This window comes from Bradyrhizobium erythrophlei, from assembly GCF_900142985.1.
GTDB lineage: Bacteria > Pseudomonadota > Alphaproteobacteria > Rhizobiales > Xanthobacteraceae > Bradyrhizobium > Bradyrhizobium erythrophlei_B.
Genome location: NZ_LT670849.1, coordinates 5,097,725 through 5,325,138 on the forward strand (window position 1 = coordinate 5,097,725; position 227,414 = coordinate 5,325,138).

The following is a 227,414-nucleotide window of genomic DNA, read 5'->3' on the forward strand; positions in this document are numbered from 1 at the left end:
GTTTTCAAAATCCGGCGTCGACCGGTTTGACGGCGTCAACTGGAAGCCGGGGCTCGGCAATGCCCCGCTGATTGCCGGCAGCGTCGCGCAGTTCCAGTGTCGCGCCGCAAACCGCTATTATGGCGGCGACCATGTGATCTTCCTCGGCGCGGTCGAGGCCTATGCCTACAACAAGCAGGAGCCGCTGCTGTTTCTCTCTGGCGGCTTCGGCCGATTTGTGAAAGGCGACGTTGCGGTGCCTGCCAGCTCATGAGCAAGAAACCTACAGCCAAGCGGGCGCGGACCAAGCAGCGGCGGTTGTCGCCCGACGATCGCCGTCAGGAGTTCGTCGCCAAGGCCACCGAGTTCTTTGCCGAGGAAGGTTTTGGCGGCGGCACGCGCGCGCTGGCGCGCCGGCTCGGCGTAACCCAGCCGTTGCTCTATCGTTATTTCCCGAGCAAGGACGACCTGATCAAGGAAGTCTATCGCACGGTCTATCTCGAACCGCTCGGCGACGGCTGGGAGAAGTTACTGTCGGACCGCACGCGGCCGCTGCCCGATCGCCTGAAGGAATTCTACGACGCCTATACCGGCGTGATCTTCAGCCGCACCTGGCTGCGCATCTATTTCTATTCCGGCCTCAAGGGACTCGAGATCAACCGCTCCTATGTCGGCATCGTGCGTGACAAGATCTTATCCCGCATCATCCGGGAATGCCGCCACGCGGTCGGGCTATCGCCACAGAGCAAGCCGACGGCGGCCGAGACCGAAATGGCCTGGGTGTTTCATTCAGGCATCTTCTATTACGGCGTGCGCAAATTCATCTATGAGGCTCCGGTGCTGGAGAGCAAGGAGCAGATGATCAGCGACGCGGTCGATGCGTTTCTCGCCGGTTTTGCCAGCGTGTTCGGCGAAAAGGAGGAAGCGCGCAAGTCGACGGTGAAGGTGCTGGTTTAGGAAGTTCCTCATGGTGAGGAGCCGCGCAGCGGCGTCTCGAACCATGAGGCACCAAATATAGCTTAATTACTCATCCTTCGAGACGCGGCCAAACGGCCGCTCCTCTGGATGAGGACTCCGCGAGTGGACTACTTCTTCATTCCCGCATTGACGCGTGGCAGGACCTTTTCGGCCATCAGGATCATCGACTGGCGGCCGAGCTCGCGGTCCTTCCAGTCCTTGCCGGCGTAAAGCAGCGTGCCGAAGGTGCCGACCTCCTCCTGGAACTTGAGCAACTGGTCGGCGACGCTGTCGGGCGTGCCGTAGATGACGAGCTTGTCGCAGATCGATTCCAGCGTCACCTCGTCATCGGGCTGGTCGCGCCGGGTCTTGAAGAGCTCGATGCGGCCGTTCTTTTTGAGCTTGGTGTAGAGCGAGCGATAGTAAAACGCGTAGGGCCCGTTCGGATCGGTCGCATACGCCTTGGCGGTTGCCGCGTCTTTCGCAACGAATACGCTCTTGGCGACGCGCCAGTTGGCGGGATCGGCCACCCGGCCGCCGCGTTCGCAGCCCTCGACATATTTCGGCCAGTGGCTTTTCACCCAGGCCGGCATCAAAAAGTTCGCCGAGATCGGTTCCCAGCCGCGGGCGGCGGCTTCCGTCACGCCTTTCGAGAACGGCGCCACGGCGGTGACGACGATCGGCGGATGCGGCCGCTGCAGGGGCTTGGCGATGAAGCCTTGCCCGATATCGGCCATCAGCGTCCGCTCGACCGAGATGTTCCAGTATTTGCCCTTGATGTTGTAGGGCGGCTCGCTGGCCCAGATTTCAAGCACCTGGTTGATCGCCTCCAGGAACATTTCGTTACGGTTGGCGTCGAGATTGCCGAACAGTTCGGCGTCCGACAAAAGCCCGCCGGGGCTGATGCCGAAAATCAGCCGGCCGTCCAGCATGTGATCGAGCATCGCAAGCGACGCGGCGGTTGCCGCGGGATGCGTGTTCGGCATGTTGATGGTGCCGGTGCCGAGCTTGATGTTCTTCGTTGCCGCCGCGATCCAGGCCAGAAATGCAATGCAGGAGGTGATGTTTTCGGCGCGATCGGTGACGTGCTCGCCGACATAGGCTTCCGTGAAACCGAGTTCGTCGGCCAGGATGAAAGCCTCGCGATCCTCCTTCAGCGAAACCCGCCAATCCTTCTCGAGAGGGTGGATCGGCATGGTGAAGAAGCCCAGTTTCATGTTTCGCTCTCTCCCGAAGGCGGCTTGGTACGTTTGCCGGCATTATGGCCGATATCCCGAACCCAAGTCATCAGAAATAATCGTTCGATAAACAAGCTTGCTTGACCTTTGACTGACGGACTCGTCTAATCTCCATAAAAACCGGGGAGGTCATCAAAGCCTGTGACGGCAGCGCATTCCATTTCGCTGGAAGTTAACGGCGAGCGCGTCGAGGCGTTGATTCCGCCGCGGATCAACCTTGCCGACTTTTTGCGCGACCACCTCAAGCTGACCGGCACGCATGTCGGTTGCGAGCACGGCGTGTGCGGCGCCTGCACCATCCGCGTCAATGGCGAGATCGTGCGCTCCTGCTTGATGCTGGCGGTGCAGGCGAACGACGCCTCGGTCGAAACCATCGAAGGTCTGTCGGACTCCGGTGAAATATCGGACCTTCAGGCCGCGTTTCGCGAGCGCAACGCGTTGCAGTGCGGGTTCTGCACGCCGGGCATGCTGATCTCCGCGCAGGACCTCCTGAAGGCGGAAAGCGAGCCGGACCGCGAGCGGATCCGCGAACATCTCTCCGGGAATTACTGCCGCTGCACCGGCTATCAGGCGATTGTCGATGCGGTCGAGGCTACCGCCAAAGCACGCAGGGGTGGCTCGTGAGCAAGGCTGGCCTATGAACAAGTCCGAAGGCAAAGCGCTGTCCGAGCTCGACCGGCCGAACTCCTACATCGGCATGACGGTGCCGCGGCCCAATCTCGACCGGCTGCTGCAGGGACGCGGGCTCTATGTCAGCGATCTCGAACTGCCGCGGATGGTGCATGTGGTGTTCGTGCGTTCGCCTCACGCGCATGCGAAGATCGTGGCGATCGAGACGCAAGACGCCAGGAAAATGCCGGGCGTTGTCGCTGTCGTCACCGGCGGAGAGCTTTCTGCCGTCATCACGCCGTGGGTCGGCGTGCTCTCGCACCTGAAGGGACTGAAATCCGCGCCGCAGCGCGCGATAGCGGTCGATCGCGTCTGCTGGCAGGGTGAGGCGGTGGTCGCCATCGTCGCGACCAGCCGCGCGGCCGCCGAAGATGCCGCCGATCTGGTGGCGGTTGATTACGAGGAGCTATCCGCAGTCACTGACATGCGCACCGCGCTCGATGCCGGAACGCCGGTCATCCATGCCTCGCTCGGCGACAATCTCGCCTTTGAACGCGCGCTCGACGCCGGCGCCGTCGATGCAGCCTTTGCCGACTCGGACGAAATCGCGGAAGCCGAATTTGTCTTCGGCCGTCACACCGGCGTGACGCTGGAGCCGCGCTCGGTGGTGGCGGACTGGAACGCGGCGGAAGCGCGGCTCACGATCTATCAGGGCACCCAGGCGCCGCATATGGTGCAGAATATCGCAGCGTTGCATCTCGGCCTTCAGGAGGCACAGGTCCGCGTGATCTGCAAGGACGTCGGCGGTTCCTTCGGCATCAAGGTTCACATCTACGCCGACGAGATGGCGACTTATGCGCTGTCGAAATTGTTGAAGCGGCCGGTGAAATACGTCGCCGACCGCATGGAAAGCTTCAACACCGACATCCATGCCCGCGACCATCGCTGCAAGGGGCGCATCGGCGTCAAGCGCGACGGCACGATCACGGCGTTCGAGATCGACGATCTCACCGGCATCGGGCCTTACTCGATGTATCCGCGCACCAGCGCGATCGAGGCCAATCAGGTCGTCAACCTCGTCGGCGGTCCCTATACGACCAAGAATTATCGCGCCCGCGCCCGCGTCGTGTTCCAGAATAAAAACGTGATGTGCCAGTACCGCGCGGTCGGTCATCCCATCGCCTGTTCGGTCACCGAAGGCCTGGTCGATCTCGCCGCGGCAAGGATCGGCATGGACCCGGTGGAAATTCGAAGGCGCAATCTCGTCCCCGACGACGCTTACCCCTGCGCGTCGGCGTCCGGTCTTCGATTCGAGCTGCTGTCGCATCACGAGGCGCTGAACAAGTTGCTGAAGATGATGAACTACGACGCGCTCCGCGCCGAGCAGGCGAGCTTGCGCAAACAGAACATTCATCGCGGCATCGGCATTGCAAGCTTCATCGAAGTGACCAACCCGAGCGCCGCGTTTTATGGCGTCGGTGGCGCGAAGATTTCCTCGCAGGATGGCGTCGCGGTGCGGCTCGATGCGCAAGGCGCGGTGATCTGCCTGACCAGCATCACCGAACAGGGCCAGGGTTCGGAGTCGCTGACCGCGCAGATCGTCGGCAGTGTGCTCGGCGTTTCCATGGAAAAAGTGCGCGTCATCCTCGGCGATACCGACCAGACGCCGTATGGCGGCGGCACCTGGGCCTCGCGCGGCGCCGGCATCGGCGGCGAGGCGGCGCTTCAGGCCGCCAAAGTCCTGCGCAAGAACATCCTCGATGTTGCCGCCGCGATCCTGCAATCCGCGCCCGCCGAACTCGACATTGCGAACAACCAGATCGTGAACGCCGGCGACGGCGCGCCGCGGATCGAACTGCGTGAACTCGCCCGCATCGTTTATTTCCGTCCCGACACCTTGCCGCCGGGCATTCAGCCGGAACTGATGGCGACGCGGCATTACGTGCCGCGCGAATATCCCTTTGCCTTCACCAACGGGATTCAGGCCTCGTGGCTGGAGGTCGATACCGATACCGGCTTCGTCAAGCTGCTCAAGCACTGGGTGGTGGAAGATTGCGGGACCATCATCAATCCACAGCTGGTCGACGAACAGATCCGCGGCGGTGTGGTGCAGGGCCTCGGCGCGGCGTTGTTCGAGAAATGCCTCTATGACGAGCGCGGCCAGCTCACCAATGCCAACATGGCGGATTATCTGGTGCCGATGTCGGGCGAGATGCCGGATATCGATATCGGCCACGTGGTGTCGCCGACATCTGAGAGCGAACTCGGCGCCAAAGGTGCAGGCGAGGCGGGGACTGCCGGAGCCGCGGCCTGCGTGGCCAATGCGGTGAACGATGCGCTCACACCGTTCGGCGCCGTGATCACCGAAATCCCGCTGACGCCGGAACTGATCCTGGCAGCGCTTAAGCGGATCTGAACCGGTGGGCTACAGCTTGTTGACGGAAGCGAACGTGCCGTCGCCCTGAATCACCGTCAGGAAGACATCGCTCGCGGCATCGTGCGGCGTCTGTCCGACGGCAACATGATCGCCGCTGATGTCGAAACGGCCGACCGCATTGATGACCCGCAAGAATGCTTCGCGCGTGGGATTGGGGCCGGCCATCTCAAGCGCGGCGGCGGCGAGCCGTGCGGAAAGATAACCCTCCAGCGAAACGAAGTCCGGCTCCATTTCGGGATCGAGCAGCCGTCCGGCCGCCTGATAGTCGGCAACGACCTTGATCGACGTGTCCCATGGAAACGGCACGACCTGTGACACGATCACGCCTTCGCCTTCGTGGCCAAGCTCCTGGGCGAGCGCAACGGCGCCGACAAAGGAGATATTGACGAATACCGGGTTGAAGCCGCTCTTGCGCGCGAGCTTGATGAATTCGGCGCAAGGCGCGTAGGTGCCGACCATCACCACCGCTTCCGGCTCTGCGCGCCTGAGTGTGCGCATGGCGGACGCCACCGCCTTGGTGTTGCGCTCATAGGTCGCTTCGGCCGCGAGCTCCATGCCGCGCCTTTCCAGCGCGAGCTTGACCCCGGTAAGACCGTCGCGGCCGTACGGATCGTCCTGGTAAAAGATCGCGATGCGCTTGAGGTGGCGGTCTTCGGTCAGATGCTTGATCCAGGATTCGGCTTCGGCCGCGTAGCTCGCGCGAATATTGACGACGTTGGCAAGATCGTTTCCGCGAAGAAAGCCGGCGCCGGTGAAAGGACCGATGAAGGGAATGTTCTGTGCCTTCGCGATCGGCACCGTCACGAGCGTCGTCGGCGTGCCGACCGCGCCAATCAAGGCAAAAACCTTGTCTTCCTCGATCAGCTTGAAGGTCTGCAACACGGAGCGGTCGGGATCGTAGCCATCGTCGCGGCTGATCAGTTCGAGTTTCCGGCCGTGAACCCCGCCTTTGGCGTTGACCTCGGCAAAGGCCGCCAGAATGCCCTGGCGCATTTTCACGCCGAGTGCCGACGAAGGGCCGCTCATGGCGGCCGCCTGGCCGAACAGGATGCGGTCCGCAGCAACGCCAGCCTCCTCGGCCTGCGCAGGCGCCGCGAGCAGCAACAGGCAAAATAAAGCCTTGAGTTGCATATACTTCATTGAAACACTTTTACGTGATGAATTCCACCATATGGGGGAGAAGCTAGCGGAGGGGGATGAAGAGCTCGCTAACTCCGTGGCCTCAAGTCCGCGCCCGGTCGGCAAATTCACAGGTCGACGGGTTTCCCTGAGGCGTTTTCAGTTGTGCTCCCGAGACTGCGGATGAAATCCATAAAGATCGTTAACTAAGGTATCCAAATGCGGTGCTATCTCCGTAGACATTCAGGCTTTTTAACCATCGTCCGCCCCATAACAGCCTCTTCGGAAAGCCGTTCCCGTTGGGGCGAAAGCAAGAGATGAGCGGTCTAAATCCGGGCGAGGATCGTCCGGAAAATATGGGCGAGCGGAGGAAGGCGCCCGCACCCCGGGCGAAGCCTTACCGGCCGGCCTGGGTGGCGGCGTGCATCGGCCTGATCCTGACCGGGATCGCCGCTTACGCCGTGGCGCGCTGGGAGCGCCGCGTCACCTGGACCGAATTCGAAGGCGTCGCCGCGACCCAGCTCATCGAGATGCAGAACGGCGTCAACGAATATCTCGGCCGCCTGGTTACGCTGCGCGCGTTGTTCGAATCCGCCAACGATGACGTGACGCGCAGTGAATTCGAGGTTTTCGGCAGCCGGCTGTTCGAAAACCATCCCGGCGTTCTTCGCGTCAACTGGCTGCCGAAGGTCTATCGCAAGGAGCGCGCGGAATTCGAGTCGGAGGCCATCAACGACGGCATTCCGGCCTACCATTTCAAATCGCTGGCGAACGGCGTCGTCTCCGTCGCGCCGGAGAGCGAGTTCTACTTCCCGATCTATTTTTCGACGGAGCGGAAAATCTCGCCGGTCTACGGCGCGGATTATTCCACCGACCCGATCCGCTGGGCCACGCTCGAGCGCGCCCGCGATTCCGACACGGTCGCCGTTTCGCCGACCCGTCTGTTCAAGAACGACAACGGCGGGGCCCACGGCGTTCTCGTCGCGGTGCCGGTCTATGTGAAGGGAACCTCGCGCGCGACGATCGCCGACCGCCGGCGCAACCTGACCGGCTTCGTGGTCGGCATGTTCGATCTCAGCCAGCTCCTGCAATCGATCCGGTCCGTCACGCCCGAATCTGCCGCGGTCGTATTGACCGCCTATGCCCCGGAGGCGGACGGCAAGGCCGAAAGTAGGCCCGACTATTCGTCCGCGAATGCGACTGCGCGATCCATGCAGGCGTTCGAACAAGGGCAGTACTGGTCCGGCACGCTCAGGATCGGCGATGCGAACTGGCTGGCGAAGGCCGTGCCCGCGGCCGGCGGTCACCTCATGGAGCACTACGACCGCGCCTTGACCGTGCTCGCGGCAGGTTCTGCCATCACGATTTTTCTCTCGGTCTATCTCGGCATGGCAAGCCGCAACTCGCGCGAACTCGCTTTGGCCAATCGACGCGTGCTTGAACTGGCGCAGACCGACATTCTCACCGGGCTCCCCAACCGCGCGTTTTTTCTCGAGCAGTTGAAAGACGCAGGATCCGATCCGCTGCAACTCGGCGTGTTCTCGGTTTTGATGGTCGATCTCGATCGCTTCAAGAACGTCAACGACTCGCTGGGGCACGCCGCCGGCGACGCCCTGCTGCGGCAGGTGGCGGTTCGGCTGCGCTCGGCGTTGCGCAGCGAGGACGCGCTGGCGCGGCTTGGCGGCGACGAATTCGCCATCATCCAGGCGGGCCAGCATGATCAGCGCGCCAATTCGACGGATCTGGCGGGGCGAATCTCCAAGCTCATCGCCGAACCATTCCAGTTGCCGGGCAACCAGGTCGAGATCGGCACCAGCATCGGGATTGCAATTGCGCCCGAGCATGGCGTCGACCGCGAACAGCTCCTGAAGAAAGCCGACCTTGCGCTCTATCGTTCCAAATCCGCTGGCCGCAACTGCTTCACGGTCTACGACGAGGCGATGTCGGCCGAACTCGAGGCGCGCAACACGCTGGAAGGCGACCTGCGCGACGCCATTGCGCGCTGCCTGTTCGAGGTTCACTATCAGCCGTATTTCGACGTCGAAACCGGACGCCGCCGCGGCGCCGAGGCGCTGGTACGCTGGCGTCATCCGGTGAGGGGATTGATCCCGCCGGACCAGTTCATTCCGCTCGCGGAAGAAACCGGGCTGATCGTGCCGCTCGGCGAATGGATCATCCGCCAGGCCTGCGACGATGCGACCCTGTGGCCGGCCGACACCATGGTTTCGATCAATCTTTCGCCGGTGCAGTTCAAGCAGGCCGAATTGTTCGACGTCATCGAAACCACGCTACGCAATTCCGGATTGTCGGCGGAGCGGCTCGAGATCGAGATCACCGAATCCGTGCTGCTGGAGCGCGCCTGCGAGAATCTCGTTTTCATGGAGCGCTTGAGCGATCTCGGCGTCTCGCTCGCGCTTGACGATTTCGGCACCGGCTATTCGTCGCTGAGCTGCCTGACCACGTTCCCGTTCGACAAGATCAAGATCGACAAGTCCTTCATGGGCAATCTGTCGGCACAATACAAAAGTGCTGCGATCATTTCCTCGATCGTGACGCTGGCGCGCGGTCTCGGCATGTCGGTGACGGCCGAGGGCGTCGAAACCATCGAACAGCTCGACGGCCTGAAACAGCTCGGCGTCAATTTTGCGCAAGGTTATTTGCTCGGCCGTCCGGTCCCGACCGCCGAGCTCGAAAAGCAGCCCGTGATCTTCCGCCCGCGCCGCGACGCCGCCTGACGTCTGCCCGATTCGTGCCGCTGGACCGCCCACTGGCATGCCACATCAGGCGGTAACGGGATGATCGGCCGCGCCCGCTTGCATAGGCTGGAATCACCCCACGACGCCGACGGGTAGAAGGATTATGCTTTTTTCGTGGACGCTATTGCGGCCCCGGAAAATATATTCCTACCTATGACCGGGATCCCGACACCATGCTCGGGCATTGTATGTGCGGTGGGATAGTGGAGGGGCTTCGTCATGGCTACTTGGCCGCAAGGTCGTGATGCTGTTCCCCTGCCAAGACGTTAAGGGACGCCTGTGATCGATCCTGTCTACGTGGCATCGGGCTTCAGCGTCGGGCTTCTGGTCGGCATGACCGGCGTCGGCGGCGGCTCGCTGATGACGCCGATCCTGATCATGCTGTTCGGCATCCATCCGTCCACGGCGGTCGGCACTGATCTGTTGTATGCGGCGGCGACCAAAACCGGCGGCGGCCTCGTCCACGGCTGGGCCGGCACCATCTACTGGCGGGCGGTGCTTCGTCTGGCGGCCGGCAGCATCCCCGCGAGCATCGTGACGCTGCTGGTGCTCTGGCAACTCGATCTCTCGGCCGAAGCGGCACGGGGCCTGGTCAATTCGGTGCTGTGTTTCGCGCTGCTGTTGACCGCAACCGCGCTGATCTTCCGCAAGCTCGTGATCGACAAATTGCGCGTACGCATGGAGCGCGTGGACGATACGACGATTGCGCGCGCCACCGTTTTCGTAGGCGTCGTTCTCGGCGTGCTGGTCTCGATCTCTTCGGTCGGCGCCGGGGCCGTCGGCGTCACCGCATTGCTACTGCTCTATCCGCAACTGCCGATGGTGCGCATCATCGGCTCCGACATTGCCCATGCGGTGCCGCTCACACTCGTCGCCGGGATCGGGCACTGGTTCATGGGCTCGACCGACTGGCAGTTGCTGGGCGTGCTCCTGATCGGCTCGCTGCCGGGGATCGCGATCGGCAGCTATTGCGCGGTGCGCGTTCCCGAAACCGCGCTGCGGCTGCTGCTCGCCGGCATTCTGATCGTGGTGGCAGGAAAACTCGGCTCGGAGCAATGGCGCTCCCCAGCGCCGAATGTTGCGGTCACGACCGAGCGTGCGTCGGCCGCCACGCAAAGCGCCCCGCAGATCGTGCCGGTGGCGATCGGCTCCCATTCCGGCAACTGACCCGGCAACTTACGTCAGCCGTCCATCGCCCCGTCCCCTGACCGTGCGCGATTTTCCGGATTTGTTTGCCAAAGCTTGAAGTATAAAATATATCCGCACCCGAGGGCTTTCATTCGGGGAGAAGCGCGCATGGTGGAACTGCCGAATTCCCCGCATGCGGTCGTCACCGGTGCGGCGCGCGGCATCGGCCGCCAAATCGCGTTGCAAATGACCGGAGCCGGCGCCGTCGTCACCGCGCTCGGCCGTCAAACGGCTGCGCTGGAAGATCTGGTGGCCCACGGCGTTGCGCATTCTTATGTTACGGCCGACGTGACCGACCAGGCCGCGGTCGTTGCGGCAATGCGAGAAGCCGCCGCTCGCCAGCCGATCGATATCCTGATCGCCAATGCCGGGGCGGCCGAATCCGCAAGCTTCGCCAAATCCGACGCGGCGCTGTTCCGGCGCATGATGGACGTCAACTTCATGGGCGTGGTGCACAGCATTCAGGCGGCATTGCCCGCGATGCGCGAGCGCCCCTTCGGCCGCATCGTCGTGATCGCTTCGACCGCTGGCCTCAAGGGCTACGCTTATGTCAGCGCCTATGCCGCCGCCAAGCATGCGGCGATCGGTCTGGTGCGCTCGCTGGCGCTCGAGCTTGCGTCGACGCGCATCACCGTGAATGCGGTCTGCCCCGGCTTTACCGACACCGATCTTGTTGCCGGCAGCCTCGACACCATCATGAAAAAGACCGGCCGCGATCGCAGCGCCGCCGTCGCCGAGTTGACCAAACATAATCCGCAAGGACGCCTGATTTCGCCGACTGAGGTTGCCGACACCGTGCTGTGGCTGTGCGGCGAGGGTGCAGGCGCCGTCACGGGTCAGGCGATCGCCGTTGCCGGCGGGGAGATTTGACGCGTGTAAAGTCAATTTGGACGTCATTGCGAGCGCAGCGAAGCAATCCAGAAATTGGATGAAGTGGTCTGGATTGCTTCGTCGCTTTGCAATGACGATATAGGTTCGCAAGGAGAGCTCATGAGCCAGCCAGCCAATTCCGTCACCTTGCCGCTTGCGCAATATCAGCCACGGCACTTCCTTCTGAAGGTCGAGGGCAACGTCGCTGCCGTGACGCTCAACCGTCCCGAGCGGAAGAATCCGCTGACGTTCGAAAGCTACCGCGAACTGACGGATTTTTTCCGCGCCTGCGCCTTCGACGATGAGGTCAAGGTGATCGTGGTGTCAGGCGCCGGCGGCAATTTCTCGTCCGGCGGCGACGTGTTCGAGATCATCGGACCGCTCGTGAAGATGGACACCAAGGGCCTGACCGCCTTCACCCGCATGACCGGCGACCTCGTGAAAGCGATGCGGGCGTGCCCGCAGCCGATCGTCTCGGCCGTGGAAGGCATTTGCGCTGGCGCCGGCGCGATCATCGCCATGGCCTCCGACATGCGGCTGGCTGCGTCAGGCGCCAAGGTCGCCTTCCTGTTCAACAAGGTCGGGCTCGCCGGCTGCGACATGGGCGCGTGCGCGATCCTGCCGCGCATCATCGGCCAGGCGCGCGCCTCGGAATTGCTGTTCACCGGCCGCTTCATGAGTGCCGAGGAGGGCGAGCGCTGGGGATTCTTCAGCCGCATCGTTGCGCCAGCTGACGTGCTCTCGCAGGCGCACGCAGTGGCCAAAGACATCGCGGCGGGGCCGACCTTCGCCAACACCATGACCAAGCGCATGCTGGCGATGGAATGGGCGATGTCGGTGGAGGAGGCGATCGAGGCCGAGGCGATCGCGCAGGCGCTGTGCATGACCACTGAAGATTTTACGCGCGCCTTCGAGGCCTTTGCCAACAAGCAGAAACCTGACTTCAAGGGGAATTGAGGGCTGGTTTCTGGCTTTACGCTGGAAGCGCAGGAGGCCATCCTTCGAGACGCCGCGCGCACCCGAGCAGGCCGAGCGATGGCGAAGCCGTCGCGAACGGTGCAAATATATGACGCGGCTCCTCAGGATGAGGTCACGGCAAGACCAAGACCCTCACGGTGAGGAGACGCGAAGCGTCGTCTCGAACCCATGAGGCCGGGCCGAGGCGGCCGAAGCCGCTTGCCGCCGAGATGTTTTAGGTTTAAAACAATTTCCGGTGTTCGATAAAGCGCGGGAGAAGAGGTTCCCATGAAGGTCGCGATCATCGGCGGTGGACCTGCGGGTCTTTATGCGGCGATCCTGCTCAGGAAGCAGCGCCCCGAGGCCGACATCACGGTTTATGAACGCAACCGTGCCGACGACACCTTCGGCTTCGGCGTAGTGTTCTCCGACGCAACGCTGGACAATTTCGAGAAATACGACCCGCCGAGCTACCGGCGCATTACCCAGGAATTCGCCTATTGGGACGATATCGCCGTGCACTTTCGCGGCACGGTGCATCGCGTCGGCGGCAACGGCTTTTGCGGCTGCTCCCGCCGCCAGCTTTTATTGATTTTGCAGGAACGCGCGCGAGAACTCGGCGTCAAGCTCAACTTCGAAACCGAGATCGATGATGAGGCGCGCTTTGCCGATGCGGATCTCGTGGTGCTGGCCGACGGCATCAACAGCCGCTTCCGCGAGAAACATGCCGCGCATTTCGAGCCCAAGGTCGATCTGCGTTCCAACGTGTTCGCCTGGATGGGCTCGACCCGTCCGCTCGATGCCTTCACCTTCATTTTCCAGGAAACCGAGTGGGGCCCGTTCATTGCGCATGCCTATCAATATGAAGTCGGGCGATCGACCTGGATTTTCGAGACCGACCCCGAGACCTTCAAGCGTGCGGGCCTCACCGGCCTTGACGAGAAACAATCCGCCGACCGCATGGAGGAAATCTTCGGCTGGTTCCTCGAAGGGCATCCGCTGCTGACCAACCGTTCGATGTGGCGGAATTTTCCGATGATCCGCAGCCAGCGCTGGGTCAAGGACAACATGGTGCTGCTGGGCGATGCGAAGGCGACCGCGCATTTCTCGATTGGCTCCGGCACTAAGCTTGCGATGGAAGACGCGATTGCGTTGTCCGACGCCATGCAGAGCGCGCCCACGGTTGACGCGGCGCTTGCGCTTTACGAGAAGGGCCGCCGCGAAGAAGTCGAGAAGACCCAGCATGCCGCCGACGTGTCGCTGGTCTGGTTCGAGCACGTCGACCGCTTCTGGGATTTCGATCCGGTGCAATTTGCCTTTGGCGTGATGACGCGCGCCAAAGCCATCACCTATGACAATCTGACGCTCCGCGCGCCTGATTTTGTAGGCCAGGTCGACAAGGCCTTTGCGCGTCATGTCCGTCAGCAAGGTTTCGACGTCGACGCCGAAAAGCCGCTGACGCCGATGTTCCAGCCATTCCGGTTGCGCGAGATGCAGCTTGCCAACCGCGCGGTGGTCTCGCCGATGTGCATGTACTCGGCGAAAGAGGGCGTGCCGCAGGATTTCCATTTCGTGCACTACGGTTCGCGCGCGATCGGCGGCGCAGGTCTCATCTTCACCGAAATGACCTGCGTCGGCCGCGATGCCCGCATCACGCCCGGCTGCACGGGTCTGTGGAATGACGAGCAGGAAAGCGCCTGGCGACGCATCGTCGATTTCGTGCATGCGAATTCCGCTGCAAAGATCTGCCTTCAGCTCGGTCACGCCGGCCGCAAGGGCGCGACCAAATTGATGTGGGACGGCATGGATCGTCCGCTGGAACAGGGCGGCTGGGACGTGATCTCGGCCTCGCCGCTTCCTTACTTTCCCGATAGCCAGGTGCCGCGCGAGATGGACCGCGCCGCGATGGACAAAGTGAAAGGCGAATTCGTCGCCGCGGCCAGGCGTGGCGAAGCCTGTGGCTTCGACATGCTGGAGCTGCATTGCGCCCATGGCTACCTGCTGGCGAGCTTCATCTCGCCGCTCACCAATCAGCGCACCGACGAATATGGCGGTTCGCTGGAAAACCGGCTGCGTTATCCGCTCGAAATCTTCGAGGCGATGCGATCGGCCTGGCCGCCGCACAAACCGATGTCGGTGCGCATTTCCGCAACCGACTGGGCCGAGGGCGGCATCACCGGGGACGACGCGGTCCAGATCGCACGCGCTTTTGCCGAACGCGGCGTCGATCTCGTCGACGTCTCGACGGGGCAGACCGTGCGCGACGCCCAGCCGATCTATGGCCGCATGTTCCAGACGCCGTTTTCCGACCAGGTCCGGAACGAAGCGCGGGTGGCCACCATGTGCGTCGGCAATATCACGACCGCAGATCAGGTGAACACGATTTTGGCCGCCGGCCGCGCCGACCTCGTCGCGCTTGGCCGCCCGCATCTGGTCGACCCCGCCTTCACGCTGAAGGCCGCCGCCTGGTATGGCGCCGCGGATACGTTCTGCCCGCCGCAATATCTGCCGGGCAAGGACCAGATTTTCCGCAACAGCGTGCGGGACCGGCAGGATTTCGAGGAGCTTAAAATTAAGGCTAAGCCGAAGACCCGCGCCGAGCTCAAGGCGGAGGCCACAAAGCCGCTTGCCGCCGAATAGGCCGGATGGCACGCTAAATCGGCTCCCTCGCCTGAGGCGGGGAGGTGAGAGTGGTCGATAGTTGAGTGGAGTAGAGCGATGAAGGCGATCATCGTCGGTGGCGGTATCGGCGGTCTGACCACCGCCCTGATGTTGCGGACGCGCGGCATTGCCTGCGAACTATTCGAGCAGGCCGACACCATCCGCGAACTCGGCGTCGGCATCAACACGCTGCCGCATGCCATCCGCGAACTGGCGCAGCTCGGTCTCCTGCAAAAGCTCGACGCCGCGGCGATCCGCACCGACGTGCTTTATTATCTGAACCGCCACGGCCAGGAAGTCTGGCGCGACGTTCGCGGCATCGATGCCGGCCATGACGTGCCGCAGTTCTCGATCCATCGCGGCCGATTGCAGAGCGTGATCCACCAGGCGGTCGAGGAGCGGCTCGGCAAGGAAGCCATTCACACCGGCCATCGCCTCGGCGCGTTCACCCAGGACGAAGGCGGCGTGTCAGCGCATTTCTTCGACCGCACCGGTAGCCATATCAAGACCGTGCGCGGCGACATCCTGATCGGCGCCGACGGTATTCACTCGCGCGTGCGCGAGACGTTGTTTCCGAATGAAGGTCCGCCGTGCTGGAATGGGCTGATGCTCTGGCGCGGCGCGCGCGACTGGCCGATGTTCCTGACCGGCCGCTCGATGATCGTCGCCGGCGGCCTCAATGCCAAGGTCGTGGTCTATCCGATCGCCGAAGGCTCGAGCCCGTCGAACCGCCTGACAAACTGGGCCGTGCTGGTCAAAGTCGGTGACGGCAATTCGTCCCCGCCGCGCCGCGAGGACTGGTCGCGGCCCGGCCGGCGCGAGGAATTGATGCCGCATGTCGCGCGCTTCTCGGTGCCGCATATCGATGTCGCGAGCCTGATCACGGCGACGCCGGAATTCTATGAATATCCGACCTGCGACCGCGATCCCTTGCCCTATTGGTCAAGCGGCCGCGTCACGCTGCTCGGCGATGCCGCGCATCCGATGTACCCGGTCGGCTCGAACGGCGCGTCGCAGGCTATACTGGACGCGCGCTGCCTTGCGGATCTGCTGGTGCGATCGGAGCATCCGCGTCAGGCGCTGGTCGAATATGAGAAGAAGCGCCTGCCGATGACCGCCGAGATCGTGCGCTCCAATCGCCGCGGCGGACCGGAAGGGGTAATCGATGCGGTCGAGCAGCTCGCGCCGGATGGATTCACCGATATCGAAAAAGTGCTGAGTTATTCGCAGCGCGAGGCCATCGTGCGCGGCTACGCGACCAAGGCCGGTTTTGCGGCGGTGCCGGGATTGGCCGCGGTGAGGGGGTAGCTATCTACCGGCCTCATCCTGAGGAGGCCGCAGCGCGGCCGTCTCGAAGGATGATTTTAGGATCGCCGCTTCGCCAGCGTCTGAAGCTTTGTGAAGTCGCCGCGAATGAAGGCTAGTTTCTTCACCCGGCTCCATCCTTTAAGCTTTCGCTCGGCTGCAATGGCATCCGTAACGTGGTCGAACCACTCGGAAAAGATTAGTTGAACTGGGCGCCGCGAGTGAGTGTATCCCGCAAATGTCCCAGCATTGTGTTGGGCGATTCTTGCCTCGAGAGACGTTCGCGTCGTGCCGACATAGAGACTTTCGTCGCTGCATTTGACGACATAAAGATAAGCCCCGTCCGACATTCGGGCCCTCATCCTTCGAGACGCGACGAAGGGGTGTCGCTCCTCAGGATGAGGGGACGGAAGTGTCTGCCAAGCTACCCGATGCTCGGCCTCATGGTTCGAGACGCGCGAAGACGCGCTCCTCACCATGAGGGTCTGGCTCGGTCCCGCCAAAGCAGGGCGACGGAGAAGCGCCTCACGCGCCCGGGGGCGGGGGCAGGAAGTGGATGTTGTGTTCGGCGGCGAGCGCCACCACGGTTTCCGGAGTCTGTTCTTTCAAATTGTGAATGCCCCAGAACAGATCGTAGAGCTTCTGCGTCGGCGAGACCCAGAACAGCACCTTCACCACCTGATCGGACTTGTTGAAGATGCCGTGCGGAATGCCCATGCCGAGCCGGACCAGATCGCCGGGCGTTGCCTGCGCGTCGGCGCCGCCGAGCATGAAGTCGAGCTTGCCTTCCAGCAGATAGAGATATTCGTCCTGGTCGGGATGGATGTGCGGCGGCACGAAGGTGCCGGGCGGGAACGTCGCATGCCACGAGAAGGAGTGGTCGGTGTGGTGTTTCGGCACATAGGTCTGGCCGAGAATGTTCCAGGAGATGCCCTGAATGCCTTCATTGGCGCGGGTGATGCCCGTGATCTCGCTCGTCATACTCGTTCACTCCCTCGTTTATTTACTCAGTTTCCCGGCACGCATTCCTTGGCGTAGCGGTCGCCGTAATTCTCGAACACCTTCTGCACGATTTCGGTCTGGAATTTGCCGTCGGGCCGCTTGGCGACCTTGGTCAGGTAAAAGTCCTGGATCGGATAGCCATTGACGTTGATCTTGAAGTTGCCGCGGAGCGAAGCGAAATCGGCTTTCTTCAACGCAGTTGCGACCGCATCCTTGTTGGCTAGGTCGCCCTTCACCGCCTTCACCGCGCTGTCGATCAAAAGCGCGGCGTCATAGCCCTGCATCGCATAGGTGCCGGGCACGCTGTTATAGGCGGCCTCGTAGCCGGCGACGAATTTCTTGCTTTGCGGATTGTTCAGATCTGGCGCCCAGTCGGCGCCGCCGAACATGCCGACCGCGGCGTCCTGCTGCGCCGGCAATGTCGATTCATCGACCGTGAAGGCGGACAGCACCGGGATCTGATCGGCAAGCCCCGCCTGTTTGAACTGCTTCACCAGGCTCACGCCCATGCCGCCGGGCATGAAGGTGAAGACGGCGTCAGGCTTGAGCGAGGAAATCTTGGACAGCTCGACCTGGAAATCGAGCGTCCCGAGCGGCACGTAGCTCTCTTCCACGATCTCGCCCTTGTAATCGAGCCTGAAGCCAGCCGCCGAATCCTTGCCGGCCTGATAGTTCGGCACCATCACATAGACGCGCTTGTAACCGCGGTCCTGCGCCACCTTGCCGAGGATCTCGTGCACCTGGTCGTTCTGATACGAGGTGACATAGAAGAACGGGCTGCAATTCTTGCCGGCGTAGCTCGAGGGCCCGGCATTCGGTGAGATCAGGAAAGTCTTGGTGTCGGTGACCGGCTTGTGGATCGCCTGAAGGATGTTGGAAAAGATCGGACCGACGACGAAATCGACCTTGTCGCGCTCGAGCAGGCCCTTGACCTTGGTGACAGCGGTGTCCGGCTTGAGTTCATCGTCGGAGACGACGACCTCGACATCGCGGCCGCCCATCTTGCCACCGAGGTCCTTGACCGCGAGGTTGAAGCCGTCGCGCACCTGCGCGCCCAGCGATGCTGCCGGGCCCGACAGGGTCAGGATCAGGCCGATCTTCAGCTTTTCCTGCGCGGCCGCCGGGTGCGCGAACATCCCGCACGCAACCGCGAGCGCGGCCCATTTCAACTGCTGACGCATCACTATTCTCCTCTTAGATCACCCGCCCGCTGGCGCCTTCCTTGGCCAATACCTTATGCCGATGACCGTACGACCGGCAAGCGACCGCTGTCGCGCCGCGGCTTGTCCAAACGTTAACATGCAAGGGCCGCGCCAATTGTTTGAAACTTAAAGAAATTCGGAAAAATCGGCCGAACGTGCGGCCATGATCTGCGTTTTGACTTGAAGCGGCGCTTCAATTACGTGAAGTTCAATCATCAGCATGGTTACGACATGATCCTCGATTCCGAGACCAAGGCCGTGGAGCTTCCCGGCGATCACGGCGACGAGCTCCGGCTGTGGCTGCGGCTGTTGACCTGCACGACCCTGATCGAGGGCGAGGTGAGAGGCCGCCTGCGCGAGCGGTTCGATGTCACGCTGCCGCGTTTCGACCTGATGGCCCAGCTCGACAAGGTACCGGACGGCATGACGCTGTCGGATGTCTCCAAGCGGATGATGGTCTCTAACGGCAACGTCACGGGTCTGGTCGAGCGGCTGGTCGAATCCGGCCATCTCGACCGGCGCACCTCGGCGAATGACCGCCGCGTGCAGGTGATCCGGCTGACCAAGGCCGGCCGCGCCGAATTCCGCAAGATGGCCGCCGAACATGAAAGCTGGATCGCCGATATTTTTGCCGGCCTGTCGCCGAAAGACGTACGCGAGCTGATGCGGCTGTTGGCCAAGACCAAGGCGTCGGCGCAAAAATCCGCGCAGAGCAGGGCGTAGACGTGGGCTAGTACCGCCGATCTGAAGTCCCTGCACCACAAGCGGCGAATTCGACCAGGGACTTCAGATCGATAAAGCGGTACTAGAAACTAATAATTTTTTGCTGGTGCCCATCACTTTCCGAAGTTCGTGAAGGTGGGTGCTGCGATGGAGCACGAACTTCGGAAAGTGGGCACCAGTGATCGACTACGAGGTCGAATATAACAACCGCGCCCGCGTGCCGGAAAATCCGGAATTGATGGCGGGCTGGGCGCGGGATGCTACGGCCTATCGCGAGACGCACGTGGCGCGGCGGATCGCGTACGGGTCCGGCGCGCGCAACGTGATCGATGTTTTTGCGGGTGAGAGCGGAAACAATGACAAGCCGCTCGTCGTCTTCATTCATGGCGGTTACTGGCAGGCGCTCGACGGCTCCTGGTTCAGCCATATGGCGCGCGGGCTCAACGCGCACGACATCACGGTCGCGGTTCCGACCTACGATCTCTGTCCGCAGGTCTCGATACCCGACATCATCATGCAGATGCGGGAGGCGATGCTTGAACTGGCAAAGCTCTCTCCGGCGCTGATCGTCAGCGGGCACTCTGCCGGCGGGCATCTGGCCGCCTGCATGCTCGCAACCGACTGGAAAGCGTACGATGACGGCTTGCCGCCGCAGCTCGTGCGCGCGGCCTACGCGATTTCCGGCCTGTTCGAGCTCGAGCCGCTGGTTCCGACCTCCATCAACAAGGCTCTTCGTCTCGATCAGGCTACGGCCCGCGCGGCCAGCCCGTTATTATGGACGCCGCCGTCGCACGGTAGCCTGGATGCGGTGGTCGGCGAGGCCGAGAGCGCCGAATATCACCGGCAGAGCCGCACCATCGCGGACGTCTGGGGCGAGGCCGGCGTCGCCACGCGATATGGTGCGGTTCCGTCAGCCAATCATTTCACCGCGATTGCGCCGATGGCCGATCCCACGTCGGCGATGACGTTGCGGCTCAAGGAATTGGCAAGGGCGTGACGGGCTGGCGATGACAGGCATCCGCATCGCGCATTTGATGGAATGCAAGGATTACATTCCAACGATCGCGGCTTGGCAGCAGGCAGAATTTGGCTATCTCAATCCCAGTGGAACCGTTGAAGAGCGCGTCGAGCGTTTGAGCAAGGCGAACGACCGGCAGCGGTTACCGATATCGTTGGTCGCCATCAGCCCGGATCGGAATGCGCTGGTCGGTTCGGCGAATGTCGTGGCGACCACGCTCACCCACAAGCACCTCACGCCATGGCTATCCTCGGTGTTCGTGCCCGCGGAGCAGCGCGGCAAGGGAATTGCGTCCGCCCTGACACTCGCTGCCGCTTCCGAGGCCCGCCGCCTCGGCTTCGAGACGATCTATCTTTTCACGCCGCGCAATGAAGCCCTCTATGCCCGCCTGGGATGGGCGACATTCGACCGCGTGATGCTCGGCGGCGTGTCCGCTGCGGTCATGGCGAGAGCCGCCTGATTTCGGTGCAAAAAGCCCAAAGAAGGGCACTTGCGCCAAATTACTTTAAGTATAAAATGATTTCCGAAACCGTCCCGAAACCGGGAGACGATGGAAATGTCAGGTCGAATTTCCGCATCACTTGGCCCATCGGGCCATGTCGATGATTTTGCCCGGCGCAACCTGCCGCCGTCCGGGTTATGGCCGGAGCTCCTGCTCGATCGCTCCGAGTTTCAATATCCGGAATATCTCAACGCTGGCGTCGAACTGACCGACCGCATGGTCGAAAAGGGATTCGGCGACCATACCGCGCTGATCGGCAACGGCCGTCTGCGCACCTACAAGGAATTGGCCGACTGGTCGAACCGTCTGGCGCATGCGCTGGTCGAGAATTACGGCGTCAAGCCGGGCCATCGCGTGCTGATCCGCTCCGGCAACAACCCGGCGCTGGTGGCCGCCTGGCTCGCCGCGACCAAGGCGGGCGCGGTGGTCGTCAATACCATGCCGCTGCTTCGGGCCGGCGAATTGAGCAAGATCATCGACAAGGCGGAAATTTCGCTGGCGCTGACCGATAGCCGCATCGCCGACGAACTTGTCGCCTGCGCCAAGACCAGCCGCTTCCTCAAGCAGGTCGTCAATTTCGACGGCACGTCCAACCACGACGCCGAACTCGACCGTGTGGCGCTGAGCAAGCCGGTGCGTTTCGAGGCGGTGAAGACTGGGCGGGATGACGTGGCGCTGCTCGGCTTCACATCGGGCACGACAGGCGAGCCAAAGGCGACGATGCATTTCCATCGCGATCTCCTGATGATCGCCGATGGTTACGCCAGGGAAGTATTGGGCGTCACGCCGGATGATGTGTTCGTCGGTTCGCCGCCGCTTGCCTTCACCTTCGGGCTCGGGGGGCTTGCGATCTTTCCGTTGCGTTTCGGCGCCACCGCCACGCTGCTCGAAAACGCCGCACCTCCGGAGATGATCCGGATCATCGAGACCTATAAAGCCACGATCTGTTTCACCTCGCCGACCGCCTATCGCGCGATGATGGCGGCGATGGATCAGGGCGCGGACCTGTCGTCGTTGCGGCTCGCGGTGTCCGCGGGCGAGACCTTGCCGGCGCCGGTGTTCGAGAGCTGGACCAGGAAGACCGGCAAGACCATTCTCGATGGCATCGGCTCGACCGAGATGCTGCACATCTTCATCAGTAACCGCGAGGGTAGCGCGGCCGCGGGTTCGACCGGAACGCCGGTCACGGGCTATGAAGCCAAGATCGTCGATGAGAACATGAACGAGTTGCCGGCGGGCGCGATCGGCAAGCTAGCGGTGCGGGGGCCGACCGGTTGCCGTTATCTCGCCGACTCCAGGCAGACCAACTACGTGCGGGACGGCTGGAATCTGACCGGCGATTCCTTCACCCGCGACGAGCATGGCCGTTTTTCTTTCGTGGCGCGCTCGGACGACATGATCATCTCCTCCGGTTACAACATTGCCGGCCCCGAGGTCGAGGCCGCGCTGCTCAGCCATCCCTCTGTTGCGGAATGCGGCGTGGTCGGCGCGCCGGACGAGGCGCGCGGCATGATCGTCAAGGCTTACGTGGTGACGGCCGCCGGCATCACGGCGAGCGAGGCGCTGACCACCGAGTTGCAGGAATACGTCAAGCAGGCGATTGCACCATATAAATATCCGCGCGCGATCGAATATGTCGCGCAATTGCCAAAGACCGAGACCGGCAAGCTGAAGCGCTTCGCCCTGCGCCAGATCGCGCAAGGTGTAAGTCCTTCGCCGGGCGTCGCGGCTGAATAGATCTCAAGGAGAGTTGCCGGTGAACCCCTCGAAAGGCCAGGTCTCTGCCGTTCGCTCCGAAAGCGAGACGGGCGTGCGCATTCTGCAACCCGGCGGCTGGCCGACGCCCAAAGGCTACGCCAACGGCATGGCCGCCGAAGGCCGGCTGGTGGTGACCGGCGGCGTCATCGGCTGGGACGTCCATGGACACCTGCCGCCGGATTTCGTGGCGCAGGTGCGCCAGACCCTGCGCAACATCGCCGCCATTCTCACCGAGGGCGGCGCGAAGCCGGAGCATCTGGTTCGACTGACCTGGTACGTCGTCGACATGGACGAGTATCTCGCAAGCCTGAAGGCGCTTGGGCAGATCTATCGCGAGATCTTCGGCGCGCATTATCCGGCGATGGCGCTGGTTCAGGTGGTGCGACTGGTCGAGAAAGCGGCCAAGGTTGAAATCGAGGCGACGGCCGTCGTGCCGCGCTAGCCCACCTTCTGCGCTAGCCCACTTTCAGCGGTTCGAGCCTGCCAAGACCGTCGTAAGCCTTGACCGCCTTGCCCAACAGACGCTTCTTCTGCTTGCCGTCGAGCAGGAGGTCGCTTCTATTCATCTGATCTTCGCCGAATGCCGCCGCGAGCGCGCGGCGTCTTGCATCGTCGTTCAACTGTCCAAGCGACTTCTGCGTCGTGCGCAGGAGTTTCAGCATCGTTTCCCGGGCGGGGGCCTCGTCTGGTGGGGCCAGTTGCTCCGCCGCCTCGATGGCGTAGCTCAGCCGCTTGTTGGCGAGGCGCACGCGGTGGCGCTTGCGTGTGCCGAGCTCTTCGAGATTGCGGCTTTTCTTCAGGAGTTTCTTCCGCCACGCCTGCAATGTATCGGCGCAATATTCGCCGGCCGGCCGGGTACGCTGCGCGACGGCCATTTTGTTGCGTTTGCGCGACCAGTCGCCGCTCTCGATCCAGGCCGTGATGTCCTTGATCAGTTGCCGATACCGTGGCGAGCGCAGCGCGCGGGTCAGGTGGCGCTGGCAGGCGGCGCGCTCCTGTTTCCAGGGCCGGTCGTTGATCGATCCCTTGACCGTTCCCTTGACCGCTCCCTTGGGCTTGATTTTCGCCAGCCGATCCAGCGCGACGTCGAGGTCGCGAACGATGCCGAGGTGGGCGCGCAGCCACTTCAACTCCGCCGCCAGCCGAATTTGCTCGTCGCCCTCGACCATCGGCGAGAACAGGGCAATGGTCGTCCGCAGCCGGGTCATCGCGACCCGCATGGCGTGCAGTGCCGCCGGATCCCCCGCTGCCGTACCTTCATGCCGGGCCGTCAACTGCTGGAGATAATGGGCTGCGGCGGCCCGAAATGCCGCCTCACAGGTCATTGAGGTCGTCAGCGGCGGGGGCTGCTTTATCGAAGTTTTAACGTTGACGGGGGGCTTCATGGGAACAAGGTGCCCCGCGGGGTGTCCAATGACAACAGGGCTTGTCCCTGGCCGATCTTTGCGGCAGTACTCTAAAAATGCCTGAATCTGCATTCAGGACTAAGCTTTTCCAAGCGGTGGGCAGCCGCATTGTTGTCCGGCCGGACGATCAGACGGCTATCAGGCCAAGATTTTCGCGTAAAGCGCATTCATATCCGGAGAACTGGCAGGCCGTGTCCCAGGACAAGACCATCGAGCCCAGGCATGTGGCCGGCAGCAAACTCGCCGTGCTGCGCGCCCACCCGATTTTCAGCGATCTTGACGCCGAGGCGTTCGAGCAACTTGGCCGCTACGTCAAGCCCGCCACCTTCAAGCGTGGGGCCACGATCTTTTCCAAGGGCGATCCCGGCAACAGCCTGATCGCGGTCATTTCCGGCACGGTGAAGATCAGCGTTTCCTCGCCCGACGGCCGCAGCGCCATTCTCAACCTGATCGGGCCCGGCGAGATTGTCGGCGAGGTCGCAGTGCTCGATGGCCAGGCGCGAACGGCGGACGCGACCGCCAACAGCAACTGCGAAATCTTTGTCATCGATCGCCGCGAATTTCTGCCCTTCGTGCGCTGCCAGCCCGCCCTGGCGATGAAATTCATCGAACTGTTATGTACGCGGCTGCGCTGGACCTCCGACCAGGTCGAGCAGGTCATCTTGCAGGATCTGCCGGGCCGGCTCGCCAGCGCGCTGATCAGGCTCACCGAGCGGCACAAGGCTGCAAAGGACAGCCGCACCATCGCGGTCACCCAGCAGGAAATCAGCGAGATGGTCGGCATGTCGCGTGAGAGCATCAACAAGCAGTTGCGCGCCTGGGCGATGCGTAACTGGGTCCGCCTCGAACACGGCGCGATCGTCGTGCTCGATCTCGAGCCGTTGCAGGAAATCGCGGGCACGGCTCCGCAGGATGATTAACGACCGGTTAGCTCGATCATGGTGTGAACCAGCTCACACGCGCATGATGGACGGCAGGGTATGGATGGTGCGGGGACTATCCTCACCGTGGAGGCGTCCATGCATGCTCCGTACGACAAGCAGCGTAAAACGAGTGACCGCACCGGGCCGAAAAGCGGGGCTGGATTTCTGATCCTGACCGCCATCGCTGCGCTTGTACTGATCGTTCTGGCGACCTTCCATCCCAAGGCGTCGATCTGGATCTCGCAGGCCGTGCAGGCGGAATTCGGCGGCTACGGCATTGCCGATGACATGCCGGTACAGACCGCGCAGCCGGACATGGCGATTCCGATGCGAACCGTCCACGCCCAATGAGATTCTAACGCTAGAGATAACCTTCGCCGGCCTCGGCTGCGAACCGGCCCGGATCGCCTTCCCAGACAATCCGGGCGTGTTCGAGCACATAGACGCGGTCGGCGTGCGGAAGCGCAAACGTCACGTTCTGCTCCCCGAGCAACACGGTGATGTCGGTGGTCTGACGCAAGCGCTCGAGCGCTTTCGACAGCGTCTCCAGAATCACCGGCGCAAGTCCGAGCGTCGGCTCGTCGAGAATCAGGATCTTGGGCTGCATCATCAGCGCGCGCCCGATCGCGAGCATCTGCTGCTCGCCGCCTGACAGCGTCTGTGCGAGCTGGCCTTGACGCTCCTTCAGGATCGGAAACAGTTCGAACAGCCAGGCGAGATGTCTTTCCCGCACCTCGTCGGTCAGATGCTGGCCGCCGAGGTCGAGATTTTCCCGCACCGTCATCTCGCCGAACAACTCGCGAGATTCCGGACATTGCACGATGCCGCTGCGCGCGATCTTGGCGGGGCTGGTGCCGCGCAGCTTTTCGCCGTCGCGGACGATCTCGCCGCTATAGGGCAGGAAGCCCGAGATCGTGTTGAACAGCGTGGTCTTGCCGGCGCCGTTCAGTCCGACGACCGAGATGAACTCGCCATGGTGGATGTGGATCGAGACGTTCTCCAGCGCCTGCGCCTTGCCGTAATGCACGCTGACATTCTCGACCTGAAGCAGCGGCACCTTGTCCTTGAAAGACGTCTCGGGCCGGGCCGAGGTCTCGATCGCGCCGCCGAGATAGACGCGGCGCACGGTTTCGTTGCGCATCACCTCATCGGCGCGGCCGGTGACGATCTTTTCGCCGAGATACATCGCAAGCACACGGTCGACCAGCGCCGCAACGCTCTTGACGTTGTGGTCGACCAGGAGTACCGCGCGGCCTTCGTCGCGGAAGCTTCGGATCAGTTCCGAGAAAGTGCCGACTTCGGCGAGCGTCAGCCCGGCAAAGGGTTCGTCGACCAGCACCACCTTGGGATCGCGCGCGATCGCCTTCGCAAGCTCGAGCCGCCGCAGATCGGCGAAAGGCAGTGTCGGCGGGCGGCGATCCATCACCGAACCAAGGCCCACGCGGTTGGCGATCCACTTGGCGCGCTCGGTCAGCGCCTTGTCCGGGAACAGCATGAAGAGCGAGTCCGGCAACAGCGCCACCATGATGTTTTCCAGCACCGTCTGCCGGTTCAGCGGCCGCGAGTGCTGGAACACCATGCCAAAGCCCATGCGCGCAATTCTGTGCGCCGGAAGACCTGCGACGTTCTCGCCTTGAAACGTCACGGTGCCGGACGTCGGGCGTTCGATCCCCATGATCGATTTCATTGCGGTCGACTTGCCGGAACCGTTCGGGCCGATCAGACCGAAAATCTCGCCGGCATGAACCTCCAGGTCGAGGTTCTTCACGGCCGTGAGCCCGCCATAGCGCTTGGTGAGGCCGCGGACTTCGAGGACGGGTGCGTTGCTGGTCGTGGTGTCCATTATTTGCGCCCTTCATGCGAAAGGGCTGCGCCCAGGAAGCCGCCGGGGAAGAACAGGACGACGAGCAGCGCGACCGCCGAGACGATGAAGGTCGCAAGCTCGCCGGTCGGGCGCAGGAATTCGCCAGCGACGATCAGGAAGATGGCGCCTAACGCGGCACCCAGAACGGTGCGGCGTCCGCCGAGTACGGCGGCCACGATCACGTTCACGCCGACCGCAACATCGACCACGGTGCCGACCGATGCGGTGCCGAAGTAAAACACCAGCAGCGCGCCGGAAAGGCCGGAGAAGAACGCGGAGACGATGAAGGCGGCGAGCTTGTGCTTGACGATGTTGAAGCCGAGCGCGCCGGCCTGTACCGGGTCCTGGCCGCTCGCCTGCAAGACGAGGCCGACCGGCGATTGGGACAATCCATAAAGGACGAGCGCGCTGATCGTCATGAAGCCGAGCGCGATCCAGTAATTCGCGCTGGCATCGATCGTGATCACGTCGGGTATGGTCAGGCCGATCTCGCCGCCGGTGAGATCGGCGAACACGACGATGAAGTTTTGCAGCATCAAGACGGCAACCAGCGTGGTCAGGCCGAAATAGGGGCCGCGGACACGAAGCGCCGGCAACGCCAGCACGACGCCGGCGATGACGGAGGCGAGCGCCCCGAGCACGATGCAGAGATAGACCGACCAGCCATACTGGTTGTTGAGGATGCCTGCGGTATAGGCGCCGACGCCGATCAGGAAGGTCGGGCCGAAATTGACCTCGCCGGCAAAGCCGAACAACAGGTCCCAGGCCATCGCGAACACGCCGAAGTAATAGGCGACGGTGAGCAGCCCCAGCACATAGCCGGAGACATAGAGCGGCAGCGTTGAAGCGATGATGACAACCGCGAGCGAAATGAAGAACAGCCGCGATTTGAAAAACCCACCCATAGTTAGCGCCTCCCGAGCAGGCCCTGCGGCCGCACATACATCACGGCAACGAGGAGCAGGAGGGCAGGGATGGTCCGGTAGGCCGGCGAGATCAGGTAGGCCGTGACGGTTTCGAGATAGCCGACGACGAAAGCGGCGATCAGCGAGCCGGAGACGCTGCCGAGACCGCCGAGCACGACGATCGAGAACGCGCTCGCGGTCAGCGGCCCGACGCTATAGGAGCTGACGCCTAAGAACATGCCGAGCAGCACGCCGGCAATGCCGGCGAGGATGCCGTAGATCGCCCAGACCACGATATAGATGTTGCCGAGCTCGAGGCCGAGCAGGGTGACGCCGCGCGGATTCATCGAAGCCGCGAGCACCGCCTTGCCGGTCTTGGTGCGGTTCACCAGCAGCCAGAGCAGCGCGATGACAAGGCAGCAGACGAAGGCGGTGAATATCTCGTTGCGCGGGGTGCGCACGCCGAGGATATCGACGACGCCTTCGACGATCGGCAAAACGGTCTTGGCGTTGTTGGTGAAGAAGTAGGCGATCAGCTCCTGGATCATGATGCCCCAGAGCAGGGTGCCGGTGAGGACGAAGATTTCCTTCTCTTCATTCGGGATGCGCCGCGACTTCTGGATCGGCTGAACCACTGCAAAGTAAGTAATGAGCGCCGATATCAGCGCGACGCCGACACCGAGCAGCGCGCCCGAATATGTGTCGAGGTGCAGCACGCTCGCTGCCGCCCACGCGGCCACCGCCGCCAGCACCATGATGGCGCCGTGCGACAGGTTGAGCACGCCGGAGACGCCGAAGATGAGGGTGAATCCGGTCGCGCCCAGCGCATACAGCGCGCTGATGGCAAAACCGTCGATCAGAATCTGAAACGCAAGCATCTATCGGCCGCAGCAGCCCCCGCTGCCCCCTTCGAGAAATTCGCAAAGCTCAAGAAAATGCTCCCGGGGGTTACCCGGGAGCATCATTGAACGTTCAGTTCGACGTGACCTTGATGAAAGCCGGGAACTTCAATTTGGCTTTGGCGACTTCCGGCGGCCAGACGGCGACCTGCTTGCCATCCTGCCATTGCAGCATCGCGCCGGTGATCAGGCCTTTGCCGTACTTGATCGAGTGGGTGAACGGATCGTCCTTGCCGTAGAACTGGACGCGGCCGATGGTGCCGACCCAGTCGGTCTTCTCCAGCGCCTCGACCAGCTTGTCGGCGTCGGTCGAGCCCGCGCGCTTCACGGCGTCGGCGATGAAGTACACCTCGTCATAGGAGGTATAGCCGGCGTAAGACGGGAAGTTGCCGAACTTCGCCTTGAAGGCGTTGGCGAACGGCACGCTCTTCTCGGTGACCGCCAGACCCGGTCCCGACACGCCCTGATAGAGCACGCCGTCGGACGCGTTGTTGGTGTCCTTGCCGAAGGTCTCGTTGGTGGCCTGCGAGGAGATGCCGAACATCGGAATCGGAACCTGCTGGTTCTTCCACTGCACGGTCGGCTGCACGCCGACATGCGAGATGCCGGTGATCATCACGTCCGGCTTGGCGCCTTCGATCTTGTTGAAGATCGGCGTGAAGTCGGTGGTGTCGGGCGAGAAGCGGATATGGTCGAGCACCTTCAGCCCGATCTTGGGCAGGCATTCCTCGTAGCCGATGTCGAGCGGTTTGGTCCAGGCGGCGTCCTCGCTCATGATGACCGCGGTCTTCATCTGCTTCTGATCGACGAGCAATTCCTTGGCGGCGTCGCAGACCGACATCGCCAGCGCCGCCGAGGTCAGATAGCCGTGGAAGGTGTACTTGTTTTTCTCGTAGTCGGCGTGAATGGCCTTGCTGATTTCGTTGGAGGCCGCGCCCGGCGTAATGAAGGGCATCTTCAGGCGCGCAGCCCAGGGCTCCAGCGCCAGCACCACTTCGCTGGTGTAGCTGGCGATGACGATGTTGACCTTGTCTTCGTTGACCGCGCGCTGGAAGGCGCGGACGGAGTCGGGCGCGGAGGAGTGGTTGTCATAGGTGACGAGCTCGATTTTGCGGCCGTCGACGCCGCCCGCGGCGTTGATCTCGTCGGCGGCAAGCTGGGCGGCCTGCGGGATCGAGGCGCCGGCGATGGCTTGCGCTTCGGCGATGACGCCGATCTTGATCGGGTCGGCGGCGAACGCTTGACCTGCGCCCAGCACGAGGCCAAGCGCCGTCGCGCCGAGCAGCGAACGGATAGATGTTGTTGTCATGACGTTCCTCTCTGTTTCCTCAAGACCGGGCGGCCTTTGATGTCGCTGGCCTTGTTGTTGTTGGTTTTGGCGGCCTTGGGCTCATTGTAGCTTTGCTTGCGGTCCCAGCAAGCGAAACGGCAACAGCCACTCGCGGTGGTACGATCCTGTCCGCGCGTTGGAAAGTCCAAAATCGTCGCAGCCGTTCGGTTTGAGGGCAATGTTAACGGGTGGCTGCGGGTTGTCTGGAACAAGCCGCGAAGCGGCGTTTTCTCATCTGAATTCAACGCATTATAGCGCCATCCGGCCAAGGCCGGATTCGATCGGCCCGGGCGCTGTTTGCTTCTCGCGGCTTCAGGTTTTCAGCCATTTGCGACGCGCGAAAACTTCGCCTTACGCGCGATGAGACGAAAGGCTAACGCGCCTCTTCGAGTATGCATTTGAGCGGATGGTTGTGCTTGCCGGCAAGCGCCAGAATGGCGGCGACCCGTGTTTCGGCCTCGTCGCGCTCATAGGTGCCGCAGATCGCTTTTCCCTCGTGGTGAACGCGAAGCATGAGCTTGCAGGCGTCGTCGAAGCCGAGATCAAGAAACTCCTGCAAGACGTGTACGACGAAGTCCATGGGGGTTACGTCGTCGTTCACAAGCAGCACGTTAAAGAGCGGGTTATCTGGCATGACGACCCTCGTGGGTTAATCGTCGATGATGGCGACCGCGCGTGTCCAGCCCGCAGACGCGCGTTCGATCTTCACCGGGAAGCACGAGACCATGAAGCCCTTGGACGGCAGGCGCTCCAGATTGTGCAGCTTCTCGATGTGGCAATAGCCGATGTGGCGTCCGGCCTTGTGGCCCTCCCAGATCAGGCCGGCATTTTTGCTCTCGGCATATCTTTTCGCGGTGAAGACGAATGGCGCGTCCCAGCTCCAGCCGTCGATGCCGGTCAGCCGCACGCCGCGCTCGAGCAGGTACATCGTTGCCTCATAGCCCATGCCGCAGCCGGAATTGACGAAATCGGCCTGGCCGTATTTGACGCCGGCGGAGGTATTGACCACGACGATTTCGAGCGGCGACAGCGTATGTCCGATGCGCTTCAACTCCGTCTCGACGTCATCAGCGGTGGCGACGTAGCCGTCGGGAAAATGCCGGAAGTCGAGTTTGACGGCGGGCTGAAAGCACCATTCGAGCGGCACCTCTTCGATGGTCCAGGCGCGCTCGCCGCGGTTCATGGTCGGATGATAGTGATAGGGCGCATCGAGATGGGTGCCGTTATGGGTCGAGAGCTGCACCGTCTCCATCGCCCAGGCCTGGCCGTCCGGCAGATCCTCGGCCTTGAGACCGGGAAAGAAGCCCAACATGCGCGGCAGACTCTGCTGGTGATCGTGATATTCGATGCGCGGATTGATGCCGGGTGGATCGGCCGGCACATCGTTTTGCAGCGGCACGGAGATATCGATCAGTTTTCGCGCCATGGCGCTCCCTCGCTTCTTGGTTTGTGCATTGTGGGGCCCGTGGGGGCGCACCTGTCAAGGTCGGGTGGTTAACGATTTCACGGCCCTTCCGCGAAAGATATTTTAAGGTTCCGCCTGCTAGTTTTTTAGCCCGGCGCTACAACGCTTGGGCGCCAGTTTCCTGGCTGCACTTTGACCTGCTTCTTCACCTGATATTGCGGTGGCGAGATGACCGGAGCGCGAATTTCCATGATGGCGATCGCGGTTGCGGTGCTCGCGATCGGCGTTGCCCTGGCCGGCGTTTCGTTCTTCAGGCCAAACACGGTTGTCGATACCCACCGGTATACCCGTCAGGTCATTCTGCACTACACATTCAGCCGGGCCGATCATCCCTTCATCGTTCTCGGTGACAGCATCACGGAAGCATCCACCCTGCCGCGGTCGGCCTGCGATCATGCCCTCGTCAATGCGGGGCTCGATGGCGCCTCGACGGCGAGCGATCTCGGGACCTGGCTTAACGACGTGCTCGAGGGCCGGCGCGCCGGAGCCATCGTCGTCGCGCTCGGCACCAACGATGCGTTGCAGGGGCGCGAGCAGAAGGAATTCGAAGCGAATTACGCAAGCCTGCTCGCCAAGCTCAAGGGGTCAGCCGACCACCTCGTCGTGCTCGGCATTCCCTCCGTTGAGGTGCGCGGGCGCATGCCGGCGGATTACCAGGCTGCAACCATGCGCCGCATCGACGCCTTCAACGCCGCGCTGCCTGCCTTGGCCGAGAAGGCGGGCGCGACATTTGCTCCGCTGCCGCCGATGGGCGCGCCGCACACCATCGATGGCGTCCATCTCGATACCGCCGGCTACGCCGTCTGGGATGCTGCCGTTCTCAAGGGAGTGTCCGGCGCATGCGGCACGCATTGACGCCAAACGCTTCGACGCAAGCTTCGCCCGCGAACAAGCTCGTCGCGCTCGAAGGCTTACGCTTTCTTTCGGCTTTTGCGATCCTCGTGTTCCACTATCGCCATTTCTTCTACGTCGCGAGCGAGCCGGTCGGACTGGTGCAGGAGCGCCTGCCGCTCTACGGCGTCCTGCATGTGCTTTACGATTCCGGGCGGCTGGGGGTCTGGATCTTCTGGTGCATCAGCGGATTCATCTTCTTCTGGAAGTATCGCGACGCCATCGCCGGGCGCACCATCGGCGGCTGGCAATTCTTCGTGCTGCGCTTCTCGCGACTTTATCCGCTGCACTTCGTGACCTTGCTCGTCGTGGCACTGCTTCAAGCGGCGTATTTCAATTCGCATGGGTGCTTCTTCGTCTACCAGAGCAACGACGTCTGGCACTTCCTTGCACAGCTCTTTCTGGCGAGCGAATGGAACGGCAAGGAGGACCTCAATTTCAACGGCCCGATCTGGTCGATCTCGGTCGAAGTGCTCGTTTATCTCTGGTTCTTCCTGATGCTGCGCGTGACGCGATCGTGGTGGTTGAACGCCGTTATCGTGCTCGTGTGCCTGAATGCCGTGCTCGAAGGTTTCGGCTCGCAGCTTCTTCTTTGTCTGGCGTTCTTCTACATCGGCGGCCTGGCGGCGATCGCGCGGCGGGCAGTTGGCACGTCGCGCCATCATAACGCCATTGAAACGTCTGCCGTGCTCGCCGCCGTCGTCAGTCCGCTCGCGGTTGTCGTTGCGCTGGGCGATCGCCTCGGCGCGCTCGAGTTTCCGCTGCTGCTGGCCTATACGCCGATCCTGCTGTTCTGCCTGTCGCGGGACGTCGCTGTACCGCACTGGGCGCAGGCTACGATCGAGGCGGCCGGCAACATGACCTATTCAAGCTACCTGCTGCATTTCCCGATTCAACTGTCTGTCATGATCGGCTTTGCCGTCGCCGGACGCCCGGTGCCGGTCTATAGCGGCGCGCTGCTCGCCGTCTATCTCCTGACGACGCTGCTACTGTCCTACGTCACGTTTCGCTATTTCGAGGCGCCGGCGCAGCGCTTCATTCGCGCCGCCTTTCGACGCGACGTACCGTCGCGCGACGTGCTTACGCCAGCTTCATCAGCTTGAGCGCGGCGAGCCCGTTCGGGCCGTAAGGGTTTCCGAGGCTCTCGCACATCTCGAAGTGATTGAAGTTCGCGGCTTCCAGAAGCTCGACCGGCTTGCCGGCGGCCTTGACCGCGGCGGCAAAGTCGCGTGACTGGCGCTGGAAATCCGGCGTCTCGAAGCTGCCATAGGTGACGGTGATCGGTGCGCGCAGCAGATCGATATGGCGGATCGAGCTCAGGCGCTGCTCCATGTCGTCGTCGAACTTCACATAGTTGCTGCGTGCCGAAAGCCGCGCCGGCTTCAGATCATACATGCCGCTCATCAAGAGCGCGCCGCTCAGCATGTCGGCCGGCAGCCCGAAATCCTTTTGCCAGTCGGTCACCGCGGCCACGCCGGCGAGATGGCCGCCGGAAGAGTGCCCGCCGACATAGAATCGTTTGGTGTCACCGTTGAAAAGGCCGGCGTTCTTGTAGACCCAGGCGATGCCGCGCCGGACCTGATCGGCCATCGCTCTCAAGTCGCCATTGGCCGCATCGACCTGAATGAAGTCGAGCGCGACATAGTTGACGCCGGCATTGACGAAGAGATCGGCCGGATAGCCGTAATCCTTGGCGCTGCCGAGAACCCAGCGTCCGCCGTGGACGTAGACGAAGATCGGCGCATTGGCGGTTCGCGCCGGATAGACGTCGAGACCTTCGATCGGTGTCGGCCCATAGGCAAATCGCTTCGGCGCACCCAGCCGCTGGCGCGTGGTTTCGCTGATCGAGGCGTAGCGCTTGCTGAACTGCGCGATCATCGGCGCATAGACCGACTGGTCATAGGATGCATCGAGCTCGACCTGGTCCATGTCCATCCAGACCCTGGGTCCTTTCTCGTGTGGCGGGGGACCGACGCGGCATTCTTCCGCCAGCGCCGGCGTTGCGGCGATGGCGGCTGCGGTGCCGAGGAGGGAGCGGCGCGTGATGGCGCTGGATCGATCGGACATGTTCACCCCGGTTTTCAGGCTAATGTCACCATACCGGCCCAGAACTGCTGTTTCTGTTCGGTGGCGTCGATGTCGTATTTGCGCGCAAAGGTGAGCTTGCCGTCACCGCCAACACGATACAGCACAAGGCCCGCCGGCATGGTCGTGACACTATTGCCTTCGCGCACGGCGATCGACCAGAGCGGGGCAGCGACGAGCAATTTGCGTGAAGGGTCGATGTTGAAGGTCCGCAGGTAATTGCCGTGGCCGTCGGCGTTCTGGATCAAGGTCGGCTCGCCGGTGGTCTGATTGATGGCAAACACTGCGAGCGAATTCTCGCCACCGGTAAACACCTTCTTGCCTTCGAAGTCGCTGGTCCACCAGGCGCGGTTGGCGACGTAGACAAAACGGCCATCGGGGCTGACATGGATGGCGCCGGCAGCTTGCCGCAGCTTCGAGTTTGGATCGGCGAGTGTGTTCTTGGTGAACAGCGGGTCGCGCGACAGGCCGGTCTTGTCGTCGAGCTTGTAGACCATGAGCTGGTTCTGGCTCTCGATCGAGACGAACACCCAGGGCTTTTTCGGGTGGAAGTCGAGATGCCGCGGCCCGAAATGCATGCCGTCGCCGGGCGCGATGGCCGAAAGATTCGCCAGCACGCCGTCCTTGAAGGTGAAGACCTTGATCGAACCGGGATCGACGGGATTGTCTGACGGCGCGTTGTTGCCGCGCGTCACCAGGATGACGTGCTTGTTGTCGGGCGCGAGGCGGATCTGGTGCGCGAAGATGCCGGTGTCGAGCTTGTTCGGCTGCTGGACCTTGTCGCCGATCGTGCCGTCGGCGTTGATGCGGTGCACGGTCAGGCTCGACGGGTTGTTGTAGGCGATCAGGAGAAAGTGGCCGGAGTGATCGACGCTGGCATGGATCGGGCGGGTGGCGAGCTTGACCGTTTCACCATGCGGCTTCAGCGCGCCGGTTGCGGGATCGATCGTAAAGGCGTTGGCGACGTGCACGCTGCCGGTGGCATCGCCCGCGGCCGGCCCGCCGCTGGAGGAAACCACATAGAGCCAGCGCTTCGAGGGATGCGGCCAGGCATATTGAATGTTGGCCGCCGTCGATACCGGGTCTCGCTTGGTGAGTTCGGCCTTGTCGACGTCGACGCCATAGGGCGTCAGTTGCGGCCCGACGGCCGAATAGAACACGTTCCTGGATGTCATGGTTTTGCCGAAAGCTAGGGTGGGAGCCGCGATGGTGCCCGCGAGCAGGGTGGTGAACGTCCGGCGATCGACCATGAGGAAGCCTCCCACGAATTATTGTTATGAGGAGGCCCATAGCAAAAGGCCGAAATCGGCGCGATCAAAATCGTCTTCGTCAGATCAGCGTTGCATCGACGCCGGGCGAGCGGCCGAACCCCATTTGCGATGCGCTGCACAATAAGCGGGATCGGGCGCGGCGTGCCCGTAAGGGTTTCGTTAACCATTTTTAAGCAATTGGCGAGCGAGATTGGAGGGGTCGATTTTCCAAAGCGAAAGGTCGGACGCCATGATTGAGACCGACGTTTTGAGTCATGAAATCACGGCCCGGTTGGCGCAGCAGCGGGAAGCCTGGCGCGAGCTTGCAAAGCCCGAGCTCACCCAGTTCGACCGTCGCGAAATTCGCAACAGGATCCGGCAGGGCGAGATCGAATTGCGGGATTTCCTGAAAATACGCACCGAACGCTTGCGCTTCTGGCCGCGCGTGGCCGAGCCGCCGGTCGACAGCCTCGCCAATATCAACTTTCGGCTGTTCTGAGACTTTTTCCCTCATCCTGAGGAGCCGCGTAAGCGGCGTCTCGAAGGATGAGGCCGATATGTCGGGGCCTCATGGTTCGAGACGCGCAAGAGCGCTCCTCACCATGAGGGTCTTTGACGCACTAGGATTAGAACTCGAATTCGTCGGTCGACCGTCGCGCCAGCGCGCGAAGGTCGGCGACCGTCCCGCGCACGGCGTTGCAGCGCCGGCAATGGACGCTGGCGCCGTCCGGCGCGTCGGCGGGCTCGATCGGCTTGATCGACAGAGTTCCGCAGACCTCGCAGACGATCTTCAATCCCGTTTGTGTTTCGCAAGCTTGGTCAGCGAGACTCATCGGCTTTTCCTTCAGCCAATGATTGCCGAGGCGACGATGCTGACGCCGGCAAACTTCACGGCGAAGCGGCGGTATCCGCGCGTGACACCGATCGCCATCATGTAGGCGTCGAACTCTTCGCGGAATCCATCGAGTGCGGTCTTGCGGCCCCAGATATAGGGTCCGTAAAGCACGTCGCGCTGGCGCTCGATGAGTTTTGCGGCCGGCGCGACCGCGAGAAACGCCAGCATCGGATAGACGAGAAAATCGATGGTCATTGTTTGGCCCCCGCCATTCTTATTTTTATCCACCGGGGACCAACGATACGCCTGAAGCTTTAAGGCTCCGGCTGAGCATGCTTTTGCAATTGAATGTTTCGATTAGGGAATTTTAAACCACGTTCGCCCCGACGCCGCTTTGGCCCGGGGCACACTTCTCAGGCGATGTGAACGTTGAGCAATGCGAGCAGGATGACGCTGGAGATAGCGAATCCTGCCGTGATGAGGGTCCATGCGATGCGATTGGCCGTCGCCGGTGAAACATCGCGTTGCAGCAAGACCCACCTCAGGCCGCAGGCAACGTGGGCGACGATCGCGATCGGCCCTGCCCAATAATGTGCAATCAGGCGAAGCTTGAAGAGACTGGCCAACAGGCTGTCGTTGGGTCGGGTCAGCCAGGTCCAGTTGGTGTCGATTTCCGCATGGCGCGCCGCGAACACCGCCGTCATATGGGCAAGAAAATAAATGCCGATATATGCGCCGCACATGGTCTGCACGGTGCCGAAGATGTCGTCCGGCATTCTCATCCGTCGCTGCACCAGCACGGCACCGCTCAGTATCTGGAAACCGATCAACGCCAGCAACACCGGTTGGACAATGTCGCCGCGATAAACGTGGCGCACGACGGTCATGATGGCGATGTGGACTTGTCCGCTCCAGAAACCGGCCAGATGATTGCCGATATGAGGCCCGACGAACAGCAGCAGGATTGCGAGAGCGGAAACGCCATGGGCAAGGGCAAGCCGGCGATGTGCGACAGGCGACATCGCAGATGCGGGCGACGACCTGGAGCCCAGCAGGACGATCATCGCCATCAGCGCCCAAAAGATGAGCCATGCGACGGGCACGACTGAGGACGCACGCAGCACGCCTCCGGCGTTTTCGAAGCCCACATAGAGCGAGGGGGTGGCAAATGCCAGAAGGGCAACGCACCGGGCGCGAAAGTCCTCAGGCTTCCCGGCATGCGCTGATCCGAGCACCAGTCCAAAGACGAAGCCGACCAGCATCACCGCCAGCGCCAGTGTCAAGGACGCGACGACGCTAATCCAGACGATCGCCCCGCTCGGCGAGTCCGATCCGTGCAGCAGGACAAGGCCAGCGGACAGCAACTTCAGGAGTGACGGATAAGCCAACGCACAGAGCGCGGGGACGACCAGCCAAAGACGAAGTGATACTCCGCTCAGCCCTGATGAACTATCCGGGCCGGCGTCTTTGGAGGCGATGATCGCTGAAAGACTGGGTTCGCCAGGTTTGGTCATCGCTTCCCTCTTCAGCACCGGACCTTCGTTCCAGCCGAGTCTCGTCCGGTAGAACCCCCGAGGGTTCGGGTAATTCCGAACCGAAATGAACTAACCCGGCGGATTGCGCTTCAAATGGATTGGGGCCGCGTGTATCGAGTGATGATGTTGTTCGGAGCGCGGTGGTCATGAAGAGACTTGTTATTGTGGCGATGCTCTTGTTTGGAGCCGCAACGCCATGTCTTGCGCAGGTGCAAAGTGAAGGATTGACCAGGGACAAGTCGGCGCCGCCGGTCAAGAAGCTCTACGAGGACGACCTGCGACTGCCTGACGATGCCGACAAGCTGTTCCTGCCCGATGACGCCTATCTGCGCTGGCCGCTGCCGCCGGGCGAAGAGGCCTATGCCGATATCGACGGGCTCAAGATGAAGAAGCAAATCCCCGACATTGTTGCGATCTCGCGCAAGAGCCGCGACGACGGGAACCAGTTCTGGGGCCGGATCGCGGGTATGCCTTCAGACCGGATGATCCAGGATTGGGTCGCCGGCGAGTTCAAGGCGATCGGACTGGAGCAGGTGAGGCGGCAGGAAATCGACATGTCGCCGCTGTGGTATCCCAATTCGTGGGATGCAAGCTTTGTGGTGGGCGATGCCGTCACGCCGCTGAAGAGCACGTTCCCGATCACGGACACCGTCGGCACATCAGGCAAGACCGTCGAGGCTCAGGCCGTCTGGCTTGGGCTCGGCACGCTGGCCGACTTCAGGGATCGCGATATCAGAGGCAAGGCCGTGCTGCTCTACAGCAACCCGACACCCGGCGGGCGCGATCATATCGCGCGCTGGAGCGGCTCGATGATGCGTGCCAACACGGCGGGCGCCGCGATGGTGCTCATCGTCATGGATATTCCTGGCAACGTCACGACCGAGCCCGAGGCCGGCGCGGGCACTACGGTGCCGACACTCACCATCAGCATGAAGGAGGGGACGGCGATCCGTGAGGCGATCGAGGCCGGCAAGGACGTCACCTTGCGGCTGCGCGCGGACATCGAACACAAGAGCGGATTGAAGACCGCCAATGTCTGGGGCGTGCTGCCGGGCATGACGGATGAGAACATTCTCGTCATGGCGCATACCGATGCGATGTTCGATGGCGCACTCGACAACGCCTCGGGGATCGTCATGCTGCTGGAGATCGCCCGTCACTATGCGGCGCTTCCGAAAGAGCAGCGGCGGCGCACCATCACTTTTGTCACGACGCCCGATCACCATCACGGTGCGTCCGGCATCAAGTGGATCAACCAGAACATGCGCGGCTTTCTCGACAAGACCGCGCTGATCGTCAATTGCGAACATCCCTCGCAAACCCAGACCTATCGGCTCGGCGCCGGCATCATGACTTCCACGGAGACCAGCGCGCGCCGCTGGTTCGTCAGCGGCAGCGAGACGCTGCGGCGCGTCGTGCTGAGTTCGATGAAGGAGTTCGGCGTCGCCGTCTATGCACGGCCGGAAGGGCGGCCCGGCGGCGAGCTACAGCATATCTATACGCGCGCGCCGGGTTTTCACGTCATCGATCACATCTTCTATCACTCGGATGCCGATACGGTGGACCTGGTGCCGGCCTGGGGGATCGAGGCGGTGGCGCGGGCCTATCTCAAGGTCATCGATACCGCGAACAGGATGGAGATCAGCGAGCTCTCGGCTTCCCGCACCACCGGCGAGTCGCCGAAGTAACGGTCACCGCAGCACGTGCCGTGGCAGCCACAGCGAGATTTCCGGCAGGTAAGTGACGAGCATCAGCACGAAGAACATCACGGCGTAGAACGGCCAGATCTTCTTCATAACCTCTTCGATCGTGACCTTGCCGACCGCGCAGCCAACGAACAGGATTGATCCGACCGGCGGATGGCACAATCCGATGCCGAGATTGAGCAGCATGATCATCCCGAAATGAACGGGATCGACGCCGAAGTTCTGCATCACCGGCAGCAGGATTGGCGTCGCGATCAGGATCGACGGCGCCATGTCGACCAGCGTGCCGAGGATCAGGAGCAGGATGTTGATCAGGAACAGGATGACGTACTTGTTGTCGGAAATCGACAGGAAGAAGGCCGTCATCTTGGCCGGCATCTGCGTCAGCGCCATCACATAGCCGACGCTGGAAGCGCAGGCGATCAGGGTCAGCACCATGGCGACGGTGCGCAGCGTCCGGTGCAGCAGCACGGGCAGGTCGCGCCACTTGTAGTCGCGGTAGATGAACATGGTGACGAAGAACGCCCAGATGCAGGCGACCGCGCCGGCCTCGATCGCGGTGAAGACGCCGCCGAGAATGCCGCCCAGGATGATCACGAGCGTGATCAGGCCCCAGGCCGCATCGATGGTGATGCGTACCGCGTCCTTGGCTGCCACCGTCTGTCCGCGCGGATGATTGTCGCGATAGGCAAAGACGAGACAGAGAATGATCAGCGAGAAGCCGAGCAGAAGTCCGGGAAACACGCCCGCCATGAACAGCGCGCTGATCGAAATCGTGCCGCCGGTCGCCAGCGAATACAGCACGGCATTGTGGCTCGGAGGAACCAGCAGCGCCTGAACCGAGGAGGTGATGGTGAGGTTGGTGGCGAAGACGCGGGGAAATCCGGCCTTCTCCATTTGCGGGATCATCACCGAGCCGATCGCCGAGGTGTCGGCGACGGCTGAGCCCGAAATGCCGCTCAGAAACGTTGTGGCGAGCACGTTGACGACCGAGAGGCCGCCGCGCACGCGGGTGAAGCCGACCAGCACGTCGGCGAACGCGACCAGACGCTTCGCCATGCCGCCTTCGGCCATGATCGCGCCGGCGAGCACGAAGAACGGGATCGTCAGCATCGCGACTTTGCTGACGCCGTCGGAAATCTTCAGCATCACGGCTTCAAGCGGGATGCCGATCGACCAGGCGCCGACGATCGCGGCGAAGGCGAGCGAATAGGCGATCGGCATGCCGATCAGGAAGCAGACGATCATGGTGGCGAGAAGGATGAAGATATCCATGGCCCGATTTCCTTAAAGCGCTACTCGAACGGTGTAGCCTGGCCGTGGGAGGCGACGGCGTCATGGGAAGGTAGCGGATCGGGCGGCGCACCGAGCCAGATCCGCTCGATGATGAACAGCAGCAGGCAGAAGCCGCCGACGGGGATCGGCAGATAGGTGACGCCGACCGACAGGAAGGGGAAGTCTGCAATCGTGTTGTGCCAGGTCACCTCGACCAGGCTTTCGCCCCACACGATCATGAACAGCGCAATCGCGGCCATCAGAAGCTGCACCAGAAGATCGAGCAATTTGCGAAATCGCGGCGGCGCCTGATTGGCGAAATAGCCGACGTTCATATGCAGGTTGAGCCGGTAGGCGGCGGCCGCGCCGATGAAGGTCAAGACGATGGTGAGGAGAACCGCGAGCGGTTCCGGCCAGGAGGCCGCGCTGTTGAGCACGTAGCGGGTGAACACCGCCCAGGGAATGACCGCGGAGATCAGCACCAGCGCGATGCAGCCGACGAGCACGCACGCGTAATAGAGGGCGTCCATCGCGCGGCGGTAGATGGCTGCCATGGCGTTATGTCCCCCGTTTGCCGAATTGCCGGTCCAATACGTTCACAGAATGTCATTGCGAGGAGCTCGCGACAAAATTGCAATGCAATTTTGCGCTGAAGCGACGAAGCAATCCAGCGTTCGGTCTGGATTGCTTCGCTTAGGCTCGCAATGACGGCATACCCACGCGCCAGGTCCTCAAGCAATCGCCTGAATGCGCTTGATCATGTCCTGATATTTCGGACCGTACTTGTCCCAGACCGGTTTGACCGCGTTCTGGAACGGCGTCTTGTCCGCGATCTCCACGATCTGGCTGCCCGCGGCCTTGGCCTTTTCCAGCGCCTTCTGTTCGTATTCGTTCCAGAAGACGCGCTCCTCGAGCTGGGCCTCGCGGGCGAATTTCTTGATCAGACCCTGGTCGTCGGCGGACAGCGTGTTCCAGACTCGTTTCGAGAACACGAGCATTTCGGGAATAATGAGATGCTCGGTCAGCGAGACGTGCTTGGCGGCGGTATAGTGGTTGGAGAAGACGTAGCTCGGCATATTGTTTTCGGCGCCGTCGATCACGCCCGTCTGTAGCGCGCTGAACACCTGGTCATAGCCCATCGCAACGCCGTTGCCGCCGAGCGCATTCATCATGTCGACGAAGATCGGATTGCCGATGACGCGGAATTTCAATCCCTTGACGTCCTCGATCGTCTTGATCGGGTGCTTGGTGTTGTAGAGCGAGCGCGCGCCGGAATCCATCCAGCACAGCGCGACGAGGTTGGCGTTCGGACTTGCGGTGATCTTGTCGAGCAGTTCCTGGCCGATCGGCCCGTCCATCATCTTGTTGGCATGGGCGGTGTTCTTGAACAGGAACGGCATATTGATGACGTTGATGTCGTCGACGATCGGGCCCATCGTGCCGACGCTGACGCGCGACATCTGGATTGCGCCGATCTGCGTCTGTTCGATGGTTTCCTTCTCGCCGCCGAGCTGCATCGACGGATACATCTGGATCGACAGCCGGCCTTGCGTGGCTTCGGAGAGTTTCTTGCCGAGGTTTTCGGTGGCGGCGACGGTCGGATAGCCGGGCGGCTGAACGTCGGACGCCTTGAATACCGCCTTGGTCTGCGCGGCCGCGCCAAAGGGCAGGGTGCCTGCCAAACCTGCGGCGCCGAAACCGGCGCCAAACTTCATGAAATCGCGACGTTGCATCGCTGCTCCTCCCACCTGTTCAATGCACGGTCATTGCCTGACCTGTTTTCTTGTTTTCATTATTTGCTAGCAGCCCGCCCACGGCCGGACAAATCCGAAAACAAGGTCTAGGTGGATTTGCCGGCTCGCCGGGGCTGTGTTAAAGTTGTACGATGACCCGACAACCTACGTCAAGCGCTACAACATCGGATGCGACACAGCGTCAGCGCGAGGGGCTGTTGCGTCGGCTGGAGGCGCCGAAAAGCCTGAGCTCGGAGGTGATCGATCGCCTCGCCGAGCAGATCATCTCCGGCAAACTCCCGGTCGGCGCCAAGTTGCCCTCCGAGCAGGAGATGATGAGGGGCATGGGCGTGAGCCGTACCGTGGTACGCGAGGCGGTGGCGGCGTTACGGGCGCGAGGCCTCGTCGTGACGCGGCAAGGGGCGGGGGCTTTCGTCGATCGCGCCGCCGGCCGCCAGCCTTACGCGATCGATCCGGAAGGTCTCGGTTCGCTCGACAGCGTGCTCGATATCCTGGAATTGCGCATGGCGGTGGAATCGGAGGCCGCCGCGATCGCGAGCGAGCGGGCAACGGCCGCCCAGATCAAGGCGATCGGCGAGGCGCTGCGCGTGTTCAGCCGCGCCATCACCAGCGGCGATCGCGCGATCAAGGAAGATTTCGCGTTTCATCTGGCCATTGCTGCCGCCACGCAAAACAGCCGCTTTGTCGAGTTCCTGGATTTTCTCGGCCGGCTCATCATTCCGAGGCAAAGCATCCGCTCGTTCGAAGGCACCGCGGAAGGCCCGCGGCAATATCTTGCCCGCATCGAGAAAGAGCACGAGGCGATCTTCCAGGCGATCGGCGCGCATTCGCCGAAAAAGGCGCGCGATGCCATGCGCGGCCATCTCGTCAAGAGCCGCGAACGCTACCGAGAACTGGCGTCGAAGACGCCAGTTCTCTAGCGGCGCGCGGAGCTTACGCCGAGTGCCCGGCGGCTTGCAGGATCAACCGGGCGATCTCGTCGGGATGTGAGATCAGTCCAAGATGGCTCGCCTTGACTTCGATGGTCGTAGCATTCATGCGCTTGGCCATGAAGCGTTGCAGATCGGGATTGATGGTCCGGTCTTCGGTCGAAACCGCATAGAAGCTCGGTTTCGATCGCCAGGCCGCATTCGTCGTCTTGCCCGCGAGCAGCGCCTTCTGGAACGGCTGCTGCACGGCATAGAGGACTTTTGCTTTTGCTTCCGGCAGATCGCCAGCAAAGTCGCGCAGGAACGCCGCTTCGCTGAGACGTCCTTCGTCGCCGTCGAAGACGATGCCGGCCGAGGCCGGTGGCGCCGGGTAGGTCTTGGCCAAAGCGGTATAATCTTCACCCGCATCCGGTGCGCGTGCCGCGACGTAGACCAGCGCCGATACGTTCGGATGACCACCGGCCTCCGTCACGATCATCCCCGAGAACGAATGCCCGACCAGGATCGTCGGACCGTCCATGCGCGCCAGCACGCGTTCGGCCGAAGCGACCGCTTCAGGCAGTGTCGTCAATGGATTCTGCACCGCTGTGGCATTGAGCCCGGCCGCTTGCAGCCGCGCGATCACCTCGGACCAGCACGAGCCGTCCGCAAACAGCCCATGCACGAGAACAACGTTGGATGCCTTTACCGGAGCGGGAGCAGCAGTAGCAGCGCCCGGGATAAACGCACTCGCGGCGCCAAGCGCCATCATGCCTACTAATTCGCGCCGGTTCATCGGTCGCAGAACGTCATTTGTGTTGCTCATGGAAGAGTTCCTTTGTTCAGAATATCAGGTGGGCAGGCGTCAGCGTCTGGCTGGCTGCGGGGGACAACTGATATTCTGAATAAAGGGCCGCATTGTTACGCGGAGTCACGGCGTTGTGAGACCGTGAATCCTGGTTTCGCGCCTGATCTTAAAGCGACAAAAAGCCTGCGCGTTCCCGGGCGCCAGCCTGATCCGCAGCCGTCAACAGATCGATCAGGATTTGCGCTTCCCGCGGATGTTTTGCCTTCGCGGTAATCGCGGCCGTGTAGGTTGTGGCGAGCTCGCAACCCTTCGGGAGTGCGCCGGAAAGCCTGATGCCTTTCGTGGCAATGATCTCGGTCGCCTGCGTGCAGCCAACCGGATGCTTTGCATCGGTCTCAGCCATATGACGCATCGCGGTCGCGCCGTTCGGATAAATCTTCAGGTGGCTCGCGACTTCGTCAGCGATACCAAGCTGCGCCAAAACCTTCGCCACATGGATGCCGGCGGTGGAGGCTTTGGTGTCCGGCACGAAGATCGCGTCGGCCGCTAAAAATACTTTGCGCAGGCTCGCGGCATCGGGCGCGGAAGCAAGCGGATCGGACTCGCGAACCGCAAGCGCGGTCTCGACACGGCCGACATTCTTGGCCGACACGCCATCGGCAAGACCTTCTTTCGCGAGCGTCGCGATCAGGACCGAGGTGAGAATGAGCATATCGGTAGGCGTGCCCGCGCGCAGCCTGTCGGCCATCGCGCCGACCGCGCCGAAGTCGCCGCCAATGTCGAGGCCGGTTTTCTCTTTGAACCTGGCTGCGAGGCTGCCGACGAGGCCTTGTGCGGCGCCGCCACTGAGAATGCTTAAACTACTCATGATGCAAGCTCCATCGCCGTGATCAGGCGGTCGCGCGTGATCGGCAATTCGCGCAGGCGAACGCCAAGCGCATCGAACACGGCGTTCGCGATCGCTGCGGTCACCGGGCCGTGCGCGGCTTCGCCGGCGCCGACGGAATCGATCTCCGGCCGCGAGATGATTTCAACGTCCACGTCGGGCACTTCGGAAAAGAGCAGGATCGGATATTCGGTCCAGGAGTTGCTGGTGATGCGCGTGGTGTCGAAACGCACGCGCTCTTTCAGCACCCAACTCGTCGCCTGGATTGCGCCGCCCTCGATCTGGTTGATGACGCCGTCCGGGTTGACGGCTTCGCCGACATCGACCGCAAGCGTCAGTTTTCTGACGCGGATATCTTCGCCGACCTCGACTTCGGCAACAACAGCACAATAGGCACCGGTGTTCTTGTAGCGCGAGAAACCAATGCCGTGGCCGACGCCATCTTCCTTGGTCCGTTCCTTGGCCGGTTTCCAGTTGGCACGGCGGGCCGCAGCCTGAACCACATCGCGCGATCGCGGATCGGACAGATGACGCAGGCGAAAGGCAACCGGGTCTTCGCCGCGCTCGAAGGCGAGTTCGTCGAGAAGGGACTCGATCGCAAACGCGTTGCCCTGTGCGCCCAGCGTCCGCAGCGCCGAGGTGCGGACCGGCATGGTCGTGAGCCGATGCAACTCGACGTGCCACGACGGAACATCATAAAGCGGAATCGAATTGCGATCGGCGCCGCCGCCACCGGCCGCCGGCGGATCGGCGGAAATCGCGCGCGGGAACGGCGTCGCCAGTTCGCTTGCCGCCAGCAGTGTCGGAATATCGGCACGCCCCGGCCGCGCGGTATGGCCATTGCCCCAGATCGTATGGCGCCAATCGACAATCTCATCGTTCGCGTCGAGGCCGGCCTCGATCTCGATCGTCATGGCTGCGCCAAAGGGCGCATGCGACATTTCATCGGCGCGCGACCATTGCACCCGCACCGGGCGGCCTTCGACGGCCCGCGCCAGCAGTACCGCGTCGAGCGCAACGTCGTCGGCGCCGTTATGGCCGTAGCAGCCCGCGCCCTCCATGTGCTCGACGATGAAGTTTTCACGCGGCAGCTTGAACACCATCGAAAGATCGGAGCGCAGGAGGTAGACGCCCTGGCTGTGGGTCCAGACTTGCACCTTGTCGCCGTCCCACCGCGCCATGGCGCAGGACGGCGCGATCGATCCATGCGCAATATAAGGACGATGATATTGCCGCTTGATCGTGCGCGCGACGGTCGAAGGCGAGGCCGCCTTCTTGTCGGAGATCACGACGGTTTCCGCCGGCTGCCGTTTCAGCCATTCGGCAAGCTCGTCTTCGCTTGGCAAGGCTTCGCCCGGCGACCATCTGGCGCCCTTGCGCAACGCGGCCACGGCGGCCTCGGCTGCTGACTCGGTTTCACAGACGACGCCTAAGAAATTACCGTCGCGGACGATCGCGATCAGGCCCTCGACTTTGCGCGCGCGCTCTTCGTTCAGTTCGACGAGCGTTGCTTGCGAAAGCTCCGATCGCAGCACGCGGCCATGCAGCAGCCCGGGCAGGGTGGCGTCGTGAATGAAGCGCGGCCGGCCGAACACCTTGTCGGGGATATCGAGCCGCTGCACGGAATGGCCGGCAAGCGTGCGTTGCATTGAGGATTTCGGTGGCGCGCCGGCCGTTGCGTCACGGTCGAGCGAGATGTCGCCTGCGAGCTCCCAGTAACTGGTCGAGACGTTGCCGGGACCTGTAATGGCGCCGTCGTTGATTGTGAGCACATCCGGCGACACGCCGAGCCGTTCAGCGGCGGCGTCGAGAAAGATCTGGCGGATTTCGGCGCAGGCAAAGCGGACGGCGCGGCCGGAATGCTGCACGGAAAGGCTGCCCGAGGTGACGCCTTCATTCGGGCTCGCGAAGGTCGAGGCGCGCACCATCTTGACGCGCGCAAGATCGACGTCGAGTTCGTCGGCGGCGATTTGCGCCAGCGCCGTGACGATGCCTTGGCCGATCTCGACCTTGCCGGGCGAGACAATCACCTGGCCGTCGGCCGCGAAATTGATCCACGACGACAGTTTCGGATTTGCAGCGAGACTCGGCGGCAAAGGCGGCGAGGCGGGTTTGGTCGTCATGCGCGCATCTCGGCTGCGGCGCGCAGGATGGCGCGTATCATGCGATTATGCGAACCGCAGCGGCACAGGTTGCGATCGAGCGCGGCCTTGATCTCTGCGCTGGTCGGGTTGGCGTTCCGTTTCAACAGCGCCGCCGCGCTCATCATGATGCCGGAGAGGCAATAGCCGCATTGCATCGCCTGCTCGGCAATAAAGGCACGCTGCAACGCATGCGGTGCGTCAGCGCTGCCGAGCCCTTCGATCGTGGTGACGGTTTTGTCCGCCACCGACCACAGCGGCGTGTCGCAGGAATTGATGGCGTGATCGTCGAGCAGCACGGTGCAAGCGCCGCATTCGCCCGCGCCGCAGCCGAAGTGCGATCCAGTCAGGCCGAGCTGGCCGCGCAGCACGTTAAGCAACGGCGTATCGGGATCGGCGTCGATTTCGGTCTCGACGCCATTGAGGCGAAAGCGAACGTTCGGCATTGAAATAAGGAATGTCCTGATTTTAAGGCTGCTGGGGGAAGCGTTTGACGACCTCGGCCCACTTCACGATATCGCCGCGGAGGAATTTGTCGAACGCCTCCGGCGTCATTGCCATCGGAGCCGCACCCTGGTCCGCCCACAGCTTGATGATCTCCGGCCGCTTGATGGCCTCGTTCACGGCCGTGTTGAGCTTGTCGACGATCGGTTGCGGCGTACCCTTTGGCGCCATCAGGCCGAGCCAGATCGTGGCTTCATATCCGCCGACGCCGGCTTCTTCCGCGGTCGGTACGTCCGGCAGCACTGCCGAACGCGTCTTGCCGGTGGTGGCGAGCGCGCGTACCTGTCCTTGCAGGACGTTCGGCGCCATCGTAGTCACCGCATCGATCATCATCTGCACCTGGCCGCCGATGACGCCGGTGCGCGCTTCGCCGCTGTTGCGATAGGGCACGTGAACCACGTCGATGCCGGCCATGCTCTTAAAGAGCTCGCCCGCCATGTGGTACGGCGTGCCCTGGCCGGAAGACGCATAGTTGAGCTTGCCGGGCTGTGACTTGGCGAGTGCGATGAATTCCTTCAATGAGGCTGCACGCACCGAAGGGTGCACGACTATCACGAGATCGGCGACATTGAGCGAGGCTACGGGTACGAGGTCGCGCATCAAGTCATACTTGCGCTGCGGCACCAGCGATTCATTGGCGGTCTGGGCGTTCGACATCAGAAGCAGCGTGTAGCCGTCGGGCGCGGATTTCGCGGCCTCTTGCGTGCCGATCACGGAGCCTGCACCGGGACGGTTCTCGATCACGAAAGGTTGCTTGAGGCTGTCGGCAAGCGCGTTGCCGACAAGGCGCGCGGCGACGTCGGCGGGTCCGCCGGCGCCAAAGGGCACGATGATCCGCACCGCGTGGGTCGGATAATCCTGCGCGCGGCTTTCGGTCGAAGCAAAGGCCTGCGCCAGCAGGAAAACGGCTGCCATCGCTCGCATGAGCGAGGCCCCGGCGGCAGGATTGGCGCCTGTCATCTCTTTGTCAGCAGATCCCAACGCGTAGCTCCCGCCCTCGCTTTTGGCCTGTATCCGGAGGGCTTTTGATGCCCGTCTTTTGGCCCGAATGGGCCGCCAAGTCCAGCAACCGCATGGACTTGGGGCGGGGACGGAATAAAATGAAACGCGCAGGGTTAAGCCGGCACAAGCTGGCCAATCTTACGACCCGGCCAATAAAATGAGTCAGGGAAGAGATGCGAAAAACAGGAATTTCCCGCCGAGACGCGTTGAAAGTCGCAGGCGGATGGCTCGCCGGCTCCGCGCTTGCGACCCGCGTGATGGCAGACGCGCCGCCGCCCGCTGAAGTCACCCCTAGCCTGATCGGAGCCGCGAAGAAAGAAGGCCAGGTCGTCCACTACACCTCGACCGATTTGCCGGTGGCCGAGAAACTTGCGAAAGCCTTCGAGGCGAAATATCCCGGCATCTCCGTGCGCGTCGAGCGCACCGGCGCCGAGCGCGTGTTCCAGCGCATCGGGCAGGAGTATTCCAGCAACATCCACGCTGTCGATGTCGTGAATTCATCCGACGCAGCGCACTTCATCGTCTGGAAGCGCGACGGCCTGCTCGAGTCTTACGTGCCTGAGGATGTCGCGAAATTCTATCCGCCGGAGCACAGGGATCCCGATGGCCAGTTCGCGAGCTGGCGCGTCTGGCTTTCCATCATCGCCTACAACACCGCCTTGGTGAAGGCCGAGGCCGCGCCAAAGAGTTTTGCCGATCTGCTCGATCCCAAATGGAAGGGCAAGATCGTCAAGGGGCATCCCGGCTACAGCGGCACCATCATGACCGCGACCTATCAATTGCAGCGCGATCTCGGCTGGCCCTGGTTCGAGCAACTCGCCAAGCAGAATGTCATGCAGGTGCAATCGTCCGCCGATCCGCCGAAGAAGCTCGAGCTCGGCGAGCGCGCCGTCATGGCCGATGGCAACGAGTACAACATCCTGCAACTGCGCGAAGGCGGCCGTCCGGTCGAGCCGGTCTATGCAAGCGAAGGATCGCCGATGATCATCGGCCCCAACGGCATCTTCAAGGGTTCGCCGAACCCGAACGCGGCGAAGCTGTTCCAGTCGTTCTGCTTCAGCCGCGAGGCGCAACAACTCATCATCGATGTCGGCGGTTTGCGTTCGGTGCACCCGCAGACCAAAGAGAAACAGGGCTGGATTCCGCTTCATGACATCAAGACCCTGAAGGATGACCCCGCGGCCGTGGAGCAACAAGGCACCAGCATCAGGCAGCGCTACACCCGCATCTTCCGCGTCTGACTCCTCAAAGAGCCATTTCATGTCCTCCGAACTGCCGAAGGTTTCCGTCGCCGAGACGCTGGCGAACAGAATCGCAGCGCTCAAGCCGGGCGTTTTGCCCGAAGCGACCACGCGCAAATGCGAAGATTTGCTGATCGATGTCGTCGGCCTTTGCATCACGGCGCGCAACGAGGACTACGTCAAGGCCGCGTTGAATGGCTCCGATGACGACGGACCTTGCACCGTGATCGGGCACGCCCGCGCGTTGACCGCCTCCGGCGCTGCGTTCGTCAACGGTACAGCGGCACATGGCGAGGATTTCGACGACACGTTCGAGGGCGGACCCGTGCATGCCGGCGCGGTGATCGTGCCGGCGGTGCTCGCCGCCTGCGAGCGCCACCATATTGATGGTCCTCACGCGCTCACCGGCATTGCGGTCGGCACCGAAGTGCTCTGTCGCCTGAGCCTCGTTGTGCCGAAGGCGGTTCACAAAGCGGGCTTTCACCCCACCGCGATTTTCGGCGCGATGGGCGCGGCCGCCGGCGTCGGCGCGGCGCTCGGATTGAACGCCAGACAGATCGTGGATGCGCTCGGCATCGCCGGCAGCATGGCCGGCGGCATCATCGAATATCTCGCCGAGGGCGCCTGGACCAAGCGGATGCATGCCGGCTGGGCGGCGCAATCGGGCATTCGCGCGGCGCTGCTCGCCAAACAAGGCTTTGTCGGGCCGCGCACGGTGTTCGAAGGCGTGCACGGGCTGTTCCACGGTTTTGCGCACACCACCAAGGGTGATTACGACGCGCTCATTGGTGATTTAGGCACACGCTGGGTCACCGACACGCTGGCGTTCAAGCCGTATCCCTGCGGGACGATGGCGCAGCCTTATATCGACTGCGCCAGGCGCCTGGCCTCCCGCGGCATCAAGCCCGAAGACGTGGAATCGATCCTGTGCGAGGTCGCGGAAGGGACGGTGCACCGGCTATGGGAGCCGCTCGCCGACAAGCAGCGCCCGCGCAACGGCTACGCCGCGAAATTCGCCGTGCCTTATCTGCTGTCGGCCGGCTTCGTGCACGGCGGCGTCGGGCTTGGTGTGTTCACGGAAGACGCGATCCGCGACGAACGGGTGCTCGCGCTCGCTGCAAAAGTGAAATTCGTGATCGATCCGGATAATCCGTATCCGAACAACTATACCGGCCATATCAAGGCGACGCTGAAAGACGGAAGCGTGGTCGAGGAACGGCAGCCTTACTTGCGCGGCGGCGCGCAGGAGCCGCTGACGCGGCAGGATGTCGCCGACAAGTTCGCGCTCAACGTCCAGCATGGTGGCTGGAGCAAGGCGCAGGGCGAGGCAGCACTGAAATGGCTGGCAGGGCTTTATAAGAGCAAGATCGATTTAAGCGCACTGAGAAGTTAGTTGTCGTCATGCCCGGCTTTATGCCGGGCATCCACGTCTTTGTTTCCGAAAGCAAGACGTGGACGGCCGGGACAAGCCCGGCCATGACCCGAAGATGAGGATAAGATGAGCACCAACGAACTCGCCGGCAAGGTGGCGATCGTGACCGGTTCGGGCCGCAACATCGGCCGGGCGATTGCGCTCGCATTGGCGGAAGACGGCGCCTCCATCGTCGTCAACTCGCGCAGCAACAAGGACGAGGCCAAGGCGGTCGTCCGCGAGATCGAAACCGTCGGCGAGAGGGCGCTGGTTCATGTCGGCGACATCGCCGATCCGGCCGCCGTGCAGGCCATGGTCGACATGGCGATCGCCGAGTTCGGCCGAATCGACATTCTCGTCAACAACGCAGCCCTGCGGCGAGAAAAGCCGTTTGCCGAGATGAGCTATGCCGACTGGCGCGAGGTGATGAATGTCATTCTCGACGGCACGTTTCACTGCGTGAAGGCCTGCCTGCCTCATTTGAAGAAGAGCGGGGCCGGGACCATCGTCAACATCGGTGGCTTGAGCGCGCATACCGGCGCGCCGGACCGCGCCCACGTCGTGACGGCAAAGGCAGGCATCATCGGCTTCACGCGAGCCCTTGCGCATGATCTGTCGCCCGACGGGATCACAGTGAATTGCGTGGTGCCCGGCATCATCGGCACACCGCGCCCGAAGAACACGCCGGAGCCAGCGCATCATTTGATCCACCGGACCATCACGGGCGAGCGCGGCAAGGCGGAAGATGTCGCAGCCGCCGTGCGATTCCTGTGCAGCCCGGCCGCGCGTTACGTCAACGGCCAGGCGATTCACGCCAATGGAGGGGCCTATTTCGGCGGGTAGGCTGATCGACCGTCACCGTTGCCACGGGAACGCCATTTCCTGCGGACATTCCCCTGATCGGAGCAACGTTTCCGGCTTGTTCCATCTATACCGCATGGCGGGGTGATAATAGAGAAGGGATACTTGACGCGATGTCCCGCGTCGGCGACGGTCAAATGATGTTCAATAGTTTCAACGATATTTTCGCGACGGTCTTCAGTGGATGGATCGTCACCTGGCCGACGAGCCTGTTCGCAATTATCTGGCTGGCTTTCGCGGCGAGCTGGATTCTTGCCTCGGTCTGGTCGGGCCGGACCAAGACCGCCGTGCGTACCCTTGATGCCTGGCTTTACCGGGGGCCGATCCTGCTGGGGGCCATCTTCCTCGCGCCGCCGATCGAGAGCCTGTTGGGCGCCGCGCCGCTCTATCACTTCAGCAATGCCACGATTTATGGGCTGGCGCTGGTGGTCATCCTTGGCCTTTGCTTCACCTGGTGGGCGCGGATCCATCTCGGCCGGTTCTGGTCCAACGCGATCACCCATAAGGAAGACCACCGCATCATCGATACCGGGCCTTACGGCGTGGTTCGGCATCCCATTTATACCGGCCAGATTGTCGGAATGATTGCCACCGGGATTGCGATCGGCAATTGGGCCGCAATCCTCGGTACGCTCCTGATTCCGTTCGGTGAATGGCAGAAGGCGCGGATGGAGGAGCGGTTCCTTTCCGTGGAGCTCGGCACCGATGCCTACGCGGCCTATTGCCGCCGCGTGCCGATGATCATTCCGTTCCTCAGGCCCATGGCGGGCTAGAGGCCGGTTAGAGGGCGGGTGGGCAGACGGGGCAGCCGTCATCGGCCCCCGTAATGTGCCTATTTCATCCCTGCATTGCCCGATAAAGGCGCTGGCGACTCCCCCTTTTGGTGTTAATTTTAACCCCATGAACCAGCACGCCAAAATCGAGGCGCCGGCCGCGCGCGCCAAGATCGCCATCCGCCATTCGACCTGTCCGCACGATTGCCCGTCGGCCTGTGCACTCGATATCGAGGTGATCGATAACACCTCGATCGGCCGCGTCAGGGGTTCCAAGCTCCAGACCTACACGGCCGGCGTCGTCTGCGCCAAGGTCGCGCGCTACGCCGAGCGCATCCACCATCCGGACCGGCTGACCTATCCGATGTTCCGCGTCGGGCCGAAGGGCTCGGGCAAGTTTGCGCGGATCTCCTGGGACGATGCGCTGGACGAGATCGCCGGCCGTTTCGACGCCGCCGAGCGCGAGTTCGGCGCCGAATCCGTCTGGCCTTATTATTATGCCGGCACCATGGGGCTGGTGATGCGCGACGGCATCAACCGCCTCGCCCATGTGAAGAAATATTCGCGCTTCTACGGGACGATCTGTTCGACCATTGCGCGCGTCGGTTTTGCCGCCGGCACCGGCAAGGTCGCCGGCGTCGATCCGCGCGAGATGGCTCAATCCGACTTCGTGGTGATCTGGGGCACCAATCCCGTGCACACCCAGGTCAACGTGATGACGCATGCGATGCGCGCGCGCAAGGAGCGCGGCGCCAAGATCGCGGCGATCGACGTTTATAACAACGATACGATGAAGCAGGCCGACATCCGGATCCTGGTCAGGCCAGGCACCGATGGCGCATTCGCCTGCGGCGTCATGCACGTCTTGTTCCGTGAGGGCTACGCCGATCGCGATTACATGGACAAGTACACCGATTTCCCGAACGAGCTCGAGGCGCATCTGAAGACGCGTACGCCGGAATGGGCGTCGGCGATCTCAGGCGTGCCGGTGGAAGAGATCGAGGCTTTTGCGCGCCTGGTCGGGCAAACCAAGCGGACCTATTTCCGTCTCGGCTATGGCTTCACCCGCAGCCGTAACGGCGCGGCGCAAATGCATGCGGCGTTGTGTATTCCGGCCGTGACCGGCGCCTGGCAGCACGAGGGCGGCGGCGCGTTCTTCAATAATGCGGCGCTCTGGAGATTCGACGAGTCCATCATCGAAGGGCACGACGCGATCGATTCCACGACGCGGCGGCTCGATCAGTCCAAGGTCGGACGCGTCCTCACCGGCGATCCGGCCGCGCTTTTCAACGGGCCGCCGGTCAAGGCGATGCTGATCCAGAACACCAATCCGATGACGGTAGCGCCGGAGCAGGCGCTGGTGCGCCGCGGCTTCGCGCGCAAGGATCTGTTCGTCGCGGTGCACGAGCAGTTCATGACCGAGACCGCGCAGATGGCCGATATCGTTCTGCCGGCGACCATGTTCATGGAGCACGACGACCTCTATTACGGCGGCGGCCATCAGCACATTTCGGTCGGCGCCAAGTTGATCGAGCCTCCCGGCGAATGCCGCTCCAACCACCAGGTTTTGCAGGGGCTGGCGACGCGGCTGAAGATTTCGCATCCCGGTTTCGACATGTCGCCGCGCGAACTGATCGACGCCACGTTGAAAAAGAGCGGCCATGGCGGCATTGAACAGCTCGAGCTCGACCTGTGGCGCGACCTCCAGCCGGATTTCCGCACCTCGCATTATCTCGACGGCTTCGCGCACAAGGACGGCAAATTCCACTTCAAGGCGGATTGGGCGAACGTACCGCTCGCCAATGCCGGCATGATGGGGGCATGGGACAAGATGCCCGGACTGCCTGACCACTGGGCGGCGATCGAGGAGGCGGACGAGGCGCATCCGTTCCGGCTCGCGACCAGCCCGTCGCGCAGCTTCCTCAATACGAGCTTCAACGAAACGCCGTCGTCGCAGGCCCGCGAAGGCGCGCCCAGCGTGATGATCCATCCCGACGATGCCGCAAGCTTCGGAATCGAGGACGGCGAGGCGGTCACGCTCGGCAATCAGCGCGGTGAAACCTCCTTGATCGCCAGGCATTTCGACGGCGTGCAGCGCGGGGTGCTGATCGCGGAATCGATCCATCCCAACAAGGCCCATATCGGCGGTCGCGGCATCAATATGCTGACCGGCGCCGAAGCGGTGGCGCCCTTCGGCGGCGCTGCCTTCCACGACAACAAGGTCTGGATCAGGAAGGCCGAGACGGACGCGATTCCGACGCCGTGACGCTCCTATCCCTCCCCGCAAGGGGGAGGGATGTAGCGGCTAGCCCCTCGGCTATGCTCTATTGTCCGCCTGAAACGACAGGCGGAAACACCCATGACCGACACATCAAGCGTATCAATCGACAAGCGCGGGCCCGCGCTCTGGATCACCATCAACCGGCCGGAGAAGCGCAACGCGATCAATGCCGACGTCATCGCCGGCATCGCGAAAGGCTACCGCGCCGCGCATGACGATCCGGCGATCCGCGCGATCGTGCTGACCGGGGCCGGAGAGAAGGCGTTCTGCGCCGGCGCGGATTTGCAGAATACCGGCGGAGCGTTTGCCGCGCAGGATTTTTCCAAACCCAATGTCGACTTCGCCGATCTGTTGCGGCTGTCGCAGAACGCGACCAAGCCGGCGATCGCGCGCGTCAACGGCGTCTGCATGGCCGGCGGCATGGGACTTCTCTGCATGACCGACATGGCGATATCGGCCGACAACGTCATCTTCGGCCTGCCGGAGGTGAAGGTCGGGGTATTTCCAATGCAGGTGTTGAGCCTGTTGCAATCGATCGCGCCGCGGCGGATCGTCAACGAGTGGGCGATCACCGGCGAACCGTTCGATGCCAAAACGGCGCTGGCGGCTGGGCTTTTGAATCACGTGGTGCCGCCGGCCGAACTCGACGCCAAGGTAGACTGGCTGATCGGTCGCATCACGGACAAGTCGCCGACCGCGATCCGGCGCGGCAAATATGCCATGCGCGCGATTGCGTCGATGTCGTTCGACGAGGCGATCGCCTATACCGAAACCCAGATCGCGCTGCTCGCGATGACCGAGGACGCCAAGGAAGGCCTCAAGGCCTTTGCCGAGAAACGCAAGCCGTCCTGGCCGGGGAAGTAGCAGCACAACCCAAGCCAAACGAAAATGCCGCCCCTCGAGGGGCGGCATTTGAAACGTAGTGTGACGAGTTCGGAGGAACTCAGTATTTCGCGACGAGCGGAGCGCCGCCGAAGTCAAACAGATAGTTGGCGCCGAACTTGAAGATCTGCTTGGTGGCGGAGGCATTTTCAGCGAAACCGCCCGGCAGCCTCTGAAGTACTGACCAGAGCGTCGATCTACTCGTACCCCGGCGCGCGATAGACCTCGCGGCCGCCGACCCAGGTCGAAAGCGCCTTCATGTCGCGGATCACTTCCGGCTTTGCAGTGAGGAAGTCGTCGGTGAGCATTGCGAAGTCGGCGAGCTTGCCGGATTCGATCGAGCCGCGCGTCTTTTCCTCGCCGATCAGCTTCGCATAGTTCAGGGTGACGAGCTTCAAGAGCAGCGGCCGCGAGGCGATCTTCTGGTCGGCGCCGTAGACGCCATCCGAAATCGTGTCGCGGCTTGCCATGTGATAGAGATTCCAGAACGGATTGAACGGCACCACCGGGCTGTCGGTGCCGCCGGCGACCAGCAGGCCGGCATCGAGATAGGTCTTCACCGGCGTCACTTCGCTCGCCGTCTCCCAGCCCCAGTATTTCTTCAGCACGGGTGCCGCGAGATAAAGGTGATCCTGCGCCGAGACCGCGACATCGAGCTCTTTCAATCGCGCGACCTGTTCGGGCCGTGAGACGAAAGCGTGCTCGACCGACCAGCGCTTGCCCTTGATCGATGCATCCTTGTCGGCCGCCGCATAGCCGTCGAGCACTTCATCGAGCGCGGCATCGCCGACCGCGTGCGTAATGACGTGCCAGCCTTTGTTGTTCAGCTCGCGCACCACTTCGGTAAAGGCCGGCGGCGGCGACACCGTGAGGCCGGTAAACGTCCCGCCTTTGCCGTAGGGCTCGAGATACGGTTTCGAGAGGTGGCCGCCTTCGAAACCGCCATCGACCATCAGCTTGACGCCGTCGACCTTGACCCAGTCACTGCCTTCGCCCTGATGCGTGCCCCAGGCTTCCATCGCCTTGCGCGCGGCGTCTGCCGAGCGCAGCGAGAAGCCTGGCATATAGACGGTCCAGCGCAACGTCAGCTTGCCTTCCGCCTCCGCCTGCTTCATCAGCCGGTAGGCCGCGATCATGTCGCCCTTGTAGGACCCGGGAATGCGCAGCGCGGTCATGCCGTAAGGCGCGACTGCCTTCTGGGTCGCGAGGATGTCGTCCATATTCACCGGCTTCGGGCGCGGCAGGCTCACCAGCGCTTTCGCCTCGTCGAACAATTCGCCGGTCAGTTCGCCGGCCTCGTTGCGGCTGATCTGTCCGCCCGCCGGCACCGGCGTGTCGTTGGTGATGTTCCATTTCTTCAACGCGGTCGTGTTGAGAATGTATTCGTGGCCGCCGCGCACCAGCACCACCGGCTTGCCGGGCGAAGCCTGCTCGATCTCCACTGATGTCGGCAGGCGCTGCTCCTTCAATTGAGCCTCGTGCCAGTCGGAATTGGAGACGATTATGGTGTCCGCGGGCGCGCTTGCTGCCGCATTGGCGACAGTCGTAAGAAGTTCGCCAAGCGAGCGCACATGGCTGAGGTCCACGCCGGAGCCGCCGCCTTCGTTATGAAAGTGGTCGTCGGTGATCCCCGGCGACACGAAGCGTCCCTTGAGGTCGATCACCCTGGTTTGCGGGCCTATGAGGCGGCGCACGTCATCGTCGGACCCGGTGGCGACGAAGCGATCGTCCTTGATCGCAAAACCCTGCACCACATGGTCGCTGTCGTCGGCCGTAAACACCTTGCCGTTGACGAAAACGATATCGGCGGGGGCAGGGGTTTGGGCGAGAGCGTTTGTGGTGGCAAGGCCGAGGACAATGGCGATGGCGAGTTCCGTTGGTAGCTTCATCGTATCTCTCTTTTTCTTGCTTGGCGGTCGATTGTACGATCGCGAAAACACGTCGATTGCTGCATGGGTTGCAGATTGCCTTTTCCAGTCTTTGCCGGCAAGCCGCCGTCACGAAGACGCAACGGGGCGTTCTTGCCACGCAAGTCGCGCCCGAGTCTTTTCAGGTGCCCCGGGAAGAGGGCGCAGGGAATGCCGGTGCTACAAGGAAATTCCGTCAAGGCGGACGCTGGGAGTGGTGAAGTGAAATTCTACTGGCGGCGGCCTTCAGGGTGACCAGTTCGCGACCGTCCGGCAGCGAGATCGGGTCCTCGAAAGGTCGGCTCCAGCCATTCTTTGCCACGATATTTGCAACCAACCTCGCTCATCCCCGTTCTCCTTCTCGAAACTGGAAGGAACCGAACAATGAAACTCAAAACAATCGTTCTCGCGACCACGTTCGTAGTCACAAATTCCCTCGCATTTGCGCAGCCGGCCCCGATTGGCAGTAGCGCGGACTTCGGAAACGGCGCGGTGATCAACCGCGGGCCGGTCAGGACGGTCGGCGAGGATATGGATTTTCGAACCAACCGATCCTGGTCTCCGCGACTGGGGCACCCTCGGCATCATCGGCATCGACATGTCGCTTACCGGCATTAGCATGTTGGCAGGTCTCATGATGCGAACAGGTCCGCGCCCGCCCGTGTGAAGCGGATGAAGCTGCCGGACTCATGCAGCACGATCCAGCCCTCGCTATCGCGTGTTTGAACCCAGCGGCGTACTAAGCTGGCGTTCCCTTGATCTGGAAGAGGAACGGGCCGGTGATCCAGCGACTGGGCTCGACGAACTTTTTCATGCAGCGGGAATTGTCTGTTTTCGCTCTACTGTGGAACGCCCGGGACGGCGTAGTTGCGATATTTGGCGTACTTGTCGCCTACCTTCTTGAGCTCTTTGTACTCGGGGGAGTTTAGCCAAGTTTGTATTTGCTGGAGGTCGTCGAACACGAATATGGCGACCCGAGATTTGGGCGGTTCGCCCACGAATGTTGTCGCATCTCCCGCCGCTATATAGCGGCCCCCGTTGGCTTTGATCATATCACGAGCTCGCCCCGCATATTCCTTGAGATAGCCCTGCACGTCGCTGATCTCGTTCTCAACGACGAAATAGACCGGCGGCTTGACTTGCGCGCCCACCCGCTGAACCGTGAATGCGCCAAGCGCGAAGCTCGCCAGCATCAACGCGGTAGTCGTTACCAAAAGATGTTTCATCTCAACCTCCGTTGCACGAACGAGAATAGCGCCTTCCTCAGGCTGCGACCCTATTGCAAGCCGGCGCGACGGAAGCCTTCCAGATAATGTTCGCATTCCGCCTGATCGCGAATTGGCATATGCGTGGCTAGCCAGGAGAGTGAGATATTTGGCTGCGCGCGCCTGAGCTCAAGCAATGCGGCTTTAGCGACATCGTATTGACCAACCATCCCGGCAGCCGCCGTCAGCACCCGGTGGCCACCGACAAAGTCGCTGCGCTGTCGGATAGCCTCGCGCGCAAGACGTGTCGCCTCATCATATTTGCGGCCGACAAAATGGGAATAAGCCGCGATGCCGCAAAAGATCGCAGAGCACGGATCGCGCGGAGACAGTTGCAGCGCGCGCTGTGCCGCAGCACAGCCTTCCTGCCAGCGCCCACAATACGACAACGTCAGGCCGTAGTAGCCTTGGGCCAGCGAGAAATTCGGATTTAGATCGAGCGACGATTCGAACTCCGCCAGCGAATCCTCGAAGCGCCGCCGGAATAGAAACACGCTCCCGAGCGCCAAGTGGGCCCAGGGATCCTCGCTGTCGGCCTGAATTGCGGCGAGGGCGGCGCGCTCGGCGATCTCCGCCACGCCAGCCATGTCCGCCCAACCCATATGGGCGCTAAAGGTATAACTCGTGGCAAGCACCCCAAGGGCCTGACCGTAGCCTGGATCGATCGCGATCGCCTTTTCCAGTAGCGCCTGTGCGACGACGTTGTCTTGGCGTGTAACGCGCCAGTAATGCGATAATGCCCGCATTACGAGGTCCCAGGCGTCTAGACTGTCGGGCGCCTTGCGCTGTGCACGGAAATTTTCCGCTGCATAAAGCTGCGGCTCGATCGCGGCGACGATAGCTTCGGTGATTTCGTCCTGCACGGCGAATACGTTTGCCAATTCGCGATCGTACTTTTCCGCCCAAAGATGACTGCCAGTTGCGACGTCGTTGAGCTGAGCTGTGATACGGACACGGTCGCCGCCTTTGCGAACGCTCCCCTCCAGGACATAGCCAACGCCGAGTTCGGCCCCGACCTGATTCATGTGGACCGCCTTTCCCTTGTATGTGAACGACGAGTTGCGCGCGATTACAAAGAACCAACGAAGCTTGGAAAGCGCGGTGATGATGTCTTCGCTGATCCCGTCGGAAAAATACTCCTGTTCTGGATCGCCACTCATATTTGTAAAGGGAAGTACAGCTATGGCAGGACGTTCATGCAGTGCAATCGGTCGCCACGGTTCGCGGCCTTCCAAGGCAGCGCTGCCGACATCGGCATTGTCCGCACCCGCGTCGCTCATTTGAACGCTGCCAACAAAGCGGAAGCCTTTGCGTGCGACGGTGCGGATTAGTTTCTGATCCTCGCCACTATCGCCAATTGCCCTGCGAGCCGCGTTGATGCGGCTGGTGAGTGTCGAATCCGACACCACGCGTCCAGCCCAGACCGAGGCGAAAAGATCGTCTTTGCTGACGACGCGGTCCCGGTGAGTGAGCAGATGAATCAAGAGGTCGAACACCTGAGGCTCGACCGCAACAAGCTCATACCCCCGACGCAATTCTCGTCGTTCAGCGTTAAGTACATGATTTTCAAATATAAATTGCAACGAATGGCTCCGGATCTCGTGAATCTCCCGATGCTCTCAGGCGATAATCAGGCCCTTCTAATCGACAAATCAACGTCTCCGCAAAGTCACGGGACTTGTCCTGGGGCAGCGTCGGGAGCCCGCGAATTCCAATCGCGATAACCGCGCTCTGACCTGAGGAGAGAGACTATGACCCAAATCCCGGCCATCGGCGAAGATATTAAGGGTACTCGCATCGCGAGAACTGTAGCGTTTGCTTACGGGGTTATGTCCTACGCCATATTCTTTGTGACCTTCCTGTACGCCATAGGCTTCGTATTGGACCTGGCGGTGCCCAAGGCGATCGATTCCGGCCCTGTCGGGCCGACGGTTGAATCGATCATCGTGAACCTGCTCTTGATGTCATTGTTCGCCGTGCAACACAGCGTGATGGCGCGCAAGCAATTCAAGAACTGGTGGACACAATATGTACCAAAGTCGGTCGAACGCAGTACTTATGTGCTGTTTGCCAGCCTCGCGCTCGTCCTGCTGTTTTGGCTGTGGCGTCCAATCCCGAACGTGGTCTGGCAGGTCGCCGACCCGCAGATCTCAATGGCAGTCATTGGCCTGTCATTACTCGGCTGGTTCGTAGTTTTGACGAGCACCTTCCTCATCAACCATTTCGAGTTGTTCGGGCTGCATCAGGTTGCCAGTAACCTGACCGGCCATCCAATGCCGGTGCCGCGTTTCCGCACACCGCTCTACTACAAATTTGTGCGGCATCCCATCTATCTTGGATTCATCATCGCGTTTTGGTCGGCCCCCACCATGAGCCTTGGACACTTGCTTTTTGCCGCCGTGACCACGGCATACATCTTTGTTGGGATCCTGCTGGAGGAGCGCGACTTAATCGAGACGTTCGGAGACGACTATCGCCGCTATAAGCAGCAGGTCTCTATGGTGTTGCCCTGGCGCAAGTCGGCCTGATCGACCGGGGATACCTGACTGGATGCCCATATTTTTGCGATTTCGGATTATCGGAAATCGGCTAGTTCTTGGGGCTGGGGATAGGTGATCTACAGCCATTCGTGGATGTCCGGCGCCATCCACGGACAATCGGTGGTCAAATTCCGTGTCGGAATGTGAGCACCGTCACATCGGTCTAACCACAAAGGAGCTATTCACCTAACAGGGCGCGTGCTGTTGGTGAGCGTTATGAAGATCAAGTTCGATTTAGCGACCGCGATCAGCGCAGTTTGCGTGGCCGCGTATGCTGCGATCGCCCTCGCGTGCACGGCCTACTATTTTGGGCTATCCCCTCAAGAAATTCGCAGCGTGGCGGGGTCAATTGCAGTCATCGTTGCCGTGCTGATCGCCATCGATTTCTTCGGCAAGAAGCTGGGTAAGGCGAAATAGCACCCGTCTGCTAGTGCGCTACTTCTAGCCTATGTCAGCGGCGGAAGACCGCTACACGGTAGTCGGATAAGTGATGAAAGCGTTCCACAAGCTCGGCTGTTTATTTTGGGAACGGGCCCCGATAACCAAGTGTTGTCGCAGCATGGAGGATATTGCCATGCTTATGTTTTACCTACCGCTCATGATCTTCGAAGCGATGTTTGCAGGGGACAAGCGCAAGGCGGGCGAAGTCGACAGCGATTGATGACAAGGCGCAATCTACCGTTCCGTGTCCATCAGTTTTAGAAAACCGTCATGCAGCGACGCTAGCCTCAACAGGCGCGGTTAATGCTCACAAGGTTGGCCGCCCATTTCCACTGACCCCGCTCACCCGGTACCCCCGGTGAGCGGGGTTTTTTAAACCATCGACACAATCCCGAAACCATTTTCCCGAGCGTGCGAAATCGTCTCGAAACCGGTCCGGCCTAGGTTTCCATCATATAAGGATGGGGATCCGGCACATGTTTACGCTCAAAATGACACTCATCGCGTTGGCCTGGGGATCATTTCTAACGGCAATCGCCCCGGACTTGGCCTACGACCTTCTTCTTGCTGTCGTCGCTTGGTTTACGGTGTAGCCGTCCATCCGGCACAAGATCCGAGCGACGCTTTACGTCGCTGAGGTCGCAAGGAGCAACGCCGCGAGCAAACGATGCTGTTATTGTTTTGCCGTGGCGTCTGCGACACACTTCTTCACCATTTTGCGCTGCGCATACCAGGACGTTTCGTGGTATTTCGCGTAGCTCTTCACCTGGGCTTTGCAGTCCGCCGTCGTCTTTTGCAGGGCTGCGTTATCGGCAGTCGCCGCAGCTACGCTGATCGGTGCGTAGATTGTCGTGCCGACGATGGCTGTTGCAACAACGGCCACAATAAGCTTCGTCATAGAAATCATCCTTTCATCCAATGCAGATGTGCGCCTACTTAGCGCCGCACAATCGCACGGATCAAGCAGGAGACGTTCAAGCCTTCGCAAGTGTCGGACTTTTTCGTCGATCTTAGCTGCACCTGCTCATGCAGAAACAATCTGCAATACTTTCGGCACGGGACTGATCATCGCTGGAGTGTCCCGAGATCGTCACGCTGGCAAAACATCCTCCTTGTCCCGGCACGCATATTGCACGGCGAAGGCGAGGTCGCAGCCTGGCATCCCCCTGATTGCGTTCCTCCCTCCAAACTGGCCCGGCGCACCGGCGTCGGGCCATTTTCTTCTCGGCGGGTATCCTGGTTTGCGATCCCCGGAATCTTCCGGAGTTCTCTTCGGTTCCATCTCGGCTATGTCAACGCCGCCATGGACCACAGCAGCCACGAAAACCAGGATGAGCCGAATTGCCCCAAGTGCGGGCGCAAGCTCGTATTGATTGGATCGCTCCCCAAGATCGGCAGCGAAGTACGAGCGCGCCTCTTCAAGTGCCTCATTTGCCAGTTGGTCATCCGCGTTCCCCCGCTCGATTGACCGCTTTATCGGCGATGTGCTTGGTCTTGATGCTTGGCAGACGTCAGGAAGTGACCTGCTGACGTCCGTTTCCGACCCGGGGCGGACCTCCCGCTAATGTCGTCTAGCCGAGGCAGAAGCGCGCACTCTCCATCTCATGCCTGATCCGTCCCGGACCTACGCCTTGGCGGCGTTCTGTGCAGCCCCGAATACATCGCGTGCAGACGTCGTACCCACTTGCGCATGGTCAACGCTGCCAGTCCCGCCTATCTGGCGCGCTACGGCGTCCCTCGATCGCTAGATGATCTCCAGCGTCAGAAACATCGGACAATTCATTTTTCGACGATGCTGGGCGCAAGACCCTATGGATGGGAATATCCGGACGGCGACAGCTACGCGACGCTGCAGTTGCCGGGTGCGCTACACGTCAACAGCGCGCAGACCTACGAAGCCGCTGCCCTCGCCGGCCTTGGCCTGATTCAAGCGCCACTCTTGGGGATCGGCCGATACTTAGAAAGTGGAGCGCTTGTGGAGATCATACCCGATTTTCGTCGCCCGGCGCTCGCCGTGTCCCTCGTCGTCGCACATCGGAGCAATCTGTCGCGCCGAGTCCGCGCGTTCATGAAATGGATCGAAGGTGTGCTAACGCCGTATCTGGAATAGCGAGCCGCGCTCTATCGCGTGCGTGATCCCGGCGCGGTAGTGGGCGGGTGAGAGCCTCGGGTCCGTCGCCCGGCCTGGGACAGGCCACGAAAAGACATCCAGTGTGGCAAACGTGCACTGGACTACGGGCAACATGCGTGTAGCCTTCTTGTGGGGACCGTGCCGCGGGGGTGGGGCAATGAAAGCCTGGCTGGCTGCCTGCATCGTGGGTGCTATAACATTCACGGGGACGTTCTATCTGCTTGGCGGAAACACGCCAGCCGTGACCGTGCCGGAAGCAATGCCGGAAGCGGCGGTGAGCGACGAGACGCCCGCTTGGCCTGCGCTCTCCGCCGCCATGCCGGAGGCATCTGCCGAAGTTGCAACAGCGTCTGGAGCAACGCCTGAAGCGGAGCCTGGCGCGGTGACCGGAACCGTTTCCGCACCGTCGTCGATGGCCCAGCCGGAAATCAGCGACGATCGCAACGAAACAAAATTGGCGGACGTCAAGTTGGCGGGCACCAAGTTGGCGGATTTGGGCCAGCAAGATGCCGTCCAGCCGGCAACGCGCGACGCCTCGGACGTTGCTTCAAGCCCGGCGCAGGCGCCGCAGGATTTCAAGTACCTCATCTATTACGTCTGGTCCGAAGTGCCGCCTGTCGAGAAGCCGGCGGCAACCGTCCTGAAGTCGCTCAAGGACATCCCGGTCGGCACGCCGGTCGAGGAGATCAAGCGCGCGTCCGATGCTTTCGGCCTGGACTTCAATTTCATGAAAGCGGTTGCCAAGATCGAGTCTGGTTTCGATCCCAAGCAACGGACGGGATCGTATGTCGGCCTGTTCCAACTGAGCAAATACGAATTCAACAAATACGGCTCCGGGCAGATTCTCGATGCCCGCGACAATGCCGTTGCGGCCGCCTACAAGGTCATCACCGAAGGCATCCTGTTCGGGTGGGTGACGCACCGGACGCCGGACTTGAGCGATCTTTATCTGATCCACCAACAAGGCTGGGAAGGCGCCGCCGAGCACATTAGCCAACCCGATCGCATCGCCTGGAAATCCATGTGCGCGACCGGCGAAGGCAAGGAAAAAGGCGAGAAGTGGTGCAAACGCGCGATCTGGCGCAATACCCTTCCGAAGATCAAAGACACGTGGAAGTCGGTGGACAATCTGCCGTCGGGGGCGTTCGCCGGAATGTGGCGCGAACGGGTTGCCGAGTTCATGTCGAAATACATGGCCACCGCGACCGCCGCCGAACGGGCGAACCAGTAAATTTCCGTTGCGTTGCTTGCGGCCCTTTGCCGACCTCTGGCTTGCTGTACGCCATGTCCGCTTCCGGTGGCAGAGCAGGCTGAGGCGAGGGCGGTCGTCGATTTCAGCCAATGACCCGAAGCGGACTCAAGTCGGAAAACTCACAGCATGATGAGCTGACGATCGGGCAAGGTGCAAGTCTGTATGCACATAGCGCGTGACGATTTTAGACAGTCCATTTTCATCGTAGAACACGCCAACCGCAAACACGCCGAATGCTGCTTTAATATCCAACCAGGGAAGAGACGGAGGTCGAAAATGCAGTCCCCTACCGTTCCCCCAGAGCTAAAAGGGGCCAAGGGCGACATCATGGCCGCCAAAATCGAAGTGCCCGTTCTTGCAGTGATGATTTATGGGGTTGTCGAATTCGTCCGACTAGGGTGGTCCCAGGATCATTACTTGTACACTTACGCGCCAGTACTCGGTGGCGTTGCTGCATCAGTGGGTCTCTTCACTTATTGTTTTCTCATATCGGCGGAACGAGGTCGTGGCCGAAAGAATGTCCTGCTGATGCTTGGGTGCCTTCCTTATTCTTATGGGTCATACATTATTGGAGTGCTCGGCCTTTACACAATCTTTGAAGGTATCATCGGCAAGTTTTCACTCTTGTCGATGATTGGCGGGGTCTTCTGGGTTTTTGTCGGATTTCATCTCATCTACCGGTTCTACCTGTTGACCGAGATCGTCAGACAGCACGATGAACGAGGTAACAGAATCTCTCCTAACCCTTCCCAGAGTGAGGTGAGCTGAAGGCGATGTCAGGCCTTGCCGCTTGCTCCAACGTGGCCTGACGTCAAAATCAGAACGGTATCGCCACTTCCTGCGGATCGAACGAAATGGTTGGCGTGTGAAGATGCGCAGCCGCGGCGATCAGCAGGAGCGACAACGCCCAAATCGCGATCGGCACGCCCAACGGCGAACGCCGTAACAGAAAACGCCGCAGCGAGGATGATTTTGGCCCAGAAAGTACGATAGTGGCTGACATTTAAGAACCTCGTTTGTTGCCGTCTCAATAAGACGGTGATGGTTTCTGAAGCTACGTCGATCGATCGCGTCTTACGGAAGTGCGCTCAAGCGAGAGGCGAGTTCGTCGGGCGACATGCCCGGCGCCTTGGACGCCAGAAAAATGACGATCGCGATAACCAGCAAAAATGCCACGAAGCTCAGCGCGGCGGTTGCGCTGAACGGAAGCGTTTTGACCTGGGATTGTGGGAAAGAGGTCGATGGGACAAAATTCATCGTCACGTCCTCCATACGAAGAGCCGAAAACCGGTTGTTCGCAACCCCGCTCGTTCGGGCTCGGTCAGGATGCTAGGCCCCATTCCGTTTCAGGACTGTGTTGTGACTTTCGGAAAATGGTTTCGTCAAATGGCGAATGACGAAGTGGTCTAAAGCGGGGGCGGGATGTGGTTTCCGCCAACGACGGACATCGGCCGGTTGCGGCGATTGTGCCTGCCTCACCTTTCGGCGTGCCGGCGTACCCGATATGATGACCTGTCCTTGGCCTCGGGGAGGGTGATGAGGCGGCGCGGGGGAATGCGATGAGCGACTGGGTACACGATCTGCCGGTGCTGTGGATGGCGCTGGTCGTATTCGGCTTCACCTATCTACTCGCCGCGATCATCTTCGTTGCCGTGATGGCGCTCGCGACCGGTGAGCGCGCCAAATCGTTCAGGGCGGTTTCTCCGGGAATGCTGCCGGTGCTGGGCATTATCTTCGGCCTGTTCGTTGCGTTTACCGCGGCACAGGTCTGGGCCGACAATGATCATGCGAGTGCTGCGGTGAGCCGCGAGGCCAGTGCGCTGCGCGCGGTGGTGCTGCTCGCCGCCGGCCTGCCGGCCGAGCAGGAGGCGCGTTTGCTGGCTCTGATCCACACTTACGTCGAGCACGCCGTGACGGTGGAATGGCCTGACATGGCGCACCAGACGGCGTCGCTGAAGGCTACGCCGGCGGCGCTTGCCGAGGCGCTGCAACTGGCTGTCGCGATGACACCGCAGGGGGCGGGCCAGCAGACGGCGCAGCGTGAAATCATTTCGGCCCTCGGGACCGCACTGGACGCGCGCCGGCAGCGGATCATCATCAGTCAGTCGGAGGTCAATGCGGTCAAATGGTGGTGCCTGTATTTGCAGGCGGTCTGCGAGTTGCTCGCGATCGCCATCGTGCACTGCGACAACAGGCTGGCATCGGGCATCGCGATGGGCCTGTTTGCGACTGGCGTGGCCGTTTCGGTGTTGCTGATTGTTGCGCATGATCGGCCGTTCACCGGTCAGATTTCCGTCGGCCCTGGTTCGTTGCAGCAAATCATGCCGGGGGAATCGACGAAGCGGTGAAATGCCCTTCGCTGACGGGGTGATCGAATGACGGTTTCCCGACTTCCGCTATTGGCCCCTTTGAGACATGCTGACCAGTGCTGTCGATGTCCGTTCATAGGGGAGGATCGGAAGTGTCCGGCGCACCATCAGGGCGACGCGATTGACGCAATGCGGACCTTCGGAGGCTGACTCGGTTCAGCGCTTCAGCGTACAAGGACGTCGAACACTAGCCCGGCCGCTCTTAGCGTTCGCGCTCCCAGGCGAGGGTTCCGACCACCTTCTTGCCGGGATAAACGGCACTGGCTTGTTCAGCCGTTCGAATGGTCAGCTTGTCGCCCTGCAACTTGAAAAATCTCACCTGGTCCTGCCCGGTCAGAAGCTCATTCCAGGATATATCGACCTTGGTCGTGAACTTGTCGTCCTCGATCGTGAATGGGCCGGTGTAAACCATCAGCGTCTTAAGGAGAGCTGCCGACTCTGCATCGCTGGCCGCCGGCTTGCGATTTGCCGCCGCGATGACGAATGCCGCGTACCCGTCCGGCGTGATGAGCGCCCTGCCTTTCGGATCGCGACCAAACGGTTCGGTGACGTCTCCACCGATGATTTGAATGGTCCACGAAGTCAGCTTCCAACTGCCGGCCAGCTGCCTCGCTATGTCCTGCGCGAAAGCCAATCCAGGCGCAAAATAGCAATACGCGACAACAGCGAGGGCGAAGAAGCGCATATGTTGTCTCCTAGGAAAGGAACAGGCTTCGAGAATGGCCATACTAGCCCGGGGGGAATGAAACCTGCGAGCCCTTCGACGACTGCCTCCTGGCCCGGCACGCCAAATCCTTCGGGCAGCGGAGTGCAACAGGTCCGACACGGTGGCTCCATCGGCGATCCAGATCTCCAGGCCGAATTGTTTCAGCGTGGGCATGCTAACTCTCGTCATTCCGTGGTCGCGCAGGATGTCACTATGCAACAACCAACGGAAGTATCGGAGCGGCGGGCGCCGCAGTAGCTTTCGAAGTCCTGGCCCAACTTGCGCACAATCGACCCTCTGGTCTAGATAAGGCGATAGCCCGGTCGAAAAGTGCGCCGTCAGAACCAGCTCCGCCGCGAAAGAAAATACCCAAGGTCGGCACTACACGCTCAACTCGCTCCTTCGCGCCGCCCAACCCCTTGTGTTGTCATACGGGAGACATCGAGATGGTCAGCGCTGTCAATGAGCCGTTGCTGGACGAACGTCTGGCCGCGCTTGAAGAAGCGAGGGCATGGAGTCCGCGGCTGATATCAAAGCTCGAAAATCACATTCGCACCGCAGACGATCTGGCTTTATTCCGGATCAACGCCTTCAGCTTCGCCCAGGAGCGCAGTCTCGCCGAGAACGAAATCATCGACCTGTTTCTTCATGCCACGGCGCTCGGCCTTTTTATGATGGATTGGTCGCTGTACTGTCCGCAATGTTGCTGCGTGGTCGAGAGCTTCCGCAGCTTGAAGGGTCTACACAATCACTATCACTGCGCGTTCTGCCAGGTCGGGTTTGACGCGGCGCTCGATGAATATATCGCGGTCGCCTTCACAGTCAGTCCTGACATCCGCAGGATAGCGTTTCATGATCCGGAGCAACTCTCGGCCTGGGACAAGTTTTTCAAGACACAGAACACGGCCGAAGGCGTGCTGCCGGATGGTCAGCCGCTGGTGAATGCCAAGGCGGCGCTTGCGCGGTCGGTGACCTATCTGCCGGCGGGTGAGACCACGTCCATCGAAATCGAGGTCGATGAAGGCACGGTCGTTGCCACCTGTCCGGCCGGCAGAGTCGCGCTTGTCATCTCGATCGCCGGAGCGCCAGCTTCAGGTCCGCAAGTTGTGCCCGTCGCTTATGGCGATGATAAAGCGAACGCCCACGACGTGCGCGAGATGGCGCCCGGCAAGATTGTTTTTGCGCTTGCCAACAAGACCTCGGAGCGCGGCATGTTTGCCATCGCCGTGCTGCCGCCCGGTTTCGACATGAGCGGCGCCCCGGTGCATTTCATCCCGTTTCTCAACGGCAAACGTCTGCTGACCACGCAGGCCTTTCGCGATCTCTTCCGCTCCGAGGTCATCAAGGCGCAGGAGGGAATTGGGGTCAAGGACATCACGCTGCTCTTCACGGATCTCAAGGGGTCGACTGCGCTCTATGACCGCATCGGCGACCTCAATGCCTTCGCGCTCGTGCAGCGGCATTTCGATCTGATTCAGGATGTCGTGGTCCGACACCGTGGCGCGATTATCAAGACCATTGGCGATGCCGTCATGGCCACGTTCCTGGAACCCGCCGATGCGGTCGCCGCGGCGCTTTCGATGCGCAATGAGATCGATGTCTTTAACCGCACGCAGGCTGACCGCGCGCTCATTCTCAAGATCGGGATCCACAAAGGCGCGGCGATTGCGGTCACGCTGAACGAACGGCTCGATTACTTCGGCCAGACGGTCAACATCGCCGCGCGCGTGCAGCAGCTCGCGGATGCCGAAGAGATTTTTGTCTCGGAGGATGTCTATTCGGCCGAAGGCGTGCACGCGCTGCTTGCTTCCCGAGAGGTCGCATCAAGCGTCTCCAAGTTAAAGGGCGTTCAGCAGGACCTGCGCGTGTTCCGTGTTGCGAAGGACTAGTATGGATGGCCGGGCGGTAGGCGAGTGGAAGTGACGCCGTTCTTCGAACGGTTATGCCCTGCCATGACGAATGAGGGTCGCTTCCACACTGACGACGCGGTGGCACGTGACAACGCGATGCCAATGACGCAAAGCAGCATTCGTCCTGAAGACACTATCCTGAAACCGGTGTAGCGTCCGTCGCCGTTTATAGCATTTGAAGCCTGGCGCCGTCTTTGGTTCGATTTCGATCGATGGTCGATCGGCGTCCGTGTTCTTTGGCGCTGATTGGATGGGGAAGATGGGGACGATCGTGAAGATTTCAGCACTCGTAGCCGCCACGTTGGCGCTTCCATGTTTTACGTCTTCGACAATGGCGCAGACGACCCCGCCATTGTCGGCATGCTTCGGAAAGACGAAGGCTCCAGCGTGCGATGCGGTACGCGGCGACCGGGCGGATGGTTGGCGCGCACAAAGTCGCGCCGAGGTGATGGCACCACACGCCATGGTAACGACCAGCCAGCCGCTCGCTGCGCAGGCGGGACTACAGATCATGTTGCGTGGCGGCAATGCCATTGACGCGGCGGTTGCTACTTCGGCTGTGCTTAATCTGGTCGAGCCAATGAATGTCGGTGTAGCCGGCGATCTCTTTGCAATTATCTACGTTGCGAAGGAAAAGAAACTCTACGTCTTGAACGCAAGTGGCATGGCCCCATCGGGCGCGACGGTCGAGCACTTTAGCTCGCTTGGTTACCACGCTGATCCGAATAATTGGGGACCAGGGTCGGGAATGCCGGTCTTCGGCATTCTACCCGTGACCGTACCGGGTACTGCCTGGGGATGGGAGGAAGTTCTTAAACGTTTCGGTAAGTTGAGCTTCAAGGAAGTTCTGCAGCCGGCAATCGACTATGCTGAAAATGGTTTTCCGATTTCGCAGCGGATTGCTAACGACTGGCATCTACCCAATGCGCTGCCGTTGAGGGCCTGTTGCAATTCACTTGATCCGGATTCAGTGGCAACGTGGTACATCGACGGAAAACAACCCGTCGCCGGCCAGATATTTCGCAATCCGGACCTCGCGAAGACCTTTCGCCTGTTGCAGCAGCACGGCCGCGACGGCTTTTACAAAGGTGAGGTTGCCGAAGCGATCGTGGCGAAATCCAACGCGCTCGGCGGCAGTATGACGCTCGATGACCTCGCCAATTACAAGGGCGAATGGGTTGAAGCTGCGGCAAGCGATTATCACGGATATACGCTCAACGAACTACCTCCGCCGTCGCAGGCATGGGGCGCCAACCTCATGCTCAATATCCTCGAATCCTGCGTTCCGAAATGGACCAATGGCAAGACGCTGGCGAGCCTCGGGCCGCGCAGCCCGAAATACTGGCACTTGCTGGTTGAGGCAAAGAAGCTCGCTTATGCAGACCTGTTTCGCTACAACGCCGACCCCAATTTTGTAAAAGTGCCAATCGACATGCTGGTGTCGAAGACCCACGCCGAATCGTTGTGCGGCAAGGTCGATCCAGAGCGTGCCTCAGCGACTGGCCCGATATCCACCGCCGATTCAAGCGGCGACACGATCGTATTGTCAGCGGCCGATGACGAAGGAAACATGGTCTCGTGGGTCAACAGCAATTTCGCGGGGTGGGGCTCAGGCGTCACAGTGCCAGGCTATGGATTCATTCTGCACAATCGCGGGGCACTATTTTCGCTCGATCCGAAGAGCCGGAACGTAATCGAACCCCGTAAGCGGCCCTTCAATACGTTAGCGGCCGGATTCGTGATGAAAGATACGAAGCCTCTTATGACGATCACGCTGATGGGCGGTGACATGCAGGCGCAAGGCCATGCGCAGGCGCTCGTGGACATATTCGATCTCGGCGCCAACATGCAGGCTGCGGCTGACATGGCGCGTTTCCATCACGTTCAGGTGCCGAACCGGCTGGAGCTTGAGTCAAACCTTTATGCTTTGGTCGGCAAAGATCTGGCGGGCATGGGGCACAACGTAACCTCGATTGACGGGGCTGCCGTCGGAGGTTTCCAATCGATACTTGTGATGCCGGATACGCCGGCGATCTTTGGATCAAGCGCCCAACCTGGTCACGGCTTCTATCGAGCAGGTTCCGACCCACGCAAGGATGGTCAGGCGGTCGGGTGGTAAGTACTCGCTCGTTTCGACGAAGTGGAGCTTCGGATAGTGACACTTGGCGTGCGCTATAAGCGAACCCCGACCACTGACCGGTGAAGTCGGGGCTCTTTCCGACCGGAAGTCCGCTCTTTGAGGTGAGGCGGACGCGTCCGGGGCAGCTTCGTGTTGGGGCCGGCAGCTACCCCGGATTGGGCTTCAATCCGGCGGCCTCGATGCCGGCGATGGCACAGATTTCGTCATTGTCGGAGGTGTCGCCGGAGACGCCGACCGCGCCGAGGAGCTTGGCGCCATCCTGAATCAGCACGCCGCCCGGCACCGGCACGAGGCGTCCTTCCGCGAGCGCGTTCACGGCGCTGACGAAATAAGCCTGCTCCTGGGCGCGCTGGAACAAGGCGCGAGAACCCATGCCCATCGCGAGCGCGCCGTAGGCCTTGCCGTGCGCGATCTCGGCCCGCATCAGGCTGGTGCCGTCCTGCGCGGCGGTGACCTTCACCGCGCCGCGGGCGTCGAGCACGGTGATGACGAGCGGCTTCAGTTTCTTCTCGACGGCCTTCGCAAGCGCGGCGTCGAGAATCTTGCGGGCAACGTCGAGGGTCAGTTCGGACATGAAACTTCCTTAGATGTGAGAGGAGGGTCGTTGGTTGGAAAGGCTCATCGCCAGCGCACGGGCGACGTGAATGGCTGATCGTTCGGTGCCGTCCTTGATCTGATGGCGGCAGGAAGTGCCGTCGGCGATCACGAGCGTATTCGCACCGGCGCGGCGCACGGCGGGCAACAGTGAGAGTTCGGCCATCTCGATCGAGGTGTCGTAGGTGTCGCTGCCATAGCCGAACGCGCCGGCCATGCCGCAGCAACTGGACTCGATCGTCTCGACCTTCAGATCCGGAATCAGCCGCAGCGCCTGTTCGACCGGCTTGAACGCGCCAAAGGATTTCTGGTGGCAATGGCCGTGCACCACCGCTTTCTCGGCGATCGGTTTCAGCGGCAGCGAAAGATGCCCGGTGGCCGCCTCGCGCACCAGGAATTCCTCGAACAACAGAGCGTGCGCGCTGACGGCCTTCGCCGTTTCGTCGGAGCGTAGCGACAGGAGTTCATCGCGCAGCGTCAGAAGGCAACTCGGCTCGAGGCCGACGATCGGCACGCCGCGGGCGGCAAAGGGGGCATAGGTCTCAACCAGTCGGTCGAGCTCGGCGCGGGCATGGTCGACCAGTCCGGCGGAAAGGAACGTGCGGCCGCAGCACAAGGGCCGGCCGCCGCCGGTAGGCTTGGGAACATGGACGCGATATCCGCCTGCGATCAGCACCTGCAAGGCCGCGTCGAGATTTTCGCGTTCGTAAGTGCGATTGAAGGTGTCGCCGAACAATACGACCTCGCGGCCGTCTGCGGGGCCGAATATTTCGCCTTGCGGATCGAAGACGTCGCGCCGCCATGCGGGCAATGCGCGCTTGGCGCTGATCCCGGCGACCCGCTCGAACAGCGCGCGCAGGAGCTTGCTCTTGTTGCGCCAGTTGGCGAGCGGAGCGAGCTTCGAGAACAGCGGCGCATAGTGCGGGAGAAAACCCACCAACCGATCGCGCAAGGAGAGGCCGTGTTTGGCGCGGCGCGCGGACAGTACTTCGATCTTCATCTTGGCCATGTCGACGCCGGTCGGGCATTCATGACGGCAGGCCTTGCAGGACACGCAGAGTTTCATCGTGTCCATCATCGCATCGGACGAAAGCGCGTCCGGTCCGAGCTGGCCGGAGATCGCAAGCCGCAGCGTGTTGGCGCGGCCGCGCGTGACATCCTTTTCGTTGCGCGTGGCGCGATAGGACGGGCACATCACGCCGCCTTCGAGCTTGCGGCAGGCGCCGTTGTTGTTGCACATCTCGACCGCGCCCTGGAAACCGCCGCCGGAGCCGGGATAGGCCGACCAGTCGAGCTCGGTCTTGAAATCTCGGACAGCGTAGCCCGGCGTGTAACGGAACAGGGAGCGGTCGTCCATTTTCGGCGGATCGACGATCTTGCCGGGATTGAGCACGTGGCCGGGATCGAAACGCTCTTTGACTTCCCTGAAGTCGGCGATGATGCGCGGGCCAAACATGCTCTCGTGAAATTCCGAACGCACGAGGCCGTCGCCGTGCTCACCGGAATGCGAACCCTTGTATTCCCGCACCATCGCGAAGGCTTCCTCGGCGATGGCGCGCATCGCCTTGACGTCCTTCTCGAGCTTCAGGTTCAGCACCGGGCGGACATGCAGGCAGCCTTCGCTCGCATGCGCATACATGGTGCCGCGGGTCCCGTGCTTGGCGAACACTTTATTGAGCCGGTCGGTGTAGTCGGCGAGGTGGGGCAGGGGCACCGCGCAGTCCTCGACGAACGAAACCGGCTTGCCCTCCTGCTTCATCGACATCATGACGTTGAGGCCGGAGGTGCGGAAATCGGCGATCGCGGTCTGCACGGCCGGCTCGACCACGTCGACCACGCCGCCCCATTTGCGCTTGTCGTTGTTCCAGTCGAAACCGAGATCGCCCATCAGCTCGGAGAGCTGTTTCAGCTTCTGAAAGTTTTGCGGCTGGTCTTCCTCGGCGAATTCGACGATCAGAAGCGCGTCGGGATCGCCCTTGACCGTGGCCTCGATCACGGGGCGGAACATCGCGATATCGCGCCCGAGCGCGATCATGGTGCGGTCGACAAGCTCCACCGCAATGGGGCGCAGCTTGACGAGGTGCTGCGCGGCGTCCATCGCCTCGTAGAAGCTGCCGAAGTGGCAGACGCCGAGCACCTTGTTTTTGATGACAGGCCACAGCTTCAGTTCGACCCGCGTGGTGAAGGCGAGCGTGCCTTCCGAGCCGACCAGAATATGCGCCATGTTGTTGGCGGCGTTGCGCGGGACGAGCGCGTCGAGATTGTAGCCGCCGACGCGGCGCTGCACTTTGGGAAACTTGTCGGCAACTTCCGCAGCCTCGCGGCTACCTAGAGCCAGCATGTCGCGGAACAGCGCGGACGATTTGTCATTCGCTTGCCCAAGGTCGCGCGACACCTCGCCGAAGTGCATCAGCGTGCCGTCGGCCAAGGCCGCATCCATCGACAGCGTGTTGTCGCGCATGGTGCCGTAGCGCAGCGAGCGCCCGCCGCAGGAATTGTTGCCGGCCATGCCCCCGATGGTGGCGCGCGAGGCGGTCGAGACATCGACCGGAAACCACAGGCCGTGCTTCTTCAGTTGGCGGTTGAGGTCGTCGAGCACGATGCCGGGTTCGACCACGCAAGTTTTGTTTTCGACGTCGAGCGAGATGAGTTTGTTCAGGTGCTTGGAGAGATCGATGACGATGCCGTCATTGATGGTCTGGCCGCATTGCGAGGTGCCGCCGCCGCGCGGGGTGACTTTCCGCCCGGCGTCGCGGGCAATCGCGAGCGCCCTTAAGCCCTCGTCGATGGTGCGGGGGACCACGACCCCCGCGGGCACGATCTGGTAGAACGAGGCGTCGGTGGCATAACGGCCGCGGTTGAAGGAATCGAACAAGACGTCGCCCGTGATCTCGCGCGACAGCCTGTCCTTCAAGCTCAAGTCCGTGTCCGTCATCCCGTCCCCGTTTCGCCCAAAGGCGATCTGCCTTTGCCTACCTCAAGGCAACCTCGAAGGCAATTTTGAATGCAAAATGTGGCTTTTCCGGCCTCGCCCGCAGGCGATCAGGCCGGTTCGGACGTTGTATCCGCACCAGCCTTGAGGTGTTCGACCGCGGCGGTGCGCTTGTTGCGCAGATGCTTGAACAGGATGTCCGAGAGTTCGTTGCCGGCGCGGCGGCGCAACGCTTCCAGGATCGTCTCGTGCTCACGCATGGCCTCGCCCCAGCGCTCGCGCTTGCGGGCGAAGTTGGCGGAATAACGCACGCGGCGAATGCGCCCGGCGAAATTCGCGTAAGCGGCCTTCAGCGTGCCGTTGCGAGAGGCTTCCACGATCTTCTGATGGATCAGCTGGTTGACGTGGAAATAGCCGTGCATGTCGCGGTGCAGGTAAAAGCCGTACATTTCGTAGTGCAGCCGCTCGATTTCGGCGATTTCCGCATCCGTGATGTTTTCGCAAGCCAAGCGGCCCGCAAGGCCTTCAAGTCCGCCCATGACGTCGAACAGTTCGCCGAGATCCTGTTCGCTCAACGCACGCACCCGCGCGCCGCGGTTGGGCAGCAGTTCGACCAGCCCTTCGGCCGCCAGGACCTTGAGCGCTTCCCGCAAGGGCGTGCGGGAGATACCGAGCATCTCGCACAACTGCCGCTCGGGAACGCGTCCGCCGTCCGGGATGTTACCCTCGACGATATGGTCGCGCAGCTTGCTAAGGATCTCGTCGTGCAGGGATGGCTCTTCCCGCGTGCTTTCGCCGAGCGCCAGCGCCGCGGTGTCATCTGGAATCATCGGTTTCATGGTTCCAAACATACGTGAGGTGAGGGGCTGCCGTCGACCCCATTTGAACACAATTTAGAACTTGATGCTCTCAAAATTGAATGCAATATGGGGGTTCAAGCGGAGGAAAACACCATGAGCAAGCAGCAAGGACGCCATTTCCTGAACATTCCGGGCCCGAGCCCCGTTCCGGACCGCGTGCTTCGCGCCATGGACATGCCGGTCATCGACCACCGCAGCGCCGAGTTCGCCGAACTCGGCAAGCAGGTGTTCGAGGGCTGCCAGAAGATCTTCAAGACCAAGGGTCCGGTGATCGTGTTTCCATCCTCCGGCACAGGCGCCTGGGAAGCGGCGATCGTCAACACGCTGTCGCCCGGCGACAAGGTGCTGATGGTCGAGACCGGCCATTTCGCCACGCTCTGGCAGCAGATGGCGAAGCGCTGGGGCCTCGATGTCGAATTCCTCCCCGGCGACTGGCGTCATGGCGCGAGCCCCACCGAGATCGAGGAGAAGCTGAGGGGCGACAAGTCGCACGCCATCAAGGCGGTGATGGTGGTCCATAACGAAACATCCACCGGCGTGACCAGCCGGGTCGGCGAGATCCGCGCCGCCCTGGACCGGGTCGACCATCCGGCGCTGCTCCTGGTCGATACGATTTCCTCGCTCGGCTCGGTCGACTTCAAGCACGATGAGTGGAAGGTCGACGTCACCGTGAGCTGCTCCCAGAAGGGTTTCATGCTGCCGCCGGGGCTCGGCTTCAACGCGGTCTCGGACAAGGCGCGCGCCGCTTCCAAGACCAACAAGATGCCGCGCTCCTATTGGGATTGGGAGGAGATGCTCAAGCCGAACGCCAACGGCTTCTTCCCCTATACGCCGGCGACCAATCTGCTCTACGGGTTGAAGGAAGCAATTAGCATGATGCTCGAGGAAGGCCTCGATAACGTCTTCGCCCGCCACAAGCGCCTAGCGGCGGCGACCCGCGCCGCGGTCACCCACTGGGGACTTGAAGTGCTGTGTCAGGAGCCCGAGGAATATTCGCCGGTCTTGACCGCCGTGCTGATGCCGCCCGGGCATAACGCCGACGAATTCCGTAAAGTCACGCTCGAGAAGTACAACATCTCGCTCGGCTCGGGCCTCTCCAAGGTCGCCGGCAAGGTGTTCCGTATCGGCCATCTCGGCGAGTGCAATGAACTCACATTGCTCGGCGCGCTCTCCGGTGTCGAGATGGGGATGACGGCGGCCGGCGTGCCGCACCGCGCGGGCGGCGTCGATGCCGCGATGAAGTCGCTGGAAGACGCCGACAAGTCCAACGCACCGACCCATCTGAAGATGGTCAAGCCTTAAGTCGGGATGGCGAAAGCTTGAGTTTGCCGCCATCAATTGGCGGCAATTTGTCCTGATCCATCAAAGACGTCAGAGCCAACGTAAAAGTTGCAGGGAAGGTTGAGCGCAATGAGGCTTCCGTTGAAGGCGACCCATGTCGTGCTCGGCATGCTCTGCGTGATGTACTTCATCACCTATGTCGACCGGGTGAACATCGGAACGGCTGCGAGCGAGATCCAGAAGGAACTGCATCTTTCGAATACCCAGCTCGGGCTGGTCTTCTCGGCCTTTGCCTATCCCTACCTCCTGTTCCAGGTGATCGGCGGCTGGGTCGGCGATCACTTCGGCCCGCGGCGGACGCTGTTCTGGTGTGGCCTGATCTGGGCGGCCTCGACGATCGCCACCGGCTTTGTCACTGGCCTTACGACGCTGTTCATCGCCCGCGTCGCGCTCGGCTTCGGCGAAGGCGCGACCTTCCCGACCGCGACCCGCGCAATGCAATACTGGACGCCGGCCGGCCGGCGCGGGTTTGCGCAAGGATTGACCCACGCCTTTGCGCGTCTGGGCAATGCGATCACCCCGCCTTTGATTGCGGCCCTGATGGCCTGGCTCACCTGGCGCGGCTCGTTCGTTCTGCTCGGCGTCGTCAGCCTGGTCTGGGGTCTGGTCTGGGTGCTCTATTTCCGCAACGACCCCAAGGACCACCCGTCGATCACGCCGGAGGAACTGGCCACCCTGCCGCCGCGCCCGTCCGGCCCCAAGCCGCAGGTGCCGTGGGGGCCGTTGGTGCAGCGGATGTGGCCGGTGACGCTGACCTACTTCTGCTACGGCTGGAGCCTGTGGCTCTATCTCAACTGGTTGCCGCTGTTCTTCAAGAACAGCTACCAGCTCGATATCAAGAACTCCGCGCTGTTTGCCTCCGGCGTGTTCTTGGCCGGCGTGGTCGGCGACAGCCTCGGCGGCATCCTGTCCGATGGCATTTTCAAGCGGACCGGGAACGTGCGCTTTGCCCGGCTGTCCGTGATCGTCGCCGGCTTCACCGGCGCATTGCTGTCGCTGGCGCCGATCTTCTTCTTCCACGAGATTACGGTCGTGGCGCTATGTCTTTCCTCCGGCTTCTTCTTCATCGAAATCATCATCGGCCCGATCTGGTCGGTGCCGATGGACATCGCGCCGAAATATTCCGGCACGGCCTCAGGCCTGATGAACACCGGTTCGGCCTTTGCCGCCATCGTCTCGCCGCTGGTGGCGGGCTATGTGATCGACGTCACCGGCAACTGGTATCTGCCCTTCATCATGTCGATCGGGCTGTTGTTGCTGGGCGGTTTCTGCGCCTTCCTGATGCATCCCGAGACGCCGTTCGAGGACGGCGGGACCGAGGTCGGCGCAGGGCGACCGCAGCCGGCGGAGTGATAGGACGGTTTTTCCCCGTGGGAGCCGTTTCAGCGCTTGCTCTGGCCCCGTAAAGGGCCGGGTAGCCCTATACGTTCTTATGGATTGACGAAATGCCCCTCTCCGGGGGACAAGGCCTGCCAATAGTCGAGCGCTTGCGCTTTGGATTTCCCGGGAAGGACGCCCCCATGGCCCTGCATACAGGACGGCATTTTCTTCAGATTCCAGGCCCTACCAATATACCGGACCGGGTCCTGCGTGCCATGGACCGGTCGGCGCTGGACCATCGCGGCCCGGAATTCGCCGAGTTCGGCTTTGCCGTGTTTTCGGGAATGCAGCGCATTTTCCGCACCAAGCAGCCCGTGATCATTTTCCCGTCCTCGGGCACCGGCGCCTGGGAGGCGGCCATCGTCAATACGCTGTCGCCCGGCGACAAGGTGCTGCTCGCCGAGACCGGCCAGTTCGCGGTGCTGTGGAAGGGCATTGCCGAGAAGTTCAAGCTCGACCTCGAATTCCTGCCGACCGACTGGCGCCGCGGCGCCGACGTCGCCGAGATCGAGGCGCGCCTGGCCTCCGACAAGTTGCACCAGATCAAGGCCGTGCTCGTCATCCATAACGAGACCTCGACTGGCTGCGTCACGCACCCATTGGAGGTTCGCAAGGCGCTCAACCGCACCAACCATCCGGCGCTGCTGATGGTCGACACCATCTCGGGCCTTGCCTCGATGGAATACGAGCACGACGCCTGGGGCATCGACATTTCCGTCGGCGGCTCGCAGAAGGGCATGATGCTGCCGCCGGGCCTCTCCTTCAACGCGGTCTCCGAGAAGGCGCTCGCGATCTCGAAGGCCAATACGTCGCTGCGGTCCTATTGGGATTGGCACGACATGCTCGAGTTCAACAAGATCGGCACCTTTCCCTATACGCCCGCGATCAACCTGCTGTTCGCGCTGCGCGAGGCGATCGCGATGCTGGAGGAAGAAGGCCTCGAGAACGTGTTCGCCCGCCACAAGCGCCATGCGGCCGCGACCCGCGCTGCCGCCAAGGTCTGGGGCCTCGAACTCGTCTGTCTCGATCCGAACGCCTACTCGCCGTCGCTGACCGCGGTGATGACGCCGGAAGGCCACGATGCGGATGCGTTCCGTAAAGTCGTGCTGGACAACTTCGACATGTCGCTGGGCACGGGCCTCGGCAAGCTCAAGGGCAGGGCGTTCCGCATCGGCCATATCGGCCACTTCAACGATCTGATGCTGATGGGAACGCTTGCGGGCGTCGAGATGGGCCTCGACCTTGCGAAGGTGCCGCATCGTGCCGGTGGCGTGCTGGCCGCCATGGACATCCTGAAGAACCGCGACGTCGTCGCCATGCCGAAGGCGGCCGTGGCGTAACGTCTGAAGTTTTCTCAACAAGAACAGAAAGAGCGCGACATGAACGCCCCCGTCACCGCGACCGAAGACCTGATCTACAAGGTCGAAGACGGCATCGCCCGGATGACTTTCAACCGTCCGCAGGCGCGCAATGCGCTGACCTTTGCGATGTACGAGCAGATGGCGGTGATCTGCGAGGCCATCAACGCCGATCGTTCGATCAAGGCGCTGATCATCACGGGCGCGGGCGACAAGGCATTTGCGTCAGGGACTGACATCTCGCAGTTCCGCGCCTTCAAGACCGCGCAGGACTCGCTTGATTACGAAGCGCGCATCGATCGCGTGCTTGGCACGCTGGAGCAGTGCCGCGTTCCGGTGATTGCGGCGATCGCGGGCGCTTGCACCGGCGGCGGCGCGGGCATTGCCGCCTGCTGCGATATCCGCATCGGCACCGAAGCCACCAGGATCGGCTTCCCGATCGCGCGCACGCTCGGCAATTGCCTGTCGATGTCGAACATCTCGCGCCTGGTTTCGCTGATCGGGCCGGCGCGCACCAAGGACCTGATCTTCAAGGCGCGCCTCGTCGAAGCGCCGGAAGCGCTGGCGCTCGGCCTGCTCAACGAGATCGTGCCCGACGTCGAAACGCTGCAACGCCGCGCCGACGAGACCGCCAAGCTCGTCGCCGGCCACGCGCCGATCACACTCGAAGTCACCAAGGAAGCCGTGCGCCGCATCCGCCGCACGCTCTCGCGCGACGAAGGCGAGGACCTGATCCTCAAGGCCTATATGAGCGAGGATTTCCGCGAGGGCATGGACGCCTTCCTCAACAAGCGGGCGCCGAATTTTAAAGGCAAGTAAGCCGTAACCGTTCGCTCAACAAAAAGCCCGGCTCGATGCCGGGCTTTTCAGTTTTCGGGAGGAGGAAAACGTCAGTACTTCGCCACCACCGGGCCGCCGAACTTGTAGTTGACGCCGGCGCGCAGGATGTTGTCGGTGATGTGGGAGTTGTAGCTGGTGGTGACGAAGCCGCCGCCCAGCGCGGTAAGCGTGGTCCCGAACGTGCCGGACACGTGGCCAAGGTCGACATAGAGATATTCGAGCCTGGCAGTCCAGTTACCACCGATCGCGCCTTCGACGCCGGCGCCGACCGTCCAGCCCACGTTGGTGGTCGAGCTCGAGAAGCTGTTCAAGACGCCGACCGTTTCGCCGGTCTTCACTTCGCCGTAAGCAAGACCGCCGGTGGCGTACAGCAACACCTGCGGGGTGGCGAGGATGCCGGCGCGACCGCGAACGGTGCCGAACCAGTCGATCTTCTGGCTCACGCTTGCAGCGACGTCGGGCAGAGCGAGAGCTGCAGGCGGCAGACATGTGACCGCCGGACAGATGAAATTGCGGCTTCCTTTTTCATCGGTGCCCTGGATGTCGGCCTCGAGACCCCACAACCAGTTCTGCATCTGCCAGTTATAACCGATCTGGCCACCGCCAACGATGCCGTCCAGGTTCGAGCTGCCGCCAGTTGTGACGAACGTCGTGCCCAAACCGTTGGTGACCGTAGAGGTGTCGCTCGACCTTCCCCAGCTGTAGCCGACATTGCCGCCGACGTAGAAGCCCGTCCAGTTGAACACGGGCTCAACGTAAACGGGGGCCTTGGTGTAGACCGGCTGCTTCACAGCGAGGTCGGCGGCGAATGCGCCCGTCGTGAATAGCGAGGCGGCCGCGGAAATTCCGATCAACAAGCGCTTCATGGCAATTCCCCAGCAAAACCAAAATATGATCGCAAACATACTGCTGAGTCGCGACACAGGGTGTCGCGCAACTACCACAGGTAGAGATATTCGGCCCGTGGCCAGATTGTGTTGAAAATTTGAATAGTTCGCCAAACCATTGATTTGGCACGGGCTATGTCTCAAGCCTATACTCAAGGGGAACCTTAAGCGGCGATGTTTTCCGTTTTCCAGCGTCGTGTTCAGCGGCTAGGCGCTCCCCCGAATCGCCGTTTTAGCGGTCCTCGCCGCTCAAGCGACTGGCGAGGACCGCTCAGAATATCTCGCTCCTGCGAATTCAGGTCAGAAGCTTCAAGAACTCGTCATGGTTCATAGGGCGTGAGAACATTCCAAAATTATGGGTCAGCGCCATGTCCTGCGCCTCCTGGCTAAGCGTGGCGGTGCAGTCTTTCAGCGTCACGACGTCGAATCCGCGTTCGTAGGCACTTCGCATCGTCGACTCTACGCAGCAATTCGTCAGGAAGCCACCCAGAGCCACCGTCCGTATTCCCTTGCTGCGCAGGATAAAATCGAGGTTGGTGCTGGGAAAGGCATCGAGGCCGCGCTTTCCCTCGACAACGATATCTTCGGGGTGCGGCGTCAGGGAGTCGACGATGGCTGCGCCCCACGAACCCTTACGAAAGGCCTTGTTATCGACGACGCCCTTCAGGATTCCGTAAGGGGCACCCGTAAGCTCGCCATACCCTTCCGCGAAGGTAATGGGCGCGTGCATGATCGTGGCGCCTGCGGCACGGCTCTTGGTTGCGACTTCAATTGTGTTTGCCAGCATATTGTTCTTTTTCATGACGTCCTTGACGCCATCATGGAAAACGCCACCCGGCGTCGTGAAGTCGTTTTGATATTCGATCAGGACAATTGCCGTTGTTTCGGGATTCATTGGCTCACTCCCCTGTTTCTTCTGCTTTTTGCCCGTTTTGCTCAAGGCGGATCCAGCGATCCCAACCCTTCGTTCGGACAAGCCACGATACGCTTTTTCTAAAGGAACGGGTAATAGCTAATTGTCATCGGTGCCAAGGTTCGGTCCTCTGATCCATCGCTTCCATGAATTGGATCAGGTGCAGTCTGAACGGTCATTCTTCGCCGACGCCATATCCGGCCATGCGGGTGCGGACGTTTTCGATCTCGGCCTTCGACAACAAGGGCGGTGTGCCGATCTGAAGGCAGCCGTGATATTGCCGCGCCAGCGTCTCGACCTCGACCGCAAGCCACATGGCTTTCGCAAGCGAAGTTCCCACCACGATCATGCCGTGATGGGCCAACAGACAGGCGGAGCGGTCCGCAAGCGCTGTAACCGCGTGGCGCGACAGTTCTTCGGTGCCGAAGGTCGCATAGGGCGCGCAGCGAATGGTGTCGCCGCCGGCGCACGCAATCATGTAATGCACCGCCGGGATCTCGCGGCCCATGATGGCGAGGACGGTCGCAAAGGGCGGGTGCGCATGGACCACCGCATTCACCTCGGGGCGGGCTTTGAGGATATCACGGTGAAAGCGCCATTCGCTGGACGGCCGTTGTCCGCCGCCGGGCTCACTGTCCAGCTTCATGAACACGATCTGGTCCACCTGCATGGCGTTGTAAGGCACGGAGGTCGGTGTGATCAGCATGCCGTCGTCATGCCGCAGGCTGATATTGCCTGAGGTGCCCTGGTTGATGCCAAGCCGGTTCATCTCGCGGCAGGCGTCGATGATCTGATGACGCTTATCCTGGTCGCTTGCGATAGACATAAACCTTCCTTGAGCGGTCAGCAGAGGGCTTTGCGGCGCGAAAACAATAGTTGAATATGGCCTTGCGATATAGTCGCCTTGGTTTGGCGGCCAGCGAAAACAAACGGAGCAATCATGACCAAAGCCGTGCTTGGCATTATCGGAGGGTCCGGCATCTACGATCTGCCGGGACTTGAAAATGCCCGCGACGAGATGGCCACAAGCCCGTGGGGCGCGCCGTCGGCGCCGCTGCGCCATGGCACCATCGCAGGCTTGCCGGTCGTGTTCCTGACCCGGCACGACAAGGGGCATCGGCTGTCGCCCTCCGATATCAACTATCGCGCCAATATCGACGTGCTCAAACGCGCCGGCGTCACCGATCTGATCTCGCTGTCGGCCTGCGGCTCGTTCAAGGAGGAGTTGAGGCCTGGCACCTTCGTACTGGTCGATCAGTTCGTCGATCGCACCTTTAGGCGCGAGAGCTCGTTCTTCGGCAAAGGCTGCGTCGCGCATGTCTCGATGGCGCACCCGGTTTCGCCGCGCCTGCCCCTGCATCTGGCGGCAGCCGCGGAAGCCGAAGGCATTCCGTTTGCGCGCGGCGGCACGTATGTGTGCATCGAGGGTCCGCAGTTCTCGACGCTCGCCGAGAGCCTGACCTACAAGGGCCAGGGCTACTCAGTGATCGGCATGACCAACATGCCCGAGGCCAAGCTCGCGCGCGAGGCGGAGATTTGCTACGCGAGCGTCGCCATGGTGACCGACTTCGACTGCTGGCATCCCGATCACGACGCCGTCACCGTGAGCGATATCATTCGTGTGCTCAGCGCCAATGCCGAGAAGGCGAGCCATCTGGTGGCGCGGCTGGCGCGGGATTTCCCCAGGGAACACGAGCTATGTCCGATCGGCTCGGATCGCGCGCTCGACAGCGCGCTGATCACGGCCCCCGAGGCGCGCGACGGCGAGCTGTTGAAAAAGCTCGATGCGGTCGCCGGGCGAGTTTTGCGAAAATGAAGGTCGACGGCCAATCCTTTCGCAGCATCTGGGTCGAGGGCGACGGCTGGACGATCGGCGCCATCGACCAGCGCCGTTTGCCGCATGAATTCGTCATCGCGAAGCTTACGTCGTGCGAGGAAGCGGCCGACGCGATCCGCGCCATGCTGGTGCGCGGCGCGCCCTTGATCGGCGCGACGGCGGCCTGCGGCGTAGCGCTGGCGATGCGTGTTGACGCATCCGACGCCGCGCTGGAGCGCGCCTATGCGATGCTGATCGCGGCACGGCCGACCGCGATCAACCTGAAATGGGCGCTTGACGAAATGCGCAAGACCCTCGCGCCACTTGCGCCGCCGGATCGGGCGCGGGCCGCCTACGTGCGCGCCGGCGAAATCGCCGAAGAAGATGTTGCGATCAATCAGGCGATCGGCCGCCACGGCCTCGGCTTGATCGAAGCGATTGAGCCGCGGAAAAAGCCAGGTCAGGCGATCAACATTCTCACGCATTGCAATGCGGGCTGGTTGGCTACCGTCGATTGGGGAACGGCGACCGCGCCGATCTATCTGGCGCACGACGGCGGCCTGAACGTCCATGTCTGGGTCGACGAGACCCGCCCGCGCAATCAGGGGGCGTCGTTGACGGCCTGGGAGCTGTCGCACCATGGCGTGGCGCACACCGTGATCGCGGACAATACCGGCGGCCATCTGATGCAGCATGGCATGGTCGATCTCGTCATCACCGGCACCGACCGCGTCACGGCCAATGGCGACGTTTGCAACAAGATCGGCACCTATCTAAAGGCGCTCGCGGCCTTCGACAATGGCGTGCCGTTTTATGTCGCGCTGCCGTCGCCGACGATCGACTTTTCGGTGTTCGATGGCGTGAGGCAAATTCCGATCGAGCAGCGCGGCGCCGACGAAGTCGCCACCATGACCGGGCGCACGCGCGAGGGAAAAATCGAAACGGTGCGGATCGTCCCTGACGGCTCTCCCGTCGCCAACTATGCCTTCGACGTCACGCCCGCGCGGCTCGTCAGCGGACTGATCACCGAGCGTGGCGTGGTGCAGGCAGAACGCACCGCGCTCGCGCGGGCGTTTCCCGAGCGGGCTCAGAATTCAAGGCAAGGAGATATAGTTTAAATTAAGCGTGATTTCATTGTCGACCAATTTTCATGCGACTCCAGCTTCACACGCAGATCTCAAACCTTGAGGAATTTGATCTTTCGTATGGGACAAATGCCGGTTTATCGCGAGGACATTGATTGGTTGCGGGGAATCGCGGTCCTGGCGGTCGTCGCCTTCCACTTTGAGGTTCCTGGAATCTGGGCCGGCTACGTAGGAGTAGATATTTTTTTCGTGATTTCTGGTTACCTCATTACCAGACTCATAGTCTCCGAATTTGCAGCGGAAAATTTTTTGCTGGCTGCATTCTACGAGCGAAGGATCCGGCGCCTCCTACCCGCCCTTTACGCGATGGTGGCGCTAACTATCATCCCTGCGTTCATTTATCTTCTGCCGTCAGAGCGTAACGAGTTTTTCCGGTCGATCGTTGCAACTATCCTCTTCTGCTCGAATATATTTTTCTGGTTGCAAAGCGGCTATTTTGACTATGTTTCGATCGACAAGCCGCTTCTGCACACCTGGTCATTGGCTGTTGAAGAGCAATTTTATCTAGTCTATCCCCTTTTGTTGTGGGCGTTATCGCGTGTCTCAAAGAAACGCGCTGTACTGCTTTACTGGCTGACCGCGCTCACGCTCGTTTCGTTTAGTGCAAATGTTTGGTTGATGCGTGGTGATAATGCGGCGGCCGCCTTCTATATGGCCCCTCCGCGCGCTTGGGAATTTTTGATCGGCGCGCTTCTGGCGTTCGACGTTTTCCCCCCAAACTCTGTCAAGGTGAGAGCTCTAGCCAGAGGCGGTGCAATCATCCTGTTTGCCATCGCTATTCTGGGTTTACGAAAGGAATCGCCGTATCCCGGTTTCAACGCGCTTTTGCCTTGCAGTGGCGCGGTCTTGTTTATCTGGGGCGGCATCGGTACCGGAGCCGTAGCTCGCTGTTCATTTTCTCCGATGCAAGCGCTCGGATTTTTCGGAAAAATCTCCTACTCATTGTACCTGTGGCATTGGCCGGTTTTTACGCTGGCACGTTTTGCGAAAATGAATCTTGTGCTCGATAGCGTTGAGAAAACGGCTTTGTTTTTGCTTACGTCGGTTATCTCTTATTGTTCCTGGAAATTTCTAGAGCAGCCATTTAGGCGTCGCGCAGTAGCGAAAACGCGGCAGCAAATGTTTCTATTCACAGGTATCGGTTCGGCACTAGTCTTGGCTGTCTGTGTCATTACGCTTGTTAAAGGCAACGTATCTGAAAGCTCAGATTTCGTCTCGGCGAGACTCAATTCGTTCAATGAATACGACTACAAACGTCTTTATAATCTTGGCACATGCTTTGGTCCAACAAACGCAAAGTTTGCAGACGCGTGCCTTCGATTGGATCCGTCCAAAACGAATGTCTTATTATGGGGTGATAGTTTTGCCGCGCACTATGTTCCTGGCTTCAAAGCCGTGATCGATCCGACTGCGGCGAACTTGATGCAAGCAACGCAACCAGGATGCATGCCGACGTTGAGTGTAGGCGGAGATAGCGCGTGCAGTCGATTTGCGTCGGAAATGAGGATGTTTCTGGAGGATCATCACCCGGAGCTCGTAATAATCTCGGCGGATTGGTTGGAGTATTCTCGGCGAGGCTTTTCCTCCTTAACGGACGACTTAAAGCAATCTGCCGCCAACATTGAGGCTTCGGGAACGCGTGTAATTGTCCTTGGACCTGCAGTGCAATTCAGTAGCCGCCTGCCTGCCGCGCTGCTACGCGCTCATTTCCGAGGCATCGAAATTCATTCCGCAGATCTGTTACTTTCCGAGATTTTCGAATTAGATCGAAAAATGAGCGCTGCGTTAAGTGACAGCAAAGGATTATCATTTTTATCCGTTCTCGATCTGGTTTGTCCGCGCCGCCAATGCCCTTTGACTGTTGATGACGGCGTGCCGTTAAGCTTCGACCATGCGCACCTCACTGCCGAAGGGTCGGCCTACGTAATAAACCGTCTGACGCCGGAGCTCATATTGAATAATGGAAAGGATTAGTTAAGGGCGCGAATTCGCGAATGGAGCGGGGCTTGAACCGTTCGATTTAAGAAGTGCAAACTAAGGCGATAGGCTCTCAATGAGGTAGCCGGTATATTTTGGAACCGCGGACGCCAGGATGTGCATCTCGTCCGCGTAATCCGATTCGCGGATCCCAGGAACAGTCGGAATTTTTAAGACTTCGAATCCACAGCGTTTCCCCGCGTTTTCCAGCAGAGCAACATACTGATCGTCCTTTTCCTGCCAAATCTTGTCGGCATCCCGAGAATAGCGTGGCGCCCACGGCGGAGCGACAACCGTCAGTTTTCGAGCTTTTGAAGCCAGCTCGCAGAGAGCGGCGGTCTCAACTCGTGCTTTTGGGCCCGCTAAATTCCAGCGAGCGTAATACGCGTGAGTCCCGAGATCTGCAGGCCACCGATCGTCACTCTGACGAGTTGGGATCGTCGAAAGCCCAAGGGCAGGCGGCGCTGGTCCTTGGGTCGCGAGCTGTTGATCGAAGGCGAGACGTGCCCTGAAAGCCTCTCGGATAAATCGAAACAGCGTCCCGATGCGCAGCGGCAGAAAGGTAGTAAGTTGCTCGTTGATGCTGAGTTGGGCTACGACGTCGAGCGGGTATACTGCGGCAGACTGGACGCCTTCGTTGAAAATAAAAGGTGCCACGCTTACGACGACATGCGCTTTACGAAACACCTCGGGATATTGATGAGCTGCTGCGAGGACCGCCATTGGTTCACCGGCATCATAAGCGATGTTTACGGCAACCTCGTTGGGCTTGCCCAATATCTCTGCAGCAAGCGCTGGGTCAACTTGATATTCGGTACGGCTTTCGCCGGCAAAGATTAGCTCAGGTTGGGACCGAAGCAACGGGAGTTTGACCGCTAGAGCATAGGGGATGTCAACGTGAACTTGTCTTGCAACGCTAAGCAACACCGTAAACGTCGCGAAGGAGATCAGTGCGGTCATGCCGAGGGTTAGCGCGATCCACTTCGCGACATGACCCTCCAAATCGGAGTCGGAGCTATTGGTTGATGCCAAAATTATACCCGGTCGACCCAATACTGTTCATGTTGACGATTGATCTGCTCTAATTGAGGTACGCTCAAACTTGAATTGAGGTACGCTAAACTTGCCGGTTTTAAAGTCGTGCGGATAGCCTTGGAGCAAATTGTTATCTGCTGCCAGCGCAAGCGACAACCGAGATCTCTTCCACGCGCACGCCGCGCAACAGGCTTTATCCACGCAACAACTTATCGGTCCTTCCGAAGGGTTGCAGGTTCTTCGTTGCCATTCAAAGCGTCAACGTACGGCTTGTATTTTAAGGATAGTCGGCGTAGTGCATCTACGATTTTCTTTTTCCGCTCCGGTGGAACGTCGGGTTGATCGGCCAGCGCATAAAGCTTTTGCTCCATTTGCGCCCAAAAATCCGGCCCTCCCTTGAAGGCGTTCAATTGATCTGCCTTGCGCTCGACAAAGCCTTCTAGAAAATCGACAGAAAAATACAGCACGATAACGATTGCTGCTGTCACCACTCCGGCCTTCACAAAAAAGACCTCGAGTGGCGAAAGCTGCTTACGCTCCACGATATCTCCGTCCCTGGTACTCATGCTGAGACCCTTTTTCACGTCGGCAGTAGCGCCATGCCGATTGCTGCTCATCGCGGATAAAGGTTGCCGCTCAGATCATAAAAAGTGCGGTTTTGGCAAGGGTGCGATCAGCTGACCCTTGTAACCCTTCGCCCTCAGCTTCGGTGCCAGCTCGGCAGCGATGTGCCAAGAGAAAATAATGGCGCATTCCGGCTGGTTATCGAACATGCGGCTCTCCTCCACCACCGGAATAAGTGTCCCCGGCATATATTTGCCGATCTTAAGTGATCCTTCGATCTCGACGACATAGTCGATTATCTCCGCATCCAATCCAACGTAATTGATAAGCGTCGAGGCGCGGGACGGCGCGCTAATTCCGCAAATTCGGCCACCGTTTTCCTTGATACCGCTGATCATTTCGTAAAGGCGGAGCTTTGACATCATCACATCATAACGGAACGTGCGGAGCCGTTGGCGCATGGCATCGCCGTGCGGTTCGGCGTCAAGCATTCGCTTTACACTATCCTGGACCGGGCGTGTCCCTCGGCGCGCGGCGTAAACGCGGATTGAGCCGCCATGGGTGGGGATCTTTTGCACGTGGAAAACCTCCAGCCCGTGCAAGGAGAGAAGGTAGGCGAGGCTGCCAACAGAATAATAACGAAGGTGTTCGTGGTAGACCGTGTCGTATTGCAGATCATCCAGCAGTCCAACAAGGTAGTGAGACTCGGAGATGAAAACGCCATCTGGCGCCAGCATTTCCAGAATGCCGCCGATGATCTCGTGCACGTCTTCAATGTGGGCAAAGCAGTTCGCTGCGGTTACGACCTTGGCAGGACCGTATTTCCCTCGAACTTCTCCGCCGACTTCGCGGGAAAAATAGCGCTGAATGGTGGGGACGCCACGCTCATTGGCGATCTTGGCAACATCGGTCGGCTCAATGCCAAGAATGCGATGACCACCTTTCTGGAAATTTGAAATCAGCGTGCCGTCGTTCGAGCCGATGTCGACGATGAAGTCGTCCTTGCCAAGGCGGAGCATTTTAGACGACTCGGCGTAGAGGTCTGCAAAATTATCACGCAAGATCCGGGTGGTGCCGCTAGTGTAGGGATATTCCGGTGGGAATATGATGATGGGATCGACTGCAAGCCCAAGCTGCACCAACTCACACTTGGGGCACAGCAGCATATCAGTGGGAAACCAAGGTTGCTGGCGTTGGGTCTGGCCAATCGAGACCATCTGGTTGACTGGCGGCATGTAGCCAAGCGAAAGAGCGATTTCGAGCGCGTCATGCCCGCAGACCTGACAGCATTCAACTGGTACGCTTGCGCCCGTTCCTGCGGCGCGGGCAACCTTCTGTGGAAGCATCACAATCTCCTTAGAACATGGCGACAAGGTCAGGCGCGCGGCGCCAAGTCTTCGTTTGCCCAATACCAATCGACCGTTGAAGGCAGGCCGGCATCGAGAGGGACCTGCGGCGAATAGCCCAGCCTCTTGAGCTTCGCAATATCCGGGCAGCGGCGCTCAGTGCCGCCTTGCGGCGCTGGCCCGGGGATCAATTGGATTTCATGACCGGCGTGATTTGCGATGCGACCGGCAAGGTCGGCGATGGTAATTTCCTCCATCGTTCCGACATTGTAGATGCCGAGATGCTCGCCCTTTGCCCGCATTGTCAAGACGCCGCTGACGAGATCGGCGACATGACAGAAACTGCGGGTTTGGCTTCCATCGCTCTGCAATTTGAATTGCAGAACATCGCTCGGATGCTTCGCCGCGAGCGCCTTCAGACGAAGCACAAATTGCGGAATGACATGCTCCCATCCCATGTCCGGGCCGTACACATTGTGTGGTCGGAAGATCAGTACGCGATCGAAATGTTTGCGCCCGAAATTGAGAGCCATTAATTCGCTGATTATCTTGCCCCCGCCATAGGAGTAGCGTGGGTTGGTGGGGTCAGGCACCGACAGCGGCGCGCGTTCGTCGGTCGGGATCTGGGGCGGTGTCTGATAGACCTCTGAACTAGAGGCGAGGATCAGCGATCCGACCTTTGCGGCTCGGCATGCGTCAATGACGTTGATCATGCCTTTAACGCCAACGTCGAGCACTAGCTCGGGGGAGCTGTAGAAAAACTCTGTGCCATTGACGAATGCAAGATGATGGACTTCGTCAACGCCGTGCACCGCGCTGGCGACCGCGTTGGGATCTCGGATATCGCCGGCCACAAACTCGATATCGTCGATGACATCTTTCAGACGCCGTGGCGCGCCGCGTGAGTTGTCATCGAGCACCCGCACGGCATGCCCGTCTTTTACGAGGGCCTTGACCAGCGCTGCGCCGATGAAGCCGCTTCCTCCGGTTACGAGAATAGAACTCACTATCGTTGTTCCGTATTCACCGGCTCAATATCGAGCCAGTGGCCGAGATCATTGGCACGGCGCGCAGCCTCCAGCAAGGTCTGGACCCGCAAACCGTTTGCAAATGCGATCGAAGTCGGCGACCGGCGCTCAACGGCGTCAATAAACGCAGTAGCCATGCGCGATACCGGGGCGATCCGTCCGTCGCTAGGAAACCCGAGATCGACGTCATCGATCAAAACGATCGGACTTAATCCCGTGGCAGGCCGTCGGCCGAAGTTCAATTTGAACCCTCGCATGTAGTCGGCGGTTTCGTTAACGAGCGTCAGCGTCCCTTCTTCTCCATAGAACTCGAGCCGATGCCCAGATCCGAGGTAAGAGGCGCAACTCATCGCTATATTTCCGACCGCTCCTGATCGAAAAGCGAGGCCGACGGCCGCATTGGTTTCCATCGCGGGGTCGTCCGGCAATCCCGACAAACGAGCTGACAGCTTGACGATCGGGCCGCAAAACCATTCAAGATAATGAAAGCAGTGGCTCACGAAATTTCCCAGAGCGCCGCCACCTTCAGCGCTTAGCGCCTTCCAGTTTTTCAGGCGCATGCGCGTAGCGTAATTCTCGACGTTCCAGTTCACCTCAACGTGCCGAAGTCGACCGATTGCCCCATCGTCGAGAAGTTCCTTGGCTTTCTTCCAGTTCAGTACCTCGCAGAAATTGAAATCGAGCATTGTGGTTAGGCCAGTTGCTTCGGCGGCACGTGTCATCTGCGTCGCGCCGACGAGATCTGCGGCCATCGGCTTCTCGGCGAAAACCGGTTTGCCAACCTCAAGCGCGCGGACAGCGATCGTGGGCTGCAGGCTCGGCACGGTCGCAATCGCAATGGCATCAATCATCTGATGCTCCACCAGATCTTCCCAACGGTCAAAGGACAATGCGACGTTAGCGTCACGCGCAAGCTCAGCGGTGCGCGCTCGGTCGCGGCCGGCGAGCGCCACCACCACGCAACGCGGATCCAGCCTAAATGCGGGCAACTGTACCAGACGGCCGTAGTTGCACCCGACGATTCCGATGCGGACCAAAAAGCCTCCCGACGATTGTCAACGACTAGCCAGCGTCTTGATCCATTCGCCCTGGCTTTCGCGACAAACTATCTCAGTGTGATGAACGACCGGAGCTCAGCCAGCAGCAACGCGCCCAAATGTAACTGCGAGATAAACTCGCCCGATGTAATCATGCGTACCAGTTCCGCTGCCGTCACTAGCTTAACCGCCATTCCCGGTTCGGGGACAAAATCCTCGACTCGTTCCGCTGTCTCGAGAAAAAAAGTATGAATCCGGTTACTTAGCCGGCCGGTACATGGCGCGGCTGTCCCGAGCGAATGAATGGTGCGGGTTCGAAAGCCGGTTTCCTCCAATAATTCGCGTCGACACCCCTCGGCGAGGTCCTCTCCAGGCTCCGTGAGTCCAGCAGGAAGCTCCCATGTGAAAGCTTCGATCGCGGGCCGATATTGACGAACGATCGGAAAATGCCCGCTCGGCGTTTGTGCAACGATCGCGAGGTAGTCTTGTGGCTTGACCGAGAGATAGATCTCGGAGACTTCTGGCGAAACTTCGACCTCGCGCGTGACAAGTTCAACCCAGGGAGACAGAGTTTCTGTCTTTCGAGACTTAATCTTCGGCCATTGATCCGACACGGTTAGCTCCCCCGCGATTGCAAGGATTGCATGGTCACCGTGTCCGGTGACCGGCGAAGATAGGTCGTGGCGAAAGCGTATCTGAACCATCGCAGATAGGCCGGTAGCCACTTCAACACACGAAACCGGCTCGTACCCTGCGAACGCTCGAACCATTTTGCTGGCACTTCGTCAATCCTCCAGCCGAGCCGATGCGCTTTGACCAATAGTTCGATGCTGTAGCAAAATCCCTGGTCGGACTCGACTTTGATCTTCTGGATCACGCGTCGCGAGAACATTCGGAAGCCGCTGGTCGGGTCCTTGGTTGGGAGGCGCGCAAGATGATGAAGTGTGAACGCCGCGGTGCGCACCAATACGGCTTTGAGCCAAGGACATCCCTGCATGGTGCCGCCAGGGATAAAACGGCTGGCACAGACGATATCGTAGCCATCAATTACTCGCGCAACCATGCTGTCAACGATAGCGGCATTGAAGTCATCATCCGCGGGATAAACAACCACAATCGGAGCGCTACTCGCTGCAAACCCGGCCATGACAGCAGCATGGGCGCCGCGGCCCGGGTTGCGGACGAGGGCGGTTTCCAGGCCGGCAAATGCCTCCGGATGTTGACGCACCGCTGGTAAAGTGTCGTCTTCCTCGAAATCATAACAGATCAGAACGCGCGAAGGCGTTTTTACGTGCTGCGCCAATGCGCCCAGCGTGGACAGGATGTTCAAGCTCTCATTGTAGACCGGGATGATGATATCGAGCGTTTGATTCATCTGGCTTAAGACCGATCGACGGCCGCTCTGCTCGTTTTCACAGCCGAGACGAACAGCAAGCGACCACCCTTAAGAGACAAAGTTGGCATTTTCCAACAATCCCCAGACGTCGACTACGGGTTTTCCCTTCAGGTCCGCGGATTTGTAGGCCATGTGAGGGGTGCAAAGGATCAACACGTCACTGCGTTCGATCACTTCGTCTAGAGGCAGCAAATCGGGATCTGCGACCACGAACGGGTCGGTGGTCAGTACTTCTCGCGCGACGCTGTTTAGCGCTTTCTTGAATTTATAGCTCAGCGAGGCACGCACATCGTCGATTTCTGACTTAAAGGCCATTCCTAAAAGGCCGACCGTCATTTGCGCCAGATCGATCTGGCGGCGCAGACTGCCGATGACATGAAGCGGCAGTCCTTCATTGATCAACATTGCCGCATTGCCAAGGGAAAAGTCGTTGCGCGCGAAGGCTGAGAGCTGCATGGTATCCTTCATCAGACAGGGCCCCGCTGCATAGCCGGGTCGCGGAATATTCCGAGCACGCGGGTAGTTGTGCTTCATCGCCTTGAGTATGCGATGGTAGTCCAGCCCCGCAGCCTGCGCGATGAGATAAAATTGATTAGTCGCCGCGAATTCGATGTAGCGGTAGGCGTTGCCGAACAATTTTGCGAACTCCGCCTCGATCGGCTCCAACCGAACGATTTCAGGGGCGATCACATCGAACAAAGCAGCGGCTTCCTCGGCGGCCTCCGACGTTGTACCGCTGACGATCTGCGGCATATGGCTGAGTTCCTCGATGCCGTGACCCTGCACGATCCGTTCTGGGCAAAAAGCCACCTTCAGGTTTCGTCCTCTTCGGGCGAGGTGAACAGCAATGGATTCGGTCGTTCCCGGATATAGGGTCGAGCGCAGCACCAGAAGCTGTCCGTCGCTCAAATACGGAAGCAGACTGTCGATACAATCAAGGATAACGTGGCGTTCCGGGTTAAGAAATTCGTCGACGGGTGTTCCGATAGTGATGATCACCGGCTTCGATTTGGAAATGGCCGCGGGCGAGTTGCTGAATAGCAGCTTTGCATTGCGAAGCGCGTCCGTGAGCAACTCGTCGGCACCATATTCGATGAAGGGAAGTCGCCCAGCCGCAAGCGTTGCGAGGCTATCGGTGTTCAAGTCGTTGACGTTAACGGTCAGCCCCTTGGCCGCAAAAGCTAGTACTAGCGGAATACCTACGTGACCGGCTCCGCCAACTACCGTGAGATCAGCCGCGCGCGATTCTGTCGCACGAGAGGTTTCTATGAGGTCGATGGTCGTCACGGCTTCTTGCCATACGTTAAGACGAAAGAGCGGAACGGCTTCATGATACTGGGCGCAAACAACGCACGATCAAGCACATTGTATATGGGAAGCACCCAGCGCAGCCTAGACGATGCAAGATAGCGGTAGCTGAGACCCGAAAGATAGTCGGTTCCTACAGTGAAACCGGCCTGGCGAAACACTGAAGCAACCTGGTAGGCGAGGATTGGTCGCTCATTCTCGGTTACGCCAACTGAGCTGTAAAATGGCGACGAATGATCTCGGTAAAGGTACATGAAAGGATTCATACGGTTGGGGTCAAATGCGACGAAGGAGCCGTTGCTTTTCAGCACTCGGAAGACTTCGGTCGCGCAACGGCTGGGGTTGGGTAAATGGTGAACCAACCCGCTCAACAGCACTCCGTCAAGACTACAATCAGGGAACGGAAGGCTCTCAACGTCGCCCTCTAAAAACTCGACATTGGGATAATTGGCGCGCCCGAGAGAAATCAGCTTTGGGCTAAGATCAAGTCCGACGGGATTGTAGCCCTGGTGCCGCAATAGATTGGTGAATACGCCGGATCCGCAACCAAGGTCAGCAATGCGTGCGCCTTGCTCCAAACCTACAAGCCGCATGCAGGTGGTGATCAAACGGTCATTGGTTTCGGGCGTAAAGACGTCATAGGCCGCCGCGGCCGCATGGCTATCAAAAAAGGCAATCTCTTTCTGTTTATCCTGGGCCAAACTCATGGCGACCACTTAGCACAGCGGTTGTAATCCAGCAACGCAACCACTGCAAGGACGGGCGAGGTTCGCGCCCATTAGCGGGCGAACCTGATATTGGAGACGGAGTATCGCCCGGCGCGAGGAAACCGTAGAATGAGGTTGCTAACCCGATCGTTCAGCGAATACGAGTACAGTTGCAGCAGGTCGACCGACAGCTCATGGACATCCGGCGCCCAACTGAGCGAATTTGGCTCATAGGAAATAGGCAGTCGACCCTCAAAGCTTACAATAAGTACAGCTTTGCCGTCCGGCCGCGGCGTGTCTGGCGAGGCGTCAACGTGCATCGAAAGAACGTGATCCTGCTCGGGATCCCACTCGTCCTTTCGCAGCATTAATGTCGCGCCTCCTCTCGTCGCGAACGAAATCGAATGAACGTCGCGATGTATAACGTCCGCCTGCTCGAGCCGGCTCTCGACGAGACTCAAAGGTTCACCACCAGATAGCAAATTCGGCGAAGGCTCCAGCTCAACGCCGCCAAAATAGAGTGCGCGCAATCGCTCGTCCTTGGTCATTGCCTGTAGAAATTCAGGGTCCGTTGCTTGACGCAAACTCGAAACCAGCGTCGCGTCATCCAAACCTCGCTGTTGCATTGCGGCGTTGCGCAACAACGTTAGGCGGGTGTCAAAACTTTTGAAGAACGGCCGATAACTTACGAGGTTGTAAAACGCTAGAAGGCGATGATCGGGGAAGATGAACGCGCCATCCAGTGTTGGAATGCGTAACGGCCTGGGCGCGGTCTGGGCGGCGTAGTCGCCGAAGGTGGCAAGGAGATCATTCATTTGCCGAGTACGTGCCACCGCCTCGGTGGCATACCGGTTCGCTTGACGCGCATAAGCAACAAACAACACGGCCGCCAGCGTGAGCGCCGCCGCAGCCGCAATGCGTTGCCAGCGCCATGGAATTTTCGACGCGAGACAACCGACTAGATAGAAAGTGCTGATGGCAAACCAAAGATATGAAAAGCTATTGTACTTGCCCAGCGTGTTGACCACTTCCTCAACGCCGGTTAATCGGCGACCAAACGACACGACCACAATATTAGCGAGGGCAGGTACCAGCAGGGCTAGATAATTCCAGCGCTGCGGGCCTTCGAGTTTCCGCAGGCTGATCACGACCAACACACACGTCAAAATCAGTGCTGCGACGCCCTGCGCGGCTAGATCCACACGGGAAAGAAGCCGGGGAATCAGCGGCCTCAATAGTTCAAGGGCCATGCCTTGCGTCAGCAGCGCATACAGGCTTCTTAGAAGTGCGGCGGCCGTTAATGGGTTGTGCGCCATTGAAAGAAACGGACCAGAGTGCCCCTGCACTGTGACGAAAAACGATGCAAAGATCACAAGGATGGTGATCAGCCCGATCGTGAGCCATCGCAGGCTCGCGTCAAACATCGCAAATGGTGAACGGCTGCCACCGGGTTGCGCAAACTCGGTGAAATACGCAACGCCTGCGACGGCGACAGGCACGTAAGCTCCGGAGGGGTGAATGAATGGCGGCAGCGCGCTTGCGGCAAGGCTCAACCATTTGTAATTGGCCGAACCGCCGTTACGCCAGAGCGCAATTCCAAGCACGCCGATGAGGCCTAACAACCCAATCTGGGAATAAATACTCATCGAGTAGTAGCCGACCGCCGTATAGCTCCATACCGAGGCCGATATCGTGGTAAGGTAGAACAGCGACAAAATGATCAGATTGGTGCCGAGAGCTGCCAGTAGCGCGACTGCGGTGATGTTGACGGCACCAATCAACAGTAGGAAATACAGATTCCAGTAAAATTCCGTGACGCCGAACAGCGAGTACATCACCTCGAAAAAAATGCGACACAGCGGCAACGGCACGTCACCGTGCATCATCAGTAGCGACTGCCCGAGCGGCACCGTCCGCACCACGGCGATTAGATCGAGGTCGTCGTAGGTAAAGATGCCGTGGAGTACCGCGAACCATTTTGTGAAGACGATCAAGGGCGTCAGGGCGATAATGACCGCGAAGAAGCGTCTCTTGTTTGATTGGTCGATGCGTCTTATTGCGGTCGATAAATGCCGTCGGCCGGCGATCAACCATTGCTCAGGCTGAGTATTCATTCGGGAACAAAATCCACCATTCCGGTGCGGTAAATGTTGCCGTGGGGCTTATGGTTGCGCCCGCCACCGAAGAGCTGGCCGCCAAAACGCACGATCACCACGCCCAATCGTCCGTGTCGCAGGTGCGCTCCGTCATAGCAAGGAAACACGATACCGTCACGGGTGGCGACGACTCCTGATTTCGGGTGATTGCGAGATTCGCACGCCGCTACTTTCCCAGACTGAACGGCATCATGGATTACGTGCCCCCGCCGGAGTTGCTTTGCACGATCAGCTCGGTTTTGTCGGTGGACCCGAAGAGACAACAAGCTACTCCAGCAAGAAATCGAGGAAATGCACGTGCCTTTGAACAAAGGACGGACGCAAATGCATACCATCTGAATATTTTGGCTCGGCCGCCGCATAGAAAGGTGAACAGCCGTCGCTATTGCCGCAAATATCGGGGAAGGCGTCGAGCGTTGTTGCCCCTGTTCGCTCTGCGATGCGGCGCAGGTCGTTGTCAATATCGGCATACCCGGCTCGCAATTCGGCAATCGGGACATCTTTGTCGACATCGGGGGCTACCGAAAAGCCAATCGGGCTGCGAATTACCATCTTATTTGGGTCGAAGCGAACACCCTGGATGGGTGGTCCTAAGATCAAATAGACGTTGGCTTTCGACCGCTGAAGCAGGCGGATATAGTCTTCTAGGTTGGCATAAAAGGCTTCTCGTCCTTCCACGGTTCCGAGGGAAAGTCGCTTGCCTCCTCGTTGAATCCCTAAGCTGGTGTCGCGGTACCCGGCCCACGACGCGCCCAAAACCACGTTTGCAATGCCTTCACGTTGGACCAACTCAAGAAGGAGATCGGGCATATTCGCGCAATGCGCAAAGTCGCCCTGCTGAATAATCCCAGGTACTGGCGCGCAGCTGCCGCCGACGACGAAATAGGTGTTGGCTCGCAGCTGCCCTGTATCGGCTAAGTGTTGCAGTCTGGGTCCAAACTGAAACAGCAAACTGTCACCGCTAAGTGCCAGCTTGCGTTCCCCCTGGCCCAGATGGGCGATCCACGTGTGGTCATAATCCTGCACATCCATGCCTTGGGTAGCCTGGAAAACAGGATCATTTCTCGCTTCACTGATTTTTCTAATGTCGAGGCTGGGAAGAGCAGGAAAACGTCCCGGAAAACCATGCAACGTCCAGGTTGTGAGCCCCACCACGCCTAGGGCTGCTACCCAAATGGCAACGACTCTCGTGCCACGGGCCGGGTGCGTACCGAAACGGATCGGGCGTTCGACAAGCCGGTAGGTCATCCAAGCCAAAACGAAGCTGGCGACCACCAGTCCCGCAGCCATCAAGGGCGTAGGCGGTTTGCCGAGACGAATGATGTAAGCATAAGAGATTAGCGGCCAATGCCAGAGATAGAGTGGGTAGCTAATCAATCCGACGAAGACGATCCTGCGATCGGATAAAAACCACCGGTTCACGACTGCCTCTGGACCTGCAAAGATCAATGCTGCGGCCCCTGCGACCGGCAGTGGTGCAAGCCATCCTGGAAAGCGTAGCTCCGGTGTGAAGAATGCTGCAGACGTAAGTAACGCTACTAGGCCCGCGAGCGAGAGCCAGGATCGCGTCGCGGGCGCAAGTACAACTTGATTTTGGTAAGCTAGTCCTGCGCCTAGCAACAACTCCCAAAAGCGCGGGAAGGGGAGAAAAAAATCACCAACAATGCTGGTGCTCGACAACCAAATATTTATTGCGAATGAGGCAAGAAACATCAGTACCAGCAGACGTCCCAAAGATGCCTTCGTTTGGAAGATTGTCCAGAGAAGGGCTGGCCAGACGATGTAGAATTGTTCCTCGATCCCCAATGACCACAGATGTAGCAGCGGCTTTAACGTCGCCGCAATGTCGAAATAACCCGCTTCGCTCCATATGGCGATATTGGAGAGGAAGGCTGCACCGAAAAACACATGCTTGCCGAGTTGCATGAATTCGGACGGAAGCAGGCAAACGAATCCGTAGGCCAGAACGCCAGTCAAGCACACGGCAAGGGCTGGAAAGATGCGTCGGACCCGCCGGCCATAGAAGCGGGAAAACGTGAAGCTTCGGTCGGACATTTCCTTCAAGAGAATCGACGAGATGAGAAAACCCGAAATGACGAAAAAGACATCAACGCCGATGTAGCCACCACGAACCGCTTTCGGAAACGCGTGATATAAAACAACTGAAACCACGGCGAAGGCGCGCAAGCCATCTATATCGGGACGATAGTTCTCCTTTACATGGAAGGAGGTGTCGAATGCCATCTGCTCTGCCGCAATTGATTTCTCAGTCTCTATGCCCTGAATCCTTGCCTTGGCGAAAGCCATTTTGGTAATGAGGCCTTCGGGTTGCCTTAGTGCCACCGCCTTTCGGCGGACGGTTCGACCGCCGTGCGGCCTTTGTGGCGGACCGGGTATAGTGACTGACCGCGCTTATGGAGCGTGTAGGGAGTGCGCGCTGAGTCGATTTTCTGCTAAGTCGAACGGCTTCGCTTGAGAGGCTTCAGACTAGTGATTGTACTTTTTGGCGCTTCGTCGGATATCGGTCAACGGCTTTGCCGGAAGCTCGAAAATGTCGGGTTGGTCGTACGAAAGGTGTCGCGTCGTCTGCCGGACGGATTTAGTGCCGACCTTCAGACATCCGAAGGCGTCGACGAGGCGTTGAGAGATGCCGACCGGGTCATCTCTTGCGCTCACGCTCGATATACAAGCACCATATTAAAATGCTGTCGTCCTGGAGTGCAGGTAATTGTCATGGGGTCGACATGGCGATTTTCGAAAGTGCCAAATGCCGCTGCCGACGAAGTGCGCGCAGCGGAGCGAGTGTTCCTGGCAAGCGACAAGCGTGGGGTTATGCTGCACTCGGCGATGATTTATGGGGGCTCCCAGGAACGGAATATTCAACGATTAGTAGCTGCCTTGCAGCGTTTCCCGATCCTGCCGGTTCCAGGCGGTGGGCGACAGATGGTTCGCCCTATCTACATTGACGACGTGGTTGAGTGCATTTTTCAATCAGTTCGGAGAACATGGGATGCACCGGCCGCTTTTGCGGTTGCTGGGCCAGCGCTAACCTGGCGCGAGATGGCTGCGGCATGTGCGAAGGCAAAAGGTCTAAATCGATCATTCGTGGCCGTTCCCATTTCGCCCGCTATCGCGCTGTTGGAGCTCTTGAGTCGAGCAGGATTCAGGACGCCAAATCCGGATATCTTGCGTCGCTTTGAAGAAAGTCCTGAATTCTCGACAGAGGCCATGGTCTCACTGTTGGGCGTGGTCCCGCGGCCGTTCGAGGAAGGTATACGACTCGCCGTACAAGGTTGGGAGAATCTTGCAGCGGAAAATTGTGGGTGCGAGTCGGTTTAGACTAAACCACTTTGCCCTGACGCAGCGACTTGATCTCCTCGGCCGTAAATCCAAACTCTGACAGCACTTCTTCAGTCTGCTCGCCGAATTCGGGCGGTCGCGCCGCCATCCTGCTTGGAGTGCGCGACAGCGTGAAGGGCTGGCCGACCAGCCGGATGTGACGGCCCTCCGTGTTGGGTACATCTTGCGCCATACCGAGGTGCTCGACCTGTGCGTCCGCAAACACCTGGTCGATGGAATAGATCGGGCCGCACGGCACGCCGGCGGCGTTGAATTCCTTGACCCAGGTTTCGCTCGACTTCTTCTCGGTGAATTTGCCGATCTCGGCGTTGAGTGCCTTTCGGTTCTTTGACCGATCGGGTGCGGTGGCGTATTCGGGCCGGTTGGCGAGATCGGGGTCGCCGAGCGCCTCGCAAAAACGCTGCCAGATTCGTCCGCCGGTGGTGGCGATGTTGATATAGCCGTCGGAGGTCTTGAACACGCCGGTCGGGATCGAGGTCGGGTGATCGTTGCCGGCCTGCTTGGCGACGTCCTTTTCCATCAGCCAGCGCGAGGCCTGGAAATCCAGCATGAAGATCTGCGCCTGCAACAGCGACGTCTTCACCCATTGGCCTTCGCCGGAGACGTCACGCTCGAGAAGGGCGGTGAGGATGCCCATCGCGCAGAACAAACCCGCGGTGAGGTCGGCGACGGGAATGCCGACCCGCATCGGGCCTTCGCCTGGTGCACCGGTGATCGACATCAGCCCGCCCATGCCTTGCGCGATCTGATCGAAGCCCGGGCGCTTGTGATAGGGGCCGTCCTGGCCGAAACCGGAAATCGAGCCATAGACGATGCGCGGGTTGATCTTGCGCACGCTCTCATAGTCGACGCCGAGCTTTGCCTTCACGTCGGGCCGGAAATTCTCGACCACGACGTCGGCTTTTTCCACCAGCCGTCTAAAGACCTCGATGCCTTCCGGTTTCTTCAGGTTCAGCGCGATTGCCCGTTTGTTGCGGTGCAAATTCTGGAAGTCCGAACCATGGCGCGGGCCACCGAGCTGTTCCCCGCCGGCATCTTCCAGGAGCGCATCGATCTTGACGACGTTGGCGCCCCAATCCGCCAGCTGCCGTACGCAGGTGGGGCCGGCCCGGACGCGCGTGAGATCGAGGACGGTGAAGCGCTTGAGGGCCTGTGAGGCATGCGGGACGGGCATTCGGAAAGCTCCGGCGGCGGGTCGAACAGGGCGGGTCCGTGCAAGGCTGGTGACTGTGCCATTCGGCCTTGTTGTTGGTGCTAGGTATAGGGGAGCTATCTGCCATCCACAATCCTGTTTGTCCGCGAAGGCCTTGCGACCAAAGCAGACCCCGCAAAGCCACGCCCTGACCTCAAGAGTCCATGGAAGGCTATCACCGCGTTCGCCGGCCTTGAGGGCGTTCGCATACATGACCTAAGGCACACATATCCAAGTTTCGGAGCCGGTGGCGGTATGGGTCTGCCAATTATTATTGGTCGGCTGCTCGTTCATTCACACGCAGCTTTCACTGCGCGATATCTCAAAATGGCGGCGTCTTCCGGATGAAACGAGAAACGACATGCTCCACTTCCTAGACTCCGGGTCACCAACATACGCAAACTTCGCCACCACAGTTGCGCGGCCGGATCTCGCGGGGGGCGGGCGTCTGTGTTGGCGGTTCGGTTGGCCTCGTACTGAACTCTTATTTTCCCCACGGGATGATCGCCCACACTCGCTCATGAAAATAATACAACGCAATCTTTGTGACGACCTCTACTCCGGCAATCGTTCCGGCGAGCCCAAATTTCCCTGTAACAAATAGACTGATCACGAAGGTATCGATCGACCCGGTAATCCGCCAACTTACAGCCTTAATGAACGAGCGCGTATGTGCTTCGCCCTGCGTCAGAAATCTCATGACAGGCCCCCTTGAATATCTGGGGTTCGGCTAGCTCATTCGCTCGAATAGTTCAAACTCGGATAGTACCCGTCCATGTATCCCGGGGAGGCTTCTCCGAGGCCGTACTTCGCGGCTACTTCTCCTTCTGATAGTCGAAGTATCGCGTACTGTACTTTCCTTGGTTTCCGATCGGGCGCCCGCACTCGCAAACGATCACTTCGTCCTTTGTCAGCGGAATCTCTTTAGGCACAATTCGGTATTCAACTCCGCACTGGCACGGAAAACGCATGTGGGATTCGTCGACCATTATGGAAGCCCTTAAAAGTTTGAAAACGCAGATCCCCTTGTTTGGTTAGGCCTCCCTTGCTGACGGATACAGTCTACTAACACGTCGATGTTGCCCGCAAAAGTTACCGCCGGGCGCTTGAAACCGTTGCTCCGACAGTTGCTAGAAAGCTGACGCAACAACGAGCATCGCGTTTTACCTCGGTCTTCACCGAAACAGGTCCCGATATTTGAATTTGGTTAGGCGAAAGGCTCACCCTATGTCAGGTCAAGGTAGTCCGAAACGCCTAATAGTCAGTCAGGCGGTTGCCTCGCTTTCTCTGATGAGAACCGATAGTGTTCGACTGTTTTGAAGTTCGCCATTCGAGTTGACACCAACTCGCTCATAGCGGGGTTCTCGCCAGAGTGGAGAGTTTTCGTTGGAAGATGGAGGAGAGTAAGGAGCCGATCTATACCGGAGACCCGCGGAGGGGTTCTATTCAGGACCGCGGGGCGGCGAGTTCCTTGTAGAGTCGGACTATCTGCCCGCCGATGATCTTGGTCGAAAGTCTGCTGACGACCAAATCGCGCGCCGCTTTGGCATATCGCGTGCGCAACTCGGGCGAAGTGGCCAATTTTTCGATCGCCGCCGCAAGAGCCTCCGGATCCTCAATCGGAACCAGAAGGCCGGTCTGGTCCTCAATGACGATCTCACGGCAGCCCGGCGCATCGGTTGCGATCATGGCGCGCCCGCAAGCGGCCGCCTCCATCAGCGCGCCGGGCAGGCCTTCGCGGTGCGAGGGGAGGACAGCAAAATGGCAGCGCCGCCAAAGCGACGCGATATCTGTGACGTGGCCGAGCCAGGTGATGCCGGGACGTTTGCTCCATTCATCCACCTCTTGCAACGAGACGGAGGCCGGGTTGGCAGGATCGGGATTGCCGGCAATGAGGAGGTTGGTCTGGAGGCCGCGATCGCGAACGATACCGTGCGCGCCGACCAATGCGCGGATGCCCTTGTCGGTCAAGAGGCGCCCCGCGAAGCCGTAGGTGATTGGGCCTTCAGGCTCAGGCAAGGGCTGGAGCCCGTCGGTGTCGACGCCGGACCCTGGAATCAGAACGATCTTTGTCTCATCGATTCCGAGATCGGTCAGCGCTGCGCGATCGTCCGGATTCTGAACCAGCACAACGTCGTCCTTCCGCCCCAGCAGTGACGGCAGGATCATCTTGAGGATCGCGCGCAGCACACGCGTCCGCAACGTGACGGACGTAAAAACATAGCCCATGCCGGTCAGCGCGCTCACGTAGGGATAGGCCCGACCAAGTGCTGCGATCGAGCCATAGACGCAACACTGCAGGCCGGAGTGGTGCGCAATGTCAGGTTTGATGCGTGCGGCGATTGCTCGGAGTTCGGAGATGACTTTGATGGCGGCGAGAGGCGAGAGCCCGCCGCGCCGTAGCGGGATCGGATGCAGGGTGAAACCTTCCGCCGTGATGGCCTCCGCGCCCTCATTGACGCGTGTTGCCACGTGAACCTCGAAGCCCGCCTTGCGGGCCGCGCGCGCCATCGGCAAGCGGTTGAGTAGGAAGGCCCAATCTTCGTTGACGACGTAAAGCAGGCGTCGAGATGGCTTGGTGTCTGCCAATGTCATTCACTCGAAATGTTGGGAGGGCAGCATTACCAAGCCGAAAAAGCCGGCGCCAGCGGCAATGCCGGCCAAAATAGGCGCCGGCGGAGCGCCGGTTACAACTGGCATGCTTGGACCCTGGGCGCCGATTGGCGCAGTCCAGGTTGCGGGCGGCTATGACGTGGCTTTCCATAACAAGCCGCGGCGAGCGGCTCGTTTTACGGCATCATTTCCGCCGATCTGCAAGAACCCCCAGAACTTCTGGTGGAGTTTCTTGGGCCGCTCCTGGAAAACGAGGCGGATGTTGTCGTTGGGCGGCGCAGCGGCCGCGATGATCCTTTTTTCACCCGCTTCATGGCCAACCTTTTTTGGGGCGTTTAACTCGTGAACGAAATAGTTGACATTGGCGCCGTCGTCGTGGGGCATCGCAGGTCCTTAAGCGAGCTTCATTTAGAAGAAGCGCCGTTAATGCTTCAGAGCTTCTTTTCGAATTTCCAAACGAAGACGCGGGCCTCGGTGGCGCTCGATGAAAATTCCTGACAAGACTGACATGGCAAACGCTACGATTAGCGAGACCGAAACGAGGAGCCAGGCCTTCGCCGCTGATACTTCTTCCTGGCATGTTAAAAAGAATATAAAAAGCATGGTCGGAAAGTGCAAAATATAAAGACTGTAGGAAAAATCGATCGGTATCGGTGGTAACAGCTTAGGAAAGCTCGGCTTTGCGATGTTCAGCAAAACGCCAAGCGCGAATAAGCCGAAACAGATCACGGAAAGCTCATTGAGGGGGCCGCCTTCGCGAGCGCGAATTGCGAAAGCTAGGCCAATCAAGCACAAAATCGCCATCCATATTCGTTTGGAATAAAATGCCTGAGCGAGCAGACCAACAACAACGTAGGCCTGCATTTCCAACGCCAGAGACCATAATGGTCCGTTTGATGATCCAGTGAGCCCGCCCCTGAAACCGAACGTCAGCAGCGCTCGTCCGACGTCCCTGAGGTTGTCGAGATAAGAAAATGAATCCCTTGTGAGAGCTTGCGCCGTACCATGATATCGATCGAGGCCGAGCGCGCGCAGGATCAAGGCCATCGCAACGGTAAGCAAAACACTGAACAGAAGAGGTGGATAAATTCGCGCAATCCGCCGCGTCATGAAGACCAGAAAGAGCGCATCGCCATAATGGGACTTGCCGATCAATGATCGACCGATGACCAGGCCTGAGGTCAGAAAGAACAGCTCGACCGCGACTTCGGCTGCCTGAGACAAGGCATCGCTGATTTGCGAGCCGACGAGATCGAACGGGGAAACAAAAATGCCGACGGCATGATCGACTGCCACTATCGACGCGAGGATTAATCTGACCGTATCAAGCTGGTTCCAACCATTATCCTCCATGAGTTGAACTCTATGCGCGGCCTGCTCGGCCCAACAAACGAGAGCGGCGCTGCGAGCGCCGTTCTGTCGACCAATAGTGATCATCAATTGGCATTCGCTTGCTTCAATCGCCGGTGAAATTACTAAGGAACTGATATTATCCAAAACGTTCGGCTAAGTTCATTATGAACGTCGGCTTTGACGTTCACAAGCTGATGGCGCTGAACCCTTTCCGGAACTACGCCTCGGCTTTTCGGAAACGACATCAGCAAACGTTTCCGCTTGCTCGTGATTTCGGGTCGAAAAGGCGCATCAGCTCCAACCAGGGAATTTGCTCGCGAAGTTGAAGTGGGGGAACGTACGTTGTTGAGAGGCAACGCTCGTCGGTCGACCCCTAGAAGGGAGATGGCAAATCCATCTCGCGGCTATGAAAAGAAGCGGCTTCCCAAGGCGGCTAAGGATCAACAGTCCCCGTGCCATCTTCGTCGAGACGGAACGTGCCCCGGCAAGCCATGTGAAACTTCCGTCCTACGACCGGCATTTCATCCTCCTTGCTAAAGGAAGGGACATTGACCATTAGGCGTTTTGCAAGGACCTCTCTGAAGCCTTTCGGCTCTTCCAGAATTACCCGCCACGTCCATTCCCCATTGGGCGACTCAGCGGCCATGGTGTTGTAGCGATAGCGGATCAAGTTTTTCATATCGGGCTCTTTAACGGGAAATTGGGGCACTGCTAACCCACAAACTGAACACGAGGCCAAATACGGACAGCCTCTCGTTATTGGGAGCGGTGCTTTTTCGCTCGTTCCTTAGAGCATTTTGGTCCTTAGGCCAATCTGGAACGATATATCACTCTGATATTGTTGTATTTTTATGTGTTCACGTTTTGAACGACGCGCTTGACGTTCACGGGGTGAACGAGCTAAACTCTTTCATGAAGAGGTGCCAAAGATGGATCGCCTGCTGGAAACCGACCACGCGGACGAGAGGATCGTTCTCGGGTTGCTCAGTTCGCTGGAAAGCGACGCGGAGCGCTCGCAGCGCCATATTGCGTCCGAGCTCGGCATCGCTCTCGGTCTGGTCAACGCCTATCTCAAGCGCTGCGTCAAAAAGGGTCTGGTCAAGGTGCATGACGCGCCGGCCCGCCGCTACGCCTACTACCTGACGCCGCAGGGTTTCGCTGAGAAGTCGCGGCTGACGGTGCAATACCTGTCCAACTCGTTTTCCTTTTTTCGCCTCGCCAAGGGTGACTGCGTGCAGGCCTTCGAAGCCGCCAAGGGCAGGGGCTTCGAGGGGCTGGTGCTTGCTGGCCAATCGGATCTTGCCGAGATCGCCATCCTTTGTGCGCTCGACGCCGGCATCACCATCGTCGCTGTGGTCGATGCGCGCAGCACGGCCGCAAAATTCGCTGGCGTCGATGTGGTCAAGACCTTTGCCGACGTCGAGGGAAAGTTCGACGCGGTGCTGGTGACGGACGTGACGCGTGCGATGCAATCCTATGAAACGGCGATCGCCGCCGTTGGCGCCGAACGGGTGTTGGCGCCGGCCTTGTTGAGGTTGCGTCTCAATGCCGCGGGCGGAGGCGCCAGATGACCGATGCGGCTGAGACCGTCTGGTATGTCGTGCAGACCCAGGTGAACTGCGAAGCGAAGGCGACACAAAATCTCATTCGCCAGGGCTATCAGGTCTACCTGCCGCGCTATCTCAAGCGCCGTCGGCACGCGCGCAAAGTCGACTTCACGGCGAAGCCGCTGTTCCCGCGCTACATGTTCGTCGCCATCGATATGGCGACGCAGCGCTGGCGTTCGATCCAGTCGACCTTTGGCGTTGCGAGGCTCGTCACCAATGGTGATGCGCCAGCCATGGTGCCGATCGGCATCGTCAACGCGCTGAAAGCGCGCGAGGACGACAAGGGTTTCATTCGGATGGATACGCGGCCGACCTTCGCGCCGGGTGACAAGGTGAGGGTGTTGGCGGGTGCGTTTATGGACAATGCTGGCCTCTTCAATGGCCTCGCTGACCGTGATCGCGTATCAATTCTCTTGGAGATGCTCGGCCGCAAGGTACGCGTCCTGCTCGACGCGGACTTGGTCGTCGCCGCTTAGAAAAGGCGGCCCAATCACGCGCCATTGCGATGGCGCGTTTCAATCTGCTTCGCATCTGGCGGAGTCTCCGTGTGGCGCTTGAGTCACCCGGACTGCGGTAGCGTGGGAATTTCAGGCTTGTCTCTGAATTTCGAAGTGTCTTTGAATTCGAAGTTTTCGATGCAACCCTAGGCGAGCGTAAATAACAGGCCGCAAATGCAGAGAACAACGGAGTGGCTGAACGACGATTTGGACTACGCCTATCATGAGCGTCAGTTCGATGAGCCCTATCAAAGCACATTGGCCTTCTGTGCGTGGCTCGAACAGATCGGCGCCATGAAGCCGGACGCGGTGTCTCGCGTTTTGGATATTGGCTGCGGTCAGGGGGCCAATCTTTTTTACATGCAAAATCACTTTCCCAACGCGACGTTCACCGGCATCGATTTGAATCCAAACCTGGTGGCGCGGGGTAACGCGATTTATGAGCGACATGGTCTCAGCCGAGCCAGGCTGTTGAGCGGCGATTTGTATAAGCTGGATCCCGAGGTTTGCCGAGACGTCGACTGCCTCGTTAGTTTCCAAACTCTGAGCTGGCTTCCCGAATTCAAAAGACCTCTACGATCATTCGCGGCAACACGTGCAAAGTGGATTTGCCTGTCGTCCCTGTTCTTCGATGGCCAGGCGACCTGCACGATCGAAATTCAGGAATATGACGAGAATTATCAAGAAAAAGGGAAAGGCTTCTGCAACGTCTATTCCTTGCCAGTCGTCGAGAAGTTCCTGCTTTCCTTGGGATACGGTGGTCTTCAATCCATTCCGTTTGAAATCACCATCGATCTTCCTCGGCCGTCTCACAAGGGCCTCGGAACTTATACCCGCCGAACGACCGACGGTGCACGGATGCAGATTTCTGGCCCGCTTCTGATGCCCTGGTACTTTATCGCAGCTCGGCGCCTGTCGGATACCAAGACGTGATCAACGGCAAGCGAGTTCTAGGACTGATCACGGCTCGGGCAGGATCCAAGGGACTGCCGGGAAAGAATATTCGTCCGCTTTGCGGAAAACCCCTGATTGTCTGGAGCGTCGAGCAGGCGCTTTCCTGTCCTTACATCGATGGCGTGGTCGTTAGCACCGATGGCGAAGACATTGCGGCTGTTGCCCGGCGCGCTGGAGCTCATGTTCCATTTCTGAGGCCGGCGGAATTGGCCGACGACGCAGCCAAGAGCATCGATGTTATTCTGCATGCAGTTGATCACCTGGCTGGTACTGGATCCTACTACGACATCGTGACGCTTCTGGAGCCGACCTCGCCGCTGCGCGAAGGCAAGGACATAACAGGAGCGCTCGAACGGCTGGCAACCAACGACGACATCAGGAGTATCGTCAGCGTCTCGGAAGCGGAAGCCAGTCATCCGTCGTTTCTTTTTTCGATCGAGTCCGGATGCCTCAGGCCCGTGCTCGACAGCCAGCCGAACGGTGTGAGACGTCAGGATGTTGAGGGGCGTTACTATTTCATCGAAGGGTCGATCTATGCGAGCACCGTCGATGCGCTCCGGGAATTCAAGGGATTCCATCACGCGTACACGGCTGCTTGGGTCGTTGAGCGCTACAAGTCTATCGAAATCGATGAGTTGTGCGACGCCATCATGGCCGAGTCGTTGATGTCAGCGCGGTTACGAGGAGAATTGAAGTGAGCAGCTATCAGGAGCGTCTTCTTAGAGCCATTCCGGGCGGAGCCCACACTTACTCGCGCGGATATGACCAGTTTCCGTCGAACGCTCCTCAAATCCTGAAGCGCGGCAAGGGCGCCTACGTTTATGGCGCGGACGAATCGATGCTGCTCGACTATGGTATGGGGCTGCGCGGCGTGAATGTCGGCTACGGAGAGGATGAGATCAATCAAGCTGCTTTCAGGCAGATAGAATACGGCAATAGCCTGACGCGTCCTTCCATGATCGAACTCGAGGCCGCGGAGACGATTATCGATCTTATCGATTCAATCGACATGGTGAAATTTACCAAGAATGGATCGACGTCTACCTCGGCGGCGGTGAAATTGGCTCGCGCATACACGAAGCGTGATTTGGTGGCGCGCTGTCTGGAGCATCCATTCTTCTCCTATGACGATTGGTTCATCGGTTCGACCACTTTGACGAACGGCGTGCCCGAGAATATTTCGACCTTGACCAAGACGTTCCACTACAACGACCTTGCGTCGCTGGAAGCGTTGCTCGACAGTCATCCCGGCCAATTCGCCTGCGTTATTCTGGAAGCGATGTCGATGGAAGAGCCCAAGGAGGGCTTTCTCAACGGCGTTCAACGGCTTTGCCGGAAACATGGCGCTGTATTCATTATTGATGAGATGATCACGGGCTTCCGCTGGCATCTAAAGGGCGCGCAATATTTTTACGGCATTACCCCGGATCTTTGTACCTTCGGCAAAGGCATGGCGAATGGCTTTTCGGTGTCGTGTGTCGCCGGAAAGCGCGAGATCATGGAATTGGGTTCAATTGAATTTCCGGGCCGCGAAAGAGTATTCCTGCTTTCCACCACGAACGGCGCGGAAATGTGTGGTTTGGGCGCCTTCGTCGCCACCGTCGACTTCATGAAGCGAAATAAGGTCATTGAACATCATTGGAACTATGGAACTAGGCTCCTGAAAATATTTGATCAGGTTACCTGTCAGCACGGCGTGGCGCACAGTTTCAAAATTGTGGGAGCACCCTGCGCGCCATACTTCGTAACGCTTAGCTCTGATGGCGCTCCGTCGCCCGAATTGCGTACGATTTTTGGGCAAGAGATGGTCCGCAACGGCGTCTTGATGCCCTGGATCGGATTCTCTTATCGGCATGGCGACGAGGAGCTCGAAATTACGGCCAATGCTCTGGACAAGACTTTTGCCATCTATCGCAAAGCGCTGGACCAAGGCACTGAGAAATATCTTGTAGGTCCCGCGGTCAAGCCCGTGTTCCGCAAATACAATTAAACAGCTTGGTTGTGTCGAGCCTGTTGCACGGGCGACGCGACTCAGCTGCTGGAAATTGATCGTTCCGAAAGACATCTCACGCATGCAATACGAACTAGCTGAACGACAGCTTCAAAATATCCAGGATACCGTCATTATCACCGGGTGTCCTCGTTCCGGAACCAGCGTTTTTGGTCAGATCATCAGCACATTTGAGGGAATGGAGTATCACTACGAGCCGCAAATCGTGCACATTCTGATGCGATTGCTCGAGCGTAATGAAATCAGCAAGAACATAGCCTTCCTTCTGCTGCGTATGTATTTGCATGAGGATCTGCTGGTTGAATCGGCTCACGCACGCAGGGTCAATTTGCGGCCGAATGATACGACTCTCATTCTCAATTCAATGCCGTGGAAGGAATTGATCCATCGCTGGAGCAGCATTGCGAACACCGCCGACGCGTTGGCCTACATCAACGAACGAAATTTGCGGGTGGCCATCAAGACCATCAATGTCATCGGCTTTATTTCGAATTTGCGTGAAGCTCTGCCTGAAGCCAAGTTTCTCCTCATTCTGAGAGATGGACGCGACGTCGTTTACTCGCTTCTTCAAAGAAACTGGCTGACGGATGAGGCCCTCCAGCATCACTATTGGCCGTACAAGTTCGTTGACGGGCATCGTGTCCCTGACCGCGTGGACGACGACACGGCGGAGCGCTGGGTTGCAATGAAACCCATCGATCGCGCTTGCTATTTGTGGCGCCGGGACGCCGAGTCTTCAATCCAGGCAATGTCAGGACAACGTCGTGACGAGTTGCACGTCATTCGATACGAAGCGCTGCTTTCGGATCCGGAGCCGCTTTTGGCCGATGTTGCGCGCTTCCTGGTAAGTCGAATGACGGATCAGACCTACCCGATGGTTCGGTCGTTGCGGCCTTACAAGCCAAGAGACAGTTATGCGTTTCTCGACGAGGCTGATCCGAAGGAATTCAAGCGGTTTCGTGAGGTCAACGAGGCCCTCGGTTATCGGTGGTGAGACCAGTTTTTGGCGATGCGTGGGCTCGCAAGTCTTTTGATCTGGCCAGCAACGTCGCTGCTGCGTTTGCTGTCGTCCGAATGTGGACGTCTGATCGCGCGCATCTTTAGCCGATATTCGAATCGTCCATGAAAGTACTTTTTTTTAGCCCGATTGCGTTTTTTTCAGTCCATTCGGTACCCGAGGCGCTTGTTGCCGATGCTCTCACGAAAGCGGGACATGAGGTTGTCTTTGTCCGCTGCGACGGACTTTTCAAGCGCTGCTGCCTCGCGATGTCCGACGTTCCATTTGAAGACGAAGAAACAAAAAGCAGGAGGTGCGACGAATGTCGCGCAAGTCGCGATAGCATCGCGGCCGAGTTCAAGCTCCCATCGCTCGCAATCGAAGAATTCTTACTGCCCGAGGAGGCGAGCCGGGCAGCGCAAGCGACACGTGAACTCACTCCGAACGATTATCTTGAGTTCAAGATCGACGGGATTCCTCTTGGAAAGTTCGCGCTCTACGAGTTCTGGCTCAATCACAAGCTGTCATCCGCGAATATTCCGCCGGCGCTCTGGCCTGAATATCTTGCGCGCCTGCATAATGTCTTGCTCGCTTTTTACGCAATGCGTCGTGTTTTGGCCTACCATCGCCCAGACCGGGTCGTGACCTATAATTCTCTTTATAGTCTCAACAGGACCGTGTGCTCTCTCGCCGATACGTCGAATATTCCTCACTTCATGTTGCACGCCGGACGTCACCATAAGTTTCGGCTTCAGCAAATGACGGTGTTCAAGGGCATCGCGAACTACTCGTTGATCAATCGCCTGCCCACAGCTGAAAAGTACAGGGCAATCCCTTGTACTACCAAGCAGGTCGACATCATCAACGAGCACGTGCGTGAGTTGCTAAATGCGACTTCGCTATGGGTCTATTCGATAAAGAGCGACAAGTCCCACTCCCAGCGCCTGCTTGATCATTTCGGCATTCGTGCAGGCCAGAAAGTGCTTCTCGCTATAATGCGATCGGGCGACGAGCGGCTTGCAGCTGGATATGCGGGCGTTGAACACTTCGAGGCCCAACCGATATTTTCTGATCAGTACGAATGGCTCACCTGGCTGATCGAATATGCGCGAGCCAATTCCGAATACTCGATTATTTTTCGTGTGCATCCAAGAGAGTTTCCCAATAAGCGTGAACAAGTCACTTCCCAAAACGCGGTAAGGTTTTCGGCCTTATTGAAGGATATCGATCTTCCGGAAAACTTTCATGTCAATCTGCCTGAAGATCAGTTGTCGCTTCACGACTTGTTCAAGATCACCGACGTTGTCTTGAACAACACTTCAACCGCGGCTTTGGAGGCGTCGTTGTTCGGCATACCGGTCGTAGGCATCGGCGATGAGGTTTTTGGTTTTGATTTGTCGCTTCAGGAGGAGCCTGCCTCTATTCCAGAGTACATCGAAAAAATCAGAGTTGCTGCCTCACAAGGGTGGTCTTTCGCCCGCGTGATAGCAGCCTATCGTTGGCTGAACTATGTCAACTCGGAGGTCAGCATAGATATTTCAGATGGCTATCGGCCAAGCGATTTATCTGCTCGACCGTGGGTAAGGTTCGCCGGAAAACTGGAGAGAGTGGCGAAAAGAAAATTGGGCCTGAAGCCGGGCTTGCCGGAGGTTCGAGGCAGGCCCGCCGTTCTTAAAAATGCGGCCCAGCTCACTTACGCGATCATTAACGACGACGTCAGCCATATCGGCATCTATCCGGTTGCCGAATGTGCAGACGAACGGCTGGAAGCAAGGAAAATCGCCGAGGCCTACCAATCTCTGATGAATTCGATACGCAATTCGGACGATGCTCTCTTTCTCTCGAAGTATTCACGCCTTGTGTCATGAGTGCCTGTGCGCCAATCGAGATGGCTTTTTGGAGCGCTCTGGCTTGGAGCGTTTCTCCGCCGTTTTGCTCAGCTCTTCCAGCGGTCCGCGCTCGCCCGGCCAACGTCGCTTGACGGGCAAATATCCGTTTCCGGGCCGGTAAATCGAACCAAATAGATCCTCAGTCGTGCCGAACAATCGTCGCTTAAGAGAACTCGAAGCAGAGAGTATTTACATTTTTCGGGAGGTCGCATCTCAGTTTGAGCGGCCAGTTCTCCTGTACTCAATCGGTAAGGACTCAACCGTCCTGCTGCATTTGGCCATGAAGGCATTTTTTCCAGGAAAATTGCCGTTTCCGCTGCTCCATGTCGACACTAAGTGGAAGTTCAAGGAAATGATTTCGTTCCGCGACGAGGTCGCTGAGCGCCATGGACTTGAACTCATTGTCCATACAAATCCAGTTGGCCTCGCTCAGGGTATCGGGCCGACCACACACGGCAGCGCCATCCATACGATGGTCATGAAGACGGACGCCCTTCGCCAGGCGATTGATCAGCACAAATTCGATGCGGCGATCGGCGGCGCGCGCAGGGATGAGGAAAAGTCGCGAGCAAAGGAGCGCGTGTTCTCTGTTCGCAAGGCCGGCCATCGGTGGGATCCGAAGGGACAACGTCCAGAGCTTTGGCACACTTATAATGGACGCCTCCTGCCGGGGGAGACCATGCGCGTGTTTCCCTTGTCCAATTGGACCGAGTTCGATGTCTGGGATTACATCCAGCTTGAACGTCTTGCGGTCGTCGACCTCTACTTCGCAAAGCCACGTCCAGTCGTCGTTCGGGACGGAGCGTTGATCGTTGTCGACGACGAACGCCTGCCACTTGAACCGGGCGAGGTGCCTGTCCAGCGTCGTGTCCGGTTCCGAACACTTGGCTGTTATCCGTTGACGGGCGCGCTCGAATCCGATGCGTCGACCGTCGACGACTTGATTGACGAGTTGCGCGCTTCCCGTCAGACCGAACGCCAGGGCCGCATCATCGATGCTGATCAGGCTGGATCGATGGAAAAGAAGAAGCAGGAGGGTTACTTCTGATGCGGGATGACCTCGCAACAGCCCGCGCCGGCGTCGTGCCGAGCGGAGGGGAGCGCCAAATCCTCCGGATCTTGACCTGTGGCAGCGTTGACGATGGCAAGAGCACCCTGCTGGGGCGCCTGCTTTATGATTGCGGCGCGCTGCCTGATGATGCGCTTGCGACCCTGGAGCGCGAAAGTAAATCTGCGGGCAAGGCGGGTGATCGCCTCGATTTTTCCCTGCTCGCAGATGGTCTGATGGCGGAGCGGGAGCAGGGCATCACGATCGATGTGGCGTATCGCTACTTCGCCACTCCGCGTCGAAAATTCATTGTCGCCGACGCTCCGGGACACGATCAGTATACCCGCAACATGGTGACCGGCGCCTCGACGGCCGACTTTGCCGTAATCCTAGTCGACGCGCGCAAAGGCCTTTTGACGCAGACCAGGCGTCACGCATACATCGCTTACCTGCTGGGCATCCGCCAGCTCGTCGTGGCGATCAACAAGATGGATCTCGTCGGCTACGAGCAAGGTCCATTTGATGCCATTACGTCCGATTTCCGCAAGTTCGCTCGCTCTCTAGGTGAACTGGAGACGTTTGCAATACCGATAGTGGCCGTAGATGGCGATAACATCGTCTCGCGCAGCGCTGCAATGAGTTGGTATCATGACAAAACGCTCCTGGATTTGATCGAAACAGTTGACGTGGCTGGCGCCACCCAGGACCGGCCATTGCGCCTGCCTGTTCAGTGGATCTGTCGACCCCATCTGGATTTCAGAGGCTACGCTGGAAACATTTTGTCAGGGAGCGTTGCGATCGGCGACATGGTGACGGTGTTTCCTTCCGGCGGAAGCAGTCGCGTCAAGCAAATTGTATCGTCGCAGGCCTGCGCTGATGTAGATGAGGCGCACGCCGGAGATCCGGTCGTGGTCACGCTTGCCGATGAGATCGATGTCAGTCGAGGCGACATGATTTGCGTTTCGTCTGCCCCGGTCGAAGTCGCCGATCGGCTTTCCACCAAAGTTGTCTGGCTTGGCGAACAGCCGATGCTTCCCGGCCGGGCCTACCTCTTCCGGCTTGGTTCGCAGACTGCATTGGCCCAGATCGGCATTTGCAAATACAAGATCGACGTCAATACGCTCGAACACGTTCCGCTTCGGACACTGAGTCTGAACGAGATCGGGGTATGCGAGCTGACTCTCGATCGCCCCGTCGCCTTCGAGCCATATGCGACATCTCGCGAAAACGGCGGATTTATTCTGGTCGATCGCCTGACAGACGCAACCGTTGGCGCAGGCATGATCGATTTTGCATTGCGTCGTTCGCACAATATTCATTGGCAAGTCGTCGATCTGGACAAGGTCGCGCGCGCCCGCATCAAGCGGCAGCGTCAGTGCTGCATATGGTTTACGGGTCTATCCGGTGCCGGGAAATCATCGATTGCGAATGCGCTCGAGAAGCGGCTTCATAATTTGGGCGTTCACACCTATCTTCTCGATGGCGACAATGTGCGTCACGGACTGTGTCGGGACCTCGGCTTCACCGAGGCGGATCGTGTCGAGAACATCCGCCGCGTGTCCGAGGTTGCCAAGCTGATGACGGACGCCGGGCTCGTTACGCTGGTTGCCTTCATCTCTCCGTTTCGCGCGGAACGCCAACAGGCGCGTGGACTTTTCGACGAGGACGAGTTTGTCGAGGTTTTTGTCGATACGCCGCTTGAGGTTTGCGAAGGGCGAGACCCGAAAGGTCTCTACAAGAAGGCGCGCCAGGGATTGATCTTGAATTTTACCGGCGTTGATCAGCCCTACGAGCCCCCGGTGAAGCCTGAAGTGCGGCTTGACACGACGTCTCGAACGATTCCCCAAGTCGTCGACGGTCTAATTGCCGAACTCGCTCGGCGCGGCGTCATCACGAGCGAATGACGACTTGGCCGGCAAACAAGAACTATACGTTCTCAGTCACCTCGATTCGTTGAGATTGCAGCAATATGGCTAAGCGTGTTCTCGTCACCGGCGCCGATGGATTTATCGGGTCGCATCTCACTGAAGCACTCGTTCGCCGAGGTTATGATGTCGTGGCTTTTGTTCAGTACAACTCGTTCAGCTCATGGGGATGGCTCGATCGATGCGACGCGGACGTACGAGGCAAATTCGAAGTCGTCGCGGGTGACATTCGCGACGCGTTCGGTGTTGCCGCCGCAGTCAAAGGGTGTGACGCAGTTTTTCATCTCGCCGCGCTCATCGCCATTCCCTTTTCGTATCGCTCGCCGAGCAGCTATATCGAGACCAACGTCACTGGAACGCTCAACGTCTTGCATGCCGCTCAGCAATTCGACCTTGACCGAATTATTCATACCTCGACGAGCGAGGTCTATGGGACTGCGAAATACACCCCGATCGACGAAGATCACCCTTTGCAGGCTCAGTCGCCATATTCCGCCAGTAAGATCGCTGCCGATGCTCTTGCGACGTCATTTTATCGTTCGTTCAAATCCCCGGTCACCATCGTTCGTCCGTTCAACACCTTCGGACCGCGTCAGTCGGCGCGCGCAGTCATCCCAACGATCGTAACGCAGCTTGCTTCAGGAAAAACGGAGCTTTCACTCGGCGATCTGCGACCGACGCGGGACTTCAATTTTGTTCAGGATACCGCGTCAGGATTTATCGCGGCATTGGAATCGGATCGGGCAAACGGTGAGATCATCAACCTCGGTACCGGCTTTGAGATCAGTATCGGCGATTTGGCGTACCTCATAGCCGAGCTTATGAACAAGAAAATTAGCGTTGCGCGGGAGGACGCCCGTCTGCGGCCGGAGCAGAGTGAAGTGTTCCGGTTACTCGCCAAAAACGACAAGGCGAGGGATATCTTGGGTTGGTCGCCGGAACATGCCGGCGCCGAGGGGCTTCGCGCGGGCCTGGAGAAGACGATCGCGTGGTTTATGAATTTCGAGAATCGCGCCGGTTACAAGAACGACATGTTCAATGTCTAAGTCGGTATCAGGGCGCGCGTCGCACAAGGTGTGCGTGGTAACGGGCAGCCGCGCGGACTATGGTTTGCTTTATTTCCTCATGCGTCAGTTGCTGGCCGATCCGCTGTTCGACTTGTCGATTGTCGCAACGGGCATGCATCTTTCTCCCGAATTCGGCATGACCGCGAAAGTTATTGAGGCCGACGGGTTCAAAATCGCCGCGCGGGTCGAGACTCTCCTTTCAAGCGACAGCGGAGTCGGCGTTGCAAAAGCCACAGGCCTCGGCGTGCTGGGTCTTGCCGACGCGTTCCAGCAGCTTCGACCCGATCTGTTGATCATCCTGGGCGATCGATTCGAGATTTTCTCCGCGGCGCAGGCTGCATTGTTCCTGCGAATACCGGTCGCGCATATTGGCGGGGGAGATGTCACGACGGGCGCGTTTGACGACGCGATCCGCCACAGCATCAGTAAGCTGTCCCATTTGCACTTTGTGACGAACGCGGACGCCGCGAAACGATTGGCCCGGATGGGTGAAAACCCGAAGCACATATTCGATGTCGGGAGCCCAGGACTCGACCATCTGCTGCACACACAGCTACCCTCGAGGGAACAATTGGAAGATGATCTCGAGTTCAAACTTCGGAAACGTAATTTGCTGGTTACGTTCCATCCGGTCACGCTCGATCTGATGTCATCGCGGTTGCAGATCGACGCGCTGCTGGAGGCCTTGAGCCGGCGCTGCCCGGAGGACGGCATCATCCTCACCCTGCCAAATGCCGATACAGAGGGGCGAGCTCTGATCGACGAAATACGTCGGTTCGCGGTGGGGAAGGACAACGTGCGGGTCTTTGCTTCCCTTGGACAAAAGCGGTATCTGGGAGTCTTGGCGCTCGCCAATGTTGTCGTCGGAAACTCTTCCAGCGGACTGTATGAGGCTCCCTCGTTAGGCACACCGACCGTCAATATTGGCAATCGACAGGATGGTCGTCTGCGCGCCGACTCTGTGTTTGATTGCGAGCCGGACGCGGAAGCCATCCATGACGCGATCGACAGGGCACTGACCTTCGGCAAGCAGGTGGTGAAAAATCCCTATCAAAAGGGAGATTGCGCGCAGAGCATCGTGGAACAGCTGCAGAAGGTTGACGACTTCTCGAGGCTGATTGTGAAAGTCTTTCACCCTCAACCTTCTGCTGCATGCTGACCATGTTGCGAGTGGCGACCGAGCGCTCGGAGCTCGGCACGCCCGGCGCCGGTCTCCCGTTGCCCGGCTCCGGTTTGTCTATCGCGCGGCTGTCGACGGGACGATGCGCGCTCAATTATCTGATTCAGCGATTGCCGCGAGGATGCGAGTGGACGGTGCTGATGCCCTGCTATGTTGCGGAGGGGGTGATCGGGCCTTTTCGTGCGGCCGGCATGTCGGTCCGGCATTACCGTCTCAATGAACACTTGGCGCCCAACGAAGTAGACGTGGCGAACCTGCTGAGCGAATGCCGGCAGGGCGTATTGTTCGTCCTGATTCATTACTTCGGCTTTTCATCTCTGACAGAATCACTGCGAAACATGATTGCGGAGCGTGAGGCCGTGCTTATCTGCGATTGCGCACACGCGCCTCTTTCGTCCACCGAGCAGGGCGTGTCGTTGAGCGAGCAAGGCGACGTCGCGCTACACTCGCTAAACAAGTTTCTCCCCGTGACGGATGGCGCCATCATCCTCAGCCGCGTCGAGGAAATCAATCTGGCCGCCGGAAAAGGCGACCTCCTCGAGCCTCCGCACGACGCCCTCGCTCATTTCAACCGGCACCTCGAGGCGTGCCGGGCCTTGCTGGAGTGCCATTCCGCGGAGGCGGCGCGGCCGTTGCTCGTGACAATCGATGAGAGCTATGAAGCTTACTACAAGATCATCAATCAGGATCTGTCGCCTCGGCACCAGAGCAAAAACTCAAAAGCAATCGAAGACGCATTTTCGTACGAGTCCTGCGCCGCGCGGCGTCGACGCCATGCCTCTTATCTTTACGAAAATCTGAAGTCGCCCTCGTTTGAACCTGTTCACGAAGCGCTCCCGAAGGGGGCAGTGCCGTTCGGCGTCCCCTTCAGAATTCGAGGCAAGCGAAGAAATGAAGTGCTTGAGCGGCTGTTTGAGCAAAACGTTCTGCTGTCAACATTGGTTGATAAGTGGGATTTTGTCCCGCTAGGCAGGTCTGATTTTTTCGCGAGCGAGGTTTCATTCATGCAGGACCATGTGCTGGTTCCGGTGAGTGAATTTCTGAGCGAAGAAGACGTCGCAGATATGGTGATCAAACTGAACGGCGTTTGAAGGCGATGATGTCAATGAACTACAAGCAATTGCTGCAACACGCCAACGAGCGCCTTTTCATTATCGCCGAAGCCGGGGTCAATCATAACGGCGACGTTAACACCGCTCTCAGGCTGGTGGACGCGGCAGTTGAAGCAGGCTGTGATGCAATCAAATTCCAGACCTGGATCACCGAAAAAGTCTACAGCGTGTCGCGTTCGGTGAAGCCCGAATATCAGGCGCGCACGACTGACGCGTCCGAGTCCGAGTTCGCAATCATCAAGAAGCTTGAACTTTCGTTTTCTAACTTTGGGACTTTGAAGAAATACTGCGAAGAGAGAGGGATCTTGTTCTTTTCCACGCCGGACGAGATCGAGAGCGCGAACTTTCTCGCGAGTTTAGGCGTGAGCCTGATGAAGACCGGCTCGCAGGACGTAACCAACTTGCCATTTCTGCGGCAGATTTCGGCGCTGGGCGTTCCGGTGATTTTTTCGACTGGCGCATGCACGATGACCGAACTTGCCGAGGGTGTCGAAGCAATATCGGAATCCACAAAAGAGGTGTTCCTCCTGCATTGTGTGTCGTCCTATCCGGCGCCGATCGATCAGATGAACCTGTCGGTCATTCCAACGCTGAAGGCAGCATTTGGTTTACCAGTCGGACTGTCCGACCACACGACCGGTGCGTTCGTCGCATGTGCGGCGCTGCCGCTAGGCGCGCGCATATTCGAAAAGCACATAACGCTCGACAAGAATATGGCGGGTCCCGACCACCAGGCTTCGCTCGATCCATCCGAAATGCGTGAATATTGCAGCACCCTGCGCGGCGTTTACAGAGGCATTGGTACCGGGATTAAGCAAATCATGCCATGCGAGCTCGACGCACGTAACGCATTTCGTCGATTCGTTGTCGCGGGAAATGACATCAAGGCCGGCTCCGTGCTTTCAGTCGGCGATCTTGAGTTCAAGAAAGTAGTCGATGGAATCCCACCCAAGTATCTGGACATGTTGCTTGGGCGAAAGGTGCGGTGTGACATCAAGGCGGACACGCCCATCGAGTGGCAGATGATTTCCAATGACTGACGTTGGAGGGTTTTCGATTCTGAAGCCGACCGATCCACGGTGGGACGTGCTGTTCAATGCGCTCCCATCGCCCGCGCGGGATATTTTCTACTCGGCCGGCTTTGCGAGGTTGTGCGCGAAGATGCTGCCGCCGTCGGAAATGCCGGTTTGCGCTGCGTTCTCGTCCGGAGCGGGGGATATTCTGCTATACCCATTCGTTGTGCGCGACCTCGCCGCCTTGGTGGACTCGTCGATTTCGAAAGGCTTGCAAGACACCATTAGTCTGTACGGACGGGGCGGGGTGGTTGGTTGCGCATCGCCCGATGCACTCAAAGCATTCCATCAATCGCTAGCGCGATATATGTTTGATCAGCGGGTGCTTTGCAGCTTCGATCGGTTTCATCCGGTCATGCTCAATCATACTCTCGCCGTCAGAAACTGCGAGATTATCGATGTTGGCGGTTTCGTTGTGGTGGATTTGCTATTATCGCCTCAAGCCCTGAGGGAGAGCTTCAAAAGTTCCGTCCGCAAAGATCTGCGTAAGGCAGAGCGCAACGGGATCACTTGCTTTGCGGAGGCGAATTGCAGCCATTTGGTTGATTTTTTGGAGATCTACTACCAGACGATGGAGCGCAATTCGGCGAACGCCTTCTATTTTTTTCCGGAAGTGTTCTTCAAGGCCTTGCCGACCGAATTGCCCGGTCAATTTCACTTCTTTTACGCAGTGCATGAAGGTCGGATCGTTTCATGCGAACTCGTCTTGCATCACGGCAGGTATTCGCATTCGTTTCTTGGCGGCACACGCCGCGAATATTTGCCGCTCGCAGCCAATCCTCTCTTGAAGGAAGCAATATTCCACGAAATGAAGCAATTGGGCTGCGAGTTCTTTTTCCTGGGCGGGGGGCAGAGGGCCAACGACAGCATTTTTTCGTTCAAACATGCCTATGCACCGGATGGTGTGCTGGCGTCCTTAGTGGGGGGCACCATCTGGCGTCACGATGAATATGAAGGCCTCAAGCTTGATATGATTCAAGGGGGCCGCGAGATTTCACCGAATCGATTCCAATTTTACGATCGGCAATGAGCATCAAAGATCAATGCAAGAGTCCTGCCGGCGACACCAGCCGATACTGGGAGTCGATCTTCTCATCGCGCGGCTGGGGTGCTTATCCGCCGGAAGACTTGATCCGCTTTATTGCGCGCAATTATGGGCAGGCCGCAGACCGCGCGACGGTGCGCGTGCTGGAGATCGGGTGCGGACCGGGCCCTAATATTTGGTACCTCGTGCGCGAAGGGTATGGCGTCGCCGGCATCGACGGTTCGGTTACCGCTATCGCGCAGGCGCGGAAGCGGCTATCCACCGACGGCCTGCCAACCAATGAAGGCCGGGTCGATTTGCGGGTTGGCAATTTCGTCAATTTGCCCTGGAGTGATGCGGAGTTCGACGCGGTTATCGACATCGCGGCGCTGTATGCCAACAAGCGGAGCGACATCGTGTCGGCGATCGATGAGGTCTTCCGCACGCTCAAGCCTGGCGGGATGTTCTTCGGCAAGATGTTTGGTGCGGATACGACCGGCAGCGACAGCGGCATATTGTTCGAGCCAGGCACTCGACAATTTCCTGATCGCGGTCCCTGCGCTGGCAATGAGATTGCTCATTTTTTTGAGCGCAACGAATTGCTGGAATTGTTTCGGGCATTCCGCAAGGTAGACATCGATCATTCGATCTGCACGGAACGAAATGGAGAAATCCTCACCTTCCACTGGTTGGTGTCGGCCACGAAATGAGAGAAGCGCACAATTGGATGTCAAGATGACCCAGAAAAAGACCCACGAAATCAAGGCCAAATGGAATGCTTCGGAGTTCGAGGCCGGAATACGGGCCGAGTTCCTGAAAAACTTCGTGGAAGCCCCGATTCCAGATCATGAGATCTTGCAGAACCTGCCGCTATTCTTGAGCCGGCAAAATTTGTCTCAGATTCTTTTCGTCAATGAAATGTACCAGCAGATCCTCGATGTCCATGGAGTCATCATGGAGTTCGGTGTGCGGTGGGGCCGCAATATGGCGCTGTATGGCTCTCTGCGGGGGATCTATGAACCATTCAATCATAATCGGAAGATTATCGGGTTCGATACGTTCGAAGGCTTTCCTTCGGTCGACAGGCGCGACGGCAACGATGAGATTATTTCGGTCGGCGCTTACAACGTCACTGAAAATTATGATGCATACCTGGCCAAAGTTCTCGATTATCACGAGCAAGAGAGTCCGATCTCCCACATTAAGAAATATGAAATCGTCAAGGGAGATGCGTCGGTCGGTATTAATGGCTATTTGAAGAAGCACCCCGAAACGATCATTGCGTTAGCGTATTTCGACTTCGACATTTACCAGCCGACTTACGATTGTCTGTTGGCGATCAAGGAGTGCCTGCCCAAAGGCGCTGTGGTTGGTTTCGACGAATTGAACGATGCGACTTATCCTGGGGAGACTCTGGCGCTCAAGGAGATGTTGGGCATAAGCAAGCACAAGATTCGACATAGCCGTTTCAGTCCTACCCAATCCTATATCGTGATTGAGTGAAAGCTGGGCCGCGCGAGCTTGACAACCACCTGCTATAACGAGCACGTCTTATCCCTCATGGACGATGAATGAAAACTCTTGCGGAACTAGCAGACCTTTCCGGCAGGGTCGCACTGATAACCGGGGGTGCAGGCCATATCGGAAGAGCCGTTGCCAATGGTCTTGCGGAGCTCAAATGCAAGCTTTGCCTTTTGGATACAGCGCACAGCGATGTCGTTGCGGTAAGCCGGAAATTGGCGGCGCGTTGGAATACTGAAGTGGTTTCGCTTGAGGTCGACTTGGAAAGCGAAGACTTGCGGGCCACCGTGCGGCCGTTCGTCGAAGAGCGATTCAGCCGATTGGACGTTCTCATCAACAACGCAGCCTTCTATAGCGTCGAAAAGCTTGAGGGTTGGGTGGCGCCGCTCGAAGAGCAAAGCCTCGCGGTGATGCGCCGGTGCATCGAAGTCAATCTCATTGCGAGCTTCCATCTGGCGCAGAGCTTGTCTCCGCTCATGCGCAACCATGGCGGCAGCATCATCAACGTGAGCTCCATCTATGGCGTGCTTGGCCCCGATATGTCGCTCTATGGCGGCACCGAAATGGGCAATCCCGCTGCTTACGGGTTGAGCAAGGGTGGACTCGTTCAAATGACGCGCTGGCTGGCCACCATGCTGGCCCCGCAGATCAGGGCCAACTCCATCAGCCTGGGTGGTGTGTACCGAAATCAGGCGGAGGCTTTCGTCGATCGCTATGTCGCGCGAACACCCATGAAACGAATGGCAACGGAAGAAGATTTCATCGGTGCAGTCGCCTATCTGGCGAGTGATCTTTCCGCTTATGTAACCGGCCAGAACCTGATGATTGATGGTGGCTGGAGTGCCTGGTAGCATCGGCGCGTGAAAGTGAAAATGACAACTTTGAAGGCGGTCTGGCCGTATGGTGACGTTTGCGCGGTCTGATACAACAATGACACTGTCTGAACAGATCACCTCAGCCGTACGCTCTGTCATCGGAACGAATCCAGCCGCGCTGCACGAACCGTTGTTCGAAGGCGACGAAGAAAAGCTCACCCGCGAATGTGTCGAGACCGGTTGGGTTTCGAGCGTCGGCAAGTTCGTGGATGCCTTTGAGCGGGGTCTTGCCGAGTATACCGGCGCCAGTCACGCGATTGCGGTTACCAATGGGACCGCCGCCCTGCATGTCGCATTGGTCGCTGCCGGAGTTGGAAGGTCCGACGAAGTTCTGGTGCCGGCGCTTACATTCATTGGGACGGTCAATCCGATCGCGTATTGCGGGGCGACGCCCCATTTCATCGACAGTTTACCGAACGCGCCGGAGATTGATATTGAAGCGCTCGAAGCGTATCTCGATGGGATCCTCGAGCTCCGCGGCGGCTCCGCCTTCAACAAGAGCACCGGCGCGAGGCTCGCGGCGATTTTGCCGGTCCATGTTTTTGGCCATCCTGTCGATATGGACCATCTGGCCGATATCTCGGAAAGATACAAAATTCCCGTTATCGAAGACGCTGCGGAAGCGATGGGTAGCACCTATAAAGGACGCCACGCTGGAACATTTGGCTTGCTCGGGACGCTGAGTTTCAACGGCAATAAAATCATTACGACTGGCGGTGGGGGCGCCGTTCTGACCAATGACGCCGATCTCGCGCGGCGCATAAAGCACCTTTCGACAACGGCTCGCGTGGCCCATCGCATGGAGTTTATTCACGACATGGTGGGCTATAACTATCGCATGCCAAACATCAATGCTGCGTTGGGCGTAGCGCAGCTTCGCAATATCAATAATTTTGTTTTGCGAAAGCGAATCTTGGCCGATCGCTACGCAGCTGTCATCGAGAAGATCCCGGCTGTTCGGCTGCTTCGCGAGGGTAACGATACGCAGTCCAACTATTGGCTGCAAACATTGATCCTGGACGAGGAAATTGCGGATCAGCGCGATCAGGTTTTGAGCGCGCTGAACGATGCGGGATACGGCGCGCGGCCCGTTTGGCGGCTCATGCACACACTGCCCATGTTTGAATCTTCTCCTCGGATGGACCTATCAGGCGCCGAAGGCATGGCGGCCCGTATCGTCAACATTCCCAGCGGCCCCGCGTTAGTGCAACTTTGACCAATGACGGCATTTCCTGAATGCAGGTGGGTTAATGGACTCTAGTTGGAAAAAGGCTGTCGTCGCTCCGGAACAGACGATGGAGGACGCGCTGAAGGCGATTAATGCCGGCGGCTTGCGAATTGCATTTGTCGTCTCGGCAGCAGGAAAAATCCTTGGCACCGTCTCCGATGGTGATACCCGCCGCGCGTTGATTGCCCGTGTTCTCCTGACGGATAGCGTGACGCGAGTCATGAATCCGAATCCTCGCACCTTACCGCCAACCGCCGACCGCGAGCTCGTGCTCTCAATCATGGAGCAGCATGATCTCCTGGTGATTCCGATAGTCAACGATCAAAACGAGGTGCTTGGTGTTCACGTTCATCGGGAGCTGACGCAGCCGCATTCAAGAAACAATCTCGTTTTCATAATGGCTGGAGGTTTCGGAACGCGTCTCCATCCGTTGACGCTGAGTTGCCCTAAGCCGATGCTTGAGGTGGACGGCAAGCCAATCCTGGAGCGCACAATCGAGAGATTTATCGCTGCCGGATTTCTCAGGTTCGCTATCTCCGTTCACTACCTCCCCGATATGATCAAATCGCATTTCGGCGATGGATCTCGGTGGGATGCAAAGATCAGTTACATTGAAGAAAAGGAGCCGCTAGGAACGGCCGGAGCTCTCGGCTTGCTTGAGCGGCGCGAAGGGCAGCCTCTGATCGTGATAAACGGTGATGTCGTCACGGATGTAGATGTCCCCGCGTTGCTTGCGTTCCACACCAAGACAGAAGCGGCTTTGACGATGTGCGTGCGTGAGCACGATATTCAGGTTCCTTACGGAGTGGTCAAAACAGACGGCGCTGACGTGCTCGACGTGGTCGAAAAGCCGACGCACAAGTTTTTTGTTAATGCGGGAATTTATGTGCTCTCTCCGGCGCTGTTAAATTCTGTTGCCCCAAACGTCAGGCTGGATATGCCTGATCTCATAAGGCGCGCAATTTCGGATCGGAAATTGGTAAAGATGTTTCCGATACACGAGCGTTGGGCCGACATCGGAAGATTCGACGATTTCAACCGTGCGGTAGCCGGCTCGATTGGGCGTATTTAGCCCGGAATAGCTGGTCTAGCTTCAAAAAGCGCTCTCGCCCCTCAATGCAAGAATTCCAAGAACACTCCAGATCGCCGCGATCCGCCACGGATGTGCTGAGCCGCGCTTCGTTGCGCAAATTGTTGTCTGTTCTGACGCAGGGCGAGAAGCGGCGCTTGTATTTCGTTCTCGGCGGCTTGCTGATGACCGGCGTGGCGGATGTTCTGGGAATTTCGTCGATCCTGCCGTTTATGGCGATCATAGCAAAACCGGAATACGTTCACGAAGCGAAGGCGATGGCCCTTGCCTACGAATATTCCGGCGCGTCGACGATCAACGAGTTTCTTTCGATTTTGGGGATCGCGTGTTTATCGATCGTGTTGATAAGCAACGCTGCGACATTTGTTGTTCAGGCGTCAATTCTGAAGTTTTCCTATGAAGTGAGCAGGGGGCTTTCGCTGCGGATTTTGAGCAGCTACTTGAGCCAACGCTATGACTTTTTCTTGAGGCGCAACAGTTCCGGTCTCCTGCTCAGCACAATTGGCGAGGTCGAGGGGGTCGTAAATGGCGTGCTGTTGCCGGGACTTCAGGCAATCTCCAAAATCGTTGCGGCCGCCCTTATCTTGCTGTTGGTCATCATCGTTGATCCGATTCTGGCAGCTATTTTTCTGGCGACCTTCGGTGGAGCTTACGCCGCGATCTTCCTCGTAACGCGAAGGCGGGTTTCGTGGTACGGCGAGAAAAGCCAGATCGAAAGAAGGTCGCTGTTTGCCATCGCGTCAGAGGCTTTTGGTGGGATCAAGGAGCTCAAGCTGCTCGGTCGCGAGGGCTTCTATTTTCGTCGATTTTACGAGGCTTCCAATCGGCTACGGATTTATCAGACAAGATACAACGTTATTGCGGCAGTGCCCCGTTATCTCGTCGAGACGACGGCATTTGGGTCCGTCATCTTCGTCGTATTGTTCTTGTTGAATACAGGCCGCGATTTTCAGGCCGCGGTCCCCCTCCTGGTTCTCTATGCATTCACCGGCTATCGATTGATGCCGGCGTTCCAGGCCATGTTTCAGAATTTTACTTCGGTGCGGTTCAATTGGCCATCGGTTGAAATGGTTGCGGGTGAGATTGCCGGGCTCGAAAATTACGGCCAGCCGAATGACTTGGATGAAAGCAGACCGGCGCAGCTACATTTGAACGAATATATTGCACTTGATCGGGTGGGTTATGCCTATCCGCAGGCCTCAGGAGTGGTGATCAAGGAGATCAGCCTGAGGATCGACAAATGCTCAACGGTCGGGTTGGTTGGAGAAACGGGGGCAGGTAAAACGACGATTGTCGACATCCTGCTTGGAATTCTCTCCCCGTCCTCGGGCGAGTTGCTGGTCGATGGAACGCCCATCCAAGATAGAAACCGAAGGAGCTGGCAGGAAAACATCGGTTACGTCCCTCAGCAGGGCTTTCTGTCCGATGCTTCAATATCGAGTAATATTGCATTCGGTGTCCCGCTATCCCTCATCGATGGTGCGCGCGTAGAAGCTGCCGCGCGCATTGCGCAGTTGCACGATTTCGTTTCGCAGCTCCCGGATGGCTATCAAACCGTGGTCGGCGAGAGAGGCGTTCGTTTGAGCGGTGGACAGCGTCAGCGTATTTCGATTGCCAGAGCCCTTTATCAGGATCCCGCCGTCCTTGTTTTCGATGAAGCCACCAGCGCTCTGGATGGTCTGACAGAAGACGCTGTTGTGGACGCGATCCGGCGTCTTACGCACCGAAAGACCATCATTACCATTGCGCACCGACTGTCGACGGTCAGGGACTGCGACGTCATTTACCTTCTCGAAAACGGAAGCATCGTGGATTCGGGCACTTTTGATGAGTTGATCGCACGCAATCGGGTCTTCCAGGGGTTGGCGAGGCACGAAAGCTGAAGCAAATTAACAAGCTCGCGGCATGATTAAGTTTTCTTGCTGTCTTGTCGTATCTGTCGAGGAAACTTGACGATGCATTCGATATCTGGGCTGCTCAAATACTGGTTGGCCGATCGCTTTTCGATCCCTAGTTCGCAGCTGCTGGGACGAAGATCCTGGTCCCAGGAAGGGGAGGATCTCATCCTGGCGCGCTATATGGAGCCGCGGCGGCGTGGCTTCTATGTCGACGTAGGAGCGCATGATCCATTTCGATTTTCCAACACGGCCTATTTTTATCGGGAGGGTTGGTCGGGCCTCAACATTGAGCCTGATCCGGCGGGCGCAGCGCTGCTGCGCAAGCATCGTGCTCGCGACACGACACTAAACATGGGCATCGGTCCGGCATCATCGGAAATGACGTTCTTTCGTTTCAACGACGCCGCGCTCAACACTTTCAGCGCTGAGCTTGCGCGGGAGCGTGTCACTGCGAGCGGATACATCATCGTGCAGGAGCTCAACGTTCCGGTAGAGCGATTGGACGCTGTGCTGGCGCGCCACCTAAAATCCGGGCAGAAAATCGACTTCATGACGGTTGATGCAGAGGGTCTTGATCTTGAGGTGCTGCGTTCGAACGATTGGACGAAATTTCGTCCCGATGTCGTCGTCACGGAGATTCTGAATGTCTCCGAACTTGAGCTCGTCAAGCAGCCGATTGGGCAGCTCATGGTCAGCGTGGGCTATCGTCCAGTTGCCAAGGCCGTGAACAGTGCGTTCTTTGCCGCCGATGAGTTCGTGCTGTGACAGCGCCGATTGTTGTCTTTGCGTACAATCGTCCGCAGCATCTTGCACGAGTGCTGAGAGCGCTCGCTCTCAATGCTGGCGCGGATCGCTCGGCTCTAATTGTCTACTGCGACGGACCGAAAGGTGAAATGGACGCGGCGCTGGTTGCGCAGACTCGCGAGATCGCCAAGGCGACGACTGGATTCGCCTCTGTCGAAGTGATCGAGCGGCAGGAAAATTTCGGTCTATCGTGTTCAATAATTGGCGGAGTCAGTGAAATCTGCGGCCGGTTCGGCCGGGCGATCGTGCTCGAGGACGACGTGGTGCCGACACCATTTTTTCTTGGCTATGTTAACGACGCGCTTGATTTCTATGCCGACGATGACCGCGTGATCAGCGTCGGCTGTCACACCTTTGACAGTGGCTTCGACCTGCCGGAAACGTTTTTTCTGGACATCCCGGATTGCTGGGGGTGGGGGGTCTGGCAGCGCAGCTGGTTATCGTTCGAGACCAATGGATTGGTGCTACTCAATCAGATTCGGTCCCGCAACGCTCAGGCAATCTTTGACGTCGACGGCGTGTATCCTTACACCAGCATGCTGGAGGCTCAAGTGCGTGGCGAAAACCAATCCTGGGCAATTCGCTGGTATGCGCAAGCCTTTCTCAGCGGAAAACTGGTGCTTTACCCGCGGCGCTCGGTCACTCTCAACATCGGCTTTGACGGTAGCGGTACGCATGGCGGTGAGCGTAGCGGTTACCGCGGGATTCAGGTTATCGACCGTCCGATCAGTGTGAGCGCGACCGCCGTCCAGCAATGCGTGCCGGCGCGCGAGGCATGGAAGTTGGCGCTGCTCGCCATGGCGGGTGCGCCGGTGCCGGCTCTTGTTCGCGCGATCAAGCATCGTCTGCGGCGCGCCTATCGCAGGCTTGCGCCTCACATCGGAAAAGCGGCTTCATGATCAGAAAATTAGCGAGGCTCGCCAGATCCGTTCAGCACCTGCCCGCGGGCCTGACCGAACGGCTTGATCGCGTGCAGGAGGCGCTTGGCCGGATCGAGGCGCGTCAGACCGCGAATGTTGCCGTTGGCGATCTCGCGGCCGCGGAATTCAGGGTGTCATCTCAGTGGGGTGAAGACGGCATCATCGAGCACCTTTTGCAGCATGTGCCAATCGAGCGGAAGATCTTCGTCGAGTTCGGCGTGCAAGACTATCGCGAGGCGAATACGCGATTTCTGCTATCCATTCGCAATTGGTCGGGCCTCGTGATGGATGGCTCTGCCGAGAATATCGCCGCGATCCGCCGTGATCCCATATACTGGCGCCATAACCTCAAGGCTGAAGGTGTCTTTGTCACCGCGGAGAATATCAATGAGGTGATTTCGCGCCATGGTATCGGCGGCGATATTGGACTTCTCTCGATCGATATTGATGGAAACGATTATTGGGTATGGCAAGCGATCGATTGCATTTCGCCCCGCATTGTCGTCGCCGAATACAATGCACTGTTTGGTGCGAAGTCGACGGTTTCGGTACCCTACGATCCTTCATTTCAGCGGACGCGGGCCCACTACTCGAATCTGTACTGGGGCTGCTCGCTGGGCGCCTGGAATCATCTTGCGGCATCCAAAGGCTACGCTTTGGTGGGCTGTAATTCAGCTGGTAACAACGCCTTCTTTGTCCGGACCGACCTTCTTGGATCCTTGCTAAAGCGAGATCCTACTGGTGCGTTTCGGCCGGCCGAGTTCCGTGAGGCTCGCGACCAAAGCGGCGCGCTCTCCTATCTAGACCGGCACGCTGCTGTTGAACTGATCCAGGACCTTCCACTGGTCGACGTGATCGACGGGAGCATGACATGTTTGCGGAACGGGCGCCGATAGATTGTTAGCTCTGTGGGGCAGCGCGATCGATATGGAGAAGAGCCGGCCGGTGCTTAAGCGGTTAGCTAGATTCCTGATGCCTCCGGGCTTACCCTGGCTGATGCACCGAATCAAACATGGCAACACTGGTTTGGTCGGAGCGTACCCATCTTGGGAGGAGGCAAAAAAGCACTCCTGCGGGTACGACGAGGATCAAATTGTTGCTCGGATCGTCAACACAACGCGTGCGGTGGTCGATAGTGAGGAGCAGCTGTTTGATCGCGACGGGGTCATATTTCGTGCGGCGATGCCGCCATTTCCGTTGTTGACCTTCTTGCTCCGTTCAGCCATTCGAAGCGGAGACTCGCTGTCTGTCCTCGACTTTGGCGGCGCGTTGGGCTCCACGTATAGGCAGTGTCAGCCATTTCTCAAGGATATTCGGTCGGTCCGGTGGCATATTGTCGAAACTCCGAAACTGGTGGTCGCCGGTCGAGAGTTTGCTACCGAAAACCTTCGTTTCTTCGAAACAATCGAACCAGCGACGCTGGAGATGGAGCCGGACATCGTGCTGTTTTCTGGCGTCCTGCAATATCTCGATGACCCGTTCGGCATTCTCGCAAAAGCTGTCTCGCTTAATCCCGAGTTCATTGTCGTCGACCGAAATCCGTTCTGCTCTTCGGCCCGGGATTTGTATACAGTTCAAGTCGTTTCGGACGAGATCTTTCCGGCTAGGCTTCCGTTCAGAGCATTCAGCAACGAAAAATTCGCGTCGGTTTTCGGAGGCGATTATCTGGAAATAGGACAATTCGAAACCGTAGATCCGGAGATGTTTGTTCGCGGGGAGAGCGTGCGATTTCTCGGGAAGGTATGGGAAAGAAGGTCCGAGCGGGGTAATTTGCATGTCGTATGAACGCATCGAGCGCGATGGAACGTTGTTTGCCGAGGTGATCTGGGCCGGCACGACGGTTGAGAAAAGCCGCTTCTACTCCGATGCAAACTCGTCGCTGCAGTTCGGGTTGCTGGCGCACGAAGCTGGCTTCATCGAGCCCGCTCACTTCCATCATCCGATCGACCGGAAGATCAGCGATCTTCAGCAGATGTTCGTCGTGCAGCGCGGCGTTGTCGCGATTGATTTTTTCACCAGCGACGGTGAAAAGTTTCGCGAGGTCATTCTGAAAGTCGGCGATGCGATTAATCTCGTACACGGTGTTCATGCGGTCCGCGTGATCGAGGACATGCAGTGTGTCAGCGTCAAGCAAGGGCCGTTTTTCGGCGATAAACTCGATAAGGTCAATGTCAGCACAAAATAGAATTCCGGTTCACGAACCGGACATCGGCGAGGACGAAATTCAATCGGTTCTTGCGGCACTGCGGCGCGGCGAAATTTCAGGCTCGTTCGGCAAGGCGTTGCCGGAATTCGAGGAACGCTTCGCGGCATTTGCCGGATGCAAATTCGGCATTGCCGTTACAAGTGGCACGACCGCGCTGCAGCTAGCAGTTGCAGCCGCCGGCATCGGCCGTGGCGATGAAGTTCTGATGAGCGCCTCGACCAATATTGCGACCTCGCTCGCCGCCTATCACAACGGAGCGGTCTCCGTGCCGATCGATTCGGAAGCGGTAACATGGAATCTCGATCCCGACCTGATCGAAGGCCTCATCACGACGAAGACCAAGGCGATCATCCCGGTCCATCTGTTCGGTCACCCCTGCGAGATGGACAAGATCATGGCCATCGCTCGCCGGCACAATCTCGTCGTCATCGAGGATTGCGCGGAGTCGCACGGCGCCACCTGGCAAGGCCGCATGACCGGCAGTTTCGGAGACATGGCCTGCTTCAGCTTTTACGCCAACAAAATCATCACGACCGGTGAAGGCGGGATGGTCACCACCAACGATGCGGCGCTTGCCGATAAATTGCGTTTGTTGCGCAACCTTGGGTTCGGCAAGCCGCGCTTCTATCACGAAGTGCCGGCCTTCAATTTTCGGATGACCGGGATGCAGGCCGCGCTTGGTCTCGCCCAGCTCGCCAAGATCGATCACTTCATTACCGAGAAGCGGCGCGTTGCGGCGACCTATGGCGAGTTTCTTGGGAACATTCCGGGCATTCAGCTGCCGGCAGAATTGCCCGAGGCGTTCAACGTCTATTGGATGTATGCGATCGTCATCAAGCCGGAATTCGGCCGCAGCCGCGATGAGTTGGCAGCGATTCTGTCGGAGCAGGGCATCGAAACGCGAACGTTCTTCTGTCCGATGAACATGCAGCCGTTCCTTCGGGCGCAGGATGGTCACCGTGACATTCCTTGCCCGGTCGCGGAAGGGCTGTGGTCTGACGGGTTTTATCTCCCGTCCGGCAACCAGCTTGACCGCCCTTCGATCGCCCGCGTCTGCGGGGCAATCGCCAAGGCGAGGCGCTGACGCGAATGCATGTCGGGGCGGTGATTGCGGGTTTCGACCCGCAATCGGGCGGCGGCCACACCTTCGAGCAGGAGGTCCTGTGGGCGTTGAAGGACGCGGCCTCGTCGTCGGCGCACCGCTTCACGGTGCTTGCGCCCTCGGCGGCAGGGGAGCCGCTGAAACAAGCGCTGTCAGGAAGTCTGGGCGTTGCGGATGTTCCGCAACGTACCGGTCGTATCCGTTCAATGCTGTTTCGCGAAATCGAGGCGGTGAGGGCGCATTGGCGCCGTCCGAGCGATCTCGATCGTGTCGCGCGCGCAGAGAAGATCGACTTCATCTGGTTTCTCAGTGCGCATCAGCAGCGGACGGACCTTCCTTACATGACGGTGGTCTGGGACCTCCAGCATCGTGCGACGCCGTGGTTTCCGGAAATGAGCGCGGGCGGTGTCTGGGACAGCCGTGAAGCATCGCATCGCTGGTTCCTGCAGCGTGCGACAAAAATCGTTACAGGAACGGATGTCGGCCGCGAGCAGCTGAAGCAGTTTTTCCAGATCCCTGCTGAGAATGTGTTGATCCTGCCGCACCCGACGCCGTCCTACGCTCTTGCCGCAGCTCCCTTCGAGAGCGCGTCCGCGGTCGCGCGTCTCGGACTCAAACAGCCCTTTGTGCTTTATCCCGCGCAATTCTGGCCGCACAAGAACCACGCCAATCTCCTGCTTGCGATCTCGGAGTTGAAGCGGCGAGGCCGGGAAATCCATCTTGCTTTGGTTGGCTCCGACACGGGCAACCGCCAGTTTGTCGCCGATCTGGCCGCGCGTGAGGGAATTTCCGAGCTGGTTCGCTTCCTGGGCTTCGTCTCCCGCGAGGATCTCGTTGCGCTCTATCGCGAAGCGCTGGCGCTGACTTATGTGTCCTGGTGCGGACCAGAAAACATGCCGCCGCTGGAAGCATTCGCGCTCGGCTGTCCGGTAATTGCCTCACAAATTCCAGGGGCTAACGAGCAGCTAGGCGATGCCGCCTTGATGTGTGAGCCGGGCGATCCCAAGGGCATTTCGGAAGCCGTCGAACGGTTGACATCGGACGGCGCATTGCGTGGGCGTCTGGCCGCAGCGGGTCTCGCCAGGGCAAAACGTTTCACTCCGTCCGATTACGTGGCGGGCGCGATCGGCTTTTTAGATCAATTCGCCGCAATTCGCCGCTGCTGGCCTTGAGTTTCGGTTCCATAGGGCAATGCGTATTTCCGTCGTCACTCCGTCCTTCAACATGGGGCGCTATCTGGAGGACACCATTGCTTCGGTGCTCGCCAATCTCCGTGACGGCGACGAATATTTTGTCATCGATGGCGGGTCGACGGATGAAAGCCTCGATATCATCAAGCGCCACGAAAAGCGGCTCACCGGTTGGGTGAGTCAGCCCGACAACGGATATGCCGATGCGATCGCCAAGGGCTTTGCGCGGGCAAGCGGGGATATTCTTTGTTGGATCAATGCTGGCGATCTTTATCTTGCAGGTGCGTTCGACGCTGCCCGAACAATGTTTGAGCCGGGCATGGATCTTATTTTTGGAGACGATTTCTATGTTGACGAAAATAACAAGATTCTCGCTTTCAGCCGTGGCTGGGTTCCTGATCTGCGAGCCGCCATGCTCTATGGCGGTTGGACTCCCTTGCAAGACTCCTGCTTCTGGCGCCGCGAACTTTACCACAAGATCGGGGGAATGGACGCCAGGTTGCGATATGCCGCTGACTACGATCTTTTCCTGAGAATGGCTTTGGCTGGTTGTGCTAGTTATGTGCCTGTCACGTTTAGCGCCTTCCGTCGCCATGCCGGGCAGAAGTCGATCTCGGGCCTGATCGATTACAACAATGAGCGCCGCCGAACAAGAAACAGGGAAATTAAGGCAATGCAGTCGGGTAAGTTTTCGAAAGCGCTCTATGGCGGAATTAACCGACTGGCAATGAGTGCTCGTGCACGCCTTGGACCGCTAAGGTGGCGCAGGCCCGATCTTGTCGGCACATCGGTGACGGCTTTGCCATGTGGCGCCTACTGGCCTGCAAAAAATCAGTTTTAATGACGTCTTGCGATGACAGAATTTGCCAAGCGTTGGATTGGAGCGGTATTCGATTTGCGTCGCTTGGTCGCTTTGCGATATTTGCCGCGCTACCTGGCGGATTGGCTCACGTTTCGCAAACAGGCTGGGGAGTGGTCGGTCGCCGTCGCCGACAGTTATCCCTGTCTTGCCGATCGATTGCCAGAAACGCCGTTCGATCCGCACTATTTTTATCAAGGCAACTGGCTGGCGCGGCGGCTTGCCGAAGCCAAGCCGAACCAGCATGTCGATGTTGGCTCGAGCATCTTGGCGATAGGTGTTCTTTCAGCACATGTACCGACGATCTTTGTCGACTATCGGCCGCTCGTTGTTCATCAACGCGGACTGAATTGTGTTGCGGCCGACATAAATCGGTTGCCGTTTGCCGATCGTTCGCTGGCGAGCCTGTCCTGTCTACACGTCATCGAGCATATCGGCCTCGGGCGATATGGCGATCCGATCAATCCGGATGGCGCGCGTCTGGCTGCGCTGGAGTTGCAGCGCGTGATCGGAGCCGGTGGAAAACTCTATCTATCGACACCGATCGGGCGAGAGCGGGTCTGTTTCAACGCCCATCGCGTGTTTATGCCTGCGACGATCGTTTCATGGTTCCCACAATTGCGCTTGACCGGTTTCGCTTATGTGTCGGACGAGGGCGCGCTTTATCAAGGGGCTTCGCACGAACACGTTCCGCAACTCGACTACGGTTGCGGTTTTTTCGAATTTCAGCGCTAAAGGCGGTCGGCGTTTCCTTCAACTTTCACTTTTCCTGATGCTTTCCGGATTGCGACATTCCCTTGCCAACAGCGACTTCTTCGCGTTCAACGTGCGCAACCGCGATATCTGGGTCGCGGAGCAGGCGGCGCAGATACCCGCGGGGTCAAAAGTGCTTGACGTTGGCGCCGGTTCAGCCCCCTATCGGGCGCTGTTTGCCCACTGCATTTACAAGACACACGACTTTGCGCAGCTGAAGAACGAACAACTGCGTTACGGCCGCTATGCGCCTATCGACGTCGTCTCTGATGCGAAAACGTTGCCTGTGCCGGACGCCAGCTTCGACGCTGTCATCTGCACCGAGGTCCTGGAGCACGTTCCCGAACCTATCGCCGTGGTGCGTGAAATCGCCCGGATCGTTGCCCCCGGAGGCCGCCTAATCCTTACTGCCCCGCTGGGCTCAGGGATCCATCAAGAGCCTTATCATTTTTACGGCGGTTACACGCCTTATTGGTACGATAAATTCTTGGACGATGCTGGCTTCGAGTCTGTGACGGTCTCTTCCAACGCGGGCAGCTTGCGGCATATCTCGCAGGAGACCATTCGCTTTGTCCGTATGACCCGGCCATTCGGCTTTGCGGCGCCCTGGTTGACGCAATTGGCTTGGCTGCCTTTCTGGCTTCTGTTTGCACCAGTGCTGCTTGTCGGTGTGCCGGTTGCGGCGAAGCTGCTCGACCGCTTCGACCGTGAACGTCGCTTCACCGTCGGTTATCATGTATCGGCCATCCGCAAGCGGGTCGCTCCGGTCCCATGAAGATCCTGTGTGTATTAAGCCGATTTGCCTACGGCAGGTCGGAGCGCGGAGAGAACTATGATTATGTGCACTTCGTTCCGACGTTGGAGCGCTTGGGCCACGAGATCAGCTTTTTCGATTCGGGCGACCGCTCGCTGCATGCGGATTTCGCTGCACTGAATGTCGCGCTATTGGAACGCGTTGTTACGTTTCAGCCTGATGTGATTTTCTGTGTGCTGATGCATTACGAGATCTGGTTCGACACGCTGGACTTGATCCGCGCCAACAGCCCTGCGCTGATTGTCAATTGGGGCACCGACGATTCTTGGAAGTTCGCACAGGCTTCGCGGTTCTTTGCGGGCCACGTCGATCTCCACGTAACGACTGATCGCAGCGCAGACGAGAACGCGCGGTCGTGGGGAATCGACAACGTCATGCTGTCACAATGGGCTGCCTCCGAGACTGATCTCGGAATTCCGCGTCCGTCCGCCCAATGCGGTTATGACGTAAGTTTCGTCGGCAGCATGTACGGTTATCGCGCTACGTGGATCGAATCGCTGCGTCGTGCCGGGGTCTCGGTCGCCTGTTTTGGGCATCGCACGGAGAATGGTGTCGTCGACTCCGCCCGCATTCCCGAGATTTTTCGAGCCTCGCGGATTTCGTTGAATTTTTCCGGGGCGGGCCAAAATCCCGACAGCACCAAAGGCGGCGGTCGTCAAATCAAAGCACGTACGTTTGAGGTTCCTGGCGCCGGCGGGTTTTTATTGACGGAGGTGGCACCGGGACTCGAGCGATATTTCATCCCAAACGCGGAGATTGCGACTTTCTCGTCTCCGCAGGAGTTGGTGGCGCGAGCGCGTTATTTCCTAGAACACACCGATGAACGCGACACGATCGCGCGCGCCGGCCACGCGCGCACTCGAAATGACCATACCTACGAGAAGCGCTTCGCAGCAATCCTGGTCAGGCTTTTGGAGATTGGAGCCAAGCGAAAGAGCCAGGCATGGACGCTGTCGCCGGATGCGCTTACGCGCGCGGTTTCACGTCACCGCAGGAATGGAGCACTGGCCTGGCTTCGCACTCTGACGAGCGGTCCGCTTGTCATGGCCTTTGGCCGCAAGCGAGGGCCACGCGCCGCTCGCCGGCTCCTGTACGAATTGTCGTGGCGCATCTGTGGGGCAACTACATATCGTGCAAGCGGTGTGCCAGGCCGACTATTCTATCACGAAAGCTAAACGTGGTAGGGATAGGACATCCGATCAACACGATCCACGCAGCGACAAACGGGAAACCGAAAAGCTATCCGTCAGTCTCGGTCATCATGTCGATGCGCAACAGCGCCCCGACCGTGGGTGCGGCGGTGCGCTCGGTTATCATGCAGACGCTGCAAGATTGGGAGCTGATTGTCATCGACGACGGCTCGTCGGACCAGAGCAGCGCCATCGTCGAAGGCTTTAACGACGATCGTATCTGCCTTGTCCGTGAAGCCCAGTCCGCTGGCCTCGCGGCGCGTCTCAATCAGGCGGTTGCTCTCGCAAGAGGCGAGTTCATTGCCCGGATGGACGCCGACGACATCTGCTTTCCAGAACGGCTTTCGCAGCAGGTTGCCCGCTTGCGGCAAGAACCACAGCTCGATCTGATCGGTTGCGGCGCTTTGGTTTTCACGAGCCGCGGCGTAGTAATCGGCGAGATGCCGGCCGGTCTTGAACATCGCGACATTGTTGAGCGTCCTTTTGCCGGCTTTGCGCTCCCGCACCCGACCTGGTGTGGACGCAGCGATTGGTTTCGCAACAATCCCTACGACGCCAGGCTGCGATATGCAGAAGATCAGGATTTGCTGCTGCGCAGTTTTCGCCACAGCAGGCTCGGCGGCCTCGATCAGGTTCTCCTCGGCTATCGTCAGGATCAACTGGCGCTGAGGAAGCTCATCCCGGGCCGGGCGACGTTCGCGAGATCTGCCTGGCGCAATGGAATGGCGACGGGGAAGGTTTTCCCTGCGTTGCTTGGGATCTCAAACCACGTTGTAAAGGGTGTCGCGGATGTTGCGACGCTGGCATTGGGTTTCAACCGGCTGATGCAATCACGGCGCTTCAAGCCGGTCTCGCCCGTGGTTGCCGAGACCTGGCGGCAGTTGCAGGAAGAGCTAGATGTCCTCCGCTCCAGTACCGTCAGGGGCGCGGGCTGATGTGCGGCATTGCGGGTCTGTTTCGCCCGGGCGGGGGCGAGGAAGGCGAGCTTTCGACGATTGCGAAGTTCATGACCGATGCGCTGACTTATCGCGGGCCGGACGCGGAGGGCTACTGGGCCAGTGCGTCAGCGGGCGTTGCCTTCGGTCATCGCCGGCTTTCCATTCTTGACCTGTCGCAGGCAGGCAGCCAGCCGATGCACAGCGACTGCGGCCGCTTCACGGTGACGTTCAACGGCGAGATCTACAACCACCTCGACATCAGGGCCGAACTGGAGGCCGCGGGCGAGGCGCCGAACTGGCGCGGACATTCCGACACCGAAACATTGCTTTGCGCCTTCAGGCACTGGGGCGCGCAGGCGGCGTTCCAGCGCCTCGTAGGCATGTTTGCGCTGGCGCTGTGGGACGCGAAGGAGCGGACGCTGACGCTCGCCCGCGATCGCTTTGGCGAGAAGCCGCTGTTTTACGGCTGGTGCGGGCGAGATCTGGTCTTTGGCTCCGAACTGAAGGCGCTCGGGACACATCCCGCATGGTCTCCGGCGCTCGATCGCTCTTCGCTGACCTCGTTAATGCGTTACGCTTATGTTCCCGCGCCAGCCACCATATGGACGGGCATCCGGAAGCTGCCGTCTGCGTCTTGCGTCACCTTTGCCCCGGGTACCGCTCCAGGCGTCATGCCGGAGCCAAAGTCGTATTGGTCGTTGCGTGAGACGGTCGTGGCGGCGCAGACGAAGCGCATCGCGGACGAACGGGAGGCGGTTGCCGAGTTGCAGCGCCTGCTGTCGATCGCGGTGAAGCGTCAATGCCTGTCGGATGTGCCGCTCGGGGCATTCCTGTCCGGCGGGATCGATTCATCCACCATCGTTGCGCTGATGCAGGCGCAAGCCAGCCAGCCGGTTCGCACCTTCACGATTGGCTTTCGGGAAGACGCGTTCGACGAAGCGGCCGAGGCGCGCAAGGTTGCCGCTCACCTCGGCACCTCGCATACCGAGCTTTATGTTGATCCGCAGACGGCGCGGAATGTCATTCCGAAGCTGCCCACGATGTATGACGAGCCGTTCGGCGATTCCTCGCAGATCCCGACGCATCTGGTGTCGGTGCTCGCACGGCAGCATGTCACGGTGGCGCTGTCGGGCGATGCCGGTGATGAGCTGTTCGGCGGCTACAATCGTCATGTCTGGGGTAACAGCCTGAGCCGGCGATTTGGCGCGTTGCCGGCGCCGCTCAGACATATGCTCGGCGCGGTGCTGCGTGCGATCTCGCCGGAGCCCACTGACACGATCGCGCGTATGATGGCGCCGCTATTGCCGCAGCGATTCAATATCCGACGCGCCGGTGACCAGGCGGCCAAGCTTGCGCGTATCGTTGGCTCGACGTCGTTCGATGACATGTACCGGGAGCTCTGTTCGATCGACCGCGACCCGGCGCAGACGATCCTTCACGGCGAGGAGGGCGAAAGCTGGTCGGCCGATGAGATGGACAAGGTGAACGCCGCGCTCGATCCGCTCGATCGCATGACGCTCGCGGATTCCCTGAGCTACCTGACTGACGACATCCTGCAAAAGGTCGATCGCGCCGCGATGGCGGTTGCGCTGGAAACCCGCGTGCCTTTTCTTGACAAGGACGTGGTGGAATTTGCCGCCCGAATTCCACCAGACATGAAGGTTCGCGACGGCCGCGGCAAATGGCTGATCCGGCAGTTGCTCGATCAGCACGTGCCGGCCGCCCTGGTCGACCGGCCGAAGACCGGTTTCGGCATTCCGATCGACGACTGGCTCCGTGGCCCACTCAAGCCCTGGGCCAGCGATCTTTTGTCGCCGGCGCGGCTGCAAACCCAGGGTCTGTTCAACGTCGGCCGCGTGACCGCGCGGGTGAGCGAGCATATGAGCGGCCGCCGCAACCATGGCTCCTGGCTATGGAATGTCTTGATGGTGCAGGCCTGGCACGATCAATGGTGCACGAATTGACCGGCGCCAGTCCGGAGTCGGGACGAGAGGGGTTAGCCATTTCAGCCGTTTCCCCTTGCGAACTCCTTGCCAACAGCTAAACAACCCTTGGGTCTGGAAGTCACTTGATGTCGTCGCGGCGGAAAATCGCAGTTATCGGTTTGGGTTATGTCGGGCTGCCCGTTGCGGTCGCCTTCGCGCGCGAAGGTTTTGTGGTCACGGGGTTCGATATCGACGTGTCGCGTGTCCGGGAGCTGAAGAGCGGGCAGGACCGCACGCGCGAAGTCGAGACAGCCGATCTCAAGCATCCAGCGCTCAGGTTTACCAGCGAGGCCGAAAGCCTTCGCGAGAGCGATTTCTTTATCGTGACGGTGCCGACCCCGATCGATGAGGCGCGGCAGCCCGATCTTCGCGCCATCTTCGAGGCGTCGCGTCTTGTGGGCGCGGCCCTCAAGAAGGGCGATATTGTCGTCTACGAGTCGACCGTCTATCCCGGCGCGGTCGAAGAAGAATGCGCGCCTATTTTGGAACAGTGTTCTGGCCTGAAAGTGGGCGCCGATTTCAACATCGGCTATTCGCCGGAACGCATCAATCCCGGCGACAAGCAGCATCGTCTTGAATCGATCACGAAAGTGGTTTCAGCACAGAATCCGGAAACCCTCGATATCGTCGCCAGCGTTTACGGGGCGGTCGTGAAAGCCGGCATTCATCGTGCGCCCTCGATCAAGGTCGCCGAAGCCGCCAAGGTGATCGAGAACACGCAGCGCGATCTCAACATCGCCTTCATGAACGAGCTCTCGCTGATCTTTCAGGCGCTTAAGATCGACACCGGCGATGTGCTTGCCGCCGCCCGCACGAAATGGAATTTCCTTCCCTTTCAACCCGGCCTCGTCGGCGGCCACTGCATCGGGGTCGATCCGTATTACCTGACCTACCGGGCCGAAAAGGCCGGCTATCACCCCGAGGTCATTCTCGCCGGCCGGCGGATCAACGACGGCATGGGCCAGCGCGTCGCCAAGGAATGCGTGAGAGGATTGTTGCGGCGAAAGGGAGCAGGGGGCGTCGTCACGATTCTCGGCCTGACCTTCAAGGAGGATGTTCCGGACACGCGCAACTCCCGCGTTGTCGACATCGTCCGCGAACTCGAATCCTTCGGCCTTAAGGTGCAGGTACACGATCCTCTCGCGAGCCCCGAAGACGCGAAGCATGAATACGGCTTGACCATTACCGAGCTCGGCGCTTTAGGTCCGGCTGATGCGGTCATTCTGGCGGTCGCGCATGGCAGCTATGTTGAAGGTGGCTGGCCGCTGATCCAAAAGTTGCTGGTTGGCGGCTCGGGTCTGGTCTTCGATATCAAGATGAAACTCGACCGCAGCCAAAAGCCTGATGACGTCGAGCTATGGCGGTTGTGAGCGCGGAACCGGTGAAGGCAATGAAAGAAGGTCAGATCCTCGTCACTGGGGCTGCGGGCTTCATCGGCTTCCATGTTGCACAGCACCTGTTGTCGTCCGGCCGCGAGGTCGTCGGTCTCGACAGCGTCAACAATTATTACGATCCGTCGCTGAAGCAGGCGCGCATCGATGTCCTGAAGCAACAGCCGAAGTTCAGCTTCGTAAAAGCCGATCTCGCGAATCGCGAAACAACGAAGTCGCTGTTTGCGAAACACCGTTTTCCCGCCGTCATCCACCTCGCCGCGCAAGCAGGCGTGCGCTATTCGCTGGAAAATCCGCACGCCTACGCGGATGCGAATATCGAGGGCTTTCTGAATGTGCTCGAGGGCTGCCGCCATCACGGCTGCGGACACCTTCTCTTTGCATCCTCATCGTCAGTCTATGGCGCCAACACCAGGCTGCCATTCTCAGTGCAGGACAATGTCGATCACCCGATCAGCCTTTATGCCGCATCGAAGAAAGCCAATGAGCTGATGGCGCACGCCTACAGCCATCTGTATCGGATTCCCTGCACGGGCCTTCGCTTCTTTACGGTGTATGGTCCCTGGGGCCGTCCGGACATGGCGATCTTCATCTTCGCCAAGGCGATTCTGGAGGGCAAGCCGATCCGACTGTTTAACCACGGGAACATGCGGCGGGATTTCACCTATGTCGACGACGTAGTGGAGGCGATCGCGCGCCTGATCGATCGTCCGCCGCAGGGCAACCCGGCTTGGTCCGGCGACAATCCCGATCCCGCTTCTAGCGCCGCGCCGTGGAAGATCTACAACATTGGCAACAATCGTCCCGAAGAATTGGAGCATGTCGTAGCGCTACTGGAGAAGGAATTCGGCCGTCCAGCGATCAAGGAGATGCTGCCGATGCAGCCGGGCGATGTTCTAGCGACCTACGCTGACATCGAAGATCTTGCTCGTGACGTTGGCTTTAGACCTGCTACAACGATCGAGGACGGCATCGCGCGATTTTCAAAGTGGTTTCGCGAATACCAGAATTAATAAAGAGACCGCAGAATTGGGCTCATCAGTAGTAACTCGAACGCCGCGCAGCAGGCGACCGAACGGCAATTCGTTTGACTCGCGTGATTGAAATATAGCCGGGGTTAAATATTCCTCAGAGATGGCAGCGCAACGTGTCCTGAGGTCTGGCGATAATCTATAACGCCTCCGCAGCCGCCGAAGACGCGGTGTACTCGAGCTTGACTCAATCCGTCGACGGAGTTGCAGTGATGTAACATACCGTGTCGCGCCAAGCCGGCTGCCAATAGATGTCATCAATTTTGAAGCCGTTATCAAGAATTATCTTTTCGAGATTGTTGAACGTCGGATGAAAAAGATGGTGATCTTTAAAGCGTCTGAAGCCGATCGTAGTAAGGATTGGCCGCGCGATCTCTTTCAATTGGCGGTCGATTGCTCGACGACCGCTTTTTCCGCCGTCGACGTAGAGACCTATTACAAGTTTTCCAGCCGGTTTTAGGACTCGTCTTGCTTCTATCAAGGCGAGATCTGGACTATGAACGTGGTCGAGCATCGATCTCATGTGAACCCAGTCAAAGCTCGCTGCCTGAAAGGGCAGGAATTCAGCACAGGCAGCGATAAAATTCAGATGCGATTTCAGGCAGGGATAAACGACCTTTTTTGCAGGCGGAATATTATCTAAGCAGTCGATGAATGGATCAACGGATACGAATTGTGTATCTGGCGGAATAAAGTGACGGACTGATCCCGCCCCGCCGCCAACGTCGAGTATACGGCCATACATCCTGATGTGGTCGTAAACGGGCACTACCCCATCAACCTCGTTCTTGTAGTCTTCGATTGTTGAGCGCTCCCAGCCTTCGTAGGCAGACTGGCCATCGTCCCATTGCACGAACCCGATTGTGTTCCTCAAGAACCGGCGTGCGTCGATCACGCCTCCAGACGTGCCGATTTCATTCGGCGTTGTGGGAAGTTTGGTGAGCGGATCCGCCAAAATATCCAAAACCCATCGATCGAGCGCAACGCCCTGCTTTATCGTTATCGTTGCCTGAGGTGAGCGTTGGTCATCCGTCATATTGATGGGTCGCGTGGTCATTTTTCGCCGTGCTCGGTGGTGTAGATCTCAGAAAATTATTTAATATCAGTATTGTGGCACCTATACCCATTTCGAGTGCGGAATTCAACAAATCGGAAGCGGCCTGTCCTTGTGTACGGTCCCTGGGGTCGTCCGGACATGGCGATCTTCATCTTCGCAAAGGCGATTCTGGAGAGGAAGCCGATCCGGCTGTTTAACCAAGGCAACATGCGGCGGGACTTCACCTATGTTGACGACGTCGTCGAAGCGATCGCCCGCCTGATCGACCGTCCCCCGCAGGGCAACCCGGCGTGGTCCGGCGACAATCCCGATCCCGCTTCCAGCGCCGCGCCGTGGAAGATCTACAACATCGGCAACAACCGCCCCGAAGAATTGATGCATGTCGTCGCGCTGCTTGAGAAGGAATTTGGTTGCAGCGCGGCCAAGGAGATGCTGCCGATGCAACCCGGTGATGTTCCTGCGACCTATGCCGATATCGAAGACCTTGCGCGTGACGTAGGCTTTAGACCGGCTACAACGATCGAAGAGGGCATCGCACGTTTTTCACAGTGGTTTCGGAATTACCGAGACCAGTAGCTTTGCGTCACCGTCGACGCTGTCTGATTTGGATCGACGGGCAGCTCAGTCGATCATCAGGAGTTTCGACTATCCTGCATTTTTCGCAGATCGATCGCGAGAGCTAGCCATCGAAAGTGTTTGACGAATCATAGGAGGCTCTGCCAAAAGTTATCCACTACTTTAAGGGACGATTCAAAGAAATAGCGGCGGGCAACCTCGTTGCCCGAAGAGGCTTGGCCTTGTTCGTCTAGCGTAATTCCGCAAGTGCGCGTTTTCCTGCGTTTAGATGCCGACCTTGCGAATTATCTGCTGGAGACAAGGTAACTTGAACGCTTCTTCGAGAACGCTTGCTGATTCACCCTCTAATAAAAAGCCAGCCAGCGGGGGCGGATCCCGATCGATCCGTGTTGCCGTTTCTATCGCGGCCCTAAGTGTCGCTTTAGCACTGCTATCGAACAACTATGATCTTTCAAAGGTGGGTCAGGATTTCGATGCCCTGACATTACCGGTGGTTGCCATCGTTTCGGTAGCTTTGCTCTCTAATACGCTTGTCGCCGTCATTCGTTTCAAGATCATAGCGAATGACATGGGCGATGCAATGTCGTGGCGCCGCGCCATGGCAACCGTAAGCGCCGGTAGCTTGGCTGGCGCGCTTTTCTTCCAACTAGCGGGGCAGTTGATCGCACGAAGCGCGATCATGAGACGAAGCGGTGTCCCGTTTGCGAACGTTGTCGTCATCACACTTTACGAGCGCGCGGTCGCTGCTGCGCTATCAGCACTGCTAGCTGTTGGCGGAGCCTATCTGGTGTTTGGTCGGATTTATATCGATCCGGACACTGGCGGCGCCGATCTAGTTCGACTTCTGTTTGGATTGATTGCTGCCACCATCGTCGGTGCGATCGTCGGTTACGGTCGGAGCGCGATGAAAGCTGTTGTTCCTTTGCTTTCGGGACATTTTACAACCAGCTTACTTCGCGTGTCCGCTGTTAGCCTCTTCGTTCAAGTTCCTATGATGATCGCCTACGTTGCGATCGCCCACACACTCGCACCCAATGTTGCTCTGCTCGATCTAGCTGCCGCGGCCTCGGTGGTTATGTTTGCAGCAAGCATCCCAATCAGTTTAGCGGGATGGGGAATCCGCGAGATGAGTGCAGTAGCGGCCCTGGGTATGATTGGTGTTTCCAACCACGCGGCCTTCACCACTGCGATTATCGTCGGATTCGGCTCTTTATTCTCCATGGCGATCGTCGCGGCGATTTCACTGCCTATACTCAAGCAAGAGACGGTGGAGGGGGCAGGCTCGACATCTGCCTCCACAATCGACTTTACAAAAGCGCTGTCGTGGACACTTCCCCTTGCAGCCGCAACGTTTGTCTTATTCCAAGTTTACCTCCCGGTCGGTTCGGGGCTGCTCAATATTAATCTTGCCGATCCGATCGCACTCATTGCCGCCGCATTGTTCGTTGTGACAGCTCGCGAGGCTGGTGCGCGCTCGCTTTGGCGCATTCCAGGTCTAAATGTTGCTGTCGCCATGATTACAGCCGTCCTGACTTTGTCCCTTCTCATTGGGGTGGAATCGTTCGGATACACGACATGGGCGTGGGTAAATCGCTATCTCGGCTGGTTCGTGTTGCTCGCCTATGGCGCGACTGGGGCACTGATCGTTGCCAAAGGAGGTGAAGAAGGACGGCGTGCCGTTCTGCTGACCTATATCGGCGCCACGATTGCAGTTTCTGCCGTTGATATTGGTACGTTGCTGCTCAAGCTTTTTGAAGTCGACCTCACCAAGAAACAAAATCTTGAGGCTTTCTCTCAGAATCACAATTTTTTTGCGTTTCAACTGCTCATGGCCACGAGCGCAATCTTTGTGGTCGTGAGAGACAAACGTCTGCGCGTAGCTCTTATGTCTATCGCACTTGTCGCCTTCTGGTTTGCCGGCTCGCGGTCTGGCTGGATTGCACTTTTAAGTATCACCGGTGTTGCGATTTATATGAATGCAATCCGTTTCCGCGAAGTTGCATTCGCTCTCTTGATAGCGTCTGTCACGGCATGCGTTCCCTTTCTTGCTCAAGTTGCCACTCCCAGTCGGACCGCCACAATCAGCCAGGCCTCCTCATCTAATCGAGCCATTACATCCAGCCACGCAGCTACATCCAATCAGGCAAATATGAACGGCAATTCTGTGCCGATCAGACCTGAAATCGTTCCGTCGGTAGTCTCCACACGGGAGCGAACATTTTCTATGGTCGAGGGCTGGAAGCTCTTCGAAACGGCTCCTGTGTTCGGCGCCGGCCTCGGCGCTTTCCGCCATCTCGGATTTCAAGGCAGCAGCCCCGGGATTCCTCTACTGATCCACTCGACAGCGCTATGGCTTCTGGCGGAACTAGGCATTGTTGGATTTGTGGTCTTTGCCATCGCGTTTGTGCGCATCTTTTTGGTCGAAACAAAAACTTACACTGAGGAAGCTTCCGCTGTGGCAGTTCTGTGCATGGTTGCATTCGCCGTAATGTCTGGTCCTGCAGACATGCTCTATCAGAGGACATTTTGGCTTTTGATGGGAGCGGCGCTTGCGTATTCCGGCGAGCCCGCGGTCGAGACTCCAAAGTTGCGTGTAAAAACCGCCGCCTCGGCAACAGCGTAGTATTTCAAGGACCTACGATTCGGCGGCTGGCAAGCGTCTCCTCGATCGGTAGGTCCGATAATTTGGCCGCGACCGGGGCCGCAATCCCGGCATCATCCCGAGCCTTTTGTTGGCAACCTTCATTGTGCCAGATGCTCGCTTGGCGCTGCCTAAGCGGGCTACGTTCACGCCACGCGCGAAAACTCTTCAACGCGGTTAACCATCAGACGATGGAGGAGTCGTGATGACCGAAGGATATAGGCGATCGAGCCCTGTGACCTGACTTGATGTCAGAACAAGCGGCCCATCACCGTCGCGCGGCAAAAAATTAAAAAAAATATCATCGCAATAATGATGACCGAGTAGATCTTGATCCCTTCGGGAACCTCGTCGATCAATCGTTTCGAGAGATTTAGCTTCATGAATGTGCCGTGACGATTAAGCCGTAAATACTCATGGTAGACGATTCGTAACTATCATTTTATCAAGGCTCGCAGGAAATAATAACTGTTTTATTCGAGTGGACGCGGTGCAGGCGTAACCAAGGGCAGAGGCTTATACGTCTGTAACTCGCACCGGTCCATGATGACCGATCGGCGTTCACCCATGAACTTGTCATCGTTGAAGAAAGCCGAATACTGAACTTGCTGTGTTTTTGGTGGTGGGTTTGCTTCCTGAAGCAAACATAGTAATCGTCAGGACCATGATCCGTGCGTCGAACATCAGATAATTCCAGCGGACAATAGTCACGTTTGCACAGGTTGCATTTTCGGCCGGCGGTGATGGTGGCGGCACGTATACAGGCGGAGGTGACTGCACGAGCCGATGAACAGGCGGGTAGCAATGAGCTAACCCTTCGTGCCTGTGGCACAAATATCGCCCTCGGGAAAAATTGGCAATAATGCACTGCTGCAACTCCTAGTGCACAGACGCGGCTCCAGCGGTCTGAAAGTCTAGCGAATATTTATTTTTTTGCGTGAGGGATTTCATGAAGTGCTATTTCGGTATCGCTGTCGCGGCGATGTTGGGCGCTGCGCCGAGCATTCCCGTGCTGGCCCAACTATCAGATAACGGTTTTCCTTACGTCGGAAGCACGCCGCCGGCTCGTGAGCAACCGCCCTTGACGGCAGACGAGCGATCAAAGCTGAAAGACGAACTCGCAAAGGCGAGGGAAGGTGCGAAAGCCGCTACAGCCAAATCGCAGAAGCGCTAGGGGCCGACGCGTTGGCGCCGCCGCAGTAGAGTGCTTCCGTCCCTCGCGCTAACGGCTCGTCAACTTGATTGCCGTAGGTTTCTGATATCGCGAGAGTGCACCGAGTATCGCGATCCTTTCTGGAACGAAACTCACAGGACCCGCCGGATTCGTCCCCGGCGGGTTTTGCTTGCGAGGCCGCGCCGGAGAGCCCTAACCTGCCGTTGCGTGAGCCAGCCGACTGCGACGGTGCGCCTATGGACATGAGAGCATATCGCGAGCCTCAGTCCATCAGGGCAGGGCGGAATTAGAATTATGGGGATTGCAACCTAAAGCGATCTTATCGCGGTGCACAACCTTGATTTAGCCCGAATCTTTTGGCGGAACTCTCGTGCTACGTGGGGCGTTACGTAGTTCACAAAAGTCAGAGAACGGTGGAGATGCGCGGTGCAGATCGCGTTACAGATCAATTTTGCCTTATGGATCATGATGGGGTGCGCGATCGCCGCGATCTCTCAGGTCGTGGGATACCTGTACTAGGTCAACAACCACGTCGTTGCTTTGACCGTCAGCCAACCCAGTGCTGACCACCAGCCGAATGTCGCGACGATGGTTGCGGCCATGAAGGAAACGCTGAAAAACCGCTGCAATAAACTAGCGTCGCCAATCACAGAGCTTGCAAGGGTCTCTTCGGTTAGGTTGCTCTCCAGTCCCGGCCAGGCGCTAGTCGTATCCAGCGCTGGAGCATGTCCGCTAGATTGCAACTTGGCGAACTCAAGTTGATCCTCAAACAATCGCTGTTCGACAAAGCGCAATTCGGCAGGGCTAAGATTTGAACGAGGGAGTTTTTGAAAGCGATCGATATTGCGCTGGAGTGCCCTTAAACGCGCGGTGCTTTCGTCCATCAGAATTACTCCTACAAAATGAACTCTGAAAATTCAGCTCGTTTAGCGGCCTTGCGTTAAATCCCTTTGTCAGCCCCATGAAACTTGGGTCGTGCCGGAAAATGAGGCGATTCTTCCGGTCGTCATACAACCGTAACTTGAAGTCCGATCAGTTTCCCCTGGAATCCAGCAAGTTTTGTGCCAGCGGTCGCGGGCGGAGCCGTTGCAGTCTCAACCCAGTGGGGGCTTTCTCGCTGTGGTGGTTGGATTTTTTGCTGCCACTGCGGGCGACTGCTGGGCCTCGCGATCCATCACATCCCTACAACCAGAACTTAGACTCACGCGGTTTTTGATCATGCAAGCCGTGATCCGGGAGATGTCTGGAACTTCTGAGCTGCAAAAGCGGAATGCATCGCTAGTGCACATTTGCTGCGCTTCGGGGCTGAAGGCGTGGCCCGACGTTGACAGCAAGGAAAACGAAATGGCGAATGCTGCAATCAACGCGCCCCTGCGAAATGACCTTGTCATGACCTAACTCCGTTGTTGGTCGTGAGCTGAAGGCTAGATCCCTCTCTGTTTCAAGAATGTGTCGCGGCTTCGGAAAATGGTTTCAAGCGCTCTAAACGGAGCGAAGGCGGGGCTTGAGGCCCGAGTCACTTGAGGACGCGACGGCGCAACTAGATAATCACCGTCAAATCATCTAGCTGCTCAGCCAGTCGTAAGGAAACGGAATCAGTGGCCAAGGGTCTCTTCAAAAACCAACCTTTGTTGTTGCCCATCGCACTAGCGCGATCTCGTTGAATTAACCAATCGTTAACCAACTAAGCTGATGCTTCTTCTCACGAAGCGACGGAACCGGACAGCCGGGCCGGCAGTCGCTCGGGGTAAGCCGGCGGCGTAGCGCCCGCCGGCTTTCTCGCTAGGGGCGAGACGTTTTGGTGGGCTCCATCCAACCCTAATGGAGGATCATCATGCACGACCTAGAACAGGCCATTCGCGAGCGCGCCTATCACCTTTGGATCGAAAGTGGTTGCCTGGAAGGACGGGCCGAGGACCATTGGCTCGCGGCGCAAAGGTCAATCTTGGGCGCGCTGCTTGGGGCTCGGGAAGATGCTGCGGAAGTGCCGTTGAAGCCAAAGAAGGCGAGGGCACCCCGAAAAAAGCGGGCGGCTTGAGTAGACGGCCATCTCTTTAAGTGCACACCCAGCCCCTCCGTGTTCGAGTTTTGAAGCCGCCGACTTCACCCGCGAGGAACTAAAGCTGCTGCGCTGAGGGCAGGAAAACGCTAGCCGCTTGACACTAAAACAATCTCAAATGCGCGGGACGGCCGGAGAAGCCGCCTGGGCAAGCGGCTTGAGTCTCAGTTTCCGAATCTGCCCCGCGGCTCCAAATATCACTCAAGGAACGTTTTTGACTTCTCGTCCGGATTTGTGGCCGCATCCTTCTTCAGATCAAGCTCGGCCTGAAGCCAAAATTCGTCGTCTCGTCCTTCAGGCCGGCCAGCTTGCTCCCAGAGTTGATGAGCGCGCGCACGAATTGCTTCTTCAGGAATAGGCATAACAGTCTCCGATCGATTTGCTGCAGGCCGCCCGCGGGGTGGCGTCTGGGAAAGCCTCCGCCTATGGCAACAAAGCGCAACGCCACGGAGTTCCGTTAGATGGTGCTACTTTGAAAGTTCTGAGAAGGACGTGCGCAAATACAACACTCGCCGTCGACATTGTGATCGACCACGGATTTCCGGCCGTCGATTTCTTCGCGTGTGCTCCTTCGCCGACTTCTTCGCCTCGATCGACATTAGCATTTCGCAAAGGGCGGCGAAGTCGAACAAGTCGGTTAAGGGGTTCGAAGACGCAGGCGAGGCCAAGAAACCTGCGAGCAGAAAAGCCGCTACGCGAAAGCGCCAATGGCCGGACATGGAAACTCCGGTGTTCCGTTCAACTTCAGAACCTGCGCCGGCCGAGATAGCGAAGTGCAAGCATGATCTGGCAGGCCTGACGCCAAAGGGTAGCTTCGTAGCGGCATAGCCGGTCGAGCGGGTAGGTCGGTAGGTTCGCCAAACGGACATAGGCGCCAGTGGCGTCACCGGGTGGACCGGGCGGCTCTGCGAGCGATGTTGAATCTATGGTCTCGTCGTTCAATTCTTCCAGCTCGTGTTGCGAGCCGCGGTCGATCGCCACCGCCTGCCGGTACAAGTTGTCAAGCAGTTTTTGCCGGTTCTGATGAGCGTGCTGTCGGTGTCGGAATTGAAGTAGCTGTTTCGCTTGAATCTTGAACAGTCCGCTCTCTATTGCCGTGGCGCGGCGCAAACGCCAAAGCAGGCTTGCCAGCCTGAGAACCAATTCCCGCTCGACAGCGGATTCCGCGTCATAATCATCGGTCACGGCCATTTCAAACGCCGCATAGTCCTCGGCGTCTTCCAGCGCATCGATGACCGTTTCGGCGGTTAGCCCATGACGCAGAGCATTTCGCCGCGATCTTTTCTTTCCGTCTTCGGTTGTAGGTCCGGTGCTCAGACGGGCATTGCGTCGGTTGGCTTCGATTTGTCGAAAAGAGGTCATCTTGCCTCCGGGCGGGCAATTGGCTTCGTTTCGCTATTTTGCGACCGATCGGAAGGGGTAGCCCGGTTGATTGAATGTCGTCCATTGATCCCAGCGTGCTGAACATCATCGACCTGTTCTGCAGCCGTAGCGATCTCATGTGCCGTCGTCCAAAGGCTCGCTGCAATCGGCAAGGGATCGATCCCTTGGGTCTCCCACCAGATGCGCTCATCACCGCGGCGATGGAGTTCGCGGTGGTGTATTCGACAGATCGGAACGGTGAATTTGTCACTGACTTTCCGACCCATGGCTCGCTGCTCGGCGAATTTGAGGTGATGGGCGTCTGAGGGGGACCGTCCGCAGACGAGGCAGGGCCGGGACGCAACGAACCGAAGGTGGTTACGGTCGCGCTCGCGTACGGGTTTGGTGATCGGACGTACCTGAGCGCTCTGGCGCCGTCGGCTCTTGGGTGCCTTGTCACGGGTGTCGCTGGGCTGAGTCGATGTCGGAGTGCTCAGCTGGTCCAGCTTGGCTGCAAATTCGCCCTCGACCGTTTTGGCATCTGCCGCCGAGAGTTGGTTTTTCAGCGGCAAGACCCGATGCGCCCAGGCGGCAAGGGCCTCCGGTTCGCTGACCTCCGCGAGCTCAGAGATTAGCTGCTGCTGAAGCCTTTCCGAGTCTTCTGGAGGCAAGGTTGGGGTTTTTGGCTTCTCCGCATGGGCAAGCCTTTGCGGCGGTTGCGGCCGCCGTCGGTGGTGAGTGGGCTTATTGGCCGGCTGGTTCGGTCCGGGCAAGGCGCGTCCGATCTCAGGCGGTCGCTCCTTGGGATCAACGGGCGGGCCTGCCGTGGAGAGGTCAGGAGCATCAAGATCGTCCTCGCCGGCGATGCCGACGAGGGTAAAAAGCGCATAACGCCGGGCATAGGTCAGCGCAGCCCCTTTGACGTGTGCCGATGGTTCGGCCACAGGGCAAACCGGCCAGGTGGACGAGACCCATTCGCCGGAGGCGTGAACGAGCAAGGTGGTCAGGATTATTTGTGCCTGGCCAATTGCAGTTGTCTGCATGACCGCAATCTCGTGTTGGCCCAGACATTTGCGAACCAGGTCCAATCCGCTTGCGAGCGATGCATAGCGGAAACTCCGTCCGCCATCGCCGGAAGGTAACGTGGCAACCATTGTCTTCTCTGGGTTCTCGAGCTCGGCCTGAGCCTTGGCAAGGGCTGTCGCGATCGCACCAATCGTTTGACTGGAATTATGCATCTGCAGCCTCGACCAGCTCGAAGCTGACAGCGCCGGATTTAGAGCGCTTGGCCTTAAGCCCGTGTCCCACGGCTTCCCTGGCATCTTCCGGAACGAGTTTTTTCAGGTCAGCTTTGCTGGCTTCGTGTTCTTCGTAGGCCGTTTTGGTTCGTCGGTAGACGACCGCAAGTTCAGCCCAACTGTTCGACGAGCTCATGTCGACGATGCGGACCGCTTCCAGGCGGGGTCTGGGCGGTTCGAGGCCAAACAGGTGAGGGGGTTCGCCCGATTGCACGCACCGCCAGAACTTCTTCTCGGCGGTCAGCAACAAATGCTGATAAAGCGGATCGGCACTGATCTGGATCTCGACCCACTTTCCGCCTCCGGTGATAATCGAAAGCACTGCGTTGCGGGCGTTGGCCACCCACATGTTGTGCTGAAGCTGGGCCATGTGCTTCTCAGCCGCGGCCTCTTCCGAAAACGACCAGGGCAGCATGAACTTGGCTTCGTACACCGCTCCATTTGGCTCTACGATGCCATCGACGGTCGCAGCCATCCATTTGTGGACGGGATGGCGCAAGCGTTTCTGGGCGTCCTTCACGGTTTGTCCCGTGTTGCTCTCATACCAGCGGCGATTCAGGTCTTCCGTGACGACGCCCAACTGAACGATCAGGTTGCGAGAGAAATCCTGCGGTTCTGCGTCGCCTCGCTTTTCGCGCCACAGACGTAAGAGGTCCGCTTGATCATCTCCCATGATGATGCGGGCGTCCGATCCGCCGATAAAATGGCGCCGATCGGCAGGATTGAAACGAATAACTTGGGAACTTGGCGCGACCGCGCCATTCGACGGACTGATACTCACCGGGGTTCTCCTCTCAAGGTGACGGACGCGACACTGCTTGCCGCACTGCCTTGAGCCCGCACGCGAGCGGGAGGAGATGCCCGGGCAAAAAGCCCTCACGAATCAGTAACGCTCGTTTGGCAGAGGAATGCCAGTCCTTTCTGCAGCAAGATTCTTGCTCGTTTCGCGCCTTGGCCCAGGCCGTTATTGACGAAACAAAGCCAATTCGGGAGCCGGTTTTGCCGCCAACTTTATCGTTGTGGGCTTGGCTTTGTCTTGGTTGCTCTGCGACTGCGACCGGCGCAATCCTCGCGGAACGGCAGGGCAATTGGGGAGGGCTGGCAGGATCTATTTTCAGGTCAGTCGGTGCATTAACGAGACAGCGGCGTGCATTAGTCACCGGCACCGATCGAGAGCTTCACTAACAAAACTCTCGTTGCTGGTGCAGCCGCAAGGCCACGGCGATCGGAGGAGATCCGGCAAGGAAGGGCCGAGCTCCCAGGCAGGAGCTCGGCCAGCTGTTTGACGAAAAGGTCTCGTCGAGAAGCGCATAGATGAACGGCGTCTGTCGGCCGGCCATCTCTCGTGAAAAAGTTAGCTTTCTTCGTCGTCTCTCTCCTTAGCTTTTTTATCAGCGAGATCGTTAACCCATGCATTCGATGCTTCCCTCACCATCTCGATCATCTTCATGTCGGCTTCCGTCATCACACGCTTCCACTCTTCGCGGAAGTCCTTAAGCCCTCCGGTATACTTGAGCAAAAGTTTCGCACTTGCGTCGTCGCCTGAGAGCGCTTTGGTACCAAGCCTCATGAGAATGGCCTCATAGGTTGGTACCTGCTCTTTCTTACCTTTCCGCGTTATCTCAACCGGCTCCATCATGAATCGACGTACTGGAAAATCATCTTCCTCATAAGCAACTCGCGGTCGTCCTTTCGGATTGCCGGATTGCCCACGCCTGAACCGCGAGTGCTTCGGCGGCTTGCAATAGCCGACCTTTTCTTCATCACCCGGATTTTCAGCATCGTCTTCTATGTGGTGAAACTTCACTTTCTTGGTCATGGTAGCCCCCTCTCTCACTCAACGACCCGCACCCCTGCGGGCCTTCACTTCAGCAAAAGTCTCGTTCGTTTCAGCAAGACGCGCGGTCTTGCCGGTGAATGTCTGCCAACGCTCCACGATGGTGTCGCAATAGAGCGGATCAATCTCCATGAGACGCGCGCGGCGTTTGGTGCGCTCAGCCGCGATCATGGTAGTGCCCGAGCCTGCGAACGGGTCGAGCACGACGCCACCGCGGTCCGAGCAGTCCTTTAGGGCGTCCACCACCATGGCGACCGGCTTGACGGTTGGATGCATGGCCAACGTCTCGTCACGCCCGCGCCCGAAACTATTGAAGCCCGGATATTGCCAGACGTTGGTCCGATGTCGGCCCTTGCCACCAAGACCGAAGTTGTTGATCGGCTTGCCAGGAGTGGCATAGACGCAGATCAGCTCGTGCTGCGATCGGTAGAAGCTCCCCATGCCTGCGTTGGGTTTAACCCAGACGATGAGGTTCCTCATCGCCCCGAACACTGGGTGCGCGGCTGCCCACAGCTCGGACAGATGCCGCCAGTCCATGCAAAAGAAGCCGACCGCACCTGCCTGCATGTAGGCGAAGATGTTGCCAAACACGATCGACAGAAACGCCGAAAACTCTCTGGACGACATCTCACCCGCCGCCATGGCGAATTCGCGCACGCCTTCGCGCTTGCTCACGTGACCGGCGTTGGGCACGTTATAAGGGGGGTCCGTGAAGACCATTGCCACTTGGTCACGCCCCATTAACGCGGCATAGTCATCGGGATTTGTAGCGTCCCCGCACAGCAGGCGGTGTTCATCGCACTCCCAGATGTCGCCCGCTGATGTTACGGCTGGCGTCTCTGGAGGCAGCGTCGCGAAAACGTCGGCGGGATCGGCGCGGTCTTTCTTGGTATCGTCGCCGATGATCTGATCGATTTCGACCGTCTCGAAGCCGACGATGCCTGGGTCGAAATCGAGTTCGGTGCTGGCATCGAATAGGAACGAAAGCTCCTCGGTAAGAATGTCCAAGTTCCAGGTCGAAAGCTCTGCGAGCCGATTATCAGCTAGTGCGACACCTTGCTTCTGGGTAGCTGTCAGATGCGAAAGCCTGATCACCGGCAAATGTTCAAAGCGGGAGCGTTTGGCTGCCTCAAAGCGCGCGTGTCCGGCGATGATCTTGTTGTCCTCGTCGACCAGCAAAGGCGTAGTGAACCCGAATTGCTCGAAGTTCGCTTGGAGCAACGCGATCTGCTTTTCCGGGTGCTTCTTTGCGTTTTTGGGATTTGGGTGAAGCTCGACGATCGGGACAACTTCGACGCACTCGGCCCGTATGCGGGCGTCAAGTCGTATCTGCGGCCCTAACGGATCAGGTTGCTCCGCGCGCGGCCGCTCGACGACGACCGGATCGTCGTCGACGTGGGTAGTTGTTTTCGCTGGTTTGGCGCCGAATCTTATTGGCATGACAGCCTCCTTTTTTGGCTGTCACCACCCCGGCATCAGGACGTGCGAGGTCGACAGCCGTTTTGTAACGACTGCTTCATCTCTCTCACCATCCTTGGTTGACCTCATTTGACCGGGTTCGAAGCAAGCCACGGTCTCAAACGGATAGGGGTCCTCAATTTGACCCACGCTCATCCGTCGAGGCTGTCATTCGAATATAAGCAAATGTAAGCTGCAGCAAATGAATTATTTGTAACTTTTTGACGCAGCAGCGCGCGAGCATTCTCGGAAGAGTACTTTTGGATGTCAGCTGCGCGGGTCCGTCGTCGTCGTCAGTCATCTTGGTGGTGCTGTTCTTGAGGCCAAGTGATGGCGAAGAGAGTGCGCGATGAATCCCTGCTCGAGCGCCGACAATTCGCTGCTAAAGCGCGAAGAATTCCCTGTTCTCGGCCGACGTTTTCCCTCCGGTCTTCGTAACGTAATTTGGGAAAATAGGCCGTGGGTCAGGCACTTGTGGCGTGGTGTATTGGCTCTACTAAGCCATTTCTCTCGAGATTTTTTTTAAAAATTCCCTGCTAGCAGGGAATTTAGCAAGATGGGACCACGGTGCAGGTAGCGGACAGTTGCGGAAGCGTCAGCTCCGCTCGTCCGCGATCACCTTGCCGTCGTTGGGCAGGCTTCCGGGCGGGGCGAGTTCGATGCTGCCACCAATGCCCGGCCGGACGATTTCGATAATGAAATCCTCGTTCACCGCCATGTCGGTGCGGGCTTTCAAGGCTGCCGAAGTTTCCGATCTAGGTCGCTCAGTTATTCGTCGTCGTAGTACTGCCACCGCGGCGGGTGCTGCCGGCGCGGCGGTGGCGCCGGCTGCATTCTCGTTTGCGGCGACTGGGTCGGTCCTGCCGAAGGCGGAGACGTCTTGGGCAACGCGCTTTGCTCGGAAACCTTGGCGAGCAGGCGCGCCATGTCTTCCTGCTTCGTCTTGAGCTGCTCGATGGCTTTTGCATTGTCGCTGGCTATTTGGTCTTGCTTTGCCTTGAGCTGTTCCATCGCTTGCTCCAGATTTGCGATATCGCTCGTCACCCTTTGCAGCAACTGTGTCAGGTCTGAAGCCGCCGAGGCAACCGTAGCAGCGTCCTGCGGTCCAGTGTGGGACAACGGTGCTGCTTGCGGCGGCGCTGCCTCCGCCACGGTCACTTGAACGGGGGATGGATCGGGTTGCGCAGGAAACGGCGGGGTCTTCGATGGCAAGGATGGCGTGGAAATGAGCTGCGGCGCCCATTCGGCGCCAATCAGCATCACGCCGCCATGAGACGATTGCAAAACGAAGGCGACGATGCCCACGATACATGCCGCCGACAGCAGGCCGACGAGGCCACGCCTCGTAAGCCTCCGATGCGGTGGTTGCGCGGCGGATCTAACCGAAGGTTCGTGTACGGTATCGCGCCCAATTTTTGAAATCCGTTCAGACACACGCGCAAGCTCTTCATCGGCGCGCGCGATTTGTTCGTAGGCACGCGCGATTTGTTCATCGGCGCGCGAGATCAAGTCATCCTTCGTATTCGGTGTGGAGCTCATTGGCGTTTTTCTCCGTCCAATGTCATCCGCAGATAGGGTCGAACATCCCGCAGGTTGACCGCCAGGCAAGACCTTAATGCAATCTTGTAAGGCGGACGATAGAAAGTATAGGACCACATCACCTGACGCGCCAAGTCTGACGGTAAGACCAGCGAACGCGGGGAATCCAGCATGTCTGGCTACCTCAGGCCAGCTCATCGCTGACCGGGTAGGAGCACGGCCGGACACCGCGCTGGTCTGCGCTCAGGAGCGATCCCGCGACCGGGGGGATCTATCAAAACTTTACCGGGTTGGCTTCAGAGATGGCCCTCAGTCCGAGGCCACTTTGTGCGCGAAGAAAGCCCCGGCCAATGCGCCAGGGTTGCCGCCACATGTCCGTTGTTAGGGATGAGCAGACCTAGCTCGGAACGGGCCGATGTCTGGGCGGCGGCGTCCACTTCATGTAGCGTTGGGGACCCGATCAGTTGCAAAATACTTGATTTCCGCTGCGATGGCATGTCCTGCCGTCGCTGAAATACGTGAAGTTTCCTACAGTCTGCGACGAGGTTCCGTCGCTGTTGTAGCTGTAACTGCCGATACGCTGCGAGCTTGTCCCGTCGCTGTTGTAAGTGAAGTTACCGAGCCGCTGCGATGACGATCCATCATTCCAATAGGTCGTGCTGCCAATACGTTGTCCGGAAACGCCATTGTCGCAGTAGGTCTGAGTTCCGATGATCCGGCAGTTTTGGGCATGAGCAGCCGTGAACTTGCCGGCCAGAGCAGCTATCAAGAGCATACCCATTGCAAGGAGGCTACGCCGTCCGATCGAAATGATCCGCTGCATGAAGCTCCTTCCCCTGAACGAAGGAATTCGACCCCAGCGGGACAACTCAGACAAGATCAATTCCCGAGCTTATTTCGCCAGATCTGCTCAAACATCGCCTTAACATCGGATAGCCCCCAGGCCGATAGCGGCATCATTAAGTTAGAAATCTCCGATACAGCACCATCAGAATTACAAAAATCAGGAAGACAGCACCACCAATCAGAAGCTCCCTATTTTCCTCATGTCTCGTCATGCGTAATCCCCGGAGCGTTACTGCCCTATCTCACTCCTCGTGCGGGGGTTGAGTCAATTGCTGGGAACCGTATTGACTCAAATTTGGGTTGGTCCTGAATACCGCTTTGTTTAGCTTATCGGAGTTTGCAATGAGTAGCCGATACGTGCTTTCGGCGTTGGCCGGCATTTTCCTGGCTGTGGTATTTATTGCGGTCGTTACGACCGTTAAGCATCTCTCTCATAACCAGACCGTAGCGCTGAGCCGTCGCTGATTTTTTTGCAGGCGGTAACAAGTCCGCGCTGGTGGCCCGTGCCGTCCGGTTCAGCAGGAGTGCCGAATAAACTTGGCACCACCAAATTCGGCTTCGCGCCATACGAGCCGACATCGTCGAAAGGTGTGACAGCCGTCTTCGGTGATCACGAATTCGACCGGTAAAAGAGGTTGTTTGCCGTGAAGCCGAAAGGCCATTCCCCGCGTCGAAATATCTCGTATCGTGAACGAGAATAGATCGTTCAACCCGTGAATACGAAGAAGTGCGCCGCGGCTGCACGACGACCGATCAGCTAGCCGACGCTCAAATTCGGCCTCGCAAGGATCGCAAAGCATGATCAGGCCTCTGACCTAGACCGGTTCGCCAGTAATCTGGATCAATGTTGACGGTTAGGTCTCAATCGTCTGGTCAGCGAGTGACAGCACAATAGGTCTCTAAAGTTAAGCTTGATGGGCGTCCTAAAGGTTAAATCGGGAACCATCCCCACATTCCCCGAACCGCGCGCTTGCGCAGCTCACAGATTCAGCTTTGAATTTAAACGGGGACGATCGGCGTTAAGCCGGCCAACGGAGGGAACAATGGCGAGGCATTTCGGACTGAAGCAAATTACAAAAATCGTCAAGAAGCCAAAGGAAAGCCCGAAAGTCTATTCGCCCGCTAGTTGGCGCGGCAAGCCGGAGCGGCGTGCTTTGTCGACGCGATAAACCAGCCGATCTATCGTTTTTGTAATGCGTTTGTGCCCCTCCTAGCCGGAGTAAAGTTTAGCCTGATATCCGTAAGTTGGATGGCGGTGTGGTTTTTTGCAGTGGACGGCGGGATTGCTTGGATCGTTGCCCGTCAGCGCCTTGATGCATTTCGTAGGACGCGACGCGATCGCCGCCCATCAGCTAAGCGTGCTTGAGCAATTCAGAATCCCAGGGACGTAGAGCTGCGCCCTTCGGACATCAAGGCCATGTTCGAGGAATGCAGAGGCTGTTTCGAACCGCGATTTGTCTGCAACGCTTGCGGCGCGCGTGGAGCCGATTTCGTGATAAAATGGATCGTCGGAGGCTGACTTTCAAGCCAATTGACTGGCCGCGCTAAAATCCTGCGAGAGCGCACATGAACTACGACGAACTAGAAGTGCGACCGGGCGCAAGGGTTCGTCTTTCCGCTCTTGGAAAAGAGCGCTGCCCGAAATTCAAGACCGACACAGGTGTAGTACTAGGTAGGATGGGATCGTCGTCCATCCGAGTGAAGTTCGACGGAACCAAAGAACCGCGCACGATCCACTTGAGCTACGTTGAATTTGCTTCGTAGCGACCAGAGTAGGGTCAGCCATATTGCCGCCCGCTGCAATAACACTTCAGCAAGCTATGCGTCAGAATGTCGCGCCGCCCTTACCCGGCGCTGATACTGGCACAGTGAGTACAAACAGCCCGGCGGCAAATACCGGGCTGCTTTCGTTTGCGTACGCAAAAATAATCGCCACCGCTTCTAAGGCGATGAGGTTAAGGGCGGCTCGCGGGAGCGGGGCTGTCGCTCCAACGTAACCGGCGACTACTACTTCGAGTCTCGCATCCCACGAAATTCACGTCAGAAACGCATCTTCATTTCGCACGGTGCTTGTCGCGGCGATTTCGTTGCGTTTAACGGTGTCAGGCTCGGTGAAATAAGCAGCCATGTCTCGGTGAACGCCCTGCCAAGGCGGCCGGGAGTTTCGAAAGCCTTACGCAATTATTCAGCCTAATGAACCGGAAGCATCGTGCTGCCTGTACAACAGTGGAAACCAGCGCGATGCCCGTATGACTACCGGATTGATGGCTTATTCACTGCGCTCGCAACTGCGAACCACACTTTGTGCACAATGTGACACTCAGATGCTACCGCGGTGCGAGTCGGGGAATTCTCGTCGTTCGTCGGGGGACGAAATTGATGCAGACTTTGATCGCCATTGTTGCGATTTGGTTCGGACTGAACCTTGCAATTTTCGCCTTCATCCTGTGGCAGCGTTCACCACACTTTCGGCATCGCGTGTGGCGCCTAACCTTGGGAGTGTTCGCTCCCAAGATCACCGACATTCAAAAACAGGATGAGCGGCTTGGCGAGCGTTTTGAGCGAGGTTGAAGGCGGCATTGCGCGGCGGCAATAGCCGACCTCAAACGTACTTGCGATGCTTCCTTCTTGCGCTCCGCCTGTTCGACCTTTTGCCGTAGTAATGTGATCTCTGACCACATGCGTTGCAAAGTCTCATCAGAAACAGATTTTTCAGCGCGCATCATCAACTCCCACAAATACACCAGCTGGGCTGGAAATACACCGCCCGGATGACATTTAAGCAAAGAGCGTGCCCGAGCGTAAGTGAACTAGTTCACACTTACGGAATCGACATCAGTTAGCGCTTGAATCTCCGTTCGGAGGATAGGTCCCATCAGCCGGAAAAAGGTTCATCATCCGATCGGTTAAAGGCCAGCCGATTTGCGCGCAGGGGAAGCCGCTAGGGATTGATGCTGTGAACGGCCGCCCTACACCAGGTCGCGTAAAGCGATGATCGGCGGGACTGCCACAGCGATATGGCAGGGCAAGCACTTATAAATTCGCGTGAGGGGCTTATTGCCACTCGGTGGCAGCGATCCGATTAGGATCAACATTTGCCCGCACTTGTCACAAGTTGCGTCGTCTAAGGCTTGGTTACACGCCTGCACGAGATCAACCTTCAATGAAAATATGCGCCGTCGGGCTGGAAATTTCGCGTCCCGGCGGCGCTTTATTACTGAGCCTGATAATCCTCAGCGGGTTGGAACTATACAGGTTCGCAACTAAGCAAATATGAAACGGTTCACTAGGGCGCGGTCTGCGCCGGTTCGTTCTAGACTCATGGCGTGCGCGCGCCGATGGGCGACCTAACGACGTTCACGCTTCGTCGTCCGCGAAGCGAGGCAGTATTTTTACGGAATCCAAGAAAGGTGTGGATAGTTGTAATTTGGCTCTTGCCGGAGGAGGAATTTTCATCTCGGACAAATTTTACCGGTGAGCGTAGTTGCAACGTTAGTAAGGGGTCTCAAATGAGCACTCTTCAGCGACAAATATCGGTAGAGCCGATAATCGACCTCAATGCTCAGATGCGCGAAGTTATCCGACTTCGCGACCTGGTCAGGAAAGCGGAGCTGCGCAGCGGTACGATGCACGGTACTATTTCGGAGAACACGGCTGCCGTTGCCGACCCCGAAAGGCGACCTTCCTAGAGTCGGGGCGGGCATTCAAGGGTGGGGGCTTTCGTCCTCGCGCTAACGGCTCGTCAACTTGATTGCCGTAGGTTTCTGATGTCGCGAGAGTGCACCGAGTATCGCGATCCTTTCTGGAACGAAACTCACAGGACCCGCCGGCTTCGTCCCCGGCGGGTTTTGCGCAGAGCCGTCTTTACCTGGAAATCACGCTGCTAACTGCACTCGCTACAACTTGGCTGTAGCGGGCATCGTTGTATTCGGCATCAATTGCGCAAAGAATGGCCACAGCGACTAATACGGCCGTAAAGGCTTTCATAACGGCCTCCCGCTCGAATCAACGTATCCGCTAATTCTGGCCAGAGCATCGCGGCCGAAATGCGGAGGGCTTCGGTCCCGCATCACTGGCCTGTTCGGCGGGACCTTCAACAAGGAGCGCTAGGCTACTGCGCTCAATTTGCTGTTCGCTGTAGAGTTTGTGCAAAAGCGATTGCGAAGGGCTTCTTCGACCAGCGAGAGTGTTTCTAACGCCTGCCTGGCTTTCGCTTCAGCTACTTGAGCACGCACCTCGGCGGCAGTTGCTCGATCTTCGGCGGCCGTAATTTGTATTTGGGCTTGGCTCAGCGCGCGCGAGGCGTCCTGCAGCTTGCACTCCGCCTCGGTGATGATCTTTCGCCTGGCACGGTCTGCCGCCTCGCTCCGTGCCTCAGCGGCGAGCATTCTTTCTGAGGCCGCCTTACACATCGATTGAGCGCGAGCTTCGGTTTCGCGGGCGCGAGCTTCCATGTCGCTGAAGACGTCCGCGGCTTGGTACACAAGATCAAGAGCGCTAGCTCCTGGATCTGGCTCCGATGGCCGAGCGAAGCTGAGGACATTATCGCGGCTGTCTCTCGCCCTTCGAATGTGTTGCGTCATGCAAAAATCCTTGGGACTCATCAATAGCGCGATGATGAGCGATTATGGTGAACGGCTGGTTAATTGAACGCTGTAGTGCGTTTGGTCCCCGACGCGCAAAAGTTGTGTACCGGCGAAGACACTAAAAAATCGCCCGCAAAACGGAGCTTCCGTCGGGCGTTCTGATCGGGCCGTATCCGGTGCAACCGGGCGCAATATCGACCGTGTCCCTGCAGGGGGGCGCATTACAGCTCGGGGACGTGTCCTTTGCGGGGCCCTTGATCCGATCATGCGGAAGATTGCGAGCAGTTGCCAACACGAGCACTCCACAATCAGGTGTCAACCGCTAAGCCACCCATCGGGAAATGGAATAAGCGGCCAGGCGAGGCTGTTGTCGTTAGCGGATTTCTCGGGGTTCTCGAGCCTATCGTCGGGTGTCGCAGTGTCAGTCGGTTGCCGTTCGATATTCGCGGACTTCTTTCGAAATTCTGCACGTCGTCGTGCTTTGATCACTTCGGCCATGAGCTGACCCCTTCGAAATAATTCCCCCGAATTAAATGTTAAAAACCGGGATCCTTAGTAGATTAAATGAGATTTAATACCGCTAAACGCTGGGGAACACCAGACTCAGGCATCTGACAGAGCGGCCCGCTGGAAGGTGGTCTGGCGGTTTTTCTCGCCTAAAAGCGAATTGGCCCCGCCGCGCTGAGAACTTGGCGGAGCCGCCCCTTCATCGGTGGGGGTGGGCCAACCGGTTGCGACGGGCGCAGGGGTTTTACACTAGCTACCTCTCGATCGACCGGTAGTCTGTGCCGGACTTCGATCCGGCGTTAACGGACGTACTGTGCCGGGATTTCAATTTTAGCTTTTTTTGCAAGAGCTTCGAACAGGATGCGATGTGTTCGACAAGCTCAATTTGGTCGGCAAGGCGCAGACCCGAATTTCAGATCTCTAGGGATCGCTTTTCGCACCGAGATCTGCGGCCGTTAGCCTTTCAACCGGTCCTTCGAGAGACAGCACAGCATTTCCCGCGCGGTCGCAGGAGCATGCTTGCTTGAGCGCCAGCCCTCTCGTTTGAAACTGCTGAGATTGGCATACCATCTGGCGGACATCGAGATACCGGAATGACCAGCCGCTCACGTTCAGGTCCCACGTCTGGTCTCGACACAGTCTCAAGTTCACGCATGCACAACGCCGCCAAAGCGCAGTATGATCGCTTGTCGGCGCTGGCTAGTCGCTGGAGTGCTGAAATCCCCCAATCGGAGGATATGTCGGCGTCCCGAGAAAACGGTTCACCCTCTAAATGGACGAAACTAAATTCACGCCAAAATGGCGCGTTTGGCAAAGTCATACGGACCTATTCGCCTGGTTGACGAAAAAACCGTCAAAGTAGAGCGGTCGGTTTAGCCGATGACGCTGGTCCTACGGCCGCCTCCAGGGAAGCGACCGTTGCCAGAAGGTTGTCCCTCCGCGCTCGCAAGTGTCGTGCCACGCTGGGGTATGTCGGGCTTTTCAGGTCACGAACGCCGGTCTGAGCTTCCTGATGTTCAATGTCGGCCGTCAGAATACTTGCCGATCGCATGAGATCGCTAATGAGTGTTGCCATCCGCAACTGGTTCGTCGCGATACGCTGAACTGTCTCTGATCGGTCCAACATCGTCATCGTGAGGCCCGCGCTGGTCTGTTTTGGAACGCATATTGGTGCATCTACTTAAACAGCAAATACGATGCCAAACACCTTCCCGATGCGCTGCGATCAGCGGGCGACAAGACCAGCGTTCACGCGTCGGCATACCTACGATCGAAACGGTGTAGTCATTCGGATTTTTTTGGCAGGGAAGATCGCATCGCCGGTCCGGCGATGCTCGTCGCCGGAGCCAAATAGACCCCAGCGTGGGGGGAACGCCGGGGCTATCTTGGGGGCTGATACGGCGGACCAACCGGTGTGAACGGCAATCGTTCCTAACGAAAAAGAAAAAGCCCCTGCCGGGCAGGATGACCGACAAAGGCTTCATTTGAGGGTGGATGTTGCGAGGCGGCCAAGAAGGGCATCTATAGTCGGTGTCGCTCCAAGGACCCCTATATAGCAAACTGCACTTCTAGAACTCCGGCAAGTCCAAGTGTTGTGCAGGTGGAGTTTTGTGCTGGTGGATGTGCTCTCCATCGGAACCGCTCGGCGACGGTCCTGTGTTACCTGCGAGTGGTCTCTACATTCCAATGCCGCCAATGCGAGCGATGGAATGGAAGGTACGCCCTCGATTGTGCCTGGCCCTGCTCCCGGCGACCATTAGGTTGAAAGTTCGCCGTCCCAACTGCGCTCTCCACAACATCGGCGGATTTTCTTCGCTCGTAGGGGTACCCAATCAATGCTGGTTGCGATCGAAGTCAGTCTTGGCCTTCGGGGCATGACTTTGTGTGCGATCCAAGTGGCGCACCAGTTGGGATGGCCTAGTCGAAAAGTCCAATAACGGCGCTGTAACAGGCCCAAGCGAGGACGCACGTCCAAACGACGGTGGCAAGAACTCCCAAGATCAGCCAACCCAACGGCGGCATGATAGCTAATCGGCGCAACTCAGCGACAATCAGTCTTCTCATTCGCACGCATCAAACTCCGCAAACACGCAAATCGGGGAAGCGGTAAGTGCCGGACTGAATCTAAGTTTCCAAGCTTCGAACTACGGCAACAACGCCGCCCGCTCGAAATAATTGCGAACGGCGTTGGTCCGGCCCCGGGAGGTCATGCAAAGTCCCGGCAACCAATAATTGTGCACGATCCGTGCCAAGGTTTTGTGTCCCAAATCTAAACGGCCAACAGGCCCTGTCCCAGATTTATGTCCCGGGGCGGGTCAACCTTGCGGAGAGATGCGACGATCGGCGGGAATTGCCACCACACGCCTTGGGCCTTCCCAAATCTCCATTGCCGCACCGTCGTAGTCGGTTAGCGCCGAAACGAGCGCAGCCTTATCGTCGTCGCAGTTAATTATTACCGGATCGCCGATCGTGTTTCCCGCGGCGTCCAACCTGTAAACGCGGTAATCGGTCATGCACCATAATTTGGCGGCAAATCGCGAGCTGCTTCGAGCTTGCGCAACTTCAACAGCCGGTTGAATTGGACGATCGATTGCGACCGATTGCGCTCGGCTTCCTCCACCCGCGCTCGCAGAGCCGTAAGTTCAGACATGAGGTTTCGAAGCTGCTCCAGCGAGCGTGTCCTTGGGGTACTCATAAACTAACCTCAAAAAATAGGTCGGCTGGGCTCAAAATACGTGCTCCAGCGCCAGACGTTCTAGCAAAGAACGTAACCGGGCGCACTCCCTCCTGAACGTGTTCGCGGTCAACGATGCTGATGAGCAGCATTGACCAGCGCGTGCGCCAGACGACGCTCGCCGGGAAAGGCAAATAGGCCGAAGGTCGCCCGAAACACCCGATGCCGAAAGCTTGGTGTATGCTGGTAATAGATGAAGACCGGGATAGATAAATTCAGTCCAAACCAAACCGCTACAATCTTCATAACGATTGTCATGAGGGCAAACCTCGCTACCAGGTCAAAGCACCGGCCACTATGGCAAGGCCAATACCTGTGAGCACCGGCAGGGCAGCAAGCGTGCTCAATGCCAGAAAGGTAATTTCGCGCTTCGTTTCTTCATCCATATCGTGCTCCCATCCTTGGGAACCAAACGTCTGAGGCGGGGGTCCTGCCGTCCCCCGCGCGCTACGTCGGCATGCGGCTAACGCACCGCTTCCCGGCACGCCTTTTGCCTGGTTGGGTAATGACCCGGCGCTGCGATCCTGGCTTGCGAAATGTCGGTCGAGGTCCAAGACGATTAGGCCGACGCCGAGATGCGGGACGCTCACGGGGCCTGGACAAATCCCGTTTATCAGATCGATCAGGAAGGGACGCGATCCACGTCAAGTCGCGTGTCGCTGAAGTAGGCCGAAACGACTATCGGCGACGCGGGTCCATGAATACATCGGCTCGGCTTGAGACAGAATCGACGATGCTATCGCGAGGTTCGATCAACAACCCGTCGCCGTAGACGAGCCACTCCGTACCACCACCAGGATCGTAGCGGGCGACGTAGTCCTGCACCATCGCACTGGCGCGATTATTGAGCGCGAGACCGCGCGTGATTCCGAACGGGTCGCTGATCATCGTGTAGACCTTGTCCTCGAATAAGACGGGCAGCTCATCCACGTCGAACGAGCCAAGTAGGCAGCGCGGATGGTCGAACAGGTCTATCCTCATTCGGGTGACCGGTTCGGTCGGTTTCGCCGGAACGAAGACGGCATAGACCAGTGGCACTTTTTGTAGCACGGGCGCTGTCCTCGAAAAACCTTCAAGCGAGGTTACGACTTGAAGCTGACGCGGACCTTACGCCGAGGTCTCTGATGCGGTTTCCGACGCCCGGTGCCACGGCTGGCCCGGCAAACGGCATTCGCAGATCAAGCCCCCGTGAGCACGCGAACCTCCGGAGCCGCAACGCGACTCAAAATGGAGGAGGCCGCTGCGATGCGTCAGCGACAGTAAGTATAGGGGGACGGCCACCCAATTGGATTAAGTTCAGGAATAGAACGGACGCATCAATCGGTCGAGTTATGGAGAGTTGACGATGATGCCAACACCGGTTGCAATTGCGCTGTGCTCACTCGCCGCCGGATGCATTGCCGCGTTTGCCGCGGCGGCTATCGTGTCCAACCTGTGACATTCGGTGGGTTACTGAGTCAAATACGCGTCAACCGCGTGCACCAGAAAAATGCTGACGCTCGCGGCCGCGACAATCGCAACGACAATCTCGAACATAGAACCGTTTCCTGAGCGACTGGCTCGCGATATTCGGAGCCGCAAGATATCTCGCGCAAATCGCAGAAAGGTTCACTTATTGCAGCGCATCAGGGAAAGGCGAATTGCTCGGGCCCATGAATTGAGCCATTGCCAAAGCAAATCTCTCTTCGGACAAGCGTTTTTCGACAAGCCGAACTTCTGTCGAGTTCAGCTTGGATTTCAGCAGCCCTTCGTAGCGCGCGATATTGTTTTGAATGACCTCTAGACGAGCAATTTTTTCGTTCATAGCCACACCCCAAAATGAACCCACTAAAATACCTTTAAGTGTACGCCGGCTAGTTTTCGTCTTGTAGACGCTGACGTTGGGGGATGAGGAAAGAGGGATTATCCTTCGTCCCGCCACAAAACGGTGGCGCCAACGCTCGCAACTCCTTCCCGCCGCAAGCAAATTAACAGCGCCTGATTCAGATCGATGTGAATTAGGTTCACAGTCAAGTTTGAAGTTTGTGGCGCGGGGCTCGGTCCCACGCTCCGCGCGGGTTACTAGTCAGGTAAGCCTCGACCGCATGAGCCAAGAAAATGGTAGCGCTAAAAAAAGCAATCACTGCGACAAAAAGCTCAAACATTGAACTGCCCAAAAACAACAGTGCGCGACTAACAAACGGAGATATGTCGTCCGCATGCGAATTAAGTAGCCGTAGCTGGTGGATTAATTCAGTCCGGTTTGGGGCGCCGATACTGATTCCGAGCGGCTGTAGCAGCTCCGACACAGTTCCCTGGGGGAAACGGTGTTCCCGCACCATAATTAGAGTGTCCGCCGCACCGGGGCTTGCGCCACGCCATCTGTTCACTCCTGCACAATAGCCGAATTTCAAGGAAGGCGGTGCGCCAGACGATTCGGTAATTTTCGAAGGAACACTGGATTGTCAGCGCGATGGCGAAGTGTTGTCACAGTTATGAGGCTGCATGAATCACAGTTCTCTAGTTCAGGGAGTTCGTGGTGGCGTATCGGATTGTCGCAGCAAAAGAAGACGAGACAGTGAGATGGGAGCGCTCGAGCAAACTGATAGCAGTAGCGAAGGCGCGCGTTTGGGTCAGCGAGGGCTGGGAAGTTGTAATTACTGATGACGAGGGAGACAAGGTGGACCCCGCCGAGTTTGCGGCGCCTCTATCCTAAGCCTCCCGCCGACACGCTTACCGCCTGTGGTACTGAGCGAATGCCGACGAATAGGCGTTCGTAAAAGGGCAAGTAGACGTCCCGAGATGGAATCACATAGCTTCCTTACGGGGTGGGCAAAAGAGAGAAGTCCAATGAGACTCTCGGCCCTTGAGACTGCGTTGCTGACTGCCTGCGTCGTCCTTGCCGTAGTAGTCGCGTACTGGGGATTGAAGATCCTCGCGGCCTGAAATTCATGCTTAGATGCGTTAGGTAGTTACAAGCTGCGCGTTCGTGGCGAACGCCGCGGGTCTCATGCACCAATGCGTGGCAGAAAAGACTCAGGCTCGCGATGCACGCTGTCGCAATCTTCAAAGACTCTTGACGGTAATAGGCGACGGACTCAATAGTGGTCCGCAGCAAATCAATCGTTCATGTTGAGTAAGGAGTGTTCCGGTCTTGCGCGGAGGCGCGGGCCGAAAATGCTATTTGAGCCGACGCCGCAATGGACTTTTTCGCTTATTCGATAGTGGTCACCGCCATGGTCGTGGTGCTGGTCGAGTGCGGCTACGCTCTTTATCACCTTTTGCTGCTGGTTTGATCGCTGAAGTGTCGTGTTGACGCGATCTGACGACGGCTAAGCACCTTTCGGCTTGGCTTCTCGGGTTAACCCATTGGTTATTTGTTTGCGGTCATTTGCGCGCTTCCATTCCTCAAGGAGGCACCATGTCTGACGTCACCATTCCCGGCGGCAAGATTCGCGCGTTCGTCGAACGGATCGAAAATATCGACACCGAACTGCAAGAGTTGAACGAACAGAAAAAGGAAGTATTTGCTGAGGCTAAAGGTGAGGGGTTTGACGTGAAGATCCTCAAGGAGATCATCAAGCTGCGAAAGCAGGACCAGGAAGAGCGTGACGAGCGCGAGAGCCTGCTTGATCTCTACATGCGAGCTATGGATCAGGCCGGGCCCCACAAAGTCGCTAAGGCGGCGTAAGCAAGTAGGGCGGGTTGGCGACAGCGTGACTCGCCCTACGCATGCTCAAAAGTTTATCTAAGTAGGGTTTACGTCACGCGTCGTGCAGAATGCCGGCTTTCTTTGACTTCCTCGATAATCTTCGCGCTGCACACCTCAAGGTCGCCAGTAATGAGACCCCGATGTCCGTCTGGGGCGCGTCCTCGTGAGCGTCATCCAATATCGAGAGTCCTGAGGCGACATTCATCTGTGACATCGGCGCGACCGCTGCCTATTTCGTAGATCGCGAAAGTAGCCGGCTGGCCAGCAACGATCCTGCCAAGAAGACGAAGCCCAGCGTGATTAGTGTCATGCCGGCCGGGGCTGCGATCAATTGCCAGTCGTCGGGTACCGCGACGGGTGGACTAGCACTTACTGATGGCTCTGAGAAAGTGGCATTATCCTGATCAAAGGTTGATGCCGCCAAACGCGTCTCCACGTCGACCGGGCGTGGTGTGGCGCGCGCTGGCACGAGTTGATCGGCCGTGAGCTGGATAGGGCTGGACGCTTCAGACACAGGGGGCGCCGCATCGCGAACGGCCACGGAAGCTGTGTTGACGACCTCGAGCGCCGACGCGCCCGACTGGGGCGAGGTCGCCGTGACCGCGGCGCTCAACATTTGAGCCCGCGCGTCCAGAACCCGTCTTTTTTGTAAGGCAGCCTCATTCTCTTCAGCGGTGATGGTAGACCGCTTCGCGGCATCATGACGGATCTGCTTCCTCACCAAAACAGTTGCCGCGTCGGCCTGGAACCAGCATTTCCGGTGCCCCTCGAGATGATAGACCCAGTGACGCCCGGGCGCCGTGGACTCGCCCGGCTGCAGCACACACTCCGGTTGGGCCGGAACAGGCGCGGCGGCCTCCTTCGGGGCAAAGTCGAATAAGTCGGTTAAGGGGTTCGAAGACGCAGGCGAGGCCAAGAAACCTGCGAGTAGAAAAGCCGCTACGCGAAAGCGCCAATGGCCGGACATGGAAACTCCGGTGTTGCGCCCCACCCGGTATGACCTTCGAACTCGACCTAGGTCGCAATGCGACCCCAATTCGGCAGCCTCGGGAATTTATTCGGGCAGAGACCCGGCCTTGATCGCAGCCTTATCGGCAACGGATAGGGTGCTGGCCAACGTATAGTTGAGCGCCTGGATTTACAGAAAATCAGAAGCAGCGATGCCGGGAATCGGAACAGGTCCACCGCCGTCTGCCGGCTTCACCGGCGCCGCTAGTGCTTTTGGGAGATCAGGACATGCAAACCCATTGCGTTCGATACATGCCGATCGCATGAGCCGCGCCGCGAGCTAGATCAATCGCAACGCCGCGCGCAAAAAGGCCCGCGATCATTTATCGTCACGGTGATAGATCTGCCATTCTCAGGATTAGTAACTGTTACCTGAGACCCGAACGGAAGCGTGCGATGGGCGGCCGTGTACCCGTTGGGATTAAAGGATAGACCACTTGCAGTCCTTCGCCCCGACACATAGTAGGTCGCGACGGCATTTTGTCCCGCACAATTTCCGTGGGGTCGAGAGTGTGAGAAGAACCAAGGAAAGCCGCGGCTGTGAGCTTCCTGAGCAGACGACGCGATCAAAATCGCCGCAATTAGTCCAACGACTGACGATGCGCGCATTGAAACTCCAGCACTAACGGCAACTTGCATCTGCGGCGAACGCGAAAATGCAGAGTACAAAAGTTGTAACGATGACCAATGGGATGAAGCCAGAAAACATCTAGTTGTCGTGAAGGAGAGAGCCGCCTTAGACAACCCGAACCTCACGTTAACGCTACCACACCGTTCCAGATGTAACGTTTGGCCGCGGCATCAAAAGGTATCGTTGCGTCGACCCCGACCGGCGATACCCTATTTTCGCGCGCGCCTCGCGCTCAGAATTCGCTCGCGCGATCAGAGGCCGCCGCCACATGTGGCGGCCTCGCCTATAAGACGGGAAGAAGATCAAACGATCCCATCGCGCTGAGAGCGATCCCAAGATTAACGGCGAAGAGCGGCGGCCTTGAGAAGCGATGCGATCGACCCACGCGAGAACCCGATTGCGAGCTTCTCGATGGTTAAGCAACGCAGATCCGAGATTGAGATTTAACCTCTCGCCGGCGCATCAATCTCAATACGAACATTGCGTTGCAGCTTCTCGCGGATCTCATAGAACCGAATGACCGGACATTGCCCCCGTCCGGGCGTGCCCCGAGGCGAAGCCGTCAGCGATTTATACTCCGCTCGGCGGCTTCGTTTTCAACCGGACTTGGCATGCAACCGACCGTGCTTAGCGACGCCGAAGATATGTCCACGGATCCACAGCCTTCATGGGCTGCCGTTTGGCATATCTGGCCAATCATCATCCCTAAAAGGTCGATCGACGGGACTCTGCTTTGGGGTCGTGTTTGGCGGCGGCATGACGGCCGAAGCTGGATTTACAAGCGACTCGTTGGATTCGATTATCACCAGTGATAAGGCCATGAGGCACAACGACTTAAGAGACTTGGCACAACGGTGCAGGCTTATCGCTGGCAAGGCTGACGCCTTCACGAAGAGGCGATTGCTCAACCTAGCGGCCCAGTACGACGCGCGGCTTGAAGGTCCCACAAAGCAGCCCGGCGCTGCAAATTCGGTATTCCAGAAGCTCTATCCTGACCGCCAACACGGTGAGAAAAATCTAGACTAAGGTGAGGGCCTGGGACAGCCGCAATGAACGATAGTTCCCTCGAAAATGAGTTCGAGCGCCGAGCGTCGGAGAGGACTCCGCAGAATCGTGGCGCACTTCTTCGCATCTCAGGGCTAAGAGACCTCTTCGATTTAACCCTGCGGGATGCGTCGGATCGTGGCGTGCCTCGTCTTCCGGCGTCTCCAAATTTACGTTAATCGGTCTTGGTTGTTGAGTTTCGTGCGGCGATTTTTTCCCTCAGATCGTTGCAGATATTGCGGACTTCTGCCGTCACCTGTGAACAATTTTCAATCTGCTGAAAAACACGCTTCGCTTCCTCGCGGTAGCGACTTGCGGTTTCCTTTAACTCTTCGGTCACGCCGAGCGCGTTGCGGGTTACGGTCTCGCATTGCTTGACGAGATCCATTAATTCCATTCCCATCACCTCGATCTCTTTTGCCGCGATTTCGTATTCGCGGACAACAGCCTCCGCAGACAGTTTTCCAATCTCCGTCGCGCCCGCGCTGTGTTCGACATAGTCGGGCATCGCCATAGTTGGCGCGCTTACGGTGGGCGTGGTAGCGTGATTTGGCTCATGCACCGGCGGTCTGTTCCGAACCTCCGCCTCGATTGCGCGCTCGATTTCAGTCAAGTGGTCTTTGCCTAACGACCGCACCATAACTATCGCTCCTTGTTGGCAATAAATATGAGAAATATCTGCAGATGAATCCTCATGCTTTCGCATCTGGAGCAACAGGACTGTTGAGTTAAGCTTGTTAGTTAAGCTTTATGCGTGCGGTACAAGTTAATCCGAGAACCATTGCGCGGCTTGGCAGGGCGCCCGCATTCGTGGGCTTCAGGTCGGTGGGGGGTAGGTCATTCCTTTGCCAACAGTCGACAGCAGACTGGACCCACTAACATCCGCAGGTGTTTTTCGTCTAAGTCGATATTTTGTACGCTAGTGGGCGTATTTTGCAGCCGCATCCGACTTTAGGCCGAAAAGAACCGCCTGCTCCGTCGGGTACCTACAGAGTGGAAATCCGGGAGGGGGGTAGTCGAGGATCCGGTTTGGGGTGCGAAGCCGACGATCATAGAATGCATAATGACCCGCGGCAGACTGCTGGGTGATTGCCCATATTGTCAGGCAAGCAAGAGGTCAAAGCCAAATCTTCAAAATCGCGTTGGGTAGCACCTTATTTCCACAATCGAACTGCCAAATGTAAAATGACTTATCAAAATCGGAATAGGATATGCCAACTGGTCTGAATGGTAGCTGTGGACCGAACGCCTGCCAGTGCGCGCCGTGATCCGAAGAGATCATAACATATTGGAAGCTGAGGCTGACGATCCGGCCGTCGGGCAGTTCAATTGGGTGCACGTTCATAAGGGTGCCGTTTGCAACGGTTGGTCTCCATGTCCAGTTCGAGCCATCGTTGGTTCCCCGCACCATTGAGCCATCCCCGCTCGGCCAGTAAATAGATCCATCGCTTGCAACAAGTGCCTCTGCGCCGCCGCCTTGGGTTGATACGGAACTCCAAGTCGCCCCTGAATCGTTGCTTTGATAAATACCGCCCGTTCCCCCGCCCCAGCTTGGAAAGCAGCCGACAAAAAATGTTTTGGAGTTGATCACCAACGGATAACTGGAAAAGGCAGTGCCAGCTGGGAGATTAACTCCCACGTTTATCCAAGTATTGCCGCCATCTTGTGAGCGATAAACCGTTTGCTTTTGTTCGTGTCCTCCCGCGAGGAGGGTCTGACGAGTTCGATCCGTAAAATCAACGCTGATCGTGTCGTTGTGACGAGTAGAGCCCAGTGCTCGGAACACGTTGCCGTCATCGTCCGTTCGGTAAACGCCGTTGCCGTTGTAGATACCCGACTCCCAAAACACCCCGAGACGCACGGGATCGTAAATGATTGATCCAGTGCGATTGATGACTGTGGCGGAGCCGCCTCCTGACCCGAGTTGATGCCAACTCATTCCACCATCCCGGCTTCCCCAAAGACCTCGTCGCGCAATGCCGGCGATCATGAGATCTTCATTTGGTTTCGCCGACACAAAGGTCATATTCCCACACTCAGAGGTCATCCCGGCAAGATTCGAAGTGACGTTCACCCAGTTTCCCGGAGAGGGGGAAAGTCGACGAGCAATGGCGATCGTGCTGGAGCTTGTACGGGGCGTTGTTACTGGCGGAGACGAATCGGCGGGGTCTGCCGCTGCTTGCCGGCTATAGTCTGTTTGAAGCAGTAACAGTGCGATCAGCCAAAAAGCGCCGCACTTTGTTACAAATTGGACTAAAGCAACTCCATGGTTCATTGTCGCAATCCGCTTCGTTGGAAACATTCGCCACTACCCGTAATTCTGCGCCTCAGGCAACTAACCGACGCTGGTCCCTACCCAAGTTGTCAAGATCGTGCAAATGCCCCTTACCAACAAAACTCAGCCCGTTGGATTGCTCTACTTTTGGGCGTAATACGGATCCGTCGGCGGTTTTGATCGGCCACTGACCGAATGATCTTATAACGTCTATCTTACAAATCGTCTGAACGGACTTGCTTGAGGCCTGGCGTGTGCCCGGGGCGCGATGGGGAATAACGCGCACTCGCTCTGGCTGCCGCTTGCGATGGCGCGGAGAAGTAGCACGCAGATACATAGCAGATACATCGGCTCGAGCCGAATTTTGTCAGTTCGTCACCACTTGAACGCCGACGGGAAAGGGTGAGTCTGTCAATCGCATCGTGGTATGCCTCTTCGATTGTCTGACGCCGTTCGCCGCTGTCGCTCTTCGCTGCCGCATAATGCGAGAGCCTGATCAGCTCATGCCCCGCCAAGACAATTTCCAGGCCGCAGAGGGGTCATCAGAGCGCAGATGGTGGTTCGGTTTCGCTAAAGGCAAACAGTTGAGCGCCGAGATCGGCAAAGGTGCGTTGGGCATGCCGGAGGTTTTGCATGGTCTGATCATATTCGCGGATTTGCCGAGAACTGACCGCCAACTCTCTCGGTCCAGGCAGCGGCGTGTCTCGGAAGGCAAACATCCACTCGCGCGCTTGCTGTCGAAGGCTCCACATCGTTTGGACTGGTCGGCCGAGCAACTCGATCGTTAACTGTCCCAGAAAGGCGGCAACAGGAATCGCGATCAGGTAGACATACCACTGCATGTCGCGCTCCAATCAGCTCGACGGTTCAACCTGGAAATCGTGAACTGGCTCTGTCTTAACTGAGGAGCGGCGGTTGCCATCGCCGCTTGCCGCGCCAATCAACTCTAATAGACCATTACCCGCAAGGCTGAATCGATCGAGGTCGGTCGGCCGCTGCGAACTTAGTTAACATCAATGAAGGCGTTTCGGCACAGTCGCCAAAAATACAATACGCTCCAACAGACTTCGATGGGTGGGGTAGATCTCTAGCAGTGTTGGTTATCTCTAGCAGTGCTTCATACGTGGCTGCGCTCAGCTCTAGAGTACCATGTCTCCATTAACCCTGTGGCATACTGATTGTGCTCACCAGTCCGTCGCGACTCAAAATAGCCTCATAGCTGCACGAAGCCGGTCAAACTTGATGTGGTTGTCTTCTAACGCACTCAAGATCTTTTTATGTTCAGTTTGAAGAGGCGTTGAATGGCAGAGGGCCGGGGAAAAATCGCGCTTTTCATCGATGGCGCAAATCTTCATGCAACGGCCAAGGCTCTTGGTTTTGAAGTCGACTACAAAAAATTGCTTCAAGAATTCGGAGATCAAGAAACGCTGCTTCGCGCAATCTATTACACGGCAATTGCGGAGGGTCAGGAATTCTCCTCGCTGCGACCGCTGGTCGATTGGCTTGATTACAATGGCTACATGGTGGTGACAAAGCCCACCAAGGAATTCACTGATTCCAGCGGACACCGCAAGGTCAAGGGAAACATGGGCGTCGAGCTGGCGATCGACGCGTTGGAGTTGGCCGACCACATTGATCGGATGGTACTGTTTTCGGGAGATGGTGACTTCTGCGCGCTGCTCGCCGCGATGCAGCGCCGTGGCGTCGAGGTTTTGGTCGTTTCGACGATCAGCTGCAAACCGCCGATGATTGCCGATGAACTGCGGAGACGAGCCGATAGATTTATTGACCTTGTAACCCTTCGAGGCCGTATTGCGCGAGCAAATGAAAGACAGTGAGCAGGCTCAACGGGCTTGGAGATTGCCGCCCTTTGTATTTCTTGAAGTCGTGACCGTCTTTAGGTTCGTGGTGGAAAGCAGAAGGAAAAGAGCTCGATTGGCTACGTAAGAGGCCCTCGCGCGCGTCACCTCACTGCCGTGCATGATGGGTCGACCACCATCGTTACTGACCTGCCAATCCCAACGGGCGCGCTTCCTGGTAATTTGGATTTGGAAAGTAGGCAGTTCTTCTCCGCATTCGCCGCGCCAGTTCCGCCGGTCCATTAGGATGCCTATAAGCCGCTTTCTTAATCCCGTCCGTGGGGTGTTCCAGCGCGCGGAACCGTCTGCTGCATTTTTGACCAGCCGCGCTTAGCGGGAGCGGCTTCGGCGCGTTTCACAATTTCTGCAGGACATTTGGATTACGACAACCCTCAAATGAGGTATGGTTGAAAAGAATGTCTCGCCGCTGGCCCGAGCCACGCATTGAGACACAACGCTCGTGACAAGTGGGGACCATGGCCGCGGGCAATGTCGATAGTGAAGCGCTTTTAAAGACAAGTGCACGGCTGGGTGATGCCGTCGTTGATCCTCGCGTTTGGCCGCAAATCCTGAGCGAGATCAGTAGCGCCGTCGGAGCGGTTGGGGCGGCGCTGCTACAGAGTGACATCCGTACGCCGGACATCCCTCGGACCGAGGCCGTTAACGAGGTCTTTGAGCTCTATTTCCGGGAGGGGTGGCATACCCGCGATATCCGAGCGGAGCGGGGAGTTCCGTTGTTGCTAGCCGGCCAGCGAGTGGTCCTCGACCAAGATATTCTGACGCCAGACGAGATCAGGCGTAGCGATTACTATCAAGACCTCTTAGCGCCGAGCGGTCTCGGTTGGTGGGCTGTGATTGGATTTCGGGCTGGACCGGCTCATTGGGGGCTGAGTATCCAGCGTTCAATCCAACAGGGCCCGTTTGCTGAAGAAGATCGACGAATCCTGGCTCAAATCGCTGATCGCCTGACGGAAACGGCAACGTTGTCAACGGCGATGGGTCGGATCGTCCTCTCAGGAATGACAAATGCGTTGGGTTTGCTCAAGCAGCCAGCGGTAGCCCTCGATCGTTCCGGTGTCGTCCTGGATTTTAATGCCGCGGCCGAACAGATGTTCAACGACGATGTCCGCGTCCGCAATCGCAGTTTAGAGCTATCGGATAGGCAAGCCAGACTGAATTTCGATACGTTCCTCCAACGACTGCGAACCGCGAATGAATGTGCGGCTCTGTCTGTAGCTCCGATCGTTGTGCGGCGCTCCTCCAAGCGGCCGTTGCTGCTTCGGGTTTTGCCCGTTGATGGGGCTGCGCGCTCTCCCTTCGTTGGTGCAAGTGCGCTACTGGTGTTCTCGGATTTGCACTCTGAGGCCGGGTTATGTGTGAATCTGCTGTCGCAGGTTTTTGGTCTATCGCCAGCCGAGGCACGATTGGCAGCGGTGCTCGCGGACGGACTTTCTCCGGAACAGGCAGCGCGCAAGCTCGGAATTGCAAAGGCAACGGTACGAAGTCAGTTGAAGGGGGTCTTTTCCAAAACCGAGACCCATCGACAGAGCGAGCTGGTTGCGGTTCTTTCACGGCTTATCTGACTTAAGATAAGTCGCCTTTTTCAAAAGCTGCAGGCGTCTCGTTCGGCAGCCGACTTTGGTCATAGCATCTATCTTGCGAATCGCAATGACGTGGCCGGCGACGAAGCGCGCCTGCCGTCAAATTCCATCAGTCAATGACGGTCTAGATCCAGCCGGCACCGAGGTCGATTCCAACGGTCATCAGCGCGAGCGTTGCGAGCAAGCCCACACCACTGAAGAGAAGGATGGAGCCGAGCGAGTGGTCGCTGCCTTTGCGAGCCGGTTGAACTGAAACGATCGTGGCAAGCGAAAAGTCGGTTATGACGGGCAACGAATAGTCATCTCGCTCGTCGAGCCACGCGGGCGCCACAAGTTTGCGGTCAAAGTCGGACCAGAACAAGAATGCCGGACGGGAGTAGGAGTTCTTTTTCGCCCTAGCGAGCGGGTCTGGAAACAAACTCGAGCAAATTTTTTTCTAGTTTCTCTCTCCTGCCATATGATATTGATATAATTGATATATTTGTAAATATTAGGGGCCCCCGGATTAGCCCCCAGTCGAGACCTTGCTGGGCTGGAACCCGAGCGGGGCGGCCCGTTAGCCTAAGTGACCAACGACGGCCGAATTAGTCGATGAAGGACAAAGGTCCTAAGTCATACTCAACGATACGCCGAGTTTCACCGCTTTGACGGCCGTTGCACCCGGCGTACGCTTTAGCGATTTCGCGATCTTTTTAACGCCCTGCTTCTGCTTAGCCATCGATTTCAGAGTGCGCACGTCGTCTTTAGTCCATGCGCGGCGAACAACTTTTTTCTTTTTGGCCATCTTAGCTCCGTTATTGGGAGCGGCCATGTAGCACGCGATTCTTCTGGGCGCGAGTTCAATTTACTTACGACGTTTTCTACGCATGACGGAAGATAAGGTTTTAAGCCTGTCTTCCGCCTCACGAACCTCTTCTCGAAGGCGGAGCAGTTCTTCGTAGGCGACGAGTAGACTTTGAGTAGCGCTGCTGGGCTTTGTTCTGGGAGGGCGCTCGTTGTCGGTCATCGTTTGTTCGCAAATACTGAAGATTAGTCGGGGCCGCTGAGGCGTGGGTGAATGCTCAGCGACCCCTGTCGCGCGATTTGAAAAATGGCCGAGTGACCGGGGAGTCAGAACGGTCAAGATCGAGCGATAAAAGATGATAACGGGCAGCTTTGACGACGCAATGAAAGGCGGGCGTTAACCTGACCGATCAACGTTAAGGCGCGGTCAGGCTTGGTGAACGGTTCGCGCTTCTCAGCGTCTCCAAGTCGGCTTACGCGCTCAGAAAGCCTTCCCTTTTCCAATGGGGCTCTTTGCGCGCTACGATACGCTTCCGATGTGATCGGCGGATCGCGTTGACCTGCTGAAGCGAAGGTAAAGTGAAGGGATGAAATGGCCGGGAATCCGAGGGTTCTAGTCTGCATCATTGGCGCGTTAATCTTCGTCAGCTGGATGGTTTTGCAGCAGCAATATTATTGAGCGCTCGCCGTTGATTTAGGATCTGGCTGAAGGCGAAGGGAAAGTGAAGAGGCCGCTCAAAGAAAATGAGATCAGGCGCCTGCTGAGCAAAGCTTTGAGCCGACGGCGGCGGCGCGCTTACTCCCGTAACGCTCTGCATCTGAATCTCAATCGCGAACTTAACGACGAGGCGCGTGGCGGCAGCCTCAAATACTTCTCCGTCGTCGTTGGAGCATTGCTGTACATCTTTTATAGTCGCATCGGATTAGGCTAGTCAGAGCCTGAAGGCCAAAGGAAAGTGATAACGTTTCTCCGAGAAGTTCTCTATCTCTGCTGCATTTCATTAGCTTTCTTGTGCGGAATCGCAGCAGTTACGATTGCTGTGGCGATTGCCTCAAATACGCTTTCGGATCCGCAAGCCTGGATGGCAGTCGTGTTTTTTGCCGCTGCCGGCGTCGCATCCTGGATCGCAGCTCGCTCGGCGGTGATCCGAGATGAGTGACCCGTCAGATAGAGCAGGCCTAAGCCAAGAAACCGAGTCGCCGTCGCTCGGCAACGGCTTCGATAGTTATCGAAGCTTGGCGCATCCAGATATTCTAATCCTCGTTGCGCATGACGTTGTCCCTCCATTTCGGTTCAAGGCCGGCGGATGGGAATTGTTGGAGCAGTCGGTTAAAATCGGTTCCGCGATGCGGTCCCGCATCGACGAAAAAGGCTACTTTTTGTTTCGTGTGAATGACGACGGCAGTGGCGGCTCTGAATTGACTGATTTCCCGATAAGCGAGAACTTATCGAGCGATGGGCAATAGCCAAATCGCGGTTTTGGCGTGGCGTATCTCGGTCGCCGGCTCGTCCAGATCGGGCTGAAAGCGAAAGGGAAGTGATTGACAGGGGGGATTCGCCGCAATGGCGGACAATGAACAGGTCGAGAAGTGGATATCCGAATTTGAAGCGACCGGAGAACAGACGGTTCGCGACAACATCAATTTTCGCGGTGCCCTCATGGGCGGAGAAGAAAAGCTATCGACGGCCCTTACGTGGCTGCGCAACCGGGAAAGGCGGCGCGAAGAGGAAGTAACAGCTGCCCTCAATTATATTCGGTGGACTTTTTGGGTCACCGTCGCAGCCGCGGTTTTCGTGATCGGCACCTTTGCCGTCGTAATTGTCGTTCTAGTTCTCCACCGATAGCCTCGAGCAGCGCAGACGGCGCTAGTGAACCGTTTCATATTTGCTTAGTTGTGGACCTTTATAATCCCAACCCGCTGAGGTTTATCAGGCTCAGTAATAAAGCGCCGCCGGGACGCGAAATTTCGAGCCCGACGGCCTTTTAATTGAAGGTTGTGCTGTGCAGGCGCGTAGCGAAGCGTTGGACCACGCAACTTGTGACAAGTGCGGTTCGATGTAGCGGCTCATCTAGCTACGAGCGCGTCCCTTGAGAACGATTCCGAACATGCCTCGCCGCCGCTCTAACAACCCCCACCGTTACCTATCTTTCCGAGATGCCCCGAGGCTCGATGGTGGGCTCATCTTGACCAACGACTTGACTTGAAGTCGCCTTGGTTCCCCCTCCAAGCGCCTTTCCTTGACCGCAAATCGACTGAATCATGGGCATTTATGAACGCCCAAGTCCTCCATATGCCGCCGTCCGGCGGCGACCAGCGGCACTATGTAAACGAACTCCGCAAGGCTGAGCAGGCGCGTGACCGCCTTGTGCGCGAAGCCGAGGCCGCGCTCGAGTGGGGTGATGACGGTCATCACCGATTGGCTTTTCTAGCGCTTGCTGAAGCCCACCGGCTGGATTGCGAACTCTGGTCAACGCGCCTGTTCCTTGGCGTCCCCGACAATCCCTCACCGTCAATTTCCGATGCCCTTCACGGCGGCTATGAGCTGCTAGAGGTGCAATGCCGGCACTGCAATCACACGCAGATGGTGGACCTTGCTCTGGCGACTTGGCCGCGTGTGCGGCCCGTACACAGCATCCACAGTGCGCTCTATTGCGGCAAGTGTGAAGAGCGACATGGTAAGAGAAGCCGTCCCGATCTGGTTGGATTGCGAACGCGACCGTCAGACGATCCGGGCCGCGCAGCGTGGAGTGGGCAGATGAAGATTAACGAGGAGATGCCGCCGGCTGTCGCCCGCGAATTCGTCGAGGACATGCAGGCGTATTTCGCCGAGGATAACAAAAGCCGTCGCGACGCCATAGCCGTCCGGCAACTTCGGACCCTTCAGGATTATCAGGCGCCCCACGAGAAGAAGTTGCGGCTCGATGATGTCAGGGAGCTATTCGAGCGGATGAAATATCACGCGTGAATCCGACAAGCACGCGATAGAGCGCGGCTGGATCGTGATGCACGAGTCCGGCGCCTTCATCCGGTTCACGCAGGCGGGCGCGGACCTGTTCGCACGAAAAAGCCCCGGACGATGCCGGGGCTTTGAAGTTTCAGTCTCTGGACCAATCAGTAATTCGCGACGATCGGTCCTCCGAAACGATAGTTGAGGCCAATCTTTGCGGTGTGCACTCCCGGCTCGCTGGCCGTGTTGGTTTCGACCGTGTCAGCAAGCCCGCCACCCGCCTCACCGGACTGAGTGAATGTCCGGCGCGTGCCGAGATAGAGATACTCGCCCTTGAGGCTCCAGTTGTTGGTGAAGGCGTATTCGATGCCCGCGCCAAACAGCGTAAGTAACCTGGGTATCAGAGTGGCTGAGGAATAGCGTCGAGGTACCACACCCGCCTGTGCTACAGGCATCGTTGAAGTTGTAGCTGTTGCCGACGAAAGCAACGCCGCCTTTGGCGTAAAACAGGGCTCGATCAGCAGCCCAACCTATCCGACCTGCGATAACGCCATAGGCGTCACCGATATGGCTGTTATTGACGCTATCTGGAAATGCAAAGCCGGCGTTGATGGCGTTGATATCTTGTTGCGATCGGTGCAGGTTGAGGTAGCCAGCTTCACCTTCAAGGCCAAATACAAAATTGCTACCGGGTGTTTGCCAATTGTAACCAACCGTGCCGCCATCGATGAAGCTGCTGCTTAGCCCATAGGAATTGACGAGATTGCCGCCGTTGTAGAACGCACCAGCCGGGCTACTAGGGTCGGTCGCGGTCGCCGAAAGCGCCAGCGACGAAACCGCCGATGTAGAAGCCGGTCCAGTCAAAAACCTCCACCGGCATCACCGGAGCCTTGGTGTAGGTGCGAGCCGGAAGATCGGCAGCGAGGGAGACATTCGTCAAGCCGAACAGAGCGAGAGCTCCCAAAAGAAACTTCGTGCGCATATTTACCCCCTAAAAGACTGACTCAAAGGCCGGGCGTGCAACCGCTATGAGGCAAGCTTTATCGCGACACCGGGAAGCGTGCAGTAAACGGTGGCGCATTTTTGCGCAGCGACCCGAGATCGTTCTGCCCGGTCTTATCGGCTGTGTCTGCCGTGAAGGATTTAGCAAACGACAATTTGTCGTTTGCTGAAGTTTCTTCGGCATGGCGCGCTCGGCCACCGACTGCCTTCGCCGACCCGTGGATCGTAACCATCCGGTGAGGGCCGCGGGATAGTCGCGTGGTTCTGTGATCCGATCATGCGGCGGACTGAACAAGGAGCTTCTTCCATTCCCAAGGGAGTAGCTCATTGAGCCGGCCTTGCGGAGTGGCGGCGATGCGGGCGAGCACGTCGGCCAGCCATGCTTGCGGATCGATGTCGTTGAGCTTTGCCGTCATGATCAGGGTGGCCATGATGGCGGCGCGGTCGGCCCCACGTTCGGAGCCGGCGAACAGCCAGGACTTGCGACCCAAAGCAAAGCCGCGCAGCGCGCGCTCCGCCGCGTTGTTGGTCAGACAGATCCGCCAGTCATCGACGAAGCGGGTGAACCGGTCCCAGCGGCGCAGCATGTAGTCGATGGGCTTGGCGACCGCGGACGAGTTCGACAGCCGGGCACGCTGCTCGCGCAGCCAGGCTTCGAGCGCCGTCAGCAGCGGCGCACTCTGTTGCCGGCGGACCCGCAGCCGCTCTTCGGCGCTTTGACCATTGATGCCGCGTTCAATGTCGAACAGTGCATCGATGCGCTTGACTGCTTCCAGCGCGATCGGCGAGATCGCCGCGGCGTTCTTGTCTCGCCTCGCATTGGCGGCGATGTCCGCCAACTCGAAGAACTGCCGCCTGGCGTGCGCCCAACAAAGTGCGGGCATGATGGGTCCCTGCGCGCGCGATGGGTCGTACAGCGCGTTGTAGCCGCTGTAGGCGTCCGCTTGCAGGATGCCGGTGAACGTCTGAAGATGCTGGGCAGGATGCTCCTGCCGGCGATCGCGCGAGGCGTAATAGAGCGCGGCCGGCGGCGCCCGTCCCCGGAACGGGCGGTCGTCGCGGACATAGGTCCAGATGTGGCCCTTGACCGTCTGGCCCTTGGCCAGGATCGGCACCGTGGTGTCGTCGCCATGCAGTCGCTCGGCGGAGAGGACATGACGCTCGATCAGCCGATAAAGCGGCTGCAGGGTCGTCGCACAGGCGCCGACCTGGTCGGCCAGCGTCGATAGGCTCAGATCGATGCCCTCCCGGGCGTAGCGCTCGCTCTGCCGGTTCAAAGGCTGATGCTGGCCAAACTTCTCGAACAGGATCATGGCCAAGAGGTTGGGCCCGGCAAAGCCGCGCGGCGTCACGTGGAAGGGCGCCGGCGGTTGGGTGATTGTCTCGCAATCCCGGCACGAGAACTTCTCGCGCACGGTCTGGATCACCTTCCACTGCCGCGGAATGACCTCCAGCGTCTCGGTGATGTCCTCACCCAGTTTCGAGAGCCTCGATGACCCGCAGCAAGGACAGCTCTCCGGCGCCGGGACCACGACCCGCTCGCGCGGCAGATGATCGGGGAACGGTTTGCGCGACGGCCGCTTACGCTGGAAGGACTTGACGGTCTGTGTCTGAGCCGCCGCCCTCTCAGCCGCCAGTTCGTCCTCGGTTGCGGTTGCTTCCAGCTCTTCAAGCTGAAGCTCCATCTGCTCCAAGAGCCGCGCCTTGCGCTCCGATCGGCTGCCGTAAATCTGGCGACGCAGCTTCTCGATCTCGAGCTTGAGGTAACTGATCAGTGCTTCGGCCGCCTTCGCGTTGGCCGCTTCCGCTTTGGCGCTCGCCGCGACCGCTTCCGCTTGCAGGCGCGCGGCGCGCTCCGCGAGGATCATCGCATGCGCGGCGGCCAGATCGGTGGGGAGCGATTCAGAGGTGGTCACAACGATGATGGAATCACATCCATCGCGATCCGAGAAGTGCAAAGCCTCATCCGACCGATGTCGGCCGCCACGTCTCTTGTGGGTGCCTCCAGTCAATCCCGGACAGGAGATAACCGAGCTGCGCCGACGAGATCGTCACCGCACCCTCAGCCGGGCTCGGCCAGATGAAGCGACCCCGCTCCAGGCGCTTCGTGAACAGGCAGGCGCCCTGGCCATCATGCCAGATCACCTTCAGCAGATTGCCGCGACGACCGCGGAAGCAAAACAGGTGGCCGCCCAGCGGGTCGCGATGCAGGATCTCCTGCACCTGCAAGGCCAGCGACGGAAAGCCCTTCCGCATGTCGGTATAGCCGGTTGCGAGCCACACCCGCACGCCGGCCGGCAACGGGATCATCGTGACTGCCCATCAGTCAGCGCCGCCACGACTGCGCTCAGCGTCGCGGCGTCAACCGCGCCCGTGATCCGCATCCGAGCCCCGGCCGCGAACTCGATCTCGATCGCACCGCTGGTCCCGGAGGGCGCCGCCGACGGTTGCCGCTCTGGCGCAATGGAGACCGCCGCAAAACGGACTTCGTCAGCTTGCCGCTGCATCGGCCCGGGCTCGCAAACGAGGACGCCCGTGCGGGCCTGCCGCCGCCAGGCCGTGACCAGATTGCGGTGAACATCATGTCGTCGAGCAACCTCGACAACACTGGCCCCGGGCGCCAGACTCTCCTCCACGATCCGAAGCTTCTCGGCAGTGGTCCACCGCCGTCGTCGCTCTGGACCGGACAGAATCGTAACCGTTGTCACGTTTGCTCATTTGCTTGCAAATTAATGAGCAAATCATCTCACGATCGAGCCCAATCCGGGAAGGCGGCCCTCAGCGGAGGCTTACCGTGGATCAATTCATGGATGCGCTTGCGCTCGGAGGCCTCGTCCTCAAGGCGGGGCCTTTCGTTCCGCCCGTCCCCGACGGGTTAGCCCATCGGTCTAGCGGGCCCAGCGCGCCCGTCAGGGTGGCGCGCCGGGCCCTGTCGCACGCCAAACTAACGCTGCAGCGACTGCCTCAACTCGAATCTGATTTCGGGACCGTCGGTTTTCTCAACACTCCACGAGGCGAGAGCAACCATCATGAAGACCGTGGCGAAGGCCAATGTGGTGATGCTCGCCACGAGGTAGAACTTCGAAGCTGTGTAATACATGGACCACTCACGCTGAAAACCTACCCAGGACCAGCACGAATCGACGTCACTGAGTCGCGCGGCGAGTTCGTGGCAAGCGAGTGGCATTTTCTCGGACCGCTTGTGATGGAACGGCAGCATGAAGTGTTGCCGGGATACCTCCGGCGCGGTTGAGAATCAGAGCACACTCGCGGCATCCGATCCCCTTCGGATAGGCGCGACCAACCACGTAGGCCCCGCTCGCTTGCCGCGAGCGGGGCTTTTCGTTGGGTACTATCCGATAGCACCCCTATCCGTTACGAGGCTGGAGTCCGATTTCTTACGGGGGTTCCACGGCGTTCCGTATCGGCTATCTCAGGTGCTTCCTCCGCTGGATGTGATCGTGACCTATCCTATCAACAGCATCGACACCTCGTCGCTCTCGGAGCCGGACAGGGTCGAGATCGAGAAGCTGCGGGGGGCCTACGACCGCGCTGGCCCGAAGGCCGTCGCTGAAGGGATGTCGCGCTTGGCCAAAAGCCACCCAGAGCTTTTCAGCTGGCTCATCAGAAATCTAAGGGATTGAGAGTGGAGCGATCAGCGTCCCCGCCTCTCGCTGCGCGGCTTGCCACCACTCACATAACCGTCACATCGCCGACATCGGTCTGAAGCTGAGATGTCGCAGCGGTCGGGGTAGGCTAATCGAGCTGCCGGAGCCGGATGTACGCGTACCGGCAGCTCGCGCGGCCCTCACCAGTGCTCCCCGTTCCGGTGAGGGCGTGCCCTGTGTTCGGCGGACACGTGTGACCGGATCGTCATTGTTCAGTAGCTATCATTTCGAAGTCGAACTGATTTGCTGGGGACTCCATGATGCTGCGCGTTATCGAAGGCGACGCAGCCGAGCTTACCGCCAAATTGAACAAGGCCCGGGAGGTCGGTGACCTTGCCGAGAGATGTGACGGTGCGCTTCGGAGCTGGCGGCACTCGACCGCCGGCGCCGTGCGATGGAACGCGATCGTCAGCGCTAGGATGAACAGACCTCCGTTTGACGTTTGCACCATAAAGGCGAGATCGGTATTCTGGCTTAATGCCGGATATCTTGATCCGATGCCCCGAAACAGGGGTCGCCATACCGACCGAGTTGGACACGGAAACCGTGATCCTCGAGACGCTGCCCCCCAGGAAGTGCTCCCACTCGAATGTCCAGCTTGCGGGCGAACCCACTATTGGAAATGGTCTGACGCGTGGGTGAAAGACAGTGACAAGTCGAACTGACTCGATCAGCTTAGCTGATCACGCTGGCCCAAGTGCCAGCGCCGGCCATCAATAAGACGGCGCCGGCAAAGATGATCGCTTGGATCGTCGATAATGTCGCAGGACTGCGCATGGCTTAACCTGTGGAAAAAGCCTACCCATTGGCGAAAATAAACATGATTCGTGAATGCTTTGCGACGTCAATCCACCCCGATGCAGACTGTGGATAACGTGTGCTTACCGCCTATGCTATAAATTGTTCATGGCGGAAACCGCGTTCAAATACCCGACCTGCGAGACCTCGTACCGGCTTGTGCGGGTTGAGGCGCCCCCGACGCATAACGCCCAGCTTCTCTGCCTAAGCTGCGGCGGGCCTCTCGCGACGGCAAGTATGCCTTGAAATACTTCTGGGTCCGGGATGGGGCGACACTGGCGCAGTGGCGTAAGCCGAAATTGGTTTAATCCTCCGCCATTCGCTGCGAGCGGGGTTCTGTCATGGCGCTGACCTCCGACCATATTAGGCCGCTTTCGCCGGGGCGCTCGCCTCGAGCATCGCTATGGTAGCCACCAAATTGTCACGGCGCGCTCGAAGATTTCGAGCCAACGTGGAATAAGCGGGGTTTTTCAAATCACGCACACCCGTCCGTGCTTCTTCCAGCTCGATGTCGGCCGTGAGCAAGTGTGTCGACCGAGTTAGATGGTGAAGGAACCGGTTCATTGCGGCACGTGGCGTCTCAGAACGGTACTGTTCGCTCATATGTCGGGCTCGCGCTGGTTTGATTCCGGACGGAAAAACCTGTCCCACGACCAGCTAAGCAATCACCATGCCGGATCTTAGTTGGTCCCACTGGCGCGATCGAACCATGACGGTGAGTACGCTGCCCCGCTAAGAGCCTTAGGTCGTACCGAATTCAGCGCCTTTTTTGGAGTATGAAATTAGCCCGGCCGGGCATTCGGGCGAACTTTGCCTACCGGCATTCCAGGGAAAACAGTGATTGGCGGCCCCTCGGAAGCCAAACTTCATCGCAATTCTTAAGATGAGCTTCGCTCGTCGGCGATCACCTTGCCGTCGTTGGGCAGGCTTCCGGGCAGGGTCAGTTCGACGCTGCCGCCAAGGTTCGTTACCGCGCGCAGCGTTGAGGTGACCGCCTCGCGTAGCGCTTCGGTGGGCGCGGCGCATTCGCACCTCAGCGTCATCACGTCCTGTTCGTTGTCACGCCGCACCACGAGCCGCAGCCGTCCGAGTTCAGGGTGACGTTTGGTGATCTCGGCAATCTGTTCGGGGCGAACGAACATGCCTTTTACCTTGGTCGTTTGGTCGGCGCGGCCCATCCATCCCTTGATGCGCAAATTGGTGCGTCCGCACGCGCTTGTGCCCGGCAGCGCCGCGGTGAGGTCGCCGATCGCAAGCCTGATCCAGGGATGGTCGGGATCGAGCGTGGTGACGACGATCTCGCCGACATCACCCTCCGCGACGGGTTTGCCGGTTCCCGGCCGGACGATTTCGAGAATGATATCCTCGTTCACCACCATGCCGTCGCGCGCGGTGGTATCGAAGGCGATCAGGCCGAGATCGGCGGTGCCGAAGGCCTGATAGGCTTCGATGCCGTGCGATTTGATCTCCTTTTGCAGCGACGGCGGAAACGCCGCGCCGGAGACGATCGCGCGCTTGATCGAGGACACGTCGCGGTCGGCGGCGATGGCCGCATCGATCAGGATCTTCAAAAAATCCGGCGTTCCGCAATAGCCGACCGGGCTATACGCCTCGATCAGTTCGAACTGCGCCTCGGTATTGCCGGGGCCGGCGGGAATGACCGCGCAGCCGAGTGCGCGCGCCGACATATCGAACATGAATCCGCCCGGCGTTAGATGATAGCTGAACGTATTCAGCACCACATCGCCCGGCCGAAAGCCGGCGGCATGCAGCGCACGCGCCCCGCGCCAAGGATCGTCGCGGGTGGCTTCGGGCTCGAAGATCGGTCCCGGCGAGGTGAACAGCCGGGCGAAGGCGCCGGGCGGCTTGTTGACGAAGCCGCCAAAAGGCGGTGCGGCCTTGTGGAGCGCGGGCAGGTCGGATTTGCGCAACACCGGCAGCGTGGCGAGCGCCGCGCGGCTCGTGATGTGTGCGGGATTGACGCCGCGCAGCCGCTCGGCATAGCCGGGTGCTTGCATCGCCTTGCGCAGGATTTCAGGCAGGCGCGAGAACAGCTCGGCCTCGCGCGCCGCGGGCGCGCGGGTTTCGATCGCGTCGTAATGCTCGGTCGTGCTCACAGCCATCGCTTCCGTCGTTTGAAGCTCTTCAAATTCTTGAAACTCTTGCGCTGATCGCCGGCGCCGCCGAGATAGAATTCCTTCACATCCTCGTTGTCGCGCAATTCGTCCGCGGTGCCGTCGAGCACCACCTTGCCTTGTTCCATGATATAACCATGGCTGGCCACGGAAAGCGCGGCGCGCGCGTTCTGCTCGACCAGCAGGATCGTGACGCCCAGATCGCGGTTGATGGCCTGGATGATGGCGAATACTTCCTTCACCAGAAGCGGCGACAGGCCCATCGACGGCTCATCCATCAGGATCATCTTGGGACGGGCCATCAGCGCGCGACCGATCGCAAGCATCTGCTGCTCGCCGCCGGAGAGATAGCCGGCAAGCCCGGTGCGCTCCTTCAGCCGCGGGAAATAGTTGAAGACCATGTCGATGTCGGCGGCGATTCCGCCATCGCTGCGCGTAAAGGCGCCGAGCCGCAGGTTTTCCAGCGAGGTCATGTCGGCGACGATGCGGCGGCCCTCCATCACCTGAAAGATGCCGCGGCGGACGATCTTTTCGGGATCGATGCCGTCGATGCGCTCGCCGTCAAACAGGATCTCGCCGCGCGTCACCTCGCCGTCCTCGGTCTTCAACAGGCCCGAGATCGCCTTCAGCGTCGTCGACTTGCCGGCGCCGTTGGCCCCTAGCAGCGCCACGATCGATCCCTTCGGCACGTCGAGGCTCAAGCCGCGCAGCACCAGGATCACGTCGTCATACACCACCTCGATGTTGCGCACGGCGAGGATGGGGGCGGTGGCGGCGGTCGAAGTTTGATCGATCTGCGTTTCTATCGTCTGCAAGAGCAAGTCCTTCGCGGTCTCTTGATCCCTCCCCCTTGTGGGGAGGGTAGCGTGTCGATAGCGAAGCTAGCGACATGTCGGGTGGGGGACATCGGTTGTATCGTGGACCCAGACCCCGGCCTGCGCTTCGCTTGGCCGACCCTCCCAGCAAGGGGAGGGACGGCACCTGCGATTAGATCACCATCCGAACCAGTCAGCCTTGCGCGGCAGCTCGACGGTCTTGACCTTCTCGAGCTTGATCGTGCCCTTGGCCATCACGTCGTTGATGTCGCCGTCGGTCGCGCCGGAAATTTTTGCGCGATAGAGGTCGACCTTGGTGGTCGGGCGATGATCCTTCTCGGTCCAGGTCGAGGGATTGCAGACCCCATCCATGCCGGCCGGCACCCAGTCGGCCTTCTGGTAGAAGCCCTTGGCGACGTTTTCGCCGGTCGCACCGCCGTTCTTCGCGGCCCACTCGATCGCTTCCTTCATGTACAGCGCCGAGCACACGGCTGCGATGTAATGCACCGGGCGATAGACCTTGCCGGTGGGGTCGCTCATCTTGGAAATTTCCATCACGGTCTTCATGCCGGCCGCGTTGCCGCCCCAGCCGACCGCTGTGCGGAGCGGGAAGATCACGCCGTCCGCTGCATCGCCTGCGGTTTTCGCGGCGTTTTCGTCCATGCCCCAGACATTGGAGAGAAATTGCACGTCGACGCCCGTGGTCTTGCACGCCTTCATGACCGAAATATTGGAGGCGGCCGTGTTGCCAAGATAAGCATAGTTGGCGCCCGCGCTCTTCAGGCTCAGGCACTGCGCGCTGTAATCGCCGGGCGAGAGCGCAAACACCAGCGGCGGCATGACCTCGAAGCCGAGCTCGGTCGCGAGCGCTTCGCCGGCCGCCTTCGGCGCGTTCGGATAGGGATGGTTGGCGCCCATGTGGACGAACTTCGGCTTGCCCGGCTTGCCCTTGGCCTTCCAGTCTTCCGCCGCCCAGGTCAGTTCGGCGCGCAGCGCGTCCGAATAGCTCGGGCCATAGAAGAAATTATAGGGCGCAGCCTTGGCCTTGCCGCTGACGCCCTCTGGATCGGTCAGCGCCGCGGCGTAGGAGCCCGACAAGTCCGGAATCTTGTCCTGCGCCACGAAGCCGGTCAGCGCTTCGGTGTCGGCGGTGCCCCAACCCATGATCGCGGACACCTTGCCGTCCGGTGCCGACCACTTCTTGTAGAGCGCAATCGCGCGCGGAACCTGATAGCCGTAATCGTTGCTGTCGACATTGAGCTGTTTGCCGCCAACGCCGCCGTTCTTGTTGACCCAGGCGAAGGTGTCCTTGACGGCCTGGCCGTAGGGCGTACCGACATCGGCCGTGCCGCCGGACAGATCCTCCAGATGGCCGATCGCGATCTGGGCCTGCGCGGTCGATGCCGCGCCGCCGAGCATCACGGCCAGTGAAACGGTGCCGAGCAGTGATTTAAGTGTCATGGTTTCCTCCCGATATTGTTGTTGACGTCCATTGTAGCCCTGTGCGCTCCAACCTCAATGCGAGAACGGGTAGAGTTTCCAGTAGGTCTTGATCTGCCGCCAGCGATGCGCGAGCCCGTCGGGTTCGAACATCAAGAAGCCGATGATGATGAGGCCGACGGTGATTTCGCGCAGGAACGTGATGTTATTGTTGAGCGAGAGCGCGCGGTCGATGCTGGAGCCTTTGAGTGTCGCGCTGATCCACTCCATCGATTCCGGCAGCAGCACCACAAAGGCCGTACCCATCAGGGTGCCCATGACCGAACCGGTGCCGCCGATGATGATCATCGCCAGAAACAGGATCGAGCGCTCGATGCCGAAACCTTCCTGCGAGATCACGAGCTGGTAATGCGCATAAAGCGCGCCGGCGATGCCGGCAAAGAACGCCGCCAGTCCAAACGACAGCGTGCGGTACTTCGTCAGGTTGATGCCCATGATCTCCGCAGAAAGATAGTGATCGCGGATCGCGACCAGCGCGCGGCCATCGCGCGTGCGCATCAGGTTGGTGACGAGCATGAAGCAGACCACGAGATAGGCCAGCACCACGTAGAAATATTGCCGGTCGCCGCGGAAGGCGTAGCCGAAAATCGAGAACGGATTGGCGCTCGCCGGCACCGAGCCGCCGGAGAACCATTCGGCGCGCGAGAAGAAATCGAGCAGGATGTATTGCGCGGCCAGCGTCGCGATCACGAGGTAAAGGCCTTTCAGCCGCGCCGCCGGCAAGCCGAAGATCAGGCCGACCAGCGCGGTGACGACGCCGGCGAGCGGAATGGCAAAGAACACCGGAACCGGAAAGTTGTTGGAGATGTAGGCCGAGCTGAACGCGCCGAACAAAAAGAACGCAGCGTGGCCGATCGAAATCTGGCCGGTGAAGCCGACGAGGATGTTGAGCCCAAGGGCTGCGATCGCAAAGATGCCGATCTGGATCGAGATAGAGAGCCAGTAGTTGGAAAGCAGGTAAGGCGCGAAGCACGCGGCGATGACGCCGAGAATCGCAAAATTGCGGCTCATCGCCGTCGGGAAGATCGTGGTGTCCGCCGCGTAGGAAGTGCGGAAGTCGCCGGAGGGAATGAGGGAGGGGCTTGCCATCCGGCTCTACCTTCCAAGATCGTCAATGTTAGCCATCGGCTCGCCCACTTTTATCTGGGCATGATCGTTACCGAAAACCGGTTTCCACTTTTCGGCGATCATGCCTATTACACCCGCTCGATGTCTTTGGTGCCGAACAGGCCATACGGCTTGATCATCAGGATGATGATCAGCACGTAGAACGGCGCGATCTCGTAGAGATTGCCCCAGTGCAGATATTCGCTGTCGACATATTGCGCGACGTTTTCCAATAGCCCGATGATGATGCCGCCTAGCACCGCGCCGCCGATCGAATCCAGCCCGCCGAGGATTGCGGCCGGAAATACCTTGATGCCATAGGCGGAGAGGCCCGACGACACGCCGTTGACGACGGCGACCACGACGCCCGCGACCGCCGATACGGTAGCCGAAATCGCCCAGGCCATCGCAAACACGTTTTTCACGGAAATGCCGAGCGATTGCGCCACCTGCTGGTTGAAGGCCGTGGCGCGCATCGCAAGACCGTACTTGGAGGCGCGGAAGAACCAGGCCATGCCGATCATCATCGCCAGTGAGACCGCAAGGCTCATCACATAGACGGTCTGAATCTGCAGGCCGAAGAGATCCAGCGATTGACTGGTGAACACCCGCGGGAACGGCTGCGGGTTGACGCCGAAGATCCACTTCAGCGCCGCGTCGAACACGGTCGACAGTCCGATCGTCACCATGATCACGGAAATGATCGGCTCACCGATCATCGGTCTCAGGATCACGACCTGGATCGCGATGCCGAAGGCGAACATGAAGACGAGCGTGAGCGGCATGCCGATCCAGAACGGCACGCCGTATTTGGTAAGCAGAGCCCAGCATACCCAGGCGCCGACCAGCAGCAGTTCGCCTTGCGCGAAATTGACGACTTGGGTGGCCTTGTAGATCAGCACGAACGACATCGCGACCACGCCATAGAGTGTGCCGACCACGAGGCCGTTGACGATGAGCTGGATCAGGAACGCGGTGTTCATTCCGCGGCCTCCGCAAGCGGCGCGTTGCCGGCGAGATCGACCACCTTCAGCGTGGTGCGGATGCGTTGCGTGGTGCCGTCCTGAAAACGGATCACGGTATCGACAGGGATGTCGCTTCGGCCGGAATAAATGGACTCGATGATGTCAGCGTATTTTTCGTTGATCACGCCGCGGCGGACCTTTCGCGTGCGGGTCAATTCGCCGTCGTCGGCGTCGAGTTCCTTGTAGAGGAGCAGGAACCGGGAGATGCGCTGCGCCGGTGGCAGCGTGGCGTTGACCGTCTCGACCTCCTTTTGCAGGAGCTCGTAGACCTCAGGCCGCGCGGAAAGGTCGGTATAGGTCGTGAACGAGATCCGGTTCTTCTCCGCCCATTTCGAGACGATCGAGAAGCGAATGCAAAGCATCGCCGCCAGCCGATCGCGGCCGGCGCCCAGCACCACGGCTTCCGCAACATAGGGCGAGAATTTCAGCTTGTTCTCGAGATATTGCGGCGAGAAGCGCTCGCCGCGCGAGGTCTCGGCGAGATCCTTGATGCGGTCGATGACTACGAGCTGTTTCTTGTCGTTGAAATAGCCGGCATCGCCCGATTGCAGCCAGCCGTCCTTCATTTCGGCTGCGGACGCTTCGGGATTCTTGTAGTAGCCGAGAAACATATTGGGGTGACGGATCACGATTTCGCCGACGCCGTTGATATCGGGATTGTCGATCTTGATTTCGATGCTGTCTGCCATGGCGACACCCGTGGTGTCGGGATCGACGGCGTCTTCCGGGTGCAAGGTATAGGCGCCGAGCGTTTCGGTCTGGCCGTAAAGGGTGCGCAGGGGTACGCCCATAGCGCGGAAAAATCTGAATGTGTCGGGGCCGAGCGCGGCGCCGCCGGTCGCGGCCGAGCGCAGCCGCGTGAAGCCGAGCCGGTCGCGCAACGCGCGGAACAAAAGCGTTTCGGCGACGATCGAATGGCGATTGCGGGCAAGGGCTGAAAGCCCGGCCTTCATGCCGAGATGGTAAAGTCCCTGCTTCAACGGAGAAGCATCCATCACCTGCGCGCGCACGTCGGCGGCCATCGCCTCCCAGACCCGGGGCGCGCACAGCACAAAGGTCGGCGCGATCTCGCGGAAATCGTTGAGCATGGTTTCCGGTTCTTCGAAGAAGTTGACCTTCATCCGGCACAAGAGCCCTTTGCCGAGCACGTAAATCTGCTCCATGATCCACGGCAACGGCAGCACGGAGACGTATTCGTCTTCCGGCCCCTTCGGATCGAAAGCGAGATAAATGGCGCAATGCCGCAGCACGCGTCCCGCCGCGAGCATCGCAAGCTTGGGATGCGACGTCGTGCCTGAGGTGGTGCAGAGGATCGCGACGTCCTCGCCGCGCGTGGCGTCGACGAGGCTGTCGTAGAACGATGGTTCCCGCGCGGCGCGCTCGCGGCCGCGTGCGACGAGCTGTCCGGCCGACATCAGGCGCGGATCGTCATATTTGCGCATGCCGCGTGGATCGGAATAGACGATGTGCCGAAGCGACGGCGCACGGTCGGCGAGGCCCAAGAGCTTGTCGACCTGTTCTTCGTCTTCGGCAAAGACGATTTTGGCTTCGCCGTAGTTGAGGAGATAGGCGGCTTCCTCGTCGAGCACGTCGCGATAGAGGCCGAGGCTCAAGCCTCCAAACGCGTGCGTTGCGATCTCGGCTGCGACCCAGTCGGGGCGGTTGTCGCCAATGATGCCGATGACGTCACCGCGTGTCAGACCGAGTTCGACCATGCCGAGCGCGAAATCGCGAACCCGGGTGTGGTAGTCGTTCCAGGTGAAGAGCTTCCAGAGGCCGAGGTCTTTTTCGCGCAGCGCGATTTCCTTGCCGAACTCGCGCGCGTTCAGCCGCAGCAGTTTCGGATAGGTGTCGGCTTGCGCAACGCGGGCGGCGTAATCCATCATGCCGCATCCTCCGCTTTGACGGGGGCGGGCACATCGTCGGGATCGACCAGCACTTCGTCTTCTTCACCAAGGTAGGCGCGCTTGACGTGGGGATCGGCGAGCACCGCGGCAGGATCGCCTTCGGCGATCTTGCGGCCGAAATCGAGCACCATCACGCGGTGGGAGATGTCCATCACCACGCCCATGTCGTGCTCGATCATCATCACGGTCATGCCGAACTCTTCGTTGAGGTCGACGATGTAGCGCGCCATGTCCTCCTTCTCTTCGAAGTTCATGCCGGCCATCGGCTCGTCGAGCAGGATGAGCTGCGGCTCCAGCGCCATGGCGCGGGCGAGTTCGACGCGCTTGCGCAGACCATAGGGCAGGGTGCCGGCGGTGGCCTTTCGCACCGACTGCAAATCGAGGAAGTCGATGATCTCCTCGACCTTGCGGCGGTGTTCGAGTTCCTCACGCCGTGCGCCGGTCAGCCAGTACAGCGAACCGGTGATGAAGTTGTTCTTCAGAAGGTGATGCCGCCCGACCATGATGTTGTCGAGCACGCTCATGTGGTGGAACAGCGCGAGATTCTGGAAGGTGCGCCCGATGCCGAGCCGCGGCCGCGCGTTCGGGTTCAGCGCGGTGATGTCCTGGCCGCGATAGAACAGGTGGCCTTCGGTCGGCCGGTAGCGGCCGGAGATGCAGTTGACGATCGAGGTTTTGCCGGCGCCGTTGGGGCCGATGATCGAGAACAATTCGCCCGGCTTGACGCCGAAACTGACGTCGGTCAGTGCGCGCACGCCGCCAAAGCGCAAAGAAACCTCGCGCACCTCCAACGTATGGTCCAATCGTCCCTCCCGCTCCACCTCTGGCGCTTTTCGCGCTCTTGGTCGGTTATCCCTTGAAACTTCAACGCGATCCTATATCGGCGCTTCCCGTGAGGCCATGCGACGAATGGCAATTGCCTGAAGCGCTGGTACATCGGATGCCATCCATTCGCGCCGTGTCCCGACGGCGCAATTGGGTGGGCGGCCTGCATAGGCTAAAGGCGGGGCCGGGACTGTCTTGCATTCGACAATTGACCGGTAAATTGTCGAGGGCTGTTGCGATGCAGCAGGGATGCGGAATCCGGGGCCGGTCGGGCGGAAAGATGATCACGGCGGACAACTTAAAGAGGATTGCGGCCTGGTCGCGTGAACTGTCGGGGCGCGAGCTCGAGACCGCCTGTGCCGGGATCACCGAGAAGTCGTACCGGCCGGGCGAGTTCATTTTTCTGCGCGGCGACCGCTTCGACTACTGGACCGGCGTGGTCTCGGGCCTAGTGCGGATGGGCACGGTGTCGCGCGGCGGCAAGGCGATGACATTCACCGGCCTCACCGCCGGTGCGTGGTTTGGCGAGGGGACTGTGCTCAAGAAAGAGGCGCGCCGCTACGACATGGTGGCGCTGCGCGATACGCGCATAGCGTTGATGGATCAGGGCACCTTCTTCTGGCTTTACGAGAACAGCGTCGCCTTCAACCGCTTTCTCGTCGTTCAGCTCAACGAGCGATTGGGGCAGTTCATCGGCCTCGTCGAATACGGCCGCACGCTGGACGTCACCGCGCGGCTCGCGCGTTCGATCGCTTCGCTGTTCAACCCGATCCTTTACCCCGATCTCAGCCGCCATCTCGAGATCACCCAGGAAGAAATCGGAGCGTTGTCCGGCATCTCGCGACAGAATGCCAACCAGTGTCTGAATCGGCTGGAAAAAGAGGGGCTGCTTCGGCTCGAATATGGCGGAGTGACCATCCTCGATCTCGATCGTCTACGCAGTTACGGCGAGTAGGCCTTTGCAGCGGGCGCCTTAAACCTCCAGCCATTCCTTGCGGACGGCAGGATTGGCGTTGAGCTGGTCGGGTGTGCCTTCAAAGACGATCCGGCCGTGTCCCATCACATAGACGCGGTGGGATATCCGCATCGCAATCGAGAGCTTTTGCTCGACCAGCAGGATCGCGACCCCGCGGCGGGCGATTTCGGCAATGAGGTCGCCGACCTGCTGCACGATCAAGGGCGCGAGCCCCTCGGTCGGCTCGTCGATCATGATCAGTTCGGGGTCGCCCATCAGGGTGCGGCAGATCGTCAGCATCTGCTTTTCGCCACCCGAAAGTACGCCGGCGGCGGTGTCGGCCCGCGCGGCGAGGTTGGGGAACATTTCGAGCATGTCCTCGAGCCGCCATTTGCCGGGGCTGGAGGTATCCTTGACGCCGAGCAGCAGGTTCTGCCGCACGGTCAGGCTGGCAAAGATATCGCGGTGCTCCGGCACGTAGCCGAGGCCGAGGCGCGCGATCCGGTAGCTCGGCAGGCCCGCTATGTCGCGGCCCTTGAACTGGATCGAACCTTGCGGGGGGACTTCGCCCATGATCGCCTTGACGGTCGTGGAACGTCCGACGCCGTTCCGCCCCAACAGGCTCACGACCTCGCCGGCGTCGATATGCATATCGACGCCCTGGAGGATGTGGCTCTTGCCGTAATAGGCGTGCAGGTCGGCGACTTGCAACATCAGGCTGCCTCCTCGCCGAGATAGGCTTCCTTGACCTTCGGGTTGTTGCGGATTTCCTCCGGGGTTCCCGAGGCGATGATCTGACCGTAGACCAGAACCGAAATCCGGTCGGCCAGACCAAACACCACGCTCATATCGTGCTCGACGATCAGAAGCGTTCGGCCTTCGGTGAGGCGTCGGATCAGCGCCACCGCGCGTTCGGTCTCGGCCCTGCTCATGCCGGCAGTCGGCTCGTCGAGCAGAATGACGGCGGCGCGGCCGGCGACGGTGATGCCGATCTCGAGCGCCCGCTGCTCGGCGTAAGTCAAAAGGCCTGCCGGGACATCGCGCCGCGCCGTCAGCTCGATGTCGGCGAGGATTTCTGCGGTCCGCTCGCGCACCTCGGGCAGATTGTCGATGTTCTTCCAGAACGCGTAGCGCTGGCCCATCGACCACAGCACCGCGCAGCGCAGGTTTTCCCACACGCTCATATTGGCGAAGACGTTGGTGACCTGGAAACTGCGCGACAACCCCCGGCGGTTGATCTGATAGGGCGGCAGGCCCGAAATCACCTCGCCGTGGAGCAGAACGCTGCCCGTTGTCGGCTTTGTGTACCCGCTGATCAGGTTGAAGGTGGTCGATTTGCCGGCGCCATTGGGGCCGATCAGCGCGTGGCGTTCACCTTGCGCGACGCTGAGCGTGATGTTGCGGATGATCTTGATGTTGCCGAAACTCTTTTCGACGGCGCGCAATTCGATGGCTGGGGTCATGCGGCGCCTGCCTTGTCACGCGCCACAGTGGTAGCCTCGCTCCAGGCCTGCCCGATCCGGCGCCAGGTCGTGCGCGCGACCGCATAGCCGCCGATCAGGAGGATGGCCGACAGGCCCCACACGAAAGGGCTCGCGGCATCGAAGCCGACGCCGAACGCCTTGATGTGGGAGTCGTCGCCGGGATTGACGGTGTAATGCACAATGGTCTCGATCGCGATCACAAGTCCGGCGACCATCGCCAGTGTCGGCACAAGCGCGATCAGGTAGCTCGGCACGACCTTCAACAGCGTGCCAGCCCGGACCAGCGGACGGTGCATCATCAGGAGGCCGGTGATGCCGCCGGGCGCGAACAGGACGACGACCATGAAGATCAGGCCGAAATAGAGTTGCCATACCTGCGTCAGGTCGCTGAGACCGAGCGACAGGAAGGTGACGAAGACTGCGCCGACGATCGGGCCGATGAAAAATCCGATGCCGCCGATATAGGCGGCGAACAGCACCGTGCCCGATTGGGCCGCGCCGAGATAGGCGGAGTTCGCAATCTCGAAATTGATCGCCGCGAGCCCGCCCGCGATGCCGGCGAAGAATCCGGCGAAGCAGAAAGCGAAATAACGCACCGTGTGGGGATCGTACCCGACGAACTGGACGCGCTCGGGGTTATCGCGCACGGCGTTGCACATGCGCCCCAACGGCGTGCGGGTCAGCGCATATATCGCAACGACCGCAATCAGCGTCCAGGCGGCCACCAGATAATAGATCTGGATTTGCGGGCCGAAACTCCAGCCGAACACTTTCAGGAGCTTGGTGCGGTTGGCGGAGACGCCGGCCTCGCCGCCGAAGAAGGTGCGCAGGATCAGCGCGGAGGAAGCGATCAGTTCGGCGACGCCGAGCGAGATCATGGCGAACGCCGTTCCAGAACGCTGGGTCGAGACCCAGCCGAGCAGGGCGGCAAACAATAATCCGGTCAGCCCGCCGATCAGGGGCACGATCGGCAGCGGGATCGGCAGCTTGTTGGCGCCGATGATGTTGATGGCGTGGATCGCCAGGAAGCCGCCGAGGCCGTAATAGACCGCATGCCCGAACGACAGCATCCCGGTCTGGCCGAGCAGGATGTTGTAGGACAGGGAGAAGATGATGGAGATGCCGATCAGACAGAACGTCGTCAGCGAGCCACCGGAGCCGAAGACATACGGCAGCAGCACAAGCACGGCGGCGGTGACGAGCCACAGGCCGTAGAATTTCAGTTTGTCGGCGACGGAAGGCAGCGACGGCGCGACGGCTGAAGCGATGTCACTCATGTGTCGCGCGTCCCGAGCAGGCCAATCGGGCGGAAGATCAGGATCAACACCAGCAACACGTAGGGCATGATCGGGGCGATCTGGGCGATCGTGACGCCCCAGATGTCGGCCAGCCAGGTCGAGGCGTAGTCAGGGCTGAGTGGACCGAACGCACCGGCGAGCGAACCGTTCATGGAGACGGCGAAGGTCTGCACCAGGCCGATCAGCAACGAGGCGATGAAGGCGCCGGGCAGCGATCCGAGACCGCCGACCACGACGACCACGAACAGAATGGGACCGAGCAGGCCGGCCATGTTGGATTGCGTCACCAGCGCGGGTCCCGCGATCACGCCCGCGACCGCGGCAAGCGCAGTGCCGACGCCGAACACCAGCATGAAGATGCGCCCGACATTGTGGCCGAGATGGGCCACCATGTGCGGATGCGTCAGGGCTGCCTGAACGATCAACCCGATCCGCGTCTTCTTCAGGACGATCAACAGCCCCGCGAAGATCGCGATCGACACCAGCAACATGAACATCTTGTAGGCGGGATAGTTGGTCGAGAAAATCGTGAAGGCGGGGAAGTCCAGAAGCGCAGGAACGCGGAAATCGACCGGGCTCTTGCCCCAGATGATCTGGACGATCTCTTCGATGACGAAGGCGAGGCCAAACGTGAACAATAGCTCGGCGACGTGGCCGTTGCGGTGGACGCGGCGCAGCCCGAAGCGTTCGACGCCTGCGCCGATCGCACCCGCCAATAGCGGCGCGATCACGAGTGCCGGCCAGAAGCCCAGCCAGCGGCTGATCTGGAATCCGAAGAAGGCGCCGAGCATGTAGAAGCTGGCATGAGCGAAGTTCAGCACGCCGAGCATGCTGAAGATCACGGTCAGGCCGCTGGCCATCAAGAACAGCAGCATCCCGAACAGGACGCCGTTGAGCGTGGATATGACGATCAGTTCAAGCAAGACGCACCACCTGAAATTACGAGGCGCGTCCGTCCCGATGGTGTTCGGGACAGACGCTTGACGCGCGCGAACGGCTAGTTCGGCCGTTCCATCTTGCAGGTGGTCGGAAGCGTGGTGGCGGGCGTGTCGATTTTGGCGACAAGCTTCCAGCCCCAGCCGGTCTTCTCCTCGTCGAACGGCTCCTTTTCGGTGCGCTCGCCGAGCGAGGAGATATAGATCGGCTGGAAGAACTGGTGATCGTCCTTCCTCATGACGCCCTTGCCGCTGTTGAAGACGTCGAACTCCATGCCTTCGAGCACCAGCGCGACCTTCACCGGGTCGGTCGACTTAGCCTTGTCGGCGGCGGCCGCCAGCATGCGCATTTCGTTGACGGCGCGGGGATAGAACAGGCTGAAGTCATATTTCGCCCGCAGCGCCTTTTCGAATTGCTGCGCCGGCGCATTGTCCTCGTTCGGGATACCTTCGTTGACCTGGAATACCTGGTGATTGAGATTGGCCTGCTTGATGGCCGTCGGCCCACCGGTGCCGCCGGCGTAATACGTGTACCAGTTCACTTTCAGTCCGGCGTCGGCGGCCGCCTTCAACAGCAGCGCGAAATCCTGGCCCCAATTGCCGGTAACGACGGTGTCGGCGCCGGACGCCTTGATTTTCGCAATATACGGCGCGAAGTCGGTGATCTTGAGCAGCGGGTGCAATTCGTCGCCGACGATCTTGATGTCGGGCCGCTTGGCCGCCAGCATCGACTTGGCAGCGGTCCGTACCGCCTCGCCGAACGAATAGTCCTGGTTGATCAGGTAGACGTTTTTGATCGAGGGCGTCGACTTCATGTAGTTGGTCAACGCTTCCATCTTGATGTCGGAATTCGCATCCCAGCGGAAATGCCAGAAGCTGCATTTGGCATTGGTGAGAGCAGGGTCGACCGCGGCGTAATTGAAGTAGAGCACTTCCTTGCCGGGGTTGCGTTCGTTGTATTTGGTCACGAAATCCGACAACGCACCCGCAACCGAGGAGCCGTTGCCCTGGGTGAGGAAGCGCACGCCGGCGTCGATCGCCTTCTGCGCCTGGATCAGGCTTTCCTGCGGATTGGTCTTGTTGTCGAGCGGGACGATCTCGACCTTCTTGCCCTGAATGCCGCCCTTGGCGTTCAATTCGTCGGCCAGAAACTGGAATGTCTTGAGGCCGACTTCGCCGACGCTGGCGCCGCCGCCCGACAACGGATCGATGTAACCGATCTTCAGGGTTTCCTGCGCCATCGCAGCACCGCCAAGCATTGGCAGTGCAAACGCTGCCGCAATCATGAATTTGCGCATGTCCGTCCTCCCGGAGTTCGTTTTCTTGGGTGATTTTTGAAGGTCTGGCCGCTGGAACGACATCTAGTCCAGTGATCTCAGGGCCCTGTTTTGGGAGCAATTGTGGGCCAAGGCTTTGAAGGCCGCAAGCCCGGCGCGCGGCCGGTATTGGACCCGCCTTGGGGATACTTTCGCCGGCAGGGTTGCGGCCAGCCTGTTAACTGCGATCGGCTCGCCTGAACTGTTACGGCGACTTCCGGCGCCTACATCCGAACGGCGATCGATCTCGCCAGGAAGCCGACAAGGAGCCCACAAGGCTGAAAGCGATCGAAGGTTAACGGACAATCGCCTGTCGGTCCTCTTGTTCGATACCGCGCTCTTCACAGGGCATATTGATTGAAGCCGCCTGCACCGCCATGTATCAGCGCCATCCATCCAGTTTGGCGCTCGATCACGTCGTCGTGCAGCCTTGACCGGGGGCGGATGATCGAGCCGATCAGCCGGCGCCGCGCAAGCCTCCGCGAGTAACCAAATCCTGCAATACCGTGACTATGGGCCTGATTTTCCATCCTGTTTTGCATTAGACTTCGATGAGGGCGAATGCTAAGGGCTCCCGGTCCCTCAGGAGGTAGAATGACGGCTCAGGATGCGAAGCAGCGCGTAGCGTTGATCACGGGCGTGACGGGGCAGGACGGCGCCTATCTCGCCGAATATCTGCTCGGCCTCGGCTATACTGTGCACGGCATCAAGCGGCGGTCGTCCTCCTTCAATACCGCCCGCGTCGACCACCTCTATGAGGATCCGCACACCGGGAACGTGCCGTTTTTGATGCATTACGGCGACATGACGGATTCGACCAACCTGATCCGTCTGGTGCAGCAGATCAGACCGACCGAAATCTACAATCTCGCCGCCCAGAGCCACGTCGCCGTCTCTTTCGAGAGCCCGGAATATACCGCCAATGCGGACGCGATCGGCGTGCTTCGCCTGCTCGAGGCGATCCGCATTCTCGGCATGGAGAAAGAGACCCGCTTCTACCAGGCTTCGACCTCGGAACTTTACGGCCTGGTGCAGGAAGTTCCGCAGCGGGAGACCACGCCGTTCTATCCGCGCTCGCCCTATGCGGCGGCGAAGCTCTACGGCTACTGGATCACGGTGAACTACCGCGAGGCCTACGGCATGTTCGCCAGCAACGGTATCCTGTTCAACCACGAGAGCCCGATCCGGGGCGAGACCTTCGTCACCCGCAAAATCACCCGCGCGGTCGCCCGCATCGAGACCGGCCTCGAACAGACGCTTTATCTCGGCAACCTCGACGCCAAGCGCGACTGGGGCCATGCCAAGGATTATGTCGTCGGCATGCACAAGATCCTCCAGGCCGATACGCCTGACGATTTCGTACTGGCCACCGGCGAGACGCGTTCGGTGCGCGAATTCGTCGAACTGGCGTTCAAGGAAGTCGGCGGCGCGATCGAGTGGCGGGGCAAGGGCGTCGACGAAACCGGCATCGACCGGAAATCCGGCAAGACCGTCGTTTGCATCGATCCGCAGTATTTCCGCCCGACGGAGGTCGATCTTCTGATCGGCGACCCCTCTAAGGCGTTCAAGAAACTCGGTTGGAAGGCGCAGACGAGCCTCGCCGATCTCGTCAAGCAGATGGTCGCGGGCGACCTCGAAATTGCACGGCGCGAGATAGCCAATGGCAAGCACGCCGTTTGATCTGAAAGGCAAGCGCGTCTATGTCGCCGGCCATCGCGGCATGGTCGGCAGCGCCTTGGTGCGCCGGCTCGCTTCCGAAGGGGTCGAGCTTCTCACGGTTCCGCGCGCCGAAATGGATTTGCGCAATCAGGCGGCCGTGTTCGACTGGTTTGCGAAGAACCGCCCGCAGGCCGTGTTTTTCGCCGCGGCCAAAGTCGGCGGCATCGTCGCCAACAACACGCTGCGCGCCGAGTTCATCTACGACAACCTGGTCCAGGCCACCACGGTGATCCATGCCGCGCATATGAGCGGCGCCGAGAAATTGATGTTTCTGGGGTCGTCCTGCATCTATCCGAAACTTGCGCCGCAGCCGCTGCGCGAGGATTCGATGCTGACCGGGCCATTGGAAATCACCAACGAGCCTTATGCCATTGCCAAGATCGCCGGCATCAAGATGGCGGAAGCCTATCGCAGCCAGTATGGCAGCGACTTCATCAGCGTGATGCCGACCAATCTCTATGGCCCCGGCGACAACTATCACCCCGAGTACAGCCACGTGGTTGCCGCGCTGATCCGCCGCTTTCACGAGGCGAAAGTGACGGGCGCTGCCAACGTCGTGGTGTGGGGCACCGGAACACCGCGGCGCGAGTTTCTCTATGTCGATGATCTTGCGGATGCCTGCGTCCACCTGATGAAGACGTATTCGAGCGACGAACTCGTCAATATCGGGACCGGTGAGGACATCTCGATCGCCGAATTCGCCCGCGTGGTGGCCGACGCCGTCGGCTATACCGGCACGATCAGCTACGATCACTCGAAGCCCGACGGAACGCCGCGAAAATTGCTCGATGTTTCCAGGCTCGCGCAACTTGGCTGGCGGGCGAGCACCTCGCTCAAAGACGGGATCAGGCGCGCCTACCAGGCCTATCTGCGCGAGCACATGCAGGCGGCGGAGTAAGCCGCGAACGACACCCCGGCCGTCATTGCGAGGAGCGGGAGCGACGAAGCAATCCAGATTGCTTTCGCGCTGACTGGATTGCTTCGCTTGCGCTCGCAATGACAGCTTACTTTGACGTCCTCGATCGCGGCTTCTTCTTCGCCAATTCCACCGCCATCGCCGAAATCAGCGGCTTCATGAAGAACGCATCGTTCGCCGGATAAATCGCAGCCGACAGGCCGTGTGATTTAAGCTCATCGGACACCGCAGGGCCCACCGAGGCGATCGGCGTTTTTGCGAGCCCCTCGCGCAGGCGCGCTTCCAGGCCGTGTGTGCGCGCCACCTCGATCAGGCGGCGAATCTGCCCGAGATTGGTCAGCGCCATCGCATCGACGTGTTCTCGGGCCATTTCCTCGATCGCGGTAACGATATGGCTGTCGGCGGCGCTGATGTCGTAGACATAAGGCGTCACCGGAATGGCGGTCGCGCCCCGGGCTGCGATGGCGCCAAGCAGCGCGCCGTGGTCCTTGTCCGGGTAGAGCTGCACGCCGATGCGATGGCCTTTGAGATCGGCGCGCGACAGCATCTCGATGACGCCGTCAGACGTCGGCTTCTCCGTCGTCAGCTGCGGCTCAAGGCCGATCTCGCGCAGCGCGCGTCCGGGTTTTGGCCCGCGCGCAAACGTGCGAGCGCCTTTGAGCGCAGCGATGAAATCCTGATCCAGCGCAATTTTCCGCGCCGCTTTGACCAACCGCCGCAGGCCTTCGCCGGTCATCAGCACGAGATCGTCGAACGGGCGCTCGATCGCTCCGCGAATCCAGGCTTCGACCGGAGCCGGATCGGGCAGATCGTTGATCGTGAACATCGGGCATTGCAGCACGTCGGCGCCTTGCTCGGTGAGAAGCTTCGAAAACTGGGCCTCCTCGCGCGTTTCCAGGATCAGGATGCGGTAGCCGTTCAATCGATCAGGCATGATTTGATATCCCGGTTTACGCCGCCTTCAGTTTGTTCATCTTGATACCGCTCTCAGGATTGGCGCAAGATCGTTGTGGGTGATAGAGCAAAGCCAATCGTGTGTTCCACTCAAACTCTCATCACGGCCGCCATGCCCGATCATCAATTCGTCCTGACGCTCTCCTGCCCGGATCGGCCGGGCATCGTCTCTGCCGTGTCGACCTTTCTGGCCCATAACGGACAGAACATTCTCGATGCCCAGCAGTTCAACGATGTCGAGACCGGACATTTTTTCATGCGGGTGGTGTTCAACGCCGCCGATCTGGCGGTCGGGCTTTCAGCGCTGCAAACCGGCTTCACCGCGATTGCCGACCGCTTCGGCATGGAGTGGCAGATGCGCGATCGCGCCGGCCGCCGCCGCGTGATGCTGCTGGTGTCCAAATCCGATCATTGCCTGGCCGACATCCTGTATCGCTGGCGCACCGGCGAACTTGCGATGGACCCGACCGCCATCGTCTCCAACCATCCGCGCGAGACCTATGCGAGCCTCGATTTCGGCGACATCCCGTTTCACCACTTGCCGGTCACCAGGGAGACCAAGGCCGCGCAGGAGGCTGCGATCTGGGATCTGGTGCAGGCGACGAAAACCGATCTCGTCGTGCTCGCGCGCTACATGCAGATTCTGTCGGATGAGATGTCGTCGAAGCTTTCGGGGCGCTGCATCAACATCCATCATTCGTTTTTGCCGGGCTTCAAGGGCGCGCGACCCTATCATCAGGCGCATGAGCGCGGCGTCAAGCTGATCGGCGCCACCGCGCATTACGTCACCCGCGACCTCGACGAGGGACCGATCATCGATCAGGACGTCGAGCGCATCAGCCATCGCGACACGCCCGACGATCTCGTGCGCAAGGGCCGCGACATCGAGCGCCGCGTGCTGGCGCGCGCCGTGCGGCATCATCTGGAGGATCGCGTGATCCTCAATGGCCGCAAGACCGTGGTGTTCATGGATTGAGGGCCAGTGTGGCGACTCTGACGTTCCTTTCAGCGTCGCCGCGAGCTCTTCGAAGGAACGTCAGAGTCAAAGCCACACTAGAATAATTATGGTTGCTAGTGTCCCTTGGGTTCTGACATTCGTAAAAGTGCCAGCTGCGATAGAATACGAATGTCAGAACCCGGACACTAGGCTGCGGCGCGGTGCTCTTCCCGGGCGGCGGTCCATACCTCACGCGCCGCATCGGTGTTCATGATGGCAATGCCGAACCCGACAATCAGGTCGGGCCACGCTGATGGCCACAGGAAGGCCGTGACCAGTCCCGCGCCCACGATTGCCACGTTCGCAATCGCGTCGTTACGGGCGGACAGGAAGGCAGCCTTGGTCAGGCTTCCGCGGTGATGACGAAACCGCGCGAGCAGGAACGCACAGCTCAGATTGACGACAAGGGCACCGAGGCCGGTCAACGACAGTGCAAACGGTTCCGGCGCGGCGGGCACGGTGAGCTTCTGCCAAGCGGTCCAGATCGTTGCGACTGCCGGTATGAGAAGGATCGCGGCCATGGCCATGCCAACGCGGGCGCGAGACCTCGCCGACCAGCCCAGTGCCGCCAAAATCAGGAAATTGACCGACGCGTCCTCGAGAAAATCGACTGAGTCCGCGAACAGTGAGACCGATCCGATCGAGAGAGCTACCGTGAACTCGATCCCGAAATAGGCGAGGTTCGCGAGAGCGACAATCGTAACCGCCCGGCGGAGAGCTGAACTGGCCATGTCGCTATCAGCTGCTTGCGGCGAGGTTCTAATGCACCGGCTCGAGCTGCGCTGGCGCCGCTGCATTGGCGTTGGTGGGCGCAGGCTCAAGTCGCTTGCGCTCCTGCTCTTTCATGTAGGCATCGTATTCCGGCGTGCCGCGCCGGGGCGGCACGTCCTTCGGCAGGCCGCCGGCCCATTGCGGGATCGCGTCGCTGACGGCGGGCGTAAGCCGCTCGTTGATCGACGAACAGCCGCCAAGGATCGTTCCCGCCAGCGCGAACGCGGCAATCAGGGTGATATGGCGGGCAATGCGTGACATGAACTGGACGGTAGGGCTATCGCCTTTAAAAAAGATGGATTTGCGGCTGCTTCACGGCCGCAACCCGGTTTACGCCGCGCCGGGATCAAAGGCCAACTGGCCGCAGCCTTTGATGTTTTCCCGCTCGGCACTTTTTGTTGACAAGACCAGCTTATTTGTACATTCGTACAAATAACGGTCGAGCAGGGAAGCGGACAAAGAGGCCGCGGCTTCTCGCCGAAAATCATGGATCGTCACGGCTGCCTCGACCCTGCGCGGTTGACAGTACCATGGCACCATAGTGTGGTCGCGTCGAAATTAGACGCGTGGGGGACGTGAGGCTGAAAGATTTGGACGGCGCACCCTTCGTTCAATTGACGAGGGCAACGCAACCGATGCCTTCTAACGCTTAAAGACCGAAGCACCGTCTTCGGGGATAACCGGTCAGGGAGAAACGTTCATGCTCGTTCGTCGTCACCTCTTGCTCGCGGCCGGCGCGGTCGTCGCCGCAGGCGTGCTTTCTCCGCTGCCGCTGATGGCGCAGGAAGTCGTGAAGATCGGTCTGGTCGTGCCGATGACCGGCGGCCAGGCCTCGACCGGCATCCAGATCAACAATGCCGTGAAGCTCTACATGCAGCAGCACGGCGACACCGTCGCCGGCAAGAAGGTAGAAGTCATCCTCAAGGACGATGCGACGGTGCCGGACAACACCAAGCGTCTGGCGCAGGAGTTGATCGTCAACGACAAGGTCGCCGTAATCGCGGGCATGGGCGTTACGCCGGCGGCGTTCGCGGTGGCGCCGCTCGCTACGCAAGCGAAAGTGCCCGAGGTCGTGATGGCGGCCGGCACCTCGATCATCACCGAGCGCTCGCCCTATATCGTGCGCACCAGCTTCACGCTGGCGCAATCCTCCACCATCATCGCGGACTGGGCGGTGAAGAACGGCATCAAGAAGGTTGCGACGCTGACCTCCGACTACGCGCCGGGCAATGACGCGCTGAACTTCTTCAAGGAGCATTTCATCGCCGGAGGCGGGACGATCGTCGAGGAGGTCAAGACGCCGCTCGCCAATCCCGACTTCGCGCCGTTCCTGCAACGGATGAAGGATGCCAAGCCCGACGCCATGTTCGTGTTCGTACCGGCGGGGCAGGGCGGCAACTTCATGAAGCAATATGCCGAGCGCGGGCTCGACAAGGCCGGCATCAAGGTGATCGGCCCGGGCGACGTCACCGACGACGACGTGCTCAAGGACATGGGCGACGCGGTGCTCGGCACCGTCACCGCGCACATCTATTCGGCCGCGCATCCTTCCGCGATGAACAAGGAATTCGTCGCCGCCTACAAGAAAGCCTACAACCAGCGGCCGGGCTTCATGGCGGTCGGCGGCTATGACGGCATCAATCTGATCTATGAGGCGCTGAAGAAGACCGGCGGCAAGACCGACGGCGATTCCTTGATCGAAGCCATGAAGGGCATGAAGTGGGAAAGCCCGCGCGGCCCGATCTCGATCGATCCGGAGACGCGCGACATCGTCCAGAACGTCTATGTCCGCAAGGTCGAGAAGGTCGACGGCGAGCTCTACAACGTCGAATTCGCGACCTTCGAGGCGGTGAAGGATTCCGGCAAGACCAAGAAGTGACTCCGAAGGAGTCATCCCGGGGCGCGGGCGAAGCCCGTGAACCCGGGATCTCGAAATTGTTGAAATGGATTCCGGGCTCAGCGCTGGGGCGCTGCCCCGGAATGACGATTGTCTTGTAGGGGCGCGTTCGATCCGATGACCACGATCCTCACCATCCTGTTCGACGGCGTCGCCTACGGCATGTTGCTGTTCGTGCTGGCGTGCGGGCTGGCCGTGACGCTCGGCTTGATGAATTTCGTCAATCTCGCGCATGGCGCGTTTGCGATGACCGGCGGCTATATCTGCGCGGTGCTGGTCAACCGGCAGGGCTGGCCGTTCTTTGCGGCGCTTCCGCTCGCCTTTGTCGGCAGTAGCCTGATTGGCGCGGCGCTGGAGCGCACGCTTTATCGCCATCTCTATACCCGAAGCCATCTCGATCAGGTGCTGTTCTCGATCGGCCTTGTCTTCATGTCGGTCGCCGCGGTCGATTACATCATGGGTTCGTCGCGGGTGTTCATTCAGCTGCCTTCGGTGCTGGAAGGTCAGCTCGACGTGTTCGGGGTCGGCATCGGCCGCTACCGGCTGATGATCGTGGTGATCTGCGGCCTGCTGACGGCGCTGTTACAGCTCATCTTGGCGCGTACGCGCTTTGGCAGCCGCCTGCGCGCCGCGGTCGACGATCCGCGCGCGGCGAGCGGGCTTGGCATCAACGTGCCGCAGGTTTTTGCCTTTACGTTTGCCTTCGGATGTGGCCTCGCCGGATTGGGTGGCGCGCTGAGCGCCGAAATCCTCGGGCTCGATCCGTATTTCCCGCTAAAATTCATGATCTACTTTTTGATCGTGGTCACGGTCGGCGGCTCTTCCTCGATCACCGGACCGTTCCTGGCGTCGCTCTTGCTCGGCATCGGCGACGTCGCGGGCAAGTATTACGTGCCGAAGATGGGCCCGTTCGTGATTTACACCATCATGATCGTGATCCTGATCTGGCGTCCCAACGGCCTGTTCGGCCGTACCGCGGCGCGTTGAATATGAGTGCGTCTTCCGACATCGGCGCCATCGCCAAAGCCCATGCCAAATGGCACTGGGGCGAGATCGTGTTCTGGTGCCTGGCACTTTCCTGCGCGTTTCTGTTTCCCTCGCGCTACCTGATCATGACCGACATCGTGCGGCTGGCCTTGTTTGCGCTCTCGCTCGATCTGATCCTGGGTTACGCCGGCATCGTGTCGCTTGGACACGCGGCCTTCTTCGGCGTCGGCGCCTATAGCGCGGGCCTGCTCTCGGTGCATGGCATCGTCACCGAGCCTGTAGTTGCGCTGGTGGTGGCCGGCCTCGCCGCGACGGTGGTCGGCTTCGTGACGAGCTTTCTCGTCATTCGCGGCGTCGATCTGACGCGGTTGATGGTGACGCTCGGCATCGCGCTTCTGCTGGAGGCGCTGGCGGAGCGTTACTCCAACATCACCGGCGGCACCGACGGGCTTCAAGGCATCGAGATGGCGCCGATCCTTGGGTACTTTTCCTTCGATATTTTCGGCAAGGTCGGCTTCTTCTATGCGCTCGCGGTGCTGTTCGTGCTGTTTCTGCTGGCGCGGCGGATCGTGCATTCGCCGTTCGGGCTTTCGCTACGAGCCATCAAGAACAATCCGTTGCGCGCGGCGGCCGTCGGCGTGCCCGTCAATCGCCGCCTGATCGCGGTCTATACGCTGGCCTCGTTCTATGCCGGCATTGCGGGAGCCCTGTTCACGCAGACCACGCAGCTCGCCTCACTCGATGTCTTTGCCTTCGAGCGCTCGGCCGACCTGATGCTGGTGCTTGTCATCGGCGGCACCGGCTATCTCTATGGCGGCCTGATTGGCGCCGTGGTGTTCAAGATGTTGCAGGAACTGTTCCAGATGATCACGCCGCAATACTGGCTGTTCTGGATCGGGCTGGTGCTGGTCGTGATCGTGCTGATCGGACGCGCGCGGCTGCATCGCTGGGTGCTGTTCGTGCCGAATTGGGTGATCCGGCAATTCGCCGGCAGCAAGGCCGCGGTCGCCGTTCCCGAGAGCGATGCCTCATGACACCGGCGCTTGAAACCAGAGGCCTGGCAAAGCAGTTCGGCGGGCTCAAGGTCACACGCGACCTCTCGCTGAAGATCGCGCAAGGAGCCCGCCACGCCTTGATCGGCCCGAACGGCGCCGGCAAGACCACCGTGATCAATCTTCTGACCGGCGTGTTGCGGCCAAACGGCGGGCGGATTTTGCTGGAAGGCAACGACATCACGGACGTCACCGTGCATGGCCGCGTGCTGCGGGGGCTGTCGCGCACCTTCCAGATCAACCAGCTCTATCCCGATCTGACGCCGATCGAGACCATCGGGCTTGCGGTCTCCGAGCGGCTTGGCCGTGGCGGTGACTGGTGGCGCGTGATGGGCACGCGCAGCGACGTCAATGCCGAGATCGCCGAAAACCTCGAACGCTTTCATCTTACCGACGTCATGAACGAGCCGACGGCAACGCTGCCTTACGGCAAGCAGCGGCTGCTCGAAATCGCGGTTGCGATCGCGACCAAACCGCGCGTGCTGCTGCTGGACGAGCCCGCCGCCGGCGTTCCCGAAAGCGAGCGTCACGATATTCTGGCCGCAGTTGCGAGCCTGCCGCGCGACGTCACCGTGCTCCTGATCGAGCACGACATGGATCTGGTGTTTTCCTTTGCCGACCGGATTTCGGTGCTGGTCAATGGCGCCATGCTGGTGGAGGGCGCGCCCGACGAAGTGGCGCGCGACAGCCAAGTGAAGGCTGTCTATCTCGGGGAGGGCGCCGATGGCTGACCTCCTTTCGATCGAAAATCTGCGCGCCGGCTACGGCGAGGCCGTGGTGCTGCCCGATATGACGCTGCGTCTCGCGGAGGGCGAAGTGCTGGCGCTGCTCGGCCGCAACGGCACCGGCAAGACCACGCTGATCAATTCGATCGTGGGCGTGACGCGGCGGTTCGGCGGCAAGGTCGCGCTTGGGGGGCGCGATTTGACCGCGATGCGGCCCGATCAGCGGGCGCGCGCCGGCATCGGCTGGGTGCCGCAGGAGCGCAATATTTTCCGCTCGCTCACGGTGGAAGAGAACATGACCGCCGTAGCGCAGCCGGGGCCATGGACCGTCGAAAAGATCTACGAGATGTTTCCGCGCCTGAAAGAGCGGCGGAGCAATTTCGGCAACCAGCTTTCCGGCGGCGAGCAACAGATGTTGGCGGTCGGCCGCGCCTTGACCCTCAATCCGAAGGTGCTTCTGTTGGACGAGCCGACCGAAGGGCTCGCGCCGATCATTGTCGAGGAATTGTTGCGGGCGCTCGGCACCATCACCCGGTCGAGCGGCATCTGTTCGATCATTGTCGAACAGAACGCCCGGAAGATTCTGGGGCTTGCCGACCGCGCCGTGATATTGGAACGTGGTGCGATCGTGCACGACGCGGCGAGCAGCGCCCTGAAGGCCGATGCTTCGGCGCTCGAGCGGTTTCTGGGTGTCGCCGGCAAGTCGTGACGTCTTTGAACGGCCCTGCGAGGAGAAAAACCATGCAACGAACCAAACCTCCGTTCCGCGCCGACGAGGTCGGCAGCCTGTTGCGGCCGCAGCGCATCAAGGAAGCCCGCGCCAAACTCGAAAAGGGCGAGATCACGGCGGAGGAGTTGCGCAAGGCCGAGGACATCGAGATCGAGAAGGTCGTGCACCGGCAGGCTTCGACCGGCTTGAGGCTCGCGACCGACGGCGAGTTCCGCCGTTCCTGGTGGCATTTCGATTTTCTCGCCAAGCTCACCGGCTGCGAGATGTTTCAGCCCGAACAGGGCATTCAGTTCGCCGGCGTCCAGACCCGCCACGAGGCGGTGCGCGTGATCGGCCAGCTCGATTTTCCCGACGACCATCCGATGCTCGAGCATTTCAAATTCCTGAAGAAGAAATGCGATGCGGCGCATGTCACACCGAAGATGACGATCCCGTCGCCCGCGGTGCTGCATTTCCGCGGCGGCCGCAACGCGATTTCGAAGCAGGCCTATCCCGACCTCGACGCGTTCTTCCATGATCTCGCCAAAACCTATCGCAAGGCGGTGAAGGCGTTCTATGACGCGGGCTGCCGCTATCTCCAGTTCGACGACACCGTGTGGGCCTATCTCTGCTCGCAGGAGGAACTCAACAAGGCGCGTGAGCGCGGCAACGACCTCGACGGCCTTCAGCAGATCTATGCCCGCGTCATCAACTACGCGCTCGCCGAGCGGCCGGCCGACATGACCGTCACGACGCATGTCTGCCGCGGCAATTTCCGATCGACCTGGATTTCATCCGGCGGCTATGAGCCGGTGGCCGAGACGCTGCTCGCCGGCACCAATTACGACGGCTACTTCCTGGAATATGACAGCGAACGTGCCGGCGGATTCGAGCCGCTGCGTTATCTGCCGAGAGGCAACAAGGTCGTGGTGGCCGGTCTCATCACCTCCAAGAGCGGCGCGCTGGAAACCAAAGACGATCTCAAGCGCCGGCTCGACGAGGCCGCGAAGTTTACCTCGCTCGATCAGCTCGCGCTGTCGCCGCAATGTGGATTTGCCTCCACCGAGGAAGGCAACATCCTCACCGAAGAAGAGCAGTGGGCAAAGCTGCGGCTTGCGGTCGAGGTGGCGCAGGAGGTGTGGGGCAGGTAGTGCCGGCACCTCGGGCCTGATGAAATCCGCGACCCGCGATCGGCTTCCTTACCCATTCTTAAGGCGAACTTCTTAATCCTCCTTCGGGAAATGGAAGGAGTTCGCATGCGCGTCGTGATCCGATCTGTCATTTTTCTGACCATGGCGGTCGGCCCGGCCGGCGCCAGCGAGGCGTTCATCGCTCAACTCACCAGCAAGGCTATCGCGGCCGAGCAGGCCGCGGCAGGCTCAGCGAAGGCGGCGCAGTCGCAGGCGATGCTCGCGCTGCCGCTGCAACCGAAAGCGATCAGCCTGCCGGCGGTGCCTGCGGCCAATCCTGCGACCAATACCTCTTTGGTGGTGCAGGTCGGCACCAATAATTTCGCTGCCGTCACCCAGAGCGGCGGCGGCAATGCTTCCTCGATCGTCCAGCACGGCAGCGGCAATCAGGCGACCGTGACGCAACGTCACTAACCTGGTCGCTTTTTCTCCTCATCCAGAGGAGCCGCGCAAGCGGCGTCTCGAAGGATGAGGTCGATATCGGGGCCTCATGGATCTCCTGGCGGTGCGAATCATCGTCCAGCGACGGCGCACAATTGTTTTGTGCCGTTCGCTAACGGCCTCGCTTGCACTCGGCCTGCTCGGGCACGTACGCCTCCTCACCATGAGGGCGTTGACCGAGTAGGGCTAGCGAAGGCGATTGGCCGTCAACCTTCTGCCGGCGTGACCGTCAGCGATCCGACCTGGAGTTCGCCCGGGCCGCCATTGATCAGTGCGCGCACCTGGATCATTCCGGGCTCCGGAATTTCGAGCGGCGTGAAAACCAGGCTTGCGGCAACCACGATGCAGGGCGGCGCGCCGCCGTTTTTGGGCAGGCTCGCCAGCAAATTAATCTGGTCCTGAAGCCGCGGCACCTCGATCGCTTCCTCGGCAATGGGATCGGTGCGGCCGGGCACATAGCATCGCGACAATACCGATTCATAAGGCTGCGTCGCCGGCGAGAACACGTGGAAGTGGATGCAGAACTTCGGCAGAACCAGCGGAAACCGCGGCGCGGTGAACATCACCGCATTGTAGCAGCCGACAAACGAGAGTTTGCCGCCCGGTTCGTTGCGAATGTCATCGCAGAATATCGAATAGCCGTAGCGTTCCATCATGCTGACTTTTTCGGCTGCCCGAGTTCGGAATTCGCTGGCACGGCGTGCGCCGAAAGCTGCTTGGCGGCGCCGTTGAGGTATTTGATCTGCCCGTGCCGGACGGTGGACGTGGTCTGATTTTCAAGCGCCGGATTTTCAAGAGCCTGATTTTGAATGGGCTGATTCTGGCCGGCCTCAGCCGCCGGCTTTTTCAGCTCGAACGAGATTTCGAGGTCCATCGCCCACGCAAGGTCCGCCAGCGAGCGCAAGGTAAGATTGCTTTCGCCGGAAAGCTGCCGGTTGATCAGCGAGCGCTCGGTATCGAGCTTTCGGGCCAGCGCTTCCTGCGAAAGCCCGCCTTCGCTCTTGCGCTCCGAGAGGGCGCGCAGCAGTTCGCCCCGCACGCGGCCGATGAACCGGCCTGCATTTCGTGCCCGCCCGCCGATGTCAAAGTGAAAGGACGTCACCCGGCAATACCCCCTGCACACACAACGTTTCGTCCACTCCCCATTCCCGGCGCATCCTGCGGATGGAAATCCGGTAGCCGCGATAGAGGTCGTGATCCTTGATCACGTCGGCCCAGTTCCCGAACACGGCGACGAAGCAATCCTTCTTCAAGAACCAGCCGAAGATCCGCACATCCGGAGTCTTCAATTCCCAAACGGCATTTTTCTCGGCGCGAATTGATCGAAACTGCTTCATGTAAATCAGAGGCTGGCCGCTCAGAAATGTATTGAAGAGTTCATCGACTTGTTCGGCCGCCGTTGCTTCTCCGAGCCTCCGTTCCGGGCCTGCGCCTTCTGCCAGCCGGCCAAGCCATTCGATGAAGTCTGGCGTGCCGTAAAGCAATCGCAGCTCCTGGTCGCGCGGATGCATCTCGACCTGAATTCGCGAGATGGCGTTCGCTGCAACCAGTTCCTCGATTGTCGTCATATGTGTCCGCGGCTGCGATCCGAAGCCATTACGTGGAATCGAAGCGCAGTCTACAACGCGGGGGCGTTGGCACATATGTCGGCGAACAAAAATCCGACGACGCTGCCACCTTTAAAGGCTGAACATGACAGTAAAATTGCAGGTCGAAATGCCGTGCGCGGGGATGTCGGCAACCTGTTTTCTTCATCCGAACGGAGGAGCTTTGAATCGTTCCAGGCGGACAAAAAATCCGAAGCGAAAATTCAAGAAGTCCGCGATCTGCAAGGCTTTTCGCGATGTCTATTGTAACGGTTATATGAATTTTTTGCCCGCCCATTGTGGTCGCCGTTAACAGCGTGTTAACGCCTCGCGCGAGGGCGGCGATTGTCGCTGACCCCACTTTGGAAAACAGGGAAGTGTTATGAAGCACCTCACGACGCTGGCCATCCTTCTGGCCACGACGTCGCTGGCTTCTGCTGCCAGCAACGAGTCTTTCATCATCCAGGCCGGCAAGAAGAACAACGCGATCGTCGGCCAGACTAACGGCCACAACAAGCAGGCCACCGGACAGTTCGGTAATGACAACAGCGCCGTCACGGCGCAGCAGACCACCGGCAAGAATTCCAACGAGTCCGGCACCCTCGAGATCGGCAACAAGAACACCTCGACGGTCGGCCAGCTCGGCGGCAACAACAGCCAGGGCACGTTGCAGATCGGCGACAAGAACAACGCCGTGACGCTCCAGACCAACGATACCGACAACAAGAACAAGTCGTTCACCGGCCAGTTCGGCAACGGCAACAACTCGGTCGCCGGTCAGGCGGGCGGCAACAACAACCAGACCACGCTTCAGTTCGGCGCGGGCAAGGATTCCGGCAATCTCGCCGTGACCGGCCAGCTCACCGCCGCGAACGGCGGCAAGAACGACTCCAAGATCATTCAGGCCGGCGCGGAGAACACCGCGAAGGTCAACCAGGACTCCGAAGGTGCTGCGAGCGGCAAGAATCCGGGTCTGGGCGGAACGAACAATCAGTTCACGCTCCAGGTCGGCGCCGGCAACACCGCAAAGACCAACCAGGACTCCATCGGTTCCGGCAAGGGTTCTTCGGCCGAGAGCGGCGTCAAGAACGACGCGGCCACCTTGCAGTTCGGCTTCGACAACTCGTCGACCACCAATCAGAGCGGCGCGTCCGACGGCAAGAAGGCCGACAAGGCCGACAACGCCTCGCTGACCGCGCAGTTCGGTGTCGATAACTCGGCGAAGACCAACCAGGTCAACGGCAACAACTTGCAGGCCACGCTGCAGGTCGGCGTCGGCAACGTCGCCAAGACCAAGCAGACCAACGCCGAAGACGCCAACAACGTCAATGCCTCGCTGATCGCTCAGTTCGGCAAGGACAACACCGCGACCGCCAAGCAGACCAACGGCGACAACCTGCAAGGGACGGTGCAGATCGGCAAGGACAACACCGCCACCACCAAGCAGAAGAACGTCGATGGCGGCAACGGCATCAACGCCTCGCTGACGCTCGAAGCCGGCAAGGGCAACACCGCAGTCACCAGCCAGAAGATCGCCGATCCGCTCAACAGCGGCATCAACGGCTCGCTGATTGCCCAGCTCGGCAAGAACAACTCCGCCACCGTGCATCAGGGCGACACCGGCGTCCAGCCGATGATCGGCCAGAACCTGCAAGCCACTGTGCAGGCCGGCAACGGCAACAACGCAACCACGGTGCAGACCGCGAGCGCGAACGTTTCCAACGCTTCGGTGACGGCGCAGTTCGGTTCGCACAACGTCGCGATCACGACGCAGAAGTAAGTCGACCAGGAGCGGCGGGATCATCTCCCGCCGCTCTCGTTTCTTGAGAGGCGCCGATGCCGGAAGTACGCGCGGCTCTGATCAAGCGATTGATTATCGCAGTTTTGGGCGTTGTTGTTTCTTGCGCGCGGACAGATGCGGAGTCCGCTGATGTCGAGCAGGTCATGGCGGTCGGGTGTCGTATTCGGGTCACGGCGGAGGGCGAAGCCATCCGTATCGAAGCCGTTGCGACGAGCCGCTTGGACGTGAACGGCAGCTATCGGCTCGACATTCGGAAGAACAGCGCCGACGGCAGCAGCCACAATATCCAAAGCGGCAAATTCAGCCTCGAAGCCAATAAGGAAGAAATTCTTTCGACCACGTTCCTGGGTGCATCCGACGCGGGGCACTTTCAGGCGAGGTTGGTGATCGATTCAAATTCCGGGAGTGTCTCGTGCAGTTCGCCCTGAGAAATCATTTGTATGCCATCGCGTTCCTCGCATCGACGGTGCCGGCCTTTGCCGACGGTGCTTTCATCACCCAGGCCTCCAGCAGCGCCTTTTTCGGCCATTCGGCGATCTCGACGCCGATCAACGTGCCGTCGCAGGTTCCGTTTGCGCCGCCACGCGGCGGCACCACGCAACTGACGCCGGAAACTACGGTGCCTGCGTCGGGCGGCAATTCGGCCGGCACGCTGGAGATGGGGCGCAGCAACTTCGTGCTTCAGGCGCAGGCCGGCGGCGGCAACAGCTCCAATGTCGGGATCATCGGCGGCAAGCACGATACGGTCGGCGTGTTTCAGCACGGGCAGGGGCTCGTCTCCAACGTCGCGCTGGTCGGTGTGCAAGGGCTGACGGTGGATGTGCTTCAGCCGCCCGGCACGGCGCCCGTCAACATGCTGATTGCGCGGCTGCCGAACGGCGCATTCGACATCATTCAGCCGAAAGGCGCGCCGCAGGCCAGCATCGTTCGCGTCGGCAACGTGCTGGTCGTCAGGTGACGGACGGCTGTAACGGGTCAGTTGCGTAATCTCGAAGGGGGCAGACATGGGTAAGATCGCATTTCGGGTGATGTGTATTGCGGGCGTCGTCGGGCTTTTTGCGCCGGCCTTGGCGACAGAGCAGATCTATCATCCCGTCAGTCCCACCCTGGGTGGCAACCCGAACAACGGCTCGTTCCTGCTGTCGACCGCGCAGTCGCAGGGAGAAGGCACCAAGTCGGGCAATCAAGGACCGGATCTGTCAGGCCTGACCAACGCCTTGAGCGGCATTGGCAGTAACGGCACATCGGGCAGCGGCGCGAATGGCAGTTCCGGCAACGGATCGGCCACGCAGAACTCGGTGGCTAATCCAACCAGTACATTCTCCGGCAGGTTCTAACTCTCGGGCTGGCGCGCCAAGGGGATATCGGCGCGGCCCCGGATAGCTGTCATGTAGCGCTGATACCAAGTCGGGACTGTATTTTGTTCATTTGGGTGGGGGCATAAATTGGGTTTGCGTGTTGCCAGACTGGCGTGTCTGTTGCTGTTCGCGTTGCCGGCGGGCGGATGCATGTTCGACCCGATGGCAGGAACGGTCAAAGACCCCGTGGACGAGGCCGCCTTCATGGTGTCGTCGACCAAGACCGGCGTCGTCCTCGACAACCTGCCGCCGCCCAGGCGCAAGCTCGACGTCTCCATCTATAATTTTCCCGACCTGACCGGCCAGAACAAATCCAACGACAACTTCGCGGAATTCTCGCGCGCGCTCACGCAAGGCGGCTCGTCCATCCTCACCGACGTCGTGGTGAAGGCCGGCGGCGGGGCCTGGTTCGACGTGGCCGAACGCGCCGATCTCCAGCCGCTGTTGCAGGAACGGCAGATCATCCAGAATACGCGGACCGCCATCGACGGCGACAAGGCGCAGAGCCTGCCGCCGCTGCGCTTTGCCGGCATCCTCCTCGAGGGCGGTGTGATCGGTTACGACACCAACGAAACCACCGGCGGCATTGGCGCCAACTATCTCGGCGTCGGACCCAACGTGCAGTACCGTCAGGACATCATCACCGTGGCGTTGCGCGCCGTCAGCGTGCAGACCGGCCGCGTGCTCGCCTCGGTCACCACGACCAAGATCGTCTATTCGATCAATGTCGCCGGCACCGGCTTCCTGTTCGCCGCCGTCGACAAGCTGCTTCAGGCCGACATCGGATTTACGAAGAATACGCCGCCGACGCTCGCGGTGCGCGAAGGCGTTCAGCTTGCGGTCTATTCGCTGATCTTCGAGGGCGTGAAGAACAAGCTGTGGGAATTCAAGGACCGGGCCGCGGGCGAGGCGTTCATGCGCGAACTCGACAAGCAGCAAAAGGCCGCCGTGCCGGCGGAAGTCGCCGCCGCCACCAGGCTTCAGCGCGAGGCGGTGGTCGCGAAGTATTGAGGCCGCAAATCCTGTTCGGGGGCGCCGGCGGAATCCGGTCCTTGACGGCCGTTCGTCATGCGGGGAATGGGAGCATTGCTCTCTGCTCCTTGATCGAGGGCATCTGACGGCCCATAAGATCGAGGATGTATACCGCATTCTTTGATCTCGACGGCACGCTGACCAATCCGAAGCCCGGCATCACCAGATGCATCCAGTATGCCCTTGAACGGCTCGGTTACCCGGTTCCGCACGAGGATGACCTGGTCTGGTGCATCGGTCCGCCGCTGCACGCCAGCTTCAAGGAGTTCGTCGGTACCGACGAGCTTGCACACCGCGCGCTCGAACTCTACCGCGAACGATTTCGCGACGTCGGCCTTTACGAGAACGAGGTGTATGCCGGCATCGAGGAGACGCTGTCAGCGGTCGCGGCCTCTGGCCGGCGGATGTTCGTTGCCACCAGCAAACCGAAAATCTACGCCGACCGCATCATCGAGCATTTCGATCTCGGACGTCACTTCGAGCATGTGTTCGGCTCGGAGCTCGATGGCACGCGAGCCGACAAGGCGGAACTGCTGGCCTATGCCCTCGGTCAGACCAGGGTTGATCCGGCGCGCGCGGTCATGATCGGTGATCGCAGCCATGACGTGACGGGCGCCAGAAAGAACGGCATGACGGCCATCGGCGTCCTGTACGGCTATGGCACCTTGACCGAGCTGACGGAAGCGGGCGCGCACCATCTCTGCGCGGCGCATCCGGATGTGGTGCCGCATTGCGCCGTGTTGGCCGGATCGCCGTAGCAGACCGCCTGTCTGCCAAAACAAACGGATCCCGCCGAGAGCCTTCGCGCTCGCCATCGGCCGCAGTGCACCATGTAAAAGCCATTTGCACTCATCGACTGTCACCGTCATAGTTTTGCAAAACTCAAGCCGGACGTTTTTACGAACTGGCCCGCAATGACATGACGGGAGGCTTCGCATGGACGACATCGAGAAGCGTGTCATCGGCAAGGTGATGAGACGTCTCATTCCGTTCCTGATCTTGTGTTACTTCGTCGCCTATCTCGATCGCGTCAATGTCGGCTTTGCCAAACTGCACATGAACCAGGCGCTTGGTTTGAGCGAGGCCGCCTATGGCCTCGGTGCGGGATTGTTCTTTGTTGGCTACTTCGTATTCGAAGTCCCCTCCAACCTGTTTTTGGAAAAAGTAGGCGCGCGCGTCTGGATCGCACGCATCATGATTACCTGGGGGATCGTTTCGGCGGCCTTCGCATTCATCCCGTCGATATCGGCGACGAGCGGAATTCCGACCACGGGTGTTTTCTATGCGCTCCGTTTGCTGCTCGGCGCCTGCGAGGCCGGCTTCTTTCCGGGCATCATCTTCTATCTGACCCTCTGGTTCCCGGCGGTGTACCGCGCCCGGGTCATCAGCCTGTTCATGCTGGCAATCCCGATTTCGTCGATCATCGGATCGCCAATCTCGGGACTGCTGCTCGGCGTGACCGGCTGGGGCCTGGAAGGCTGGCAGTGGCTGTTCATTCTCGAGGCGTTGCCGTCCGTTCTGGTCGGCATCGGCGTCCTGACCTACCTGACCGATTTCCCCCGTCAGGCCCGCTGGCTGCAACCGGATGAGATCGCCTGGCTCGAGAACGTTCAGGCTACCGAGAAGCAAAACAAGGAGAAGGTCGAACACCTGTCCCTGTTTCAGGCGCTCACGGATATCAGAATTCTATTGTGCGCTCTGGTTTACTTTTGCCTGAATGCCGCAAGTTACGGCGTAGCGTTTTTTCTACCGACCATCATCAAGGGTTTCGGTGTGAGCGACGCCCAGACCGGATTGCTGGCGGCGCTGCCCTTTGTTTTCGGGGCCATTGGCATGGTGGTGCTCGGTCGCCATTCCGACCGGACTATGGAACGAAAAGGCCATGTCGCCGCTGCCCTTTTGATGGCCGCGATAGGGGTCGGACTGGCCGGCTTCGTTCCCAATCCGGTCGTCGTCATGGCGTTGCTCTGTTTTGCGCAAATTGGCATCTCCGCGGTGCCGCCGATGTTTTGGCCGCTACCGGCAAGCTTCCTGACCGGTGCATCGGCCGCCGCGGGCATCGCCGCGATCAACTCGCTAGGAAATCTTTCCGGTTTCGCCGGTCCTTATGCGATGGGCTACCTGAAGGATCTGACGGGCGACTTCACGGCAGGCCTTCTACTGCTCGCGGGCTGCGCGCTGCTGGGCGCCATCGTTGTCGTGATGCTGCGGATCGATGCAAGGCGCGAGCAGTTGTCGGGTGAAGTCGCAAGCGCCGCTCACGCCTAAAGCGCGATCTTCATCGCGCTTTAATTCCTCGATTGGCCGTCGCCGGTTGTGAGACGACCGTTCGCAATGCGTGACTCAATTATTCGGGCGGCGAATCCAGGTAGACATAGAGAGCGGCGATCTTGCCGTCGCGCACGATGATGAAATCGACGCCGGTGTAGGCGGGTGTCTCGCCTTTCGGCCCCGAGCCCCACGCCAGACGCGCCGAGTTGTGCAGAACCTGCGGTTCGCCGTGCGGCGTGTAGACAAAATGCGGATGTGTTGCCCGCAGATCGCCAGCGAACTTGTCCAGTGCGTCGTGGCCGACGAACGTACCTGGCGGGACGTACAGCACACAGTCTTCGGCATAGAGTTCTCGAATCGCAGCCTTTCGGCGGACCGGATCACCCTCGCCGAAAACTTCCGGAAGATTGCGGTTGAGCAGCGTCGCAACGCCACTCACATCTGCGCCCGCGGACGGCGGGACGCTGGCTTTACTGGAATGATCGCTCATTTGACGGCTCCTTTGTTGCATGTGCTGATATGTTGAGGCCGTCAGTTGGGTTACGAAACAGAAATAATCGAAAGCCATTGTTTCTATTTTTGTGCTGATGATTTGACTGTGGGCGGCGGCCCCTTGCCGCGCCTTGCAGCACACATGCTTAC

The 227,414-nt window shown here is 59.3% G+C and carries 216 protein-coding genes and 2 pseudogenes (1 of these 218 cut by a window edge); 113 read left to right on the forward strand and 105 right to left on the reverse strand.

Features of this window, described 5'->3' with window-relative positions; translation table 11 throughout:
• On the forward strand, positions 1-253 hold the 3' portion of the coding sequence (locus BUA38_RS24275) for a flavin reductase family protein (protein WP_072821876.1). 314 nt of this gene lie to the left of the window's left edge; the window shows 253 of its 567 coding nt (coding positions 315-567); the start codon falls outside the window, past its left edge; its stop codon occupies positions 251-253.
• Complete coding sequence (locus BUA38_RS24280; protein WP_072821878.1) at positions 250-936, forward strand: TetR/AcrR family transcriptional regulator; 687 nt, start codon at positions 250-252, stop codon at positions 934-936. The genes BUA38_RS24275 and BUA38_RS24280 overlap by 4 nt, the downstream gene beginning before the upstream one ends.
• A gap of 128 nt (positions 937-1,064) precedes the next feature.
• Here the strand turns inward: BUA38_RS24280 and BUA38_RS24285 are convergent, their stop codons facing one another.
• Positions 1,065-2,153, reverse strand: a complete 1,089-nt coding sequence (locus BUA38_RS24285) for an LLM class flavin-dependent oxidoreductase (RefSeq protein WP_072821880.1) — start codon at positions 2,151-2,153, stop codon at positions 1,065-1,067.
• 162 nt (positions 2,154-2,315) lie between these two features.
• Between BUA38_RS24285 and BUA38_RS24290 the strand changes: the two genes are divergently transcribed.
• Both BUA38_RS24290 and BUA38_RS24295 read left to right on the forward strand, forming a co-directional pair.
• Entirely contained in the window at positions 2,316-2,798 is a 483-nt protein-coding gene (locus BUA38_RS24290) for a (2Fe-2S)-binding protein (protein ID WP_072821882.1), read from the forward strand.
• Positions 2,799-2,811: 13 nt separating this feature from the next.
• Positions 2,812-5,199, forward strand: a complete 2,388-nt coding sequence (locus BUA38_RS24295; RefSeq protein WP_072821884.1) for a xanthine dehydrogenase family protein molybdopterin-binding subunit — start codon at positions 2,812-2,814, stop codon at positions 5,197-5,199.
• Between the two features lie 9 nt (positions 5,200-5,208).
• Here the strand turns inward: BUA38_RS24295 and BUA38_RS24300 are convergent, their stop codons facing one another.
• Positions 5,209-6,360: an ABC transporter substrate-binding protein gene (locus BUA38_RS24300; protein ID WP_072821886.1), complete on the reverse strand. Its 1,152-nt coding sequence runs from the start codon at positions 6,358-6,360 to the stop codon at positions 5,209-5,211.
• Positions 6,361-6,656: 296 nt separating this feature from the next.
• Between BUA38_RS24300 and BUA38_RS24305 the strand changes: the two genes are divergently transcribed.
• The 6 genes from BUA38_RS24305 (at position 6,657) to BUA38_RS24330 (ending at position 16,079) form a co-directional block, all read left to right on the forward strand.
• Positions 6,657-9,074, forward strand: coding sequence for a bifunctional diguanylate cyclase/phosphodiesterase (locus tag BUA38_RS24305; protein WP_156898693.1), 2,418 nt, complete (start codon positions 6,657-6,659; stop codon positions 9,072-9,074).
• A gap of 300 nt (positions 9,075-9,374) precedes the next feature.
• On the forward strand, positions 9,375-10,262 hold the full coding sequence (locus tag BUA38_RS24310) for a sulfite exporter TauE/SafE family protein (RefSeq protein ID WP_083587742.1): 888 nt from the start codon (positions 9,375-9,377) through the stop codon (positions 10,260-10,262).
• A gap of 129 nt (positions 10,263-10,391) precedes the next feature.
• Complete coding sequence (locus BUA38_RS24315) at positions 10,392-11,153, forward strand: SDR family NAD(P)-dependent oxidoreductase (RefSeq protein ID WP_072821888.1); 762 nt, start codon at positions 10,392-10,394, stop codon at positions 11,151-11,153.
• Between the two features lie 120 nt (positions 11,154-11,273).
• Positions 11,274-12,110, forward strand: a complete 837-nt coding sequence (locus tag BUA38_RS24320) for an enoyl-CoA hydratase family protein (protein ID WP_072821890.1) — start codon at positions 11,274-11,276, stop codon at positions 12,108-12,110.
• Positions 12,111-12,398: 288 nt separating this feature from the next.
• Positions 12,399-14,750, forward strand: a complete 2,352-nt coding sequence (locus BUA38_RS24325) for a bifunctional salicylyl-CoA 5-hydroxylase/oxidoreductase (RefSeq protein WP_072821892.1) — start codon at positions 12,399-12,401, stop codon at positions 14,748-14,750.
• Positions 14,751-14,828: 78 nt separating this feature from the next.
• Positions 14,829-16,079, forward strand: coding sequence for a flavin-dependent oxidoreductase (locus BUA38_RS24330; protein ID WP_072821894.1), 1,251 nt, complete (start codon positions 14,829-14,831; stop codon positions 16,077-16,079).
• Between the two features lie 56 nt (positions 16,080-16,135).
• Here the strand turns inward: BUA38_RS24330 and BUA38_RS24335 are convergent, their stop codons facing one another.
• Genes BUA38_RS24335 through BUA38_RS24345 form a run of 3 tightly spaced genes read right to left on the reverse strand, consistent with a single transcriptional unit; the run spans position 16,136 to position 18,259 of the window.
• Positions 16,136-16,555, reverse strand: coding sequence for a GIY-YIG nuclease family protein (locus BUA38_RS24335; RefSeq protein ID WP_338076282.1), 420 nt, complete (start codon positions 16,553-16,555; stop codon positions 16,136-16,138).
• A gap of 46 nt (positions 16,556-16,601) precedes the next feature.
• The gene (locus BUA38_RS24340) at positions 16,602-17,057 is read right to left on the reverse strand and encodes a cupin domain-containing protein (RefSeq protein ID WP_072821896.1); all 456 of its coding nucleotides are present in this window, start codon (positions 17,055-17,057) and stop codon (positions 16,602-16,604) included.
• A gap of 26 nt (positions 17,058-17,083) precedes the next feature.
• On the reverse strand, positions 17,084-18,259 hold the full coding sequence (locus tag BUA38_RS24345; RefSeq protein ID WP_072821898.1) for an ABC transporter substrate-binding protein: 1,176 nt from the start codon (positions 18,257-18,259) through the stop codon (positions 17,084-17,086).
• 252 nt (positions 18,260-18,511) lie between these two features.
• Between BUA38_RS24345 and BUA38_RS24350 the strand changes: the two genes are divergently transcribed.
• The 5 genes from BUA38_RS24350 to BUA38_RS24370 all read left to right on the forward strand — a co-directional run bounded on the left by BUA38_RS24350 (position 18,512) and on the right by BUA38_RS24370 (position 22,723).
• Positions 18,512-19,003, forward strand: a complete 492-nt coding sequence (locus BUA38_RS24350; RefSeq protein WP_072821899.1) for a MarR family winged helix-turn-helix transcriptional regulator — start codon at positions 18,512-18,514, stop codon at positions 19,001-19,003.
• A gap of 178 nt (positions 19,004-19,181) precedes the next feature.
• Positions 19,182-20,000, forward strand: a complete 819-nt coding sequence (locus tag BUA38_RS24355) for an alpha/beta hydrolase (protein ID WP_072821900.1) — start codon at positions 19,182-19,184, stop codon at positions 19,998-20,000.
• A gap of 10 nt (positions 20,001-20,010) precedes the next feature.
• Complete coding sequence (locus tag BUA38_RS24360) at positions 20,011-20,481, forward strand: GNAT family N-acetyltransferase (RefSeq protein WP_072821901.1); 471 nt, start codon at positions 20,011-20,013, stop codon at positions 20,479-20,481.
• 96 nt (positions 20,482-20,577) lie between these two features.
• Positions 20,578-22,260 (forward strand): benzoate-CoA ligase family protein, encoded by a 1,683-nt coding sequence (locus BUA38_RS24365; RefSeq protein WP_072826394.1) that lies wholly within the window; start codon positions 20,578-20,580, stop codon positions 22,258-22,260.
• Positions 22,261-22,279: 19 nt separating this feature from the next.
• Positions 22,280-22,723, forward strand: coding sequence for a RidA family protein (locus tag BUA38_RS24370; protein WP_072826395.1), 444 nt, complete (start codon positions 22,280-22,282; stop codon positions 22,721-22,723).
• 13 nt (positions 22,724-22,736) lie between these two features.
• Here BUA38_RS24370 and BUA38_RS24375 read toward each other — a convergent pair whose 3' ends face one another.
• On the reverse strand, positions 22,737-23,759 hold the full coding sequence (locus BUA38_RS24375) for a CHAD domain-containing protein (protein ID WP_083587743.1): 1,023 nt from the start codon (positions 23,757-23,759) through the stop codon (positions 22,737-22,739).
• 119 nt (positions 23,760-23,878) lie between these two features.
• Between BUA38_RS24375 and BUA38_RS24380 the strand changes: the two genes are divergently transcribed.
• A complete protein-coding gene (locus tag BUA38_RS24380; protein ID WP_072826396.1) occupies positions 23,879-24,607 on the forward strand; it encodes a Crp/Fnr family transcriptional regulator in 729 nt (242 codons plus the stop codon).
• 99 nt (positions 24,608-24,706) lie between these two features.
• Positions 24,707-24,961 carry a hypothetical protein gene (locus BUA38_RS24385; protein WP_072821905.1) on the forward strand — a complete coding sequence of 85 codons (255 nt, stop codon included), beginning with the start codon at positions 24,707-24,709 and terminating at the stop codon, positions 24,959-24,961.
• A gap of 10 nt (positions 24,962-24,971) precedes the next feature.
• Here BUA38_RS24385 and BUA38_RS24390 read toward each other — a convergent pair whose 3' ends face one another.
• From BUA38_RS24390 to BUA38_RS24415, 6 genes are all read right to left on the reverse strand, one after another.
• Positions 24,972-26,453 (reverse strand): ATP-binding cassette domain-containing protein, encoded by a 1,482-nt coding sequence (locus BUA38_RS24390; RefSeq protein ID WP_072821907.1) that lies wholly within the window; start codon positions 26,451-26,453, stop codon positions 24,972-24,974.
• Entirely contained in the window at positions 26,453-27,379 is a 927-nt protein-coding gene (locus BUA38_RS24395; RefSeq protein WP_072821909.1) for a branched-chain amino acid ABC transporter permease, read from the reverse strand. Before BUA38_RS24395 ends, BUA38_RS24390 begins: the two co-directional genes overlap by 1 nt.
• 2 nt (positions 27,380-27,381) lie before the next feature.
• Positions 27,382-28,257 carry a branched-chain amino acid ABC transporter permease gene (locus BUA38_RS24400; protein ID WP_072821911.1) on the reverse strand — a complete coding sequence of 292 codons (876 nt, stop codon included), beginning with the start codon at positions 28,255-28,257 and terminating at the stop codon, positions 27,382-27,384.
• 94 nt (positions 28,258-28,351) lie between these two features.
• A complete protein-coding gene (locus BUA38_RS24405; RefSeq protein WP_072821913.1) occupies positions 28,352-29,587 on the reverse strand; it encodes an ABC transporter substrate-binding protein in 1,236 nt (411 codons plus the stop codon).
• A gap of 394 nt (positions 29,588-29,981) precedes the next feature.
• A complete protein-coding gene (locus BUA38_RS24410) occupies positions 29,982-30,242 on the reverse strand; it encodes an ATP-dependent Clp protease adaptor ClpS (RefSeq protein ID WP_072821915.1) in 261 nt (86 codons plus the stop codon).
• Positions 30,243-30,257: 15 nt separating this feature from the next.
• Positions 30,258-31,034 (reverse strand): cyclase family protein, encoded by a 777-nt coding sequence (locus BUA38_RS24415; protein ID WP_072821917.1) that lies wholly within the window; start codon positions 31,032-31,034, stop codon positions 30,258-30,260.
• 207 nt (positions 31,035-31,241) lie between these two features.
• On the opposite strand from BUA38_RS24415, the gene BUA38_RS24420 reads away from it, so the two are divergent.
• Complete coding sequence (locus BUA38_RS24420) at positions 31,242-31,928, forward strand: SGNH/GDSL hydrolase family protein (RefSeq protein WP_072821919.1); 687 nt, start codon at positions 31,242-31,244, stop codon at positions 31,926-31,928.
• A complete protein-coding gene (locus tag BUA38_RS24425) occupies positions 31,913-33,067 on the forward strand; it encodes an acyltransferase family protein (protein WP_072821921.1) in 1,155 nt (384 codons plus the stop codon). Before BUA38_RS24420 ends, BUA38_RS24425 begins: the two co-directional genes overlap by 16 nt.
• Here BUA38_RS24425 and BUA38_RS24430 read toward each other — a convergent pair.
• Both BUA38_RS24430 and BUA38_RS24435 read right to left on the reverse strand, forming a co-directional pair.
• On the reverse strand, positions 33,045-34,031 hold the full coding sequence (locus BUA38_RS24430; RefSeq protein WP_083587744.1) for an alpha/beta hydrolase: 987 nt from the start codon (positions 34,029-34,031) through the stop codon (positions 33,045-33,047). The two genes, BUA38_RS24425 and BUA38_RS24430, sit on opposite strands and share 23 nt — an antisense overlap.
• 14 nt (positions 34,032-34,045) lie before the next feature.
• Positions 34,046-35,299 carry a lactonase family protein gene (locus tag BUA38_RS24435; protein ID WP_083587745.1) on the reverse strand — a complete coding sequence of 418 codons (1,254 nt, stop codon included), beginning with the start codon at positions 35,297-35,299 and terminating at the stop codon, positions 34,046-34,048.
• A 250-nt stretch (positions 35,300-35,549) separates the two neighbouring features.
• Between BUA38_RS24435 and BUA38_RS24440 the strand changes: the two genes are divergently transcribed.
• Positions 35,550-35,798: a hypothetical protein gene (locus tag BUA38_RS24440; RefSeq protein WP_072821923.1), complete on the forward strand. Its 249-nt coding sequence runs from the start codon at positions 35,550-35,552 to the stop codon at positions 35,796-35,798.
• Between the two features lie 127 nt (positions 35,799-35,925).
• On the opposite strand, the gene BUA38_RS24445 is transcribed toward BUA38_RS24440, so the two are convergent.
• From BUA38_RS24445 to BUA38_RS24455, 3 genes are all read right to left on the reverse strand, one after another.
• Positions 35,926-36,132 (reverse strand): hypothetical protein, encoded by a 207-nt coding sequence (locus BUA38_RS24445; RefSeq protein WP_072821925.1) that lies wholly within the window; start codon positions 36,130-36,132, stop codon positions 35,926-35,928.
• Positions 36,133-36,143: 11 nt separating this feature from the next.
• Positions 36,144-36,389, reverse strand: a complete 246-nt coding sequence (locus tag BUA38_RS24450; protein WP_072821927.1) for a hypothetical protein — start codon at positions 36,387-36,389, stop codon at positions 36,144-36,146.
• A 158-nt stretch (positions 36,390-36,547) separates the two neighbouring features.
• Positions 36,548-37,648, reverse strand: a complete 1,101-nt coding sequence (locus BUA38_RS24455) for a hypothetical protein (RefSeq protein WP_156898695.1) — start codon at positions 37,646-37,648, stop codon at positions 36,548-36,550.
• Between the two features lie 167 nt (positions 37,649-37,815).
• Here BUA38_RS24455 and BUA38_RS24460 point away from each other — a divergent pair, with 167 nt between their 5' ends.
• Positions 37,816-39,357, forward strand: coding sequence for a M28 family peptidase (locus BUA38_RS24460; RefSeq protein WP_083587746.1), 1,542 nt, complete (start codon positions 37,816-37,818; stop codon positions 39,355-39,357).
• A 3-nt stretch (positions 39,358-39,360) separates the two neighbouring features.
• Here BUA38_RS24460 and BUA38_RS24465 read toward each other — a convergent pair whose 3' ends face one another.
• The 3 genes from BUA38_RS24465 to BUA38_RS24475 form a co-directional block, all read right to left on the reverse strand.
• A complete protein-coding gene (locus BUA38_RS24465; RefSeq protein ID WP_072821933.1) occupies positions 39,361-40,650 on the reverse strand; it encodes a TRAP transporter large permease in 1,290 nt (429 codons plus the stop codon).
• 20 nt (positions 40,651-40,670) lie between these two features.
• Positions 40,671-41,204 (reverse strand): TRAP transporter small permease, encoded by a 534-nt coding sequence (locus BUA38_RS24470; protein WP_072821935.1) that lies wholly within the window; start codon positions 41,202-41,204, stop codon positions 40,671-40,673.
• Positions 41,205-41,381: 177 nt separating this feature from the next.
• Complete coding sequence (locus BUA38_RS24475) at positions 41,382-42,383, reverse strand: TRAP transporter substrate-binding protein (RefSeq protein WP_072821937.1); 1,002 nt, start codon at positions 42,381-42,383, stop codon at positions 41,382-41,384.
• Between the two features lie 152 nt (positions 42,384-42,535).
• On the opposite strand from BUA38_RS24475, the gene BUA38_RS24480 reads away from it, so the two are divergent.
• Positions 42,536-43,324: a FadR/GntR family transcriptional regulator gene (locus BUA38_RS24480; RefSeq protein ID WP_083587747.1), complete on the forward strand. Its 789-nt coding sequence runs from the start codon at positions 42,536-42,538 to the stop codon at positions 43,322-43,324.
• Between the two features lie 13 nt (positions 43,325-43,337).
• On the opposite strand, the gene BUA38_RS24485 is transcribed toward BUA38_RS24480, so the two are convergent.
• The 5 genes from BUA38_RS24485 to BUA38_RS24505 all read right to left on the reverse strand — a co-directional run bounded on the left by BUA38_RS24485 (position 43,338) and on the right by BUA38_RS24505 (position 48,575).
• Positions 43,338-44,138, reverse strand: coding sequence for an alpha/beta fold hydrolase (locus tag BUA38_RS24485; protein WP_425304927.1), 801 nt, complete (start codon positions 44,136-44,138; stop codon positions 43,338-43,340).
• A gap of 148 nt (positions 44,139-44,286) precedes the next feature.
• Positions 44,287-44,988, reverse strand: coding sequence for a molybdate ABC transporter substrate-binding protein (locus BUA38_RS24490; protein WP_072821939.1), 702 nt, complete (start codon positions 44,986-44,988; stop codon positions 44,287-44,289).
• Positions 44,985-47,129: a xanthine dehydrogenase family protein molybdopterin-binding subunit gene (locus tag BUA38_RS24495; protein ID WP_072821941.1), complete on the reverse strand. Its 2,145-nt coding sequence runs from the start codon at positions 47,127-47,129 to the stop codon at positions 44,985-44,987. The genes BUA38_RS24490 and BUA38_RS24495 overlap by 4 nt, the downstream gene beginning before the upstream one ends.
• On the reverse strand, positions 47,126-47,593 hold the full coding sequence (locus BUA38_RS24500) for a (2Fe-2S)-binding protein (RefSeq protein ID WP_072821943.1): 468 nt from the start codon (positions 47,591-47,593) through the stop codon (positions 47,126-47,128). The genes BUA38_RS24495 and BUA38_RS24500 overlap by 4 nt, the downstream gene beginning before the upstream one ends.
• Before the next feature lie 22 nt (positions 47,594-47,615).
• Positions 47,616-48,575: a tripartite tricarboxylate transporter substrate binding protein gene (locus tag BUA38_RS24505; protein WP_072826401.1), complete on the reverse strand. Its 960-nt coding sequence runs from the start codon at positions 48,573-48,575 to the stop codon at positions 47,616-47,618.
• A gap of 284 nt (positions 48,576-48,859) precedes the next feature.
• On the opposite strand from BUA38_RS24505, the gene BUA38_RS24510 reads away from it, so the two are divergent.
• The 6 genes from BUA38_RS24510 (at position 48,860) to BUA38_RS24535 (ending at position 56,084) form a co-directional block, all read left to right on the forward strand.
• Positions 48,860-49,894, forward strand: a complete 1,035-nt coding sequence (locus BUA38_RS24510) for an ABC transporter substrate-binding protein (RefSeq protein ID WP_244553037.1) — start codon at positions 48,860-48,862, stop codon at positions 49,892-49,894.
• Positions 49,895-49,913: 19 nt separating this feature from the next.
• Positions 49,914-51,287, forward strand: a complete 1,374-nt coding sequence (locus tag BUA38_RS24515; RefSeq protein WP_072821948.1) for an MmgE/PrpD family protein — start codon at positions 49,914-49,916, stop codon at positions 51,285-51,287.
• A 105-nt stretch (positions 51,288-51,392) separates the two neighbouring features.
• Positions 51,393-52,148, forward strand: coding sequence for an SDR family NAD(P)-dependent oxidoreductase (locus tag BUA38_RS24520; RefSeq protein WP_072821950.1), 756 nt, complete (start codon positions 51,393-51,395; stop codon positions 52,146-52,148).
• A gap of 158 nt (positions 52,149-52,306) precedes the next feature.
• On the forward strand, positions 52,307-52,939 hold the full coding sequence (locus BUA38_RS24525) for an isoprenylcysteine carboxylmethyltransferase family protein (protein WP_072826402.1): 633 nt from the start codon (positions 52,307-52,309) through the stop codon (positions 52,937-52,939).
• Between the two features lie 127 nt (positions 52,940-53,066).
• Complete coding sequence (locus BUA38_RS24530) at positions 53,067-55,205, forward strand: molybdopterin oxidoreductase family protein (protein ID WP_072821952.1); 2,139 nt, start codon at positions 53,067-53,069, stop codon at positions 55,203-55,205.
• A 93-nt stretch (positions 55,206-55,298) separates the two neighbouring features.
• The gene (locus BUA38_RS24535; protein WP_072821954.1) at positions 55,299-56,084 is read left to right on the forward strand and encodes an enoyl-CoA hydratase/isomerase family protein; all 786 of its coding nucleotides are present in this window, start codon (positions 55,299-55,301) and stop codon (positions 56,082-56,084) included.
• Positions 56,085-56,299: 215 nt separating this feature from the next.
• Here the strand turns inward: BUA38_RS24535 and BUA38_RS24540 are convergent, their stop codons facing one another.
• The 3 genes from BUA38_RS24540 to BUA38_RS24550 form a co-directional block, all read right to left on the reverse strand.
• Entirely contained in the window at positions 56,300-57,991 is a 1,692-nt protein-coding gene (locus tag BUA38_RS24540) for an amidohydrolase (RefSeq protein ID WP_072821956.1), read from the reverse strand.
• Positions 57,992-58,848: 857 nt separating this feature from the next.
• Positions 58,849-59,235 (reverse strand): DUF1330 domain-containing protein, encoded by a 387-nt coding sequence (locus tag BUA38_RS24545; RefSeq protein WP_172806081.1) that lies wholly within the window; start codon positions 59,233-59,235, stop codon positions 58,849-58,851.
• Between the two features lie 50 nt (positions 59,236-59,285).
• On the reverse strand, positions 59,286-60,857 hold the full coding sequence (locus tag BUA38_RS24550; protein ID WP_072821960.1) for a winged helix-turn-helix domain-containing protein: 1,572 nt from the start codon (positions 60,855-60,857) through the stop codon (positions 59,286-59,288).
• A gap of 168 nt (positions 60,858-61,025) precedes the next feature.
• Here BUA38_RS24550 and mddA point away from each other — a divergent pair, with 168 nt between their 5' ends.
• The 3 genes from mddA to BUA38_RS37035 all read left to right on the forward strand — a co-directional run bounded on the left by mddA (position 61,026) and on the right by BUA38_RS37035 (position 62,475).
• Positions 61,026-61,802 (forward strand): methanethiol S-methyltransferase, encoded by a 777-nt coding sequence (gene mddA, locus BUA38_RS24555; RefSeq protein WP_072821962.1) that lies wholly within the window; start codon positions 61,026-61,028, stop codon positions 61,800-61,802.
• A gap of 228 nt (positions 61,803-62,030) precedes the next feature.
• Positions 62,031-62,231 carry a hypothetical protein gene (locus tag BUA38_RS24560; RefSeq protein ID WP_072821964.1) on the forward strand — a complete coding sequence of 67 codons (201 nt, stop codon included), beginning with the start codon at positions 62,031-62,033 and terminating at the stop codon, positions 62,229-62,231.
• A 73-nt stretch (positions 62,232-62,304) separates the two neighbouring features.
• On the forward strand, positions 62,305-62,475 hold the full coding sequence (locus tag BUA38_RS37035; RefSeq protein WP_156898696.1) for a hypothetical protein: 171 nt from the start codon (positions 62,305-62,307) through the stop codon (positions 62,473-62,475).
• Positions 62,476-62,928: 453 nt separating this feature from the next.
• On the opposite strand, the gene BUA38_RS24565 is transcribed toward BUA38_RS37035, so the two are convergent.
• A complete protein-coding gene (locus BUA38_RS24565) occupies positions 62,929-63,153 on the reverse strand; it encodes a hypothetical protein (protein WP_156898697.1) in 225 nt (74 codons plus the stop codon).
• A gap of 762 nt (positions 63,154-63,915) precedes the next feature.
• Here BUA38_RS24565 and BUA38_RS24570 point away from each other — a divergent pair.
• The 3 genes from BUA38_RS24570 (at position 63,916) to BUA38_RS24580 (ending at position 66,406) form a co-directional block, all read left to right on the forward strand.
• On the forward strand, positions 63,916-64,365 hold the full coding sequence (locus BUA38_RS24570; RefSeq protein WP_276328174.1) for a LysR substrate-binding domain-containing protein: 450 nt from the start codon (positions 63,916-63,918) through the stop codon (positions 64,363-64,365).
• 178 nt (positions 64,366-64,543) lie between these two features.
• Positions 64,544-65,617, forward strand: coding sequence for a transglycosylase (locus tag BUA38_RS24575; protein ID WP_072821970.1), 1,074 nt, complete (start codon positions 64,544-64,546; stop codon positions 65,615-65,617).
• A 297-nt stretch (positions 65,618-65,914) separates the two neighbouring features.
• Positions 65,915-66,406 (forward strand): hypothetical protein, encoded by a 492-nt coding sequence (locus BUA38_RS24580; protein WP_156898698.1) that lies wholly within the window; start codon positions 65,915-65,917, stop codon positions 66,404-66,406.
• A 49-nt stretch (positions 66,407-66,455) separates the two neighbouring features.
• Here the strand turns inward: BUA38_RS24580 and BUA38_RS37040 are convergent, their stop codons facing one another.
• Together BUA38_RS37040 and BUA38_RS24585 are read right to left on the reverse strand one after the other, a co-directional pair.
• On the reverse strand, positions 66,456-66,641 hold the full coding sequence (locus tag BUA38_RS37040; protein ID WP_156898699.1) for a hypothetical protein: 186 nt from the start codon (positions 66,639-66,641) through the stop codon (positions 66,456-66,458).
• 71 nt (positions 66,642-66,712) lie between these two features.
• Positions 66,713-66,910, reverse strand: a complete 198-nt coding sequence (locus BUA38_RS24585) for a hypothetical protein (RefSeq protein WP_072821974.1) — start codon at positions 66,908-66,910, stop codon at positions 66,713-66,715.
• A 287-nt stretch (positions 66,911-67,197) separates the two neighbouring features.
• Here BUA38_RS24585 and BUA38_RS24590 point away from each other — a divergent pair, with 287 nt between their 5' ends.
• Positions 67,198-67,986, forward strand: a complete 789-nt coding sequence (locus tag BUA38_RS24590; RefSeq protein ID WP_072821976.1) for a DUF4239 domain-containing protein — start codon at positions 67,198-67,200, stop codon at positions 67,984-67,986.
• 223 nt (positions 67,987-68,209) lie between these two features.
• Here the strand turns inward: BUA38_RS24590 and BUA38_RS24595 are convergent, their stop codons facing one another.
• Positions 68,210-68,887 (reverse strand): lipocalin-like domain-containing protein, encoded by a 678-nt coding sequence (locus BUA38_RS24595; protein ID WP_172806082.1) that lies wholly within the window; start codon positions 68,885-68,887, stop codon positions 68,210-68,212.
• A gap of 272 nt (positions 68,888-69,159) precedes the next feature.
• Here BUA38_RS24595 and BUA38_RS24600 point away from each other — a divergent pair, with 272 nt between their 5' ends.
• Both BUA38_RS24600 and BUA38_RS24605 read left to right on the forward strand, forming a co-directional pair.
• A complete protein-coding gene (locus BUA38_RS24600) occupies positions 69,160-70,602 on the forward strand; it encodes an adenylate/guanylate cyclase domain-containing protein (protein WP_072821980.1) in 1,443 nt (480 codons plus the stop codon).
• Between the two features lie 280 nt (positions 70,603-70,882).
• Positions 70,883-72,742 (forward strand): gamma-glutamyltransferase family protein, encoded by a 1,860-nt coding sequence (locus BUA38_RS24605; RefSeq protein ID WP_172806083.1) that lies wholly within the window; start codon positions 70,883-70,885, stop codon positions 72,740-72,742.
• Between the two features lie 166 nt (positions 72,743-72,908).
• Here the strand turns inward: BUA38_RS24605 and BUA38_RS24610 are convergent, their stop codons facing one another.
• The 3 genes from BUA38_RS24610 to BUA38_RS24620 all read right to left on the reverse strand — a co-directional run bounded on the left by BUA38_RS24610 (position 72,909) and on the right by BUA38_RS24620 (position 77,128).
• On the reverse strand, positions 72,909-73,337 hold the full coding sequence (locus BUA38_RS24610; RefSeq protein WP_072821982.1) for a GlcG/HbpS family heme-binding protein: 429 nt from the start codon (positions 73,335-73,337) through the stop codon (positions 72,909-72,911).
• A gap of 9 nt (positions 73,338-73,346) precedes the next feature.
• A complete protein-coding gene (locus tag BUA38_RS24615; protein ID WP_072821984.1) occupies positions 73,347-76,292 on the reverse strand; it encodes an FAD-binding and (Fe-S)-binding domain-containing protein in 2,946 nt (981 codons plus the stop codon).
• A gap of 107 nt (positions 76,293-76,399) precedes the next feature.
• Positions 76,400-77,128 (reverse strand): GntR family transcriptional regulator, encoded by a 729-nt coding sequence (locus BUA38_RS24620; protein WP_425304928.1) that lies wholly within the window; start codon positions 77,126-77,128, stop codon positions 76,400-76,402.
• A 114-nt stretch (positions 77,129-77,242) separates the two neighbouring features.
• On the opposite strand from BUA38_RS24620, the gene BUA38_RS24625 reads away from it, so the two are divergent.
• From BUA38_RS24625 to BUA38_RS24640, 4 genes are all read left to right on the forward strand, one after another.
• Positions 77,243-78,451 (forward strand): pyridoxal-phosphate-dependent aminotransferase family protein, encoded by a 1,209-nt coding sequence (locus tag BUA38_RS24625; RefSeq protein ID WP_072826404.1) that lies wholly within the window; start codon positions 77,243-77,245, stop codon positions 78,449-78,451.
• Between the two features lie 108 nt (positions 78,452-78,559).
• Positions 78,560-79,843 carry an MFS transporter gene (locus tag BUA38_RS24630; RefSeq protein ID WP_072821988.1) on the forward strand — a complete coding sequence of 428 codons (1,284 nt, stop codon included), beginning with the start codon at positions 78,560-78,562 and terminating at the stop codon, positions 79,841-79,843.
• 167 nt (positions 79,844-80,010) lie between these two features.
• Complete coding sequence (locus BUA38_RS24635) at positions 80,011-81,210, forward strand: pyridoxal-phosphate-dependent aminotransferase family protein (RefSeq protein WP_072821990.1); 1,200 nt, start codon at positions 80,011-80,013, stop codon at positions 81,208-81,210.
• Positions 81,211-81,249: 39 nt separating this feature from the next.
• Positions 81,250-82,047, forward strand: a complete 798-nt coding sequence (locus tag BUA38_RS24640) for an enoyl-CoA hydratase/isomerase family protein (RefSeq protein ID WP_072821992.1) — start codon at positions 81,250-81,252, stop codon at positions 82,045-82,047.
• 71 nt (positions 82,048-82,118) lie between these two features.
• Here the strand turns inward: BUA38_RS24640 and BUA38_RS24645 are convergent, their stop codons facing one another.
• The 3 genes from BUA38_RS24645 to BUA38_RS24655 form a co-directional block, all read right to left on the reverse strand.
• Positions 82,119-82,934 (reverse strand): outer membrane protein, encoded by an 816-nt coding sequence (locus BUA38_RS24645; protein WP_072821994.1) that lies wholly within the window; start codon positions 82,932-82,934, stop codon positions 82,119-82,121.
• 316 nt (positions 82,935-83,250) lie between these two features.
• Positions 83,251-83,895, reverse strand: a complete 645-nt coding sequence (locus BUA38_RS24650; RefSeq protein WP_244553040.1) for a cysteine hydrolase family protein — start codon at positions 83,893-83,895, stop codon at positions 83,251-83,253.
• A 148-nt stretch (positions 83,896-84,043) separates the two neighbouring features.
• The gene (locus tag BUA38_RS24655) at positions 84,044-84,694 is read right to left on the reverse strand and encodes a class II aldolase/adducin family protein (RefSeq protein ID WP_072821996.1); all 651 of its coding nucleotides are present in this window, start codon (positions 84,692-84,694) and stop codon (positions 84,044-84,046) included.
• A gap of 114 nt (positions 84,695-84,808) precedes the next feature.
• Here BUA38_RS24655 and BUA38_RS24660 point away from each other — a divergent pair, with 114 nt between their 5' ends.
• From BUA38_RS24660 to BUA38_RS24670, 3 genes are all read left to right on the forward strand, one after another.
• Positions 84,809-85,684: an S-methyl-5'-thioadenosine phosphorylase gene (locus tag BUA38_RS24660; protein ID WP_072821998.1), complete on the forward strand. Its 876-nt coding sequence runs from the start codon at positions 84,809-84,811 to the stop codon at positions 85,682-85,684.
• Complete coding sequence (gene mtnA, locus BUA38_RS24665; RefSeq protein WP_072822000.1) at positions 85,681-86,802, forward strand: S-methyl-5-thioribose-1-phosphate isomerase; 1,122 nt, start codon at positions 85,681-85,683, stop codon at positions 86,800-86,802. Before BUA38_RS24660 ends, mtnA begins: the two co-directional genes overlap by 4 nt.
• Before the next feature lie 66 nt (positions 86,803-86,868).
• On the forward strand, positions 86,869-88,803 hold the full coding sequence (locus tag BUA38_RS24670) for an acyltransferase family protein (RefSeq protein WP_156898701.1): 1,935 nt from the start codon (positions 86,869-86,871) through the stop codon (positions 88,801-88,803).
• 60 nt (positions 88,804-88,863) lie between these two features.
• On the opposite strand, the gene BUA38_RS24675 is transcribed toward BUA38_RS24670, so the two are convergent.
• The 17 genes from BUA38_RS24675 to BUA38_RS24760 form a co-directional block, all read right to left on the reverse strand.
• Entirely contained in the window at positions 88,864-89,766 is a 903-nt protein-coding gene (locus tag BUA38_RS24675) for a hypothetical protein (protein ID WP_156898702.1), read from the reverse strand.
• Between the two features lie 284 nt (positions 89,767-90,050).
• Positions 90,051-90,383 carry a hypothetical protein gene (locus BUA38_RS24680; RefSeq protein WP_156898703.1) on the reverse strand — a complete coding sequence of 111 codons (333 nt, stop codon included), beginning with the start codon at positions 90,381-90,383 and terminating at the stop codon, positions 90,051-90,053.
• Positions 90,384-90,482: 99 nt separating this feature from the next.
• Positions 90,483-91,751 (reverse strand): class I SAM-dependent methyltransferase, encoded by a 1,269-nt coding sequence (locus BUA38_RS24685; protein ID WP_072822008.1) that lies wholly within the window; start codon positions 91,749-91,751, stop codon positions 90,483-90,485.
• 29 nt (positions 91,752-91,780) lie between these two features.
• Complete coding sequence (locus BUA38_RS24690; RefSeq protein ID WP_072822009.1) at positions 91,781-92,758, reverse strand: NAD-dependent epimerase/dehydratase family protein; 978 nt, start codon at positions 92,756-92,758, stop codon at positions 91,781-91,783.
• On the reverse strand, positions 92,758-93,816 hold the full coding sequence (locus BUA38_RS24695; protein ID WP_072822011.1) for a Gfo/Idh/MocA family protein: 1,059 nt from the start codon (positions 93,814-93,816) through the stop codon (positions 92,758-92,760). The genes BUA38_RS24690 and BUA38_RS24695 overlap by 1 nt, the downstream gene beginning before the upstream one ends.
• 68 nt (positions 93,817-93,884) lie before the next feature.
• Positions 93,885-94,430 carry an NUDIX hydrolase gene (locus tag BUA38_RS24700; RefSeq protein ID WP_172806085.1) on the reverse strand — a complete coding sequence of 182 codons (546 nt, stop codon included), beginning with the start codon at positions 94,428-94,430 and terminating at the stop codon, positions 93,885-93,887.
• Between the two features lie 2 nt (positions 94,431-94,432).
• Positions 94,433-95,191, reverse strand: coding sequence for a glycosyltransferase (locus BUA38_RS24705; protein WP_072822013.1), 759 nt, complete (start codon positions 95,189-95,191; stop codon positions 94,433-94,435).
• Between the two features lie 69 nt (positions 95,192-95,260).
• Complete coding sequence (locus BUA38_RS24710) at positions 95,261-96,499, reverse strand: nucleotide sugar dehydrogenase (RefSeq protein ID WP_197685873.1); 1,239 nt, start codon at positions 96,497-96,499, stop codon at positions 95,261-95,263.
• Positions 96,496-97,227, reverse strand: a complete 732-nt coding sequence (locus tag BUA38_RS24715) for a class I SAM-dependent methyltransferase (protein WP_072822015.1) — start codon at positions 97,225-97,227, stop codon at positions 96,496-96,498. The genes BUA38_RS24710 and BUA38_RS24715 overlap by 4 nt, the downstream gene beginning before the upstream one ends.
• Before the next feature lie 71 nt (positions 97,228-97,298).
• Positions 97,299-99,341, reverse strand: coding sequence for a hypothetical protein (locus BUA38_RS24720; RefSeq protein WP_072822017.1), 2,043 nt, complete (start codon positions 99,339-99,341; stop codon positions 97,299-97,301).
• 309 nt (positions 99,342-99,650) lie between these two features.
• Entirely contained in the window at positions 99,651-101,690 is a 2,040-nt protein-coding gene (locus BUA38_RS24725; RefSeq protein ID WP_083587753.1) for an acyltransferase family protein, read from the reverse strand.
• A 1,033-nt stretch (positions 101,691-102,723) separates the two neighbouring features.
• Positions 102,724-103,917 carry a CaiB/BaiF CoA transferase family protein gene (locus tag BUA38_RS24735; protein WP_072822021.1) on the reverse strand — a complete coding sequence of 398 codons (1,194 nt, stop codon included), beginning with the start codon at positions 103,915-103,917 and terminating at the stop codon, positions 102,724-102,726.
• A gap of 502 nt (positions 103,918-104,419) precedes the next feature.
• Entirely contained in the window at positions 104,420-104,635 is a 216-nt protein-coding gene (locus tag BUA38_RS24740; RefSeq protein ID WP_072822023.1) for a DUF2061 domain-containing protein, read from the reverse strand.
• Positions 104,636-105,381: 746 nt separating this feature from the next.
• Complete coding sequence (locus tag BUA38_RS24745) at positions 105,382-106,530, reverse strand: glycosyltransferase family 4 protein (protein ID WP_072822025.1); 1,149 nt, start codon at positions 106,528-106,530, stop codon at positions 105,382-105,384.
• A gap of 150 nt (positions 106,531-106,680) precedes the next feature.
• Complete coding sequence (locus BUA38_RS24750; protein ID WP_072822027.1) at positions 106,681-106,932, reverse strand: hypothetical protein; 252 nt, start codon at positions 106,930-106,932, stop codon at positions 106,681-106,683.
• Between the two features lie 39 nt (positions 106,933-106,971).
• On the reverse strand, positions 106,972-107,985 hold the full coding sequence (locus tag BUA38_RS24755) for an acyltransferase family protein (protein ID WP_083587754.1): 1,014 nt from the start codon (positions 107,983-107,985) through the stop codon (positions 106,972-106,974).
• 349 nt (positions 107,986-108,334) lie between these two features.
• Positions 108,335-108,580 (reverse strand): hypothetical protein, encoded by a 246-nt coding sequence (locus BUA38_RS24760; protein WP_072822031.1) that lies wholly within the window; start codon positions 108,578-108,580, stop codon positions 108,335-108,337.
• Positions 108,581-108,830: 250 nt separating this feature from the next.
• Between BUA38_RS24760 and BUA38_RS24765 the strand changes: the two genes are divergently transcribed.
• From BUA38_RS24765 to BUA38_RS24935, 35 genes are all read left to right on the forward strand, one after another.
• Positions 108,831-109,472 (forward strand): winged helix-turn-helix transcriptional regulator, encoded by a 642-nt coding sequence (locus BUA38_RS24765; protein WP_072822034.1) that lies wholly within the window; start codon positions 108,831-108,833, stop codon positions 109,470-109,472.
• Entirely contained in the window at positions 109,469-109,984 is a 516-nt protein-coding gene (nusG, locus tag BUA38_RS24770; RefSeq protein WP_072822036.1) for a transcription termination/antitermination protein NusG, read from the forward strand. The genes BUA38_RS24765 and nusG overlap by 4 nt, the downstream gene beginning before the upstream one ends.
• A 195-nt stretch (positions 109,985-110,179) precedes the next feature.
• Positions 110,180-110,938 (forward strand): class I SAM-dependent methyltransferase, encoded by a 759-nt coding sequence (locus BUA38_RS24775; RefSeq protein ID WP_072822038.1) that lies wholly within the window; start codon positions 110,180-110,182, stop codon positions 110,936-110,938.
• Entirely contained in the window at positions 110,935-111,657 is a 723-nt protein-coding gene (locus tag BUA38_RS24780) for a cytidylyltransferase domain-containing protein (RefSeq protein ID WP_072822040.1), read from the forward strand. Before BUA38_RS24775 ends, BUA38_RS24780 begins: the two co-directional genes overlap by 4 nt.
• On the forward strand, positions 111,654-112,949 hold the full coding sequence (locus BUA38_RS24785; RefSeq protein WP_072822042.1) for a glutamate-1-semialdehyde 2,1-aminomutase: 1,296 nt from the start codon (positions 111,654-111,656) through the stop codon (positions 112,947-112,949). Before BUA38_RS24780 ends, BUA38_RS24785 begins: the two co-directional genes overlap by 4 nt.
• An 82-nt stretch (positions 112,950-113,031) precedes the next feature.
• Entirely contained in the window at positions 113,032-113,964 is a 933-nt protein-coding gene (locus tag BUA38_RS24790; RefSeq protein ID WP_072822044.1) for a sulfotransferase, read from the forward strand.
• Between the two features lie 128 nt (positions 113,965-114,092).
• Positions 114,093-115,835, forward strand: coding sequence for a hypothetical protein (locus BUA38_RS24795; RefSeq protein WP_072822046.1), 1,743 nt, complete (start codon positions 114,093-114,095; stop codon positions 115,833-115,835).
• Between the two features lie 166 nt (positions 115,836-116,001).
• Complete coding sequence (cysD, locus tag BUA38_RS24800; protein WP_338076284.1) at positions 116,002-116,904, forward strand: sulfate adenylyltransferase subunit CysD; 903 nt, start codon at positions 116,002-116,004, stop codon at positions 116,902-116,904.
• Complete coding sequence (cysC, locus tag BUA38_RS24805) at positions 116,904-118,808, forward strand: adenylyl-sulfate kinase (protein WP_072822049.1); 1,905 nt, start codon at positions 116,904-116,906, stop codon at positions 118,806-118,808. Before cysD ends, cysC begins: the two co-directional genes overlap by 1 nt.
• A gap of 65 nt (positions 118,809-118,873) precedes the next feature.
• Entirely contained in the window at positions 118,874-119,875 is a 1,002-nt protein-coding gene (locus tag BUA38_RS24810; RefSeq protein ID WP_072822051.1) for an NAD-dependent 4,6-dehydratase LegB, read from the forward strand.
• On the forward strand, positions 119,868-121,055 hold the full coding sequence (gene neuC / locus BUA38_RS24815; RefSeq protein ID WP_072822052.1) for a UDP-N-acetylglucosamine 2-epimerase: 1,188 nt from the start codon (positions 119,868-119,870) through the stop codon (positions 121,053-121,055). Before BUA38_RS24810 ends, neuC begins: the two co-directional genes overlap by 8 nt.
• Positions 121,049-122,167 carry a hypothetical protein gene (locus BUA38_RS24820; RefSeq protein ID WP_072822053.1) on the forward strand — a complete coding sequence of 373 codons (1,119 nt, stop codon included), beginning with the start codon at positions 121,049-121,051 and terminating at the stop codon, positions 122,165-122,167. Before neuC ends, BUA38_RS24820 begins: the two co-directional genes overlap by 7 nt.
• A gap of 14 nt (positions 122,168-122,181) precedes the next feature.
• On the forward strand, positions 122,182-123,228 hold the full coding sequence (locus tag BUA38_RS24825) for an N-acetylneuraminate synthase family protein (protein WP_172806086.1): 1,047 nt from the start codon (positions 122,182-122,184) through the stop codon (positions 123,226-123,228).
• Entirely contained in the window at positions 123,221-124,291 is a 1,071-nt protein-coding gene (locus tag BUA38_RS24830; RefSeq protein WP_072822055.1) for a GNAT family N-acetyltransferase, read from the forward strand. Before BUA38_RS24825 ends, BUA38_RS24830 begins: the two co-directional genes overlap by 8 nt.
• Positions 124,288-124,995, forward strand: a complete 708-nt coding sequence (locus BUA38_RS24835) for a class I SAM-dependent methyltransferase (RefSeq protein ID WP_072822056.1) — start codon at positions 124,288-124,290, stop codon at positions 124,993-124,995. The genes BUA38_RS24830 and BUA38_RS24835 overlap by 4 nt, the downstream gene beginning before the upstream one ends.
• A 25-nt stretch (positions 124,996-125,020) precedes the next feature.
• Positions 125,021-125,788, forward strand: coding sequence for a TylF/MycF/NovP-related O-methyltransferase (locus BUA38_RS24840; RefSeq protein WP_072826410.1), 768 nt, complete (start codon positions 125,021-125,023; stop codon positions 125,786-125,788).
• Between the two features lie 68 nt (positions 125,789-125,856).
• Positions 125,857-126,657 carry an SDR family oxidoreductase gene (locus BUA38_RS24845; protein WP_072822058.1) on the forward strand — a complete coding sequence of 267 codons (801 nt, stop codon included), beginning with the start codon at positions 125,857-125,859 and terminating at the stop codon, positions 126,655-126,657.
• A gap of 79 nt (positions 126,658-126,736) precedes the next feature.
• Complete coding sequence (locus BUA38_RS24850) at positions 126,737-127,897, forward strand: LegC family aminotransferase (protein WP_072822060.1); 1,161 nt, start codon at positions 126,737-126,739, stop codon at positions 127,895-127,897.
• A 34-nt stretch (positions 127,898-127,931) separates the two neighbouring features.
• On the forward strand, positions 127,932-128,981 hold the full coding sequence (locus BUA38_RS24855; protein ID WP_072822062.1) for a nucleotidyltransferase family protein: 1,050 nt from the start codon (positions 127,932-127,934) through the stop codon (positions 128,979-128,981).
• A 110-nt stretch (positions 128,982-129,091) separates the two neighbouring features.
• Positions 129,092-130,882: an ABC transporter ATP-binding protein gene (locus BUA38_RS24860; RefSeq protein ID WP_172806087.1), complete on the forward strand. Its 1,791-nt coding sequence runs from the start codon at positions 129,092-129,094 to the stop codon at positions 130,880-130,882.
• A gap of 72 nt (positions 130,883-130,954) precedes the next feature.
• Positions 130,955-131,662, forward strand: coding sequence for an FkbM family methyltransferase (locus BUA38_RS24865; RefSeq protein WP_244553328.1), 708 nt, complete (start codon positions 130,955-130,957; stop codon positions 131,660-131,662).
• A 128-nt stretch (positions 131,663-131,790) separates the two neighbouring features.
• Complete coding sequence (locus BUA38_RS24870) at positions 131,791-132,600, forward strand: hypothetical protein (RefSeq protein ID WP_083587758.1); 810 nt, start codon at positions 131,791-131,793, stop codon at positions 132,598-132,600.
• A 71-nt stretch (positions 132,601-132,671) separates the two neighbouring features.
• A complete protein-coding gene (locus BUA38_RS24875; protein WP_197685875.1) occupies positions 132,672-133,517 on the forward strand; it encodes a hypothetical protein in 846 nt (281 codons plus the stop codon).
• Positions 133,518-133,548: 31 nt separating this feature from the next.
• The gene (locus BUA38_RS24880) at positions 133,549-134,406 is read left to right on the forward strand and encodes a methyltransferase, TIGR04325 family (RefSeq protein WP_156898704.1); all 858 of its coding nucleotides are present in this window, start codon (positions 133,549-133,551) and stop codon (positions 134,404-134,406) included.
• A 22-nt stretch (positions 134,407-134,428) separates the two neighbouring features.
• Entirely contained in the window at positions 134,429-134,806 is a 378-nt protein-coding gene (locus BUA38_RS24885; protein ID WP_156898705.1) for a hypothetical protein, read from the forward strand.
• A complete protein-coding gene (locus tag BUA38_RS24890) occupies positions 134,790-135,911 on the forward strand; it encodes a DegT/DnrJ/EryC1/StrS family aminotransferase (RefSeq protein WP_072822070.1) in 1,122 nt (373 codons plus the stop codon). Before BUA38_RS24885 ends, BUA38_RS24890 begins: the two co-directional genes overlap by 17 nt.
• A 5-nt stretch (positions 135,912-135,916) precedes the next feature.
• On the forward strand, positions 135,917-137,101 hold the full coding sequence (locus tag BUA38_RS24895; protein WP_072822072.1) for a glycosyltransferase family 4 protein: 1,185 nt from the start codon (positions 135,917-135,919) through the stop codon (positions 137,099-137,101).
• 19 nt (positions 137,102-137,120) lie between these two features.
• A complete protein-coding gene (locus tag BUA38_RS24900; RefSeq protein ID WP_072822074.1) occupies positions 137,121-137,960 on the forward strand; it encodes a glycosyltransferase family 2 protein in 840 nt (279 codons plus the stop codon).
• Positions 137,961-138,023: 63 nt separating this feature from the next.
• The gene (locus BUA38_RS24905) at positions 138,024-138,713 is read left to right on the forward strand and encodes a DUF268 domain-containing protein (RefSeq protein ID WP_244553042.1); all 690 of its coding nucleotides are present in this window, start codon (positions 138,024-138,026) and stop codon (positions 138,711-138,713) included.
• Positions 138,714-138,750: 37 nt separating this feature from the next.
• The gene (locus tag BUA38_RS24910; protein WP_072822078.1) at positions 138,751-139,506 is read left to right on the forward strand and encodes a class I SAM-dependent methyltransferase; all 756 of its coding nucleotides are present in this window, start codon (positions 138,751-138,753) and stop codon (positions 139,504-139,506) included.
• A complete protein-coding gene (locus BUA38_RS24915) occupies positions 139,503-140,720 on the forward strand; it encodes a CgeB family protein (protein ID WP_072822079.1) in 1,218 nt (405 codons plus the stop codon). The genes BUA38_RS24910 and BUA38_RS24915 overlap by 4 nt, the downstream gene beginning before the upstream one ends.
• Positions 140,721-140,722: 2 nt before the next feature.
• Entirely contained in the window at positions 140,723-141,670 is a 948-nt protein-coding gene (locus tag BUA38_RS24920) for a glycosyltransferase family 2 protein (RefSeq protein WP_276328175.1), read from the forward strand.
• Positions 141,670-143,637 carry an asparagine synthase (glutamine-hydrolyzing) gene (asnB, locus tag BUA38_RS24925; protein WP_072822083.1) on the forward strand — a complete coding sequence of 656 codons (1,968 nt, stop codon included), beginning with the start codon at positions 141,670-141,672 and terminating at the stop codon, positions 143,635-143,637. The genes BUA38_RS24920 and asnB overlap by 1 nt, the downstream gene beginning before the upstream one ends.
• A 107-nt stretch (positions 143,638-143,744) precedes the next feature.
• The gene (locus BUA38_RS24930; protein WP_072822085.1) at positions 143,745-145,028 is read left to right on the forward strand and encodes a nucleotide sugar dehydrogenase; all 1,284 of its coding nucleotides are present in this window, start codon (positions 143,745-143,747) and stop codon (positions 145,026-145,028) included.
• 20 nt (positions 145,029-145,048) lie between these two features.
• Complete coding sequence (locus tag BUA38_RS24935; RefSeq protein WP_072826413.1) at positions 145,049-146,062, forward strand: NAD-dependent epimerase; 1,014 nt, start codon at positions 145,049-145,051, stop codon at positions 146,060-146,062.
• Between the two features lie 205 nt (positions 146,063-146,267).
• Here the strand turns inward: BUA38_RS24935 and BUA38_RS24940 are convergent, their stop codons facing one another.
• A complete protein-coding gene (locus BUA38_RS24940) occupies positions 146,268-147,137 on the reverse strand; it encodes a class I SAM-dependent methyltransferase (RefSeq protein ID WP_072822087.1) in 870 nt (289 codons plus the stop codon).
• Between the two features lie 105 nt (positions 147,138-147,242).
• Between BUA38_RS24940 and BUA38_RS24945 the strand changes: the two are divergent.
• From BUA38_RS24945 to BUA38_RS24955, 3 genes and pseudogenes are all read left to right on the forward strand, one after another.
• Positions 147,243-147,713 (forward strand): annotated as a pseudogene (locus BUA38_RS24945) (NAD-dependent epimerase/dehydratase family protein); the annotation flags it as partial.
• A gap of 307 nt (positions 147,714-148,020) precedes the next feature.
• On the forward strand, positions 148,021-150,336 hold the full coding sequence (locus tag BUA38_RS24950) for a lysylphosphatidylglycerol synthase domain-containing protein (RefSeq protein WP_172806089.1): 2,316 nt from the start codon (positions 148,021-148,023) through the stop codon (positions 150,334-150,336).
• 967 nt (positions 150,337-151,303) lie between these two features.
• Positions 151,304-151,528, forward strand: a complete 225-nt coding sequence (locus BUA38_RS24955; RefSeq protein ID WP_072822091.1) for a hypothetical protein — start codon at positions 151,304-151,306, stop codon at positions 151,526-151,528.
• Positions 151,529-152,043: 515 nt separating this feature from the next.
• On the opposite strand, the gene BUA38_RS24960 is transcribed toward BUA38_RS24955, so the two are convergent.
• Positions 152,044-152,412, reverse strand: coding sequence for a hypothetical protein (locus BUA38_RS24960; protein ID WP_072822092.1), 369 nt, complete (start codon positions 152,410-152,412; stop codon positions 152,044-152,046).
• 210 nt (positions 152,413-152,622) lie between these two features.
• Positions 152,623-152,919, reverse strand: coding sequence for a hypothetical protein (locus tag BUA38_RS38235; protein WP_072822094.1), 297 nt, complete (start codon positions 152,917-152,919; stop codon positions 152,623-152,625).
• Positions 152,920-153,362: 443 nt separating this feature from the next.
• On the opposite strand from BUA38_RS38235, the gene BUA38_RS38825 reads away from it, so the two are divergent.
• Positions 153,363-153,566 carry a DUF2934 domain-containing protein gene (locus BUA38_RS38825; protein ID WP_072822096.1) on the forward strand — a complete coding sequence of 68 codons (204 nt, stop codon included), beginning with the start codon at positions 153,363-153,365 and terminating at the stop codon, positions 153,564-153,566.
• A gap of 218 nt (positions 153,567-153,784) precedes the next feature.
• On the opposite strand, the gene BUA38_RS24975 is transcribed toward BUA38_RS38825, so the two are convergent.
• From BUA38_RS24975 to BUA38_RS25010, 9 genes are all read right to left on the reverse strand, one after another.
• Positions 153,785-153,949 (reverse strand): DUF2934 domain-containing protein, encoded by a 165-nt coding sequence (locus BUA38_RS24975; protein WP_072822098.1) that lies wholly within the window; start codon positions 153,947-153,949, stop codon positions 153,785-153,787.
• A gap of 382 nt (positions 153,950-154,331) precedes the next feature.
• On the reverse strand, positions 154,332-154,949 hold the full coding sequence (locus BUA38_RS24980; protein ID WP_072822100.1) for a hypothetical protein: 618 nt from the start codon (positions 154,947-154,949) through the stop codon (positions 154,332-154,334).
• Positions 154,946-156,187 (reverse strand): ERF family protein, encoded by a 1,242-nt coding sequence (locus BUA38_RS24985; protein ID WP_072822102.1) that lies wholly within the window; start codon positions 156,185-156,187, stop codon positions 154,946-154,948. The genes BUA38_RS24980 and BUA38_RS24985 overlap by 4 nt, the downstream gene beginning before the upstream one ends.
• Positions 156,180-157,022 carry a YqaJ viral recombinase family protein gene (locus BUA38_RS24990; protein WP_425304985.1) on the reverse strand — a complete coding sequence of 281 codons (843 nt, stop codon included), beginning with the start codon at positions 157,020-157,022 and terminating at the stop codon, positions 156,180-156,182. Before BUA38_RS24990 ends, BUA38_RS24985 begins: the two co-directional genes overlap by 8 nt.
• A gap of 579 nt (positions 157,023-157,601) precedes the next feature.
• A complete protein-coding gene (locus tag BUA38_RS37045; RefSeq protein WP_156898706.1) occupies positions 157,602-158,066 on the reverse strand; it encodes a DUF5681 domain-containing protein in 465 nt (154 codons plus the stop codon).
• Between the two features lie 18 nt (positions 158,067-158,084).
• On the reverse strand, positions 158,085-159,524 hold the full coding sequence (locus BUA38_RS25000) for a site-specific DNA-methyltransferase (protein ID WP_083587761.1): 1,440 nt from the start codon (positions 159,522-159,524) through the stop codon (positions 158,085-158,087).
• Between the two features lie 613 nt (positions 159,525-160,137).
• Entirely contained in the window at positions 160,138-160,278 is a 141-nt protein-coding gene (locus BUA38_RS37050; RefSeq protein WP_156898707.1) for a hypothetical protein, read from the reverse strand.
• Between the two features lie 32 nt (positions 160,279-160,310).
• Complete coding sequence (locus BUA38_RS25005) at positions 160,311-161,081, reverse strand: hypothetical protein (RefSeq protein WP_072822105.1); 771 nt, start codon at positions 161,079-161,081, stop codon at positions 160,311-160,313.
• Between the two features lie 460 nt (positions 161,082-161,541).
• On the reverse strand, positions 161,542-161,904 hold the full coding sequence (locus BUA38_RS25010; protein ID WP_338076285.1) for a hypothetical protein: 363 nt from the start codon (positions 161,902-161,904) through the stop codon (positions 161,542-161,544).
• A gap of 365 nt (positions 161,905-162,269) precedes the next feature.
• Here BUA38_RS25010 and BUA38_RS38525 point away from each other — a divergent pair, with 365 nt between their 5' ends.
• The 3 genes from BUA38_RS38525 to BUA38_RS25015 all read left to right on the forward strand — a co-directional run bounded on the left by BUA38_RS38525 (position 162,270) and on the right by BUA38_RS25015 (position 164,498).
• Positions 162,270-162,392, forward strand: coding sequence for a hypothetical protein (locus BUA38_RS38525; protein ID WP_276328143.1), 123 nt, complete (start codon positions 162,270-162,272; stop codon positions 162,390-162,392).
• Positions 162,393-163,493: 1,101 nt separating this feature from the next.
• Positions 163,494-163,691 (forward strand): hypothetical protein, encoded by a 198-nt coding sequence (locus BUA38_RS37055; RefSeq protein ID WP_156898708.1) that lies wholly within the window; start codon positions 163,494-163,496, stop codon positions 163,689-163,691.
• A gap of 615 nt (positions 163,692-164,306) precedes the next feature.
• Positions 164,307-164,498 carry a hypothetical protein gene (locus BUA38_RS25015; RefSeq protein ID WP_072822107.1) on the forward strand — a complete coding sequence of 64 codons (192 nt, stop codon included), beginning with the start codon at positions 164,307-164,309 and terminating at the stop codon, positions 164,496-164,498.
• Between the two features lie 1,535 nt (positions 164,499-166,033).
• On the opposite strand, the gene BUA38_RS25020 is transcribed toward BUA38_RS25015, so the two are convergent.
• From BUA38_RS25020 to BUA38_RS25040, 4 genes are all read right to left on the reverse strand, one after another.
• Positions 166,034-166,381: a hypothetical protein gene (locus BUA38_RS25020; protein WP_244553043.1), complete on the reverse strand. Its 348-nt coding sequence runs from the start codon at positions 166,379-166,381 to the stop codon at positions 166,034-166,036.
• Positions 166,382-169,823: 3,442 nt separating this feature from the next.
• The gene (locus tag BUA38_RS37060; protein ID WP_156898709.1) at positions 169,824-170,012 is read right to left on the reverse strand and encodes a hypothetical protein; all 189 of its coding nucleotides are present in this window, start codon (positions 170,010-170,012) and stop codon (positions 169,824-169,826) included.
• A gap of 420 nt (positions 170,013-170,432) precedes the next feature.
• The gene (locus tag BUA38_RS25035) at positions 170,433-170,804 is read right to left on the reverse strand and encodes a hypothetical protein (protein WP_156898710.1); all 372 of its coding nucleotides are present in this window, start codon (positions 170,802-170,804) and stop codon (positions 170,433-170,435) included.
• A 562-nt stretch (positions 170,805-171,366) separates the two neighbouring features.
• Positions 171,367-171,558, reverse strand: coding sequence for a hypothetical protein (locus tag BUA38_RS25040; RefSeq protein WP_072822115.1), 192 nt, complete (start codon positions 171,556-171,558; stop codon positions 171,367-171,369).
• A 1,596-nt stretch (positions 171,559-173,154) separates the two neighbouring features.
• Here BUA38_RS25040 and BUA38_RS25050 point away from each other — a divergent pair.
• Entirely contained in the window at positions 173,155-173,424 is a 270-nt protein-coding gene (locus BUA38_RS25050; protein WP_072822119.1) for a DUF2312 domain-containing protein, read from the forward strand.
• Between the two features lie 250 nt (positions 173,425-173,674).
• Here the strand turns inward: BUA38_RS25050 and BUA38_RS25055 are convergent, their stop codons facing one another.
• The 5 genes and pseudogenes from BUA38_RS25055 to BUA38_RS25085 all read right to left on the reverse strand — a co-directional run bounded on the left by BUA38_RS25055 (position 173,675) and on the right by BUA38_RS25085 (position 179,245).
• Positions 173,675-174,412, reverse strand: coding sequence for a hypothetical protein (locus BUA38_RS25055; protein WP_072822121.1), 738 nt, complete (start codon positions 174,410-174,412; stop codon positions 173,675-173,677).
• A gap of 262 nt (positions 174,413-174,674) precedes the next feature.
• Positions 174,675-175,062: pseudogene (locus BUA38_RS25060) on the reverse strand (septal ring lytic transglycosylase RlpA family protein).
• 1,241 nt (positions 175,063-176,303) lie between these two features.
• The gene (locus BUA38_RS25075; RefSeq protein ID WP_244553044.1) at positions 176,304-176,741 is read right to left on the reverse strand and encodes a hypothetical protein; all 438 of its coding nucleotides are present in this window, start codon (positions 176,739-176,741) and stop codon (positions 176,304-176,306) included.
• Between the two features lie 504 nt (positions 176,742-177,245).
• Positions 177,246-178,403 carry a WD40/YVTN/BNR-like repeat-containing protein gene (locus tag BUA38_RS37065; protein WP_156898711.1) on the reverse strand — a complete coding sequence of 386 codons (1,158 nt, stop codon included), beginning with the start codon at positions 178,401-178,403 and terminating at the stop codon, positions 177,246-177,248.
• Positions 178,404-178,945: 542 nt separating this feature from the next.
• A complete protein-coding gene (locus tag BUA38_RS25085) occupies positions 178,946-179,245 on the reverse strand; it encodes a hypothetical protein (protein ID WP_156898712.1) in 300 nt (99 codons plus the stop codon).
• Positions 179,246-179,704: 459 nt separating this feature from the next.
• Between BUA38_RS25085 and BUA38_RS25090 the strand changes: the two genes are divergently transcribed.
• Both BUA38_RS25090 and BUA38_RS25095 read left to right on the forward strand, forming a co-directional pair.
• The gene (locus tag BUA38_RS25090; RefSeq protein WP_083587762.1) at positions 179,705-180,241 is read left to right on the forward strand and encodes an NYN domain-containing protein; all 537 of its coding nucleotides are present in this window, start codon (positions 179,705-179,707) and stop codon (positions 180,239-180,241) included.
• 497 nt (positions 180,242-180,738) lie between these two features.
• Positions 180,739-181,845: a helix-turn-helix transcriptional regulator gene (locus BUA38_RS25095; protein WP_072822133.1), complete on the forward strand. Its 1,107-nt coding sequence runs from the start codon at positions 180,739-180,741 to the stop codon at positions 181,843-181,845.
• Between the two features lie 142 nt (positions 181,846-181,987).
• On the opposite strand, the gene BUA38_RS25100 is transcribed toward BUA38_RS25095, so the two are convergent.
• Complete coding sequence (locus BUA38_RS25100; RefSeq protein WP_072822135.1) at positions 181,988-182,224, reverse strand: hypothetical protein; 237 nt, start codon at positions 182,222-182,224, stop codon at positions 181,988-181,990.
• Between the two features lie 246 nt (positions 182,225-182,470).
• The gene (locus tag BUA38_RS37660) at positions 182,471-182,647 is read right to left on the reverse strand and encodes a hypothetical protein (RefSeq protein WP_172806090.1); all 177 of its coding nucleotides are present in this window, start codon (positions 182,645-182,647) and stop codon (positions 182,471-182,473) included.
• A gap of 1,151 nt (positions 182,648-183,798) precedes the next feature.
• On the opposite strand from BUA38_RS37660, the gene BUA38_RS25115 reads away from it, so the two are divergent.
• From BUA38_RS25115 to BUA38_RS38240, 3 genes are all read left to right on the forward strand, one after another.
• Positions 183,799-184,113: a hypothetical protein gene (locus tag BUA38_RS25115; RefSeq protein WP_072822141.1), complete on the forward strand. Its 315-nt coding sequence runs from the start codon at positions 183,799-183,801 to the stop codon at positions 184,111-184,113.
• A gap of 97 nt (positions 184,114-184,210) precedes the next feature.
• The gene (locus BUA38_RS25120; protein WP_072822143.1) at positions 184,211-184,492 is read left to right on the forward strand and encodes a hypothetical protein; all 282 of its coding nucleotides are present in this window, start codon (positions 184,211-184,213) and stop codon (positions 184,490-184,492) included.
• Between the two features lie 426 nt (positions 184,493-184,918).
• The gene (locus BUA38_RS38240; RefSeq protein ID WP_072822144.1) at positions 184,919-185,614 is read left to right on the forward strand and encodes a hypothetical protein; all 696 of its coding nucleotides are present in this window, start codon (positions 184,919-184,921) and stop codon (positions 185,612-185,614) included.
• A gap of 146 nt (positions 185,615-185,760) precedes the next feature.
• Here BUA38_RS38240 and BUA38_RS36320 read toward each other — a convergent pair whose 3' ends face one another.
• Complete coding sequence (locus BUA38_RS36320; RefSeq protein WP_083587763.1) at positions 185,761-186,051, reverse strand: outer membrane protein; 291 nt, start codon at positions 186,049-186,051, stop codon at positions 185,761-185,763.
• A 112-nt stretch (positions 186,052-186,163) separates the two neighbouring features.
• Between BUA38_RS36320 and BUA38_RS37070 the strand changes: the two genes are divergently transcribed.
• Positions 186,164-186,340, forward strand: coding sequence for a hypothetical protein (locus BUA38_RS37070; protein ID WP_156898713.1), 177 nt, complete (start codon positions 186,164-186,166; stop codon positions 186,338-186,340).
• Between the two features lie 52 nt (positions 186,341-186,392).
• On the opposite strand, the gene BUA38_RS36325 is transcribed toward BUA38_RS37070, so the two are convergent.
• The 5 genes from BUA38_RS36325 to BUA38_RS25150 form a co-directional block, all read right to left on the reverse strand.
• Positions 186,393-186,578 carry a hypothetical protein gene (locus BUA38_RS36325; RefSeq protein WP_083587764.1) on the reverse strand — a complete coding sequence of 62 codons (186 nt, stop codon included), beginning with the start codon at positions 186,576-186,578 and terminating at the stop codon, positions 186,393-186,395.
• A gap of 295 nt (positions 186,579-186,873) precedes the next feature.
• The gene (tnpC, locus tag BUA38_RS25135; protein WP_072825673.1) at positions 186,874-188,466 is read right to left on the reverse strand and encodes an IS66 family transposase; all 1,593 of its coding nucleotides are present in this window, start codon (positions 188,464-188,466) and stop codon (positions 186,874-186,876) included.
• Between the two features lie 94 nt (positions 188,467-188,560).
• Positions 188,561-188,908, reverse strand: coding sequence for an IS66 family insertion sequence element accessory protein TnpB (gene tnpB / locus BUA38_RS25140; RefSeq protein WP_072815721.1), 348 nt, complete (start codon positions 188,906-188,908; stop codon positions 188,561-188,563).
• A complete protein-coding gene (gene tnpA / locus BUA38_RS38830; protein ID WP_072815717.1) occupies positions 188,905-189,306 on the reverse strand; it encodes an IS66-like element accessory protein TnpA in 402 nt (133 codons plus the stop codon). The genes tnpB and tnpA overlap by 4 nt, the downstream gene beginning before the upstream one ends.
• 236 nt (positions 189,307-189,542) lie before the next feature.
• Positions 189,543-189,818, reverse strand: coding sequence for a hypothetical protein (locus BUA38_RS25150; protein WP_072822146.1), 276 nt, complete (start codon positions 189,816-189,818; stop codon positions 189,543-189,545).
• Positions 189,819-190,059: 241 nt separating this feature from the next.
• Between BUA38_RS25150 and BUA38_RS37075 the strand changes: the two genes are divergently transcribed.
• Positions 190,060-190,242, forward strand: a complete 183-nt coding sequence (locus tag BUA38_RS37075; RefSeq protein ID WP_156898714.1) for a hypothetical protein — start codon at positions 190,060-190,062, stop codon at positions 190,240-190,242.
• A 1,700-nt stretch (positions 190,243-191,942) separates the two neighbouring features.
• On the opposite strand, the gene BUA38_RS25165 is transcribed toward BUA38_RS37075, so the two are convergent.
• The 7 genes from BUA38_RS25165 to BUA38_RS25195 form a co-directional block, all read right to left on the reverse strand.
• The gene (locus BUA38_RS25165; RefSeq protein ID WP_244553045.1) at positions 191,943-193,181 is read right to left on the reverse strand and encodes a phenylacetate--CoA ligase family protein; all 1,239 of its coding nucleotides are present in this window, start codon (positions 193,179-193,181) and stop codon (positions 191,943-191,945) included.
• Complete coding sequence (locus BUA38_RS25170; RefSeq protein WP_156898715.1) at positions 193,178-194,014, reverse strand: ABC transporter ATP-binding protein; 837 nt, start codon at positions 194,012-194,014, stop codon at positions 193,178-193,180. Before BUA38_RS25170 ends, BUA38_RS25165 begins: the two co-directional genes overlap by 4 nt.
• Before the next feature lie 177 nt (positions 194,015-194,191).
• Positions 194,192-195,475: an ABC transporter substrate-binding protein gene (locus BUA38_RS25175; protein ID WP_072822154.1), complete on the reverse strand. Its 1,284-nt coding sequence runs from the start codon at positions 195,473-195,475 to the stop codon at positions 194,192-194,194.
• Positions 195,476-195,529: 54 nt separating this feature from the next.
• Complete coding sequence (locus tag BUA38_RS25180) at positions 195,530-196,603, reverse strand: branched-chain amino acid ABC transporter permease (protein ID WP_072822156.1); 1,074 nt, start codon at positions 196,601-196,603, stop codon at positions 195,530-195,532.
• A gap of 107 nt (positions 196,604-196,710) precedes the next feature.
• Positions 196,711-197,604, reverse strand: a complete 894-nt coding sequence (locus BUA38_RS25185; protein WP_072822158.1) for a branched-chain amino acid ABC transporter permease — start codon at positions 197,602-197,604, stop codon at positions 196,711-196,713.
• Positions 197,601-199,532, reverse strand: coding sequence for a long-chain fatty acid--CoA ligase (locus tag BUA38_RS25190; protein ID WP_072822160.1), 1,932 nt, complete (start codon positions 199,530-199,532; stop codon positions 197,601-197,603). Before BUA38_RS25190 ends, BUA38_RS25185 begins: the two co-directional genes overlap by 4 nt.
• Complete coding sequence (locus BUA38_RS25195) at positions 199,529-200,356, reverse strand: ABC transporter ATP-binding protein (protein WP_072822162.1); 828 nt, start codon at positions 200,354-200,356, stop codon at positions 199,529-199,531. The genes BUA38_RS25190 and BUA38_RS25195 overlap by 4 nt, the downstream gene beginning before the upstream one ends.
• Before the next feature lie 302 nt (positions 200,357-200,658).
• Here BUA38_RS25195 and BUA38_RS25200 point away from each other — a divergent pair, with 302 nt between their 5' ends.
• Positions 200,659-201,333, forward strand: coding sequence for a Crp/Fnr family transcriptional regulator (locus BUA38_RS25200; RefSeq protein ID WP_072826419.1), 675 nt, complete (start codon positions 200,659-200,661; stop codon positions 201,331-201,333).
• Between the two features lie 18 nt (positions 201,334-201,351).
• On the opposite strand, the gene BUA38_RS25205 is transcribed toward BUA38_RS25200, so the two are convergent.
• From BUA38_RS25205 to BUA38_RS25230, 6 genes are all read right to left on the reverse strand, one after another.
• Complete coding sequence (locus BUA38_RS25205; protein ID WP_072822163.1) at positions 201,352-202,047, reverse strand: ABC transporter ATP-binding protein; 696 nt, start codon at positions 202,045-202,047, stop codon at positions 201,352-201,354.
• Positions 202,047-202,796: an ABC transporter ATP-binding protein gene (locus BUA38_RS25210; RefSeq protein ID WP_072822165.1), complete on the reverse strand. Its 750-nt coding sequence runs from the start codon at positions 202,794-202,796 to the stop codon at positions 202,047-202,049. The genes BUA38_RS25205 and BUA38_RS25210 overlap by 1 nt, the downstream gene beginning before the upstream one ends.
• Positions 202,793-204,094: a branched-chain amino acid ABC transporter permease gene (locus BUA38_RS25215; RefSeq protein ID WP_072822167.1), complete on the reverse strand. Its 1,302-nt coding sequence runs from the start codon at positions 204,092-204,094 to the stop codon at positions 202,793-202,795. Before BUA38_RS25215 ends, BUA38_RS25210 begins: the two co-directional genes overlap by 4 nt.
• Positions 204,091-205,038, reverse strand: coding sequence for a branched-chain amino acid ABC transporter permease (locus BUA38_RS25220; RefSeq protein WP_072822169.1), 948 nt, complete (start codon positions 205,036-205,038; stop codon positions 204,091-204,093). The genes BUA38_RS25215 and BUA38_RS25220 overlap by 4 nt, the downstream gene beginning before the upstream one ends.
• Positions 205,039-205,112: 74 nt before the next feature.
• Positions 205,113-206,348, reverse strand: a complete 1,236-nt coding sequence (locus BUA38_RS25225; RefSeq protein WP_072822171.1) for a branched-chain amino acid ABC transporter substrate-binding protein — start codon at positions 206,346-206,348, stop codon at positions 205,113-205,115.
• Positions 206,349-206,707: 359 nt separating this feature from the next.
• Positions 206,708-206,896 (reverse strand): hypothetical protein, encoded by a 189-nt coding sequence (locus tag BUA38_RS25230; RefSeq protein ID WP_072822173.1) that lies wholly within the window; start codon positions 206,894-206,896, stop codon positions 206,708-206,710.
• A 64-nt stretch (positions 206,897-206,960) separates the two neighbouring features.
• Here BUA38_RS25230 and gmd point away from each other — a divergent pair, with 64 nt between their 5' ends.
• Together gmd and fcl are read left to right on the forward strand one after the other, a co-directional pair.
• Positions 206,961-208,046 (forward strand): GDP-mannose 4,6-dehydratase, encoded by a 1,086-nt coding sequence (gmd, locus tag BUA38_RS25235; protein WP_072822175.1) that lies wholly within the window; start codon positions 206,961-206,963, stop codon positions 208,044-208,046.
• On the forward strand, positions 208,027-208,983 hold the full coding sequence (fcl, locus tag BUA38_RS25240) for a GDP-L-fucose synthase (RefSeq protein ID WP_072822177.1): 957 nt from the start codon (positions 208,027-208,029) through the stop codon (positions 208,981-208,983). Before gmd ends, fcl begins: the two co-directional genes overlap by 20 nt.
• Positions 208,984-209,089: 106 nt before the next feature.
• Here the strand turns inward: fcl and BUA38_RS25245 are convergent, their stop codons facing one another.
• Positions 209,090-209,935: a uroporphyrinogen-III synthase gene (locus BUA38_RS25245; protein WP_072822179.1), complete on the reverse strand. Its 846-nt coding sequence runs from the start codon at positions 209,933-209,935 to the stop codon at positions 209,090-209,092.
• 132 nt (positions 209,936-210,067) lie between these two features.
• On the opposite strand from BUA38_RS25245, the gene purU reads away from it, so the two are divergent.
• On the forward strand, positions 210,068-210,931 hold the full coding sequence (purU, locus tag BUA38_RS25250) for a formyltetrahydrofolate deformylase (protein WP_072822181.1): 864 nt from the start codon (positions 210,068-210,070) through the stop codon (positions 210,929-210,931).
• Between the two features lie 167 nt (positions 210,932-211,098).
• On the opposite strand, the gene BUA38_RS25255 is transcribed toward purU, so the two are convergent.
• The 3 genes from BUA38_RS25255 to BUA38_RS37080 form a co-directional block, all read right to left on the reverse strand.
• Positions 211,099-211,683 (reverse strand): cation transporter, encoded by a 585-nt coding sequence (locus BUA38_RS25255; RefSeq protein WP_072822183.1) that lies wholly within the window; start codon positions 211,681-211,683, stop codon positions 211,099-211,101.
• Positions 211,684-211,711: 28 nt separating this feature from the next.
• Entirely contained in the window at positions 211,712-211,984 is a 273-nt protein-coding gene (locus tag BUA38_RS25260; protein WP_072822185.1) for a hypothetical protein, read from the reverse strand.
• A gap of 69 nt (positions 211,985-212,053) precedes the next feature.
• Complete coding sequence (locus BUA38_RS37080; RefSeq protein ID WP_156898717.1) at positions 212,054-212,221, reverse strand: hypothetical protein; 168 nt, start codon at positions 212,219-212,221, stop codon at positions 212,054-212,056.
• Between the two features lie 202 nt (positions 212,222-212,423).
• On the opposite strand from BUA38_RS37080, the gene BUA38_RS25265 reads away from it, so the two are divergent.
• The 7 genes from BUA38_RS25265 to BUA38_RS25295 all read left to right on the forward strand — a co-directional run bounded on the left by BUA38_RS25265 (position 212,424) and on the right by BUA38_RS25295 (position 218,697).
• A complete protein-coding gene (locus BUA38_RS25265; protein ID WP_072822187.1) occupies positions 212,424-213,602 on the forward strand; it encodes an ABC transporter substrate-binding protein in 1,179 nt (392 codons plus the stop codon).
• A gap of 135 nt (positions 213,603-213,737) precedes the next feature.
• Positions 213,738-214,607, forward strand: a complete 870-nt coding sequence (locus BUA38_RS25270; RefSeq protein WP_072822189.1) for a branched-chain amino acid ABC transporter permease — start codon at positions 213,738-213,740, stop codon at positions 214,605-214,607.
• A gap of 2 nt (positions 214,608-214,609) precedes the next feature.
• Positions 214,610-215,641 (forward strand): branched-chain amino acid ABC transporter permease, encoded by a 1,032-nt coding sequence (locus BUA38_RS25275; protein ID WP_072822191.1) that lies wholly within the window; start codon positions 214,610-214,612, stop codon positions 215,639-215,641.
• On the forward strand, positions 215,638-216,390 hold the full coding sequence (locus tag BUA38_RS25280; protein WP_072822193.1) for an ABC transporter ATP-binding protein: 753 nt from the start codon (positions 215,638-215,640) through the stop codon (positions 216,388-216,390). Before BUA38_RS25275 ends, BUA38_RS25280 begins: the two co-directional genes overlap by 4 nt.
• Positions 216,383-217,093 (forward strand): ABC transporter ATP-binding protein, encoded by a 711-nt coding sequence (locus BUA38_RS25285; RefSeq protein WP_072822195.1) that lies wholly within the window; start codon positions 216,383-216,385, stop codon positions 217,091-217,093. The genes BUA38_RS25280 and BUA38_RS25285 overlap by 8 nt, the downstream gene beginning before the upstream one ends.
• Positions 217,094-217,125: 32 nt before the next feature.
• A complete protein-coding gene (locus tag BUA38_RS25290) occupies positions 217,126-218,244 on the forward strand; it encodes a cobalamin-independent methionine synthase II family protein (RefSeq protein WP_072822197.1) in 1,119 nt (372 codons plus the stop codon).
• A 105-nt stretch (positions 218,245-218,349) separates the two neighbouring features.
• On the forward strand, positions 218,350-218,697 hold the full coding sequence (locus BUA38_RS25295) for a curlin repeat-containing protein (RefSeq protein ID WP_072822199.1): 348 nt from the start codon (positions 218,350-218,352) through the stop codon (positions 218,695-218,697).
• Between the two features lie 233 nt (positions 218,698-218,930).
• Here BUA38_RS25295 and BUA38_RS25300 read toward each other — a convergent pair whose 3' ends face one another.
• The 3 genes from BUA38_RS25300 to BUA38_RS25310 are packed head-to-tail and all read right to left on the reverse strand — an operon-like array spanning position 218,931 to position 220,235.
• Complete coding sequence (locus tag BUA38_RS25300) at positions 218,931-219,380, reverse strand: DUF6941 family protein (RefSeq protein ID WP_244553046.1); 450 nt, start codon at positions 219,378-219,380, stop codon at positions 218,931-218,933.
• A complete protein-coding gene (locus BUA38_RS25305) occupies positions 219,377-219,826 on the reverse strand; it encodes a helix-turn-helix domain-containing protein (protein ID WP_072822203.1) in 450 nt (149 codons plus the stop codon). Before BUA38_RS25305 ends, BUA38_RS25300 begins: the two co-directional genes overlap by 4 nt.
• Positions 219,807-220,235, reverse strand: a complete 429-nt coding sequence (locus BUA38_RS25310; RefSeq protein WP_244553047.1) for a hypothetical protein — start codon at positions 220,233-220,235, stop codon at positions 219,807-219,809. Before BUA38_RS25310 ends, BUA38_RS25305 begins: the two co-directional genes overlap by 20 nt.
• Positions 220,236-220,367: 132 nt before the next feature.
• Between BUA38_RS25310 and BUA38_RS25315 the strand changes: the two genes are divergently transcribed.
• The 8 genes from BUA38_RS25315 to BUA38_RS25350 all read left to right on the forward strand — a co-directional run bounded on the left by BUA38_RS25315 (position 220,368) and on the right by BUA38_RS25350 (position 226,769).
• Complete coding sequence (locus tag BUA38_RS25315; RefSeq protein WP_156898718.1) at positions 220,368-220,580, forward strand: hypothetical protein; 213 nt, start codon at positions 220,368-220,370, stop codon at positions 220,578-220,580.
• Between the two features lie 112 nt (positions 220,581-220,692).
• On the forward strand, positions 220,693-222,090 hold the full coding sequence (locus BUA38_RS25320) for a hypothetical protein (RefSeq protein WP_072822209.1): 1,398 nt from the start codon (positions 220,693-220,695) through the stop codon (positions 222,088-222,090).
• Between the two features lie 56 nt (positions 222,091-222,146).
• The gene (gene csgH, locus BUA38_RS25325) at positions 222,147-222,539 is read left to right on the forward strand and encodes a curli-like amyloid fiber formation chaperone CsgH (protein WP_072822211.1); all 393 of its coding nucleotides are present in this window, start codon (positions 222,147-222,149) and stop codon (positions 222,537-222,539) included.
• A complete protein-coding gene (locus BUA38_RS25330) occupies positions 222,524-223,069 on the forward strand; it encodes a hypothetical protein (RefSeq protein WP_156898719.1) in 546 nt (181 codons plus the stop codon). The genes csgH and BUA38_RS25330 overlap by 16 nt, the downstream gene beginning before the upstream one ends.
• Positions 223,070-223,115: 46 nt before the next feature.
• Positions 223,116-223,448, forward strand: a complete 333-nt coding sequence (locus tag BUA38_RS25335; protein WP_072822214.1) for a curli assembly protein CsgF — start codon at positions 223,116-223,118, stop codon at positions 223,446-223,448.
• 108 nt (positions 223,449-223,556) lie between these two features.
• Positions 223,557-224,480 carry a CsgG/HfaB family protein gene (locus tag BUA38_RS25340; protein ID WP_072822215.1) on the forward strand — a complete coding sequence of 308 codons (924 nt, stop codon included), beginning with the start codon at positions 223,557-223,559 and terminating at the stop codon, positions 224,478-224,480.
• Positions 224,481-224,605: 125 nt separating this feature from the next.
• Positions 224,606-225,259, forward strand: coding sequence for an HAD family hydrolase (locus BUA38_RS25345; RefSeq protein WP_072822217.1), 654 nt, complete (start codon positions 224,606-224,608; stop codon positions 225,257-225,259).
• A 178-nt stretch (positions 225,260-225,437) separates the two neighbouring features.
• Positions 225,438-226,769, forward strand: coding sequence for an MFS transporter (locus BUA38_RS25350; protein WP_072822218.1), 1,332 nt, complete (start codon positions 225,438-225,440; stop codon positions 226,767-226,769).
• Positions 226,770-226,848: 79 nt separating this feature from the next.
• On the opposite strand, the gene BUA38_RS25355 is transcribed toward BUA38_RS25350, so the two are convergent.
• Positions 226,849-227,262, reverse strand: coding sequence for a nuclear transport factor 2 family protein (locus tag BUA38_RS25355; RefSeq protein WP_083588075.1), 414 nt, complete (start codon positions 227,260-227,262; stop codon positions 226,849-226,851).
• Positions 227,263-227,414 lie beyond the last annotated feature (152 nt).

What these genes read in the sequence shown, in the direction of transcription:
- BUA38_RS24715 (WP_072822015.1), bottom strand. Translation starts at nt 97,227, where the DNA reads ATGAGTTTGGCCCAGGATAAACAGAAAGAGATTGCCTTTTTTGATAGC.
- BUA38_RS25010 (WP_338076285.1), bottom strand. Translation starts at nt 161,904, where the DNA reads ATGCAGCGGATCATTTCGATCGGACGGCGTAGCCTCCTTGCAATGGGT.
- BUA38_RS24340 (WP_072821896.1), bottom strand. Translation starts at nt 17,057, where the DNA reads ATGACGAGCGAGATCACGGGCATCACCCGCGCCAATGAAGGCATTCAG.
- BUA38_RS24490 (WP_072821939.1), bottom strand. Translation starts at nt 44,988, where the DNA reads ATGAGTAGTTTAAGCATTCTCAGTGGCGGCGCCGCACAAGGCCTCGTC.
- BUA38_RS24720 (WP_072822017.1), bottom strand. Translation starts at nt 99,341, where the DNA reads ATGAATACTCAGCCTGAGCAATGGTTGATCGCCGGCCGACGGCATTTA.
- BUA38_RS24495 (WP_072821941.1), bottom strand. Translation starts at nt 47,129, where the DNA reads ATGACGACCAAACCCGCCTCGCCGCCTTTGCCGCCGAGTCTCGCTGCA.
- BUA38_RS24365 (WP_072826394.1), top strand. Translation starts at nt 20,578, where the DNA reads ATGTCAGGTCGAATTTCCGCATCACTTGGCCCATCGGGCCATGTCGAT.
- BUA38_RS25015 (WP_072822107.1), top strand. Translation starts at nt 164,307, where the DNA reads ATGCAGACTTTGATCGCCATTGTTGCGATTTGGTTCGGACTGAACCTT.
- BUA38_RS37055 (WP_156898708.1), top strand. Translation starts at nt 163,494, where the DNA reads ATGAACTACGACGAACTAGAAGTGCGACCGGGCGCAAGGGTTCGTCTT.
- neuC (WP_072822052.1), top strand. Translation starts at nt 119,868, where the DNA reads ATGTCTAAGTCGGTATCAGGGCGCGCGTCGCACAAGGTGTGCGTGGTA.
- BUA38_RS24525 (WP_072826402.1), top strand. Translation starts at nt 52,307, where the DNA reads ATGTTCAATAGTTTCAACGATATTTTCGCGACGGTCTTCAGTGGATGG.
- BUA38_RS25255 (WP_072822183.1), bottom strand. Translation starts at nt 211,683, where the DNA reads ATGGCCAGTTCAGCTCTCCGCCGGGCGGTTACGATTGTCGCTCTCGCG.
- BUA38_RS25180 (WP_072822156.1), bottom strand. Translation starts at nt 196,603, where the DNA reads ATGGCAAGCCCCTCCCTCATTCCCTCCGGCGACTTCCGCACTTCCTAC.
- BUA38_RS24460 (WP_083587746.1), top strand. Translation starts at nt 37,816, where the DNA reads ATGAAGAGACTTGTTATTGTGGCGATGCTCTTGTTTGGAGCCGCAACG.
- BUA38_RS24830 (WP_072822055.1), top strand. Translation starts at nt 123,221, where the DNA reads ATGACTGACGTTGGAGGGTTTTCGATTCTGAAGCCGACCGATCCACGG.
- BUA38_RS24325 (WP_072821892.1), top strand. Translation starts at nt 12,399, where the DNA reads ATGAAGGTCGCGATCATCGGCGGTGGACCTGCGGGTCTTTATGCGGCG.
- BUA38_RS24350 (WP_072821899.1), top strand. Translation starts at nt 18,512, where the DNA reads ATGATCCTCGATTCCGAGACCAAGGCCGTGGAGCTTCCCGGCGATCAC.
- BUA38_RS25190 (WP_072822160.1), bottom strand. Translation starts at nt 199,532, where the DNA reads ATGATGGATTACGCCGCCCGCGTTGCGCAAGCCGACACCTATCCGAAA.
- fcl (WP_072822177.1), top strand. Translation starts at nt 208,027, where the DNA reads ATGGCAAGCACGCCGTTTGATCTGAAAGGCAAGCGCGTCTATGTCGCC.
- BUA38_RS24855 (WP_072822062.1), top strand. Translation starts at nt 127,932, where the DNA reads ATGGACTCTAGTTGGAAAAAGGCTGTCGTCGCTCCGGAACAGACGATG.
- BUA38_RS24585 (WP_072821974.1), bottom strand. Translation starts at nt 66,910, where the DNA reads ATGGAGGACGTGACGATGAATTTTGTCCCATCGACCTCTTTCCCACAA.
- BUA38_RS25215 (WP_072822167.1), bottom strand. Translation starts at nt 204,094, where the DNA reads ATGAGTGACATCGCTTCAGCCGTCGCGCCGTCGCTGCCTTCCGTCGCC.
- BUA38_RS24895 (WP_072822072.1), top strand. Translation starts at nt 135,917, where the DNA reads ATGCATGTCGGGGCGGTGATTGCGGGTTTCGACCCGCAATCGGGCGGC.
- BUA38_RS36320 (WP_083587763.1), bottom strand. Translation starts at nt 186,051, where the DNA reads ATGCCTGTAGCACAGGCGGGTGTGGTACCTCGACGCTATTCCTCAGCC.
- BUA38_RS37040 (WP_156898699.1), bottom strand. Translation starts at nt 66,641, where the DNA reads ATGTCAGCCACTATCGTACTTTCTGGGCCAAAATCATCCTCGCTGCGG.
- BUA38_RS25270 (WP_072822189.1), top strand. Translation starts at nt 213,738, where the DNA reads ATGACCACGATCCTCACCATCCTGTTCGACGGCGTCGCCTACGGCATG.
- BUA38_RS24415 (WP_072821917.1), bottom strand. Translation starts at nt 31,034, where the DNA reads ATGGCGCGAAAACTGATCGATATCTCCGTGCCGCTGCAAAACGATGTG.
- BUA38_RS37660 (WP_172806090.1), bottom strand. Translation starts at nt 182,647, where the DNA reads ATGGCCAAAAAGAAAAAAGTTGTTCGCCGCGCATGGACTAAAGACGAC.
- BUA38_RS25230 (WP_072822173.1), bottom strand. Translation starts at nt 206,896, where the DNA reads ATGGAAAATCAGGCCCATAGTCACGGTATTGCAGGATTTGGTTACTCG.
- BUA38_RS24465 (WP_072821933.1), bottom strand. Translation starts at nt 40,650, where the DNA reads ATGGATATCTTCATCCTTCTCGCCACCATGATCGTCTGCTTCCTGATC.
- BUA38_RS24915 (WP_072822079.1), top strand. Translation starts at nt 139,503, where the DNA reads ATGAAGATCCTGTGTGTATTAAGCCGATTTGCCTACGGCAGGTCGGAG.
- cysC (WP_072822049.1), top strand. Translation starts at nt 116,904, where the DNA reads ATGCGGGATGACCTCGCAACAGCCCGCGCCGGCGTCGTGCCGAGCGGA.
- BUA38_RS24940 (WP_072822087.1), bottom strand. Translation starts at nt 147,137, where the DNA reads ATGACCACGCGACCCATCAATATGACGGATGACCAACGCTCACCTCAG.
- BUA38_RS25000 (WP_083587761.1), bottom strand. Translation starts at nt 159,524, where the DNA reads ATGCCAATAAGATTCGGCGCCAAACCAGCGAAAACAACTACCCACGTC.
- BUA38_RS25055 (WP_072822121.1), bottom strand. Translation starts at nt 174,412, where the DNA reads ATGTCCGGCCATTGGCGCTTTCGCGTAGCGGCTTTTCTACTCGCAGGT.
- BUA38_RS24985 (WP_072822102.1), bottom strand. Translation starts at nt 156,187, where the DNA reads ATGCATAATTCCAGTCAAACGATTGGTGCGATCGCGACAGCCCTTGCC.
- BUA38_RS24740 (WP_072822023.1), bottom strand. Translation starts at nt 104,635, where the DNA reads ATGAGATTTCTGACGCAGGGCGAAGCACATACGCGCTCGTTCATTAAG.
- BUA38_RS24850 (WP_072822060.1), top strand. Translation starts at nt 126,737, where the DNA reads ATGACACTGTCTGAACAGATCACCTCAGCCGTACGCTCTGTCATCGGA.
- gmd (WP_072822175.1), top strand. Translation starts at nt 206,961, where the DNA reads ATGACGGCTCAGGATGCGAAGCAGCGCGTAGCGTTGATCACGGGCGTG.
- BUA38_RS24675 (WP_156898702.1), bottom strand. Translation starts at nt 89,766, where the DNA reads ATGACCGCACTGATCTCCTTCGCGACGTTTACGGTGTTGCTTAGCGTT.
- BUA38_RS24760 (WP_072822031.1), bottom strand. Translation starts at nt 108,580, where the DNA reads ATGAAAAACTTGATCCGCTATCGCTACAACACCATGGCCGCTGAGTCG.
- BUA38_RS24320 (WP_072821890.1), top strand. Translation starts at nt 11,274, where the DNA reads ATGAGCCAGCCAGCCAATTCCGTCACCTTGCCGCTTGCGCAATATCAG.
- BUA38_RS24565 (WP_156898697.1), bottom strand. Translation starts at nt 63,153, where the DNA reads ATGACGAAGCTTATTGTGGCCGTTGTTGCAACAGCCATCGTCGGCACG.
- BUA38_RS24440 (WP_072821923.1), top strand. Translation starts at nt 35,550, where the DNA reads ATGATTGAGACCGACGTTTTGAGTCATGAAATCACGGCCCGGTTGGCG.
- BUA38_RS24930 (WP_072822085.1), top strand. Translation starts at nt 143,745, where the DNA reads ATGTCGTCGCGGCGGAAAATCGCAGTTATCGGTTTGGGTTATGTCGGG.
- BUA38_RS24430 (WP_083587744.1), bottom strand. Translation starts at nt 34,031, where the DNA reads ATGTCCGATCGATCCAGCGCCATCACGCGCCGCTCCCTCCTCGGCACC.
- BUA38_RS25150 (WP_072822146.1), bottom strand. Translation starts at nt 189,818, where the DNA reads ATGCTGCCGTTCCATCACAAGCGGTCCGAGAAAATGCCACTCGCTTGC.
- BUA38_RS24955 (WP_072822091.1), top strand. Translation starts at nt 151,304, where the DNA reads ATGAAGTGCTATTTCGGTATCGCTGTCGCGGCGATGTTGGGCGCTGCG.
- BUA38_RS25350 (WP_072822218.1), top strand. Translation starts at nt 225,438, where the DNA reads ATGGACGACATCGAGAAGCGTGTCATCGGCAAGGTGATGAGACGTCTC.
- BUA38_RS24435 (WP_083587745.1), bottom strand. Translation starts at nt 35,299, where the DNA reads ATGGTCGATCGCCGGACGTTCACCACCCTGCTCGCGGGCACCATCGCG.
- BUA38_RS24660 (WP_072821998.1), top strand. Translation starts at nt 84,809, where the DNA reads ATGACCAAAGCCGTGCTTGGCATTATCGGAGGGTCCGGCATCTACGAT.
- BUA38_RS24395 (WP_072821909.1), bottom strand. Translation starts at nt 27,379, where the DNA reads ATGGGTGGGTTTTTCAAATCGCGGCTGTTCTTCATTTCGCTCGCGGTT.
- BUA38_RS25175 (WP_072822154.1), bottom strand. Translation starts at nt 195,475, where the DNA reads ATGACACTTAAATCACTGCTCGGCACCGTTTCACTGGCCGTGATGCTC.
- BUA38_RS38240 (WP_072822144.1), top strand. Translation starts at nt 184,919, where the DNA reads ATGAACGCCCAAGTCCTCCATATGCCGCCGTCCGGCGGCGACCAGCGG.
- BUA38_RS24360 (WP_072821901.1), top strand. Translation starts at nt 20,011, where the DNA reads ATGACAGGCATCCGCATCGCGCATTTGATGGAATGCAAGGATTACATT.
- BUA38_RS24625 (WP_072826404.1), top strand. Translation starts at nt 77,243, where the DNA reads ATGAGCAAGCAGCAAGGACGCCATTTCCTGAACATTCCGGGCCCGAGC.
- BUA38_RS24285 (WP_072821880.1), bottom strand. Translation starts at nt 2,153, where the DNA reads ATGAAACTGGGCTTCTTCACCATGCCGATCCACCCTCTCGAGAAGGAT.
- BUA38_RS38235 (WP_072822094.1), bottom strand. Translation starts at nt 152,919, where the DNA reads ATGACAAGGTCATTTCGCAGGGGCGCGTTGATTGCAGCATTCGCCATT.
- BUA38_RS24375 (WP_083587743.1), bottom strand. Translation starts at nt 23,759, where the DNA reads ATGCAGATTCAGGCATTTTTAGAGTACTGCCGCAAAGATCGGCCAGGG.
- BUA38_RS24640 (WP_072821992.1), top strand. Translation starts at nt 81,250, where the DNA reads ATGAACGCCCCCGTCACCGCGACCGAAGACCTGATCTACAAGGTCGAA.
- csgH (WP_072822211.1), top strand. Translation starts at nt 222,147, where the DNA reads ATGCCGGAAGTACGCGCGGCTCTGATCAAGCGATTGATTATCGCAGTT.
- nusG (WP_072822036.1), top strand. Translation starts at nt 109,469, where the DNA reads ATGACCGATGCGGCTGAGACCGTCTGGTATGTCGTGCAGACCCAGGTG.
- BUA38_RS24755 (WP_083587754.1), bottom strand. Translation starts at nt 107,985, where the DNA reads ATGATCACTATTGGTCGACAGAACGGCGCTCGCAGCGCCGCTCTCGTT.
- BUA38_RS24935 (WP_072826413.1), top strand. Translation starts at nt 145,049, where the DNA reads ATGAAAGAAGGTCAGATCCTCGTCACTGGGGCTGCGGGCTTCATCGGC.
- BUA38_RS24735 (WP_072822021.1), bottom strand. Translation starts at nt 103,917, where the DNA reads ATGCCCGTCCCGCATGCCTCACAGGCCCTCAAGCGCTTCACCGTCCTC.
- BUA38_RS24455 (WP_156898695.1), bottom strand. Translation starts at nt 37,648, where the DNA reads ATGACCAAACCTGGCGAACCCAGTCTTTCAGCGATCATCGCCTCCAAA.
- BUA38_RS25280 (WP_072822193.1), top strand. Translation starts at nt 215,638, where the DNA reads ATGACACCGGCGCTTGAAACCAGAGGCCTGGCAAAGCAGTTCGGCGGG.
- BUA38_RS25315 (WP_156898718.1), top strand. Translation starts at nt 220,368, where the DNA reads ATGTCGGCGAACAAAAATCCGACGACGCTGCCACCTTTAAAGGCTGAA.
- BUA38_RS24880 (WP_156898704.1), top strand. Translation starts at nt 133,549, where the DNA reads ATGGAGAAGAGCCGGCCGGTGCTTAAGCGGTTAGCTAGATTCCTGATG.
- BUA38_RS24620 (WP_425304928.1), bottom strand. Translation starts at nt 77,128, where the DNA reads ATGAAACCGATGATTCCAGATGACACCGCGGCGCTGGCGCTCGGCGAA.
- BUA38_RS24580 (WP_156898698.1), top strand. Translation starts at nt 65,915, where the DNA reads ATGCAGTCCCCTACCGTTCCCCCAGAGCTAAAAGGGGCCAAGGGCGAC.
- BUA38_RS24505 (WP_072826401.1), bottom strand. Translation starts at nt 48,575, where the DNA reads ATGCGAGCGATGGCAGCCGTTTTCCTGCTGGCGCAGGCCTTTGCTTCG.
- BUA38_RS24300 (WP_072821886.1), bottom strand. Translation starts at nt 6,360, where the DNA reads ATGAAGTATATGCAACTCAAGGCTTTATTTTGCCTGTTGCTGCTCGCG.
- BUA38_RS24685 (WP_072822008.1), bottom strand. Translation starts at nt 91,751, where the DNA reads ATGCTTCCACAGAAGGTTGCCCGCGCCGCAGGAACGGGCGCAAGCGTA.
- BUA38_RS24615 (WP_072821984.1), bottom strand. Translation starts at nt 76,292, where the DNA reads ATGACGGACACGGACTTGAGCTTGAAGGACAGGCTGTCGCGCGAGATC.
- BUA38_RS25185 (WP_072822158.1), bottom strand. Translation starts at nt 197,604, where the DNA reads ATGAACACCGCGTTCCTGATCCAGCTCATCGTCAACGGCCTCGTGGTC.
- BUA38_RS24845 (WP_072822058.1), top strand. Translation starts at nt 125,857, where the DNA reads ATGAAAACTCTTGCGGAACTAGCAGACCTTTCCGGCAGGGTCGCACTG.
- tnpB (WP_072815721.1), bottom strand. Translation starts at nt 188,908, where the DNA reads ATGATCCCGTTGCCGGCCGGCGTGCGGGTGTGGCTCGCAACCGGCTAT.
- BUA38_RS24610 (WP_072821982.1), bottom strand. Translation starts at nt 73,337, where the DNA reads ATGTCCGAACTGACCCTCGACGTTGCCCGCAAGATTCTCGACGCCGCG.
- purU (WP_072822181.1), top strand. Translation starts at nt 210,068, where the DNA reads ATGCCCGATCATCAATTCGTCCTGACGCTCTCCTGCCCGGATCGGCCG.
- BUA38_RS24280 (WP_072821878.1), top strand. Translation starts at nt 250, where the DNA reads ATGAGCAAGAAACCTACAGCCAAGCGGGCGCGGACCAAGCAGCGGCGG.
- BUA38_RS24335 (WP_338076282.1), bottom strand. Translation starts at nt 16,555, where the DNA reads ATGGTGAGGAGCGCGTCTTCGCGCGTCTCGAACCATGAGGCCGAGCAT.
- BUA38_RS24520 (WP_072821950.1), top strand. Translation starts at nt 51,393, where the DNA reads ATGAGCACCAACGAACTCGCCGGCAAGGTGGCGATCGTGACCGGTTCG.
- BUA38_RS24745 (WP_072822025.1), bottom strand. Translation starts at nt 106,530, where the DNA reads ATGACATTGGCAGACACCAAGCCATCTCGACGCCTGCTTTACGTCGTC.
- BUA38_RS24605 (WP_172806083.1), top strand. Translation starts at nt 70,883, where the DNA reads ATGGGGACGATCGTGAAGATTTCAGCACTCGTAGCCGCCACGTTGGCG.
- BUA38_RS24910 (WP_072822078.1), top strand. Translation starts at nt 138,751, where the DNA reads ATGCTTTCCGGATTGCGACATTCCCTTGCCAACAGCGACTTCTTCGCG.
- BUA38_RS25225 (WP_072822171.1), bottom strand. Translation starts at nt 206,348, where the DNA reads ATGCGCAAATTCATGATTGCGGCAGCGTTTGCACTGCCAATGCTTGGC.
- BUA38_RS24765 (WP_072822034.1), top strand. Translation starts at nt 108,831, where the DNA reads ATGGATCGCCTGCTGGAAACCGACCACGCGGACGAGAGGATCGTTCTC.
- BUA38_RS24560 (WP_072821964.1), top strand. Translation starts at nt 62,031, where the DNA reads ATGAAGATCAAGTTCGATTTAGCGACCGCGATCAGCGCAGTTTGCGTG.
- BUA38_RS24545 (WP_172806081.1), bottom strand. Translation starts at nt 59,235, where the DNA reads ATGAAACATCTTTTGGTAACGACTACCGCGTTGATGCTGGCGAGCTTC.
- BUA38_RS24500 (WP_072821943.1), bottom strand. Translation starts at nt 47,593, where the DNA reads ATGCCGAACGTTCGCTTTCGCCTCAATGGCGTCGAGACCGAAATCGAC.
- BUA38_RS24980 (WP_072822100.1), bottom strand. Translation starts at nt 154,949, where the DNA reads ATGACCTCTTTTCGACAAATCGAAGCCAACCGACGCAATGCCCGTCTG.
- mtnA (WP_072822000.1), top strand. Translation starts at nt 85,681, where the DNA reads ATGAAGGTCGACGGCCAATCCTTTCGCAGCATCTGGGTCGAGGGCGAC.
- BUA38_RS25275 (WP_072822191.1), top strand. Translation starts at nt 214,610, where the DNA reads ATGAGTGCGTCTTCCGACATCGGCGCCATCGCCAAAGCCCATGCCAAA.
- BUA38_RS24790 (WP_072822044.1), top strand. Translation starts at nt 113,032, where the DNA reads ATGCAATACGAACTAGCTGAACGACAGCTTCAAAATATCCAGGATACC.
- BUA38_RS24635 (WP_072821990.1), top strand. Translation starts at nt 80,011, where the DNA reads ATGGCCCTGCATACAGGACGGCATTTTCTTCAGATTCCAGGCCCTACC.
- BUA38_RS25210 (WP_072822165.1), bottom strand. Translation starts at nt 202,796, where the DNA reads ATGACCCCAGCCATCGAATTGCGCGCCGTCGAAAAGAGTTTCGGCAAC.
- BUA38_RS25040 (WP_072822115.1), bottom strand. Translation starts at nt 171,558, where the DNA reads ATGAACGAAAAAATTGCTCGTCTAGAGGTCATTCAAAACAATATCGCG.
- mddA (WP_072821962.1), top strand. Translation starts at nt 61,026, where the DNA reads ATGACCCAAATCCCGGCCATCGGCGAAGATATTAAGGGTACTCGCATC.
- BUA38_RS24655 (WP_072821996.1), bottom strand. Translation starts at nt 84,694, where the DNA reads ATGTCTATCGCAAGCGACCAGGATAAGCGTCATCAGATCATCGACGCC.
- BUA38_RS25300 (WP_244553046.1), bottom strand. Translation starts at nt 219,380, where the DNA reads ATGATGGAACGCTACGGCTATTCGATATTCTGCGATGACATTCGCAAC.
- asnB (WP_072822083.1), top strand. Translation starts at nt 141,670, where the DNA reads ATGTGCGGCATTGCGGGTCTGTTTCGCCCGGGCGGGGGCGAGGAAGGC.
- BUA38_RS24595 (WP_172806082.1), bottom strand. Translation starts at nt 68,887, where the DNA reads ATGCCCACGCTGAAACAATTCGGCCTGGAGATCTGGATCGCCGATGGA.
- BUA38_RS24420 (WP_072821919.1), top strand. Translation starts at nt 31,242, where the DNA reads ATGACCGGAGCGCGAATTTCCATGATGGCGATCGCGGTTGCGGTGCTC.
- BUA38_RS24530 (WP_072821952.1), top strand. Translation starts at nt 53,067, where the DNA reads ATGAACCAGCACGCCAAAATCGAGGCGCCGGCCGCGCGCGCCAAGATC.
- BUA38_RS25120 (WP_072822143.1), top strand. Translation starts at nt 184,211, where the DNA reads ATGGCGGACAATGAACAGGTCGAGAAGTGGATATCCGAATTTGAAGCG.
- BUA38_RS24870 (WP_083587758.1), top strand. Translation starts at nt 131,791, where the DNA reads ATGGACGCGGCGCTGGTTGCGCAGACTCGCGAGATCGCCAAGGCGACG.
- BUA38_RS38525 (WP_276328143.1), top strand. Translation starts at nt 162,270, where the DNA reads ATGAGTAGCCGATACGTGCTTTCGGCGTTGGCCGGCATTTTCCTGGCT.
- BUA38_RS24400 (WP_072821911.1), bottom strand. Translation starts at nt 28,257, where the DNA reads ATGCTTGCGTTTCAGATTCTGATCGACGGTTTTGCCATCAGCGCGCTG.
- BUA38_RS24470 (WP_072821935.1), bottom strand. Translation starts at nt 41,204, where the DNA reads ATGGCAGCCATCTACCGCCGCGCGATGGACGCCCTCTATTACGCGTGC.
- BUA38_RS24795 (WP_072822046.1), top strand. Translation starts at nt 114,093, where the DNA reads ATGAAAGTACTTTTTTTTAGCCCGATTGCGTTTTTTTCAGTCCATTCG.
- BUA38_RS36325 (WP_083587764.1), bottom strand. Translation starts at nt 186,578, where the DNA reads ATGCGCACGAAGTTTCTTTTGGGAGCTCTCGCTCTGTTCGGCTTGACG.
- BUA38_RS24425 (WP_072821921.1), top strand. Translation starts at nt 31,913, where the DNA reads ATGCGGCACGCATTGACGCCAAACGCTTCGACGCAAGCTTCGCCCGCG.
- BUA38_RS25290 (WP_072822197.1), top strand. Translation starts at nt 217,126, where the DNA reads ATGCAACGAACCAAACCTCCGTTCCGCGCCGACGAGGTCGGCAGCCTG.
- BUA38_RS37035 (WP_156898696.1), top strand. Translation starts at nt 62,305, where the DNA reads ATGAAAGCGTTCCACAAGCTCGGCTGTTTATTTTGGGAACGGGCCCCG.
- BUA38_RS24515 (WP_072821948.1), top strand. Translation starts at nt 49,914, where the DNA reads ATGTCCTCCGAACTGCCGAAGGTTTCCGTCGCCGAGACGCTGGCGAAC.
- BUA38_RS25090 (WP_083587762.1), top strand. Translation starts at nt 179,705, where the DNA reads ATGGCAGAGGGCCGGGGAAAAATCGCGCTTTTCATCGATGGCGCAAAT.
- BUA38_RS37070 (WP_156898713.1), top strand. Translation starts at nt 186,164, where the DNA reads ATGGCTGTTATTGACGCTATCTGGAAATGCAAAGCCGGCGTTGATGGC.
- BUA38_RS25005 (WP_072822105.1), bottom strand. Translation starts at nt 161,081, where the DNA reads ATGAGCTCCACACCGAATACGAAGGATGACTTGATCTCGCGCGCCGAT.
- BUA38_RS24405 (WP_072821913.1), bottom strand. Translation starts at nt 29,587, where the DNA reads ATGACAACAACATCTATCCGTTCGCTGCTCGGCGCGACGGCGCTTGGC.
- tnpC (WP_072825673.1), bottom strand. Translation starts at nt 188,466, where the DNA reads ATGATCCTCGCGGAGCGCGCCGCGCGCCTGCAAGCGGAAGCGGTCGCG.
- BUA38_RS24345 (WP_072821898.1), bottom strand. Translation starts at nt 18,259, where the DNA reads ATGCGTCAGCAGTTGAAATGGGCCGCGCTCGCGGTTGCGTGCGGGATG.
- BUA38_RS24445 (WP_072821925.1), bottom strand. Translation starts at nt 36,132, where the DNA reads ATGAGTCTCGCTGACCAAGCTTGCGAAACACAAACGGGATTGAAGATC.
- BUA38_RS24575 (WP_072821970.1), top strand. Translation starts at nt 64,544, where the DNA reads ATGAAAGCCTGGCTGGCTGCCTGCATCGTGGGTGCTATAACATTCACG.
- BUA38_RS24645 (WP_072821994.1), bottom strand. Translation starts at nt 82,934, where the DNA reads ATGAAGCGCTTGTTGATCGGAATTTCCGCGGCCGCCTCGCTATTCACG.
- BUA38_RS24330 (WP_072821894.1), top strand. Translation starts at nt 14,829, where the DNA reads ATGAAGGCGATCATCGTCGGTGGCGGTATCGGCGGTCTGACCACCGCC.
- BUA38_RS25095 (WP_072822133.1), top strand. Translation starts at nt 180,739, where the DNA reads ATGGCCGCGGGCAATGTCGATAGTGAAGCGCTTTTAAAGACAAGTGCA.
- BUA38_RS25355 (WP_083588075.1), bottom strand. Translation starts at nt 227,262, where the DNA reads ATGAGCGATCATTCCAGTAAAGCCAGCGTCCCGCCGTCCGCGGGCGCA.
- BUA38_RS25085 (WP_156898712.1), bottom strand. Translation starts at nt 179,245, where the DNA reads ATGCAGTGGTATGTCTACCTGATCGCGATTCCTGTTGCCGCCTTTCTG.
- BUA38_RS24900 (WP_072822074.1), top strand. Translation starts at nt 137,121, where the DNA reads ATGCGTATTTCCGTCGTCACTCCGTCCTTCAACATGGGGCGCTATCTG.
- BUA38_RS25200 (WP_072826419.1), top strand. Translation starts at nt 200,659, where the DNA reads ATGATCACGGCGGACAACTTAAAGAGGATTGCGGCCTGGTCGCGTGAA.
- BUA38_RS38825 (WP_072822096.1), top strand. Translation starts at nt 153,363, where the DNA reads ATGCACGACCTAGAACAGGCCATTCGCGAGCGCGCCTATCACCTTTGG.
- BUA38_RS24775 (WP_072822038.1), top strand. Translation starts at nt 110,180, where the DNA reads ATGCAGAGAACAACGGAGTGGCTGAACGACGATTTGGACTACGCCTAT.
- BUA38_RS24820 (WP_072822053.1), top strand. Translation starts at nt 121,049, where the DNA reads ATGCTGACCATGTTGCGAGTGGCGACCGAGCGCTCGGAGCTCGGCACG.
- BUA38_RS24410 (WP_072821915.1), bottom strand. Translation starts at nt 30,242, where the DNA reads ATGCCAGATAACCCGCTCTTTAACGTGCTGCTTGTGAACGACGACGTA.
- BUA38_RS24865 (WP_244553328.1), top strand. Translation starts at nt 130,955, where the DNA reads ATGCATTCGATATCTGGGCTGCTCAAATACTGGTTGGCCGATCGCTTT.
- BUA38_RS37060 (WP_156898709.1), bottom strand. Translation starts at nt 170,012, where the DNA reads ATGACAATCGTTATGAAGATTGTAGCGGTTTGGTTTGGACTGAATTTA.
- BUA38_RS24600 (WP_072821980.1), top strand. Translation starts at nt 69,160, where the DNA reads ATGGTCAGCGCTGTCAATGAGCCGTTGCTGGACGAACGTCTGGCCGCG.
- BUA38_RS24825 (WP_172806086.1), top strand. Translation starts at nt 122,182, where the DNA reads ATGAACTACAAGCAATTGCTGCAACACGCCAACGAGCGCCTTTTCATT.
- BUA38_RS25020 (WP_244553043.1), bottom strand. Translation starts at nt 166,381, where the DNA reads ATGGAAGCTCGCGCCCGCGAAACCGAAGCTCGCGCTCAATCGATGTGT.
- BUA38_RS24890 (WP_072822070.1), top strand. Translation starts at nt 134,790, where the DNA reads ATGTCAGCACAAAATAGAATTCCGGTTCACGAACCGGACATCGGCGAG.
- BUA38_RS25310 (WP_244553047.1), bottom strand. Translation starts at nt 220,235, where the DNA reads ATGCATCCGCGCGACCAGGAGCTGCGATTGCTTTACGGCACGCCAGAC.
- BUA38_RS24390 (WP_072821907.1), bottom strand. Translation starts at nt 26,453, where the DNA reads ATGGACACCACGACCAGCAACGCACCCGTCCTCGAAGTCCGCGGCCTC.
- BUA38_RS25345 (WP_072822217.1), top strand. Translation starts at nt 224,606, where the DNA reads ATGTATACCGCATTCTTTGATCTCGACGGCACGCTGACCAATCCGAAG.
- BUA38_RS24475 (WP_072821937.1), bottom strand. Translation starts at nt 42,383, where the DNA reads ATGCAACGTCGCGATTTCATGAAGTTTGGCGCCGGTTTCGGCGCCGCA.
- BUA38_RS25335 (WP_072822214.1), top strand. Translation starts at nt 223,116, where the DNA reads ATGGGTAAGATCGCATTTCGGGTGATGTGTATTGCGGGCGTCGTCGGG.
- BUA38_RS24975 (WP_072822098.1), bottom strand. Translation starts at nt 153,949, where the DNA reads ATGCCTATTCCTGAAGAAGCAATTCGTGCGCGCGCTCATCAACTCTGG.
- BUA38_RS24315 (WP_072821888.1), top strand. Translation starts at nt 10,392, where the DNA reads ATGGTGGAACTGCCGAATTCCCCGCATGCGGTCGTCACCGGTGCGGCG.
- BUA38_RS24450 (WP_072821927.1), bottom strand. Translation starts at nt 36,389, where the DNA reads ATGACCATCGATTTTCTCGTCTATCCGATGCTGGCGTTTCTCGCGGTC.
- BUA38_RS24835 (WP_072822056.1), top strand. Translation starts at nt 124,288, where the DNA reads ATGAGCATCAAAGATCAATGCAAGAGTCCTGCCGGCGACACCAGCCGA.
- BUA38_RS25245 (WP_072822179.1), bottom strand. Translation starts at nt 209,935, where the DNA reads ATGCCTGATCGATTGAACGGCTACCGCATCCTGATCCTGGAAACGCGC.
- BUA38_RS24750 (WP_072822027.1), bottom strand. Translation starts at nt 106,932, where the DNA reads ATGCCCCACGACGACGGCGCCAATGTCAACTATTTCGTTCACGAGTTA.
- BUA38_RS25050 (WP_072822119.1), top strand. Translation starts at nt 173,155, where the DNA reads ATGTCTGACGTCACCATTCCCGGCGGCAAGATTCGCGCGTTCGTCGAA.
- BUA38_RS24810 (WP_072822051.1), top strand. Translation starts at nt 118,874, where the DNA reads ATGGCTAAGCGTGTTCTCGTCACCGGCGCCGATGGATTTATCGGGTCG.
- BUA38_RS24385 (WP_072821905.1), top strand. Translation starts at nt 24,707, where the DNA reads ATGCATGCTCCGTACGACAAGCAGCGTAAAACGAGTGACCGCACCGGG.
- BUA38_RS25320 (WP_072822209.1), top strand. Translation starts at nt 220,693, where the DNA reads ATGAAGCACCTCACGACGCTGGCCATCCTTCTGGCCACGACGTCGCTG.
- BUA38_RS25295 (WP_072822199.1), top strand. Translation starts at nt 218,350, where the DNA reads ATGCGCGTCGTGATCCGATCTGTCATTTTTCTGACCATGGCGGTCGGC.
- BUA38_RS37065 (WP_156898711.1), bottom strand. Translation starts at nt 178,403, where the DNA reads ATGAACCATGGAGTTGCTTTAGTCCAATTTGTAACAAAGTGCGGCGCT.
- BUA38_RS24590 (WP_072821976.1), top strand. Translation starts at nt 67,198, where the DNA reads ATGAGCGACTGGGTACACGATCTGCCGGTGCTGTGGATGGCGCTGGTC.
- BUA38_RS24540 (WP_072821956.1), bottom strand. Translation starts at nt 57,991, where the DNA reads ATGAAGCTACCAACGGAACTCGCCATCGCCATTGTCCTCGGCCTTGCC.
- BUA38_RS24630 (WP_072821988.1), top strand. Translation starts at nt 78,560, where the DNA reads ATGAGGCTTCCGTTGAAGGCGACCCATGTCGTGCTCGGCATGCTCTGC.
- BUA38_RS24480 (WP_083587747.1), top strand. Translation starts at nt 42,536, where the DNA reads ATGACCCGACAACCTACGTCAAGCGCTACAACATCGGATGCGACACAG.
- BUA38_RS24305 (WP_156898693.1), top strand. Translation starts at nt 6,657, where the DNA reads ATGAGCGGTCTAAATCCGGGCGAGGATCGTCCGGAAAATATGGGCGAG.
- BUA38_RS24725 (WP_083587753.1), bottom strand. Translation starts at nt 101,690, where the DNA reads ATGGCTTTCGCCAAGGCAAGGATTCAGGGCATAGAGACTGAGAAATCA.
- BUA38_RS25115 (WP_072822141.1), top strand. Translation starts at nt 183,799, where the DNA reads ATGAGTGACCCGTCAGATAGAGCAGGCCTAAGCCAAGAAACCGAGTCG.
- BUA38_RS24535 (WP_072821954.1), top strand. Translation starts at nt 55,299, where the DNA reads ATGACCGACACATCAAGCGTATCAATCGACAAGCGCGGGCCCGCGCTC.
- BUA38_RS24485 (WP_425304927.1), bottom strand. Translation starts at nt 44,138, where the DNA reads ATGAGCAACACAAATGACGTTCTGCGACCGATGAACCGGCGCGAATTA.
- BUA38_RS24295 (WP_072821884.1), top strand. Translation starts at nt 2,812, where the DNA reads ATGAACAAGTCCGAAGGCAAAGCGCTGTCCGAGCTCGACCGGCCGAAC.
- BUA38_RS24840 (WP_072826410.1), top strand. Translation starts at nt 125,021, where the DNA reads ATGACCCAGAAAAAGACCCACGAAATCAAGGCCAAATGGAATGCTTCG.
- BUA38_RS25285 (WP_072822195.1), top strand. Translation starts at nt 216,383, where the DNA reads ATGGCTGACCTCCTTTCGATCGAAAATCTGCGCGCCGGCTACGGCGAG.
- BUA38_RS25260 (WP_072822185.1), bottom strand. Translation starts at nt 211,984, where the DNA reads ATGTCACGCATTGCCCGCCATATCACCCTGATTGCCGCGTTCGCGCTG.
- BUA38_RS25265 (WP_072822187.1), top strand. Translation starts at nt 212,424, where the DNA reads ATGCTCGTTCGTCGTCACCTCTTGCTCGCGGCCGGCGCGGTCGTCGCC.
- BUA38_RS24960 (WP_072822092.1), bottom strand. Translation starts at nt 152,412, where the DNA reads ATGGACGAAAGCACCGCGCGTTTAAGGGCACTCCAGCGCAATATCGAT.
- BUA38_RS24705 (WP_072822013.1), bottom strand. Translation starts at nt 95,191, where the DNA reads ATGAATCAAACGCTCGATATCATCATCCCGGTCTACAATGAGAGCTTG.
- BUA38_RS37045 (WP_156898706.1), bottom strand. Translation starts at nt 158,066, where the DNA reads ATGACCAAGAAAGTGAAGTTTCACCACATAGAAGACGATGCTGAAAAT.
- BUA38_RS25205 (WP_072822163.1), bottom strand. Translation starts at nt 202,047, where the DNA reads ATGTTGCAAGTCGCCGACCTGCACGCCTATTACGGCAAGAGCCACATC.